Source organism: Microbacterium sp. NPDC091676 (genome assembly GCF_044756645.1).
Taxonomy (GTDB): domain Bacteria; phylum Actinomycetota; class Actinomycetes; order Actinomycetales; family Microbacteriaceae; genus Microbacterium; species Microbacterium paraoxydans_D.
Map to the genome: position 1 here is coordinate 1,173,273 of NZ_JBIVTI010000001.1, position 227,593 is coordinate 1,400,865.

A 227,593-nucleotide genomic window follows, 5' to 3' on the forward strand; every position below is an offset into this window, starting at 1 on the left:
ACGGCCTTCGCCGGGGCGGCGTCGACCATCGAGGACGCCGAGGTCGCCGGTGTCCGCGAGGGAGACCGCGGCGTGTCCGCGAGGGTGACCTTCCGGCTCGACGGAGACGAGCACGAGGCGCACCTCCGGCTGACGCCGGCGAGCGGTCGCTGGGTCGTCGACGGGTCCGGCCTTGGCGGGTTCCGCGCGACCTCGACCATCGGGACCGCGGTGCGGGTCGGCGACGCGGTCCTGCCGGTGGCCGAGGAGGCCGCGCTGCTCCCTGCCGTGTACCCGGTGATCGCCGCGCCCTCGGCGCTGCTGACGGGCTCGACCGAGACCGTCGTGCTGCCCGGGGACGATGCCACGGCGACGGTGGACGCCGAGCTCCGGCCCGAGGCGACGGAAGCCGCGCAGACGCAGCTCGAGGCCTACCTGAAGACCTGCGCCGCCGACGGCACGGCGGTCCCCGAGAACTGCGGCATCCGGATCCCGTGGGGCACGGAGTTCCGCGAGGTCTCCGACGTCACGTTCCGCGTCGAGCGCTTCCCCGCGGTGACACTCTCCACCGGCGGGTTCACCGCGGACGACGGCATCCTCGAGGCGACCGTGACCGGAACCGGCCAGGATGGCGCCGCGCGCACGGTCACCTATCGCAGCACCGCGTGGAGCGTGCGCGGAGGCGTGGACATCACCGCAGACGAACTCGCCCTCACCGTGTGGTGAGGGCGAGGATCAGAACTGCACGCGCGGCGGCTCGGAGATGGCGCCGCTGTCGGCGACCTCGAAGAACTCGCGCTCGGTGAAGCCGAGCCCCTTGGCGAAGAGGTTGTTCGGGAACACCTTGATCTTCGTGTTCAGCTCGCGGACGCCGCCGTTGTAGAAGCGGCGCGCCGCCTGGATCTTGTCCTCGGTGTCGACGAGGGCCTGCTGCACCTGGAGGAAGTTCTGGCTGGCCTGCAGCTGCGGGTAGGCCTCGGCAACGGCGAAGAGACTGCGCAGCGCCTGCTGCAGGTGCCCCTCGGCGATCCCCGCCTCACCCGGACTGCCGGCGGAGAGGGTCTCCGCGCGGGCTCGGGTGACGTTCTCGAACACCGCCTTCTCGTGCGAGGCATAGCCCTTGACCGTCTCGATGAGATTCGGGATGAGGTCGGCACGGCGCTTGAGCTGGACGGTGATGCCGCTCCAGGCTTCGTCCACACGGACGTTCAGCTGCACCAGCGAGTTGTACGTCGCCCAGAGATAGACACCGACGAGCAGGATCACCCCGACGACGATCAGTACCGGCACGAGCCATTCCATCAGTGCCCCACCCTTTCCCGTGTTTCTCTCATCCTAGACGCGGTGCCTGCACGTGGACTGGGGATGCGACGAGCCCGTGCCGCCCCTCAGCGTCCCAGCACCCGCTCCAGATAGCGGTTCGCGAAGCGGCGCTCCGGATCGAGGCGGTCGCGCAGCGCCACGAAGTCGTCGAAGCGGGGGTAGCTCTCCCGCAGCGTCTCCTGCGTCATGGTGTGCAGCTTGCCCCAGTGCGGGCGACCGCCGTGAGCGCGCATGATCTCCTCCACCGCGCCGAAGTACGCGGTCGGGTCCGCCCTCCAGTACCGATGCACCGCGATGTACGCGCTGGCGCGGCCGTGCGCGGTCGAGAGCCAGCGGTCGTCGGCGGCCGCGAAACGCACCTCCACCGGGAACTCGATCCGCCAGCGCCGCCGGGCGATGAGCTCCTGGAGGGCGCGGAACGCGGGTACCACCTCCGCGGCCGGCACCGCGTACTCCATCTCACGGAACCGCACGGTCCGGCTCTGGGTGAGCACGCGGTTCGACAGGTCGGTGTACTCGCGGTCACCGGTGAGCCGCACGGCGAGCCGGTTGAACGGCGGCGTGATCGCCGGCACCGCCTGCCCCGCCGCGCAGACGACGCGGTAGACGCCGTTCGCGAGCAGGGTCTCATCCACCCATCGGCCCACCGCAGGAAGCGGCTTCCGTCGCGTCGACTCCGGCAGACGCGACTGCCGCTTGGTCAGCGCCACGTCGGTGTGCGGGAACCAGTAGAACTCGAAGTGGTCGGCCGCGGCGACGCGCTCGTCGAGCGTGTCGAGCACCTCCTCCAGGGGCACCGGCTCGTCGATCGCATGCATCACGAACGTCGGCACGCACTGCAGCGTCACCTCGACGATGATGCCGAGCGCGCCCAGCCCCAGGGCGACAGCCGGCAGCAGCTCGGGGCTGTGCGCCTCGTCGACACGGAGGAACTCCCCGTCGGCCGTGATGAGGGTCACCCCGACCACCTGTGTGGTGAGACCGCCGAATCCGGCGCCGGTGCCGTGCGTACCCGTGGAGATCGCGCCGGCGATGGACTGCCGGTCGATGTCGCCGAGGTTCTCCATGGCGAGGCCATAGCGGGCGAGGAGCCCGGGGATGCGGTGCAGCCGGGTGCCGGCGAGGAGCGTGACGCGTCCGCTCGCGACGTCTGCGGACACGAGCCCCTGCAGGTCGTCGAGTTCCAGGAGCACGCCGGGCGCGACCGCGATCCCGGTGAAGCTGTGACCGGCGCCGACCGCTTTGATCGGCAGTCCCTGACGCACCGCAGCCCGCACCGCGCGCTGGACGCCCTCGGGACTGCGCGGACGCTCGACCCGGACCGGGCGGATGGACGCCGAGCGACCCCAGTTCTGCCACGTGCCGCCGATCCTCGTCACAGGAAGGCCTTCCCCTCGCCGCGATACGTCGGCAGTTCGTCGACGACCTCGTCGCCGGAGACGAGATGGTAGGCGGCGATGCGCTCGGCCGGCTCGCCGCTCTTCGCATGACGGAACCAGACGCGATCGCCGACGCCCAGCGTCGCGGCGGTCGGCCCCTGCAACGGCGTCTGCACCTCGCCTGCCGCCTCCCGCGGAAGCGTGCGCAGGTTCGCCGGCCACACCGGGCGCGGCTGTCGGGAGGCGACCGCGGGGCCGGAGGCGATCCAACCGCCGCCCAGCACCGTGGCGATGTCGGCCGCAGGACGGCGCACGACGTCGAAGGCGAAGGCCGCGGCCGGCGCCGGGCGGAACGACCGGTATCCGTCGAACAGGTGTCCTCCGAGCAGGCCGCTGCCCGCGCTGGCCTCGGTGAGCGACTCGTCGCTCCCGCTGAACTCGAGCGACCCGGTCCCCCCGCCGTTGAGGAATTCGAGCGGGGTCACCGCGCCGACCGCGGCGACGATCGCCGCCCTTCGCTCCCGCAGCTCGTCGCGCGAGCGGGCCTGCACGCGACGGATGAGCGGACCATCGGGTCCGGCGTCGCCCTGGCCCGCGATCTGGGCGTCGTACATCTGCAGCCCCACGAGGCGGAATCCGGGGCGCGCCACGACCTTCCGGGCGAACGCCGCGACCTCGCCCGCCGAGAAGAGGGCGGACCGGCGGACGCCGATGTGCCCCAGCAGCGCCGATCGCCAGGACGCGTCGACGTCGATCGCCACCCGGAGCTCGGGCCGCGCCGCGGGGGCCACCACGCTGTCGACGAGGTCGAGGTGCACGGGATCGTCGATCATGAGGGTGATGCGCTGCGCGGCCCGTTCGTCCGCGCAGAGCCGTGCGAGGCCGTCCCGGTCCACCGTCGGGTAGCCCAGGACGATGTCGTCATGCGTCTCCGAGAGCCAGAGCGCCTCCTCGAGAGTGAAGGCGAGGATGCCGCGGAATCCCGGGAGGCGCAGCACGGCATCGAGGACCGCACGCACCCGCACCGACTTGGACGCCACCCGGATCGGCAGCCCGCCGGCGCGGACGAGCAGATCCATGGCGTTGTAGCGCAGCGCCTCCCGATCGATGACCGCGACGGGCGCCGGAAGATGCCCGGTCGCGGCCGACAAGCGTGGCCAGTAGCGGCCCGGGTTCTCCCATTCGGGGGCGACCGCGGGGCCACCCGGGACGGGGCTCAGTTCGTCGGTGAGGTCGAGCACTCCCCCACCCTACGGCCTGAGCCCCGCCCGGGTCACGACCCCTCCGACGATAGGCTGGCGGCGCGGCCCCCGTAGCCCAATGGCAGAGGCAGGCGACTTAAAATCGCCGCAGTCTGGGTTCGAGTCCCAGCGGGGGCACCCGTCAGCGGCCGAGGATGTCGCCGATCCCCGGGAGGCCGAGGTCGCCCAGCCGCTCTCCCCAGCCGGTCGCCGTCTCGCCGAGGCCAGAGACGGCCTCCCCGGCCGAGCCGAGCATCTCGTCGGCGCCACCGGCCAGCGCGTCGACGTCGACGCCGGAGCCCAGGGCATCGATGTCGAGGCCCTGGGCCCATGCGTCGAAGTCCACCCCGAGCCCTGCGGCCTGTTCCAGGAGCGGTGCCGCGACAGTGCTCAGGACGGCCCCGCCGGCCACCACGCCCAGCAGGCCGACCGCCGCACCGCCGGCGGCGACCGCGGCCCCACCCGCGCCGGCGCCCCGGACCCGGGAGAGGAGACCGCGCAGACGGCCCGGCTGCATCGCCTCGGCGCGGCCCGCCGCGCGGGCCAGGTCGTCCGCGGAGGACGAGCGCGGTCGCTCGTCCGCCGGGAGCTCGGCCCGCATGCGGGCCTCGACCTGCTCCCGCTGCGACGGCGTGAGACGCGCGAAGGCCTCACGATGGATCTGCTCCACGCGGTGCGGGTCCGCCGTCTGCAGAAGGTAGTCGTACCGGGCGATGGCCGCGCGGTCCGCCGCGGAGGCGTCCGGCCGGCCACCGGCACTCGGGGCGGGCGGCGGCGCATACGAGGTCGCCGGTCGCCCCGCGGCAGGGCGGGCGGCCGACGATGACGCGGGAGGCGGGGTATTCGGGCGCGGCGCCTCGGCCCCGGGGCCGCGGACGGCATCCACGGCACCACGGATCATCCCGCTCCAGTCCGTCGACGAACGGGAGCCCTCCCCGCCCCTCGCGGCGGGGCTCGCACCCTTCGCGTCCAGGGCGTCGGTGGCGAGGCGGATCAGGCGGGAGAGTTTCGACATGGGGGTCCGTTCGTGGGACGGGCCGCCGTTCTCCGCGACGTCGGTCGACGCAAGGTTCCGGGCAGCCCGCGATGCGGGTGCCAAGGTCTCCTCCACCCTCACGGGCCAGCGGGCCGGGGCACGATGACATGCCCGTCATGACGACGTCGCTGCAGACGGGAGTACTCCCCTTGCCCTCGACACGGTAGCGAGGCGGCCTATGGATCGCCTCCATGCTCCGGCTCGCGAGGCGAGGCGTGGAGGATCCCCGCCATCTCGTCGTAGAGCGTCTGGAACGCGTCGCGCAGCTCCGCGGCACCGTCGGGCCGCCCCACGGCCGGAACCGTCTCCGCCAGCGTCCCGAGGGCGAGGGTCGCGGCGGCCTCCCGCGCCACCGCCGTTCCGAACGCGTCGGACGGGCGGCCGCGCGTCGATGCGAGGAGGAGCTGGTCCCGCAGCACTCCCGCGACCCCAAGGAGCACGGCCGCCGCCCGGAGGTGGCTCCGAGCGACCTCCGTGCCGAGGAGGAGTTCGTGCATCAGGCGCGCGAACCGGCGGGCGTGCGGCGTCGGCACGTCACGCCGTGGGCGCAGGCGCCAGCCGTCCGGGGTGCCCGGCACGGCCTCATACGACAGCGGCTCCCCATCCCGCAGATGGACGACCGGGATCGACGGCGATGACGGCAGCGGTTCCCGCTGCCACCACTCCTCCGGAGCCACCGCGGAGGGAAGGAAGGCGGTGGCCGGAGAGTACGACCCCGGGCGGTCGATCTGCACGAGATCGGCAGTGCTCGCGAGCAGATCCAGACCCCGCTCCGCCGCGAACCGATGCAGGAGCACCCCCTCCGGGGTGCCGTCTCCGACCTCGACGGAACGCGCGAGCCGCGCCGCCTCGGGGACGGGCAGCACCGTGGCGACCGATGACGCATCCGGTCCCGGCGGCACGACCCACGGGCGCCCGGAGAACGCCGCCACCCGCGAAGCGTGCGAGACGTAGCCGTCGCCGGGTGTGAAGAACCGCAGAGCCGCCGCGGGGCGGCCGGCCACGGCGGCGTGCACCTGGGCGAGGAGGCGGGGATGCGGGCGCACCGCGGCGTCGAGGACCAGGTGGTGGGTGGCCCGCCGCGTCCAGGGCTGCCATGCCGCAGCCTCCGTCTCGGCACTCGTCCGACAGATACGGATGAGTGCGCCGTCGAGCTGTCCCGCGAGCTCCTCCGCTCGCTGCTCCTCCCCCGCGACCATCCGGATCGACACACTGACGGTCGGCGGATCTCCCCCCTGCGCGCTCACCGGACCTCCTCCCAGCGTCGTCCGGGGTGCGTGGTGGACGCCCCTCCCGAGCACCCTGTGAGCGTACAATGTGAGATGTTACGTCGCCAACTCCGCCGACCCGTCGCCTCAACGACGAGAAGGCCCCGGCGCTCGCGCGCTCGGGGCCTTCTTCTCAGGACCGCGTGGTCACTTCACGGAGGCGGTCTCCGCAGAGTCCTTCGCCGCGGAGGCCGGGGCCTTCTCCGCTGCGGGCTTCTTGGCTGCAGGCTTCCTGGCCGCGGGCTTCTTGGCCGCCGGCTTCTTGATGTCGGCAGGCGTCTCCGCCGCAGGCGCCGCAGCCGGCTTCTCAGCCGCCGGCGCCTTCGCAGCCGGGGCGGCCGACGCGGGAGCCGCGTCCGCGGGTGCCGCGGGACGCGGGCGAGCGGCGAACTCCTCGAACACGTAGCGCGGGTTCTGCACCGTCTGCAGGTTCACGAGGTCGCGGCCCAGCCACAGGTTGTTCCACCAGCCCCAGAGCACTCGCCACTTGCGCTCCCACGTGGGCATGGCGAGGCCGTGGTAGCCGCGGTGCGCGAGCCAGGCGATGAAGCCCTTCAGCGCGATCTTCCCGGACTGGAAGACGCCGTTGTACAGACCGAGACCGGCGACGGCACCGAGGTTCTTGTGGAAGTACTCCTTGGGGGTCTCCCCGCGCAGGACGGCGACGACGTTCTTCGCCAGGAGCTTCGCCTGCCGGACGGCGTGCTGCGCGTTCGGGACGCAGAATCCACCGACGCCGCCACCGGAGAGGTCGGGGACGGCCGAGACGTCGCCCGCGGCCCAGGCACCCTCGACGAACGCCTCGGGCGTGCCGACACGCAGGTCGGCGCGGGTCTGGATGCGACCGCGCTCCTCGACGGGCAGGTCGCCGCCGCGCACGACGGTCGGGTTGGCCATGACACCCGCGGTCCACACGATCACGTCGGTCGGGATGACCTCGCCGGTCGACAGCTCGACGTTGCCGTCGATGGCCCCGGTGACCTGGGTGTCGAGGTGGACGTTGGCGCCGCGCTTGGCGAGGTCCTTCAGGACCCACTCGCTCGTCTTCAGCGAGACCTCGGGCATGATGCGGCCCATCGCCTCGATGAGGTGGAAGTGGGTGTCCTCGAAGGACAGCTGCGGGTACTTGCTCACCAGCGAGGACGCGAGGGAGCGGAGCTCCGCGAAGACCTCGATGCCGGCGAAGCCGCCGCCGACGACGACGACGGTCAGCAGACGGTCGCGCTCGGGGCCGGCCGGGAGGGACGCGGCCTTGTCGAAGTTCGACATGACCTTGTCACGGATCGCGACGGCCTCTTCGATGGTCTTGAGCCCGATCGCGTTGTCGGCGATGCCCGGGATCGGGAACGTGCGCGAGACGGCGCCGGCGGTGACGACGATCTGGTCGTACGCGAACTCGTACGGCTCGCCGACGGGCGGCGTGATGGTGGCGACCTTCTGCGCGTGGTTGATGTTCGTCACCTTGGCGGTGAGCACGTGCGTCCGCTTCAGGTGGCGGCGGTGCGCGACGACGGAGTGCCGGGCCTCGATCGATCCGGCGGCGACCTCCGGGAGGAACGGCTGGTACGTCATGTACGGCAGCGGGTCGACCATGGTCACGTCGGCCTCACCCTTGCGCAGGTGCTTCTCGAGCTTCCACGCGGTGTAGAAACCTGCGTACCCTCCGCCGACGATCAGGATCTTGGGCACAGTGCTGTTCTGAGGCACAGAAGAACTACTCCTCGGAGTCGGGATTGTGGCGTACGGGAACGCGCGCCGATCGGATGCGCCGGGCAGCTGCGGTGACGCCAAGCGCTACCAGGATACCAGGGACCGTGAGGGCGATGAGCGGCAGGGTACCGTAGCGCAGCGAGTCGGCGCTGGGAAGCAGCGGTGAACCCGGTTCGGTCGGGGCATCCGCGTCCGGCAGCGGCGGAACCTCCACGGGGGCGAGGGATGGTTCGGGAGTGGGCTCGCTGTCCGCGCGGCGGAACAGCCGCACCCACTCGGCGAGATCGCCCATCGGGTTCTCGCTCACCGACGGCAGGTTCGCCGAGATCGCCGCCTCCGCGTCCACGAGGCCGAAGCCGTACAGGGGGTCTCGCGGCTTCGTCGCGTCAGCCACCGGCATCGCCGTCTTGATGATGCGGTTGATGACGTCGTTCGCCGAGATGTCGGGGTGCGCCGAACGGATGAGCGCCGCGACGCCGGCCACGATGGGAGCCGCGCCGCTGGTCCCGCTCCAGGAGACGACCTCGCCGTCGGCCGACACCCCCAGCAGCCCCTCGCTCGGCGCCGAGATGCCGATGGTGATGCCCTGCGTCGAGGCCTCGATGCTCGCCGTGCCGGTCTGGTCGACGCCGCCGACCGTGAGCACGCCGGGGATCGTGGCGGGCGCGCCGATGATGTTCGTGCCGCTCCCCCGGTTGCCGGCCGCGACGACGACGACGACATCGTGCTCGAACGCGTAGAGGAAGGCGTCGTCCCAGCTCTGGTCCCAGTCGAGCGTGTTCGTCGTGAACGAGAGGTTGATGATGTCGGCGCCGTGGTCGACGGCCCAGCGGATGCCGGTGGCCACCTGCTCGGTGAACGGCACCGCCGCCGCGGCGCCGAAGCCCACGGAGATCGAGAGGAGCTCCGCCTCGGGCGCGACCCCGATCATGCCGGTGCCGTCGGCTTTGCCGCGGCCCGCCGCCAGGGACGCCACCCACGATCCGTGATTGCCGTCGACGGCACCGAGCGGCGTGCGGCCATCCGGCGTCCCGGCTCCGGACACGTCCGTCCCCCCGACGACCGCCTCGTCGAACACCTGCGGCACCTTGCCGATCCCCGTGTCGATGACGGCGATGGTGACGCCCTCGCCGCGGGTCGTCTGCCAGGCGTCGCGGATGCGGGCACCGTCCAGCCAGTACTCCGCCGCCCGCACCGGGTCGGCCGGGTCGTCGGCGACCGGGGGCGGCGTCGGCGTCGGCGTCGCCGTGGAGCCGAGGAGCAGGACGGATGCCGCCACCGCCACGAGGGCGACGGCGCCGCGCAGCATCCGTCGCCGCGTCATGCCGAGCGTGCCGGATCGTCGCGGAGCGCGGCGCCGGGCTCTTCGCAGCGGCAGACCTCGGGAGACCAGGAGCTGCGGGCCAGAGCGGCGTCGCCGATCGGGTTCACGCCGGGTCCGGCCGCCAGAGCGTGTCCGGCGAGGGCGTGCAGGCACTTCACGCGGGTGGGCATGCCGCCGGCGGATATCCCGTCGATCTCGGGCACCTCCCCGAACTGCGCGCGATCCGCGAGGTACGCCTCATGGGCGGACCGATAGGCGGCGGCCACGGTCTCGTCCTCCGTGAGGAGAGCCGCGAGCTCGGGCATGACCTGGGTCGCCTCGAGCGTCGACATCGCGGCGGTCGCCGCCGGATGCGTGAGGTAGTAGAACGTGGGGAACGGCGTGCCGTCCGGCAGGCGCGGGGTGGTGGCCACCACCGTGGGGTTCCCGCACTGACAGCGGGCCGCGATGCCGACGACACCGCGGGCGGGTCGTCCGAGCTGGGTCGACACGACGGCGAGCTCGGCGGAGGTGGGCGCGGGGAACGGCGGGGTGGTCACTCCTCCAGCGTAGGGGAGCCGTCCGGGAGGATGCTCGGAGCCGTCCTCAGCCCGCGGGGACGGCCGTGTCGCTCAGTCCTGCGGAGACGAGGGTGCGCAGCAGCTGCGGCATCCAGTCGGCCGGCTTCTCCTCGAGGGTGTCGCTCACCGGCTCCTGTTCCCGCGGCAGGGTGGAGGGGTCGAGGTCGTTGTCGATGAGGTACACGACCTCGCCCGGCTTCACGTAGTACAGGCGCTCACGGGCCTGGGTCGTGATGTACGCGGGGTCGTCCCAGCGTTCGCGCTCCGCGGTCAGCGCGGCGATCTCGTCCTCGCTCACCTGCACGGACTGCTCCAGCGCCGCGATCTTCTGCCGCTGGTCGATGAAGGTGCCGAGGGTGGGCACGAGCACCCAGGCTCCCAGCACCACGAGGGAGAGCATGATGACCGAGAAGGCGGACAGCCGCATGCCCGAGGCCCACTCGCGCACGTCCACGCGCGGTGCGGTGGCGTCACCGCCCCGCGTCCGTCGCGACGGGGACGTCGAGCGGGTCGTCGCCGCCCCGGGAGACGGCGAAGGAGGAGCCGGTCGTCGTGCCACGGCTCCTCCTTCGTGTCAGCCGCCATCCGGGCGGCGCGGTCGTGCCGCGGATGCGGCGTCGTGGCTGTCGCGGGCGCTCAGCCCTGGTAGCGCGGGAAGGCGGAACGGCCGGCGAAGACCGCGGCGTCGCCCAGCTCCTCCTCGATGCGCAGCAGCTGGTTGTACTTCGCGACGCGCTCGCTGCGCGCCGGGGCACCCGCCTTGATCTGACCGGCGTTCGTGGCGACCACGAGGTCGGCGATCGTCGTGTCCTCGGTCTCACCCGAACGGTGCGAGAGCATCGCGGTGTAGCCCGAGCGCTGCGCGAGGCTGACGGCGTCGAACGTCTCGGTGAGCGTGCCGATCTGGTTGACCTTCACGAGCAGCGAGTTGGCGACGCCGCGCGTGATGCCGTCCGCGAGACGCTGCGGGTTGGTGACGAACAGGTCGTCGCCGACGAGCTGGACCTTGGAGCCCAGGGCGTCCGTGAGGTGCTTCCAGTTGTCCCAGTCGTCCTCGGCGAGCGCGTCCTCGATCGTGACGATCGGGAAATCGTTGACGAGTCCGACGTAGTACTCGGTGAGCGCCTCGGCGTCCCAGTCCTTGTTGTCGAGACGGTAGACGCCGTCCGTGAAGAACTCGGTGGCGGCGACGTCGAGGCCGAGGGCGATGTCGGTGCCGGGCGTGAAGCCGGCCTTCTCGATCGCCTTCACCAGGAAGTCGAGGCCCTCGCGGTTGCTGGGCAGGTCGGGGGCGAAGCCGCCCTCGTCGCCGAGGCCGGTCGCGTAACCGGCGGCCTTCAGCTCGGCGCGCAGCACGTGATACGTCTCCACGCCCCAGCGCAGCGACTCGGAGTAGCTCTCCGCGCCGATCGGCGCGAGGAAGAACTCCTGCATGTCGATGCCGTTGTCGGCGTGCTCGCCACCGTTGATGACGTTGAACAGCGGCACGGGCAGCACGTGCGCGTTCGGACCGCCGAGGTAGCGGAACAGCGGGAGATCGGCGGAGTCGGCGGCGGCCTTCGCGACCGCGAGGCTCACACCGAGGATGGCGTTGGCGCCGACGCGCTTCTTGTTGTCGGTGCCGTCGACCTCGATGAGGATCTCGTCGACGATGCGCTGCTCGCTCGCCTCCACGCCCTCGATGGCCGGGCCGAGCTCGTCGAGGACGGCCTCGACGGCCTTGAGCACGCCCTTGCCGCCGTAGCGGTTCTTGTCGCCGTCCCGCAGCTCGTACGCCTCGAAGGCGCCGGTCGAGGCACCGGAGGGGACGGCGGCGCGCTGCACGATGCCGTCGTCGAGGAGCACCTCCACCTCGACGGTCGGGTTTCCGCGCGAGTCGAGAATCTCGCGTGCGCCTACAGCCTCGATCAGTGCCACTGATGTGCTCCTTGTTCAGGATGGAAGGGTGTGTGGAGCGTCGTCGATCCGCGCCCAGTCTATCCCCGGCGGCGCGGGGCGCCGGAGTCAGACGACGAGGGCGAGCGCGACGCCGTCCCACCCCTTGACCCCGACGGTCTGCAAGGCCGTGGCGTCGAAGCGCGGGTCCTCCCCCAGCATCCGCAGTCCCGCGCGCGTGCCGTCGACCTTGGAGTCGCCCGAGTCGTCGCGGACGATCTCGCCGTCGCGGCCGATGTTGTCGAGCACGACCACGGTGCCGGGGTGACCGAGCTTCGCGGCCCAGTCCAGGTACACCGTGTTGGACTCCTTGTCGGCGTCGATGAAGACGAGGTCGAAGCCGCCGACGAGCGTCGGGAGCACATCGGCTCCGCGGCCGACGCGGATGTCGACCCGGTCCCCCACCCCGGCGGCATCGATGCTCAGACGGGCGACGGCGGCGTTGTCGGCCTCCGCCTCGATCGTCACCACCTGCCCGGCGGGACCGACGGCGCGGGCCATCCAGATCGTCGAGTAACCGCCGAGGGTGCCGATCTCCAGCACGCGGCGCGCGCCGCTCATCCGCACGAGGAGGTTCAGCAGCTTCCCCGCGACCGGGGCGACCTCGATCTCGGGCAGCCCCGCCGCCCGCTGCGCGTCGAGCGCGTGCTCCAGAGCCGGATCCGTGCCCACGAGCATGTCGGCGAGGAAGGTGTCGGCGCGGGCCCAGGCGGCGGGAGTGGATTCCATGTGCTCAGCCAACCCCCGGCTCCGGCCGGGCGTCAAGCGTCGGCGGGGTGCGCGGCGCGGCGAGCTCCGGCTGCCGGCGGAACTGCCCGGTGAGTGCGAGGACGAGGGCCACGACGGCGGCGACGATCCAGCCGGCGAAGCCGAGCGGTCCGGCGAGGGCGAGGTCGGGCTGCACGGCGGCGACGATCAGGACCAGGCCCGCGGCGGCGTTGAGGGCCCCGTGCGCGACGACCGCCGGCCAGAGCGAGCCGGAGCGCAGCCGCAGCCAGCCGAACAGCACCCCCCACGCCACGCAGCCGCCGATCATGAACAGCACGCCGGTGACATCCGTCCGGCCGAAGTTGTAGCCGAGGAGGATGACGGGGCTGTGCCACAGTCCCCAGATCGCCCCGCTGAGCAGGAGCGCCGGCCAGGTGCCGAGCGGGCGCAGCGCCGGGAGCAGCCAGCCGCGCCAGCCGAGCTCCTCGCCGAAGGCGAGCACGCTGTTCACCAGCGCCCCGACCGGGATCGCGGCGAGCTGTGCGAACACGACCACGCCGACCGGCGACACGGGTGTCCCCGGGGGAAGCGCCTGGGCGAGCTGATCCGCGAAGGCCGAGAAGGTGAGGTCGAGCCGCACCCATCCGAAAGCGGCCGCGAGGAGGACGCCGAGGGCGACGAGGACCGGCGGCACGAGCCAGGCCGCGACCAGCAGCCCGACGACGCGCTTCGCGGGCCGTAGCGGCCACAGCCCGAGGAAGCGCGCCCGGCTGCCCTTCTCCGGTACGCCCGTGGTGAGCATGACGACGAGCACCGCTGCCGCGGGCGTGAACATCATCACCGGGAGGAGCGCTCCCGCGGAGGGTTCGGCGAGGCCGTCGCCGAGCCACAGGGGCAGGCAGACGAGGGCCGCGAGCCCGCACGCAGTGAGGGCGAAGATGAGGACGGCACGCCAGGGGACCCGCGTCGGCGTCGTCATGACGGTCATGGCGCCACCCGCCCGGTCCCCCCGGCGGCGGCCGACCCCGCGGATCGGTCCACGTAGGCCTGCAGGAGCGCTGCCGCCTCCTCCGCCCCGTCGATCGTGATGACGAACGGTCCGTGATCGCGGCGATGCACCTCGATCGCCGGACCCTGCCGCATCACGATCCCGCTGCGGCCGTCCGGAGCGAGACGCCACCCCCAGCCGCCGAACTCCCCGAAGGGCGAGATGCGCACGGCCCTGGCCGACTCGATCTCCGCCACCGGGATGGTCTTCCGAGGCCACCCGATCGCGGCACGGGCGTCGATGCCGTCCGGCGTGACGCGCACCCGGAACGAGGCGGTCGCCGCCAGCGCGAACCCGACGACGAGGGCGACCAGCCCCGAGACCCAGGCCAGCGGGGTGCCCGTGACGAGCATCGTCACGGCGAGCGCCACGAGCCCGAGCAGCACGAGCAGGAGGAAGACGAGGGCGCCGGTGGGCATGGTCGTGGTGCCCACCCAGACGACCCGCTCGCCATGCCCGACCCGCACGTCGTGGCGCGGCTCGAGGGCGGCACCGGGCACCGACTGCACGCGCGGCTGCACGAACCACGCCATCGCGCCCACACCGAGGAGAGCCGCGAAGGCCAGTGCCATCACCCCCGCGATGCCCGGGACCTCACCGGAGGGCGGGAGGTCGCGCTGGATCGCGAGGGAACCCAGGCAGATCACGCCCGCGAACGCCGACATGCCGGCCGCGGTCGCTCCGAGGAGACGGGCGGTCGCGCCCCAGTGCGCCCCGACGGCGACCAGCGTCGTGACGGTCAGGAGCACCGGGATGCCGAGACCGACGCCGAGGAGCACCCAGAGGTACGTGGCGGCCGGGCCGAACCCGTCCGCCCCGTCGACGCCCCAGTGGATCGCGACGTCGGAAGGGAACGACGGGAGCCAGGCCGTGAGCACGAGAGCGGAGATGGCGACGATGAGCCCCGGGAGGACGAGCGCCACGAGGACGAAGGCCCGTCGCGCGCGGCGCAGGGTGGCCGGAGGGGTGCGGGTGGGGTCAGGCGTCGTCATGGGAGGCCTCCTGGGGAGTCGCGGCGGGGGTGGACGGTTCGGGTTCCGCGCGGTGCGTGCGGACGATCCCGGCGAGGGTCTCGGCGGAGACGCCCAGGGCCGCCGCTCGCCGGATCAGCCCGTCGATCTCGTGCGAGAGCTCGGCGAGGGGCGCGGCGGAGGCGGCGATCACCGCGCCCCTCCCCCGCCGGAGGTCGACCAGGCCCTCGTCGCGGAGGCGCTGGTAGGCGTGCAGGACGGTGTGCTGATTGATGTCGAGCGCAGCGGCCACGTCGCGGGCGGCCGGCAGACGGTCGCCGGGCGCGAGGGCTCCGGAGAGGATGTCGGCGCGCACCGAGGCGGCGACCTGGTCGTAGAGCGCGTGCGGGCTGTCGACATCGACGCGGATGAGCATGACGCCTCCCTTCCCTAGTTATTCTAGGTGAACTAGAACAACTGTGCCAACCCTCCAGACGTCTTCGCGGGGACTCGGCGCATCCTCCACACTGACCTCATGCGCATCACGCCCCGCCGCCTCGCCCTCGGCATGAGCCTCTGGATCCCCAACCTGTGCAGCGGCATCCGCGTCCGCCGGTTCAGCGACGACTGGACCCACGCGACCGTGGAGCTGCACGTGAACCTCCTCACCCGCAACTACGTCAAGACGGCGTTCGGGGGATCGATGTCGGCGATGACCGACCCGTACTTCTTCATGCTCGTCATGCACCAGCTCGGGCGGGACTACGTCGTCTGGGACACCCGTGGCGAGATCGAGTTCCTCAAGCCGGGGCGTGGGGTGCTGACCGCGGAGTTCGAGGTGACGCGGGAGAAGGCGGAGGAGCTCCGGCAGCGCGCCCACGGCGGCGCGAAGGTGCTCGAGTGGTTCGAGACCGTCATCACCGATCGCGACGGGGACGTCGTGGCGAAGGTGCGCCGCGAGGTCTACATCCGCGAGAAGAAGCGCGTCACCGCGTCCCGCGGCTGACACGTCACCCGTCGTTCACCCCGGCGTGCGACGATGACCGGATGCCCCTCGCCCGCCGCCTGACACTGCCGGACGCCGTCGCGATCGGCCTCGGATCGATGATCGGTGCCGGCGTGTTCGCGGTCTGGGGCCCGGCCGTCGACGTCGCCGGGCACGCGACGCTCGTCGCGCTCGGAATCGCCGCCGCGGTCGCCTACGCCAACGCCACCGCCTCCGCACAGCTCGCGGCCGTCCACCCCGTCGCCGGTGGCACGTACGCGTATGCGCGAGCGGAGATCGGACCGTGGTGGGGCTTCGTCGCCGGCTGGAGCTTCGTGATCGGCAAGATCGCGAGCTGCGCCGCCATGGCCATGACCTTCGCCGCCTACGCCGCTCCCGCGGGGTGGCAGACCCCGGTCGCCGTGATCGCCGTCGCCGCCCTCGCGATCGTGAACTGCCTGGGCGTGACGCGGACGGCGCTCGCGACCCGCATCCTCGTGGCCTGCGCGCTGCTCGGACTCTCGGTCGTGGTCGCGGTCGGCCTCGGCGCCGCGCCGACCGCCTCGCCCGCACCGCTCCCCGACACGACCGTGTACGGCGTGCTCCAGGGCGCCGGACTGCTGTTCTTCGCCTTCGCCGGCTATGCCCGGATCGCGACGATGGGCGAGGAGGTGGTGGACCCCGCGCGGACGATCCCCCGCGCCATCGTGCTCGCCCTCGGCGGTGCCGTCGTCGTGTACGCGCTCGTGGGCGTCGTCGTGCTCCTCGTGCTCGGCGGCGCCGTCAGCGGAGCGGCCGCACCCCTGTCCGACGTCCTCACCGCCGCCGGCTGGTCCGCATTCGCCCCCGTCGTGCGCATCGCCGCGGCCGCCGCGTCCCTCGGCGCTCTGCTCGCCCTGCTCACCGGCATCGGGCGCACAACCCTCGCCATGGCGCGGGAGGGCGATCTCCCGCGGTTCCTCGCCCGCATCGACGAGCGCCATCAGGTGCCGCGCCGCGCCGAGATCATCCTCGCGGTCATCGTGATCGCACTCGTGCTCGTCGGGGATCTCCGAGAGGTGATCGGGTTCTCCTCCTTCGGGGTGCTGCTGTACTACCTCATCGCGAACGCCGCCGCCTTCCGCCAGCACGGCGCGGCCCGACGATACCCCCGGGCACTGCAGGTGGGCGGCGCCCTCGGCTGTCTCGTGCTCGTGAGCACCCTTCCCGCACTCGCCTCGCTGGTCGGCATGGGCGTCGTCCTGCTCGGGGTCGCGGGGCGGGCGCTGCGGGTGCGGCGGCAGCAGCATCGGCCGGGCTGATCGCGCTCAGTCGGAGACCCGGGCGCGATAGTCCCGGGGCGGCAGACCGAGGACGGCTGCGAAGTCGCGCGTGAGGTGCGCGTGGTCGGCATACCCCAGCGTGGCGGCGAGCGCCGTGAGATCCGTCTCCGGCTCCTCGCGGAGACGCTGCGCCGCCTCCTGCAACCGGCGACGGCGGATGATCGCGCCCGGCGAGAGTCCCACGGTGCGATGTGTGAGGCGCTGCAGCGTGCGCACCGAGACGGCGAGTCGGGTCGCCGCCTCCTCGGGCGTCAGCGCCGCTCCCTCCCCCAGCAGGACGTCGAGCATCGCGTTCGCCTGCCGCCCCGATGCCCCCACCGGGCCGACCCGCTGCGACAGCCACGCGGCGAAGACCGCGACGGCGCGCTCCCGTCGCCCGTCTGCGGACCGCATCGCCGTCGTCACCGCCGCGTGCAGATCGGGGGCGTCGAAGGCCCGCTCCGCGTCGACGAGCTCCGATGCGTCGTCGGTGAGCGCGGGGACGGCGGCAGGGCGCAGCAGAGCGCCGACGGCCCAGCCCGCACCCCGCAGCTCCCTCGTCGAGACCCGGGTCGTGGCGCCCGCGATCGACACGCCCTCCGGGGCGACGACGAGGTTCACCGCCGGGTACGAGACGATCTCCTGCCGCGACACCTCGCCGTCCGGGAGGCTCCACTCCGGGATCCAGAACCAGGAGGCGAGCGCGGCGGCGTGTGCGGGCGGGGGCAGCCGATGGAACGAGGGCAGCCGCGCGGGATACAGCACTCCGCGCGTCCGGTCGACCATGGCCCCAGCGTAGGACGCGCCACCGACGCACGGCCCCGCGGACGTGTCGCGGATCTTCAAGCGCCGGGCGCCCTCCCGCGTCTACCGTGGCCGCATGACCGCACAGACACCTCCGGCCGGCGTGACCGGCGCACACACCACCGACGGCCGCCCGCACAGCGCGACCTCGCTCACCCCCTTCCTCGCGATCCCCGACGCCGCCCGCGCCGTCGAGTTCTACCGGGACGTCTTCGGCGCCCGCGTGGTCGACGTCACGGAGTTCGGCGGTGTCGTCGCGCATGCCGACCTCGACTTCGGGCTCGGACGGCTCCAGCTCGGCGAGCCCAGCCCCGAGTACCACCTCGTGCCCGCGCCCGCCGGCGACGACGACTGCTACTCGATGGGCCTGTACGTGCCCGACGTGGACGCCGTGGTCGGGCGCGCCGTCGCGGCGGGGGCGACCGTCCGCGAGGCGCCGTCCCTGTTCGTCTCCGGCGACCGCTACGCCAGCATCCGCGACCCGTTCGGCGTGCGGTGGTCGATCATGACCCGCGTGGAGGACCTCTCCGACGAGGAGAGCGCACGACGGGTCGCGGAGTGGGCGGCCTCGTTCAGCGCGGCGCCGGAGAGTGCCGGGAGCTGAGCGCGACCAGGGCGGCCCGCTCGACGGCCGGCAGCAGCGCCTCCGCGGTGCGGCGGTAGCCGAGGGCGCTCGGGTGGAAGCGGTCGAGGCTGAACATCTCCTCCGGCTCGTCGAAGAACATCGGGCCGACAGCCCGCCGCAGGTCCACCGGCTCCGCTCCCTCCCGGTGCGCAGCCTCCGCCTGCGCCTCCGCCAGCCGTCGCGACAGACCGGAGGCGATGCGGCGCAGCGGCTGCGGCACCGCGCGCAGGGCACCGAGGTCGGGGCAGGTGCCGACGACGACGCGGGCGCCGCGAGTCTGCAGGCGACTGATCGCCCCGCGCAGGTGGCGGGCCGACTCCACTGCCGGGAGGCGGTGGGTGACGTCGTTGCCGCCGACCACGATCACGGCGACATCGGGGCGATAGTCCGCGGGGAGGCGGGAGAGCTGCGCGGCGAGATCCCGCGACTCCGCGCCCACGACCGCGGCGGTGCGCAGCCGCACCGGACGCCCGAGTCGGCGTGCCGTCGCCTTCGCGAGCCGCGCCCCGAGGGTCTCCTTCCGCCGTGCCGCTCCCAGGCCCGCAGCGAGGGAGTCGCCCAGCAGCAGGAGGCCGAGCGGCTCGCCCTCGAGCCCCGGGCGCCAGACACGGTCGGCGTCGAGCGACTGCTCCCCCAGCGGCTTCCCGATGCGCCGGCGCGCGACGGCGGCCTGCCGGTCGAGGACCGCGCGGGCGCCCACGACGAGCGCGGCCGCGAGCGCGACCAGGGTCAGCAGGGGCAGACGACGCACGGCGCGATTCCAGCCGACCGCCGTGAACGATCGGTGAACGCCCCGTCCCGACGGGGCGTTCAGGCCAGCGTCTTGACCTCGAGCTCGTCCTCTCCGGGCCGCACGCTCGCGAAGTGGGTGTAGCCGTCCGCGGCGGAGCGCTCCAGCAGGGCCTTGAGGTTCTTCGTGCGCTGTTCGAGGCGGACCCGCGCGCCCTTCGCGACGAGGGCCGTCTTGTGCGCCACGAGCTCCGCCACGGGGACGGCCGCGTCGTGGACGAGCACGATCGCCTGCGCCGCGGTGGCCGGGTCCGTCGACACGAGGTCGACCAGGCGCTCGAACCCGAGGGAGAAGCCCACCGCCGGCACGTCCTGCTGGAGGAACCGGCCGATCATGCCGTCGTACCGTCCTCCGCCACCGAGCGAATACGTCACCGACGGGTGCGCGAGCTCGAAGATCGTCCCGGTGTAGTAGCCCATGCCGCGCACGAGGAACGGGTCGAACACGAGCGGGATGTCGTCCTGCCCGCGACCCGCCGCGACGGCCTCGCCGATGCCGACGAGGTGGGCGACGAGCTCGTCGGGCGCGTCGTCCGGGAGCGCCTTGCGGATCTGGCGGTCGCCGAACGGGTGGTACTCGAGCGTCTGCGGGCGACCGAGGAAGGCCTGGAACGCATCGACCGCGGTCGCCGTGGCCCCGCGCTCGCGGAGCTCGGCGGCCACACCCTCGGGTCCGATCTTGTCGAGCTTGTCGATCGTGATGAGCACCTGCGGGCGCTCGTCCTCGGTGAACCCGAAGTGCCCCAGCATCCACTCCAGGACACGGCGGTCGTTGATCCGCACGCTCGCGCCCTCGAGGCCCAACGCGTCGACGGCGTCGAGCGAGGCGACCAGCAGTTCCGCCTCGGCGCGCGCGGACGCGTCGCCGATGATGTCGATGTCGCACTGGACGAACTGGCGGTAGCGCCCCTTCTGCGGACGCTCGGCCCGCCAGACGGGACCGATCTGGATGGACCGGAAGACACCGGGGAGCTGTCCCCTGTTGCTCGCGTAGAAGCGGGCGAGCGGCACCGTCAGGTCGTAGCGCAGGCCGAGGTCGGAGAGCTCCGCGGGGTCGTCGGCGGCGGCGCGGACGGCCTCCGCATCCAGGCCGCGGCGCAGGATGTTGAACGACAGCTTCTCGTTGTCGCCGCCGATGCCGGCATGCAGCCGGTCGTACTCCTCGACCACGGGGGTCTCGATCTCGTCGAATCCGTGCGCGCGATAGCGGTCGCGGATGACGGAGAGCACCCGCTCACGGCGGGCCTTGTCGGCGGGGAGGAAGTCGCGCATGCCGCGCGGCGCGTTCACGGTAGCCACCCGTCCATCTTCCCAGGTCGACGGCGGTGCCCGTGTCGGATCAGCCGGCCTCGGCGGCCCTGACCTCGTCCTCCAGCCGCGTCAGCCGCTCCCGGAGCGCGCGCTCCGCGTCCCAGCCCTCGGCCCGAGCGGTGTCAACGAGGGCGAGGAGGGCATCGCCGAGTTCCTCCTCCGAGGACGGGCGCAGGGCGGACGACGGCGCGGGCACCACGCCGGCACCGGCGGCACGACCCGACATCTTCTGGGCCCGCGCGAGGGCGGGCATCGCGCGCGGGATCCCGTCGAGCACGCTGCGGCGGGTGCGCTTCTCCGCCGCTTTGGCGGCGTTCCAGTGCACGAGCACCTCCTCCGGCGTCTCCGCGACCTCGTCGCCGAACACGTGCGGGTGCCGCCGCACCATCTTCTCGGTGAGCGTGCGGGCGACGTCGTCGATGTCGAACGGGTCGTCCGGATCCTGCGCCGCGATGGCGGCATGGAACAGCACCTGCCACAGCAGATCGCCCAGCTCTTCGCGGAGGTCGGCGCGTGAGCCGTCCTCGACGGCGTCGATCACCTCGTGCGACTCCTCGATGAGGTACGGCACGAGGTCGCGGTGGGTGATGCGCTGCGACCACACGCACCGTTCCCGCACCGCGCGCATCGTCTCGGCGGCCGCGCGCAGCGGATCGTCGACGCCCTCGGGGCGCTGGTGCTCGCTGCTCATGCTTCCTCCGGGATCGGTTCAGACGGCGGGGACGGGGGCGGCGCGACGGTACCAGCGGGCGCGCAGGGTGACGACGATGCCGGAGAGGATCAGCGCGAGGAGCGATCCCACGAGGACGCCGAGGATCGCCTGGTCGCGGATGACCGCGTCGCCCTCGAACGCGAGATTCGCGAGCAGGAGCGAGACGGTGAATCCGATGCCGCCCAGGGCGCCGGCGGCGAGGATGTCCGCGAAGGGCAGCGCCGGCTCCGCCCCCTTCGGACGGATGCGCATGGCGAGCCAGCCGAACAGGGAGATGCCGATGATCTTCCCCACCGGAAGCGCCACCACGATCGCCCAGAAGGCCGGGGAGAGGGCCGTCGGCGAGACGGCCGGGATGACGACGAAGGCCGCCACGAAGGCGAAGAGCGGCAGGATCGCGCCGTTCACGGTCGGCTCCAGCGCATGACGGGTGCGTCCGGCGGGTACCGGCGCCATGACGAGGCCGAGCATCACGCCGGCGATGGTCGCGTGGATGCCGGACGAGGCGACGAGGCCCCACGTGACGACGCCGACGACGGCCATCGCGACCGCGACGAGCGTGTGTCCGGTGGCGTGCAGCAGGCGGCTCAGCAGCCAGAACGCCGCCACCCCGACGATCGCGAGCCCGAACAGGAGCCATTGCACGTCGTGCGCGAAGAGCACCGCGATGAAGATGATGCCGATGATGTCGTCGAGGATCGCGAGGGCCAGCAGGAACACCCGCACCCGGGACGGGAGTCCGCGGCCGAACATCGCCAGCACGCCGAGCGCGAAGGCGATGTCGGTGGCGGTCGGGATCGGCCAGCCGGACGCCGTCTCCGGCCCTCCCGCGATCAGCAGGTACACGAGGATCGGCACGAGCACGCCGCCGGTGGCCGCGATGGCCGGCTGCACGGCCTTCCGCGGGGAGTCGAGCTCGCCGTGGGTGAGCTCGTGCCGCAGCTCGATCGCCACGACGAGGAAGAAGATCGCGAGCAGTCCGTCCGACACCCAGTGCGCGATCGAGAGGTCCAGCGCCGTCCCCGGGACCGCGAGATGCGTCTCCATCAGCCCGGCGATCGCGTCGTGCGTGGGCAGGTTCGCGAAGAGGAGTCCGAGGCCGGCGGCCACGAGCAGGAGGACGGCGGGGAACTGCTGCCCGCGGAGGGGGTTCGCTGTGATGCGCATCCCGTCCATCGTAGGCCGCGGCGTCACACGGTCGTCATGCGTGCAGGACACCCCGATCCGCCCGGCTACTCTCGGAGGGTGACCCCCGATTCCCCCGCTTTCTCCGAGCCGACGCCCACCGAGGCCATCCGCGTGATCGGTCGTTTCGAAGCCGGTCGCGGCATCCCCGATGCCATGCGCTCCGACGTGCGGATGCTGGGCCAGCTCCTCGGCCAGGTGCTCCGCGAGGCCGGCGGCGACGACCTCTTCGAGGACGTCGAGCGCCTGCGCCTGGCGACCATCCAGGCCTACGAGGACCACAGCTCCGACGCGTTCGACCGCGCCGCGGCGATCGCCGACTCCTTCACGATCGCCCGTGCCGACGAGGTCGCCCGCGCGTTCACCTGCTACTTCCACCTCGTGAACCTCGCCGAGGAGCACCAGCGGGTGCGCGTGCTCCGGGAGCGGGCGGGACAGGCCACCTCGACAGGCTCAGGGACCCCGGCGACGGACACGGTCGCGGGGGCGTACGCCCGGCTGCGCGAGGAGGTCGGCGACGACGAGGCCCGTCGTCGTCTGGACGGCCTGCGCTTCCACCCCGTCTTCACGGCCCACCCGACCGAGGCCCGCCGCCGTGCGGTCTCGTCGAGCATCCGCCGGCTCTCCGAGCTGCTCACCCAGCACGACGCGGCCAGCGCAGGCGGCTCCGAGGAGCACCGCGCCCGCCGCCGGATGCTCGAGGAGATCGACACCCTGTGGCGCACGGCGCCGCTGCGCGCGCAGAAGCCCTCCCCGACCGACGAGGTCCGGACCGTCATGGGCGTCTTCGACGAGACGCTGTTCACCACGGTCCCCCACGTCTACCGCCGGATCGACGATGCCCTCCGCGGCGAGGAGTCCGGCGCCAGCGCCCCGGTCGTCCCGGCGTTCGTGCGGATCGGCTCCTGGGTCGGCGGCGACCGCGACGGCAACCCGTTCGTCACCGCCGCCGTCACCCGCGAGGCGTCGCAGATCGCCTCCGACCACGTGCTCCGCGGCCTCGAGCGGGCGCTCGACCGAATCGGACGCACCCTCACGCTCGCCGCCGACGACACCCCGCCCAGCGGCGAGGTCATCGCGCTCTGGGAGCGTTTCGCCGCCGCGGAGCCGACGGTCGCCGACGAGCTGGCGGCCCGCTCCCCTGACGAGCCGCACCGCCGGGTCATCCTCGTCATGGCCCGCCGCGTGGCGGCCACGCGTCGTGGAGACGACGAGGGCTACACGGGTCCGGAGGAGCTGCTCGCGGAGCTGCGCGCCGTGCAGTCCTCCCTCGTCGCCGCCGGAGCCCGCCGCCACGCGTTCGGCGGCGTGCAGCATCTGATCTGGCAGGTCGAGACCTACGGCTTCCACCTCACGGAGCTCGAGGTGCGCCAGCACTCCCAGGTGCACGCGAAGGCCCTGGCCGAGCTCGAGGCCGGCGGGGCGATCAGCACGCAGACCGAGGAGGTGCTGGAGGTGTTCCGCGCGATCGCGGACATCCAGCGCGACCGCGGCCTCCGCGCCGCGGGCCGCTACGTCGTCTCCTTCACGCAGGCGGCCTCCGACCTCGCGAACGTGTACGAGCTGGCCCGCCACGCGCTCGGCGACGACGCCCCGGTGCTCGACGTCGTGCCCCTGTTCGAGACCTTCGCCGACCTGCAGGCAGCCCCGGGCATCCTCGCCGAGGCCGTGACCTTCCCGGAGTTCCGCGAGCGGATGGCTGCGACCGGCAACCGGCTGGAGGTCATGCTCGGCTACTCCGACTCCTCCAAGGACGTCGGGCCCGTCGCCGCGAACCTCGCGCTGTACACGGCGCAGGAGAAGATCGCCCGCTGGGCGCAGGAGTCCGGCATCGAGCTGACCCTCTTCCACGGCCGCGGCGGGGCGCTCGGCCGTGGCGGCGGCCCCGCCAACTCCGCGATCCTCGCGCAGCCCCCGCACTCCGTCGACGGTCGGTTCAAGCTCACCGAGCAGGGCGAGGTCATCTTCGCCCGGTACGGCGAGCCCGCGATCGCGATGCGGCACATCGACCAGGTCGCCGCCGCGACGCTGCTGGCCTCCTCCCCCACGGTCGAGGAGCGCACGAGCCGCGCGGCCGCCCGCTACGCCGACGTCGCCGCGACCATGGACGCCGCCTCCCGCGAGCGGTTCTTCGCGCTCGTCAAGGCCGAGGGCTTCGCCCCGTGGTTCGCCACCGTGACCCCGATGGAGGAGATCGGCCTGCTCGCGCTCGGGTCGCGTCCCGCCCGCCGCGGCCTCTCGGTGGAGTCGCTGGAAGACCTCAGGGCCATCCCCTGGGTGTTCGCGTGGACGCAGGCGCGGATCAATCTCGCCGGCTGGTTCGGACTCGGCACCGCGCTCGAGGCCGTCGGCGACGAGGACCTGCTCACGGAGGCCTACCGCGAGTGGCCGCTGCTGCGCACGATGGTCGACAACGTCGCGATGAGCCTCGCCAAGACCGACGAGCGCATCGCCCGGCAGTACCTCGCCCTCGGCGACCGCGACGACCTCGCCGCCCTGGTGCTCGACGAGCTCGCCCTCACGCGGCGCTGGGTCATCCGTCTCACCGGAGGCGAGGGCCTGCTGGAGAACAAGCCCGTGCTGCAGCGGGCGGTGCAGCTGCGCAGCCCGTACGTCGACGCGCTCTCGCTCCTGCAGCTGCGGGCGCTCCGTGCGCTCCGGTCGGCGCCGGAGCAGCCGGAAGGCTCGGGAGCCGACGCCGAACAGCAGCGCCTGCTCCTCCTCTCCGTCAGCGGGGTCGCCGCCGGCCTGCAGAACACCGGGTGACCCCGGTCGTTCCGCCGCGTGCGCGGAGGCCTTCGTCGCCGACGCTAGAGTGAAACCTCCGCCTCACCCGGCTCTGCTTTCGCGCGCGACACGATCGCCCGCACCCCATCCCCCATCAGAAAGCCCTCCCGCGTGACCGTCACCACCCCCACCGACTTCCACCCGCTCGCCGACTCCGTGCAGCCCGTCTTCGACACGGTGCTGGCCCGCAGCCCGCACGAGCCGGAGTTCCACCAGGCCGTCCACGAGGTGCTGCACTCCATCGCCCCGGTGCTGGAGCGCCACCCGGAATACGTGGACGGCGGGATCCTGGAGCGCCTGGTCGAGCCGGAACGCCAGATCATGTTCCGCGTGCCGTGGGTCGACGACGCCGGGAAGCTGCAGGTCAATCGCGGTTACCGCATCCAGTTCTCCTCCGTGCTCGGTCCGTACAAGGGCGGCCTGCGGTTCCACCCGTCGGTCAACCTCTCGATCATCAAGTTCCTCGGCTTCGAGCAGATCTTCAAGAACGCGCTCACCGGTCAGGGCATCGGCGGCGGCAAGGGCGGCTCCGACTTCGACCCGCACGGCAAGTCCGACGCCGAGGTCATGCGGTTCTGCCAGTCGTTCATGAACGAGCTCTACCGGCACCTCGGCGAGCACACCGACGTCCCTGCGGGTGACATCGGCGTCGGCGGCCGCGAGATCGGCTACCTCTTCGGCCAGTACCGCAAGGTCACCAACCGCCACGAGTCCGGCATGTTCACGGGCAAGGGCACCGGCTGGGGCGGCGCCGAGGTGCGGACGGAGGCCACGGGCTACGGCGCGGTGTTCTTCGCGCAGGAGATGCTCGGCGTGCACGGCGACTCCCTCGACGGCAAGCGCGTCGGCATCTCGGGCTCCGGCAACGTGGCGATCTACGCGATCCAGAAGGCCGCCCAGCTCGGCGCGACCGCGGTGACGGCGTCCGACTCGTCCGGCTACGTCGTCGACGACGCGGGCATCGATCTCGACCTGCTGCGTCAGCTCAAGGAGGTCGAGCGCGCCCGCATCGTCGAGTATGCGAACCGCCGTTCCAGCGCTCGCTTCGTGGAGAGCGGCAGCGTGTGGGAGGTGCCGGTCGACATCGCGGTGCCCTCCGCCACCCAGAACGAGGTCAGCCTCGCCGATGCGGAGGCCCTGATCGCCAACGGTGTGCGCGCTGTCTCCGAGGGCGCCAACATGCCGTGCGTCCCCGAGGCCGTCGAGGCCTTCCAGAAGGCGGGCGTGCTGTTCGCCCCTGGCAAGGCCGCGAACGCCGGCGGTGTCGCGACCTCGGCCCTGGAGATGAGCCAGAACGCCTCGCGGCAGCGCTGGAGCTTCGGCGACAGTGAGAACAAGCTGCGCGAGATCATGGGCGACATCCACCACGCCGCCTTCGAGGCTGCGGAGCGCCACGGCGTCCCCGGCGACTACGTGGCCGGCGCCAACATCGCCGGCTTCGAGCGCGTCGCCGCGGCGATGCTCGCCCAGGGCGTCATCTGACCCGTTCGAATCGCCTGAATGGTCCCAGATCCGGCCGGGATGCGACCATTCGGGCGATTCGAAGGGTGGGGGTCAGACCTGGCGGTCGTCGGCGTGCCGCGCGAGGGAGCTGCCGTAGCGCTCCGTGAGCTGCACCATGAGGTCGGGAGTGTCCCGGTCGACGCCGAAGACGTGTCCGGGGAAGTCGAGCTCGGGCTGTGCGGCCGCGATCTCGGCGTCCCGGTCGGGTGAGAGCAGCTGCACCGGATCGCCGACCGCGACCCACCCGATCGGCACCACCGTCCCCGACGGCAGCACGGCCCGACGATGCACGATGGCGTTGACCCGCACCTCGCAGCGGTCCCCGACGAGGGCCCCGTTGAAGACCCGGGCCCCGGACGCGAAGAACACCTCCTCGCCCACGGTCGCCCCGGCGATGCTGGCCAGTGTCCCGACGAGGGTGTGCGCCCCGATGTGGACGGCGTTCGCCGCGGTCGCCCGGATCAGCGCGTTCTCCATCACGATGACGTGCGCGCCGAGGGTGATCGGGCCGCCCTCCGCGGTGATGACGGCGCCGTGCAGCACCTGGCAGCCCGGTCCGAGCTCCACGTCACCGGAGATGACGGCGGTGGGAGCGACGACGGCGGTGTCGTGGATGCGGGGGCGAGCCCCGAGGTGCTCGTACAACATGCGGCCAGACTAGCCCGCGGCGTCCGCGGCGTGCACGACTTCGGAGATCATCACCACCGGGTCACTCGGACTTGGCGGGCTCGGGGAAGATGGCGGTGAACAGCTGGTCGACCCAGGCGAGCAGCTCCGCGTCGGGCAGCGGCTCCACGCCCACGCCGACCGCCGCGGGCACCGTGGGCATCGGCACGACCAGCGCCTCCCCTCCGGAGACGAGCTTCGCCTTCGGATAGAGCCGCTGCAGCCGGACCTTGATCGAGTCCTCGAGGCGGGCGGGCGCGAGGCGCAGGTTCGACCCCATGGCCACGACGTCGGTGAGCCCGGCCCTGGCCGCCCGGCGCCGCAGCCGCGCGATCGACACGAGTCCGGTGACCTCCTCCGGTGGCGTGCCGTAGCGGTCGACGAGCTCCTCCACCACGAGGTCGATCGCGTCGTCCTTCGCGGTCGCAGCCGAGGCGGCGGAGAGCTTCTGATACGCCTCGAGCCGGAGGCGCTCGCTGTCGATGTAGTCCTCGGGGATGCGGGCGTCGAGCGGCAGCTCGAGCCGGAGCTCCTGCCCGGTCTCGACCTCGTCGCCGCGGAACGTCGCGACGGCCTCGCCGATCATGCGCAGGTAGAGGTCGAAGCCGACCCCGGCGATGTGTCCGGCCTGCTCGGCACCGAGCATGTTGCCCGCACCACGGAGCTCGAGATCCTTGAGCGCGACCTGCATGCCCGAGCCGAGCTCGTTGTTGACCGCGATGGTCTGCAGCCGGTCGGCCGCGGTCTCGCTCAGCGGCTTCATGTCGTCGTAGAGGAAGTACGCGTAGGCGCGCTCCCGTCCCCGGCCCACGCGTCCGCGGAGCTGGTGGAGCTGGCTGAGGCCGTACTTGTCGGCGCGGTCGATGATGATCGTGTTCGCGTTGGAGATGTCGAGACCGGTCTCGATGATCGTGGTCGAGACCAGGACGTCGAACTTGCGCTCCCAGAAGTCGTCGACGACCTGCTCCAGCGCGTGCTCCCCCATCTGGCCGTGCGCGACGGCGATCCGCGCCTCGGGGACCAGCTCGGCGAGCTCGGCCGCGACCCGCTGGATCGACTGCACGCGGTTGTGCACGAAGAAGACCTGGCCCTCGCGGAGGATCTCGCGACGGATGGCGGCGGCGATCTGCTTGTCGCTGCGGGGTCCGACGAACGAGAGGATCGGGTGCCGGTCCTCCGGCGGCGTGGCGAGCGTCGACATCTCGCGGATGCCGGTGACCGCCATCTCCAGGGTGCGCGGGATCGGGGTGGCGCTCATGGCGAGGATGTCGACGTTGGTCTTCATCTTCTTCAGCGCGTCCTTGTGCTCGACCCCGAACCGCTGCTCCTCGTCGATGATCATGAGGCCGAGGTCCTTGAACAGCACCTGGTCCGTGAGGATGCGGTGCGTGCCGATCACCATGTCCACCGAGCCGTCGAGGAGGCCCTGCAGCGTGAGCCGCGCCTCCTTGTCGGTCTGGAACCGCGACAGCGGCCGCACCTTGACCGGGAACCCGGCGAAGCGCTCGGTGAACGTCTCGAGGTGCTGCTTGACGAGCAGGGTCGTCGGCACGAGCATCGCCACCTGCTTGCCGTCCTGGATGGCCTTGAACGCCGCGCGGACGGCGACCTCGGTCTTGCCGAAGCCGACGTCGCCGGAGAGCAGCCGGTCCATCGGGATCGGCCGCTCCATGTCGGCCTTGATCTCGTCGATGGTCTGCAGCTGGTCCTGCGTCTCCGCGAACGGGAACGCCTCCTCCAGCTCGCGCTGCCAGGGGGTGTCCGGGCCGAAGGCATACCCCTTGGCGCTCATCCGGGCGGAGTAGAGCTTGACGAGCTCGACGGCGATGTCGCGGACCGCCTTGCGCGCCTTGCCCTTGGCCTGCGCCCAGTCGCTGCCGCCCATCTTCGACAGGGTCGGGGCCTCGCCGCCGACGTACTTCGACAGGAGGTCGAGCTGGTCGGTGGGCACGTACAGCTTGTCGCCGGGGTAGCCGCGCTTGGACGGCGCATACTCCAGCACGAGGTAGTCGCGGACGGACTTCGTGGCGTTGCGGCCGCCGGTGGAGACCTCGCGCTGGGTCATCTCGACGAACCGGCCGATGCCGTGCGTCGCATGCACGACGAAGTCGCCCTGCTTGAGCTGCAGCGGATCGACGACGTTCTTCCGCCGGGAGGCGAGCTTCTTGACGACGCGCTGGTCGCCGCCGATCGTGCGGCCGTAGAACTCGTTGTCGGTGAGGACGGCGAGCTTCGCCTCCGGCACCTGGAAGCCGGCCTCGACCCCGCCGACGGTGAGGGTCGCGACCCCCGGGTCCGGCGCGTCCGCGATGGTCTCGACCACCCGGGCCGCGATGCCGCGGTCGGACAGCACGTCGCGCGCACGGTCGACGAGGCCGTGACCGGTCGCGAGCACGACCACGCGCCAGCCGTCGGCGACCTTCGCGTCGACGAAGGCGATCGCGCCGTCGACGTTGCCGTGGAAGGAGGGGATGACGGTGGCCGCCTCGACGCTCTCCACGGTCGCATCGCCGATCCCGAACGGGCTCAGGCGCCACCACACGCCACCGCGGTCGCGGACGACCTCGCGCAGGTCGGCGATGGTGAGGAAGTCCCCGGCGCCGAGGTCGATGGGGGCCGAGGCACCAGAGGTCGCCGCACTCCAGGCGGCGTCGAGGAACTCGCGGTTCGTCTCGCCGAGGGTGAGGGCGCGGGCGGTCGAGCGCTCCGGGTCGATGACGGCGGTCGCACAGCCCTCGGGCAGATACTCGACGAGCGACTTGAGGGGACCGGCGACCGCGGGCAGCAGCGACTCCATGCCCTCGACCGGGATGCCCTCGGCCATCTTCTCGAGCATGCCGCTGATGGCCGGGAAGCCGCCGATCAGCGCCCTCGCGCGCTCGCGCACCTCGGCGGTCAGCAGGAGCTCACGGCTGGGCGGGAGGTCCACACCGGGCACGTCGCCGGGCAGCGAGCGCTGGTCCGCCACGGAGAACGCGCGGATCTGGTCGATCTCGTCGCCGAAGAACTCCACGCGGTACGGGTGCTCCGACGTGGGAGGGAAGACGTCGAGGATGCCGCCGCGGACGGCGAACTCGCCCCGTCGCGACACCATGTCGACGCGGGAGTAGGCCCGTTCCACGAGCTGCTCGGCGACGTGGTCGAGCTCGTTGCCGCGGCTGCCCACCGTCAGCTCCAGCGGCACGATGTCGCCCAGGTTCCCGGCGATGGGCTGGAGCGCGGCGCGCACGGAGGCCACGACCACGAGAGGGCGCTCCCCGGACCATTCGGCGACGCGGCGCAGGGTCTGCAGTCGCAGGCCGACCGTGTCCGGGCTGGGGCTGAGGCGCTCGTGCGGCAGCGTCTCCCAGGCGGGGAAGGTGAGCACCTCGGCGTCCGGGACGTAGGTCTCCAGGGCCTGCGCCACCGACTCCGCGCGACGCCCCGTCGGCACCACGGCCAGCAGCGCCGCCGGGTGGCCTGCCGCCGCGCGCTGGGCGAGCAGGCCCGCGAGCACGGGCGCGTCGAGCCCGTCGACCAGGCCGAGGTCGGCGTCGGTGTGCGCCCAGGCAAGAGCGTCACGATACAGAGACGCCTCTTCCAAGGCGCGCAGAATCCCCGGAACAGTCACCGGACAAGCCTAATCGTGCCCACGGACACTGCGGTCGGCTTCCTCCCCTCCCACCCCCTTCCGTGCCTCCCACCCCTGTGCGAACGTCCGGAGGGGGCCGGGGCGGACCGAAGGGGCCGGGTCGAGCGTCTTAGGCTGGAGGGATGCCTCCGGTCACCCTCACCACCGCACGACTCGTCCTCCATGCCCCGACGGAGGCGGATGTCGACGCGATCACCGAGGCGTGCCAGGACCCCGAGATCGCGCGGTGGACGACGGTGCCCTCCCCCTACTTCCGCCAGGACGCGGAGGACTTCGTCGCTCTCGTCGAGCAGTGGTGGGAGGACGGCTCGCAGACCGTCTGGGGCGTCTACGCCGACGACGTCCTCGTGGGCATGGTCGGACTGCACCACATCGGGGAGCATCCGGCCGGGGGCCATGCCGAGCTCGGCTACTGGGTCGTCGCCGACGCCCGCGGCCACGGCTATCTCGTCGAGGCCGCGCGGGCCGTGCTCGACTGGGGCTTCGCGGAGCTCGGCCTCGCCCGGATCCGTTGGCAGGCCGTGGTCGGCAACGTCCCCTCCGCCCGCGCCGCCCGCGCCCTCGGCTTCCGCTTCGAGGGCACCATGCGTCAGGGACTCACCAGCCAGCGCGGACGGGACGACGGCTGGCTCGCCGGGCTGCTGCGCGACGACGACCGGACGCCGGTCGAGTGGCCGGTGCTCTGAGCGCACGCCGGACGCGTGACAGCGTCGGACCCCGGTGACAGGATGGCTGCATGCCTGAGATGCCGGAGGTCGAAGGACTCGTCGCTTTCCTCGGCGAGCGCACCACCGGGCGCACGATCACCCGTGCCTCCGTGGCCGCGATCGCCGCACTGAAGACCTACGACCCGCCGATCTCGGCGCTGGAAGGCGCGACGATCACCGGGGCGGAGCGCCGCGGCAAGTTCGTGGTGCTCTCCTGCGGGTCCGAGCTGCACCTCGTCTTCCACCTGGCGAAGGCCGGGTGGCTGCGCTGGTACGACGCCCTGCCGACCACGCTCCTCAAGCCGGGCAAGTCGCCCATCGCGCTGCGGATCGCCCTCGACGACGGCAGCGGCTTCGACCTGACCGAGGCCGGGACGAAGAAATCGCTCGCCGTGTACGTGGTGCGCGACCCCGCCGAGGTGCCCGGCATCGCCCGGCTCGGCCCCGACCCGCTCGATCCGTCCTTCACGCGCGACGCCTTCGCCGCGCTGCTGGACGACCGGCGGATGCAGATCAAGGGTCTGCTGCGCGACCAGGGCGTGATCGCGGGCATCGGCAACGCCTACTCGGACGAGATCCTGCACGCGGCCCGCATGTCGCCGTATGCGATCGCCGGCACGCTGGACGACGCCGAGATCGACCGCCTGTTCGCGGCGATGCAGGAGACCCTCGCCGAGGCCGTCGCGGCCGCCGCAGGCAAACCTCCGGCTGACCTCAAGGACGCCAAGCGCCGCGGCATGCGGGTGCACGCCCGCCGGGGCGAGGCGTGTCCGGTCTGCGGCGACGAGGTGCGCAGCGTCTTCTTCGCCGACCGCTCCCTGGAGTACTGCCCCACCTGTCAGACCGGCGGCAAGGTGCTCGCCGATCGGCGGCTCTCCCGCCTGCTCAAGTGAGGTGCGGGAAACGGCCCCTGCCACGGAATGAAACGGGCACGGACGCGTTGAGTAAACTCAGAGCAGCAACGTGCTCCGGGGTCGGTGGGAATCCGAACCGGCGGTGACAGTCCGCGAGCGTTCCGAGTGATCGGGATGCCGATCCGGTGGAATTCCGGAACCGACGGTGATGCGAGGGACACCTCGGTAGTCCGGAAGGGAGGCAGCACGAGGCGCACGCGCGTGCGTCCGTTCCGCCACCCTGCAGCGACCCCGAGGCCGCAGAGAGGACGACGGATGGCAGTGACCGCGACAGAGCGCCGCGCGATGGATCGCGCGCTCGCCCTCGCGACCCGCGGCCCCCGCGGGGTCAACCCGCAGGTGGGCGCCGTGCTCCTCTCCCCCGACGGCGAGGTGCTGGCCGAGGGCTGGCACCACGGCTCCGGCACTCCGCACGCCGAGGTCGACGCCCTGTCGAAGCTCGCGCCCGGCGCCGCACGCGGGGCGACGGCGATCGTCACCCTCGAACCCTGCAACCACACCGGTCGCACCGGTCCCTGCGCGCTCGCGCTCATCGACGCCGGCGTGGCGCGGGTCGTCTACGCGCTCGACGATCCGGGTGAGGTCTCCGGCGGCGGCGCGGAGCGGCTGCGCGCCGCGGGCGTCAGCGTGGAGGCCGGGGAACGGGCCGAGGAGGCGCGCGCGCTGATCGGCGACTGGCTCTTCGCGGCACGGCGCGGCCGTCCGCACGTCACCGTGAAGTGGGCGCAGAGCCTCGACGGCAGGGCCGCGGCGGACGACGGCACCAGCCAGTGGATCACCGGGCCCGAAGCGCGTGCCGACGTGCACCGGCGACGCGCCGAGGCCGACGCCATCGCGGTCGGCACCGGCACCGTGCTCGCCGACGACCCCGCGCTCACCGCCCGCGCCGGCGACGAGCTCCTCCCGCATCAGCCCGTCCCGGTCGTGATCGGCGCCCGGCCCACCCCTGCGGATGCGGCGGTGCACCGCCATCCGCACACGCCGTTGTTCTTCGACACGCACGACCTGTCGGCGGTCCTCACCGCGCTGCACGCGCGCGGCATCCAGACGCTGTTCGTGGAGGGCGGCCCGACGCTCGCCAGCGCGTTCCTCGCCGCCGGGCTCGCGGACCGTGTGCTCGCCTACGTCGCCCCGGTCCTCCTGGGCGGGAGCCGCCTGGCCGTGACCGACATCGGCGTCCGTTCGATCGACCAGGCACGTCGCCTCGTCGTGGACGAGTGGCTGCCGTTGGGCGCAGACCTGCTCGCGATCGCGCATCCTGCGGACGCGGACGACCCGGACCACACGGGCCCGGAGAAGGAGGGAAGCCTCTGATGTTCACCGGAATCATCGAGGAGATCGGCGAGATCACCGCCATCGCCGAGGCGGGCGACGGCTGGCGGCTCACGGTCCGCGCCCCGAAGGCGGCCGCCGACGCCGTACACGGGGAGTCGATCGCGGTCTCCGGCGTCTGCCTGACCGTCGTCGGCTCCACCGCGGAGACCTTCGACGCCGACGTCATGAAGCAGACGCTCGACGTCGCGGCCCTCGGCACGGCGACCGTCGGCACGAGAGTCAACATCGAGAAGGCGATGCCCGTCGGTGCGCGGCTCGGCGGGCATATCGTGCAGGGCCACGTCGACGGCACCGGTGTCGTGCTCGAGGTGCGGCCGGGCGCGCAGTGGAGCGTGCTCCGCATCAGCCTTCCGGACGACCTCGCGCCGCTCGTCGTCGACAAGGGCTCCATCTCGGTCGACGGCACCTCGCTGACGGTGAGCGCGGTGAGCCCTTCGACAGGCTCAGGGACCCGGGGCGGGCACTGGTTCGAGGTGTCGCTCATCCCGGAGACCCTGGCGGCGACCACCCTCGGCACCCGCGCGGTCGGCGACCGCGTGAACCTCGAGACCGACATTCTCGCGCGGCACGTCGAGCGGCTGCTCGCGTTCCGCGCCGCACCGGAAGGGGGCTCGCGATGAGCCTGTCAACCATCCCCGAAGCCCTCGAGGCGCTGCGCGCCGGCCGGCCCGTGCTCGTGGCCGACGACGAGAACCGCGAGAACGAGGGCGACGTCGTCCTCTCCGCCGAGCTCGCCACCCCCGAGTGGGTCGCGTGGACCGTGCGCTGGTCCTCCGGCTTCCTCTGCGCGCCGATGCCCACCGACCTCGCGGACAGCCTCAACCTCCCGCCCATGGTCGCGGCCAGCGAGGACGCCCGCTCCACCGCCTACACCGTGAGCGTCGACGCCGCGGAGGGAGTGACGACCGGGATCAGCGCGAGCGACCGTGCCCGCACCCTCACCGTGCTCGCGAACCCCGACTCGACCCCTGCGAGCCTCATCCGCCCCGGCCACGTGCTGCCGCTGCGGGCCGTCGACGGCGGCGTGCGCGAGCGCAGCGGTCACACCGAGGCCGCGGTCGAGCTCATGAAGCTCGCCGGGCTCCGGCCCGTCGGCGCCATCGCCGAGGTCGTCGCCGAGGACGGCAGCATGATGCGGCTTCCCGGGCTCCTCGAGCTGGGCGCCCGCGACGGCGTGCCGGTCATCACGATCGAGCAGCTCATCGCGCACCTCAACGAGATCGACCCGGACGGAGCGACACCGGCCGCCCAGCGTGGACGTCGCGTGAGCCTGCGTGCCGACGCCACCGTGCCCACGGACCACGGCACATTCCGCTTCCTCGCCTACAAGGACCGCGTCACCGGCACCGACCACATCGCGGTCGTGTCCGGCGAGCCGACCGAGACGGCGCTCGTCCGCGTGCACTCCGAGTGCCTGACCGGCGAGGCGTTCGGCTCCCAGAAGTGCGAGTGCGGGCCGCAGCTCGATGCCGCGCTGGACGCGATCGACCGCGAGGGCGGGATCGTCATCTACATGCGGGGGCACGAGGGCCGGGGCATCGGGCTCATCAACAAACTGCGCGCCTACAGCCTGCAGGAGGACGGCCTGGACACCGTCGACGCGAACCTGGCGCTGGGCCTCCCGGCGGACGCCCGCGACTACGCGGCAGCGGCCGGGATCCTCACCGACCTCGGGGTCTCGAAGGTCCGCCTGCTCACCAACAACACCGACAAGGTGGACAAGCTGCGCGAGCTCGGTCTCGATGTCGTCGAGCAGGTGCCGCTGATCGTGGGCGTGGGCCCGAACAACCATCAGTATCTGGAGACCAAGCGCGACCGCATGGGCCACATCATCGGCGAGGCAGAGCTCGCCGAGGCCCTCGCGGCAGGAAAGGACGAGGAATGAGCGGCGCCGGAGCACCGAAGACGGGGAACATCGACGGGCGGGGGCTGGAGGTCGTCGTGATCGCCGGCACCTGGCACGAGGTGATCTCGAACGGCCTGATCGCCGGTGCGCAGCGGGTGCTCGACGAGGCGGGCGCGACGCATCGCCTCGTGCGGGTGCCCGGTTCGTTCGAGCTCGCCGTGGCCGCACAGGCCGCCTTCGCGGGCGGTGCGGACGCGGTGGTCGCCCTCGGGGTCATCATCCGCGGCGGCACGCCGCACTTCGAGTACGTCTCGGCCGCAGCGACCGACGGCCTCACCCGTGTCTCCCTCGATGCCGGCAAGCCCGTCGGGTTCGGGCTGCTCACGCTCGACGACGAGAAGCAGGGACTGGACCGCGCAGGCCTGGAGGGCTCGAAGGAGGACAAGGGCGCGGAGGCCGCGGACGCGGCGCTGCGCACCGCCCTCGTGATCCGCGAGCTGCGCGGCTGACTCCCTCCGCCTCGCGCCCGATCGCGGGCGCGAGGTCAGGCGTGCCTTGGTGGCGCGGAAGGCCGCGCTCTCGTACGGTGAGGGCATGGAGACCCTGCGCCACATCGTGCTCTTCGTCCACCTCATCGGCTTCGCCGTGCTCTTCGGGGCCTGGGCGGCGCAGGCGTTCGGCGGCAAGCGGGTGTTCACGCGTCTGATGACCATCGGCATGACGATCGCCGCGGTCGCCGGCCTCGCCCTCGCCGCCCCGTGGGGCCTTCCCGAGGGCGTCGAGATGAACTACGCCAAGATCGGCACGAAGCTCGTCATCCTCCTCGCCATCGGCGCCCTGCTCGGGATCGGGACGGCGCGCCAGAAGCGCGACCAGGTGGTGCCGCCGGCGATCTTCTGGCTCGTGGGCATCCTCACCGCGGTCAACGCGGCCATCGCCGCGATCTGGCGCTGAGGCGCGGATCAGCGGACGCCGCGCTCCCAGAGTGCGGCTGACTGCTCCCCGGCCCCGGCCGTCCGGATGCGCTGGCCGTTGCGTCCCCCGCGGGCGAACGTGGCCGTGACGCCCGTCGGGACGTCGGAAGGCGCCACCGGGGCCGACGACCAGGTGCAGTCGCGCACGTGCACGAGGTCTGCCGCCACCGCCGCCGGGTCGTCGTCGTAGCGCCACGGCCCCGTCAGCTTCCCGAGCCAGAAGTACCCGTCGACGTCCCGCGTCCAGACGAGGGCTCCCGTCGGAAGCGCCGCGAACCGCTCCAGCCGCCGCGCGGCCCGCTCGCCATGACGGGCGTCGACGGCCGCGAGCGCCGCGGTCAGGGAACGGGGCGCGCGGTCGAGCCGCCCGCCCATGCCGCACACCCCTCCGGCGAGCGCGCGCTCGACCGCGACCCCCGGGGCGACGGCATCGTCGCGGGAGCGCATCGGCGCCCGGTAGGCGATCGGCCCGCCGGCTCCGTCGTCCGTCATCGGAGCGGCACCAGGGTCGCCTCGACATCGCGCCCGTCGACCGCGACGTGCATCATCGTGTGCACCGGCTGCCGGCGTCGGTCGGTGGGAGAGCCCGGGTTGAGCAGCCGCAGCCCGTTCGGCGTCACGGTGTCCCAGGGGATGTGCGAGTGTCCGAAGACCAGCAGGTCGGCGTCGGGGAAGGCCAGATCCATCCGCTTCTCGCGTCCGGTCGCGGCGCCCGTCTCGTGGATGACGGCGACGGCGGTGTCCTCCACGGTGAACCGCGCGATCTCCGGCAGCACCCGGCGGATCTCGGGGCCGTCGTTGTTGCCGTGCACGCCGTGGAGCACGCGCGCGCGGGCCTGGAGCAGCTCGACGGTGGCGAGATCGACCCAGTCCCCCGCGTGCACGACGACGTCGGCCTCGTCGATCGCCTGGAGCACCGCGTCCGGCAGCCGCTTCGCCCGCTTCGGGACGTGCGTGTCGGCGAGGAGCAGCATCCGCGTGGTCATGGTCCCCCTCCGGCCGGTCTCCCCCGACTCTACGCGGCGGCACCGACGCGCTCGGCACCGTGCCGTCATGAACGTCCAGCCAACTCTCAGGAAGGCGTAGACTCGCCCGAGTCCGCTGGTATACCGGCGGAGGATCGGAGACCCCTTGAGCACCGCCACCACACCCGCGAACCCCCGCTCGCGCGTCATCACCGCGAGCCTCGTCGGCACCACCATCGAGTTCTACGACTTCTACGTCTATGCGACGGCAGCCGTGCTCGTCTTCCCCACACTCTTCTTCCCGAGCACGAACGACACCGCGTCGCTGCTGTCGTCGTTCGCCGTCTTCGGCGCGGCGATGGTCGCCCGCCCGATCGGCGCCGTGATCTTCGGGCACTTCGGCGACAAGTTCGGGCGCAAGGCGACCCTCGTCGCATCGCTCCTCACCATGGGCATCGCGACCTTCGTGATCGGTCTCCTGCCCACCTTCCAGCAGATCGGCTGGGTCGCCCCGCTGCTCCTGCTGATCCTCCGTCTCGCCCAGGGCTTCGCGCTGGGCGGCGAGTGGTCGGGCGCGGCGCTGGTGGCCACCGAGAACGCCCCGAAGGGCAAGCGCGCCTGGTACGGCTCGTTCCCGCAGCTCGGCGCGCCGCTCGGCTTCATCATCGCGAACGGCATCTTCCTCGCCATCAACTTCGCACTCCCCCACCCCGAGGACCCGGCGCTGAAGTCCGAGGCGTTCCTCTCCTGGGGCTGGCGCGTGCCGTTCCTCTTCTCGGCCGTCATGGTCATCATCGGCCTGTGGGTGCGGCTCCGTCTCGTCGAGTCGGACACGTTCAAGAAGGCGGAGAAGACCGGGGCCATCCGCAAGCTCCCGCTCGCGACCGTGTTCCGGCACCACTGGAAGCAGCTCATCCTCGGCACGTTCATCATGCTGGCGACCTACGTGCTGTTCTACCTGATGACGAACTTCACGCTCACCTACGGCACGAAGGCCGCCGACCTCGAGACCGCCTCGGCCGCCGCCCGTGCTGCGGCGGAGGCCACCGGAAAGGACTTCGACCCGAGCGCGTTCGCGGCGCAGTTCTACCCGGGCCTCGGCTTCGGCTACACGGACTTCGTGCTCATGCAGATCATCGGTGTGGTGTTCTTCGGGATCTTCACGCTGCTGTCCGGGCCGATCGCCGACGCGATCGGACGCCGCAAGCTGCTGCTGTGGGTCACCGGACTCATCGTCGTCTTCGGTCTGTCGTTCAACATCTTCCTGCTCCCGCAGGCGGACCCGAAGTTCACCGGAGCCCTCACCCAGGCCTTCCTCGTGTTCGGCTTCATGCTCATGGGCACGACGTTCGGGCCGATGGGGGCACTCCTGCCGGAGCTCTTCCCGACGAACGTGCGCTACTCCGGCTCCGCGATCGCGTACAACGTGTCGTCGATCCTCGGTGCGGCCGTGGCGCCGTTCATCGCGGTGGCCCTGTGGGCGGCCGTCGGCGGCGAGCCGTGGCTCGTGGGGGTGTACCTCTCGTCGATGGCGGTGCTGACGTTCATCGCGCTCATCTTCACCCCGGAGACGAAGGACCACGACTACGAGGACGACCTCGGTCTGGCCTCCGCGGTCGAGCTCTAGCGGCCGACCGGACGACAGGAACGGCTGCACTCCCTCGGGGGGTGCAGCCGTTCTCGTCTTCCTGGCCGGGTGCTCACAGCACCACGACGTCGCAGTACCGGGCCGCCGTCTTCGCCAGCCGGTGATCGGCCGTGAGCAGAGGGACGTCGAGGGCCTCGGCGAGCGCGACATAACCGGCGTCGTACGCGGAGACGTCCTCGCGCAGCGACCAGATCCGTGGGATGAGACGACGCAGCGGATGGCGGGTGATCTGCAACGCCCCGAACGCATCGAGGGCCTCGCGAGCAGCGTGTGCCGGCATCGACGACCGCATCGTGAGTCGGCGCAGCACGGACAGGACCTCGATGTCGAGACCCGCGTGTGCATGGAACTCCTCGCCGTGCGTCCAGACCTCCTCGCCGAGCAGGGCCTCGATCGCCGCCGAGGCATCGAGCACGACCGCCTCGGACGACACGCTCACCTGCGCCCGTCCCGTTCGCGATCGCGGGCGGCGAGGATGCTCTCGCGCGTCAGGGAGACGCCGGCGGCGCGCGCCCGTGCCCGCGATGCCTCCAGGACTTCCGCATTGCTGCCGTACCGGACGAGGGCTTCCAGCTCGCGCGCGACGTAGTCCGACAGGCTCATGCGTTCCGCCGCGGCACGCTCTTTGAGCCGGGCGTGGACCTCATCGGGCAGATTCCTCACTTGCAGCATGCGAGCCATCCTGCCAGCATCGCATGCGCTCCACATGTGGACAAGGGGGCGCCTGTGGACAACACGCACGTCAACACTTCTTGACACCGGACGGCGCGTCAATGAATATTGACGCGAAGGAGGTCCCCATGTCTCAACCGACCACCATCGCCGCGGCCGAGGGCGGCGAACCCCTCGCCGAGCTCCACCGCCTGGCGGCGCTGCGCAAGGAGCTCGCGCGCGCCGAAGAGGCCCAGGTCCGTCGCGCCCGCACGAGCGGCTACTCGTGGCAGGCGATCGCGAGCGCCCTCGGCGTCACCAAGCAGGCGGCACATCGGCGCTTCGGCCGCACATGACCCATACAGCCGCCCCATAGGAAACGACCGTCCCCCGAGTACGGTCGAAGTACCATCTCCAGATCGAGGTCCCCCATGTCCCGCACGGCGACAGCACGCCGACGCGGACGGGGCGCACCGGCCGACGGGCCCCGCGCCACCTTCCGCCAGCTCCTCCCCTTCCTCTTCGAGCACAAGCGCACCCTCGTCGTCGTCGCCGTCCTCAGCGTGTTCGGTGCCGCGACCTCGCTCGTGCAGCCCCTCCTCGTCGGACAGGTCATCGAAGCCGTGCAATCGGACGGCACGATCGGCGTGCTCGTGTGGCTGCTCGTCGGCTTCGTGATCGTGTCGTCGATCATCTCCGGCTTCCAGCACTATCTGCTGCAGCGCACCGGCACCGCGGTCGTGTACTCCAGCCGCCGCAAGCTCATCGCCCGCATCCTGCACCTGCCGACGTCGGAGTTCGACGCACGGCGCACCGGCGACCTCGTCTCCCGCGTGGGCACCGACACGACGCTGCTCTACGCCGTCCTCACGCAGGGGCTCGCCGACGCGGTCGGCAACGTCGTCCTCTTCGCGGGCGCGCTCATCGCGATGCTGCTCATCGACCCCGTGCTGCTGCTGCTCATCGTCGTGGTGATCGGCGTCTCGGTCGTGGTCGTCGTCGCCCTCAGCGGCCGGATCCGCACGGCGTCCACCGCCCAGCAGGAGAAGGTCGGCGAGCTGGCCTCGGGTGTCGAGCGGGCCGTCGGCTCCATCCGCACCATCCGGGCCTCCGGCGCGACCGAGCGGGAGACCGCGGCGGTGACGGAGCGGGCCTCCGAGGCCTACGGCATCGGCGTGCGCATCGCGAAGATCTCCTCGCTCGTGGTGCCGGTCGCCGGCATCGCCCTCCAGCTCTCCCTCCTCGTCGTGCTCGGCGTGGGTGGCTTCCGCGTCGCCGCCGGAGCCATCTCGATCGCGGCCCTCATCTCGTTCGTGATGTTCCTCTTCCTGCTGGTGATGCCCCTCGCCTCGACGTTCGGCGCGATCACCTCCGTCAACCAGGCCCTCGGCGCGCTCGGGCGTATCCAGGAGGTCCTCGACCTGCCCACCGAGACCCAGGACGACGCGGCCACCGCCGCCGCTCTGCCCCGTGACGAGGAGCCCGGTGCGGACGCCCCCGCCCTGGAGTTCCGCGACGTGCGCTTCCGCTACCCGGAGAACGTCGTCGCGGCCCGCCGCGCCGCCGCGCGAGAGGCGCAGACCCTGCTCGCCGACGCACACCTGGAGCAGGCCGAGGCCGCCCCCGACCCGCAGGACCACGAGGTGCTCCGCGGGGTGTCGTTCGCGGTCCCGCGCGGGGCACGGGTGGCGCTGGTCGGTCCGAGCGGGGCGGGGAAGAGCACCATCCTCTCCCTCATCGAGCGCTTCTACGACCCCACGGGCGGCTCCATCCGCCTGAAGGGGCACGACACCCGCACCTATCCGCGCGACGAGCTGCGCGCCCACTTCGGCTACGTCGAGCAGGACGCCCCGACCCTCGCCGGAACCCTCGCCGAGAACCTGCGGCTCGCCTCCCCCGACGCCACCGATGCGGACTGCGAGCGCGTGCTCCGCGCCGTGAACCTCGGCGACGTGCTGGAGCGGAACCCCCTCGGGGTCGACGCGCCGGTCGGCGAGGACGGCGTGATGCTCTCCGGCGGCGAGCGGCAGCGGCTCGCGATCGCCAGGGCGCTCCTCACGGACGCCCCGATCCTCCTGCTGGACGAGTCGACCTCGTCACTCGACGGCGTGAACGAACAGCGCATGCGCGAGGCCATCGACGCGGTCGCCACCGACCGCACGCTCGTGGTGATCGCGCACCGTCTGTCCACCGTCGTCGACAGCGACCTCATCGTGGTGCTGCAGGACGGCGTGGTCGTCGGACAGGGCACCCACGCCGAGCTCGTGGAGTCGACCCCGCTCTACCGCGACCTCGCCCGCCACCAGCTCCTCGCCTAACGCCCCCTCTGCACCGCCGAGACCCCGCGTTTCCGCCGAGACCCCGCCTTCCGCGCGTATGCGGGGCGGGGTCTCGACGCGAAACCGGGGTCTCGACGGGAGTGGGTGCCACGAAGGCGGGGCGTCGGAGACCACTCAGCCATGGGTTCGTCTCTGATGCCCCGCCTTCGCGGGTCTGTCTCGACCCGGAGGCCGAGGGTGCCGGCTCCCCCGAACCGGCACCGGTCTGGGGGCTAGGCCTTCGCGAGGCGGTAGCGCAGCGACGCGAGCTCGGTGCGCAGAGCTGCGGGGACGCGGTCGCCGAACGTGTCGTAGAACTCCTCCGTGAGGTCGGCCTCGGCCTTCCACGCCTCGGGGTCGACCGAGAAGAGCTCGTCGAGGTCTTCCGCGGGGATGTCGAGGCCGTCGAGGTTGAGGTCCTCCACGCGCGGCAGGCGTCCGATGGGGCTGTCCACGGCCGGCACGTCGCCGGCCACCCGGCGGATGATCCAGTCGACGACACGGGAGTTGTCGCCGAATCCGGGCCAGAGGAACCGGCCGTCCGCACCACGGCGGAACCAGTTCACCTGGAAGATGCGCGGCGCACGGTCGAACCGCAGGCCGCGACCGACCTTGAGCCAGTGACCGAAGTAGTCGGCCATGTTGTAGCCGCAGAACGGCAGCATCGCGAAGGGGTCGCGGCGCAGCTCGCCGACCGTGCCCTCGGCCGCTGCTGTGCGCTCGGAGGAGATGTTCGAGCCCAGGAACACGCCGTGCGTCCAGTCGGTGGCCTCGACGACGAGCGGCACGTTGCTCGCGCGGCGTCCGCCGAACAGGATCACGTCGAGCGGCACGGCCTCCTCCCAGTCCTCGGAGATCTGCGGGCACTGGGCGGCCGACACGGTGAAGCGCGAGTTGGGGTGCGCCGCGGGACGACCGGAGTCGGGCGTCCAGTCGTTGCCCTCCCAGTCGACGAGATTCGCGGGCGCCTCGTCGGTCAGGCCCTCCCACCACACATCGCCGTCCGGACGGAGCGCGACGTTGGTGAAGATCGTGTTGCCCCACAGCGTCTCGACCGCGGTGACGTTGGTCGACTCACCCGTGCCGGGCGCGACGCCGAAGAAGCCGGCCTCCGGGTTGATCGCCCAGAGCCGTCCGTCCTCGCCGGGGCGGATCCAGGCGATGTCGTCGCCGAGGGTCTCGACCTTCCAACCGGGGATCGTCGGGCGGAGCATCGCGAGATTCGTCTTGCCGCAGGCCGACGGGAACGCGGCGGCGACGTGGTACGCCTTGCCCTGCGGGTCGATCACGCGGATGAGGAGCATGTGCTCGGCGAGCCAACCCTCGTCCCGGGCGATCACCGATGCGATGCGCAGCGCGAAGCACTTCTTGGCGAGGATCGCATTGCCGCCGTAGCCCGATCCGTACGAGTAGACCTCGAGCGTCTCCGGGAAGTGCACGATGTACTTGTCGTCGTTGCAGGGCCACTCGACGTCCGGCTCGCCCGCCTCCAGCGGAGCGCCGACGGAGTGCACGGTCTTGACCCAGGGCGCGCCCTCGGCGATCTGGCGGGTGACCTCGTCGCCCACGCGGGTCATGATGCCGATCGACGCGACCGCGTAGGCGCTGTCGGTGATCTGCACGCCGATGTGCGACAGGGGCCCGCCGACGCGACCCATCGAGAACGGCACGACGTACATCGTGCGGCCGCGCATCGAGCCCTCGAAGATCTCGTCCATCTTCGTGTGCATCTCGGCGGGGTCGGCCCAGTTGTTGGTGGGGCCGGCGTCCTCCTCGCGCTCCGAGGCGATGAAGGTGCGGGCCTCGGTGCGGGCGACGTCGCTGGGGTGCGAGCGCGCCAGGTACGAGCCGGGACGCCACTCGGGGTTCAGCTTGATGAGCTTGCCCTCGTCGACGAGTCCGCGCAGCAGCCAGTCGTTCTCGGCGCGCGAGCCGTCGACCCAGTGCACGGCGTCCGGCTGCGTGAGCGCGCGGATCTCCTCGACCCAGGCGGCGAGCTCCGCCATCGCGGGCGTGTCGTAGGAGGGGGCGGTGCCGAACGTGCGCGTCGGGGCGACAGGGGACGTGCGAGGGGTGAGGACTTCGGCCATGGCCATGACTGCTCCTTCGAAGTGTGGGGCGTTGCTTCCATCTTCTTCGCCCTTGACGCGGACTTTCGGCCAAAACGAGCGATAAGAATCGGCGTTCTTTCGCTAGACTCAAACTATGGCGTCCTCCGGCATCCACCTCACGACCCTCGGCCACCGCATCCGGCACCGCCGCCTGGAGAAGGGCTACACGCTCGATGAGCTGGGAGCCCTCGTCGGGGTCGCCGGCTCCCAGCTCAGCCTCATCGAGAACGGCAAGCGCGAGCCCAAGCTCTCCCTCCTCCAGGCGATCGCGCAGGCCACCGGAACGGAGGTGACCGATCTCATCTCCGGCGAGCCGCCGAACCGGCGCGCAGCCCTGGAGATCGAGCTGGAGCGGGCGCAGGAGAGTCCGGTGTTCCGTCAGCTCGGGGTCTCGCCCGTCCGGGTCACGAAGGGCATGAGCGACGAGACCATCGAGTCCATCCTCGGGTTGCACCGCGAGCTGCAGCGCCGCGAGCGCGAGGCCATCGCGACCCCGGAGGAGGCCCGTCGCGCCAACACGGAGCTGCGCCTGCGGATGCGCGCGCAGAACAACTACCTCCCGGACATCGAGAAGCTCGCGGAGAAGCAGCTCAAGGCGGCCGGCCATTCGCAGGGCGCCCTGACCCACCGCACCGTGAGCATCATGGCCGAGAAGCTCGGCTTCGAGCTCATCTACGTCAACGATCTGCCGCACTCGACGCGCTCCGTCACCGACCTCGAGAACGGCCGCATCTACCTGCCCCCGGCGTCCATCCCCGGCGGACACGGCCTCCGGTCCATGGCGCTGCAGGCGATGGCGCACCGCCTGCTCGGGCACACGCCGCCGACCGACTACGCCGACTTCCTGCAGCAGCGCCTGGAGATCAACTACTTCGCCGCGTGCTGCCTGATGCCGGAGACCGCCGCGGTCGCCTTCCTGCAGCAGGCGAAGAAGGACCGCAACCTCGCGGTGGAGGACTTCCGCGACGGGTTCGGCGTGACGCACGAGGCCGCCGGCATGCGCATGACCAACCTCCTCACGCAGCACCTCGGCATGTCGCTGCACTTCCTGCGCGTCGACTCGACCGGAGCCATCACGCGCGTCTACGAGAACGACGACCTGCCCCTGCCGATGGACGTGACGGGAGCGGTGGAGGGACAGCGGGTGTGCCGGAAGTTCCAGGCCCGCTCCGCCTTCACGGAGCAGAACCGCACCGTCGAGCACCACCAGTACACGGACACCCCGTCCGGCACGTTCTGGTGCTCCACGCAGACCGGGTCGTCGAGCGAGGGCGAGTTCTCCGTCACGGTCGGCGTGCCGTTCGACGACGCCCGGTGGTGGCGGGGACGCGAGACGAACGACAGGGCCGTGTCGACCTGCCCCGACGAGGCGTGCTGCCGTCGTCCGTCGGCCGAGCTCACGGAGCGCTGGAAGGGCCGGGCGTGGCCGAGCGCCCGCGTGCACACCCACATGTTCTCGCCGCTCCCCCGCGGCATGTTCCCCGGCGTGGACGACAACGAGGTCTACAACTTCCTGGGCCGCCACGCGAGTGAGTGAGTGCCGGCCGACCCACCCCTTGCGTGTGCCCCGGCCCGTTACGCGCGGCCGTCAGGGGCCGGGAGGCGCGGAAAGGGGTGGGTCGACGAGAGGGGGGGCAGGCAGGCAGGGTCAGGGGAGGAAGGCGGCGAAGCGGGCGAGGGCGGCGGTGACGGCAGCGGGATCCTCGGGGGGCTCGAAGAGAGTCGGAGGGGTGGTGTGGGCGGCGGCGGCGTGGGTCCAGCAGCCGATCACGCGGCCGTTCTCCACCACGGTCGCCCTGACCATCCCGTTCTTCCCCGGTCCGACGGCGGGGAGGTGTTCCGGAGCGCAGACGACGGTGCGGTCGGCGTAGGAGATGTAGTACTCGTCGAAGGCTCCGAGGGCGAACACGGACGGCCGGCCCGCCGCGCGCCGGGGTGGGGTGCGGCCGACGAAGACCCCGTCCTCGACCTCGGTCACCCGGGTCGCCGCGCGCTCCGCCGCCTCCCGGGACTGCCCGAGCGTCAGCCCCGACCACCACGCGAAGTCCGCGACCCCCGCAGGCCCGTGACCCTCGACGTAGCGGACGAACAGCTCGGCCAGCGGGTCCTCCGGGTGGGCGTGATCGCGGATGTGATCCGCCGCGAGCACGAACCGCTGCTCCCGCGTGATGCCCTCCCGCGGCACGACCGGCCCCTGCACGAGCACGCCGGAGACCGTCAGCGCGAACAGCAGGTGGATGCCGCGCTGCCCTGAAGGGTCGATGCCGATGCCCTCGAGCACCGCGAAGATCTCGCCTCTGGTGAGGCCGCCGTCACGGAGCCGCGGCGTGAGCTCCCGGACGACCGCGTCGATCATGGCGTCGTCGATGCCGAGCTGCCGCTGCCGGGAGGCCGCCTGCTGCTGCTGTCGTGCGGCCGTGACCTCCAGCACCCAGCCGAGGTCGCGCGCGGGGATCGTGTGCAGCGTCCCCCGCATCGTCCAGGCCCGGACGAGGTCGCCGCGGTCGAACGCGGCATCGACGTCGCGGAGGCGTACGTCCCCCTTCGTCCGCACGGCCAGCGCCCACCGTCCGGCCGTGAAGTCCTGGCTCTGCACCGCGAGCAGCCGCGCCGCCGCCCCCGCCACGTCCGCCTCCGGCGCGGTCAGCCCCTGCCACCGCAGCCGCTCCTCCCGCCGCTGTGAGGTCTTCATGCCCCTCATCATGCCGCGACGCACCCCCTTTCGCGTGCCCCGGCCCTTTGCGTGCGCACGCAGGGGCCGGGTCGAGCGGAAGGGGGTGGGTCGGGGGTCAGAGGGTGACTTCGCGGCGGGTGGGGAGGACGACGGGGTGCGACCCCGCCATGGACTCCAGCACCCGGATCACCTGGCAGGAGTAGCCGAACTCGTTGTCGTACCAGACGTAGAGGATGAGGGTGTCCTCGTCGGCGATGGTGGCCAGGCCGTCGACGATGCCCGCGCGGTGCGAGCCGACGAAGTCCGTGGAGACCACCTCGGGGCTCTCCACGTAGTCGATCTGCTGCCGGAGCTTCGAGTGCAGCGACACCCGGCGCAGGTAGTCGTTGACCTGGTCCTTGGTGGCGGGGCGCTCCAGCGTGAGGTGCAGCACCGCGAGCGAGACGTCCGGCGTAGGGACGCGGATCGCGCTGCCCGTGAGCTTGCCCTCCAGCTGCGGGAGGGCCTTGGCCACGGCCTTCGCGGCCCCGGTCTCGGTGATGACCATGTTCAGCACGGCGGAGCGGCCGCGGCGGTCGCCCTTGTGGAAGTTGTCGATGAGGTTCTGGTCGTTCGTGAACGAGTGCACGGTCTCGACGTGGCCCTTCACCACCCCGAAGGCCTCGTCGATCGCGGCGAGCACCGGGGTGATGGCGTTGGTCGTGCACGACGCCGCGGAGACGATGCGGTCTTCCTCGGTGATCGTGTCGTCGTTGATGCCCTGCACGATGTTCTTCAGCGGGCCCTTGCCGGGGGCGGTCAGCAGCACCCGGGCGACGCCCTTCGCGCGGAGGTGCTGGGAGAGTCCGGCCTCGTCACGCCAGCGGCCGGTGTTGTCGACGACGATCGCGTCGTCGATGCCGTAGGCCGTGTAGTCGACGGCGGCCGGGTCGTCGGAGTAGATGACCTGGATGCGCGTGCCGTTGGCGATGATCTGCTCGGCATCCTCGTCCACCGTGACCGAGCCCGCGAAGCGGCCATGCACCGAGTCGCGCAGCAGCAGCGACGCACGCTTGACGAGGTCGTTCTCGGAGCCGCGGCGCACGACGATGGCGCGGAGCCGGAGTCCGCTCCCGCCGCCGGTGTGCGCGATGAGGATGCGGGCCAGCAGGCGGCCGATGCGGCCGAAGCCGTAGAGCACGACGTCGGTCGGCGGTGCCGGGACCGCGCCGACGGCGGGGGCCAGGGTCTCGGCCAGGTACTCCCCGAGTGGGCGTCCACTCGAGGCGTGCCCTTCCACGAGGCGGGCCACGTCGATCGAGGAGGCTCCGGGGGCCAGGGCGTGGATGCCCTCGAGCACCGCCAGGCTGTCCTCGACCGCCAGGCGCTCGTGTCCGAGCTGGGCCACGCGCTCGTGCACCTCGACGACGCCGGTGGCCGAGAGGCCGAGCAGGCGATGACCGTGCAACGAGGTGACCACGTCGCGCTCACGCTTGAGAGCCCCGATGAGCGGGATCATCCGCTCCGCCAGCTCTTCGCTCGCCGTCCATTCGTCGCGGTGTGCCGCGGAATCGTTCATCTGCGTCCTTGCATGTGTGAGCGCGCGCCGAGGTCGCCGGCGCGCACGAGGTTGCCGGGGTGTTCGGGGGATGACTCCAGGGTACAAGCCGCGGAACCGCGCGCCGAATCGGCCGGTGCGGGACCTCCCGTGCGTGAGGGTTTTACGTCTACACTGGTGGAATAATGAGCAGCGCACTCCTCGGCGACGACGCCGACCTCCTCGTCCGCGGCGGCCGCATCCACACCGTCGACGCCTCCGATTCCGTCGCCACCGCGGTCGCCGTCCGGGACGGGGTGATCGTCGCCACCGATGCCGCTGCGGAAGCCCTCCCGGCCCGCGAAGTGGTGCAGCTCGACGGTCGCACCGCGATCCCCGGCGTCAACGACGCCCACCTCCACGCCGCCTGGCTGGGCGCGCGCTGGCCGCACCTGTTCTTCTCCGACACCCCGCCCGAGGAGCAGCCGACCGGCCGCCTCGTGACCACGGCCGACGAGCGACGCGCGGCCCTGCGCCGGGCGTGGGCACTGCTCGCAGAGCTCGGCGTCACGAGCTACACGGAGCCGGGCATCGGCCCCGGCGAGGACGACGGCGAGACCGGCTGCTTCGGCACCGACATGCTCGACGCGTACGTGGGGCTGCACCGGGAGGGCGCGCAGACCTCGCGCGTCACGCTGCTGCGCCTGTTCGGGACCATCGACGGCGAGAGCTGCCTGGACGACTTCGCCGCCGGACTCCCGGTGCCGCCTCCGTCGACCGATCCCCGCTGGCTCGCGATCCCCGGCGTGAAGATCTTCGCCGACGGCATCCCGCCGATGGCCACCGCGTGGACGTCGGACCCCTACCCCGACGGGACGACCGGGCACCTGCTCACGCGCGGCGACGCCGATCCGCTCAGCGCCTTCCAGCAGATGATCGCGCTGGCCGCCGGTCGCGGTCTCCAGATCGCGGTGCACGCCACCGGCGACCGCTCGATCGAGGAGTTCCTGACCGCGCTGGAACGCGCCGGCACGACATCCCCGCCGCCGGCACCCCACCACATCGTGCACGGCGACCTCGCGACCCCCGCGCAGATCCGGCGCGCGGAACGCCTCGGCGTCGGCTTCGCCGTGCAGCCCCTCATCGCCGCGCACACGCACTCCTGGGCGGCCGTGCAGCTGGGCGAGGCCCGGGTCGCGGCCGCCTGGCCCCTGGCCGAGATGCTCTCCGCCGGGGTGCTGACCACCGTGACCAGCGACGCCCCGATCGCCACGCCGGACTGGCGCCCCAGCCTCGATGCCTCCCTCGCCCTCCTCGCCGCCGACGGCCGGACGGACGGACCCGCGACCCGGCGCCGGCTGCTCCGCACCATGACGGCCGATGCCGCGATCCAGGACGGCGCCGCGAGCTGGAAGGGCACCCTCGAGCCCGGCAAGGTCGCCGACATCACGGTGCTCGACGAGGATCCGTGCACCCCGGGACGCCCGTTCGCCGCCCTCCGCGTCGAACGCACGATCGTCGACGGCCGCACGGTGTTCGCGCGCGGCTGACCACCCGCCCCACGAAAACGGCGGGCGGCATGTTCACGCATGCCGCCCGCCTCTGATCCCCCTCGGACCAGTCTCGAACCGCGGTCGTCAGACCGCGGTGGCCAGGAGCACGCGCGGGCTCCCCGGCAGGGCGACGGTGTCGCGCACCGCCCAGCCGGCGTCCGTCAGCCAGCCGCGCACCTGCGACTCGGGGTACACGACCGTGCCGTCGATCACGAGGTACTCCCCCGCGTGCAGGGCGTCCAGCGCGCGCTGCTCGTCGTCGTCGTCGAGGAAGAAGTCGAGCACCGTCAGCGTCGCCCCCTCGACGGCCGCGGCACGGAGCCGTCGGAAGATCTGCGCGTTCTCCTCCGCGGAGAAGCGGTGGATGACGTGGTTGGCGAACACCGCGTCGTAGGCGCCCTCGGGGGCCGCGGTCGCCGTGTCCCCCACCTCGACGGCAGCCCGGTCGGTGACGCCCGCCGCCGCGACCGCCTCGGCCACGCCGTCCTCGAATCCCGGGGCGTAGACGAACGTCGTGTGCAGCTCGGGGTTGCGCGCCATGACGGCGAGGGCGAACTCGGCGGACAGACCACCGAAGTCGAGGGCCGTCGTCGCGCCGGCGAGGTCGACGAGCCGGCCGAACTCCTGCGCGTGCAGGCGGTTGTACGTCATGACGCCGGCCATGAACGTGCCCCACCGCGCGTCGTCCATCTGCAGGTCGCCGGGCTCGGTCGTGTCGACCGTGTGCGCGAACTGCAGCCAGTGCGGGTAGCTGATCTCGTCGAGGAACGTGAGGAACGGAGCGAGGTCGATCACCGCGTCCTCCCCCGTGAGGTAGGCGGAGGCGTCGGGCGCCAGGGCGTAGCGCCCCTCCGTCCGGACGAGGAGACCCTTCGCGGCGAGGGCGTCGGCGAGCAGCCGGGCGATCCGCTCGCTCACCCCGCAGCGCTCGGCGATCGCCGTGGCGGTGTCCGCGCCCGCGGCGACGGCGGCGAACAGCCCGATGCGGCTGGCCTGGAAGAGCTTCTTCGCGGCCATGTAGCCGGTGGCGATGTCGAGGATGCGGGCGGCGTCGGGGGTGGGGGTGTCGGTCATGGCGGATGCCTTTCGGTATGTCTACAAACGTGGGAAATAAAGGACAGGAGGACGCCGGGCGTCGGACCGGCGGGTCAGTCCGCGAGGAACCCGCGCACGGCGTCGCGGAACGCGGCGGTGTGCAGTGCCGCGAGGTGATCGCCGGGGACGCGCCGCACGCGGACGTCCGGCAGCCGCGCGGCGAGCTCGTCGATGCCCGCGGCCATCGGGTCGTCCTCGCCGCCCAGGAGCAGCACCGGCACCGCCGGCGCTCCGGTCTCGGGGGCGAACGGCTCGGTCGCGAGCCCCTCGATGAGGTCGAGCAGATCGTCCGGTCGGTTGCCGGGCAGGCTCACCATGTGCACGATCATCCCGGTCAGCGGATCGACGGGAGCCGGTCCGCCGGCGATCGCGGCCCGCGCGGCGGAGAGGTCGACGAGCGCGAAGGGCTCCCCCGCGCTGAGGCCGCCGAGCACGAGACGCCGCACCGCGACACCCGGGTGCCGGGCGAGGTCCCATGCGAGCCGAGCACCGAGCGAGTAGCCGACGAGGTCGACCTCGTCCGGGCCGATCGCTTCGGCGAGCGCGTCGAGCACCGCGGAGGTCGGCACGACTCCGAGTCCGGGGGCGTCGCCGTGCGCCGGCAGATCGAGGACCCGGCGCGGCCGGTCGCCGAGCACCGCCGTCCACTCGCTGTCCGGCCAGTCCTGGGTGCCGCGCGAGGCGAGGCCGTGCAGGAACACCACGGGTCGTTCGGGGGGAAGGGTCATGACGGGCCGTCCTCTCGGGACCGGCCCCTCGCCCTCAGCGCAGCCGCGCGAGGAACCGGTCGATGTAGTTCTCGTAGTCGGCGATGCGGTCGCCGTCCGGGTACATGAGGTTGATGACCGTCGCCCCGACCGCCGCGGAGATGTACTCGTCCGCCAGCGGGCCGTAGTCCTGGTCGCGGATCGACCCCTCGTCGCGGGCCGCCTCCATGCGCGCGATGAGCGAGGCTCGCCAGGAGCCCAGGTGTCCGCGGTAGAGCTCGGCCAGCGACTCGTTCGCCATCGCGTACTCCCAGAGCGCCAGGAGCACCCGGCCCGCGGCGATCTGCTCCGGGTCGCGCGGCACGGTGGCCTGCAGGAAGCCGCGCAGCGCGTCGTCCGCCGCCACCGGTTCCTGGCCCGCGGCCTCCACGCCCTCGGACATCTGCTGCAGGATCGTCTCGAACGTCGCCGCGACGATGCTCTCCTTCCCGGGGAAGTAGTGCTTCAGCGCACCGTTCGCGAAGCCCGCCTCCGCGGCGATGCTGCGCATGGTCGCCGCCTCGAACCCACCCTTCAGGATGATGCTCTTGGCCACCTCGACGATGTCCCGTCGCCGCTGGTCGTGGTCGATGATCTTCGGCATGGCGTCCTTCCGGCCGAGTCCGGGGTGTGGCGAGTTCCGGCCTGGAGCTACCGTACCGCCGCATCGGGCACCTCCCGCAGAGCGAGCCACTGCGCCCGGCGTTCCCGCTGGGACGCCGGGTCGGCGACGGGCGAGGCCAGCCGCAGGCGTTCGGCGTACGGGTGGCGTGGCGCGCGGGTGACCTGCTCCCCGTCCCCGATCTCCACGATCTCCCCCCGGTACATCACGGCGACCCGGTGGCAGACCCGCCGGACGACGCCGAGGTCGTGCGACACGAACAGGTAGGCCACGCCGGTGTCACGCTGCAGCTCGATGAAGAGGTCGAGGATGGTGGCCTGTGTGGTGAGATCGAGCGCGCTGACCGGCTCGTCGCACACGATCAGCCGCGGACCGCGGACCAGGGCGCGGGCGATCGCGATGCGCTGCCGCTGCCCGCCGGAGAACTCGCTCGGATACCGGTCCATGCTCGTGGAGGGCAGCCGCACGCGGTCGAGCATGTCGCGTACGCGCGCGTCGGCCGCCTTCGCCCCGATGCCCGTCGTCAGCAGCGGCTCGGCGAGGATGTCGCCAATCGTCAGTGCCGGGTTGAGGGAGCCGTACGGATCCTGGAACACGACCTGCACGTCGTCGGCGAGCGCCCGCCGGGCCCGGCGGCCGAGGTTCCCGATATCGCGACCGTCGAAGCGGATGCGGCCCGCCGTCACCGGGGCGAGGCCGAGGATGGCCTTGCCGAGGGTCGACTTGCCGGATCCGGACTCGCCGACCAGGCCGAGGCACTCACCGGGGGCGATGTCGAGGGAGACGCCGTGCAGCGCGCGGAAGGCGTGCCGACCCCGGCCGTACTCGACCACGAGGTCGTCCACCTGCAGCAGGGGGTTCACCGGAGCGGTGTTCATGCGGGGACCTCCGTCCGCCGGCCGTCGAGCGCGGCGCGGCCCTCGGCTTCGTCGAGCGACGCGGCGATGAGCTCGCGCGTGTACTCCTGGGTGGGCGCGGCGAAGAGATCGTCCACGGGCCCCGACTCCACGATGTCGCCGCCGCGCATGACGATCACGCGGTCGCAGATGTCGGCGACGACGCCGAAGTTGTGCGTCACGATGAGCAGCGCCATGCCGTACTCGGCCTGCAGCTCCCGCAGCAGTTCGAGGACCTCGGCCTGCACGGTGACGTCGAGGGCGGTGGTGGGCTCGTCCGCGACGAGGAGCGACGGCCGACCGGCGATCGCGCCGGCGATGAGCACGCGCTGGGCCATGCCGCCGGACACCTGATGCGGATAGCTGCGCATCACGCGATCGGGATCGGACAGCCCGACCCGGAGGAGCACCTCCCGCGCGCGCTGCCGGGCGGCGGCCTTCGCGAGCCCGTGCGTCCGGCGCAGCGGCTCGATGAGCTGATGCCCGATCGTGTACGAGGGGTCGAGGTTGCTCATCGGCTCCTGCGGCACATAGCCGATGGTGCGTCCGAGCAGTGCCTGGCGCTCCTTCGGCGACGCGTGGGTGACCTCCGCGCCGCCGACCCAGATCGCGTCGGCGGTCGCCCGGCCGGTCGCGGGGAGCAGGTCGAGCACCGAGAACACGGTCTGCGACTTGCCCGACCCGGACTCGCCGACGATCCCGACGACCTCCCCTGGCGCGACGTCGAGCGTCACGCCGTGCACGACCTCGGTCTCCCCCGTCGGCGTCGCGTGGACGACGTGCAGGTTCTCGACGCGGAGGGCCGACGCCGGGGCCTCGTGGCGGACGCTGCCCGTGGCGGGAGCCGCAGCGACCTCGTCCGCGGTCTCGAGCACACCGCGCCGCCGCCGTCGGGCCGCCCGCGGCGTGCGCACCTGCACGAGCTCGGCGAGCGTGGAGCCCATGATCGCGAGGACGGCGATCGTGAGACCGAGCGCGGCGGAGGGCCACAGCAGCATGAGGGGGTAGGTGAGCATGAGCCGGAAGCCCTCGAGCATCATCGCACCCCAGCTCGGCACGTTCGAGTCGCCGATGCCGAGGAACTGGAGCCCCGCCTGCATGCCCATCGCGATGCCCGCCGTGAGCGCGGTCTGGATGATGACCGGCGGGTAGACGGCCGTGATGACGTGGCGGAAGATGATGCGCGCGTCCGACAGCCCCGACACGCGGGCGGCGTCGATGTACGCCTCGCCGCGGACGGCGAGCGTCTGCGACCGCGCGATGCGGAAGTAGCCCGGCACCATGAAGACGCCGACGGTGACCATCAGCAGCTCGAAGTTGTTGCGGCTGCCGGCGGCGACCACGAGCAGGATGATCATCCCGGGGATCGACTGGAGGGCGTCGCTGATCCAGGTCGCGACCCGGTCGAAGACGCCGCCGAAGTACCCGGCCGCGACACCCGACGGGACACCGATGACGAGCGCCGTGACGATCGTGATGAGTGCGCCCCACAGCGTCGTCCTCGTCCCGTAGATGAGGCGGCTGAGGATGTCGCGGCCGGTGGAGTCGCCGCCGAGGAGGTGTTCCGGCGAGGGCGGGGCCTTGGCGGCAGCGAGGTCGACGAGGTTCGGGTCCATCGGCGCCAGCAGCGGCGCGAACACCCCGACGAGCACGATGAGCACGAAGATCGCGAGCGGGATGTAGCCGCCGGGGTGACGGAGGAAGCGTCGGAACAGGCTCGATCGGCGCTTCTGGGCGGCCCGGTCGAAGGCGACGCGGATGTCTGTCGTGGTCATGCGACGCGCACCTTCGGGTTGATCCAGCCGAGCACGAGGTCGAGCAGGAGGTTGATGAGGACGACGAAGACGATGGAGACCACCGTGATCCCGAGCAGCATGGGGATGTCGCCGTTCTGCGACGACTGATTCGTGAGCTGCCCCAGACCGGGGAGGCTGAAGATCTGCTCCACCACGATGGCGCCGGAGAGCAGGCCCACGAACATCAGGGCGATCACCGTGAGCGCGGCGGGCGAGGCGTTGCGGAGGATGTGCAGGTTCACCCGGGCGGCGGACAGGCCACGGCTGCGGAGGGTGCGCACCCAGTCCTGGCGGCTCTGGGCGATCACGGCGTTGCGCAGCTGCTCCGACACGGCGACGATGCCGCCCAGGGCGAGGGAGATCGCCGGGAGCGTGATCGAGCGCAGCCAGCCTTCGACGGACTGGGTCGGCGGGACGTAGCCGACGGCGGGGAACCATTTGAGCTGCACGGCCAGCCACATCACCAGGACCAGGCTCACCCAGAACCCGGGGAGCGCGAAGAGGACGACGGAGATCCCCTTGATGATCCGGTCGAACCAGGTGCCGGGGCGGAGTCCGGTGATCATGCCGAACGCGACGCCGATGACCGCGGTGATGAGGGTGGCGAGCGTCACGACGGAGAGCGTGACGGGGACTTTCACCGCGAGCTGCGCGCCGACCGGTTGGAAGTTGCGCCACGAGACGCCGAAGTCGAGCAGCACGGCGTGGGAGAACCAGTCCCAGAACTGCACGATCAGAGGGCGGTCGAGACCGATCTTCGCCGCCAGCGCCTCCTGCTGCGCAGGACTCGCCGTGGTCCCGAGGAGCGAGGCGGTCGGGTCGCTGATCGCGAGGTGGGCGAGGAAGAACGTGCCGATCGAGACCGCGACGAGCAGGAGGATGCCGGACAGCACCCGCTTCGCCGTGAAGAGGAGCATGGGGGCCTCTCGAGGGTGAGGAGGAGGGGAAGGGGTGCCGGGGCGGCCGCGTGGCGACCGCCCCGGCGGGCGCTCAGCCCTGCGTGATGTACCGCAGCGTCGGGAACATCATCCCCACGACGGGCTGCAGCTGGATGCCGGGCGCCGTGTAGTAGATGTTGTTCGCCTGGTACCAGACCGACCACCAGGCCTGGTCGACGAGGGCCTCGTTGAGCTCCTTGATGGCGGCGGTCTGCGCGTCGCCGCGCTCCGTCTGCACCTTCTCGACGAGCGGGGCGATGACCTCGTTCTTCGCGTAGTCGGGCTCAGGGTTGAACCACTGCACGCTCGTCAGCTGGCGAGAGACGGTGGCCACGTCGTTGCCGTCCATCGCGAGGAAGGAGATGAACATCGGGTAGTTCGGTGCGTTGAGCTGGTAGTCCGGCATCTGCATGTTGTCCCAGGTGACGGTGATGCCGAGCTCGTTGAGGGCCTGCTCGGCCGACGGCTTCCACATCTCGAAGATCGGGGACATCGGCATCGAGATGTCGAAGCCGTCCGGGTAGCCGGCGTCGGCCAGGAGCTCCTTCGCCTTGTCCATGTTGAACGCGTAGGCATCGTTGAGCTCGGGGTCGTTGATGTCGCCGCCGTCCGGGAACACCTGGTTGGTGGCCACGCCCGCACCGCTGCCGACCGCCGCGAGGACGGCCGCACCGTCGAACGCGTAGTTCAGCGCCTGGCGCACCTCGAGCTTGCCGAGGGGCTCGCTCTTCGCGCCGGTGTGGTCGGTGATGACGAGGCCGGCCCACCCGGAGACGCGATGGGCGGTGTTCCAGCCCTGCTGCTCGGCCTGGTCGAGGTTGGCCACGTCGCCGTACTGCACGTTGATCTGTCCGCTGAGCATCGCGTTGTGCCGGGCGGTCGCGTCGGTGATCGGGTAGATCGCGAGTTCGGCGAACGGGTACGTCTTCGCGTCCCAGTGGTCCTCGGTCTTGGTGAAGTGGTACTCGGCGCCCGCGACGCTGGTGTCGCTGTCGAGCACATAGGGGCCGGAGCCGACCGGGTCGCTGCCGAGCGTGCCCGCCTCGATGGAGGCCGGGGGCATGACGTAGCTGCGGCCGAGGCCCATCAGGTAGAGGATCGTGTCGTCGCGCTGCGTGAGGGCGATGCGGACGGTGTCGTCGTCGACCTTCTCGAAGCCCTTCGCGTTGACGTAGGCCTCGCCGGACCGGGCGCCGGCCTTGAGGTACTCGAGGCTCGCGACGACGGCGTCGGCGTCGACCGGAGTGCCGTCGCTGAACACGGCGTCGGTGCGGATGTCGAGGTCGATGCTGAGGTCGTCGTCGGCCACGGTCCACTTCGTCGCGAGCGACGGGATCGGGGTGCCGTCGGCGTCGAGGGCGATCAGGGCGTCGTACACCGCGGACAGGTAGGGGCCGTCGAAGCCGATGTCGGCGAGGGACGGATCCCAGGATGTGACATCGAGGAAGTTGCCGATGTTGAGGGCGTCGGGGCCTTCGGCGCCGCCGCCCTCGGACGGCGAGGGCGTTCCGCCGCCGCTGCAGCCGGCGAGCGCGAGGGTCGCGGCGACGGCGGCGGCGACCGCGAGGGGCATTCGTTTCATGGTTCCTTCTCTCGGGTGCAGGGGGTGGTGAAGAAGGTTCGAAGAGCCGCTGACCGGAGACCGGGACCGACGCCACTTCGATGTGTCGTGCTGGTTAGTCTACATGTGTGGAAAAAGAGCGCAAGCGTGTTTCCACCCCCGGCCGCACGGACCGATGCCTCAGCGCGCACCCGCCTTGCTCCCCCGCGCACATCCCGCCCCACCCCGTGCGCCGGTGCCGGTGTCGGGCCGCCCGCCGGCGCCGGTACTCCCACCCCGCGTCACCCCCGCCGCGTCCCGCCTGTGCCGGCACTCCCGCCCGCGTCGGACCCCGCCCCGCGTCCCCGCGGGTACGGGTTCGGAAACCGGGATGAATAACGCACCCCTACCCTCCCCGCGCGGCACATTTCTGATCCCGCCACTGCGCCCACCCCTCCAGCCAGATCAGAAACGCCCCTCGGCGACGCCTTTTCGGCACCCTTTTCATCCCGCACCGGGGTGAGCGACGGCTCGAACGGGCTACGCTGCCGCTCCCGGGGGCCACCGCACCCGTTCCCGGGATCAAGAACGCACCGCCCACCCGGGCCGCAGGATCACTTCTGATCTAGCGGGGAGGCGAGGAGCAGTTCCGATCTGCTGCGGACACGCGGAGCACTTCCGATCCAGGACGGAGGCGAGGAGCGCTTACGATCTGGCGCGGAGGCGAGGAGCAGCTCCGATCTCCTGCGGACACGAGGAGCACTTCTGATCCGGGGCTCCGGAGAGCGGTCCGGTCGCGCACGAGCGGCGCGCCCGGCGGCCGACACACAGCCGCCACCGGAAGCGGGATCAGAATCGGCCGCGTGCCCTCCTCACACGGCGCGTTTTCGAACTGGCGCGCGGAACGTCACGCCGTGCGGGATCAGAAACGTGCCCGTGGAGCGCGCGCGAGGTGCGGAACTGATCCCGCACGCGGAGTGGGACGCGGGGCGGAGTGGGACGGGGGCGAGCGAGTGCGGGATCAAAATCGGACCCGTGGAGCGCGCGCGAGGTACGGAACTGATCCCGCACGCGAAGTGGGACGCGGGGGCGCAGTGGGACGCGGGGGCGCAGGGCGAGCGAGTGCGGGATCAGGAACGTGCCTGCGGGGCGCCTACGAGGGGCGGAACTGATCCCGCACGCGGAGTGGGACGCGGGGGGGGCGAGCGAGTGCGGGATCAGGAACGGGCCTGCGGGGCGCGCGGGAGGTGCGGAAGTGATCCCGGACACCGGCCGCCGGGGGCGGTGGCGGGGGCGGAGGGGCGGGGGCGGGGGGAGGTGCCGGGGGAGGTACGGGGTCACCAGGTGCCGTCGGGGCGGACGGCGTGGTCGACGCGGCAGTCGGCGAGGGCGGCGCGGACCTCGGCTCCGTGGTCGCGGGCGAGGGCGAGGGCGGCGTGGTTCTCCTCGAGCTGCGCGACGCGGGAGGCGCCGAAGAGCACGTTGGCCGTCGCGGGGTTCGTCAGACAGAAGGCGATGCCGAGGGCGGCCGGGGTCACCCCGAACTCCCCCGCGACCCGCGCGACCTCGGGGTACACGGCGAGGATCCGCTCGCGGATACCTCCGACATCGGCACCGATCTTGCGCTGAGGCATCCGTCCGGTGGCGAGGATCCCGCCCTCGAACACGTCCGAGGCCTGCAGCGCGAGGGTTCCGTCGGCGAACAGCGGGCCGTACGCGTCGCCCTCCGCCATGGCCCGTCGGGCGATGCCGTACTTGAGCTGTGCGAACGAGGGGCCGATGACCCCCTGAGCGTCCGCCTCGGCCAGCGCCGCCCTGGTGTCCGCGATCCGCCAGTTGTTGATCCCCCACGAGTCGACCAGGCCGTCCGCGAGGAGGGCGTTCACGTCGGCGACGAGTCGCGGCATGTCCGGGGCGTCGAGGTAGTCCCCCACCACGAGGGTGTCGAAGCGGTCGAGGCCGGCCCGCTCCAGTGACTCCTCGATCTGCCCACGGAAGCCCTGGTTCGGCCAGTCCCAGAGCCAGAGCTTGCCGCACAGCACGACCTCGGTACGGTCCACCCCGCTCGCCCGGAAGGCCTCGCCGAAGAGGATGTCGGTCCGGGAGTTCTCGGCGTGCGGCCCCATGTTGTAGTACGCGATGTCGAAGAATCCGGCGTCCAGCTCGACCGACCGGTGGATGAGCTGCACGGCGTCGTCGAACTCCATGCGATCCCAGGTGTTCCACGATCCGAGGGCGAGCGGCGGCACCGTCGCGCCTCCCGGAGACAGCGGGGTGCGGGGATAGATCACATCGGACATGAGGGCTCCTTCGCCTTCTCTGGCACGGGGTTGGATTTTTCTATGGTTGTAGAATATAACGGAGGAATCCCATCGGAACACCGTCAGTGAGGACGACCATGACCGCTTCCCCGCGCCGTATCCTCGTCACCGGAGGAGCCTCCGGGCTCGGCCGCGGCATCGCCACCGCCTTCCGCGCCGCCGGGGACGATGTCTTCCTCGGCGACGTGAATCTCGATGCCGCCCGGGCCGTCGCCGCCGAGATCGGCGCCACCGCCCTCCCCCTCGACATCGGCGACGAAGCGTCGGTGCAGGCGGCGGCCGAACGGATCCGCGAGGCCGGCGGACTCGACGTCCTCGTCAACAACGCCGGCGTCGTCGCCGGCGGCGGAACGCTCCAGGAGGTCGCGGTCGACGCGGTCGATGCGGCCCTGCGCGTCAACGTCCGCGGCACGTTCCTCATGCTGCGGGTCTTCGGCGGGCTGCTCGCCACAGCCGGTCACGGGGCCATCGTCAACATCTCCTCGATCGGCGCCCGGCAGCCCACCCCCGGCCTCGGGCACTACGAGGCCACGAAGGCCGCGGTCGACGCGCTCACCCGGACGGCGGCCATCGAGCTCGCCGGCTCCGGGGTGCGGGTCAACGCCGTCGCCCCCGGTCCCGTGCTCACGCCCCTGACCGCCGGATTCGCCTCGGACCCCGATGCCCGCGCCGCGTGGGAGTCGCGCATCCCGCTGGGCACCATCGCCGAGGTCGACCAGGTCACCCCGCTCGTACTGTTCCTCGCGAGCGAGGCCGCCAGCCACATCACCGGGGTCTCGGTCCCCGTCGACGGCGGCCAGCTCCTCGTCTGACCCCCGTCCCCTCCGTGCGGGATCGATTCCGCCCCTTCCGGGCACCGCGGAGGACCGTCTTCGATCCCGCCACCCGCCCCGCGACTGGAGAACCATGACCCTCCCCACCACCACCCGCGCCGCGGTGCTCACCGCCCACGGCGAGCCGCTCACCCTGCAGGACCTCCCGCTGCCCGCCGAGATCGAACCCGGCGCCGCCCTCGTCCGCATCGCCTGCACCACGCTGTGCGGCACGGACATCGAGATCTGGGAGGGGAAGATGTCGTTCCCCGGCATGCTGCCCATGGTCCTCGGCCACGAGATGGTCGGCGAGATCGTGGCCACGGGACCGGACACCCGTGACGCGCTCGGCCGCCCGCTCTCCCCCGGCGATCGGATCGGCTGGTCGGAGTCGACCTGCGGCGAGTGTCACGGCTGCGTCGTGTTGCGGGAACCGGTCGCCTGCTCCCGCCGCGGCTACGGCTTCCTCCAGCGCGCCGACGTGCCGCCGTTCGCCACGGCCGGGCTCTCCGAGTACGCGTACGTCACCCCGGGTGCCGCCAAGCTCCTGCTCCCGGCGGCGGTGAAGGACACCTGGGCCTCCATGGCGGGCTGCGCCGCGAAGACCGTCCTCCGCGCGTTCGAGCGGGCCGGTCACATCCGCCCCGGCTCCCGCGTGGTGGTGCAGGGCTCCGGCGCCCTCGGCATCTTCGCCACGGCCGTCGCGAGGATCGCGGGTGCCGGGCAGGTCATCACCGTCGGCGCTCCCGCGGCCCGTCTAAAGCTCGCCGCCCGCTTCGGCGCCGACGCCGTCGTCGACTTCCGCGACGGCCCCGTCGTCGACCAGGTCTTGGCGCTCACCGGAGGCCAGGGGGCGGACCACGTGTTCGACTTCGCGGGCGCACCGAGCGTCGGACCGGACGCCGTCGGCATGGCCGCCCAGCGCGGCACCGTGGCGATCGTCGGCTCGACCGGCCCCGCCGGAGACGGCTTCGCCCTGAGCACGATCATGGGCAAGGAGCTCACGGTGGTCGGCTCGCTCAACGGCGACATCTCCGACTACGCCCGCGCGATCGACTTCTTCACGGCCTTCGCCGATCGCCTCCCCTGGGACGACCTGTTCAGCGCCCCGGTCGGGCTCGCCGACGCCTCCGCGAAGATCGCCCACATGCACCACCTCGATGAGGTCAAGGCCGTCATCGACCCGAGCCTCTGAGGAGCACCATGACCACTCCCCTCCCCGTGCGCGAGATCGGCCGCAGCGGCCTGCACGCCTCCCTGTTCTCCCTCGGCTCGTGGCACACCTACGACCGCATGGACTTCGCCGACGCGGTCGCACTCCTTCGCGAGGCCACCGACCGCGGCGTGAACCTCTTCGACGTGGGCGTGTACTCCGCACCCGGCGCCCCGCCCGTCTTCACCGACGTGATCTTCTCGGCGATGGTGCGCGCGGCGGGGCTGCGCCGGGAGGAGTGGCTGCTGTCGTCGAAGCTCTGGCTGGAGGCCTTCGGCGCCGACGGCTTCCGCCCGCAGCTCGAGAACGCCTTGATGCGGGTGGGCACCGAGCACGCCGATCTCGTGATCCTCGGCGACCTGCGCCGCGACGACCTCGACCTGCGCGACCTCGTGCTCGACCTCGCCGCCCTCACCGACGCCGGCCTCATCCGCGCGTGGGGCGTGAACAACTGGTCGGCGGGGAGCATCCAGGCCCTGATCGACCTCGCCGCCGCGGAAGGCGTGCCCGGTCCGCAGATCGCACAGCTCAAGTACAGCGTCTCGCGGCGGGCGATCCCGGATGGCGAGCCCTTCGCGCGCCTCTGGGAGCAGGGCCTCACGCTCCAGGCCTCGGACTGCCTGGAGGGCGGGATCCTCGCCGGGACGGTGAACGGCGACCGGCAGATCGGGCGCGACCCCGGCGGCATCCGCGAACGGATCATCGCCGACGTCCCCGCGTTCACCGCGGTCGCGGAGGACCTCGGCGTGACCCCGGCTCAGCTCGGCATCGCCTTCACCCTCACCCACCCCGCCCTGACGACGACCCTGTTCGGCGCCTCCCGCGTCGCGCAGCTGCGGGCGAACCTCGACGCGGCCGCCCTCGTCGACCGCATCGGCGCCGCCGAGCTGCGCCGTCTCGTCGAGCCCTTCTGGGCCGACCGCGGGGTCGTCGACCCCGAAGGCCCCTGACGCCGTCCCACCCGAGGAGAACCATGACCATCCCCGTCCCCTTCGATCCCGACGTGCAGGCCGTGCTCGACGAGATCGCGAAGAACCCGCAGCCCGCCCTCACGCGCGAGACCCTGCCGCGCGACGGCGTCGACCGGATGTTCCCGGACAACGACACCGTGATCGCCGGCCGGGACATCACCTGGGAGGACCGCGTCATCCCCGGCCCGCCCGGAGCCCCGGACATCGAGGTCACGATCTTCCGCCCCGCCGGTTCCGAGACCTCGACGCTCGCCGGCTTCGTGAACATCCACGGCGGCGGCATGATCGTCGGCCACCGCTCGTGGGAGACGGCGCGGGTCGTCGACATCGTCGCGGAGCACGGCGTCGTGGCCGTGAACGTCGAGTACCGCCTCGCGCCGGAGGACCCGTACCCCGCGGGCGTGGAGGACTGCTACGCGGCCTTCGTGTGGACGCACGCCCACGCCGCGGAACTCGGCATCGACCCCGCGCGCATCGTCGTGGGCGGAGGCAGCGCGGGCGGCGGTCTCACCGCGGCCGTCGCCCTGCTGGCGCGCGATCGGCGGGGCCCCGTCATGGCCGGGCAGCTGCTGCTGTGCCCCATGATCGACAACACCAACACCACGGTCGCCAGTCGGCAGTACGACGGCATCGGCACCTGGCAGCGCGACATGAACCTCCTCGCCTGGTCATGCGTCCTCGGCGAGGAGCTCGCGTTCAGCACCGAGGCCCCGGCCTACGCCGCGCCGAGCCGCGCGACGGACGTCTCCGGCCTCCCGCCCGCGTACATTGAGGTCGGCGAGGCGGAGATGTTCCGCGACGAGGACACCGCGTACGCCCTCCGCATCTGGGAGACCGGCGGACAGGCCGAGCTGCACGTGTGGGGCGGCGGCGCCCACGGCTTCGACATGTACATGCCGGAGGCCGAGATCACCCGCGCCGCCCTCGCCGCGCGCGCCTCCTGGCTGCGACGGATCTGGCGGACCGCCGCATGAGCACGCCGGAGCCGGTGCCCTACGACCCGGAGCTCGTCGCCGGGCTCGACGCCTTCGTCGACCTCGTCGAGGTCATCCCGCTGCGCGCGGACACGATCCACGCCAACCGCGACCACTTCGCCACGATCATCCCGCCGATGGCCGTGCAGGCGGAGGGTCGCGCCGTGACCTGGGAGGACCGGGTCATCCCCGGCCCCATCGGGGCTCCGGACCTCGAGATCACCGTCGTGCGCCCGGCGCAGGCGCCCACGGACCCGGCACCGGCGGTGCTGTCGATCCACGGCGGCGGCATGGTGCTCGGCACACGCTTCTTCGGCACCGCCGAGCTCATCGACCTCGCCGAGCGGCACGGCGTCGTCGGCGTCGCGGTCGAGTACCGCCTCGCCCCCGAGCACCCCGGACCGGCGCAGGCGGAGGACTGCTACGCGGCGCTGGAGTGGACGGTCGCCCACGCCGACGAGCTCGGCATCGACACCTTCCGCATCATCGCCTCCGGGCAGAGCGCCGGCGGCGGCCTCTCGGCGGCGGTCGCGCTGCTCTCCCGCGACCGCGGCGGGCCCCGGCTGGCCGGGCAGCTCCTCGGCTGCCCGATGCTCGACGACCGCAACGAGACCCCGTCGAGTCGCCAGTACGACGGCTTCGGCGCCTGGGACCGGAACAACAACGACACCGCGTGGGACGCGATCGCCGGAGCCGACCGGTTCACCGACCGCGTGTCGCCGTACACGGCACCGGCCAGGGCCACGGATCTGTCGGGACTCGCTCCGGCGTTCATCGAGGTGGGCGCCGCGGAGACCTTCCGCGACGAGGCCGTCGCCTACGCGTCACGGATCTGGGCCACGGGCGGGCAGGCCGAACTGCATGTCTGGGCGGGCGGCTACCACGGCTTCTCCGGGTTCTCCCCCGATGCCGAGGTCGCCCGGGCCGCGGTGGCCGCGCGGGAGAGCTGGCTGCGCCGCGTGCTGCGCCCGGGCGGATGAGTCTCCCGGCGCGCGGTGAGCCCGCGCGGATGGGCACGCTGCGGGCGATGCTGGTGCTCGGCATGCTGGAAGCCTTCGGTCCGCTGTCGATGGACCTCTACCTCCCGCAGCTTCCCCAGCTCGCGGCGTCGCTCGGCACGACCGAGGCCCTGGCGCAGGCGACGATGTCGGCGTGCATGATCGGCCTGGGCCTGGGGCAGCTCGTCGCCGGTCCCCTCAGCGACCGGCTGGGCAGGCGGCTGCCGCTGCTGGTCGGCGTCGCGGCGTTCGCGGTGCTCTCGGCGGTGTGCGCGGTCGCCCCGACCATCGAGTTGCTGCTCGTCGCCCGCTTCCTGCAGGGGCTGGCGGGATCGGCGGGCATCGTGATCTGCCTGGCGATCGCCCGCGACCAGTTCGAGGGCATCGAGCTCTCCCGCATGCTCTCGCTGCTGTTCCTCGTCTCGGGCACCGCCCCGATCATCGCCCCGGTGGTGGGCGGTCAGCTCGCCCGCATCATGGACTGGCGCGGGATCTTCGGGGTGCTGTCCGGGATCGGCGTCGTCCTGCTGCTCGTGGTCGTCTTCCTCCTGCCGGAGACGCTGCGACCGGAGGCGCGCCACGGCGGAGGCCTCCGCGTGCTGCGGGCGCACGCCGGCGCCGTGCTGGGCGACCGGCTCTTCGCCGCGGTCCTGTGCGCCTCCGCCGGTGCGGGCGTGGCGTTCTTCACCTATCTGTCGATGTCGTCGTTCGTGCTGCAGGACGAGTTCGGTCTCAGCCCGCAGGAGTTCAGCGTCGCCTTCGCCGCCGGCGCCCTCACGAGCATCGTCGGCAGTCAGTCGAGCCGCCTGGTCGTGCGCCGCTTCGGCCCCCTCCGCGTGTACCTCGGCGGGGTCACGGCGACACTCGTCGCGACCACGACCTTCCTCGTCCTGGCGCTCAGCGGGACGGGGGTGGCGGGCGTGGTGGCGGCACTCGTCGGGTTCATGCTGTGCGCGGGGCTCGGCGGCCCTAACGGCCAGACACTCGCCCTCGCGCATCACGGCGCCAGGGCGGGGACGGCGTCCGCCCTGCTCGGCATGTCGTCGTTCCTGTTCGGCCCGGTGCTCGCCCCGGTCGCCGCCGGGATCGGGGGCACGAACGCCGTCACGATGGCGGTCACCATGACCCTGGCCGCCGCCGTCGCAGCGATCGCCGCCTGGGCCTTCGTCCGCCCCGCCGCGCGGGAGTGAGGTCGGCCGTCGCACCGCACGGTCAGCCCACGAGGCTCATCGCGACGACCCCGATCGCCATCGCCCAGGACTCCACCGCGAGCAGCCGGGCGGTGCGCCCCCGATGCCCCGTCGGACGCCAGGCCGCGGCGAGCGTCCACCCGACGACGGCGACGGTGCCGAGCACGATGAGCGCACCGAGCGCACCGCCGAGGCTGTGTCCCGCGTGTCCCGCCGACGCCACGCCCTGACCGCCCGATCCGGCGGCACCGTGGAAGGCGCAGATCGCCATCACGAGCGCCCCGAGTGCGCGGTGGCAGCAGCCGGCCGCCGATGCCGCACCGCGGACGCCCATCGTGCCGATCATGCCGGACACGAGCATCAGGGCACCGAGCAGCAGCGCGCCCAGCGCTCCCGTGCCGCCCGTCGCCATCAGCAGCATCCCCACCGCCATCACCACCGCGGCCTGGCGCCCCTGCCACGGCACGGCGCGCCGGGCAGCGAGGCAGGCGCCGGCCGATACCAGCGCCGCCGCCGCCATCAGCCACGATGCTGCCGGGAGCAGGAGGTCCACAGCCGAAGTATATTGATCGGCCGCTCAAAAACGCGAGACCCCGTCGCGATGCGACACAATGAGCACGTGCCCCGCATCGTCGACCATGATGAGCGTCGCCGTCAGATCGCCGACGCACTGCTCGTCGTCGCCGCCAGGGACGGCCATGAGAGCGTGTCCTCGCGCGCGGTCGCGAAGGAGCTCGGCGTCGCGACCGGCTCCCTGTGGCACTACTTCGACGGCTTCGACGACGTCGTCCGCGCCGCGGCGGCCGAGGTCACCCGCCGCACCGACGAGCGCATCGCCGCCGCGACGGACGGGCTCCGCGGCCTCGCGCGCCTGCGGGCCCTGATGGGCGAGGTGCTCCCCGTCGACGAGCGCACCCGCACCGAGGCGCACGTGGTCGTCGGCTTCTGGGGGCGCCTGGCCACTCTCGCGCCGACTCCCGACGCCGGAGCGCCGACCCTCGCGACGTGGCAGGACAGCATCCGGGAGGCCCTGGACGAGGCGGCGACCGACGGGGAGCTGCGCCCCGACACCCCCACCGGCGACCTCCTCGCCCTCCTGCGCTCGATCACCTACGGCCAGCAGGTCGTCGAGGTCACCGAGCCGCAGACGCCGGCGGCGCACTTCGCGGTCCTCGACAGCATCCTCGCCCCCTGGCGACGCTGACCTCGACATCGCCCACACGCCACGGTTGTGCACCCGTGCACGCCGTCGTATCATCGTGCCAACCCGTTTCTTGAGCGTTCGCTCGAAAATAGTGAGGTCAACGATGTCCCCGCACTCCCCGCAGCCCGTCTCCCTCGAGCCCATCGCCGCTCCGCATCCGCTCGATCCGCTCACCGGCGCCGAGATCGCCGCCGCCCGCGCGGTGCTCGACGCGGCCGGCCTGCTGACGGCGACCACCCGCGTGCCCATGCTGCTCCCCGACGAAGCCACGAAGGAGGAGCTCGCGGCCTGGCGCCCCGGCTCCCCCATCGACCGCCGGGTGGACGTGACGCTGCTCGACACGGCCACCGGCGTCGCGACCGAGGTGATCGTCTCGATCACCCGCGGCGAGGTCGTGCGCCAGGAGCGGGTGCCCAACGACGCCCCGCCCTACGGCCAGCCGCAGTACCTCTTCGAGGAGTACGAGCGGGCCGAGGCCATCGCCAAGGCGTCCCCGGAATGGCAGGCGGCGATGCGCCGCCGCGGCCTGGCGGACCACATGGCCCTCGCCTTCTGCTCCCCCCTGGCCCCGGGCTACACGGGCCGGGCCGACGAGGTGGGCCGCCGCGTGATCCGGTCCCTCACCTTCCTCCGATACGACGAGCAGGATTCCCCGTGGGCGCACCCCGTCGAGGGGCTGATCGTGCACATCGACCTCACCACGGACAGCGTGATCCGCGTCGAGGACGAGGGCGACGTGCCGGTCCCGGCCGGACACGGCAACTACTACCCGGAGGTGCAGGGCGCGGCACGGACGACGCTGAAGCCCATCGAGATCACGCAGCCGGAGGGGCCGAGCTTCGGCGTGTCCGGCTCGCTCGTCGAGTGGGAGGGCTGGTCGATGCGCGTGGGCTTCAACGCCCGCGAGGGTCTCGTCCTGCATGACGTGTCGTTCCAGGGGCGCTCCGTGCTGCACCGGGCGAGCGTGCCGGAGATGGTCGTCCCCTACGGCGACACCGCCCCCGGGCGCTTCTCGATCAGCTACTTCGACGCGGGCGAGTACCTCCTCGGCAAGAACGCCAACCACCTGGAGCTCGGCTGCGACTGCCTCGGTGTGATCCGGTACCTCGACGGCTACGTCGCCGACGACCACGGCCACCCGGTGCGCATCCCCAACGTGATCTGCATGCACGAGGAGGACTACGGCATCCTCTGGAAGCACACCGACCTCTCCGGACGCTCCGACGTACGGCGCTCACGGCGCTTCGTCGTCTCGTACTTCTCCACCATCGGCAACTACGACTACGGCTTCTACTGGAACTTCGGCCTGGACGGCTCGATCGAGGTCGTCGCCAAGGCCACGGGCATCGTGTTCGCCGGTGCCGGAGAGCCGGGGGTCCGCCAGAAGCACGCCACCGAGCTCGCCCCGGGCGTCTTCGCCCCGGTCCACCAGCACCTGTTCTGCGCGCGCCTCGACGTGGCGATCGACGGCCAGGACAACCGCCTCGTCGAGGTGGACGCGCAGCGGGTGCCGATGGGGCCGGACAACCCGTTCGGCAATGCCTTCACCTGGTCGGAGACGGTACTGGAGACCGAGCACGCCGCCCGGCGCGAGGCCGACTCCTCCGCCGCCCGGGTGTGGGAGGTGCAGAGCGCCTCGCGGACGAACCACGTCGGCCGCCCGACCGCCTACCACCTCGTGCCGGAGCCGACCGCCCTGCTGATGGCCGACCCCGCCTCGTCCGTCGCGGCGCGCGCCGCCTTCGCCACGAAGCACCTCTGGGCGACCCGATACGAGCACGGCCAGATCTGGCCGGCCGGGCGCTACCCCAACGCGCACCAGGGCGGCGCCGGCCTCCCGGAGTACACGGCCGACGATCGCCGGATCGACGGCGAGGACATGGTGCTGTGGCACACCTTCGGGCTCACGCACTTCCCCCGCCCGGAGGACTGGCCGATCATGCCCGTGGACTACGCGGGATTCTGGTTCAAGCCCTACGGCTTCCTCGACCAGAACCCGGCCATGGACGTGCCGGAGTCCTCCCAGGCTCACGGCGGCGCGACGGCGACGGCCTCCTGCTGCGGCGGCGACTCCTGCGCCTGCGGCCACTGAGCGCACCAGGGGGCCGCTCCGCCCCGTGATCAGTAGCGGGCGGAGAAGGCCCCGTCGGCCTGGAGGAGCTGCCCGGAGATCCAGCGCCCCTCGTCCGAGACGAGGAACGAGACGACGGCGGCGATGTCGCCCGGGGTGCCGAGGCGCCCGAGCGGCGTCATCCCGGCGAGGCCGGCGCGCGTCTCGTCGTCCATCCATCCGGTGTCGATGGGGCCGGGATTCAGGACGTTGGCGGAGATGCCGCGCGGACCGAGCTCGCGTGCGGCGGAGATGACCAGCCGGTCGAGCGCGCCCTTGGACGCCCCGTAGGGCAGGTTCCCGGTGACGTGATCGCTCGTGAGCGCCACGATGGCACCGCCGGCGTCGGCCTGCCGGGCGAAGGCCGCGATGAGGAGCAGGCTCGCCCGCGCGTTCACGGCGACGTGCCGGTCGAAGCTCTCCGCCGTGGTGTCGAGGATTCCGGACTCGACGTCGTGCGCGTGGCTGAGGACGAGCGCGAAGATCGGGCCGTGCGCCTCCGTGACCTCGGCGATCAGGCGCTCCGGTCCGTCCGCGGTGGAGAGGTCGGCCGGGTGATCGGCGTCGTCGAGGTCGCTGGTGACGACGGTCCAGCCGTCGGCACGGAGCCGCGGGACGATGCCGGCGGCGATGCTGTTGGCGCGCGCAGCACCGGTGACGAGAACGAGGGGCATGCCCTCACGCTAGCGGGCGGGCCGTCGCGGGTGCGAAAAAGGTGCCCCGATGGCTCCCGTCCGGAGCCTTTCGCATCCCCCACCGCGGGGAGAGCGACGACCGGCTCAGGCGAGGGCGGCGATCGCGTCGCGGAGGATGCCGTCGGCGTCCGCCAGTGCCGCCGCGGCGGTCTCGGCGGACACTCCGGTCGCGAGCAGGAGCAGGGCGAGCTTGACGGAACCGTCCGCGGCCTCCAGCGCGGCGGACGCGGCGTCGACGTCGACGCCGGCGAGCTGCGACACCGTGCGGATCGAGCGGGCGTGCAGCTTCTCGTTCGTCGCCAGCAGGTCGACCATGACCCCGCGGTACGTCTTGCCGAGCTTGATCATCGAGAGCGTCGTCAGCATGTTCACGACGAGCTTCTGCGCCGTGCCGGACTTCAGCCGCGTGGAGCCCGAGATGAACTCCGGCCCCGTGACGACCTCGATCGCGATCTCGGCCTCCGCGCCGATCGCCGACCCGGCGTTCGAGGCGATCGCCACCGTGAGCGCGCCGAGACCCCGGGCGTACCGCAGCCCGCCGATGACGTAGGGCGTGCGGCCGGATGCCGAGATCCCTACCACCGTGTCCAGCTCGGTGAGGTCCAGGTCGCGCAGAGCCACGGCCGCGGCCTCGTCGTCGTCCTCCGCGTTCTCCACCGCCGAGCGGATGGCCGTCTCCCCGCCCGCGATGAGCCCCACGACCATCGACGGGTCGGTGCCGAAGGTGGGCGGGCACTCGCTCGCGTCGAGCACGCCGATGCGTCCGGCCGTGCCCGCACCGATGTAGATGAGGCGACCGCCGCGCCGGAACCGCTCCGTGATGCCGTCCACCGCCGCCGCGATCTCCGCCGTGCGACCGGCCACGGCCTCGGGCACGCGCCGGTCCTCGGCGTTCATGCGCTCGACGAGCTCGGTCGTGCTCAGCAGGTCGAGGTCGCCACGCTCGGTGGTGGAGGCCTCGGTGTCGAGGCCCGCGAGCTCGGCGAGGAGGGTGGTCAGACGGGAGTCATTCGGCACGGTGCACGAACCTTTCATGGGGGAGATCGAGGCGACGGGTCAGCAGCAGGGCCCCGTCCATGGCGCCGCCTCGCGCGGGGACGACGCGGTGGCCGCTCGCCTCCAGGGCACGGGTCAGGGCGGCGCGGAAGCCGTCGTGGTCGGTGAGGCCGCCGTGCAGCGCGACGTCCTCGGTCGCCCCGGCGGCCGCAGCGGTCGTCGCCGCGAGGAGCCGGACGGCCTCCTCGACGATCCCGCGGGCGACGGGGTCGTCCTCGGCGGCGGCGAGGACGAGGGGCGCGAGGGTCGCGAGGCGGCGGGCGAGGGCACCGTCGGCGGCGAGCCAGGCCTGCACGGCCGAGGGCGGGCCGACGGGGGCGGCGAGCGCCGCGGTGAGGGCAGTGGGCGCGGCCAGCCCGTCGTGGGCACGGAGCACGGCCCGCAACGCCTCGCGGCCGAGCCAGGATCCGCTGCCGAAGTCGCCCAGCTCGGGGCCCCAGCCGTCGATCAGACGCGCACCGGAGGGGTCGACGCCCAGCGCCACGGCTCCGGTGCCGGCGATGAGCAGCACGCCGGCCGCGCCGTCGAGAGCGCCCGCATGGGCGGTGACCACGTCCGACGCCACGGCCACGCGCGCTCCGGTCCGTGCGGCGAGCGCGGCGGCGAGTTCCGCGGCCGCCTCCGGGGCGAACCAGGCACCGGCCGCCCCCACGCCGAGCGTGTCGATGCGCTCGACATCGTCGAGCAGCGGGAGAATCGCGGTGAGCGCCGCCTCCACTCCGCCCGCCGCGGCGAGGCCCGGCGCTCCGATCCCGGAGCGCTCCCCGGCCGTCGCGCCGTGCACGACGAGGCGGCAGCGGGACTTGCCGAGGTCGACGGTGGCGGTCGTCTCGCTCATCGGCACTCCTCGGATCCGGCGGAAAGAAAGAAAAGCGACTACACAACACGTAGACTCGCTGAAAAGAATTTACCATCCCGTTCCGCCGTTCCGGAGGATACCGTGAGCATCCAGTCGACGATCGAAGCCGCCGCTGCGACCCTGCCCCCGTCGCTGGCCCGCGTCGCGGCCGCCGTGCGGGAGAATCCGAGCCTCGTGATCGACAAGACGATCAGCGAGCTCGCGACGGAGTGCCGCACCTCGGTCGCGTCCGTCGTCCGGTTCTGCCGGGCGATCGGCTTCACCGGCTACGCCCCGCTGCGCATGGCCCTGGCCACCGAGCTCGGCAAGGAGGCCGCCCAGTTCTCCGCCCGCGGCGCCTACGGCTCCGAGATCTCCGACGAGGACTCCCTGGAAGAGGCCGTCTCCAAGCTCGCCGCCCTGGAACTCCTCGCGATCGAGGAGACCGTCGGCCAGCTCGACTTCGCCGTGCTGGCGGCGGCGGTCGCGGCCATCGACGGCGCCGACCGGATCCTCCTCTACGGCATCGGCGCCAGCCAGTTCGTCGCCGAGGACCTCGCGCACAAGCTGCTCCGCGTCGGCCGCAACGCCCACGTCCTCTCCGACCCCCACGAGGCGATCGCCGCCGCCGTGCTCCCCGTGGGCACGACCGTCGCGATCGGGTTCTCGCACGCCGGGTCGACGATCGAGACGGTGCGGTTCCTCGAAGCGGCCGTCTCCAACGGCGCGACGACGGTGGCCGTCACCTCCGTGAAGGACTCCCCCCTCGCCCAGGTCGCCGACCATGCGCTGTTCACCGAGGTGCGCGAGTCGACCTTCCGCGCCGGGGCGATGGTGAGCCGGATCGCCCAGCTCGCCCTCGTGGACTGCCTCTTCATCGGCGTCGCCAAGCGCCGGTACGCCGAGACCGTCGACGCCCTGCAGCGCACGCGTCAGGCGACGCGCCTCCTCCGCGACTGACGTCGTCGCCGAGCCCTCGTCGCGTCAGCGGACCGCGGTGTCGGGAGCGGTCAGGGCGTCGGCCCGCGGCGCGCGACCGCCCATCGTCCCCGCCGTGCGCAGGAACACGATGATCCAGCTGAAGATCAGCACGGCCGCGATGAGCTCGACCGCCGTGAGGTTGTAGTAGCCGACCGCGAAGAACGCCCCCAGCAGCACGATGACCAGCACGTACGTCCAGCCGAGCCCCACGAACACCCGCGGGATGCTGCGCACGAACCAGGGCAGACCCACCACGACCACCGCGAACACCACCGCCATGCCCGTCGCGACCGTGTTGTGCAGGCCGAAGAACTCGTCGACCGGGAAGATGCCCACGCACGCGAGGAAGATCCCCATGAGGATGAGGCCTCCGCGCACGATCGTCCGGCCGCGGCGGTCGAGCGGGTCGTCGACGGGCAGCCCCGCGGTCGCATACCGGGAGATGGTCGTCACCATGATCCCCGCGATGATGAGGGTCACGTTGAAGGCCACCGAGGCGCTGTTGCTGCTCATGCCGAGCGCGGACAGGTTGTCGCGCCACCAGTGCACGTCGCTCGACGCCAGCATCGCCGCGAACGCACCCACGACGAGGAACACCGCCAGCACCAGCGACAGCACGGTCGGCGTCAGCGCGACGGCGCTGAGGAAGGCGACGTAGCCGGTGAGCGCGAAGGCCACCGCGACGAGGATCGCCCCGGGGAACGGGAAGACCGGGGCGTCGACGAAGCTCTGCTCCAGCAGCTGCGCGATGCCCAGCCAGCCGAGGTAGGCGATGGCGGCGTGCGCGAAGGCGATGGCGGCGAGGTCGTACCAGCGGAGCCGGTCGCCGGGGACGGCGAATCCGTCCCTCGCGACCGCGGGGTCGACCTCCGGAGCGCGCACGGCGAGGCGTCCCAGGGCGAACGCGATGGCGGCCGCGATCGCACCGCCGTACGCCGCGAACATGCCGATCGAGCCGGTGCCGCTGATCGAGAGCTGGTGCCCCCAGAACACCGGCAGGGCCACGAGGAATCCCACCAGGAGGAACGCCGCGCCGACGATCAGCGCCGTCGCCTCGAACACCGCGTCGGAGGTGGAGGGACCGCGCACCTGACGGAGCACCTGGCGGACCCGCTGCGTCACCGTCGACATCATCCCGTCCTTCACGGACCACATCCTAGACCGCACCCCCGCGCGGTCGTCGCCGGTGGTAGCATCGCGGAACGGATCGTATACAACGTCGTCGTTCCCACCAGCCCGAGGTGATCAGTCATGAACGGTGCCCTCACCACCCCCGCCGAATCGGTGTCGACCCTCGTCGCGCGCAACATCAGCGAGTTCCGCGCCGCCGTCTCCGAGTCGTTCGTCCCGCTGCAGGTGTCCACTGCGGGCGCCGACCAGTTCCGCGGCGTGATCCGCGGTGCCGCCGTCGACGAGGTCCACGTCAACGACATCCGCGCCACCTCGCACGTCGTCGAGCGCACGACCGAGCTCATCGCCCGCGGCGACCGCTCGTACTTCAAGGTGAGCCTGATGCTCACCGGGACCGGGCTGCTCATCCAGGACGACCGCGAGGCCGTGCTGCAGCCGGGCGACCTCGCCGTCTACGACACCGATCGGCCGTACTCCCTCGTCTTCGATCAGGACTTCCGCACCATGGTGGTCATGTTCCCGAAGCACCTCATCAGCCTTCCCGCGGACATGATCGGGCAGCTCACGGCCGTCCGCATCTCCGGGCAGGAGGGACTGGGCGGCATGGTCGTGCCGTACCTGACGCAGCTGGCCGGAAACCTCGACGAGCTGGCCGGCACGACGGGGGCCCGGCTCGCGCACAGCGCCCTCGACCTCGTGACCACCGTGTTCACGCGGGAGCTCGGTCTCGACCAGGCCTCCGCCGACCCGCACCGCGCCCTCATGCAGCGGATCCGTGCGCACATCGACCGCAACCTCGCCTCCACAGACCTCGGTCCGGCCTCCATCGCCGCGGCGCACTTCATCTCCACCCGCCACCTGCACGGACTGTTCCAGGAGCAGGGGGTGACCGTGTCGACCTGGATCCGCACGCGCCGCCTGGAGCAGTGCCGCCGCGACCTCCTCGACCCGATGCTCGCCGACCGCCCCGTCGCCGCGATCGCCGCCCGCTGGGGCTTCGTCGACGCCGCGCATTTCAGCCGTGCGTTCAAGACCGCCTTCGGGGTCTCCCCCAGCGAGTACCGCGCCACCCACTGACCCCGTTCTCCCCATTCCCGTCGCGCGCGGGATCAAAATCGCCCCGCCAGCGCCCGCCCCGCGCACGTTCCTGATCCCGCGCCGCCCCGCACCCCGCGCGCGGGATCAAGAACGCACCCCATCCCCGTCCAGCACGGGCACTTTCGATCCCGCACCGACGGGCGACACCACACGCAACGCGTCAGGCATAAGATCCCCGGGCGGGATCACGAACGTGCCTCACCCACGTCTGACACGGACGATCCTGATCCCGTACCGATGCGCCGCGCGCGACGGCACGCGCCGTCCGCGTGCGGGGTCAAGAACGCGCCGCACCCGCGACCGACAGGAACCCTTTCGATCCCGCATCGTACGGGGCGGGACGCGTGACTCGATACGGGATCAAGAACGCACCCCGTCCCCGTCCGGCGAGGGCACTTTCGATCCCGCACCGACGAGAGGCACGCCGTGCGCGAGAGGGCACCGCGCCCGCGTGCGGGATCAGGAACGGGCCCGACACCCGTGCGGCAGGGGCGTTTTCCGTCCCGCGCCGGGGTGGCCGCAGGCGGAACGCCCGTGCGGGATCAGGAACGGGCCGCCGTTGGGCGTGGCAGGGGCGCTTTTGATCCCGCACGGGGGGCAGGGGCGGATCCGGGGGACGGAACCGGGAGGGCGCAGCCGCGCGGGGGCGGGCTTGCCCGGGAGGGCACGCCGGTTGACTCTCGGCGCGGGATGGACTCCGGGCGCTTGAGGGCTCCCCCGGCACGGCCGCAGCATGAGGCAAGCGCATCGCGACGACGCGGTGCCCGGGGCGACGAGGCCCCGCCGTGTGCGACGTCAGGACCCTCATGACCGACATCTCCACCGACCCCGCTCTGGACGAATGGCGCACGTACGACGAGTTCGCCGCGGGCATCGACACGTTCCGCCTGCCGAACACGACCCTCGCCGGAACCGCGCTCACGCTCACCCTCGACGACGACACCACCCTCGCGCTCCGCTTCGACGAGGACTCCGTGACGTGGGAGGGACTGGGCTCCTCCGGCCGCGACCCGTATGACGCGGTCTGCGTGCGCGACGATGTCGTCTTCGTGAACATCCCCTTCGAGACCCGCGAGCGCGAAGCCCTCACCGTCGTGTTCTCCACCACGACCCACCGCGCCACCGTCATCCGCTCCCGCATCGCGGCGGAGGCCGTCGAGGGCACGCCGCAGGTCGGGCAGGACTTCTGGGCCGCGACCACCGACGCCGGCCCCGCGACCGGAGAGGTGCCCGGTCCGAGCCGCGACCTCATCGGCAAGCGGAACATCTACCGCTACAGCCCCCACCACCTGTACGAGCACGTCTACGTCTCCAGCCAGCGCTACGCGTGGCAGTGCCTCGAGGGCGTCCAGCGCGGTCACGGCGACATGGACCTCTCCACGGTGTGGAAGTTCGCGGACGGCCTCTACCTCTTCTGCTTCCGCGAGTTCCGGATCGCGGTGGCGAGCGTCTGGCTCCACGACCTCGGCTACCAGCTCATGACGACGGGGATCTTCCTCGGACTCAACGGCGACGGCGAGTTCGAGCACTCCCGCGCCGGCGGACACATCTACCCCCTGGGCGCCGTCGCCTACCCCGACGCGCAGCCCGTCTGACCCTTCGACCCCTTCGACCCTTCGACAGGCTCAGGGACCCACCTTCGACAGGCTCAGGGACCCTTCGACAGGCTCAGGGACCCACCTTCGACAGGCTCGGGAACCCGGAACGAAAGAGAGCACATGAGCAACGCAGACCTGATCCGCGACCACTACGCCGCGAACGACCGGGGCGACCTGGACGGCATGCTCGCGCCCTTCGCCGCCGACATCGAGTGGACGGAGGCCGCCGGATTCCCCTATGCCGGGACCTACATCGGCCCGGACGCGGTCGCCGAGAACGTCTTCGGCCGCATCCAGGAGGAGTGGGACGACTACACCGTCGCGATCGACGAGGTCGTCGACGGCGGCGACGTCGTGGTCGGCATCGGCACCTACTCCGGCACCTACAAGCGCACCGGGCGGTTCTTCGCCGCCCGAGTGGCCCACGTCTGGCGCGTGGCGGGCGGCGAGATCGTCGCCTTCGAGCAGTTCACCGACACGGAGCTCGTGAACCGCGCCCTGCGCGCACCGTCGACGAGCACCGACACCCAGCCTTCGAGCTGACAGCACGACCCGAACAGGAGAGGCAGAAGCACATGAACAGACGAGCATCCGGCACCGCGGCGGTCATCGCCGTGGCCGCCCTCGCTCTCGCCGGCTGCGCCGGTGGCGACGGAGCCGGGGGCGACGGCGCCCCCATCGTCGTCGGCTCCGTGAACACGATCAGCGGCCCGGCGACGTTCCCGGAAGCGTCGCAGGCGGCCGCCGCCGTCTTCGACGCGTTCAACGAGGAAGGCGGCCTGGACGGCCGCAAGATCGAGTACAAGATGCTCGACGACAAGGGCGACCCCGCCACGGCGACCGCCTCGGCGCGGGAGATCGTGGGCAGCGACGAAGCCGTCGCGCTCGTGGGCTCCGCGAGCCTCATCGAGTGCGAGATCAACGCGAAGTACTACGAGCAGGAGGGCATCCTCTCGGTGCCCGGCATCGGCGTCGACACGGGCTGCTTCGACAGCGAGAACATCTCGCCGGCGAACGTCGGCCCGTTCAACGACATGACCCTCACGCTGCAGTACGGCTCCGAGGTGCTCGGACTCGACGACATCTGCATCCTGCTGGAGATCGCCGGCTCCACCCGCCCGACCTACCAGGCCGCGATCGACAAGTGGACCGAGATCACGGGCAAGGAGCCGAAGTACGTCGACGACACCGTGCCGTACGGCGCCTCCGACTACACGCCCTACATCGTCAAGGCGCGGGACCAGGGCTGCAAGGCCCTCGCGATCAACCCGGTCGAGCCCGACGCGATCGGACAGGTCAAGGCCGCGAACGCGCAGGGCTGGGACGACGTGACCTGGCTCTACCTCACGAGCGTCTACAGCGAGAACTTCGCCGACGCGATCGACGACGCGGGCGCCGGCATCTACGTCCCCGCGGAGTTCTATCCCTTCACGGACGACGACGAGATCAACGCGGACTGGCGGACGCTGATGGAGGAGAACGACATCCCCCTCACCTCGTTCAGCCAGGGCGGCTACCTCGCGGCGACGTACTTCATCGAGGTGCTGAAGAGCATCGACGGCGACATCACCCGGGAGAGCGTCTCCGAGGCGCTGAAGGGCATGGACCCGATCGAGAACCCGATGGTGGGGACGCCCTACGCCTTCGGCACGCAGAACACCGCGGGCTGGCCGATCATCCTGAAGTCGGGCACGAACGCCTGGGAGAAGGTCGCCGACGACTGGCTCCGGATCGGCGAATAGTCCCCGCGCTTCGACAGGCTCAGCGACCCTCGCCGGGTCCCTGAGCCTGTCGAAGGGCCCCTCACCAGAAAGGACGCCTGATGCTCCAAGGCGCCATCGCCGGTCTCGCCGCCGGCGGCCTCTACGCCGTCCTCGGCGTCTGCCTCACCCTCATGTCGCGCCTCGTGCGCGTGGTGAACTTCGCCCAGGCCGCCACCGGCATGTTCGGTGCGTTCACCGCCGTGTGGTTCGTCCGCGAGATCGGGCTGCCCATCTGGCTGGGCTCGATCCTCGGGGTCCTCGTCGCGGGCGTGCTCGCCGCGGCCATCGGGTTCATCGCCGCGACCTGGCTGTCGGAGGCCTCGACGACGACCCGCTCGGCCATGACGGTCGGCCCGCTCCTCCTGCTCATCTCGCTGTCGTTCATCCTGTTCGGCAACAAGCCGCAGCCGTTCACCCCGATCATCGCCGGCCCCGCGTTCTCCTTCGGCGGCGTGGTGATCAGCCAAGTCACCGTCGCGACGGTGGCGATGGCCGTCGTCACCGCCGTCGCCGTCCGCATCGTGCTGCGCCGCACCCGGGTCGGCACCCAGCTGCGCGCGCTGTCGGAGCGGCAGACCACGGCGGAGCTGCTCGGCATCCGCTCCCGGCCGCTGTCGATCGCCGTCTGGTTCGTCACCGGGATCATCAGCGCCATCGCGATCATCATCGTCGCGCCCTCGCAGTCGAACGACGCCACGAGCCTGTCCATGCTCATCGTCCCCGCCGCGGCGGCCGCGCTCCTGGGCGGCTTCCGCCGGCTCGACCTCGCCGTGGTCGGCGGGCTGCTCCTCGGCGTCCTCGGCGGACTCGTCGCGCAGATCGACGAAGTGGCGCTCGTGCGCAACTTCCTGCCGTTCCTGTTCATCGTCGTCCTGCTGCTGTGGACGCAACGCAAGGAGGTGTGGGATGCCGCTCGCTGACCGCCCCTGGTTCCGGATCACCTGGCCGTTCGCCGTCGCCCTCGTCGGCATCGGCGTGGGCGCGCTCCTCAGCGCCGCCCTTCCCGGGTACTTCGTCTTCCTCGCTATCAGCGCCGTCACGGCCGCGATCGCGATCCTCGGCCTCGGCATCGTGACCGGCTCGGCCGGGATGATCGCCCTGTGCCAGCTCACGTTCGCCGCGGTCGGAGCCTGGATCGTCTCGCTGCTGAACGTGATGCAGGCGCCGGGCGGGTTCCTCGTCTGGCTCGTGCTCGGCGGTGTCGCGGCCGGTCTCGTCGGCATCCTCGTCGGGCTCCCCGCCCTGCGGCTGCGCGGGGTGAACCTCGCGGTGGTGACGCTCGGCTTCGCCGCGGCGGCCGACGTCACGCTCGTGCAGATCCAGTTCCCCGGCTCCGCGGACGGCATCGCGATCGAGCGCCCGGCGCTGTTCGGGAGCGACCGGGAGTTCTTCTTCCTCTCCATCGTCGTGCTCGCCGTCTGCGGCCTGGCAGTGTTCTTCCTGCAGCGCGGCCGGTGGGGCGCGAGCTGGAAGGCCGTCGCGTTCTCCGAGCGCGGCACGGCCGCGGCCGGGCAGAGCGTGCGCACCGCGAAGCTCACGGCGTTCGCGGTGTCGGCGGCCCTCGGCGGCATCTCCGGCGGGCTGCTCGCCGGACAGGTGCAGCTCCCCTTCGCCTCGAGCTTCACGCCGCTGCAGTCCCTCGCCCTGTACGTGCTGGCGATCATGTCCGGCGCGCACCTCATCGACATGGCCATCTTCGGCGGACTCCTCTGGGTGCTCGTGCCGGAGCTGCTCAAGCGCTGGGGCGTGCCGCAGGACTGGGGCTTCGTCGTGTTCGGCGTGCTGGGTGTGCAGGCGCTCACGAGCGGCACGAACCTCGGCCAGGGCATCCGCAACCTCCTGTACCGGCGGGCCGATCGGCGCACGGCCACCGCGGAGCTCACCGCGCTCCCGCCGGACGCCGGGACCGATGCGACGGCGATCACCACGACGACGACCGCCACCGTCGACGAGGCGGCCCTCGACGGCGCCCCGGTGCTCACGGTCGACGGCCTGACCGTGCGGTTCGGGGCGCTCACGGCCCTCGACGACGTCTCGTTCGCGGTGCCCGCCGCCTCGATCATGGGGCTCATCGGCCCGAACGGCGCCGGGAAGTCGACCTTCGTCGACGCCATCAGCGGCTTCCTCCCCCAGCACGAGGGCCGCGTGCTCCTCGGCGACCGCGACCTCGCCGGGCTCTCCCCCACCCGGCGTGCGCGGCTCGGACTGCGACGGACCTTCCAGCAGGACCGCGTCCCTCCGGCGCTGACGGTGGGCGGCTACGTGCGCTTCGTGGCCCGACGGCGGCTCGCCGCGGCGGACATCGACGAGGTCCTCGCGTTCTTCGGATGCCCGCCTGCCCGGGCGCGCCTCTCGAGCGTCGACGTCGGCACCCGGCGGCTCGTGGAGGTCGCGGCGAACGTCGCCGCCCGCCCGCGCCTGCTCATCCTCGACGAACCCGCCGCCGGCCTCTCGCACGAGGAGCATCTGGCGCTCGCGGCTCGCCTCCGCGAACTCCCCGGGCGCTACGGCGTGGCCCTCATCATCATCGAGCACGACCTGGACCTCGTCCGTTCGGTGTGCCCGACCCTCACGGTCCTCGACTTCGGCCGCGTCCTGGCGAGCGGCCCGCAGGCGGAGGTCCTCGCGAACCCCGACGTCGTCAAGGCGTACATGGGAGAGACGGAGCTGCTGAAATGAGCGCACTGGTGCTCGACGGCGTCACGGTGAGCCGCGGCGCCGGGCCGGTCATCTCGGACGTCTCGCTGCGGGTCGCCGGCGGCGAGGTCCTGGCCCTGGTCGGCCCCAACGGGGCGGGCAAGACGAGCCTGATCGAGGCGGTGTCCGGCGTGACGCCGCACTCGTCCGGGTCGATCCTGCTGGACGGGGATCCGATCGACCGGCTCTCCCGCGTGGCGCGGGCCCGGCGCGGCATCGTGCACATCGAGCAGGGGCGGGCCGTGTTCCCGTCGCTGACCGTGCGCGAGAACCTCTCCCTCACGGCACGCACCGCCGGGGAGATCGAGGCCGTGCTGGCGCAGTTCCCGGAGCTGGAGAAGCGCATCGACTCCCCCACGGCGCTGCTGTCGGGTGGGGAGCAGCAGATGGTGGTGCTGGCACGGGCGTTCGCGGCGAAGCCCCGGGTGCTGCTCATCGACGAGATGTCCCTGGGCCTCGCGCCGGTGGTGTTCCTGCGCCTGATGCCGATCGTGTCGTCGATCGCGGAGTCCGGGGTGGCGGTGCTGCTGGTGGAGCAGTTCACGCAGCTCGCACTCGGTCTCGCGCAGGAGGCGGTGGTCGTCGCCGGCGGCCGCGTGTCGTTCCAGGGCGCGCCGCAGGCCCTCCAAGACGACCCCGCTCTCCTCCACCGCGCCTACCTCGGGGGCTGACTCCCCGTCGACCCACCCCGTTGCGTTCCTCCCGACCCCGTGCGTACGTGCGCACGGGGCCGGGGCGCGCGAAAGGGGGTGGGTCGGCGGCGTGGGGGTTAGCCTGAGGGAGTGACCGAGATCCTCCACGCCCGCGCCGCCCTCCTCGACATGGACGGGACCCTCGTCGACTCGACCGCCGTCGTGGAGCGCCTCTGGCTCGCCTGGGCGGAGCCGCACGGGATCGATCCGGAGACCGTGCTCCGCACCGTCCACGGGCGCCAGGGACACCAGAGCATGGCGATCCTGCTCCCCGAGCGGGACCACGCGATCAACCTCCGCGAGAACGAGGTCATGCTCGCGACCGAGGCCTCCGACGTGGACGGTGTGATCGGCATCCCGGGTGCCGAGGACCTGCTCGCCGCGCTGTTGCCGTTCCCGCACGCGGTGGTCACCTCGGCCAACGTCGCCCTCATGACCGCGCGGATGGGCCAGGCCGGGCTCACGGTCCCCGAGCTCGCCGTCACGGCGGAGAACGTCTCGGCCTCGAAGCCCGATCCGGAGGGCTTCCTCCTCGCCGCCCGCACCCTCGGCATCGACCCCGCGGACTGCGTCGTGTTCGAGGACTCCGGCGCCGGCATCCAGGCCGCCCACGCCGCGGGCATGCGCGTGATCGGCATCGGTCCACACGCCGGGGCCCACGCCCCGACCGTGCACGTCGACGACCTCACGCACGTCGCCGTGGTCCCGACCGACGACGGCTTCGAGCTCCGCATCGACGGACGCGCGGGCCGGAGCGACCCCGCCGACTAGGCGGCTGGAACCGTCCGCCGACTAGGCGGCGGAGCGGTCGGCGGCCGGACGCCGACGGAGGACCGGCTCGAGCACCGCGGGCGGGTTGTACTGCTGATCGAGACGACCGACGTCGGAGCCCGGCGGGACGATCTCGTCGATGCGGTCGAGCACCTCGTCGCTCAGCGCCACGTCGACGCCCGCCAGCAGGTCGTCGAGCTGCTCCATCGACCGCGGTCCGATCAGCGCGCTGGTCACGCCGGGGTGCGCGATCGCGAAGGCCATCGCGAGGTGCGTCATCCGGATGCCGCTCTCCTCGGACAGGGCGACGACCTGCTCCACCGCGTCGATCCGGCGCTCATCCTGGTTGTGCCGGAACATGCTCGCCCGGGCGAGATCGGTCTGCTGTCCCTTCCGGAACCGCCCGGTCAGCATCCCGCCGGCGAGCGGACTCCAGACCAGCGTCCCCAGGCCGTAGCGCTGCGCGACCGGCAGGACCTCTCGTTCGATGCCGCGGTTGAGGATCGAGTACGTCGGCTGCTCCGTCCGGAAGCGCTCGAGCCCGCGGCGCTCGGACGTCCACTGCGCCTCGACCTGCATCGACGCGGGGAAGTCGGAGCTGCCGATCGCACGGACCTTGCCGCTGCGGACGAGGTCGGTGAGGGCGGAGAGCGTCTCCTCGAGGTCGACGCTGTCGTCGGGACGGTGCGCCTGGTAGAGGTCGATGTGGTCGGTGCGCAGCCGACGGAGCGAGTCCTCGACGGCGCGCATGATCCAGCGGCGGGAGTTGCCGCGGCTGTTGGGGTCGTCGCCCATCGGTCCGTTGAACTTCGTGGCGAGCACGACGTCGTCGCGGCGCCCGGCGAGCGCTTTGCCGAGGAGCTCTTCGGACCCGCCCTGCGAGTATCGATCCGCGGTGTCGATGATGTTGATGCCCGCGTCGAGGGCCCGGTGGACGATCCGGATCGAGTCCTGTTCGTCGCCGTTGCCGATGCGGCCGTCGGTGCCGAGCATCATCGCGCCGAGCGCGAAGGGGCTGACCCGGATGCCGGTGCGGCCGAGGGTGCGGTAGTGCATGAGCGGTTCCTTTCGTGGCTGGCATCCCGTCCTCCGGTGTCCTATCGTTGACCGAAGCGGAACGCTCTTCCGGAAGCATACGGAACGCTGTTCCGTTTATGCAACCCCCCGGAGGATCCATGCGCGCCGACGCCCGCCGCAACACCGACGCCCTCATCGACGCCGCGCGCGAGGTCTTCGCGACCGACGGGGTCGACGCACCCGCCCGAGCGATCGCGGATCGGGCCGGCGTCGGAGTGGGCACGTTGTACCGACGGTTCCCGCAGCGCTCGGATCTCGTGGTGGCCGTCTTCCGCAACGCCGTGGACGCCACGGAGCAGGCGGCCGCCGAGCTCGCCGCCGCGCACGAGCCCGACGAGGCGCTCGCCCTCTGGTTGCAGCGGTTCACGCAGTTCATCGCGACCAAGCGAGGGCTCGCCGCCGCCCTGCACTCCGGCGACCCCGCCTTCGAGGCGCTGCCGGCGTACTTCACCGCCCATCTCGGGGGCGCCCTCGACGGCCTGCTGCACGCCGCGGCGGCGACCGGGACCATCCGCGCCGACGTCGACGCCACGCAGCTGCTGTACGCCGCGGCGAACCTCTGCCAGTCGGCGGGGTCGGAGGAGCAGAGCCTGACCCTGGTCGGACTGCTCGTGGACGGCCTCCGCTACCGCGCGACAGCCGCCGCCCGCCCCTGACCCGGTGCTACATCCCGGCGTGGTCGAAGGCGATGGTCGGCACGTCGACCACGTGCGACCCGCCGTCCGCCACGATCACGGCGCCGGTGATGTACGACGACTCCCCCGACCCGAGGAACCGCACGACGGAGGCGATCTCGGCGGGCCGCGCCGGGCGGCGCAGCGGCACGTCGGCGGTGACCGTCGCGTACCCCTCCTCGCGGGAGCCGAGACCGGCGTGCGCTGCGAACTCGTCCATCTCCTCGTCGGCCATCGGCGTCTGCACCCACCCGGGGCAGATCGCGTTGACGCGCACGCCGTGACGCCCGTAGTCGCGCGCGAGCGTCCGGGTGAGGCCGATGAGCGCGTGCTTGCCGACCGTGTATCCGGCCACCGACGGCCCCGCGAAGAGCCCGGCCAGCGAGGAGACGACCACCACCTGCCCCTTGGCCTCGATCAGCGCCGGCAGCGCCTCGCGCGCCATCACGAACGCGGTGGTGAGGTTGGCGCGGATCGCGGCGTCCCAGCTCGCGTCGTCGGTCTCGGCGACCGGGGAGAACCCGTGTCCCCCGGCGTTCGCGACGAGGACGTCGATCCGGCCGAACCGCGCGAGGATCTCGGCGATCGCGGCCTGCGCCGACGCGGTGTCCGCCGCGTCCGCGACGACGGGGAAGGCCCCGACGGCCCGCTCGACCTCGTGCAGCGGCTCGGGGCGGCGGCCCACCACGACGACGTGCGCCCCTTCGGCCGCGAACCGCTCGGCGACCGCCGCGCCGATGCCCGTGCCGCCTCCGGTGATGACGACGACGCGTCCGGAGACGCTCGATCCGACCACGGTTGCCATGTGTGCTCCTGTGTGTTCTGCGCGCGTGCGCGGTGGGGCCGGACGCGGGCGCGTCAGGCGGGGAATCCCGACCGGGCGGTGTACCCGAAGTCGCTGAGGAGGGTGGTGCCGTTGACCGCCCGGCTCCGCGGGGAGAGGAGGTAGGCGACGTGCGCGGCGACCTCGTCGGCGCTCTGCACGGGGAAGGCGGGCTCGTGGAACGCCGCAGCGCCGAGGTCGCCCCGGCTCATCGGTGTGTCGACGATGGACGGTGACACCGCGTTCACCCGCACCCCGGTGCCGGCGAGGTCGACCGAGAGCGCCCTCCCGAACTGGACGAGCGCGGCCTTCGACGCGGCGTAGGGGGCCATGCCCGGGGAGGCCACGACGGCCGAGTCGCTCGCGAGCAGCACGACGGAGCCCGCGGCGGACTCCCGGAGCGCCGGGATCGCGTGCTTGAGCACGAGGAAGGCGCCGGTGACGTTGACGGCGAGGACGCGGTTCCACGCCTCCAGGGCGGTCTCCTCGATCGGCGTCCCCACCGGGCCGGAGATCCCGGCGGCGCACACCACGGCATCGAGACCGCCCAGCGCCCGGGCACCCGCGTCGACCGCGGCAGCCACCTGCGGCTCGTCCGTGACGTCGGCGGCGAGCAGCACCGGATCGATGCCGGCCTCCCCCGCCGCGTCCCGGAGCGCGGCGGCGTCCCGGTCCAGCAGCGCGACCCGCACCCCCTCGGCGGCGAGCGCCCGGGCGACGGCCCGGCCGATCCCCCCGGCGGCCCCCGTGACGAGGGCGGTCGTGCCGTCGAGCTGCAGGTCCATCGCATCCTCCGACCGCGGTCCGGCGCCGCGCGGCGCCGACGAGACAGCGGTGTCGTCCCGGTCATCCTGCTCCGCGGGGCGGAGGGGGCGCACGCCCGCCGCCGGGGTGTGCGCGGTGGCACCATCGTCCTTCGCTCACGGTCAAGCGTCGGGACGGGGCGGCGAGCAGACTCGCTCTATCGACGATTCCCCTCGTCGTCGATGCCGTGTCCGCACGGCCGTCACCCGAGCAAAGGAGCCGACGTGGCAGAGCAGACCTCCGCACCCACGACGCCGCACCACACCTCCCTCCGCCCCGGCGCCCTCGGCGTCGCGGGCATCGTCTTCCTCGTCCTCGCCGCCGTCGCGCCGCTGACCGGGATCGTCGTCGTCGCCTCCCTCGCGATCGCGCTGGGCAACGGCGGCGGCACCCCGATGTCGTTCTTCCTGGTAGCCGCGATCCTGCTGCTGTTCGCGATCGGCTACGCCCAGATGTCGAAGCAGCTCGTGAACGCGGGAGGCTTCTACGCCTTCGTCGTGAAGGGCCTCGGCCGCACCGGCGGGCTCATCGCCGGCCTCATCGCGACGCTCGGCTACAACTTCTTCGTCGTCGGCACGATCGGCACCAGCGGCTTCTTCATGCAGACCATCATCCGCGACCTCACCGGTCTCGACGTGCACTGGCTCGTCTGGGGCCTGCTGTCGATCGTCGTCTGCTTCGTGCTGGCCCGGATCGGCGTCGACTTCAGCTCGAAGATCCTCGGCGTGTGCCTCGTGCTCGAGGTGCTCATGCTCGTCGTGTTCGACATCTCGGTGCTCGTGCAGACCGGCTACGACGTGGCGGCGTTCAGCCCGGAGGCCGTGTTCTCCGGCTCGCTGCCCATCGGCCTGCTGCTCGCGGCGACCGGCTTCCTCGGCTTCGAGGCCACCGCGCTCTTCAGCGAGGAGGCCAAGCAGCCGCTGCGCACGATCCCGCGGGCGACCTACACCTCGATCATCGCGATCGGCGTGATCCTCGGCGTCACGACGTGGGCCGTGGTGAGCGCGACCGGCGTCGCACAGGCGCAGGCCACGGCGCTGGAGCACCTGCCCACGGGCGACCTCATCTTCTCGCTCTCGCAGCAGTACCTGGGCGGCCCGCTCACGACCGTGATGATGGTGCTGCTCCTGGTGAGCCTGTTCGCGGCGATGCTCGCCTTCCACAACTCGGCCACCCGCTACCTGTACTCGCTGGGCCGCGCGAAGATCCTCCCCCCGGCGCTCGCCCGCACCCGCCCGAACGGCGCTCCGCAGCTCGCGGGCATCGTGCAGGCCGGCTTCGCGGCGATCGTGGCGATCCTGTTCGCCCTCGCCGGCGCCGATCCCATCGTCACGCTCGTGCCCGCGATGCTCGGCTTCGGCACCCTCAGCGTGCTGATCCTGCAGGGGCTCGCGGCGATCTCGATCGTCGTGTACTTCCGACGCCGGAACGACCCGCGGTGGTGGAGCACGTTCATCGCGCCGGGCATCGGCTTCCTCGGCATCGCGGCCATCTCGATCCTGGCGATCGTGAACTTCAACATCGTGGCCGGCTCCGAGGAGCTCGCGATCCGTCTGATGCCGCTCCTGCTCGTGCTCGCGCTGATCGGCGGCATCGTCTACGCCGCCTACCTCCGCCGTGCCAAGCCCGCCGTCTACGACGGCCTCGCCACCGACCTGGAGCGGTTCAGCGACCGCTGACGTCCGCCCGACCCCGTTCTCTGAAGGAAGGAATCCCCATGACGACCCTCAACCCCGCCGACACCTCCACCTGGCTGCCGCTGGAAGGCCTCGCCCCCGGCTTCGACGCCAACAAGGCCCCGCACAGCACCGCCCTGAGCGGTCGCGAGATCGCCGTCGTCGACGCCCGCGGCACCCGCATCGTCCACCGCTTCGACGACTCGACCGTCGCCTGGGAGTACCAGCCCGGCACCGAGGACCCCACGGAGGCCGCGGCCGACACCGACGACTACGAGGCGTTCGAGGTCGACGACGAGCTCTACTTCGTGCAGTTCCACCACCGCTACCTCCCGAACGAGGCCGTCTCGCTCGTGCTCGACCTGCGGCACGGACGCTCCCTCGCGGTGATCTCCGAGATCCTCCCCACGCCCGAGCAGGGCCGCACCCGGGTGCAGCACCACTTCGCTCCCGGCACCATCGAGGGCGCCGACGTCACCGGCACCGAGGCCGCCCCCACGACCACCCTCATCGGCCGCCGTGTGGAGTGGGTCTACAGCGAGGAGCACGCCTACGAGCACGTGTACCTCTCCCCGCGCTGGTACTCGTGGCAGTGCCTGGCCGGTCCGGAGCGCGGGCTCGCCGACACCGACGAGAACAGCGTGTGGGAGGTGCGCCCCGGCATCTACGTCTTCGCGTGGCGCGAGAAGGTGATCCCGTGCGCCTCCGTGACGATCGCCGACCACCGCGACGTCAACGCGATCCGCTCCCACGGCGTGCTGTTCGGTCTGGACGAGACGGGTGAGGTGCCGACGCACTTCACGTTCGGCGCGCACGGCCGCCTGCTGTCGACCACTCACCACACGCCCGCGCTCGAGCCCGCGACCTTCGGAGACGCCTGACATGACCGACGTCGCCGACCTCCTCGTCACCGGCTCCGTGATCCGCACGTCCGACCGGGCTCGCCCGCGCGCCGAGGCCTTCGCCGTGCGCGACGGACGGATCCTCGCCGTCGGCGACCGCGCCGACGTGGAGGCGTTCCGGGGCCGCGGCACGCGGGTCGTCGAGGCCGGCGACGCGGCCGTCTATCCCGGGTTCGTGGACGTGCACAACCACCACGCACTCGCCGGACGGACCGAGCTCTTCGAACTGTCGCTGGCCCCTTCCCTCACGCTCGACGAGATCCTCGATCGGGTGCGGGAGAAGGCGCAGACCCTGCCCGAGGACGCCTGGATCGTCGGCGGCGCCGTGGCCACGACGCTGCTGCCGACCCTCGCGGACACCGCCACACGGCGCCGGCTGGACGAGGCGGCGGGTGGACGGCCCGTGGCGCTCATGGAGGACTCCCGCCACAACCGCTGGGCCAGCACCCGGGCCCTGGAGCTCGCCGGCATCACGGCGGCCAGCATCCCGACCTCCGGGGTGACGGTGCTCGACCCCGACGACGGCACCCCCACCGGCGTGCTCCTGGAAGCCGCGGGCATCCCGGTGCAGGAGGCGTACGACCGCAGCGGCGGACTCACCGCGGAGCAGCACGCCGCCGCGTCGCGCCGCGGCATCGAGCTGCTGAACTCTTTCGGGATCACGGCGTTCCAGGACGCGGGGGTCTCCGTCGACATCCTCGCCGCGCTCGCCGGGCTCGACCGCGCCGACGAGCTGCACGCCTGGGTGGTCTCCTCGCTCCTCATCAACGACGAGATCTTCGGGTTCGACCCCATCGGCGCGCCCCTGCTCGACCGGGGCGAGGAGTTCCGCACCCCGCACCATCGCCCGGACTTCGTGAAGATCTTCCTCGACGGCGTGCCGCCCGCCCGCACCGCCTCCTTCCTCGACCCGTATCCCGCGGATCCGGTGCACGGCGCGCACTTCCACGGCGAGACGACCATGACCCTCGACGAGCTCACCGACTGGCTGCGCGCCGTTGCGGCCCGCGGTCTCGGGGCCAAGGTGCACTGCACCGGCGACGGGTCGGCACGCCTCGTGCTCGATGCCGCCGAGCGCCTGCGCGGGGAGGGCTTCACGACGCCGGTGCAGATCGCGCACGGGCAGTTCCTCGCGGAGAGCGACATCCCCCGGCTTGCGGCGCTCGACGTCTCCGCCGACATCTCCCCGTTCATCTGGTACCCGGGCGTCATCCCCCAGGCGCTGGCGGATGTGCTGGGCGAGCGTGCCGAGCACTCGCAGCCCAACCGCGCACTCCTCGACGCCGGAGCCCTCGTGGCCGGCGGCTCGGACTGGCCGGTGAGCGAGTCGCCGAACACGCTCGAGGGCCTGCAGGGGCTCGTGACACGGGCCGATCCGCTCGGTCGGGCCGCGGGCACGCTGTGGCCGGAGCAGGCGATCTCGGCCGAGGAGGCGCTGGAGGTCTTCACGATCAACGCCGCGACGGCGATGGGGCTCGGCGCGGAGACTGGCTCACTGACCCCCGGCAAGTCCGCCGACTTCGTGATCCTGGAACGGGATGCGATCGGCGGACCGGCGGAGGAGATCGTGCACACCGAGGTCGTCTCGACGTGGTTCGCCGGGCGCACGGTGCACGAGCGCTGAGCGCGCCGCGCCGTACGATGGGCGCATGCGCCGCTTCCCCGCCTCCGTCTACCGGGTCGGGGACGAGCCCGATCCCCGGTTCTCCCTCGCCAACGAGCGCACGTTCCTGGCCTGGACCCGGACCGGCCTGGCGCTGATCGCGGGTGGCGTCGCGCTCGAGGTCCTGGGCCTCGACCTGCATCCCGGCTTCCGGCTGGCCGCCTCGCTGCTGCTGATGGTCGCCGGCACGGCCGTGGCCCCGCTCGCCTGGTTCGAGTGGATGCGGGCCGAACGCGCCCTGCGGCAGGGACGGCCGCTGCCCGGCGCACTGTCGGCGGTGGTGCTCGCCGTGGTCGTGGTGACGACGGGGCTGCTCGTCCTCGCCGGGGTGCTGTGGCGCTGAGCGAGGCCTGCCGATGACCGCCCCCGATACTCCGGTGCCCGACGCCCCGGCGCCCGATCTGTACGACCCCGGGCTGCAGCCGGAGCGCACGGAGCTGGCCTGGCGGCGCACGGCCCTCGCGATCGCGGTCGGCTCGCTGCTGTCGCTGCGGGTCTTCCCCCTCGTGCTGCCGAGCGGCGCCGAGGCGTGGGGCCTCGTGCCGGGCGTGCTGGGCGTCGGCACGGCGGCGCTGCTCTGGATCGCCGCGCGCCGTCGGCAGCGCCGGACGACCGCGGTGCTCACCGCCCGGGCGCGCGGACCGCTGCCGGGCGGCGGACTCCCGCTCGTGCTGACGGTGTTCGCGACCGGCTTCGGTCTCGTCGCCCTCGCGCTCGTGGCCGCGACGCTGCTCACCCGCTGACGGGACAGGAGCGCGGGGCGAACGCGACAGATGCCGTGATCGCCCCGCGTCCCCTCGCCGCCCTCCCTCAGTCCGCGAGGATGAATCGCGCGCCGCGTTCGCCGATCATGGCCGCGGGCGCGTTGGTGTTGCCGGTGGGCACGGTCGGCATGACCGAGGCGTCGATCACCCGGAGCCCCTCGATCCCGCGCACCCGGAGCTGCGGGTCGACCACGGACTCCGGGTCGCTGCCCATGCGGCAGGTGCCGACCTGGTGGTGATAGGTGATGGCCGTGCGCCGCACCCACTCCTCCACGTCGTCGTCCGCCACGTCCGGCCCGGGGTAGACCTCGACCGCTCCCCACTCCTCGGCGAGCGCGGGCTGCGTGCCGATACGGCGGCACTGGCGCACGGAGGCCGCGAGGGCGTCGGCGTCGCGCTGATCCTCCAGCGCCGCCAGGTCGATGTGCGGCAGGTCGTCGAGGCCGGGACCCGTGAGGCGCAGCTCGCCGCGGCTGTACGGCGTCACCAGGCCCGCCATGAGCGTGAACCCGTCGGTGCCCCGCGGCTCCAGGTCGCCCCACATGGGCACGGAGAAGTGGATGGGCTGCGTGTCCGGCTGCGCGAGGCCGTCGCGGCTTCGCCAGAACAGGTGACTCTGCGTGACGGACACTCCGGGCTGCGGCGGGCCGACGGGCTTCTTCTCGGTCGCGAAGACCACCGGGGAGAGGAGGTGGTCGTGCAGGTTCTTCCCCACCGCGGGGGCGTCGAGCACGACGGGGATGCCGAGCGCGCTCAGCTCGTCGGCGGGACCGATGCCCGAGCGCAGCAGGATGACAGGAGTGCCGAGTGCGCCCGCCGACAGGATGACCTCGTCCGCGAACACCTCCTCGGCGTCGTCGCCCTCCCCCAGCCGGATGCCGACCGCACGACCGTCGCGCACGATCACCGAGTGGACGGCGCGACCGGTGAGGATCGTCATCCGGTCGGCGACGGGCTGCGCGTAGGCGGTCCAGGTGTTGACGCGGCGGCCGTCCGTGATCGTGACCTGCTCCTGCGAGACCCCGTCGAGCGTGCCCCCGTTGTAGTTCGGGTTGCGCGGCAGCCCTTCCTCCACGGCGGCGTCGATGATCGAGGCCTGGATGGGCGCGAGCGCGTAGTCGTCGGTCACGGGCAGCAGGTCGTTCTCGATGGCGTCGTAGATGGGCTCGACCTCGTCCCAGCCCCATCCGGTCGCGCCTGCCGCCTCCCACGCGTCGTAGTCGGAGGCCGCGCCGCGCACCCAGATCATGGCGTTCAGCGCGTGCGACCCGCCGGTGACCTTGCCGCGAGGGAGATGCAGCCGACGACCGGCCGCGTGCGGCTGCGGCACGGTGAAGAAGTCCCAGTCCTCGGCGGAGTGCCACAGCTCGCCCGCCCGCGAGGGGTCGTGGATGGCCGGGTTCGTGTCGTAGCCGCCCGCCTCGACGAGCGTCACCGCGACGCCGGCGTCGGTGAGACGCCGCGCGACGATGGCGCCCGACGTACCGGCCCCGACGACGATCGCGGAGCGCACCGCGCCGCTGTTCGCCGCGCTCACGTTCACGCCTTCCGGCCGGGTCCGGAGACGACCTGGGTGACGGCGACGGACTTGAGCCCCTCGACGCCGAACTCCAGCCCGTAGCCCGAGCTCTTCACGCCGCCGAACGGCACCATGGGGTGCAGCCCGCCGTGCGAGTTGATCCACACCGTGCCGGACTGCATGCGCGCGGCGACAGCGCGGGCCTCCTCCGGGTCGCTCGCCCACACCGAGGCGCCGAGCCCGACGTCGAGGGCGTTCGCGAGCGCGAAGGCCTCGTCGACGTCGCTGTACCGGATAACGGGGAGCGCGGGACCGAACTGCTCCTCCTGCACGAGCGCTGCGTCGTTGTCGATGTCGGCGACGATGGTGGGCCGGTAGAACAGCTCGCCGAGCTCGGCGGCCGGCTCGCCACCGGTGACGATCCGGGCGCCGCGGCTCCGCGCATCGTCGACGAGGCGACTGACGATGTCGAACTGCGGCCGGTTCTGCAGCGGCCCGAGCACGTTGCCCTCGTCGAGCCCGTTGCCCATCGGCACCTGCGCGGCGATGGCGGCGAGCGCGTCCACGACCTCGTCGTACACGGAGTCGTGCACGTAGAGGCGCTTCATGGCGGCGCAGGTCTGTCCGGTGTTGATGAACGCACCCCAGAAGAGGTCTTCCGCGATGGCCGAGGGGTCCGTGCCGGGGAGCACGATGCCCGCGTCGTTGCCGCCCAGTTCGAGCGTGAGGCGGGCGAGGTTGCCCGCGGAGCTCTCGATGATGCGGCGCCCGGTCGCGGTGGAGCCGGTGAACATGATCTTGGCGATGTCGGGGTGCGAGGCGAGGCGCGCACCCACCTCACGGTCTCCGGAGACGCCGATGAGGAGGTCGGCGGGCAGCACGTCGTTCATCACGGCGAGCATCGCCAGGACGCTCAGCGGCGTGTACTCGCTGGGCTTCGCGACGACCGTGTTGCCCATGCGCAGCGACGGGCCGATCTGCCAGATCGTGATCATGAGAGGCCAGTTCCACGGCCCGATGGCACCGACCACGCCGGCCGCCTTGTAGACGAGCTCGGCGTGCAGCGTCTCGTCGTCGACGAGCACCTGCGGCTCCAGGACAATGGTGGCGTTGGTGCGCAGCCAGGCCGAGCAGGCGCCGAGCTCGAACCGCGCGTTGGGGCCGTTCAGCGGCTTGCCCTGCTCCCGCGACAAGAGGTAGGCGAGCCCTTCGGCGTTCGCGTCGATGGCGTCGGCCGCGGCCAGGAGGAGCGCGCTCCGCTTCTCGTGTCCGAGCGCTTCCCACGCGGGCTGCGCGGCCTTCGCACGGGCGATCGCGTCGTCGAGGTCGGCGACCGTGGCCACGGGCGCGCGTCCGATGACCTCCCGTGTCGCGGCATCGGGGATCTCGCGCCCCTCGCCCTGCGGGGGCTGGATGCGGTCGAGCAGCGCCGCAGCGGCGGACGCCGCGGAATCGGCGGATCCGGAGTCGACGGCTACGGGAACGGCGGAATCGGACATCGGTGTCTCTCCTTCGAGCGGGTCACGGCGCGGACGCCGGTCTTCTTCTCATTCTCGGTCGACCCTTGCCGCCGCACTTGTCGCGGAGCGCGCCGGAGATGTCCCCGCGCGAAGGATGCGCTCCCGAGCCGGTCCCGCGTGAGCGAATCGGGCCCCCGTCCGGTGCGGGGAGCCGGGAAGCGCCGGGCGCGGCGTGCGCCATCGTCGCCTCGGATCCCACCACGCCGGCCCTCGCACCTGCGGCACTCCCGCGCGCATGCGGATCTGCCACCCCGAGGTGTCCAGGGTGCGGTGATGGTGCCAGCACAGCGCAACCCCGTTGTCGGTGTGCGTCGGACCCCCGTGCGCGTGCTCCGTGACGTGGTGGATCTCGCACCAGGCGGCGGGGACATGACACCCGGGGATCAGGCACTCGCCGTCCCGTACGCCGATCGCGCGACGCTGCGCGGGGGTGAAGATCCGGTCGCTCGACCCGAGCCCGACGATCCTTCCTCCGGCGCCGAGCACGACGCGCTGGACCGTCCCTCCGCACGCCGTGTGTGCGGCCACCCGCGTCGACACCGGCGTCTCGACGCCCTCGACCCGCGCCCAGCCGCGCCCCGTGGCATAGTCCTCGGCGCCGACCGTGACCACGAGTGTCGGGGCCCCACCGCCCAGCCGTGGCATGTCGTCGTGCCGGGCCGCGATCCCCAGGGCCGCCGCGAGCGCGTCGTGCTGCTTCTGTGCCCGCGTGCGCCCGTCGACCATCCCGCCGGGGTCGCCGGCCGGGAGCACATCGTCGTCCGGGGACACCGCGGTGTCCCGCCGCTCGGTATCCGCGAGTTCCGCGGACGGCACGAAGTGCACACCGGGAAGCGGCGGACCATCGACCTTCGGGTTCAGGTACGCGTCCCAGATGCGCTGCAGCTGCCCCGCGACCTCGGGCAGCAGTGCGCCCCGGACCGGGATCACGCCGTCCTTGGCGCGGCCCAGTACCACGCCCCGAGCCCGCAGCGTGATGTCTTCCGCGGGCTCCGCGCCGTCGGGGTCGAGGTACTGCACGATCAGCTGCGCCTGCACCCGCAGATCCTCGGGCGTCGGCGCCGGCCCGGTCTCGTTCTGGGCGTCATCACTGTTCTCGTCGTCGCTCTCCTCGCCGCGAGCGACCTCCGCGAGATACGCATCGGCCTCCCAGCGATCGGCGAGGCGCACGCGCGGGCCGGCCTGCTCGATCGGCCCGGTCGCGGCCAACAGCCCGGTCACGCCGATCGCCCCGTCGAGGAGAGCCTCGCGCAGCGCCGGCCACCGCGCCGGAAGCCACTCCCCGGAAGAGAGATCGACCTCGCGCCGCACCAGCCGCGCGCCCTTCACGAGGCGCGCGGCGGACGCGCCGTCGGTGCGGAGGACACGCTGCAGCAGCTCGTTCATCGAGCGGCAGCCGAACCGCCCGCAGAACGCCGGCTCTCCCGACCCTGCCGGACGGGGATCGACGCTCGCCACCGCCTCCACGATCACGGCCTCCACGCGCCGCTGGATCTCGCCCGCGGCCCGCAGAAGGTCCATGATCTCCCGCACGTCGAGGGCGCCCACCGTGCCGGATCGCAGCACGGCGTCGAGAGCGACGACCGTGTCGTCGAGAACCGCTGCCGGGGTGCTTTCCATACGACGATTCAACAGAGGGCCACCGACATTGGGAGACCCGATTACCCCTGTTCAGAGCGATATTCCAGTACGCGCGAAGGACTCCTCCTGCACACGAACAGACCCGTGATCAACCCTCCACATCACAACAACATCCGCACAGCATGCCGCCGCCGAAAATCGCCGCTTCCCGGCAAGACCCCCGCACCCCCGACAGCACCTACGCCCCGCCTACGCCCCGGCACTGACCTACACCCCGGCATCCACCGAGACCCCCGTACCGCCGGCAAGACCCCCGCACCCCACCCACGACCCGCAGCACCGACGCCCGGTCGCACCCCGACGCCCCTGCCGCAGGAGAGAACCGTCACGCCCGGTCGAAATCCTCGAAGATCAGAATCGTCCGCGTCGAGCGGATCGACGGGATCGCCTGGATGTCCTCCAGCACGATGCGGCGCAGGTCGCGGGCGTCGTTGGCGCGCACGAGCAGCAGCACGTCGAAGTCGCCGCCGACGAGCGCCATGTGCTCGATCTCCGGGATCGCCCGGAGCCGCGCGCTCACCTCCTGCCACGTGGCCTGTTCGATCGCGAGGGTCACGTACGCGCTCGCGTGATGCCCCAGCAGCACGGGGTCGGTGCGCACGGTGTACCCGGTGATCACCCCGGCGTCGGTGAGGCGCTTGATGCGGGCATGCGCCCCCGCGCGGGAGATGTGCACCACCTCGGCGATCGCGGTCATGGACGCCCGCGCATCCCGCCGCAGCTCCGCGAGGATCGCGCGATCCGTCTCGTCCAGCGCCGCCATGGCACCCCTCTCGCGTCCAGGAAATCCTGACATTTCGGAAGCCATTGTGGCACGTCGCGAGCAATCGTCCACGATCCTGCGACGGATCTTGGATGAGTGTCGCACGCGCGGCATGATGTCCTCATCGAGTTCGGCAAGGAAGGCGGACGGATGCACCCCCACGACATGCTCCCGCGGGACACCGCGGTACGACTGATCGCCGAGGACGGGACCACCCTCCCCGACGAGACCTACGCGCTCCCCGCCGCCGACGTCCTGCTGGCGGCCTACCGCGGCCTCGTCGAAGGCCGTCGCATCAACGATCAGGCCGGCGCGCTCGTGCGCCAGGGCCGCCTCGCGGTCTACCCCTCGTCGCACGGCCAGGAGGCGTGCCAGGTGGCCGCGGCGATGGTGCTCGGCGACACCGACTGGCTCTTCCCCACCTACCGCGACTCGGTCGCCGTGATCGCCCGCGGCGTCGCGCCTGCGGAGGCGATGGTGCTCCTCAAGGGCGACTGGCACTCCGGCTACGACGTGCGCGCGCACCGCGTCGCCCCGCAGGCCACCCCGCTCGCGACCCAGCTGCTGCACGCGGTCGGCTTCGCGCAGGCGGCGAAGCACCGCGGCGAGGACACCGTGGTGCTCGCGCTCTGCGGCGACGGCGCGACGAGCGAGGGCGACTTCCACGAGGCGATGAACTTCGCCGCCGTCTTCCACGTCCCGGTCGTGTTCTTCGTGCAGAACAACGAGTTCGCGATCTCGGTCCCCCTCTCCCGGCAGACGGCCGCACCCTCCCTGGCCCACAAGGCGGTCGGCTACGGCATGCCGGGGCAGCGCGTCGACGGCAACGACGTCGCCGCGGTCCTCGCGGTGCTCACGGAGGCCGTCGACCGCGCCCGCGCCGGTGGCGGCCCCTCCCTCGTCGAGGCCCACACCTACCGCATGCAGGCGCACACCAACGCCGACGACGACACCCGCTACCGCGAGCGCGACGAGGTGCAGGCCTGGCTCGCCCGCGATCCGCTGCTCCGCCTGCGCGCGCACCTCACTGCGACCGGCGCTCTGGACGACGAGACCGAGTCGCGCTTCGCCGCAGGCGCGGAGGAGATCGCCGCCGCCATGCGCACCGCCCTGAACACCGATGCGGAGCTCGACCCGGAAGACCTCTTCCGCTTCGTGACCGCGACCCGCTCGCCGCAGCGTGAGGAGCAGTGGCAGCTCCTCCGGGACGAGATCGCCCGCTCCCTCCCCGCCGAGACGATGACGACCGGAGGCCCCCGATGACCATCGCCGAGCACGAGACGTCCGTCGCCCCGACGGACGCCGGCACCACCACGACCATGACCATGGCCGCCGCCCTCAACCGCGCCCTCGCCGACGCCCTCGCCGCCGACCCCGACGTGGTCGTCTTCGGCGAAGACGTGGGAGCCCTCGGCGGCGTGTTCCGCATCACCGACGGGCTCACCGCCCGCTTCGGCGAGGACCGCTGCTTCGACACCCCGCTCGCGGAGTCCGGCATCATCGGCACCGCCGTCGGCATGGCGATGAACGGGATGCGCCCCGTGGTCGAGATGCAGTTCGACGCCTTCGCCCTGCCCGCGTTCGAGCAGATCGTCAGCCACGTCGCGAAGCTCGGCAACCGCACCCGCGGCGGGATGCGCATGCCGCTCGTGATCCGCATCCCGTTCGGCGGCGGCATCGGGGGCGTCGAGCACCACTGCGACTCGTCCGAGGCGTACTACGCGCACACGCCCGGCCTCACCGTCGTGAGCCCGTCCACCCCGCAGGACGCCTACTCGCTGCTCCGGGCGGCCATCGCCTCGCCGGACCCGGTGGTCTTCCTCGAGCCCAAGAAGCTCTACTGGTCGAAGGGCGAGGTCGACACCGCGGTGACGGCGGAGATCGGCTCGGCGCGCATCGCCAGGGACGGCACCGATGTGACCCTCCTCGCGTACGGGGCCTCCGTGCCGCTCGCGCTGGAGGCGGCGGAGGTCGCCGCGGGCGAAGGGCGCAGCGTGCAGGTGGTCGACGTGCGCTCCCTCTCCCCCTTCGACGACGAGACGGTCGCCGCGGCGGTGCGGTCCACGGGACGCGCGGTCGTGATCGCCGAGGCCCCGGGATTCGTCAGCGTGGCCTCCGAGATCCAGGCCCGGGTGTTCGAGCGTTGCTTCGAGTACCTGGAGGCCCCCGTGCGCCGGGTGACCGGGTTCGACACCCCGTACGCACCGCCGAAGTTCGAGCACTGGTACCTGCCGGACGTCGATCGGGTGCTCGACGCGATCGACACGCTGCACTGGGAGGACGACGCATGAGCACGCCTGTGAAGACCGCGACCCGCGTGTTCCGCCTCCCCGACCTCGGCGAAGGACTCACCGAGGCCGGCCTCGTGCAGTGGCTGGTGTCCGTCGGCGACACGATCGCGACCGATCAGGCCATCGCCGAGGTCGAGACCGCGAAGAGCGTCGTCGAACTGCCCTCGCCGTTCGCGGGTGTCGTGACGGCGCTGCACGGCACGCCCGGCGACACCATCGACGTCGGCGCCCCGGTGCTGGAGGTCGCCGACCCCGGCAGCGAGGAGACCGCGTCCGCGCCGCCGGCCCCCGCCACGCAGCCCGAGCACGAGGCGTACCGGCAGGAGGAGCGGGCGGGGTCGGGCAACGTCCTCATCGGGTACGGCACCTCCGCGTCCGCCTCGACGGGTCGGCGACGGCGCCCCGCGGTGTCACGCCCCGCACCGGCACCCGCCTCGACAGCGCCCGCACCGGCAGCCCCCGCCGCGACCGCTCCGGAGCCGCCCGCACCGGCCTCCCGCGCGCCCGCGCGACCCGCGCCGGTCGCCGTGCGGTCGCCGCTCGTGCGGCGCCTCGCCCGCGACCTGGGCCTCGACGTGCACGCGATCACCGCCACCGGAGCGGACGGGGCGATCACCCGCGCCGACGTGCTGCGCGCCGCCGTGGACCACGCCGTGGACGGCGTCCCCGCGGCCCCGACGCCGACCCGCGCTCCCGCTCCCGCCGGCGAGATCGACGGCCTCCCGGTCCGCAGCCGCGAGCGCCTGTCCCCGCTGCGCCGTACGGTGAGCGCCCGGCTCGCCCGCAGCCGCTCGGAGATCCCCGAGGCCACCGTGTGGGTCGACGTCGACGCCACCGAGCTCTGGGGCCTCCGCGGACAGATGGCTCCCGAAGGCGCGAAGGCGCCGTCGATCACGGCGCTGCTCGCGCGCTTCGTGCTGCTGGCACTGGAGGACTACCCGGTGCTCGCCTCCCGGCTCAGCGACGACGGCTCCGAGCTGATCTCGTTCGACGGCGTGAACCTCGGCGTCGCGGCCGACACCGAACGCGGTCTCCTCGTCCCGGTCGTCCCGCACGCGCACCGGCTCACGGTCACCGACCTCGACGTCGCCCTGCGCGAGCTCGCGGCCACCGCGCGCGCCGGCACGCTGCCGCCCGAGCGCCTCCGCGGATCGACCTTCACCCTCAACAACTACGGCGGGCTCGGCGTCGACGGCTCCGCGGCGATCATCAACCACCCCGACGTCGCGATCCTCGGCATCGGCCGGATCATCGAGCGCCCGTGGGTCGTGGACGGGGCGATCGTGCCCCGTCGCATCGTCCAGCTCTCGCTCGTGTTCGACCACCGGGTCTGCGACGGCGGGTATGCGGCCGGATTCCTCCGCCGCGTGGTGGAGCTCATCGAGCATCCGCTCCGCGCCTTCGGGCGGGTCTGAGGTCGACCCGGCCGGCGAACCCTCGTGGGCGGAGCGCCGATACGCTACGCTCGGCGATTACTGACCGATCATTCGGTAAGTCATCGCCGACGTACCCGCGTCGGCGCTCCCCCCTCGCAGAACAACGGAGTTCGCATGACCTCAGCCACCGCAGCCGCCTCGTCGACCGGAAGGATGCCCGCCGAGGAACGGCGCGTCCTCGCCGGCACCCTCGTGGGGACGTCGATCGAATGGTACGACTTCTTCATCTACGCCCAGGCGGCGGGCCTCGTGCTCGCCCCGCTCTTCCTCGCTCCCATCGCGGAGTCGAGCCCCGGGCTCGCCCAGGTGCTCTCGTTCGCGACCATCGGCATCTCGTTCCTGTTCCGCCCGCTCGGCGCGATCGTCGCCGGACACCTCGGCGACAAGCTCGGCCGGAAGAAGATGCTCGTCTTCACCCTCGTGATGATGGGACTGTCCACGTCCCTCATCGGCCTGCTGCCGACGTACGCCGCCATCGGCGTCGCCGCCCCGATCCTCCTGATCCTCCTGCGCATCCTGCAGGGCTTCTCGGCCGGCGGCGAATGGGGCGGCGCGGCGCTCATGGCCGTCGAGCACGCCCCGACGGCGCGACGCGGCCTCTTCGGCGCGTTCCCGCAGATCGGCGTGCCGGTCGGCATGATCCTCGCCACCTTCACGCTCTGGGCACTCACGAGCTCGATGTCCCCCGAGGCCTTCCTCGAGTGGGGCTGGCGCATCCCGTTCCTGCTCTCGATCGTGCTCATCGCGGTCGGCTACGTGATCCGTCGCGCGGTCGACGAGAGCCCCGTGTTCGAAGACCTCCGTCGCCGCCGCAAGGAGGCCTCGGCGCCGCTCGGGCAGCTCTTCCGGGCACACACGAAGCAGGTCGTGCTCACAGCCGTCATCTTCATCGCCAACAACGCCGCGGGCTACCTGCTGATCGCCTTCTTCGCGACGTACGCGGTGACGGGTCTCGGCATGGAGCGCCCGCCGGTGCTGCTGGCGACCACGCTCGCCTCGTTCGGCTGGCTGATCTTCACGCTGTGGGGCGGCGCGCTGTCCGACCGCCTCGGCCGCATCCGCACGTTCCAGATCGGGTACGTCGCCCTCGCGGTGTGGGCCATCCCGATGTGGTTCCTCATCGACACCGCGAACATCGTCTGGTACTTCGTGGCCCTGTTCGTCATGACGTTCGCGCTCGGACTCTCGTACGGCCCGCAGGCGGCGCTGTACGCCGAGATGTTCCCCGCGAACGTGCGCTACTCGGGCGTCTCGATCGGCTACGCCCTCGGGGCCATCCTCGGCGGCGCGTTCGCACCGATGATCGCGGAGGCGCTGCTGAACCAGTTCCACGCCGCGTGGACGATCGGCGTGTACATCGCCGTCGCGTCGATCATCTCGCTCATCGGCGTCTCGCTGGTGAAGGAGACGAAGGGCGTGGATCTCAGCGTCTGACTCCTGGTCCGGGATCGCGGCCGGCCGTATGCCTGTGCCATAATTACCTTACGATCGGTCAGTAATTCACGACCGGCCGCTCCCGGACCACACCAGGACGACGAAGTCAGGAGATCCGCATGCCAGAGGCCTACCTCGTCGGAGGGGTCCGCACCCCGGTCGGCCGCTACGGCGGCGCCCTCTCCGCCGTCCGTCCCGACGACCTCGCGGCGCTCGTCGTCGGCGAGGCCGTGCGCCGCGCCGGGCTCGACCCGGCGCGTACGGAGCTGGACGAGGTCATCCTCGGCGCCGCCAACCAGGCCGGAGAGGACAACCGGAACGTCGCCCGGATGGCGGTGCTCCTCGCCGGCCTCCCCGACACCGTGCCGGGCATCACGGTCAACCGCCTGTGCGCCTCCGGGATGTCCGCCGTCACCATGGCCGCGCAGGCGATCCGCGCGGGCGACGCCGATCTCCTCGTCGCCGGCGGCGTCGAGTCCATGACCCGCGCCCCCTGGGTGCAGGCCAAGCCGGAGAAGGCGTGGGCGAAGCCCGGAGCCGCCTTCGACACCTCGATCGGCTGGCGCTTCCCGAACCCGCACCTCGCCGCGCGCGACAAGGCCACCTTCACGATGCCGGAGACGGCGGAGGAGGTCGCCCGCGTCGACGGCATCACGCGCGCCGAGGCCGACGCCTTCGCCGTCCGCTCGCAGCAGCGCGCCGCCGCCGCGATCGCCGCCGGCCGCTTCCGCCCGGAGATCGTCGGCGTCCCCGTCCGCGACGGCGAGGTGCTCGTCGACGAGGGCCCGCGCCCCGAGACCACCCTCGAGGTGCTCGCGCGCCTCCGCCCCGTCGTGGCCGGCGGAGAGGTCGTCACGGCCGGCAACTCCAGCGCCCTCAACGACGGCGCCTCGGCCGTGCTCGTGGCGAGCGCCGAAGCCGTCGAGCGCCACGGGCTGACGCCCCGCGCGCGGATCGTCGTCGGCACCTCCGCCGCCCTGGCTCCGGAGATCATGGGACTCGGACCGGTCCCCGCGACGGAGAAGGCGCTGCGCCGTTCGGGGCTCTCCCTCGACGACATCGGCGCCGTGGAGCTCAACGAGGCGTTCGCCTCGCAGTCGCTCGCCTGCATCCGGCGGCTCGGCCTCGACGAGGACCGCGTGAACGCCGACGGCGGCGCCATCGCTCTCGGCCACCCGCTCGGCTCGTCCGGCTCGCGCCTGCTCGTGACGCTGATGGGACGCATGGAGCGCGAGGATTCCCGCTACGGCCTCGCCACGATGTGCGTCGGCGTCGGCCAGGGCGCGGCCGTGATCCTGGAGAAGGTGTGAGGGGCGCGGACGAGCCGCTGCTCGTCACCCGCACCGCGGACCGCGTCGTCGCGACCCTGAACCGTCCGCACAAGCGCAACGCGATCGACCAGGCCACGATCGACGCCCTGCACGCGCTGTGCGCCGAGCTGGAGGAGACGCCGCGCACGCTCATCCTCACCGGTGCCGACGGGGTGTTCGCGGCGGGCGCCGACATCGCCGAGCTCCGGGACCGTCGTGCCGGCGACGCCCGCCGCGGCATCAACGCCCACGCGTTCGTCCGCGTCGCGGAGCTGCCGATGCCCGTGATCGCCGCGATCGACAGCTACGCGCTCGGCGGTGGCGCGGAACTCGCGTATGCCGCCGACATCCGCCTCGCGACGCCGACCCTGAAGATCGGCAACCCGGAGACCGGCCTGGGCATCCTCGCCGCCGCCGGAGCGAGCTGGCGCCTCAAGGAGATCGTGGGCGACGCCCGCGCCATCGAGCTGCTGCTGACCGGTCGCACGGTGCACGCCGAGGAGGCCCTCCGCATCGGTCTCGTCTCCTCGCTGCACGAACCCGCGGACCTCCTCGCCGCCGCCCACGCGGTCGCCGACCGCATCGCCCGCAACGACCCCGCGGCGACCATCGCGACCAAGCGGGTGTTCCGGGCGCCGCGCCACCAGCACCCCGCGGTCGACCTCGAGGAGCAGGCCACGCTGTTCGAGAGCCCGGAGAAGCACCGCCGCATGACCGCCTTCCTGGAACGGAGAGACCGATGAGCACGCCCTCCTCCCCCGAAGCCGCAGCCCCGGCCCGTGTCGGCGTGCTCGGCGGCGGACGCATGGGCGCCGGCATCGCCCACGCCTTCCTCCTCGCCGGAGCCCCCGTGACCGTGGTGGAGCGGGACGATGACGCCGCCGCGGCCGCCGCCGCCCGCGTGCACGGGTCGATCGACGCCTCGCTCTCCCGCGGCACGGCGATCGAGACGGCCGAGGCTTACCGGTCCCGGTTCGCGACCGGGACCGACGCCGCCCTGTTCGCGGACTGCACCCTCGTCATCGAGGCCGTCCCGGAGGAGCTGTCGCTGAAGATCGACGCCCTCACCCGCGTCGAGCGCCACCTCGCCGACGATGCGGCCCTGGCGTCCAACACGTCGTCCATCTCGATCGACGAGCTCGCGGCGGTGCTCGACCGCCCCGAGCGCTTCCTCGGGATGCACTTCTTCAACCCGGTGCCCGCCTCGACCCTCGTGGAGGTGGTCCGTGGCGGCGCGACCGCGGAGACTCTCGTCGCGGACGCGGCCTCCTGGGTCCGCGCGCTGGGCAAGACACCCATCGTCGTCGCCGACGCCCCGGGATTCGCGTCCTCTCGCCTCGGCGTCGCCCTCGGCCTCGAGGCGATCCGGATGCTCGAGGACGGCGTCGCCTCGGCCGCCGACATCGACGCCGCCATGACCCTCGGCTACAAGCATCCGGTGGGACCGCTCCGGCTCACGGACATCGTCGGCCTGGACGTCCGGCTCGGCATCGCCGACTATCTCGCGGCGCAGCTCGGCCCGCGCTTCGAACCCCCGGCCCTGCTGCGCCACCTCGTCGCCGAGGGACACCTCGGCCGCAAGAGCGGACGCGGCTTCTACGAATGGGACGACTGATGAAGGGAACCCCGATGACCGAGATCCTCCCCAGCTACGTGCAGGGCTCCTGGTGGACGCCCGCCTCCGACGCGGACGCCACCGCGGTGCGCGACGCCTCGACCGGAGAGACGGTCGCCCGCGTCTCCACCACCGGTCTCGACCTCGGTGCGGCGCTCGACTTCGCCCGCACCACCGGTCAGGCCACGCTCGGCGCGCTCACGTTCCACCAGCGCGCCGTCCTGCTCAAGCAGCTCGCGCTCGCGCTGACCGCCCGCAAGGAGGAGCTGTACGCGCTCTCCAGCCGCACCGGCGCCACCGCGCAGGACTCCTGGGTCGACATCGACGGCGGCATCGGCGTTCTCTTCGCGTACTCCAGCAAGGGCCGCCGCGAGCTGCCGAATGCGAAGGTCTACGTCGACGGCGCCGTGGAGAACCTGTCTAGGGACGGCTCCTTCCTCGGCCGGCACATCTACACCCGGCTGCCCGGGGTGGCGGTGCAGATCAACGCCTTCAACTTCCCCGTGTGGGGCTCGCTGGAGAAATTCGCGCCGGCCTTCCTCGCCGGTGTCCCCACGGTCGTGAAGCCCGCCACCCCCACCGGCTACCTCACTGAGGCCATGGTGCGGGTGATGGTCGAGTCCGGACTGCTGCCCGAGGGGTCGCTGCAGCTCGTCTCCGGCAGCGTCCCCGACCTCTTCGCGCACCTCCGCCTCGGCGACCTCGTCGCGTTCACCGGTTCCGCGTCGACGGCGGAGCGGCTCCGGGCGCACGACGCGGTGCAGACCGGCGGGGTCCGCTTCACCAGCGAGACCGACTCGATCAACGCCTCGGTGCTCGGCACGGATGCGACCTCCGGCACGCCGGAGTTCGACGCCTACGTGAAGCAGCTCGTCGCGGAGATGACGTCGAAGGCCGGGCAGAAGTGCACCGCGATCCGGCGGGCGATCGTGCCCGAGGACGCGGTGGATGACGTGATCGCCGCGGTGCGCGACCGGCTCGACGCGCGGATCGTCGTGGGCGACCCGCGCGCGGAGGGCGTGACGATGGGACCGCTCGCCTCGACGGCCCAGCGCGACGAGGTGCTCCGGCAGGTGGCGCGACTCCGCGAGGGCGGCGGCGAGCTCGTGATCGGCTCCGTCGAGACGCCGACGGTCCGCCGTGCGGACGGCAGCGAGGGCCCGGCGGAGGACGGCGCGTTCGTGGCGCCGATGCTCCTGCGCTTCACCGATGCGACGAGCCCCGCCGTGAACGAGATCGAGGCGTTCGGCCCCGTCTCCAGCATCCTCGGCTACCGCACGCTGGACGAGGCGGCGGCGCTCGTGGCCCGGGGCGGCGGCTCGCTCGTGACGAGCGTCGCGACGCACGACCCGGAGGTCGCGACGACGCTGGCCGCGGGCATCGCGGCGTACAACGGTCGCGTGCTCTTCCTCGACCGCGACGACGCTCGCAGCTCGACCGGCCACGGCTCCCCGCTCCCGAACCTCGTGCACGGCGGCCCCGGTCGCGCCGGCGGCGGAGAGGAGCTCGGCGGCATCCGGGCGGTGCTGCACCACATGCAGCGCACCGCGGTGCAGGGCTCCCCGGAGATGATGACCGCGCTCACCGGGGTGTGGCACCAGGGGGCCTCGGCCCGTCCGTTCGACACCGGCGACGGCGTTCACCCCTTCCGCAAGTCGCTGGCGGAGCTGCGCATCGGGGACCAGGTCGTCAGTCCCTCGCGCACCGTCACCCTCGACGACATCGAGACGTTCGCGGCGTTCACGGGCGACACGTTCTATGCGCACATGGACGAGGCGTCGGCGGCGGCGAACCCGTTCTTCCCCGGACGCGTGGCCCACGGCTACCTGCTGGTGTCGTGGGCGGCCGGACTCTTCGTCGATCCGGCTCCCGGTCCCGTGCTCGCGAACTCCGGGCTGGAGAACCTGCGCTTCGTGACCCCGGTGTCCCCCGGCGACGAGATCCGCGTCGAGCTCACCGCCAAGCAGATCACGCCGCGGGAGACCGACGAGTACGGCGAGGTGCGCTGGGACGCGGTGCTGAAGAACCAGGACGACGAGCTCGTCGCGACCTATGACGTCCTCACTCTCGTCGCGAAGGAGCTCACCCCCGCCGCGTAGCTCCCGCCCGACCCCGAGACCCCGGGTTCTCGTCGAGGCCCCGCCCTTCCCACGCGGATACGGCGGGGCCTCGGCGCGAAGACGGGGTCTCGCGAGTCAGGGGTGGCGGAGGCCGTCGAGGGCGATCGCGACGACGTCGTCGGCGAGGCGGTCGGCGCCCTCGCGACCACCGGGGCGGTACCACTCGACGATCGAGTTGATCATGCCGAACGTCAGGCGGGCGACGACGGACGCGTCGATGTCGGAGCGCAGGGCGCCCTCGGCCTGCGCCTCCGCGACGAGGGCCGTGATGCGACGGTCGAACGCCCGCCGCCGGGTGAGGGCGCGCCGCTCGACGTCGGTGTTCCCGCGCACGCGCAGCAGCAGCGTCACGGCGGGGAGCTGGTCCACGAGCACATGGACGGCCCCGCGGAGCACGTGCTCCAGCCGGGCGACGGCGTCGGTCGCTCCCGCGTCGACCGGGAGCGGCGCGTCGACCACCGCTTCGAGCCCGCCGAGAGCGCTGTCGAGGGCACGGTCGAGCATCTCGTCCTTCGACCCGAAGTGATGGTAGATCGCCGACTTCGACAGCCCGAGGCGCTCGGCGAGCATCCCGATCGAGGTCGCGTCGTAGCCGTGCTCGTTGAAGGCGGCCACCGCGACGGCGAGGATCCCCTGCTGGTCGTACCCGGGGCGGCCGCGCCGCGTGGTCTGCATCTCGGACATCCCCCTCAGTCTCGCACCGCCCGCCGCGCGCATCGCGGAGGTCGACGCCGAGACCCCCGCGTGTCAGCGCAGGTCGTAGACGCGCTTGTACTTGCCCTCGCTGCGCGGCAGCGTCCCGGGCTCCTCCAGCCGCACGGCGACCGACGAGCCGATGAACACCTTGATGCGCTGCACGAGCACCTGCGCCGCCGCCTCGCACGTCTCCACGGACAGGTCGGGGTGACGCTCGATGCGCACGGTGAGGGCGTCCATCCGGCCCTCCTTCGTCAGCTCCAGGATGAAGTGCGGCGTGAGCTGCTCGATCCCGAGCACCAGCTCCTCGATCTGCGTCGGGAAGAGGTTGACGCCGCGCAGGATGATCATGTCGTCGTTGCGCCCGGTGACCTTCTCCATCCGCCGCATACCCGGACGTGCCGTGCCGGGGAGCAGGCGGGTGATGTCGCGCGTGCGGTACCGGATGACGGGGAACGCCTCCTTGGTGAGCGAGGTGAAGACGAGCTCGCCCCGTTCGCCGTCCGGCAGGGCCTGCAGGGTGTCGCCGTCGATCACCTCCGGCAGGAAGTGGTCCTCCCACAGGTGCGGGCCGTCCTTGGTCTCCAGGCACTCGTTGCCGACGCCCGGCCCCATGACCTCGCTGAGTCCGAAGATGTCGAGGGCGTCGATGCCGAGCCGCTGCTCCAGCTCGCGCCGCATCTCGTTGGTCCAGGGCTCCGCTCCGAGCACCGCGACCCGGAGCGAGGTGGACCGCGGGTCGATGCCCTGCGCGGCCATCGCGTCGGCGATCGTGAGGAGGTAGCTCGGGGTGCACAGGATCGCGTCCGGCTCGAAGTCGCGGATGAGCTGCACCTGTCGGGCGGTCTGTCCGCCCGACATCGGGATCACCGTGGCGCCCAGGGCCTCGATGCCGGCATGCGCCCCGAGCCCGCCCGTGAACAGGCCGTACCCGTAGGCGTTGTGCACCTTCATGCCGCGCCGGATGCCGCTGGCGCGGAGCGACCGGGCCACCAGCGTCCCCCAGCGGTCGAGGTCGCCGCGCGTGTAGCCGACGACGGTCGGGCGGCCCGTGGTGCCGCTGGACGCGTGGATGCGGGCGACGTCGGCCATCGGCACCGCGAACATCCCGAACGGGTACGTCTCGCGCAGGTCGTCCTTGGTGGTGAAGGGCAGCCGGTGCACGTCGTCGAGGCTGCGGATGTCGTCGGGATGCACGCCCGCCTCGTCGAACTTCCGCGTGTAGAGCGGGACGTTGCGGTAGGCGTGCTGCACGGTCCACCGGAGGCGCTCGAGCTGCAGGCGCTCGATCTCGGCGCGGCTCATCCGCTCCTCGGGGTCGAGCTCGTCGGTCGTCGGCGGGCGGAGGGCGGAGGCGGGGGCGGTCATCGTCGACACGGGGACTCCTCGGAACGGATGGGGTCAGAAGGTGCGGGAGGTGGTGCGGGAGCGGCCGCGGAACTCGGCGACCGCGTCGCCCTGCTCGTCCACGACCGTCACGTCGTAGAGGCCGGAGCGACCGCTGCGGGTGCGGCGGACGGCCGTCGCGGTGAGCGTCTGCCCCGCGACGGTGGGCTTGAGGAACGAGATGTCGGCGCCGGCGGCGACGGTCACCCGGTCGTCCTCGTTGCAGGCGATCGCGAAGGCGGTGTCGGCGAGCGCGAACACGAGGCCGCCGTGGGTGATCTGGAAGCCGTTGGTCATGTCGTCACGGACGCGCATGGACACGACCGCGTGCCCCGGGTCGTCGCGCTCGACCACGAGCCCGAGCATCGCCGAGGCCCGGTCGCGTTCCATCATGGCCCGGTTCGGCCGCACGGCCTCCGCCGTATCCGTCGCCTCCGTCATCGCCGACCTCCTCGTCGCGCTGGGACGGGACGACCGCGTCCCGTCCGCCCATACTAACTGAACGATCGGTCAGTAACGCAAGGGCCTCGGGGACGCGGGTGGGGTCACTCGATCCGGAACGGCGTCCGCAGCGTCGCATCCTCCACGGTGATGCCCGTGATCACCGCCGCCGGGTCGGAGAAGTCGCGATCCGCGCGGAAGCGGATCGTCCCGCCCTCCCGGGTGGACCACTCGTAGAAGTATTCGCCGGACGACACGACGCGGAGGAACGTGCCCTCCGGGAAGGCCGCGACCGCCTCCGTCAGCGGAGCGCCGATCCGGACTCCCCCGGCGGCGGGAAGGGCGGCACCGTCCGGGTCGACGTCGCCCTGCATGTTCGCGATACCGGCGGTGACCGCCGCCAGCGCATCCCCCTGCTCGGCGAAGTGCAGCACGAGGCGGGACGTCCCGTCGGCGCTCACGACGCGCACCTGCCGATCGGACCAGTCGAACTCCTCCACGGTGGCCCCGGGGATCGCCGCCACCGCCTCCTCGCGCGAGGCACCCAGCACGAGCGGGCCCACACCCGCCGTCGTCATCTCCCACGCGCTCCACGGAGCGGCGGGGTCGACGGGCACCGGGGTCTCGGCGACCGGCGGGTCGTCCGTGAGCTCCTCGACGAGAGCGGCTTCCGCCTCGACCGCCCGATCCCGCAGGAGCAGAGCCGCGCGCTCGGCGTCGAACGCGGAGCCGTCGAGCGCCGGCTGCCACAGGTGCACGACGACGTTGCCGACGGCGGCGAAGGCGTGGTGCACGCGCCAGGGGTTTCCGCCCGCGTTCATGGTCATCGTGCCGGCGAAAGCCCGCACGCCCTCCTCATCGGGAACGGCGACCGCGTCGAAGGCGCCTTCACCCCGAGCGTCGAACTGCGCGCAGCGGTCGACGGTCGAGGCGAGCAGGTCCATGCGCTCGGCCGCCACGTCCTCCGACGCGAACTGGAGGATCTCCTGCTTGCCGCTGCTCTGCGTGTCCTCGGCGTCCGCCCAGGACACCGTGCGCGCCCCGATGCTGAACATCGAGGTCTCCATGATCAGCATCCCGCACACGGACGGGGTGAAGTCCGGGCCGCCCCCGTCCGCGTACTGCAGCAGAGTGTCGTCGACCTCACCCGCCGGCGGCGCAGACGGAAGCAGATCGGCGACCTCGGCCGGCGTGAGCGCGAAGGCGTCGAGGTCGTCCCCCACGAACAGGAGCGGGCCGTCATACGGCTCCGGCGTCGGCGTCTCCGTCACCGGCGAGGCGGTCGCCGTGGGCGTCGCCTCCGGGGTCGCCGCGCATCCGGGCACGGCGATCAGCACCGCTGCCGTCGCCGCCGCGAGGAGCGCCGCGCCGCGCCTCTTCCGCCTACCGGGCACCGCAGCCGTCATGAACCCCTCCGAGTGGTCTCGTGCGCACCGATGCGCGCCCCTGAGGGAAGGATAGCGGTCAGGATCCGGGACTCAGGATGCCGGCGGCCGCCCGCCGCGCGTCCGCCGCGGTCCTCGCGCCGCTCGCGCCCTCGGCCGCCCGCCGGCAGGCATCGGCGTCCACGGCGTCGAGCGCGGCCGCCACCCTGCCGAGGGCGCGAGGCGTCATCGACAGCGAGGTCGCTCCGAGCCCGACGAGCACGGGGGCGAGTGCCGGGTCACCGGCCGCCTCCCCGCAGATGCCGACGGCCTTGCCCGCCGCACGTCCCGCCGCCCCGACCGTCCCGATGAGCCGCAGGACCGCCGGCTGCCAGGGATCGTTGAGATCGGCGAGCGCACTGGACAGTCGGTCCGCTGCCAGGGTGTACTGCGCGAGATCGTTGGTCCCGAGACTCACGAAGTCCACGACCTCGAACAGCTCGGCGGCCAGCAGCGCCGCCGCCGGGGTCTCGATCATGATCCCCGCTCTGTCCAGCCCCGCGGCACGGCACCGCGCCGCGAAGTCCGCGGCCTCGTCGACCGTGGCGACCATCGGGGCCATGACCTCCACCTCGGCGGATTCCGCATCGGCGGCCCTGGCCAGCGCGCGGAGCTGGTCGTCGAGGAGCGCGGGCCGGCGACGGGAGAGGCGCAGGCCCCGCACGCCGAGCGCGGGGTTCTCCTCGTCGTCGTCGTTCGCGAACGGCAACGGCTTGTCGCTCCCCGCATCCAGGGTGCGCACGACGACCTTCCGCCCGGGGAATGCGCGCAGCACCCCGCGGTACGCCTCGACCTGCTCCTCGATGCTCGGCGCCGCTGTCCGGTCGAGGAAGCAGAACTCGGTGCGGAAGAGCCCGACCCCCTCGGCGTGCGCCGCGGCCGCGCTCCCGGCATCCGACGCTCCTCCGACGTTGGCCAGGAGAGGCACGCGGGTCCCGTCCGCGAGACGGCCCCGCCCGTCGAAGGTCACCACGACCGCCGCGGCCCGCGCCTCGGCGATCTCCGCCTCGTCCGGGTCGACGTGGATCGTGCCGCGATCCCCGTCGACGAGGAGCATGGCGCCCTCGGGGATCCCGGTCGCCCCTGGCACCCCGACCACGGCAGGCAGTCCCAGCGCCCGCGCGATGATCGCCGTGTGCGACGTGGGCCCGCCGTCCGCGGTCACGAGGGCGACGCAGTTCCCGCCGTCCAGCGCAGCCGTGTCGGCGGGGGCCAGGTCGGTCGCGACGAGCACGAAGGGCTCATCGCGCTCGGGGACTCCCGGCATATCCACCCGGAGGATCTCGGCGATCATGCGGTCGCGGACGTCACGGATGTCGGCAGCTCGTTCCGCCATCCTCCCGCCGAGAGCCGTGAGCGCCGCCTCGTGCGCCGCAGACGTCTCCCAGACCGCCCGCGCCGCCGTCCGTCCCTGTGCGCGCACGAGGGCGGTGGCTTCGGCGACGAGCTCCGGGTCCGAGGCGAGGAGCCGGGACGCGTCCAGGATCGCCCGCGCCTCCCCGCGGGCCCGTTCGGCGCGCGAACGCAGCTGATCGGCGACGGCCACCGCGGCCCACTCGATCGTGGAGACCTCGGCATCCCGGCCCTCCGGAGGGACGACGGCCTCGGCATCCGGTTCCGGGAGTGCCGGTGCGAGGGACACCGCCCTCGCGGCCACACGTCCCGGGCTGACGCCGCGGCCCTGCAGCACGGATCCGGAGACGATCTCCGGCGTCGGCGCCGACTCGTGGTCGGCCCGGGCTCCTGCCTCGTCGTCGCCGGCGGTGGCGCGCACGGGCGCGGGCGCGGCTCCGGGGCTTCCGGCGGCGCCCTCGTCCGACTCGACGCCCTCGCCGAATCCTTCCTGGAAGAGCGAGACCAGGCGGTCGATCGCCGCCTCAGCATCCGCTCCTCGACCGGTGAGCTCGATCTCGGTCCCCTGCCGCGCGCCGAGTGCCAGCAACCGGGTCAGGCTCCCGGCCGCGGCTTCCGGGCCGTCCGGCAGTCGCCGCAGACGGACGTCCGCGCCCGCCGCCGATTCCGCGATCAGCGCGGCGGGCCGGGCATGGATGCCGAGAGGATTGCGTACCCGCACACGACGGGACACCGTGTCTCCGGCCTCCTCGGGCGGCGGGGAGGAACCGTCGTCCTCCGACACCGACGAGGAATCGGCGGTCGTCGACGCGTCCGGCGCGACGAGCTGACCGGTCTTCGCGGCGAGGGCCGACGCGGCTTCGCCGGCGACCGCATCGAGGTCGGCCCCGGCCGCCGCGGCCACGACCGCGGCGAGAAGCCCCTCGACGAACGGGGCCGGGGCGAGCCGCACCGGCACGTCGCTGCTGCGCAGCTCCAACGCGAGCTCGGCGCTCAGCACGGCCGACCCGAGGTCCATCAGCACGAGCACGCCGTCGACCTCGGCGGCGAGCTCGTCGATCGCCGCGGACACCGCGACGGCGTCCGTCCCGAGGATGGGCGCGCCGTCGGCGTCCACGCCCGCCCCGGCCGCCACGCGCACCGGCACGCCGCCGCCCGGCACCATCTGCAGGGCGAGTTCGAGCGCCGCCTCCCCGAGCCGGGCGCTGTGGGAGACGGCGACGATCCCGATCATCCGGCGTCCGCGAGGGCCGCCGCGAGCGCCTCGAACAGGAGCGCGGTCGAGGCGGCACCGGGGTCGAGGTGGCCGGCGCTGCGTTCACCGAGGTAGCTCGCCCTGCCCTTCCGGGCGACGAGCGGCACCGTGGCGTCGCGGCCGGCGGCCGCGGCATCCGCCGCCGCCCTGGCGGCGGCCGCGGTATCGGCTCCTCCGGCGAGGGCAGCGTCGAAGGCGTCCACCGCGGGAGCCATGGCGTCGAACATGGTCTTGTCGCCCGCCTCGGGCTTGCCCCGCGCGACGATGCCCTCCAGCCCCGCCCGGAGCGCGGCGGCGAGCGCCGGTCCGTCGAGCGACGTCACCGCACCGGCGGACATCCCCATGCGCAGGAAGAACGTGCCATAGAGGGGGCCGCTCGCGCCGCCCACCGAGCTCACCAGGGTCATGCCGACGGACTTGAGCAGCTCGTCGATCGTCGCGGGCGTCGTCGCCGCGAGCTTCTCTCCGACCGCCGTGAAGCCGCGCGCCATGTTCGCGCCGTGATCGGCGTCCCCGATCGCGGAGTCCAGTTCCGTGAGCCAGTCCCGCTGCGCGGTGACGGCTTCCCGGTAGCGGGAGATCCAGTCGACGAGGACGTCGGTGTCGACGGCCGCCATCACGCGCCCCACCGCAGGCCGGGGGTGTTCACCGGTGCGTCCCACAGGCGGAGCAGCTCGTCATCGGCCTTCAGCACCGTGACGGAGCACCCGGCCATGTCGAGGGAGGTGATGTAGTTGCCGACCAGGTTGCGCGCGATCTGCACGCCGGACTTCTCCAGGATCGACGCGACCTCGCCGTACATGAGGTAGAGCTCGATCAGGGGCGTGGCTCCCATGCCGTTGAGCATCACGATCGCGGGCCCGCTGGCGTCGAGGTCGCCCAGGATCGGCTCGACGAGTTGCCGCGCGATCTCCGACGCGGGGGCGAGCGGCTCACGGTGGCGTCCCGGCTCGCCGTGGATGCCGATGCCGATCTCCATCTGATCGTCGGGGAGGTCGAAGGTGGGCTTGCCCGCCGCGGGGACCGTGCAGCTGGTGAGGGCCATGCCCATGGAGCGCCCCTGACCGTTGATGCGCTTCGCGAGGTCGACCACGGCCGCGAGGTCGCGGCCCTCCTCCGCCGCCGCCCCCACGAGCTTCTCCAGCAGGACGGTGAGGCCGACGCCGCGCCGCCCCGCGGTGTAGAGCGAGTCCTGCACGGCCACGTCGTCGTCCACGACGACCGTACCGACCTCGATCCCCTCCATGGCGGCGAGCTCGGCGGCCATCTCGAAGTTCAGCACATCGCCGGTGTAGTTCTTGACGATGTGCAGCACACCGGCCCCGCGGTCGACCGCCTGGGTGGCGACCTGCACGCGGTCGGGGGTGGGCGAGGTGAAGACCTCGCCGGCGACGGCCGCGTCGAGCATGCCGGTGCCGACGTAGCCGCCGTGCAGCGGCTCGTGGCCCGATCCCCCTCCGGAGACGACGGCCACCTTGCCCTGTTCCTTCGGTGTCGCCCGGGTGATGACGTGGTTCTCCAGGTCGACGGAGAGTTCGGGGTGCGCGGCGGCGACGCCCTTCAGGGACTCGACGAGGACGTCCTCCGGGGCGTTGATGAGCTTCTTCATCCTGCGATCTCCTTTGATGCGGCGTGAGTCTCGAGCGAAAATCCGAAAGGGATTCGTCAATGTCGAATATGCTCGGAGCCTGCCGGGTTGTCAAGATCGATCCGGCGACCGGAAACCCGGCTCGACGACGACCGGAAGGAGGACGCGCATGATCCAGGCGATCGACCGCGCGGCGAAGATCCTCGACCTGCTCCAGGGCGCCCGCCACCTCGGCATCACGGACCTCTCCGCGGCCCTGAGCCTGCCGCCGTCGACCGTGCACGGCCTGGTGAAGTCGCTGCGCGCGCACGGCCTCGTCGCGAAGGAGCGCGGCGGACAGCGGTACATGCTCGGCCCCACGCTGCTGCGACTGAGCAACGTGTATCTCGACACCCTGGACGTGCGGGCGCGGGCGATGCGCTGGACGCAGGACCTGGCGCGGCGGACGGAGCTGTCCGTGCGCCTCGGAGCCCCGCACCTCACGGACGTCCTCGTCATCCATCACAACCTCCGCCCCGACGACAGCCCGCAGATGCTGGAGACGGGGATGGCCGTCCCCGCGCACGCCTCCGCGATGGGGAAGGTGCTCCTCGCGTACGACCAGGGCTTCCAGCAGAGCGTGTTCGCCGAGCCCCTGCGCAGCCTCACCGGCGACACCATCACCGACGTGGCCCGACTGACCCTCGAGCTGCCGGGGATCGCGGAGCGCGGGACGGCGGCGGAGAGCGATGAGGCCGTCCTCGGCGAGTCGTCCCTCGCGGCGCCGATCGCCGACGCCTCGAACACGATCGTCGCCGCGGTGGCCGTCGTGCTCCCGACCGCGGAGGCGCCGGCATCCGACACCGTCGTGCACGCGCTCCGCGAGACGGCACGGAACATCTCCCGCGAACTCGGCGCGACGACCTGGCCACCACCCGTGGCCCCCGCCGAGGACTGACCCCGGGCCTCAGCCGCGCAGAGCGAGCGCGAACGGCAGCACGGCCGTGGCCCCGGCCTGCCGCACCGCGCGTGCCGCGACCGTCAGCGTCCACCGACTGTCGATGAGGTCGTCGACGAGCAAGACCGGACCGGCGGGGACCTCGAGATGCGCCGCGTCGAACCGGTCCCACACCCCCGCGAGCCGGAACACGCTGTTCCCGCCCGCCTGCCCCGAAGGCCCTCCGCCCCGCCACTCCAGCGCGCCGAGGTACGGCAGCCGCCCGATCTCGGACAGCCCGCGGGCGAGGGAGTCGACGAGCTGCGGATGAGACCGCGACGGCATCGCGATCACGGCCACCGGCCGCTCCGCCCAGTCCCACCCGGCGAGCACGCGCACGCACGCCTGCAGCAGCGCCGGGCTGATCGGGGCGTCCGGGGCGCCGGCCGCGAAGACCTCGCGCAGCGTGCCGCCCCAGCCGAGGTCGGTGAGCCGGGCGAGGGCACGCCCCTCGTCGGCCTGCTCCCCCGCGGGGATGCGGCCGCGCACCGGCACATCGAGGCGGTCGGCCCCTGTCGGCCACGCGCGACGCGGCTCGACCGGCACGCCGACCCGGTCGAGGGAGGCCGCCGCCTGCACGCTCGCCGTCTGCGCGACCTCCGCCGGGAACCACACGCCCGCGCAGTTGTCGCACCGGCCGCAGGGGGCCGCGGTGTCGTCGTCGAGAGCCCGCTGCAGGAAGGCCATGCGACAGCCGTCCGTGCGCTCGTACTCGAGCATGTGCTCCTGCTCCGCGACCCGCTCCGCGGCGATGCGCTCGTAGCGCTCGGCGTCGTACGTCCAGGAGTGTCCGGTCGCGATCCAGCCGCCCTGCACGCGACGCACGGCACCGTCCACGTCGAGCACCTTCAGCAGCAGCTCGAGCGGCGTGCGGCGGATGTCGACGAGGGCCTCCAGCGCCGGCGTCGAGATCGGGCTGTCGCCGAGCGCGGCGATCACCCGCTCCGCGCGCTCCCGATCGGGCATCGACGCGGTCGCGAAGTAGTGCCAGATCTCGCGGTCTTCGACACCGGGGAGCAGGAGCACGTCCGCGCTCTCGCTGGCACGCCCCGCTCGTCCCACCTGCTGGTAGTACGCCACGGGCGAGGACGGGGCTCCGAGGTGCACGACGAATCCGAGGTCCGGCTTGTCGAACCCCATGCCGAGGGCGCTGGTGGCCACGAGCGCCTTCACCTCGTTGCGCTTGAGCATGCCCTCCGACTCCGCACGCTCCTCGGGGTCGGTCTGCCCCGTGTAGGCCCGCACGTCATGGCCGTGATCGCGCAGGAACCGCGCGGTGTCGACCGCCGCCGACACCGTCAGCGTGTAGATGATCCCGCTGCCGGGGAGGTCGTCGAGGTGGCTGAGCAGCCAGGCCAGGCGGCTCGCCGAGTCCTTGAGGCGGAGCACGCCGAGCCGCAGCGAGGTGCGGGCGAGCGGCCCGCGGATCGTGAGCACGGGCACCGCCTCCGCTCCCTCCGCGCCGCCCGGCAGCGCCCCGAGCTGCTCGGCCACGTCCGCCACCACGCGGGAGTTCGCCGTCGCGGTCGTCGCCAGCACCGGCACGTCGGCGGGCATCTGCGCGATGAGGTCGCGCAGTCGGCGGTAGTCCGGGCGGAAGTCGTGCCCCCAGTCGCTGATGCAGTGCGCCTCGTCGACGACGAGCATGCCGAGCCGCGCCACCAGCGCAGGCAGCTGCTCCTCGCGGAAGGCCGGGTTGTTCAGCCGCTCCGGCGAGACGAGCAGCACGTCGACGTCGTCTCCGGCGAGACGCTCCTGCACCTCCGCCCACTCGTGGGCGTTGGTCGAGTTGATCGCCACGGCGCGCACGCCCGCACGCTCCGCTGCGGCGATCTGGTCGCGCATGAGCGCCAGGAGCGGAGAGACGAGCACGGTGGGGCCGGCCCCCTGCCGACGGCGGAGCAGGGTCGCGACGAAGTACACCGCCGACTTCCCCCACCCGGTGCGCTGCACCACGAGCGCGCGGCGACGCCCCTCCACCAGCGCCTCGATCGCCTCGAACTGGCCGTCGTGGAAGTCGACGTCGGGACGGCCGACGAGTTCGCCGAGGGCGGCGCGGGCGGCCTCGCGGAGAGGCACGGCGGTCGGGGAGGTCATGCCCTCCACTCTGCCGCAGACCTCCGACAGACCTCCGACAGGGCTCCGACCGCCGCCCGGTCTCGGTGGACGACCGCCGTCGAGGCCGTAGCGTGGAGGAATGATCACCCGCGAACTCGCCGTCGCGCTCCGCGATGCCGGCCTGAACTGGAGACCCGCGGAGGGTGACCGCTTCCAGCTCGATCTGCCGGACGAGGTGGAGCTGGAGGCGGAGGCCGACGTCTTCACGGTCAGCGCGATGACCATCGAGGCGCGGCAGACGCCGGCCGGCACCGACCTCGCCTTCAACGGCACGACGGAGTGGGCGCTCGACGCCGTGACCCTCGCCGATGCGGTGTGGCTGCCGCGCGAGGACCAGCTGCGCGACCTACTCCGCGGGACGTTCCGTGCCCTCACCCGCCTCCCTGACACGTTCCGCGTCGAGATCGAGCTCGCCGGTGCTCCCCTGCGGTTCGAGCACCCGGACCCGGCGGAAGCCTACGGCCGCGCGCTGCTGGCGCTGATCTCGCGCTCCCGCTGACATGTCCTGTTGAATCGGGCCGTCGCGTGTGTCAGAATTACCTAACGATCGGTCAGTAAAGAAGGACCGGAGCCCGAGGAGTCGACGATGACCAGTCCCGCAGACCTGTCCCTCGTGGACGGCGAGACCTCCGACGAGGAACGCCTGTTCGACGAGCTGATCGCGAACGAGCAGCGCGTCGAGCCGCGCGACTGGATGCCCGAGGCCTATCGCAAGACGCTCATCCGGCAGATCTCCCAGCACGCCCACTCCGAGATCATCGGCATGCAGCCCGAGGGCAACTGGATCACCCGCGCCCCGAGCCTCAAGCGCAAGGCGATCCTCATGGCGAAGGTGCAGGACGAGGCCGGGCACGGGCTCTACCTCTACTCCGCCGCACAGACCCTCGGCATCACCCGCGACGAGATGATGGACCAGCTCATCTCCGGCACGGCGAAGTACTCGTCGATCTTCAACTACCCCACCCCGACCTGGGCCGACATGGGCGCGATCGGCTGGCTCGTCGACGGCGCCGCGATCTGCAACCAGGTGCCGCTGTGCCGCGCCTCCTACGGCCCCTACGGGCGCGCGATGGTGCGCATCTGCAAGGAGGAGTCGTTCCACCAGCGCCAGGGGTTCGAGATCCTGCTCTCGCTCATGCGCGGCACCGACGAGCAGCGGCAGATGGCGCAGGACGCGGTGGACCGCTGGTACTGGCCGAGCCTGGCGATGTTCGGGCCGCCCGACGACCAGTCCCCCAACTCCGCCCAGTCGATGGCGTGGAAGATCAAGCGCTTCTCCAACGACGAGCTGCGTCAGCGGTTCGTGAGCATGCTCGTGCCGCAGGCCGAGATCCTCGGCGTCACCCTCCCCGACCCCGACCTGCGGTTCGACGAGGAGACCGGTCGCTACGAGATGGGCGAGATCGACTGGGACGAGTTCTTCCAGGTGCTGCGCGGCAACGGCCCGTGCAACGCCGAGCGTCTGGAGCGCCGCCGTACGGCGCACGACGAGGGCGCGTGGGTGCGGGAGGCCGCCGCAGAGTACGCCCGCAAGCAGCGTTCCCGTCTGCGCCCTGAGCCTGTCGAAGGGGCGGTGGCGTGATGGCGACCCCCGGACACGTCGAACACGAACCGTGGCCCCTGTGGGAGATCTTCGTGCGGGCGAACCGCGGGCTGAGCCACGTGCACGTCGGCTCGCTGCACGCCCCCGACGCCGACATGGCCATCCGCAACGCTCGCGACCTCTACACCCGCCGGGGCGAGGGCGTGTCGATCTGGGCGGTCCCCGCCGAGGCGATCACCACGAGCGACCCCGATGCCAAGGGGGCGTACTTCGAGAGCCCCGCCGGCAAGAACTACCGGCACGCGGTGTACTACACCGCCTCCGAGGGGGTGCCGCACCTGTGACCCTTCGACAAGCTCAGGGACCCAGCTCCACTCAGGGAGCCGGCGACGTCCACGGGGAGGCGCACGGCGACGTCTCCGTCGACGAGCTGCGGCTCAGCGAGGAGCTCGCCGGCGCGGGCACGACCGCGACGAGCGCCGACATCGCCGAGTACGCCCTGTGGCTCGGCGACGACGCCCTCATCCTGTCGCAGCAGCTCGGCGCCTGGATCTCCCGGGCCCCCGAGCTCGAGGAGGACGTGGCGCTCGGCAACATCGCCCTCGACCTCCTCGGCCACGCGCGCTCCTTTCTGCACTTCGCCGGCACGTGGGACGGCCGTTCCGAGGACGACCTCGCGTACTTCCGCGACGAGCCGGAGTTCCGCAGCGCCTGGATCGTGGAGCAGCCGAACGGCGACTTCGCGCAGACCATCGCGCGCCAGCTCGTCGCCTCGGTCTACCTGGTGGAGCTCTACGCCGCCCTCCGCGCGAGCACCGAGCCCACCTTCGCCGCGATCGCGGAGAAGGCGCTCAAGGAGGTCGACTACCACCGCGACCACGCCGTGCAGTGGGTGCTGCGCCTGGCGGGCGGGACGGAGGAGTCCCGACGGCGGATGATCCGTGCCCTCACGGAGGTGTGGCCGTACGTCGACGAGCTGTTCCGCGACGAGCCGCTGATCGATCGACTCGGTGATGCCGCCGTGCGGCCGTCGACCCTCCGGGCCCCGTTCGACGCGGTCATCGACACCGTGTTCGCCGAGGCCGGGCTCACGGTGCCGGAGGTGTCGGCGTCGTCGGCGGGCGGCCGGAACGGCGCGCACGCGACCCCGCTCGGGCACATCCTCGCCGAGATGCAGGTGCTGGCGCGACGGCACCCGGGGGCGTCATGGTGACCCGGACCACCGCCGACGCGACGGCCGAGGCCTGGCGGATCGCCGCCGCCGTGCCGGACCCGGAGGTGCCGGTGCTCACGATCGAGGACCTCGGCGTGCTGCGGGCGGTCGAGCTCCGCGGCGAGCGCGTGGTCGTCGACATCACGCCGACCTACAGCGGGTGCCCGGCCATGGACACGATCCGCGACGACGTGGTGCTCGCGCTCACGGCCGCCGGCTTCGCGGACGTCGAGGTGCGGCTCGTGCTCTCCCCCGCGTGGACCACCGACTGGATGAGCGACGCCGGGAAGCAGAAGCTCCGCGCGTACGGGATCGCGCCGCCCAGCGGCCGCGCGGCCGTACCCGCCGGTCCGATCCGGCTCGCCCTCAGCGTGCGCTGCCCCCGGTGCGGCTCCCTCGACACCCGGGAGGTCTCCCGCTTCGGGTCGACCTCGTGCAAGGCGCTGTACGAGTGCCGAGCCTGCCTGGAACCCTTCGATCACTTCAAGGTGCACTGATGTCGCTGTTCTCCCCGGCCCCGGCGACGGCGCCGGCGCCCTCTCCCGCCTCCCCCGCCCGGGCGCGCAGCCGTGCCCGGTTCCACACGCTCGAGGTCGAGGACGTCCGCCCGCTCACCGAGGACTCCGTCGAGGTGACCTTCACGGTGCCCGCGGAGCTCGCCGACGACTACGACCACCTCCCCGGGCAGTACGTGGCGCTGCGCACGACACTGGACGGCGTGGAGGTGCGGCGTTCCTATTCGCTCTGCCGGGCGCCCGAGCATCGCACCGACGGGGCGCCCACCCGCCTGAGCGTCGCCGTGAAGCGCGACGAGGGCGGGACGTTCTCCACATGGGCCCAGACCGGCCTGCACCCGGGCTTCCGCATCGACGTCATGAGCCCCCAGGGCACCTTCACCTCCGGCCTCGACGATCTGGACGAGAAGCACGTCGTCGGCATCGCGGCCGGCTCCGGGATCACGCCGCTGATGGCCCTCGCGCACACCGTGCTCTCCCGGTCGCGGACCTCGCGGTTCACGCTCCTCTACACGAACCGGTCGACGCTGGACGTCATGTTCCTGGAGGACCTCGCCGACCTCAAGGACCGCTACCCGACACGACTCACGCTGCACCACGTGCTGTCCCGCGAGCAGCGGACCGCGCCGGTGCTGTCCGGCCGCATCGACGAGCCCAAGCTGCGGACGATCCTCGACGCGCTCATCGATCCGGCCGACGTGGACGAGTGGTTCCTGTGCGGACCGCTCGCGCTCGTGGACCTGTGCCGAGACGTGCTGGCCGACGTGGGCGTGCCCCGCGAGCACGTGCGCTTCGAGCTGTTCACGACCGGCGAGGAGCCGGTGCGGGCGGCCCGACCGGTCACGGTGCGCTCGGGCGAGAAGACCGTGCGGATCGAGGTGAACCTCGACGGCGTCTCGTCCACGGTGGAGAGCCCGGTCGCGGCGCGCGAGTCGGTGCTGAACGCCGCACTGCGGGTGCGCCCGGACGCCCCGTTCGCGTGCGCGGGCGGCGTCTGCGGCACCTGCCGCGCGCGCGTTCTCGAGGGCAGCGTCACGATGACCGAGAACTACGCCCTGGAGCCCGACGAGCTGGAGCGCGGCTACGTGCTCACCTGCCAGTCCCATCCGACCAGCGACCGCGTGGTCGTGGACTACGACGTCTGAGGAGTCCTGATGATCGAACTCGCCATCGCCGACGACGTCGCCACCGTGGTGCTCGACGCCCCGGCGAAGCTCAACGCCCTGGACGAGGCCGCCCTCGCCGAGCTCGACGCCGCGTACCGGGAGGCGGAGGCCGCCGGGGTGCGGGCGCTGCTGCTCCGCGGTGAAGGGCGGGCGTTCTGCGCCGGGCGGGACATCTCCGCCGTCGATCCGCGCGATGACGACGTGCTCGGCTACCTCGGCGGGCGCGTGACGCCCCTGCTGCAGCGGATGTCCCGCTTCCCGGCGCCGACGGTCGCCGTCGCGCACGGCGCCTGCCTCGGCGTGGGGCTCGGGCTGCTCATCGCGACGGACGTCGTGTACGTCGCCGAGTCCGCGAAGATCGGCTCCCCGTTCGCCGCACTCGGCGCGACCCTCGACTCCGGCGGTCACGCGCTGTTCCTCGACCGGCTCGGCCCGCACAAGACGCTCGACCTCATCTACACCGGCCGGCTCATGAGCGGCACGGAAGCCGTGCGCTCGGGGCTCTTCTCCCAGGTGTTCCCGGACGACGAGGTGCTCACCGCCGCGACGGCCGCTGCGGGGAAGGCCGCGCACGGCGCCACGGCCGCCTTCCGGGCGAGCAAGGAGCTCGTCGCCCGCATCCGCGACGAACGCCTCACCCTGTGGGAGTCCATCGACGTCGAGAGCGCGGCGCAGGCCGCCCTGTGCGACACCGAGGACTACCGCGAGGGCTTCGCCGCGTTCCAGGAGAAGCGGAAGCCAGAGTTCCGCGGGCGCTGACGCGACGGCCCGGTCGTCGCTGTCAACCGTCTCGCGCGGTGTCCGACCCCGGTGGGAGGATGCCCGCATGCTGCTCTCGGAGCTCGTCACCACCACCGACCAGGTCGCCGCGACCTCGTCCCGCCTGGCCAAGGTCGAGGCGATCGCGGCGCTGCTCCGCCGGGCCGACGCCGACGACATCCCGCCTCTCGTGGGGCTGCTCCTCGCGGCACCCCGCCAGGGTCGCCTCGGCGTGGGGTGGCGGGGGCTGACGGCCCTCGCCATCGAGCACACCGCGACGCCGACGCTGACCATCGCGGAGGTCGACCACGCCTTCGACACCCTCGCGCACACCTCGGGCTCCGGTTCGGCGGGCGTGCGCAGCGAGCTGCTGCACGACCTCGCCGCCCGGGCCACCGCTCCCGAATGGGACTTCCTGACCAGGGCGATGCTCGGGGAGCTCCGCACCGGAGCGCTGAGCGGCGTGCTCCTCGACGCCATCGCCCGCGCCGCCGAGGCCCCGCCCGCCACGGTGCGACGAGCCGCCATGCTCTCCGGCGACCTCGGCGAGACGGCGCTGCTCGCGCTCACCGGCGCCGAGGGGGCACTCGACGAGGTCGGGCTCCGGGTGGGACGCCCCGTCCTCCCGATGCTCGCGGCCACCGCGCCGACGCCCACGGCCGCCCTGGAGATCACCGGCCGCGCCTCGGTCGAGTACAAGCTCGACGGCGCGCGTATCCAGGTGCACCGCCGCGGCGACGAGGTCGGCATCTACACACGGAGCCTCGCGGACGTCACCCACCGCCTGCCCGAGATCGTCGAGGTCGTCCGCGGTCTTCCCGCGCAGGAGGTCATCCTCGACGGCGAGACCCTGGCGCTCGACGAGGACGGCGGCCCCCGGCCGTTCCAGGAGACGATGTCCCGGTTCGGCGCGGACGCGGCGCGCGAGCTCGCCCTGCGCCCCTGGTTCTTCGACGTCCTGCACGTGGACGGCCGCGACCTGCTGGACGAGCCGCTGTCGGTGCGTCAGGAGGTCCTGGCCGAGGTCGCCGGCGAGTGGCGCATGCCCGGCATCGTGACGGACAGCGCGGAAGAGGCCGAGCGCCTGTCCCGCGAAGCCCTGACGGCCGGCCATGAGGGCGTGCTCGTGAAGGCCGTGGATGCGCCGTACGCCGCCGGCCGTCGCGGCAAGTCCTGGGTCAAGGTGAAACCCGTCCTCACGTTCGACCTCGTCGTGCTCGGCGCCGAGTGGGGGTCGGGGCGCCGCCGCGGATGGCTGTCGAACCTGCACCTCGGTGCCCGGGATCCGGACGGCGACTTCGGCGACCCCGGCGGGTTCGTGATGGTGGGCAAGACCTTCAAGGGCCTCACGGATGCGCTGCTGCAGTGGCAGACCGACGAGTTCCCGGCGCACGAGACCCATCGCTCCGCGTCGACGGTGTTCCTCCGGCCGGAGCTCGTGGTCGAGATCGCGATCGACGGCGTGCAGCGGTCCCCGCGCTACCCCGGCGGCCTCGCCCTCCGGTTCGCCAGGGTCAAGGGCTACCGTCCGGACAAGACCGCGGCGGAGGCCGACACGATCCAGACGCTCCTGGCCCTGCGGCGGGGTGCGACGGACGACGCCTGATCAGGCCGTGGGCGGGAGGCCTTCGTCCTCCTGGCGCACCGTGCCGCGGAACGACCAGGGGAAGTCGATCCAGAGGTCGGTGTCCTTCCACGCGAAGTCCGGCTGGATGAGCGTCGAGGGCTTCGTGTAGATCGTGACGGAACGCACGTCGGCGCCCTTCTCCTGCAGCAGCTGGACGGCGAGCGCCAGCGTGCGACCGGAGTCGGCCACATCGTCCACGAGCAGCACGCGGCGGCCGTCGAGGTAGGCCATGTCGAGCTCCGGCGGCAGCACCTCCGGGGCGTCCAGCACGGTGCCGATGCCGGTGTAGAACTCGACGTTGATCGCGCCGCAGTTCTTCACGCCGAGCCCGTACGCGATGGCGCCGGCCGGGAGCAGGCCGCCGCGGGCGATCGCCACCACGACCTCCGGCTCGAAGCCGGTCGCCGAGATGTTCCGCGCCAGATCGCGCGTCGCCGCGCCGAAGCCGTCCCAGGTGAGCGTCTCGCGCTCGATCGATGCATCCGTCATCGGTCCATTCTCGCGCATCCGCTCCGCCCGAGCCGCCGCTAGACTGGGCAGGTCCGGCCCCGCCGGTGCCTGAAAAAGAGGCACGAAGCACCTCGCATCGTCGCGAGGGCGAGACACATACGGATCCCCCTTCTCCGTCCCTGTCTCGAAAGGCTTCTCCATGCCCTCCGTCTCCGCGCACGTCGCCCTCACCCTCGCCCAGCACGTCGATGCCGTCTTCGGCGTGATGGGCAACGGCAACGCCTACTTCCTCGACGCCCTCGAGACGCAGACCGACGCCACGTTCACCGCCGTCCGTCACGAGCAGGGCGCGGTCGTCGCGGCCGACGCGCACTTCCGCGCCTCGGGCCGCATCGCTGCGGGCACCTCCACCTACGGCGCCGGCTTCACGAACACGATCACGGCGCTGGCCGAGGCCGTGCAGGCGCACGTGCCGCTCGTCCTCGTGGTGGGCGACGAGCCGACCTCGGGTCCGCGCCCGTGGGACGTGGACCAGATCGCTCTGGCCTCGGCGGTGGGCGCGCGCACCTATACCGTCGGGCGGACCGATGCCGCCGCGACCACCGTCATCGCCGTCGAGCACGCCCTCACCTATCGCGTCCCCGTGGTGCTCGCGATCCCCTACGACGTCGCCGCCCTCGAGGCCGGGGCGGTACCGGCGGCCCCGGCTCCGCGTCTGCCCGCCCCGCTCGCCCCGCGCGGGGACTTCGCCGAGGGCATGCTGGATGAGATCGCCGCCGCCCTGCGCGACGCCGAGCGCCCGTTCCTCCTCGCCGGGCGCGGCGCCTGGCTGGCCGGCGCCGGCGAGGCTCTCGGCGCCCTCGCCGCGCAGACCGGGGCCCTCACCGCCTCCTCCGCCCTCGGTCGCGGCATCTTCCCGGACACCCGGTACGACCTCGGGGTCACCGGCGGCTTCGGCGCCGAGGGGGCGATGGAGCTCGTGCGGACGGCCGACGTCGCGGTGGTCTTCGGCGCCAGCCTGAACCAGTTCACGATGCGCTTCGGCGACCTCTTCGCCCCGGGCACCCGGGTGTTCCAGATCGACACCGCTCCGGCCGCCACGCACGCCCATGTCGGCGGCTTCGTGCGCGCCGATGCCCGTCTCGCCGCCGAGGCCCTCGTCGCCCGCCTTTCCTCCCCCTCCGCCGCCCCCGACTCGGGCGGCGTGTCGGGCGCGGACTCCGCAGCCGTGTCCGCCCGACCCTGGCGGGAGACGGTCGATGTCGCCGCGGCCCGCACGTACGAGGCCGGAGACGAGCTCGCCCCGGACGGCCGCCTCGACCCGCGGTCCGCGGCGCGCCGGATCGCCGAGCTCCTCCCCGAAGACCGCGTCGTGGTCTCGGACGGCGGGCACTTCATCGGCTGGGCGAACATGTACTGGCCGGTCGCCGCGCCCGACCGGATGATGATGATCGGCACCGCGTTCCAGTCGATCGGACAGGGCTGGCCCAGCGTGGTGGGCGCGGCGCTCGCCCGTCGGGACGCGACCATCGTGCTCACCTCGGGTGACGGCGGCGGGCTCATGGCGATCGCCGACCTCGAATCGGCCGTGCGGGCGGCGGGCGGACGCGGCATGGCCGTCGTCTGGAACGATGCCGCGTACGGCGCCGAGGTCAACCTCTACGGGCTGAAGGGCCTGGCCGAGGGTCCGATGCGCATCCCCGAGGTCGACTTCGCCGCGTTCGGGGCCGCGGTCGGCGCCGAGGGCGTCGTGGTGCGGACTCTCGGCGACCTGGATCGCCTCGCCGCGTGGGCCGAGGAGGACCCGGCGACCCGGCGCTTCCTCGTCCTCGACCTCCGGATCTCCGGCGACGTGATCGCGCCGTACCAGCAGGAGATCATCCGCGTGAACTCCTGACCCGTGCGGGCCGATAGGCTCCCGGGATGACGGATGCTCCCGAGGTCCTGCGCTACAGCGCCTTCGCCGCGACGCCGGAGGGCGGCAACCCCGCGGGCGTCGTGCTCGCCGCGGACGGGCTCGATGAGGCGGACATGCAGCGGATCGCGGCCGAGGTCGGCTACTCGGAGACCGCGTTCGTGCAGGACGCCGCGGCGGACGGCTCCCGCTTCCGGGTGCGCTACTGGTCGCCCGCCGCGGAGGTGCCGTTCTGCGGGCATGCGACGGTCGCGACCGCGGTGGCGCTCGCCGAACGGCAGGGTCCGGGGACGGTCGTGTTCGAGACCGCGGCAGGGGTCGTGTCGATGGAGTCGTTCGCCGACGCGGAGGGGCGGGTGACGGTGTCGTTCACGAGCGTCGAGCCGGAGGTCCGCGACCTCGACCCCGTCGTGCGGGACCGCCTCCTCGCGCTCCTGGGGATGGAGCCGGCCGACGTGGACCCGCGCTTCCCGGTCCGCGAGGCGTTCGCGGGCAACTGGCACCCGATCGTCTTCGTCGCCGACCGGGAGCTCTTCCATCAGTTCCGCTTCTCCCCTGCCGACGTGGCGGCCCTCATGCGCGCACAGGGCTGGCAGGGCACGGTGACGGTGCTGCACGCCGAGGATCCGGCCGAGATCGAGGCCCGCAACCTCTTCCCCGTGGGCCGCATCACCGAAGACCCCGCGACGGGGTCCGCGGCCGCTTCGCTCGGCGCCTACCTCCGCGCGCAGGGTTATCCGGGCGACACCGTCCGCATCCGTCAGGGCGCCCACGTCGGTCGCCCGAGCGAACTCCGCGTCGCGATCCCGGCCTCCGGCGGCCTCGTCGTCTCGGGCGGGGCCACGCGCCTCCCCTGATCCCCGGACCCGACCCGGGAGCCGAACCGGACCCGGACTCGGAACCGTCAGCCCTGTGCGCTGTAGTCCGGGAGCTCCTGCAGGGTCCAGGTGTTGCCGTCCGGGTCGTCGAAGCGCACGAAGCGACCCCAGTCCTGCTCGTCCACGCCCTCGGCCTCCACCCCGAGCCCCCGCAGATGGCCGAGCGCCTCGTCGGCGTCGGGGACGACCACCTGGATGGTGTTCTGCTGCCCCGGTGCCAGGCCGGTGTCCAGCCCCGTGCCGAAGGCGATCGAGCAGGCCGACCCGGGCGGCGTCATCTGCACGAACCGCAGGCCCTCGTACGGCACCTGGTCATGGTCGGCGTGGAAACCGATCTTCACGTAGAAGTCCTTCGCCCGGTCGACATCGCTGACCGGCACGAAGATGAGTTCGATCTTCCAGTCCATCACGCACTCCTCCTGTCGGGCTCCGTCACCCGTCGGCCCTCACAGTACGCGCGGCCTCCGACACCCGCCAGAGGAGTCAGAGCCAGCCCTTGTCGGACGCGATCCGCACCGCCTGCGCCCGGTTCTCGGCACCGGTCTTGCCGATCGCGGCGGAGAGGTGGTTGCGCACGGTGCCCGCCGACAGGAACACCTCCGCCGCGATGGCCGCCGCGGATCGTCCGTCGGCGGCGAGCCGCAGCACCTGCCGCTCCCGGTCACTCAGCGGGTTGGCTCCCTCGAACAGGCTCTCCTCGGCGAGTTTCGGATCGAGCACCCGGAGTCCGGCGTGCACGCGGCGCACGGCCGCGGCGAGCTCCTCGGCCGGGGTGTCCTTCACCACGAACCCGCTCGCCCCGGCGTCGAGCGCCGCGCGCAGGTACCCGGGTCGCGCGAACGTGGTCACCACGAGCACGCGCGTCTGCGGACTGACCGCGCGGATCCGCGTCGTCGCCTCGACGCCGTCCACCCCCGGCATCTGGATGTCCATCAGACACACGTCCGGCTGCAGCTCCTCCGCCAGGCGCAGCGCCTCCGCGCCGTCCGCCGCCAAGGCCTGCACCTGGAGATCCGGCTCCAGGTCGAGCAGGGCCCCGAGCGCCCCGCGCACGAGGGCCTGGTCGTCGGCGATGAGCAGCCGGATCGGAACTGTCGGGGCCGCCGTCACCACGTCACCTCCACCCGCGTGCCCGCCGCCTCGCCGGGCCGCACGGTGAACCCGGCGCCGGCCGCCGCCGCGCGCTCCCGCATCCCCCGGATGCCGTTGCCCTCGCGATGCCCGGTCGCGGACGCGGGCCCGACACCGTCGTCCTCCACGGTGAGCACGCCCGGAGCGATGCGCACACGGACGGCCGCGGCACCGGAGTGCCGCAGCGTGTTGGTCGTCGCCTCGCGGAGGATCCAGCTCGCCGTGATCGCCTGCACAGGCGAGAGGGCGTCCGGGGTCCCGTCCACGACGAGCGCGATGTCCGCGGCGCGCAGCGAGTCCTCGGTCGACGCGAGCTGCTCGACGAGGGTCGTCGCCCGCGCCCCGGCGACGGTCTGCCGCACTCCGGCGATGGCCTCCGCGGTCAGACGTTCGATGTCGGCGAGCTCGGCCTTGGCGCGCTCCGGGTCGGAGTCCATCAGCCGCCGCACGAGCTGTGCCTTGAGTCCGACGACCGTCAGCGAGTGGCCGATGAGGTCGTGCACGTCGCGCGCCACGGCCTCCCTCCCCTCGCTGGTCGCCAGCTCCCTGCCCAGCCGCTCCGCCTCCGCCGAGCGCACGATGAGCCAGGTCGAGACCGTGTTCACGACGCCGAGGAGGGCGACGATCGCGAGGACGGACAGGTAGGAGAGGTTGTCGGGGATGAGGAAGACGCAGCCGGCCGCCACCACGAGCGCGGCGATGGTCGTGATCCAGTGCCAGGCACGGGTCAGTCCGTACGAGGCGAACGACATGATGAACGGCAGGAAGCTCAGCGCCGACCCGCCCACGGCCGGGATCGTGGCCAGCGCGCACACGATGAGCGCGGCGAACGTGATCCACTGTCGCCGCGAGGGGGTGCGACCGAGGCCGCCTCCGCCGCGCATGCCGTGCATGAACCCCGTCACATAGAGGACGATGAACGCGACCAGCGCCACCCATCCCGTGACGACCCACGCCGGCGGAGCGGCGGAGGCGAGCAGCGCGAGGACGGGGTAGATCAGGAACACGAGCCAGACGACGGCCATCAGCCAGCCGAACCGCGCCCAGGGGTCCTTGCCCGTCCCGGATCGGGCGTCCGCCTCCCGGCCCTCCTGCATCGTCATCCGTCCAACCTACTGTCGCGCCGGGGCGCTCACCGCCGTGACCGCGAGCGCCGCACGCCCATCGTCACCAGCACCGCGAAGACGACGAGCCAGACCGCGACGTTGAGGAGCAGCATCCACAGCTCATCCGTCTGCCCCGTCGTCAGCACGCCCTCCGTGAGCGGCCACCGGCTCAGGGCGACGAAGCCGTACAACGGGGTGAACCGGGCGATGTCGAGCATGACGCCGTCGAGCGGCATGAACACGTTGCCGAAGAAGGCGAAGAAGGTCATCGAGATGGACGCGAGCGCGGCGGCGGAGTCGGAGCCGAAGAACAGGCCGACCCCGAGCCCGTAGAGGCCGAACATGAGGCCGATGCCGAGGATGAGGGCGGCGGTCACGACCCAGCGCCAGGCGCCGTCCGCCTCCGCGCCGGTGAGCAGCCCGGCGGCGAACACCGCGACGAGGGCGAGCGCCGCGAACGACACGGCGGTGAGCAGCTTCGTCAGGGCGTAGCCGGTGGTCGTCAGCGGCGTCATCGCGAGCTGCCTTCCCCACCCCTGCTTGGCCTCGGTGGCCGCGAGCGAGGTGAGCGAGCTCATCGCCACCGCGGTGCCGTAGGCCGCCATCGAGACCATCACGTAGAAGGAGACGTTGCCGTTGCCGGCAGAGAGCGTGCCATACCCCATGCCCGCACCGAAGAGCAGGTACATGGCCACGGGCATGGCGAGGGTGAAGGCGAGCGTGTAGGGGTTGCGCAGTTGGCGCAGCCCCTCGATGCGCAGCATGGTGGGCGAGACGGTCGTGGTCATGTCAGTCCTCCGTGAGGGCGGTGAAGGCGGTCTCGAGCGTGGGGGCGGCGATCTCCAGGTCGTGCGCTCCCCCGTCGAGCAGCAGGCGGGCGGCGGCGTCGGAGTCGGTGGCGCGGAGGCTGAGGCGGTCCCCGTCGATGCGCACGCCCGTCACGCCCTCCGCGGCGGTCAGCGCGGCGACCAGCGGGTCCGACACGGCGGGAACGGTGGCGGAGACCGTGCGCTCGCCCAGGCTCGCGCGGAGCAGGGCGGTGGGCGCGTCCGCGACGACGGTGCCCCGATGCATGACCACCGTGCGGCGGGCGAACTGCTCCGCCTCCTCCAGATAGTGCGTGGCGAACACGATCGTGCGCCCGGCGTCCGCGTCGGCGCGCATCACGTCCCAGAAGTGACGCCGCGCGGTGACGTCCATACCGGCGGTCGGCTCGTCGAGCACGAGGATGTCGGGATCGGAGATCATCGCGAGCGCGAACTTCACGCGCTGCTGCTCGCCGCCCGAGCACTTGGACACCCGGCGGCGCGCGAGACCGGCGAGGTCGGCACGGCGCATCACCTCCGGCACGCGCGCGAGGGCTTCCCGCCCGTAGAGCGAGGCGATCAGCCGCACGGTCTCGCCGACGGTGAGGTCGCCGAGCAGGCCCCCCGTCTGCAGCACGGCCCCGATGGCCCCGTTCGCGGTGGCCCGCTCCGGGGCCGCCCCGAGCACGCGCACGGTCCCGCTGCTGGGGGCGGTGAGCCCGAGGAGCATGTCGAGCGTGGTGGTCTTGCCCGCGCCGTTGGGGCCGAGCAGGGCGACCACCTCGCCGCGCCGGACGGAGAGATCGACACCGTCGACGGCCGACACGCGGCGCTCGCCGCTGCCGAAGTGCTTGCGCACGTCGATCAGCTCCAGCGCCACGGGTCTGTCATCGCCGGCGGGGGACGCGGAGGACGACGCGACGCGCGGTGCCCCCTCCTGCACGGATGTCTCGTTCATGCCTCCAGCCTCGCGCCGGAGCGCGCGGCCGTCCGGAGGGCGGTGTCATCTCCTCGGCATGACACGTGTCATGCCGAGGTTCAGCGCACCGGCAGCAGCGCCCCATCCAGGAAGCCCGCCAGCTCGTCCACGCCGTCCAGCGGGAGGATCGCGGCGACGTACTGGTCCGGACGCACGACGATCACGACGCCGTCGCGGGACAGCTCCCGCGCCTCGAAGATGTCCGTGCCGCACCACTTGCTCGGTCCCGCGGCGTAGACCTTCTCCCAGTCGGTGAGTCCGAGCGGGCCGGTCTTCGGCTGGAACAGCTCGGGCGTCGTCGTGACCTCGACCTCCTCGAAGGGCTGCTGGTACACGGCCTTCACGTCGAACACCGCATCGGCGTCGGCATCCGTCGGGGTGAACCGCGCGAAGACGGGCGCCGCCGCCTCCGCCCACGCGGCGAGCGCGTCGCCGGTCCGGTCGCCGAACGCGTAGACCCGCCACCGGCCGTCGGCCTTCGCGTGGTGTCCGAGGTGGACGACGTTGCCGTCCCCGACCCGCACGACCTCGGCGGACTTGAACCGCTTGCCCAGCGGGTAGCCGACCGCGAGCGCCTGGTGCGCGTCCGTGCCGGTGATCATGGAGGACGTGTACCGGGTCATGAACCCGGACGGGAACTCGGCCGTCGCGAGGTAGTACGTGGCCAGCTCGTTCGGGTCGGAGATCTCCTCCGGCTTGCGCGCCATGAGGCTGGACCACTCGCGGTCGAAGTCGATGAGCTGCTGCGCGACAGGACGACGCTCGGCGCCGTACGTGGCGAGCAGCGCCTCGGGAGCACGGCCGCTCAGCACGGAACCGAGCTTCCAGCCGAGGTTGAACCCGTCCTGCATCGACACGTTCATGCCCTGGCCGGCCTTGGCGCTGTGGGTGTGGCAGGCGTCGCCGGTGAGGAAGACGCGCGGGCTGCGGTCGACACCCGGGTCGACGTCGTCGAAGCCGTCCGTCACACGGTGGCCGACCTCGTAGACGCTGTGCCAGGCGACCTGCTTCACATCGAGCGTGTAGGGGTGGAGGATCGCGTTGGCGCGCCGGATGATCTCCTCGATGGGCGTCTGGCGCACGCGGTGGTCGTCGTCCGCGGCGACCTCGCCGAGGTCGATGTACATGCGGCTGAGGTAGCCGCCCTCCCGCGGGATGTGCAGGATGTTGCCGGCCTTCGAGTTGATCGCGCACTTCGTGCGCCAGTCCGGGAAGTCGGTGTTGACGAGCACGTCCATGACACCCCAGGCGTGTGCGGCGCTCGCGCCCACGTGGGTGCGGCCGATCGCCTGCCGCACCCCGCTCCGGGCGCCGTCGCAGCCTGCCACGTACTTCGCCCGGATGACGCGCTCCTCCGCCGCGCCGACGTGCCGTACGCGCACCTCGACCGGGTACTCGCCCTCGTCGTGCACGGTGAGCCCGAGGAACTCCACGCCGTAGTCCGGCACGATCCGTCCGGGGCCGTCGGCCGCCGCCTCGGCGAAGTAGTCCAGCACGCGGGCCTGGTTGACGATGAGGTGGGGGAACTCGCAGATGTCGTAGGCGTAGTCCGCGGTGCGGGTGGTCCGCACGATCTGATCGGGGTGCTCCGGGTCGGGGCCCCAGAAGTTCATCCAGCCGATGTTGTAGGCCTCGGCGATGATGCGCTCGGCGAAGCCGAAGGCCTGGAAGGTCTCCACGCTGCGCGGCTGGATGCCGTCGGCCTGTCCGAGGACGAGGCGGCCCTCGCGCTTCTCGATGACGCGAGTGGTGATGTCGGGGTACTGCGACATCTGCGCCGCGAGCAGCATGCCCGCGGGGCCGGAGCCGACGATGAGGACGTCGACCTCGTCGGGCAGGGAGGCGGGGCGGTCGATCCCGGTGCCGGCGGCGTCCTGCACGCGCGGGTCTCCGGACACATAGCCATGGTGGTGGAACTGCATCGTCGTCGATTCCTTCCGGACGTCTTCGTCGGGTCTTGCGCCCAGGAACTCCGTGTTCTATATTCGAACACAGTGTTCTACTATTGAACACAGCCTAGACCGGTGCCTCGCGCATCGCAAGGAGAGCCATGCCCGAGCGCCCCGTCGCCCCCGCCTCGCAGACGCTGAGCCGCGGCATCCGCATCCTCGAGGTGCTCGCCGACGCCCGCGGTGCGCTGACCATCGACGACATCGCGGGGCGCCTCGATGTGCATCGGTCCATCGCCTACCGCCTGCTCCGCACCCTGGAGGACCACGGGCTCGTGATCCGGGACGCGAGCGGCGCCGTGAGCCTCGGCGCCCGCATGGCCGCCCTCGCCGCCGGCGTCGCCCACGACCTCCAGGCCGAGGCCCTGCCGGAGCTCACCGCCATCGCGAACGAGCTCGGCATGACCTGCTTCCTCGCCGTCCTCGACGGGGCCGAGTGCATCACCCTCGCCAGCGTCGAGCCGCGGCACGCCGTCGCCAGCGTCGCCCAGCGCCCCGGCGCGCGGCACTCCGTCACGGTCGGCGCTCCCGGGAAGGCGATCCTCGCGCAGCTCGACGGCGCGGAGGTCCCCGCCGACATCTCCCCCGCCCTGCGCGCCGACGTCGACGCCGCCGCCGCGCGCGGCTACGCCACGAGCCACGACGAGGTCATCCCCACGGTCCAGTCGGTCGCCGTCCCGCTCCGCCTGCGCGGTCAGCGGCCCGCCGCGATCGCCGTCGTGCACGTCGCGACCGACCTGGACGACGGGGAGATCGCCGCGCGCCTCCGACGCTCCGCCGACCTCATCCGCGAGGCCCTCGAGGGCTGAGCCGGAACGCACGAGAGCGCACGCCCTCAGAGGGACGTGCGCTCTCGTGGCGGGGAGGTCAGACCTTCGCGAGCCCGCGGATCGGGCTGACGGACTGCTCCTCCTCGTGGTCCGGACCGAGCGGGATGCCCGAGCGGTCGCGCAGCAGGAGCGTGGCGACGAGGCCGAGGAGCGTCATGCCCGCGAGGTACCAGGTGACCGCCTCTGTGGAGCCGGTCTGATCGACGATGAACGTCGCGATGGTGGGCGCGAAGGCGCCACCGGCGATCGCGCCGATCGCGTACGAGATGGAGACGCCGGAGAACCGGATGCTCGCGGGGAACAGCTCGGTGTACAGCGCCGCCTGCGGGCCGTAGGTGAAGCCCAGGCCGATCGTGAGGATCGCGAGACCGGCGAACAGCAGCCCCACCTCGCCGGTGTTGACGAGCGGGAACAGCGTGAACACGCCGACGAGCTGGAGCACCCAGCCGATGAGGTAGGTCGTGCGACGGCCGATGCGGTCCGATACCCAGCCGGCCAGCAGCGTGGTCAGCAGCCAGGTCACGGCCGATCCGGCGACCGCCCACAGCACAGGTCCGCGCTCGAGACCGATGGGTCCGTCGGGGTTCGTGGCGTAGCCCTGGATGTAGCCGCCGGTGGTCATGTAGCCCACCGCGTTGTTCCCGGCGAAGACGAGGGCCGCGATGATGACGAGCAGCAGGTGCTTGCGGAAGAGCTGCACGATCGGCATCTTCGCCTTCTCCTTGCGCTCGGCGAGTTCGGCGAACACCGGGCTCTCCTCCACGCGACGGCGGACGTAGTAGCCCACGAGGATCAGCACGACGCTCAACAGGAACGGCACGCGCCAGCCCCAGGCGAGGAACTGGTCTCCCGGAGCGATCACGGTCATCAGCGCCATGACACCCGACGCGAGCAGCAGGCCGAGCGGCACGCCGATCTGCGGGGAGGCGCCGAAGATGCCGCGCTTCTTGCGCGGGGCGTGCTCGACGGCCATCAGCACCGCGCCACCCCACTCGCCGCCGGCCGAGATGCCCTGCACGATGCGCAGCAGCACGAGGAGGATCGGCGCCAGCACGCCGATGGTCTCGTAGGTGGGGAGCAGACCGATCAGGGCGGTCGCGGCACCCATGAGGATCAGCGTCCACATCAGCACGGCCTTGCGGCCGAACTTGTCGCCGTAGTGGCCCGCGAGGAACGCGCCGAGGGGACGGAAGAGGAAGCTCACACCGACCGTGGCGAAGCCCACGAGAGCGCTGTTGGCGCCGAGCGGAGCGAAGAAGAGCTGTCCGAAGACGAGCCCGACCGCCGTGGCGTAGATGAAGAAGTCGTACCACTCGACGGTGGTCCCGACGACGGTGGCGAAGACGACACGACGCCGGTCGGCCGCCGTCGCGATGGTTCCGGTGGGCGTGAACCCATCCTGTGACTGCCCGCTCATGGGGTGTCTCCTTTGTGCTTGTGACCGCGTTGTCACGGCGCGCACGGACGTGAATCCGATCTGCTTGCCGAGGGGTGAGACGATGATATATGATTTCGGATACGACGCACAACGCGTCCTGACGAGCGCAAGGAGGCGCATCCGTGACGGACACCATCGCCCGCCCGGGGAAGATCATCGCGATCCACCTGAGCTACGCCTCGCGGGCCGACCAGCGTGGTCGACGCCCCGCCCACCCCTCCTATTTCTTCAAGCCGGCCAGCTCGGTCGGGGTCTCCGGCGGCACCGTCGAGCGCCCCGCCGGTACCGAGCTGCTCGCGTTCGAGGGGGAGATCGCGCTGATCATCGGCGCCCCGGCCCGCCGGGTCGCCCTCGCCGACGCGTGGGATCACGTGCAGTGGGTGACCGCCTCGAACGACCTCGGCCTCTACGACCTGCGCGCCAACGACAAGGGCTCCAACGTCCGCTCCAAGGGCGGCGACGGGTACACCCCGCTCGGTCCGGAGCTGATCGACGCCCGCACGGTCGACCCGGCGGCCCTCCGCGTGCGCGCCTGGGTGAACGGCGAGCTCCGCCAGGACGACACCACCGCCGGGCTCATCTTCCCGCTGGCCCAGCTCGTCGCCGACCTCTCCCAGCACTTCACGCTGGAGACCGGCGACGTGATCCTCACGGGCACCCCCGCGGGCTCGTCGGTCATCGTCCCCGGCGACGTGGTCGAGATCGAGGTCGACGCCCCGGACGCCCCCGGCGCTCCCACGTCCGGCCGCCTGGTCACGACGGTCACGCAGGGGGACGTCCCCTTCGACGGCGACCTCGGCTCGATCCCCGCCGTCGACGACCTCCAGCGCACCGAGGCCTGGGGCTCCCGTGAGCTCGCCGGCCTGCCTGCCGAGGACGCCGCGCCCACGCTCACCCCCGAGCTCCGCGCCCAGCTCCTCGAAGCCCCCACCGCCGGCCTCTCGGCACAGCTGCGCAAGCGCGGACACCACTCCTGCTTCATCGACGGCGTCTCCGCCAACCTCCCGGGCACGAAGATCGTCGGCACCGCCAAGACCCTCCGCTTCGTGCCGTTCCGCGAAGACCTCTTCCGCACCCACGGCGGCGGGTACAACGCCCAGAAGCGCGCGTTCGATGCGGTCGCCGAAGGCGAGGTCATCGTCATCGAGGCCCGCGGCGACGCGACCACCGGCACGCTCGGCGACATCCTCGCCCTGCGCGCGCAGACCCGCGGCGCGGCGGGCGTGGTCACCGACGGCGGTGTCCGCGACTTCCAGGCCGTCGCCGAGATCGGGCTTCCCGTCTTCTCGCAGGGCGCGCACCCCTCGGTGCTCGGCCGCAAGCACGTGCCGTGGGACGTCGACGTGACGATCTCGTGCGGCGGCGCCACCGTGCAGCCCGGCGACATCATCGTCGGCGACGGCGACGGCGTGATCGTGATCCCGCCGGCTCTCGCCGCCGAGGTCGCCGCCGACGCCGTGGCCCAGGAGATCGAGGACGCCTGGATCGCCGAGCAGGTCGCCGCCGGGCACCCGGTCGACGGCCTCTTCCCGATGAACGCCGAGTGGCGCGCCCGCTACGAGCAGGCGACCGGCACCGGAGCGGAGCGGAAGTGAGCTCGGTCGAGAGCGCCAGCAAGTCGGAGCAGGCGTACGCCTGGATCCGCGCGCGCATCTCGGCGCACACCTACGGTCCCGGCTACCGCCTGGTCCTCGGTCCGATCGCCGAGGAGCTGGGGATGAGCGTGGTCCCGGTGCGCGAGGCGATCCGCCGCCTGGAGGCCGAGGGTCTCGTGACCTTCGAGCGCAACGTCGGCGCCCGCGTGACCCTCGTGGACGAGGGCGAGTACGCCCACACCATGCAGACGCTCGGACTCGTCGAGGGGGCGGCCACCGCGCTGTCCGCTCCCCTGCTCGACGCGGACGCGCTCGCGCAGGCCGCGGAGGTCAACGAGCGCATGAGCCGCCTGCTCGACCACTTCGACCCGCACACGTTCACCGAGCTCAACCGGCAGTTCCACTCCGTGCTGTTCGAGCCGTGCCCGAACCCGCACCTGCTCGACCTCGTGCACCGCGGCTGGGCCCGGCTGTCCGGCATCCGCGACTCGACCTTCGCCTACGTGCCCGGCCGCGCCCACCACTCGGTCGACGAGCACACCCAGATCCTCGAGCTGATCCGCGACGGCGCCGAGCCGCTGGAGATCGAGCTCGCCGCCCGCAACCACCGGTGGCGCACGAGGGACGCGTTCCTCGACGCCCTGCACACCCGTTCCGTCCCCGCCGAAGGAGAAGCATCATGACCGACTCCCGCATCCCCGCCGACCTGCCCGACCACATCCAGCACTACATCGACGGCGCCTTCGTCGACTCGATCAACGGCGACACGTTCGACGTGCTCGACCCGGTGACGAACCAGACCTACACGACGGCCGCCGCCGGCAAGAAGGCCGACATCGAGCGGGCCGTCGCCGCCGCCAAGCGCGCCTTCGACGAGGGTCCCTGGCCGCGGATGCTCCCCCGTGAGCGCTCGCGCGTGCTGCACAGGATCGCCGACATCGTGGAGTCGCGCGACGCCCGGCTCGCGGAGCTGGAGTCGTACGACTCCGGGCTGCCTATCACGCAGGCCCTCGGTCAGGCCCGCCGCGCCGCCGAGAACTTCCGCTTCTTCGCCGACCTGATCGTGGCCCAGGCCGACGACGCCTTCAAGGTGCCTGGCAAGCAGATGAACTACGTCAACCGCAAGCCGATCGGCGTCGCCGGGCTCATCACCCCGTGGAACACGCCGTTCATGCTCGAGTCCTGGAAGCTCGGCCCCGCGCTCGCGACCGGCAACACGGTCGTCCTCAAGCCGGCCGAGTTCACGCCCCTCTCCGCCTCGCTGTGGGCGGGCATCTTCGAGGAGGCAGGGCTCCCGCAGGGCGTCTTCAACCTCGTCAACGGCCTCGGCGAAGACGCCGGCGACGCGCTGGTGAAGCACCCCGACGTGCCGCTCATCTCCTTCACCGGCGAGAGCCGCACGGGGCAGATCATCTTCGGCAACGCCGCGCCGTTCCTCAAGGGCCTGTCGATGGAGCTCGGCGGCAAGTCGCCCGCCGTGGTCTTCGCGGACGCCGACCTGGAGGCCGCCGTCGACGCCACCATCTTCGGCGTCTTCTCCCTCAACGGCGAGCGCTGCACCGCCGGGTCCCGCATCCTCGTGGAGCGCTCGATCTACGAGGAGTTCGTGGAGCGCTATGCCTCGCAGGCGCAGCGCGTCAAGGTCGGCTACCCGCACGACCCCGAGACCGAGGTCGGCGCCCTCGTGCACCCCGAGCACTACGACAAGGTGATGTCCTACGTCGAGATCGGGAAGACCGAGGGCCGCCTGGTCGCCGGCGGCGGTCGCCCCGAGGGCTTCGAGGAGGGGAACTTCGTCGCCCCGACGGTGTTCGCCGACGTGGCCCCCGACGCCCGCATCTTCCAGGAGGAGATCTTCGGCCCGGTCGTCGCGATCACCCCGTTCGACTCCGACGAGGAGGCGCTGGAGCTCGCGAACAACACGAAGTACGGCCTCGCGGCCTACATCTGGACGAACGACCTCAAGCGCGCCCACACGTTCGCCCAGTCGGTCGAGGCCGGCATGGTGTGGCTGAACAGCAACAACGTCCGCGACCTGCGCACGCCGTTCGGCGGCGTGAAGGCGTCGGGCCTGGGCCACGAGGGCGGCTACCGCTCCATCGACTTCTACACCGACCAGCAGAGCGTGCACATCACGCTCGCCTCGACCCCGCACAACCCCACGTTCGGCAAGAACTGACGCCCGCCGGACACAAGCAAGGACGCTGACATGACCGACAAGACCGCCAAGACCCTCACCTCCTCCGGCTACTACGTGAGCCAGGAGGCCCCGATCCAGAGCGACAACCCCGTCGCGACGCCGAAGAGCACGCCGCCGGACATCCTGCGGTGCGCGTACATGGAGCTCGTCGTGACCGACCTGGCCGCGTCGCGGCAGTTCTACGTCGACATCCTGGGCCTGTACGTGACCGAGGAGGACGACGAGGCGATCTACCTGCGCTCGACCGAGGAGTTCATCCACCACAACCTCGTCCTGCGTCAGGGGCCCATCGCCGCGGTCGCCGCGTTCTCGTACCGGGTGCGCGCCGCGGAGGACCTCGACCGCGCCGTGGAGTTCTACACCGAGCTCGGCTGCGACGTCCGTCGTCAGGAGAACGGCTTCGTGAAGGGCATCGGCGACTCCGTGCGCGTCGTCGACCCGCTCGGCTTCCCGTACGAGTTCTTCTACGCCACCGAGCACGTGGAGCGCCTGTCCTGGCGGTACGACCTGCACACCCCCGGCGAGCTCGTGCGCCTCGACCACTTCAACCAGGTCACCCCCGACGTGCCGCGCGCGGTGCGCCACTACCAGGACCTCGGCTTCCGCGTGACGGAGGACATCCAGGATGACGAGGGCACCGTGTACGCCGCGTGGATGCGCCGCAAGCCCACCGTGCACGACACCGCGGCGACGGGCGGCGACGGTCCGCGCATGCACCACGTCGCCTTCGCGACGCACGAGAAGCACAACATCCTCGCGATCTGCGACAAGCTCGGGGCGCTGCGCCGCTCCGACGCCATCGAGCGCGGCCCCGGCCGACACGGCGTCTCCAACGCGTTCTACCTCTACCTGCGCGACCCGGACGGCCACCGCGTCGAGATCTACACGCAGGACTACTACACCGGCGACCCGGACAACCCGGTCGTCACCTGGGACGTGCACGACAACCAGCGCCGCGACTGGTGGGGCACCCCGGTGGTGCCCTCCTGGTACACCGACGCCTCGCTCGTGCTCGACCTCGACGGCAACCCGCAGCCCGTCGTCGCCCGCACGGACTCCAGCGAGATGGCCGTGACGATCGGCGCCGACGGCTTCTCCTACACCCGCGCGGACGAGGGCGAGACCTCCATGCCCGAGTACAAGCAGGGCGAGTACAAGCTCGGCCACCAGCTCTAGGAGACGCGCATGCTGTCTGAGGAGACGATCGCGCAGATCGCCGCGGAGCTCGCGGAGGCCGACCGCGCGCACGGGGTCATCCCGCGCATCACCGCCCGGTACCCCGAGGCGACCGTGGAGGACTCCTACGCCATCCAGGGCGTGTGGCGGGATTCGCAGGTCGCGGCCGGCCGTCGGCTGGTCGGCCGCAAGATCGGCCTGACCTCGAAGGCCATGCAGCAGGCGACGGGGATCACCGAGCCCGACTACGGCGTCATGTTCGACGACACCGTGTACGAGTCCGGCGCCGAGATCCCCACCGATCACTTCTCCAACGTCCGCATCGAGGTCGAGCTCGCGTTCGTGCTCAAGGAACCGCTGGAGGGCCCCGACTGCACGCTGGAGGACGCCCTCGCCGCGATCGACTACGCCGTGCCGGCCCTCGAGGTGCTGAACTCGCACATCGAGCTCGAGGGCCGCACGATCGTCGACACCATCAGCGACAACGCCGCCTACGGGGCGATGGTGCTGGGGACGGTGCGCAAGCGCCCGGACGAGATCGACCTGCGGTGGGTGCCCGGCGTGCTGTCCCGCAACGGGGAGATCGAGGAGACCGGCGTCGCCGCCGGGGTGCTCGGCCACCCCGCGACCGGGGTCGCGTGGCTCGCGAACAAGTTCCATCAGCACGGCGCGCGTCTGGAGGCGGGCGAGATCATCCTGGCAGGATCGTTCACACGCCCGATGTGGGTGTCGCGCGGCGACGAGGTGCTGTGCGACTACGGACCGATGGGGACCATCACATGCCGCTTCGTCTAGATCCGTCCTTCCGCGCGCAGCTCGCCGCGTCCGATCGTCCGTTCGTGGGGATGTGGGTCTGCTCCGGCAGCCCGCTGCTCGCCGAGGTCGCCGCGGGCTCCGGGCTGGACTGGCTGCTCATCGACATGGAGCACTCCGCGAACACGCTCGAGTCCGTGCTGACCCAGCTCCAGGCGGTCGCGGCCTATCCGGTCGCCCCTCTCGTCCGGGTGCCCTTCAACGATGCGGTCGCGATCAAGCAGGTGCTCGACCTCGGTGCGCAGAACCTCATCGTGCCGATGGTGTCGTCCGCCGACGAGGCCAGGGCCGCCGTGGCCGCGACCCGCTATCCCCCCGCGGGCGTCCGCGGCGTCGGCAGCGCCCTCGCCCGCAGCGCCCGCTGGAACCGCGTCGACCGCTACCTGCAGGAGTCCGCGCAGCACGTGTCGCTGACGGTGCAGATCGAGACGGCCGCCGGGGTCGAGGCTGCCGCCGACATCGCCGCGGTCGACGGGGTGGACGCGGTGTTCGTCGGCCCCTCCGACCTGTCCGCGTCGATGGGCCTGCTCGGACAGCAGACACATCCGGACGTGGTCGCCGCCGTGGAGTCGGTGTTCGCCGCGGTCCGTGGCGCCGGGAAGCCCGTGGGCGTGAACGCCTTCGACCCCTCCGCCGCTGACGCGTATCTCGCGGCGGGTGCGGACTTCGTGGCCGTGGGCGCCGACGTCGCCCTCCTCGCCCGTGCCTCCGAGGCCCTCGCCGCCCGCTTCCTCCCCCGCTCCGACGCCTCCGGACGCCCCAGCTACTGACTTCGAGTCGCGCACCTGGCTCCATCCGCGGCCGTAATGGGGCCATTTGCGCGATTCGAAGCGGGCGGGAAGGATGAGCCGGTGCACAGACTGGCGGCGATGCAGGACCGCAACTTCCGGTGGTTCTTCCTCGCGCGCGCCCTGACGCTCGTCACGGGCTCGATGTCGGCCATCGCCCTGGCGTTCGCGGTGCTCGAGATCGACAACGACGCCCGGTCGCTCTCGATCGTGCTCGCGGCCTTCACGATCAGCAACATCGTGTTCGTCCTGTTCGGAGGGGTCGTCGCCGACCGCCTCCCCCGCGCCCTCATCATCCAGTCCTGCTATGTCGTGGACATCCTGTCGGTCGGGGCGATGGCCGTTCTCCTGTTCACGGGCACGGCCACGGTCCCGCTCCTCGCCGTGCTCTCCGCGATCAACGGCGCCTCGTCCGCGTTCGTGCTCCCCGCGATGCAGGGCATCATCCCGCAGCTGACCACCCCCGCGCACCTCCAGCAGGCGAACGCGATGCTGTCGTTCGTCCGCTCGGCCGTCACGATCGGCGGCCCGGTCATCGCCGGAGTCCTGGTGGCCACCGCGGGACCTGCGTGGGCCATGGTCGTGCAGGCGGCGGGGTGGCTGCTCGCGATCCCGGTCCTCGCGCTCGTGAAGCTCCCGCCGCCCGCGGCCTCCGGCGGCACCACGATGTTCCACGACCTCCGGGTGGGGTGGCACGAGTTCTGGAGCCGCTCCTGGCTGTGGACCATCGTGCTGGCCTTCATGATCATGAACGCGATCCACGTGGGCGCCTGGGGCGTCGTCGGCCCGTACATCGCGAAGAACGACGATCGCCTCGGCATCTCCGGCTGGGGGTGGGTCGTGAGCGCGGAGGGGGCGGGGGTCCTCGTGATGACCCTGCTGCTGATGTGGTTCCCGCTCCGCCGGCCCCTGCGCTACGGGATGATCGGGATGGCGGCCTTCGCGCTGCCGCTCACCCTCCTCGGCGTGCATCCGGCCGTGGTCCTGCTGGCGATGGCGGCGTTCGTCGCCGGAGCCGGGGCCGAGGTCTTCGCGACCGGCTGGAACCTCGCGATGATGGAGAACATCCCCGGGGAGAAGCTCTCGCGGGTCGCGAGCTACGACATGCTCGGCAGCTTCGTCGTGATGCCCATCGGCACGCTCGTGTACGGCTGGCTCGTCACGCATGCGGAGCCGGCCACCGTGCTCACCACCTCCGCGGTCCTCTATGCGGCGATCGCTCTGGTGACGCTGCTCGTCCCCGCGGTGTGGCGGATGGGGCGGCCCGCGGCGGCCGTCACGGAGCGCGCGGGAGTGGCGGATTCATAGCAATCCCGGGGAGACTGTGGGCATGACCTTCCCCCCGCTGCAGCCCCTCGCCGACCGTGCCGCCCTCTTCACCGCGCTCCGCCAGGACGCCCTCTCCGCGGCCGCCGACGCACTCGGCGAGCACCGGTGGGACGCCGACCTCGCGGCGGGGACGCTGACCTTCACCGCGAACGACGACCCGACCCGGCAGCTCGTGACCCGCGCGCACCTCATCGCCACGATCGCCCCCGGACCGCGCTCGCTGCTGTGGGCGTGGGCGCACCCCCAAGGCGACCCCCAGGGTGTCGCCGCGCAGCTCCGCGCGTACGGCGAGCAGCACGGGATCACCGAGCTCACCGCCCCCGAGGTCCCGTTCCCGGCCGACGCCTCGGGCGACGCGGAGTGGATCGCCCGCGCGGCGCACACGATCGGCGGCGTGGCGGTGGAGCTCACCGGGCGCTCCCCGTACTACTCGGCCCCCGTCGACGGCGGCACCCGCGCGGTGTTCCTGCTCGACGCCCCGCTCGCCCCGCTCACGGTAGCCGACACGGTGGTGGCCCTCCCCCGCACCCTCGCGCAGACGCCCCTCCCTGACGCCCGCACGGCGGTCTGGGACCTCGCTCGTCTCGCCGGGTGGACCCTCACCTGGACGGACGAGTCCTTCTCCGGCGCCACGGTGACCGACGCCTCGGGCACCGCGACGATCCGCTTCGACGAGCAGGCCCGGATCAGCGGCGTGGAGAGCTCGCTGCACGGCCAGGTCTGAGTCGGCAGAAACGCACGAACGCCGCAGGGATCACTCGGATCCCTGCGGCGTTCGCGTGAATCTGCGACGCGGCGCGGAGGTCAGACCGTCCGCTCGGCCGCCTCGACGACGTTGGTCATGAGCAGGGCGACGGTCATCGGCCCCACCCCTCCCGGATTCGGGGACAGGTACCCGGCGACCTCGGCGACCTCGGGAGCGACATCACCGAACACGAGGTTCTTGCCGGTCTCCGGATCGGTCTCGCGGGTGACCCCCACGTCCAGCACCGCGGCTCCGGGCTTGACGTCCTCGGCGCGGATGAGGTGCTTGACCCCCGCGGCCGCGACGATCACGTCGGCCTCCCGCAGGTAACGCGGCATGTCGACCGTGCCGGTGTGCGTCAGCGTGACCGTGGCGTTGAGGTCGCGACGGGTCAGCAGCAGCCCGATCGAGCGCCCGATCGTGACACCGCGACCGACGACCACGACGTGCTTGCCCTTGAGGTCGTAGTCGTTGCGCAGCAGCAGCTCGATGACACCGCGCGGGGTGCACGGCAGCGGCGTGTGGATCGGCGCGTTGACGTTGAGGACGAGGCGCCCGAGGTTGGTCGGGTGCAGGCCGTCCGCGTCCTTCGCCGGATCGATCCGCTCCAGGATCGCGTCGGTGTCGAGGTGCTTCGGCAGCGGCAGCTGCACGATGTACCCGTGGCAGGCGGGATCGGCGTTGAGCTCGTCGATCAGCGCCTCGACGTCGGCCTGCGTCGCATCGGCCGGCAGCTCGCGCTGGATCGAGTTCATCCCGATCGCCTCGGACTGCCGGTGCTTCATGCCCACGTAGAGCTGCGAGGCCGGGTCGGCTCCCACCAGCACCGTGGCGATGCCGGGGGTGACGCCCTTCTCCTTCAGCGCGGCGACCCGCTCCGTCAGCTCGGCGCGGATCTCGGCCGCCGCCGCCTTGCCGTCGAGGACGACCGCGGTCACTGCTGCAGGTCCGGGTAGAGCGGGAAGGCCGCGGCGAGCGCGTCCACGCGGGCGCGGAGCGCCTCGATGTCGGCACCGGGGAGGAGCGCGAGGGCGATGATGTCGGCCACCTCGGTGAACTCGGCGTCGCCGAAGCCGCGGGTCGCGAGCGCGGGCGTGCCGATGCGCAGGCCCGAGGTCACCATCGGCGGACGCGGGTCGTTCGGCACGGCGTTGCGGTTCACGGTGATGTGGATGTCGTGCAGGAGGTCCTCCGCCTGCTTGCCGTCGATGTCGGCGTCGCGGAGGTCGACGAGCACGAGGTGCACGTCCGTGCCGCCCGAGCGCACCGCGATGCCGGCGTCCTTCACGTCCTGCTGCGACAGGCGCTCGGCGATGAGCTTCGCACCGCGCAGCACGCGCTCCTGGCGCTCCTTGAACTCCGGTGTGCCGGCGAGCTTGAAGGCGGTCGCCTTCGCCGCGATCACGTGCATGAGCGGACCGCCCTGCTGACCGGGGAAGACCGCGGTGTTGATCTTCTTGGCGAGATCGGCGTCGTTGGTGAGGATGAAGCCCGAGCGGGGGCCGCCGATGGTCTTGTGCACCGTGGAGGACACGACGTGCGCGTGCGGCACCGGGTTGGGGTGCAGACCGGCGGCGACGAGACCGGCGAAGTGCGCCATGTCGACCCAGAGGATCGCGCCCACCTCGTCGGCGATGGCGCGGAACGCGGCGAAGTCCATCGTGCGCGGGTAGGCGGACCACCCGGCGATGATGACCTTGGGCTTGTGCTCGATCGCGAGGCGACGCACCTCGTCCATGTCGATCGTCGAGGTCTCGGCGTCGACCCCGTAGGCCACGATGTCGTACAGGCGCCCGGAGAAGTTGATCTTCATGCCGTGCGTGAGGTGGCCACCCTGGTCGAGCGAGAGGCCGAGCAGGGTGTCGCCGGGGCGGGCGATCGCGTGCAGGACCGCGGCGTTCGCGGACGCGCCGGAGTGCGGCTGGACGTTCGCGAACTCGGCGCCGAACAGGCTCTTGGCGCGGGAGATGGCGAGCTCCTCCGCGACGTCGACCTCCTCGCAGCCGCCGTAGTAGCGGCGGCCGGGGTAGCCCTCGGCGTACTTGTTGGTGAGCACCGAGCCCTGCGACTGCAGGACCGAGACGGGGACGAAGTTCTCCGAGGCGATCATCTCGAGGAAGGTCTGCTGACGCTTCAGCTCGCGATCGAGGACCTCGGCGATCTCCGGGTCGACCTCGGAAAGCGGGGCGTTGAAGTAACGGTCGGTCATGACGTGCTCCTTTTGACGACGGATTCGAAAAGGGTGTTCCTATCGGCCCAGGCGCGCGGTCGAATTCCGTGGTCAGTCGCTCCCCGGTGGTTGTCCACCCAGACGCCAGTCGCGACGGTTACGAGCATAGCCGATGCGCGACGCCGCGCACGCGGTCGTTTCGGCCGTCGTGCCCACCGTCTGCAGAATCGTTTCGATCCCCCTGTTCCCTTGCGGCGTTTCGGCGGCTAGGTTTTGTTCATGATCCTACCTCTTGATCTGCCCCTCGTCCCCGCTCCGGTGTCCGCGAAGGCCAGGGAGGGACGTCTGCCGCTCGCCGCGACGACGCGCGTGCTCGGCTCCTCCCCCGCCGCCGGACAGCTGATCGACGCCGTCGAACGCCGCACCGGCCTCCGCCTCACCGCGGTGGACTCCGGCCCCGCCGAGATCGAGCTCTTCCTCGACGCGGCCTCGTCCGCGCCGGAGGGCTACACGCTCGAGGTCGGCGACCGCGCCATCCTCATCGGTGCCGACGAGGCGGGGCTGTTCTACGGGGTCCAGACGCTGCTGCAGCTGCTCCGGGAGGACGACGCCGGCTGGGCGCTGCTCCGCGCCGACATCGCGGACGCCCCGCGCTTCGCCCGCCGGGGCGTGATGCTCGACGTGGCGCGACACTTCTTCGGCGTCGACGACGTGAAGCGGTTCATCGACAGCACGAGCGCGTTGAAGTTCAACCACCTGCACCTGCACCTCACCGACGACCAGGGCTGGCGCGTGCACATCGACTCCTGGCCGCTGCTCACCGAGCGGGCCGCCGCCACCGCCGCCGACGGCGCCCCCGGCGGCTTCTACACCAAGGACGACTACCGCGAGATCGTGGCGTACGCGGCCGCGCGCCACATGATCGTCATCCCCGAGATCGACCTTCCCGGCCACACCCACGCGATCGGCGTCGCCTACCCGGAGCTGGTCGAAGCCCCGGTCCTGAACGACGCGCTGATCGCCCAGTCCGAGCAGCTCGGCCAGCCGCTCCCCGTGGCCGGCCAGCCCTATCTGGGCTGGGGCGTCGGGCACTCCAGCGTGCGCATCCACGAGGAGGAGACGTATCGGTTCGTCCGCGACGTGGTCCGCGAGCTCGCCGAGATGACCCCGGGGCCCTACATCCACATCGGCGGCGACGAGTCCCTCGGCACGCCCCAGGCCGACTTCGACCTCTTCGCGGAGCGCGCGACGGCGATCGTCGTCGAGGAGGGCAAGACCCCGATCGCGTGGCACGAGATGGGCTCGGCGGCCGGCATCGCCCGCGGCACGATCGGCCAGTACTGGGGCATGACGACGCCGACGGGCACGCACGCCGAGGAGGCCGCGCACTTCGTCGAGCGCGGCGGAGCCCTCATCATGTCGGCGGCGGATGCGACCTACCTCGACATGAAGTACACCGCCGACTTCCCGCTCGGTCTCACCTGGGCCGCGATCATCGACGTCCGTCGCGCGTACGAGTGGGAGCCGACCGCCGTGCTCGCCGTGCCGGACGAGGCGATCCTCGGCATCGAGGCTCCGCTGTGGTCCGAGACCACCCGCACGCTCGACGAGGTGGAGCGGCTCGTGTTCCCTCGTGCCGCCGCCCAGGCCGAGATCGCCTGGTCGCCGCGCGAGAGCGTGGGCCGCACGTGGGAGTCCTTCCGCGCCCGGGTCGGCGCCCTCGCGCCGCTGTGGAAGGCTGAGGGGGTCGATTTCCACCCCGCCCCCGAGATCCCCTGGAGCGCCCGTTGAAGACCCTCTCCTCCGCGACCGGTTCCCTGGTCATCCACTCCGTCCGCCTCGTCGACCGCGGGGAGATCGTCGAGGACGCGTGGGTGCGCATCGAGGAGGGCGTCGTCGTCGCGCGCGGCACGGGGACGGACTGGGAGCCGGCGACCGAGGTCGTGGACGGCGCGGCCGTGGCAGGAGCGGGCGCACTGCTCACGCCGGGCTTCGTCGACATCCACGGTCACGGCGGAGCGGGCGCGGCGTACGACGACGGCGTGGACGCCATCCGGACCGGACGGGATCTGCACCGCGAGCACGGCACCACCAGGGCCGTCATCTCGCTCGTCACCGGCACGATCGACGACCTCGCCCGCAGCGTCGCCCTGATCGCCGCCCTGACCAGGACCGATGCGGACGTGCTCGGCTCGCATCTGGAGGGCCCGTTCCTCGACCCCGGTCACCACGGCGCCCATGAGCCCTCGCTGCTGCGGCACCCCGTCGCGGCCGACGTGGCCCGCCTGCTGGAGGCCGGAGAAGGCACCGTCCGACAGGTCACCATCGCGCCGGAGCTCCCCGGCGGGATCGACGCCGTCCGTCAGATCGTCGCGGCGGGTGCCGCGGCGGCGGTGGGGCACACCGACGCCGACGCCGCCATGGCCGTCGCCGCCTTCGAGGCCGGCGCCTCGCTGCTGACCCATGCCTTCAACGCGATGCCGGGGATCCACCACCGCGCCCCCGGCCCGGTGCTCGCCGCGGCCGCGGATCACCGGGTGATCCTCGAGGCCATCGCCGACGACGTCCACCTCGACCCGCACGTCGTCAAGCTCGTGTTCGACGCGGCGCCGCACCGCGTGGCGCTCATCACCGACGCCATGGCCGCGGCCGGGAGCGCCGACGGCAAGTACGACCTCGGTGCGGTGAAGGTCACCGTCGAGAACGGCGTGGCCCGCGCCGACGACACCGGCTCGATCGCCGGCTCCACCCTGACTCAGGACGTCGCGCTGCAGCGGGCGGTGGCGGCGGGCGTGCCCCTTGCGGAGGTCGTGCGGGCGCTCACGGAGACCCCGGCCCGCGCGATCGGACGCGACGCCCACCTCGGTGCGCTGTGTCCCGGCCTGCTCGGCGATGCGGTGCTTCTGGACGCGGAGCTGCGCGTCGCGCGGGTCTGGACAGGACCGGCGCTGCCCGCCTAGGAGGACAGCGCTTCGCGCGACGCGCAGCGCTGCGGTCTCCGGTCGATCGGACGAGACGGTGTCACCGGACTCCCCAGATCGGTGACGTGCGTCTCGCAGGTGTGGGAGTGGTGGGCCGCCGTTCTCCCCAGATCGGCGGCCCATTCCCTCCCGCTCGAGCGGGCGGGGCCGGGAGCTCCTCCCCCGAGGATCCCGACCCGCCCACTGGTGCAGTACCCCCCGCACCAGCGCCGGAACTCCGCCCCCCGGTGGAGTCCATTTCGGCTGTCTCTACCGGGAGAGACGACGGGGCCCCCGGTTCATTACGCGGTTCTCCGAAAAAGTTTCAGAAATTCTTCACCGCCCCGTCCGCGGGCCGCGGCTCGGCGTCCCGGGAGTCGATCCCGAGCATCGGCTCCGAGTCCTTTCCGGGGCTGGCCAGCGTGTCGATTTCGCGAGACAATGGGAAGACCGCGTAATGAAAGACGCCTTCGTGCGTCTCTCCTCCTGGGGACGGTTGTGTGCCCCGGGACCAGATGGATGACCGTGCACCGAGAGAACACCACACCAGACGACACCATCGGCGATGCCGACCTGATCCTCCGCGTCCGCTCCGGCGACAAGGGGGCGTTCGGGGAACTCTGGAGGCGGCACTACCCGTCCGGAATGGCGGTCGCACGCTCGGTGACCTCCTCGATCGATCCGGACGACCTGGTGCAGGAGTCCTACACCCGCATCTACCAGGCGATCCTCAAGGGCGGCGGTCCCAACGGCTCGTTCCGCGCCTATCTCTTCACGAGCATCCGCAACACGGCGGCCGCATGGGGACGAGCACGCCGCGAGACCGCGATCGACGAACTCGACACGGTCGCCGACCCGGACAGCACCGAGCACGCCACGAACGAGGCGCTCGACCGCAGCCTCACGGCCCAGGCGTTCCGCAGCCTCCCCTCCCGGTGGCAGGAAGTGCTCTGGTACACCGAGATCGAGCAGATGAAGCCCCAGGAGGTGGCTCCGCTCCTCGGCATGAAGGCCGGCGCGGTGTCGCAGCTCGCCTTCCGCGCCCGCGAAGGACTGCGAGAGGCCTGGATCCAGGCACACCTGCGCAGCGCGAGCCCCGGCTCCGAGTGCCAGTGGACGATCGAGCATCTCGGTGCCTACTCGCGCGGCAACCTCGCCACGCGTGACCACCGTCGCCTCGAGCTGCACCTCGACGAGTGCGCCCGCTGCATGATCGTCGCGGCCGAGGCCAAGGACGTCTCGAAGCGCCTCGCACTCGTCCTGCTCCCGCTCGTCCTCGGTGCCACCGGTGCCTCCGGTTACCTCGCAGCCCTCCAGGGCGGTGCACCGGTCCTGGCCGTGGCGGGGATGTCGTCCACCGTGCCCGGTGCGGTCTTCGTCGGCGACGGCGGCATCGGCCAGGCCGCGGCCGCCACCTCCGGCGCCGGCGCCGCCGGGTCGGGAGCCGGCGGTGCGGGCACGGGCGCGAGCACGGGTGGCGTCTTCACGGGCATGGGCGCCGTCGTCGGCGCGGGGTCCGCGGCCCTCGTGGTGGCCGGTGTGGTCGCCGCTGCCGCCATCGTCCCCGGGCTCACCGGTGCGAACCCGGCGACCTCGCTGCCCAGCGCCTCGGACACCGACCCGTCGTCGATCACGACCGACATCGCGCCCGACTCCTCGCTCGACCTCGACGAGCCCGTGGTGCTCGAGACGCCGGATGCCGAGCAGCCGCCGACGCCTCCTGCCGAGGACGAGACCGCGCCGCCGACCACCCCGGAGACCGGGCCCGACGCGGCGCCTGCCGCGCCGGTGGTCACCCCCGCGCTCCCCGAGGCCACGCAGCCGCCTGTCGCTCCCGTGGACCCCGCCGTTCCGGTCGACCCCGTGGACCCGGTCGACCCGGTCGACCCGGTGGACCCTGTCGACCCGGTGGACCCCGTCGACCCGGTCGATCCTGTGGACCCGGTGGACCCCGTCGACCCCGTGGACCCCGTCGACCCTGTTGATCCTGTGGACCCCGTCGAGCCGGCGATCCCGACGGATCCGCCCACGTGGAGCACCGCCGACTTTTGGCTCGGCGAGGACCTGCACTGGTACTACTTCGTGCCGGTCGCCGGAGCACCGGGCACCGTCGTGCAGGCACTGCTCGGCGGCCAGGAGGGCGACAGCATCGTCCTCGGCGAGGACGGCACGGGTATCGTCCAGCTGCGGGCCTCCCTCGACCAGTTCCTTTTCGCCAGCCTCGTGCCGGTGACCTTCCGCTACGTGCTGCCGTCCGGCGAGGCCGGCCCGTCGGCCACCACCTCGCTCTATGCACTCGAGCCCCAGGGGGCCGGCGCGGATGAGCGCGCAGCCGCCGCCGCGCCCGTGGAGCAGCCGGCGGTCGTCGTCGAGGAGGCCGACCAGGCGCCCGAAGCGCCCGTCGCCGAGACCGTGGCCCCCGTCGAGGAGGTCGCCGTCCCGACCGACGCCGCGTCCGCCGACCCGGCACCTGCGGACACCGCCCCCGCCGAGGTCGCCGTCCCCGCCGAGGTCGCCGCCACCGACGCCCCGGCCGCGGACACCGCGACGGAGGCCCCGGCCGAGGACGCCCCGCCTGCGGAATAGACTGGTCGTATGACCCCGGATTCCGCCCCTGTCGCCGGCGTCGACCGTCCGGCCCTCACGGCTCTCGACATCGTTCGCGTCGTCGTCCTCATCGCGGCGATCGCCTCGCTCGCTCTGTGGGGGTTCGCGAGCTGGGACCTGCCGTGGAACATCGTGATCGGCGTCGGCGCCCCCGTCGTCGCCCTGCTGCTGTGGGCTCTCTTCCTCTCGCCGCGCCCGGTGCTGCGCGTGCACCCCTTCCTCCGCGCGGTCGTCGAGCTGTTCATCTACGTCGGCGTGACCATCGCCTGGTGGTCCATGGGCCAGGCTCTGATCGGCACGGCCTTCGCGCTGGTCGCCGTCGTCGCCGGGGTCCTCAGCGGACGCCGCGCGCTGGCATGAGCGCACGGTCGTGAGCGTCGTCTCGCTGCTCCGCGACGCCCTCGGGGCGCGCGTGGACGTCAGCGAGCAGGCGCGGCGCGAGGCCAGAGCCGATCGCTCCGGTCACGCCGCGCCGGGCATCCCCCTGGCCATCGTCCATGCCGAGAGCGTGGACGACGTGCAGCAGACCATGCGCATCGCGACGGCCACGCGCACCCCCGTCGTCGTGCGCGGCGCCGGGACCGGACTCGCCGGGGCCGCCAACGCCGGCGACGGGGAGATCGTCCTCTCCCTCCGTCGCATGGCCGCCGTCCTCGAGGTGCGGCCGGACGACCTCCTCGCCGTGGTCGAACCCGGGATCCTGAACGCCGACCTCAACGCGCACCTGGCGGCCCAGGGGCTCTGGTGGCCGCCCGATCCCGCCAGTCGCGACATCTCCACCGTCGGCGGCAACATCGCGACCGGAGCCGGTGGACTGCTCTGCGCGAAGTACGGCGTCGTCCGCGATGCGGTCCTCGGTGTCGATCTCGTCCTCGCCGACGGGCGCCTGCTGCACCTCGGCCACCGCAGCGTGAAAGGGGTCACCGGACTCGACCTCACCGCCCTCGTCGTGGGGTCGGAAGGAACGCTCGGCGTCGTCGTCGGAGCCACGCTCAAGCTGCGCCGCCTGGTGCCGGGCGAGACCTGCACCGTGACGGCGACCTTCCCCGGCGTACGTGCGGCGGCCGCAGGATCCGCGGCGGTGACCGCAGCGGGGATCCAGCCCGCGATCATGGAGCTCATGGATGCCGCGAGCCTCGCCGCCGTCCACGCCCTGCTCGCCCTCCCCGCGCCGACGCCGGGTGCCGCGCAGCTCACGATCCAGACCGACGGTCCGGCCGCGCGTGCGGAGGCGGAGGCCATCGCCGCGATCCTGCGCGCGCACGACGGCGTCCCCGTGGTCTCGCACGACCCCGTCGAGGGCGATCGGCTCCTCGCGGTCCGCCGTTCCATGCACGCGGCGATGGCGTCCGTCGGGACCACGCTCATCGAGGACGTCTCGGTGCCGCGGAGCGCGATGCCGGCCATGTTCGACGAGATCGCCAGGATCGAGCGCGCGTACGACATGGTCATCCCGACCGTGGCCCATGCCGGCGACGGCAACCTGCATCCGAACTTCATCTTCGAAGGACCCGAGACGCCACCTCGGGTGTGGGCGGCGGCCGATGAGCTCTTCCGCGCGGCGATCCGGCTGGGCGGAACCCTGACCGGCGAGCACGGCATCGGCGTCCTCAAACGGCGCTGGCTGGCCGACGAGCTCGGCGAGGACCAGTGGCGGCTCCAGCGCGACATCGCCGCGGTGTTCGACCCGCTCGGTATCCTCAACCCCGGAAAGGTCTTCTCTCCCAATGCCTGACATCCATGTGAGCGCCGCCGTGATCGTCGACGCCGAGGGACGCGTCCTCGTCGTCCGCAAACACGGCACCACCCGCTTCATGCAGCCGGGGGGCAAGCCGGAGCCCGGCGAGTCCGCCGTCGAGACCCTCCTCCGCGAGCTGCAGGAGGAGCTCGGCCTCGAACTCGCGGAGTCCGATCTGCGCCCTCTGGGCCGCTTCGTGTCGGCGGCTGCCAACGAGCCGGGGCACCGCGTCGTGGCGGAGGCGTTCGCGACCTCGATCGAGCCGGACGCCGTCCGGGTGCAGGCCGAGCTCGCCGAACTGCGCTGGATCACCCCGGACGACGCGGCAGCGCTCCCGCTGGCCCCGCTGAGCGTCGAGCATCTGTTGCCGCTCGCGTGGCCGGCCGGAGCGCGCTAGCGCCCCCGGATCAGATGCCCTGCCAGGCCGGCTTGTTCGCGAACGTGCGGCGGTAGTAGTCGGCGAGCTGCAGCTTCGACGCGGCGGCCTCGTCGACCACGATGGTCGCGTGCGGGTGCAGCTGGATGGCCGAACCAGGCAGCAGGGCCGTGAGCGGCCCCTCGACGGCGCCGGCCACGGCCTCCGCCTTGCCGGCGCCGAACGCCAGCAGCACGAGGTGGCGTGCTTCCAGGATGGTCCCCAGGCCCTGCGTGATGCAGTGCATCGGCACATCGTCGATCGAGTCGAAGAAGCGGGCGTTGTCCTCGCGGGTCTGCTCCGTCAGGGTCTTCACGCGGGTGCGGGAGGCGAAGGAGGATCCGGGCTCGTTGAACCCGATGTGCCCGTCGGTGCCGATGCCGAGGATCTGGAGGTCGACCCCGCCGGCCGCGGCGATGGCCGCGTCGTAGTCCTCGCCGGCGTGCTGGATGGTGGCCTCCGCGCCGTTCGGCACGTGGATGCGCTCCGGGTCGAGGCCGAGCGGCTCGACGACCTCGCGGGTGATCACCGAGCGGTAGCTCTCCGGGTGGGACGGGTCGATCCCGACGTACTCGTCGAGCGCGAAGCCACGCACCTGCGAGACGTCACGCCCCGCGAGGCGGCTGCGGAGCGCCTGGTAGACGGGCAGCGGCGTGGATCCGGTCGCCAGTCCGAGCACCGCGTCAGGGCGACGGTCGATGAGCTCGACGATCTCGGTGGCGACCAGGGCGCCGGCGGCCTCGGCATTCTCGACGATGACGACCTCAGCCATGCGGAACGATCTCCTTCTCAGAAATGGATGCGCCCACCAGAGCGGCGCCGAAAGCGGCGGCGGGGGAACCCGCGGGGAGCAGTTCGATTCTCTCATCCAGCCGCAGGGACTTCAGGAACGGTGACGCCTGGGCGCCCGCATGCAGGGCGGCACGGATGCCGTCCGCGAGCCGACCACCGAGCGCGGTGAGACCGCCGCCGATGACCACGGTCTCGACGTCGGCCGACAGCACGAGCACGCGCACGGCCGCCGCCGCGCCGAAGAAGAGGTCCGCCTGCAGTGCCTGCGCGTGCGGATCACCTGCGTCCGCCGCCTCGACGATGTCCTTCACAGGGAGCGCGCCGGGACGCCCCCAGGCCTTGGCCAACGCCCCGCCGCCGCAGAAGGTCTCCACGCAGCCGCGCTGTCCGCAGCCGCACAGCCGTCCGCGGGGATCGACGGAGAGGTGCCCGACCTCGCCCGCGGTACCGCGCGCGCCACGCCAGATGCGGCCGTCCATGACGATGCCGGCGGCGACGCCGGTGCCGAGGTTCAGGTAGGCCATCGAGCCGGCGACGTCGCTCAGGACGGCGGCGCCGAGCGCGGCCGCCTTCACGTCGTTCTCCACCCGGAACGGGACGCCCAGCGCCTGCTCTGCGCGCGCCGCGAGGTCCAGGGACTCCACGCCGAGGTTCACGGCGTGCAGCACACGGCCGGTCTCCGCGTCCACGAGGCCGGGGATGCCGATGCCGGCGGATCCGACGGCGGACAGCGGCAGCTCGCTCTCCTCGGCGAGGGCGGCGACGGTCGAGACGATGCTGTCGACGACGGCGTCCTCTCCCCACCCGGTCGGGCGACGCAGACGGGCGAGGATCGTCCCGGCCGGGTCCACGGCGACGGCGTCGATCTTCGTGCCGCCGACGTCCAGGCCCACGCGAAGGGGCCGACCGGCGCGGTCGGCCGAGGCGGGGACGATCATCGGATGCCGTTCCCGGTCATGGTCGCGGAGGTCACGACACCCCCAGCTGCCCGGAGAGCACCATCACCGCGGCGCCCCGGAGCACGATGTCGTCCTGACGGGTGAGCCGCACCATGACGTCCTCGAAGACGCCCTCGAGCGTCCGCGCGTGGAGCGTCTCGACGGCCGCGTCGATGAGCGTGCCGTCCAGCAGCTCGGCCGGCCCGGAGAGCACGACCTCGGACAGGTCCAGGGCGGCGACGATCGGGGCGATCGCGATCGCCATGCGGGTCCCGGAGTCGCGGAGGATCTCCTCGCGCGCGGCCGGGTCGGCGTCGAGCGCCTCCTGCATGCGACTCACGCTCAGCCAGGCCTCCAGGCAGCCGATCTTGCCGCACGCGCAGCGAGGCCCGCCGTCCGTTCCGACGACGACGTGACCGATCTCCCCCGCGGCGAAACGGCTCCCGAGGAGCGGCTGGCTGCCGGTGATCAGCCCGGCGCCCACGCCTCGGCCGATCTTGATCAGCATGAAGTCGGCTTCCGCCTCGCCGAACGTGTACTCGGCGAGGACGGCGGCATTGGCGTCGTTCCGCGCCAGCACGGGCAGGTCGAGGTCGGCGCTGAGCTTCGCCTCCAGCGGGAAGTCGGTCCACCCCAGGTTGGGCGAGCTGAGGACGAGGCCGTCCGGACGCACGACGCCGGGGGTGCCGATGCCGACGCCGAGCACCGGCTGCGTGGCGATCTCGACGAGGGTCTGTGCGAGGCCACGGAGGGCGTCGTACGCCGCGTCGCCGTCCGGCGTCTCCGGACGCGGCACCTGCCGCCGCTCCAGGACGTCGCCGTCGAGGCTGAGCACGGCCCCCTCGAACGCGGTCGGTCCGGACAGGTCGAGCCCGATGATCTGATGCCCGACCCGGTCGATGTCGATGAGGATCGGCGGCTTTCCGGGGCCGACCGCCTCGCGGACGCCGATCTCGACGACGATGCCGTCGGCGATGAACTCCGCGACGAGGTCGGAGATCGTGACCCGCGTGAGGCCCGTCTCGCGGGAGAGGTCAGCGCGGCTCATCGCCCCCGAGTGGTACAGCGTCTGCAGCACGAGCGCGCGGTTGTGGCCGCGGGCGTGCTCGGGGAGCACCTTGGTGCGCGAACGGAGATGCCGCGCAGGGCCGAAGGCGTGCGCGTTCGCGGCGACGAAGTCTGTCGTCGCCGCGGGGCGCTGATCATCCGAAACGGACATGTTTGTTAGTAGACCTTACGAACAGGAATTGTGCAACTGTCCCGCGCGATTCCGCGGGCAGGGTTACCGAAACGTGACATCATGCCGACCGTGGATCCTCGTCAGCGACCCGGCGGAGCAGGCGCTCGACGAGGCCGGCGACGATCCCCTCCCTGGTCTCCACCGTCATGGGCTTGCCGGGGACCCCCGGTCGCCGCTGCTCGGGCGACGGACCGTCCAGCGGACGATACCGCACCCCCGCGGCGGAGAGGCGTCGCAGATGCGTGGGCAGCCGCCGCGCGAAGTCGGCGAACGGCGCGGGCCGTCCCCCGTCCCAGAGGCGCTCCGCGATCGCGGCGAGGCGCGGGAACATCGCGAAGTCGACCCGGTCCCTGCTCGGCAGGTGCTCCGTCCAGACGTTCGCCTGTCCGCCGACCGCCCCGTCGACGACCTCGAAGGAGTACGCGCGCTCGATGGTCAGCGGGGGCCCGACGCGGATGGGCTCCTCGGTCGATTCGGACTGCGGGTAGTCGAGGTACACCTCGAGGTCCGGGCACCCCACGACCGGGATGCCCCGCCGCAGCGCCTCGCGCATCGCGACCGGCCCGCGCCAGGCGAGGATGCGGACGCCCTCGGGGACGTCGCCCTCCAGCACCTCGTCCCAGGCCAGCGCGGTGCGCCCGCGGCGGCGGACGTGGTCGACGAAGTGCGCCGTGAACCAGGGCTGCACGTCGTGCGCCGTGGCCAGCCCCCGCTCCCGCATGCGCGCGGCGGCGGCTGCACTCTCCGCCCACTCGGTCACCGGCACCTCGTCGCCGCCGATCCCGATCCATGCGGACGGGAACACGTCGCACAGCGCGTCGATGGCGGCACGACCGAAGGCCAGCGCCTCCGCGGTCGGCGCGAGGGTGCGGGCGTTCACGCCGAAACGCTCCCACGGCCCGGTGGGGGGCGTCCCGACGTCGAGGTTGCCCAGCTCCGGGTAGGCGGCGAGCGCGGCCTGGATGTGTCCCGGCAGCTCGACCTCGGGCACGAGCGTCACGAAGCGCTCCTCCGCATACCGCACGAGGTCGCGCAGCTCGGCGGAGGTGTAGAAGCCCTCGTGCACGCCGGGCTCGACCGTGGCCTCCGGTCCGTGACCGCGTTGCGTGGCCTCGCGCCGCGCGCCGACCTCGGTCAGACGCGGGTAGCCGGGCACCTCGAAGCGCCATCCCTGATCGTCCGTCAGGTGCAGGTGCAGGATGCTGAGGTGGTGATCGGCGAGCAGGTCGATGAGGCGGCGCACGTCTTCCACGGGGCGGAAGTGGCGCGCCACGTCGAGCATCGCTCCACGCCAGGCGTAGGCGGGAGAGCCCTCCCAGCGCCCTGCCGGGATCGTCGCGGGGAGAGCGGGGTCGTGGTCCGGGTCGCGGAGCTGGCGGAGCGTGGTCGCGCCGCGGAAGACCCCCTCCGGCGTCGCCCCCGCGATCTCGATCCCGGAGGCCGTCACCGACACCCGGAAGGCCTCGGCCCCCTGCCGCCCCGCCGCGGAGGCCGCGGCACCCAGCTCCGCGTCGATCAGGAGGCGGATGGCGGGCGCCGTGTCGTCCGCTCCTCCGCCGCCGAGACGTGCGACCGCGGCCGCCAGCTCCGGCGTGCCGAGGATCGGGGTCGAGGGCGTCCACCGGAAGCCCGGAGCCAGGGAGTCGATCTCCGCAGCGACGTGCGGCACCGTCGCGCGCGGCGCCGGCGGCGGCATGCGCAGGGCGCGACCGGCGACCGCACCGGTGGGGTCGCCGTCGATGACGACCGGCACTCCGCCGACGAGGACCTCGCGCACGCCCTCCGGCGCACCGTGCGGGTCGTCGAAGGTGGCTCCGGCCGCGATCGCCTCCGGGTCGAACAGCACCAGATCGGCGGTGGCGCCCTCGCGGAGCACGCCCCGCGGCGCGTCGCCGCGGTCGAGGCCGAGGCGGGCGGCCGGGTTGCCGGAGAGATGACGGACGGCCTCCTCGAGGCTCAGCACCCCCAGCTCCCTGACGTAGTGCCCGAGGTAGCGGGGGAACGTGCCGCGGCCGCGCGGGTGCGGCCGGGCGCCGATGAGGATGCCGTCGCTGCCGCCGGAGTGCCGCGGGTGCCGCATGATGGCGCGGACGTTGTCCTCGTCGCCGATGTGCATGAGCACGCCCGTGGCGCCCGCATCGGCGAGGATCGTGTCGATCACGACGTCGACGGCGCGCTGCCCCGTCTCCGCCGCGATGTCGGCGATCGTCCGGCCGACGAGTCCGGCGAGATCCGGGTGAGCCGTCCCGGAGATCTGGATCGCCGACCAGTCCGCCGCCTCGCCGTGGAATCCGTCGCAGCCGATCTCCTCCAGTTCGACGCGGACCGCCTCGCGCCCCTCGGCGTCGAGGGCTCCCAGGACGCCGAGCAGGTCGCCGGTCGCCGCCAGCCGGCTCGGCAGGAGGGCGGAGAGGGTCGTCGCCCCCGGAAGGTAGGGGTAGGTGTCCAGGGTCACGTCGACGCCGTCGGCCGTCGCCTCGTCGACGAGGGCCAGCAGCTCGGCGGCGCGCCCGCGGTTCGGTGCGAAGTTCATGGTCGCGTGGGTGAGATGGACAGGGCACCCCGTGCGGCGGCCGATCTCGATCGCCTCGCGATACGCGTCCAGCGCCGCCCGCCCGTAGCTGCGGGTGTGCGGCGCCCAGTAGCCGCCGCGCTCCGCCACCACCCGGCAGAGGGCTTCGAGCTCCGCGGTGTCGGCGTACATCCCCGGGGTGTAGGTCAGGCCGCTCGACATGCCGAAGGCCCCGGCATCCAGGGCCTGCCCGAGGAGGTCGGCCATGGCCGCGATCTCGGCGGGGGTCGCCCGGCGGTCGTCGTGCCCGACCACCATCATCCGGAGGTTGCCCTGCGGCACCAGCACCGCGGCGTTGGCCACCGCGGCGACGTCGATCGCCTCCAGGAAATCGCCCATCGACCGCCACGGGACCTCCGCCGGCCGCCCGTTCCAGCCCGCGATCTGGGCGGGGATGACGGCGGCGGTCGCCTCGTCCAGCGGCGCGTAGCCCAGGCCGTCCTGCCCGAGCACCTCGGTCGTGACCCCCTGCCGGATCTTGGCGTCGTGCGCCGCGCCCTGGAGCACCGCGAGGTCGCTGTGCGCATGCATGTCGATGAAACCGGGTGCCAGGACGAGGCCGGACGCGTCGACCTCGACCGCGCCGTCCGGCAGCTCGAGCGTCGTCCCGTCGCCGTCGCGGACGACGGCGACGACCCTGGCCCCCTCCACCGCGACGTCCGCGACGAAGCGCGGCGCGCCGGTGCCGTCCACGACGGTCGCCCGCCGATAGACGCGCACCCGCCCGACCGCGGCCTTCTCGGCGCTCAGAAGCATGTCGCCACCGCGTCGATCACCCGGGGGTCCTCGGCGTCGGGGTCGTCGATCACGGCGACGACGCGCCACTTGTCGAACGCGGTGCACGGATGCGAGAGGCCCAGCCGCACGACCTCGCCGACCGCGACGGTGGCCCCCTCGGCGGGTCGGAGGAAGGCGTGCTGGTCGTTCAGGGCCGTCACGGCGCCGGCGACCGACTGCGGCACCGGGAGGTCGATGTCGAACGGCACGTCCCGCCGCCCGGCGTCGAGCAGGGCGAGGCCGGGCTCGGGCTGCGAGACCACCCGTGACCACGCGTGCATCGCGGAGCGCAGCGGAGCGGTGTCCGTCAGCGGACCGAACGGCGACATGCGGGAGTAGAAGCCGTCGTCGTGGATCTGGAAGGCCCCGGAGCGCAGCACGACCTCGGCGTCCCCTCCCGCGGTACCGAGGACCGCGGCGGCGCGATCGGGGAAGGAGCTGCCCCCCGCGCTGAGCACGGGGCGGAGACCGTCGGGGTAGTCGAGACGGCGGTGCAGCTCGACGAGCGTGGCCAGGAACCCGTCCACCGCGGCGACCGAGGCCGCGGAGCGATCGGGACCGAAGGGCCCTTCGTAGCCCGTCACACCGGCCAGGCGGAGGCCAGGAGCGGCTGCGATCGCCGCGGCGATGCGCTCGCCCTCCGCCACCGTCCGCGCGCCCGTCCTGCCCTGCGCGCCGCCGAGCTCCACGAGCACGTCCAGCGGTCGCGGGGCGTCGGCGAGGGCGTCGGCGAGGATGGCGACCCCGGCGAGGGAATCCGCTCCGCACAGCACCCGCAGCCCCTCGTCGGCGGCGAGCATCGCCCCGAGCTCCCGGGCCGCGGCGCCGTCCGTCACCCCGTTGGCGATGAGCACCGTCGGCACGCCGGCGTCGACGGCGACGCGGGCCTGCCAGGGCGTCGCGACCGAGATCCCCCAGGCTCCGGCGTCGAGCAGCCGCTGCCAGAGCGCCGGCGCCATGGTGGTCTTGCCGTGCGGGGCGAGGCGGACGCCCTCGCGCGCGGCCCAGCCGAACACCGTGTTTTCGTTGTGCGCGATCGCATCGGCGTGCACCGTGAGCACGGGGGTGCCGAGATCCGAGAGATGCAGACCGGCCGCGCCGACCTCCGACAGACGCAGCCCCGCGGCATGCGCCGGGAACCCCTTCGCCCAGGCGCCGAGGACGGGATCCGGAATTTGTAGAGGCATCTAACAAGGCTACTAGGCTGGCGGCATGACCGCGAAGACTCGAGTTTCCACCGACGCCGCCCCCGCTCCCGCGCACACCTTCTCGCAGGGCGTCCGCAAGGGCCCGATCGTCCAGGTCTCCGGCCAGGGCCCCGTCGACCCGCAGACGAACGAGTATCTGTACCCGGGCGACGTCGCGGCGCAGACCACCCGCACGCTCGAGAACGTCAAGGCCATCGTGGAGGCCTCCGGCGCCACGTTCGACGATGTCGTGATGCTGCGCGTCTACCTCACCAAGCGCGAGGACTTCCCGATCATGAACGAGGCCTACGGCGCCTTCGTCGAGGCCCACACGACCAGCGGCGTCCTGCCCTCGCGCACCACGGTGTTCACCGGCCTCCCCCGCGAGGAGATGCTCGTCGAGATCGACGGGCTCGCCGTCGTCGACTGACCCCACCGGCCCCGGGCGAACGGGGAGGCACCTTATCAGGACCGTTGCCTCTCCGTTACCAGCCATCCCGTACCATGGACGACAGGACACGTCGAGACTGCGGGGGGTGTAGTTCGTGACCGATCTGATTTCCACGCCGGGCGCTGCAACGGGGGCACAGCCCGACGATGCGACACCGACGAGCGTCCTGACGCCGGAGGCGGCGACCGACACGACCCCGCCGCAGACCGGCGAGCAGCCTCTGGCCTGGGCTCCCGTCGAGCCCGCCCCGAAGAAGCGCCGCCTCGGCCTGTGGATCGGCCTCGGCCTCGGCGTGGTCGCGCTCGGCGCCGGCGCCGCCTCGATGATCCTCATCGCCCCCGGGACCACCGTCGCGGGCATCCCGGTCGGCTGGATGACCCCCGGCGCCGCCGCGGATGCGATCAGCTCCCGCCTCGCGCAGACCGAGGTCACGCTCACGGGCGAGGGCGACGACGCCGTGCTCACGGGCGCCGACCTGGGCGCGACCGCCGATGCCACCGCGCTCGCCGACGCCGCGTTCGCCGCGCACCCGATGTGGAACCTCGGCGCCTGGATGGGCGACCCCGTGCCGGCCGACATCGTGCTCGACCAGGAGACCGCCGCCGCGGCCCTCCGCGGCGCCGTCCCCGGCAGCTTCGTCGACCCGGTCGACGCCGGCGTCGTCTTCGACGCCGCCAAGGGGTCCTACACCGTCACGCCGTCCACTCCGGGAACGGGCATCGACGTGGCCGACCTGAACGTGGCCTTCGTCGAGGCCGTGGGCGACGGCCGCACGACGTTCGAGTACCCCGGCGGGCCTGCCGAGGCCGCGCCCGCCGTGTCCGACGACGACGCCACGGCGACCGCGACCACGCTCAACACCATGCTCTCCACCATCGGCTTCTACGTCGGCGAGGAGCGGACCGTCCCGGTCTCGCCCGAGGTCGCGGCCTCCTGGCTGACGGTGGTCGACGACGACGGTCAGCTCCGCATCGAAGCCGACCCCGACGCGATCCAGGCCACCGTCGACGCGCTGCCCGCCGCGGTGGACCGCGCGCCCGTCAACGCGACCAACATCGTCGACTCCGCGGGGAACGTGCTGCGCGCCGAGAAGGAGGGCGCCACCGGACGCGCCCTCGGCGACACCGCGGGCATCGCCGACGACTTCGCGACGCAGCTCGCTGCGGGAGACGGCGTCTTCGCCCTTTCTGTGACGGAGACCCCGTTCGAGACCACGAACCTGTTCCGTCGCGCCGAGATCAACCTCAGCACGCAGCGGGCCTACCTGTTCGAGAACGACAAGGTCGTGCAGTCCTGGGCGGTCTCGACCGGTCTTCCCGGAACGCCCACGCCGACCGGCAACTTCAAGGTCTTCGCGCACACCGCGATGCAGGACATGGGCTGCTACGAGGGGGCGCCGTACTGCACCGAGGACGTGCCCTGGATCACGTGGTTCGCGCCGAACATCGGCTTCCACGGCACCTACTGGCACAACAACTTCGGCAACCGGATGAGCCACGGCTGCGTGAACCTGCCGATCGACCTCGCCAAGTACGTCTACGACTGGTCCCCCGTGGGCCTCGAAGTCTCCGTCTACAACTGACCCGGAGCCGGGCGGACGCGGCGGAGGACAGACAGCAGAAGGGGGCGGATGCCGCAGCATCCGCCCCCTTCTCGTCGTCTCAGCGCAGGGCGTCGACGATCTCGTTGAGCGTCGTGGACGGGCGCATGACCGCGGCCACGAGCTTCTCGTCCGGACGGTAGTAGCCGCCGATCTCCACCGGGGAGCCCTGCACCGCGTTCAACTCGGAGACGATCGTCTCCTCGTTGGCGGCGAGCTTCTCGGCGAGGGGCGCGAAGGCGGCGGCGAGCTCCGGGTCCTTCGTCTGCGCAGCCAGCTCCTGCGCCCAGTACAGGCCGAGGTAGAAGTGGCTGCCGCGGTTGTCGATCGTGCCGAGCGCACGGCCGGGCGAGCGGTCCTCCTCGAGGAACGTGCCGGTCGCGGCGTCGAGCGTCTCCGCGAGCACGCGGGCCTTCTCGTTGCCCGTGCGGTCGGCGAAGTGCTCGAGGGAGGCGGCCAGCGCGAAGAACTCGCCCAGCGAGTCCCAGCGCAGGTAGTTCTCCTCGACCAGCTGCTGCACGTGCTTCGGCGCGGAGCCGCCGGCACCCGTCTCGAACAGTCCACCGCCGGCGAGCAGCGGCACGATGGAGAGCATCTTGGCACTCGTGCCGACCTCGAGGATCGGGAACAGGTCGGTGAGGTAGTCGCGCAGCACGTTGCCGGTCACCGAGATGGTGTCGAGGCCGTGACGCATGCGGGCGAGTGTGTACCGCGTCGCCTCCTCCGGCGCGAGGATCGTGATCGTCAGGCCCTTGGTGTCGAGCGTGGCGAGACCCTGGTGCACCTTCGCGATGATCTGCGCATCGTGCGAGCGGTTCGCGTCGAGCCAGAACACCGCGGGGGCACCCGTCGCGCGGGCACGGCCGACCGCGAGCTTGACCCAGTCCATGACCGGGATGTGCTTGGTCTGCGTCGCGCGCCAGATGTCGCCCTTGCCGACCTCGTGCTCGATGAGGACGGTGCCCTCGCTGTCGAGCACCTGGACGATGCCGTCTGCCGCGATCTCGAAGGTCTTGTCGTGGCTGCCGTACTCCTCGGCGGCCTGCGCCATGAGGCCCACGTTCGGCACGGTGCCGATCGTGGCGGGGTCGAGCGGACCGTTCGCGATCACATCGTCGATCACGGCCTGGTAGACGCTCGCGTAGGACGAGTCGGGGATGACCGCGATGGTGTCGGCCTCCTCGCCGTCCTTGCCCCAGAGCTTCCCGCCGTTGCGGACGAGAGCGGGCATGGACGCGTCGACGATGACATCGCTCGGCACGTGCAGGTTGGTGATCCCCTTGTCGGAGTTCACGTAGGACAGGCGCGGCCCCTCGGCGATGGCCTTGTCGAACGCCGCGGCGATCTCCTCGCCACCGGCGACGTTCGCCAGCCCCGCGAGGATCGAGCCGAGGCCGTCGTTCGCGCTGAGTCCGGCCTCGGCGAGCTGCGTGCCGTACTGGTCGAAGACGTCCTTGAAGAACGCCTTCACGACGTGACCGAAGATGATCGGGTCGCTGACCTTCATCATCGTGGCCTTGAGGTGCACCGAGTAGAGCACGTCGTCGGCCTTGGCCTCCGCGAGCGTGTCCGCGAGGAACGCGTCGAGCTCCTTCGCGGAGAGGAACGTGGCGTCGATGATCTCGCGCGGGAGGACCTTGAGCCCCTCCTTGAGGACCGTGACGGTGCCGTCCTTCGCGGTGTGGCGGAAGGAGAGGACGTCGTCGTGCGCGGCGACCCAGGAGCGCTCGTTGTGCTTGAAGTCGTCGTGGCCCAGGGTCGCGACGCGGGTCTTCGAGCCCTCCGCGAACGGCTTGTTGCGGTGCGGGTGCTTCTTGGCGTAGTTCTTCACCGCCAGCGGCGCGCGGCGGTCGCTGTTGCCCTCGCGCAGCACGGGGTTCACGGCGGAGCCCTTGATGCGGTCGTACCGGGCGCGGACGTCCTTCTCCTCCAGCGACGAGGGCTCGTCGGGGAAGTCCGGCACGTCGTAGCCCTGCTGCTGCAGCTCCGCGATGGCCGCCTTGAGCTGCGGGATCGACGCGGAGATGTTCGGCAGCTTGATGATGTTCGCCTCGGGGAGGGTGGCGAGGCCGCCCAGCTCCGCCAGCGCGTCGCCGACCTGCTGCTCGGGAGTGAGCTTCTGCGGGAAGGCGGCGAGGATGCGGCCGGCCAGAGAGATGTCCCGCGTCTCGAATTCGATACCCGCCTGGCCCGTGTAGGCCTGGATGATCGGCAGGAAGGAGGCGGTGGCCAGTGCCGGTGCCTCGTCGGTGTAGGTGTAGATGATGGCGTCGTCGGTCACCGGGACGTTCTCCGTTCACGAGGGCTATTTGTCTCGATACCAAGATACCTGAGCGTCCCGGACCCCGAAGCGGCGGTCCCGCCGAGGGGCCGCTCTCCGACGGCCGGTCCGTGAAAAGTCCGCCCGAGTGATGAATGCGGTGAGCGGAGGGGCTAGCCTGGGGGCATGTCCGAACTGCGCATGGTCGAACTCTCCGCCGCGACGATCGTCGCCGTGAACAACCTGTCGCTCAAGCCCGGACAGGAGCAGTTCCTCGCCCCCGTCTCGTACGGCATCGCGGCCACCGTCATCAACCCGCAGACCTCCTGGCAGCGGGTGATCCTGGACCGCAACGAGGTCGTGGGCTTCGTCAGCGCCAACTTCGACGACGAGGCACCGGAGGAGCACTTCCGCTCCGTGCTGTGGCGCATCAACGTCGACGCAGACGACCAGGGCCGCGGCATCGGCCGCTTCGCCGTCGAGAACCTCATCGACGAGGCGCGCAACCGCGGCGTCGACCACGTCAACGTCATCTACGAAGCCGGCGAGGACGGCCCGGAGGCCTTCTTCCGCCGCGTCGGGTTCACACCCGTCGGGGAGACGGCCTACGGCGAGGTCATCGCCGAGATCCGCGTCCCCTCCTGAGACCGGCGGCGGGGTCTCGAATCCCCTCCCCCATCGAGACTCCGTCGCCCTCGGACCCTGCAGGGCGGCGTCCTCTCGGCCCTCCTCAGCGCTGACCGCTGCCGTCCGGGGGCGTGCCCTTGCCCCGACGGCTGTTCCACGCGGCCAGCGCGGACGCGGCGGCACCCGCCGCCCGGTCGATGGCCTCGGCGGAGCGGTGCAGCATGTCCTGCGCGGCGTCCTGCCAGGCCGGTGTGGGCGGCGCCTCCCCGGTCTGGACCTTCGCCGCGTGCTCGGCGGCCTCGAACGCCCGTTCCAGCTCCGCGACGGCGTCGCGGTAGGCCGCGTACTCGGCGGCCGTCACGCGGCCCGTCGTCTGCCGACGCGCCTCGACCGCGGCGCCGGCGGCCCGGAGGTAGGCGGCCGTCTCCGGGCGCTTCACGTCGGTCATCTCGGGATAGGTGATCTGCAGCGCGGGGTCGGTCTCGTACCGCATCCATCGCGCCGTCACCGCGTCGTGCTCCGCGTACAGCCGCTCCAGCGGCCGCGGTGCGGAGCCGGCGGGGATCGCGGCGCGGGCGGCGTTCACCCTGACGCGTCGAGCGCGGACGTCGGCCGCCGCCGCCCTGGCGTCGCGCTCGCGCTCCTTGAGCATGCGCCGGGCGCCGGACACCTGCTCGGCACTCGCGCGCTGCGCGGCCCGCTCGGCGGAGACCCGCGCGAGGTCGGCTCGTGCCACCTTCAGCGCCGTCCGTCGCACCACCGCGCGCTGCTGAGCCTCGCGGAGGTCGTGCCGGGCGGCGTCGTACTCCAGACGGCGGCCGCTGCGGGTGTTGCGACGACGCACCCCGATCGCGCCCGCGGTCACCCCGGCGGCGGCGGTCGGCGCGAGCCACCACCACTCCGCGACGAGGAGGAAGGGGTCCATCCCTCGATGCTACCGATCGCGGCGCACGCGCGCCCGGACGAAGAGGCCCCGGCATCCGTACGGATGCCGGGGCCTCCGTCGCGTCACGACGTCAGACGAGCGTCTCCTGCCAGGCCGCGTGCAGCTGGGCGAACTTCCCGGTGCCGCCGATCAGGGCGGCCGGGGTGTCGTCCTCGATGATCCGGCCGTGCTCCATCACGAGCACGCGATCCGCGATCGCGACCGTCGACAGCCGGTGGGCGATGATGATCGCCGTCCGGTCGGCCAGCAGCGTCTGCAGCGCGTCCTGGATCAGCCGCTCGGACGGGATGTCCAGCGAGGCCGTCGCCTCGTCGAGGATCAGCACCGCCGGGTCGGCGAGGAAGGCGCGGGCGAACGAGATGAGCTGTCGCTGCCCTGCCGAGACCCGACCACCGCGCTTGTTCACGTCGGTGTCGTACCCGTCGGGCAGCGCCGAGATGAACGCGTCGGCGCCCACCGCCCGCGCCGCCTCGCGGATCTCGTCCAGAGTCGCATCCGGGCGCCCGAGCGCGATGTTGTCGGCGACGGTCCCGCTGAACAGGTACGCCTCCTGCGTGACCATGACGATCGCACGGCGGAGGTCCTTCGGGTGCAGCGACCGCAGATCGACGCCGTCGAGGGTCACCGTCCCCGCGGACGGGTCGTAGAACCGGGAGATGAGCTTGGCCAGCGTGGACTTGCCCGCCCCCGTCGTCCCGACCAGCGCGATCGTCTGCCCGGCGGGGATGTCGAGCGAGAAGTTCGGCAGGATCGTCTTGTCCTCGTTGTACGCGAACGTGACCTCGTCGAAGCGGATGTGCCCCCGGGACTCCCAGAGGTCCACCGGCTTCTCGGGGTCCGGCACCGTCGGCACCTCTTCGAGGACGCCCGACACCTTCTCCAGCGCCGCGGTGGCGGACTGGTAGGAGTTGAGGAACATCGCGATCTCCTGCATCGGAGCGAAGAAGTTGCGCACGTAGAGCACGGCGGACAGCAGCACGCCGACCGTCAGCGCTCCTTCCGAGACCCGGATGCCGCCCCACAGCACGACGACGCCGAGCACGAGCGCCGCGACGCCCATGAGCCCCGGCTCGAACGTGCCGAACAGCAGCATCGAGCGACGGTTCACGTCGCGGTACTCGCCGGCCACGCCCTGGAAGGCCTCGTCGTTGCGCGGCTCCTTCCGGAAGGCCTTGACCGCGCGGATGCCCGTCATGGTCTCCACGAACTGGACGATCACCTTCGCGCTGATCACCCGGGACTCGCGGTACACGAGCTGCGAGCGCGAGTAGAACCAGCGCATGAGGAAGAACAGCGGCACGCCGCCGATCGCGAGGATCAGACCGGACTGCCAGTCCCACACGCACAGGGCGATGAAGGTGAAGACGCCGAAGAGCACGCCGGAGACGAGCTCGTTCAACCCGCCGTCGAGGAGCTCCTTGATGGAGTCCAGGTCGCTCGTCTGCCGCGAGATGATCCGCCCCGAGGTGTACGACTCGTGGAACTCCAGGCTCAGACGCTGGGTGTGCAGGAAGATGCGCTTGCGCAGGTCCAGCAGGACGGCCTGGGTCAGCTTCGCCGCGATGATGACGTACCAGGCGATGAGCACGGCGGCGAGAGCACCCGCGAGCAGGTAGATCCCGCCGACGACGAACGTCGGCATCCAGTCGGCGTCGTCGAGCACCGCGGGGAGCGCCCGGTCGAGGCCGATGCTGATGAGGATCGGTCCGGCCACCTGCAGCGCCGTCGAAATGACGAGCACCGTGGCGGCGAGCACGATCTGCGGCTTGAGCGGGCGCACCAGCGAGCCGAGCAGCCGCAGCGAGCGGCGGCGGATCGCCCTGCTCTCCTCCGTGGTGAGGCGGGAGCGGTCCTCGTCCTGGGTTCCGGTGAGGGAGCTCATCGCTGCACCTCCTCTCCTGCGAATCGGGGGGCGCCTCCCGGCGCCTCGTCATCGGCATCCTCGCGGAGGCCTTCCTGCACGGTCTCGTGGATCTCGGCCTGCTCGTCGCGGATGATCGGGATGGCCCCGGTGCGGGCGGCCTCCTCGGCCTCCAGGCTGGAGATGACGTGACGGTAGTGCCGACTCGTCTTCAACAGCTCGGTGTGCGTGCCGACGGCGGTGATCCGGCCGTCCTCCAGCAGCGCCACGCGGTCGGCGAGGGCCACGGTGGACGGACGGTGCGCGACGATCATCGCGGTGGTGTCGGCGAGCACGTGCCGCAGCGCCTCCTCCACGAGCGCCTCGGTGTCGACGTCCAGCGCCGACAGCGGATCGTCGAGGACGAGCACCCGGGGGTTGGCGGCCACGGCGCGGGCGAGGGCGAGCCGCTGGCGCTGTCCGCCGGACAGGCTCAGTCCCTCCTCGCCGATCACCGTCTCGACGCCCTCGGGGAGCGTGTCGACGAAGGCGGCCTGGGCGACGTCGAGCGCCTCGCGCAGGACGCGCTCGGCTTCGGGGCTGTGCACGTCGAGGTCGGCGCGGCCGAGCAGGACGTTCTCGCGGACCGAGGCCGAGAAGAGCGTCGCGTCCTCGAACGCCATCGCGATGTGCTCGCGCAGCTCGGCGAGCGTGAGATCGCGCACATCGACGCCGTCGAGCGTGACCCGCCCTCCCGTCACGTCGTACAGCCGCGTCGGCAGGGTCGTCAGCGTGGTCTTGCCGCTGCCGGTGAGGCCCACGAGCGCCATGGTCTCGCCCGGCCGCAGCACGAGGTCGATCCCGTCGAGCAGATCCCGCTCGCCAGCCGCCGCATCCTGGTAGCGGAAGTGCGCGTTCTCGAACGCGAGCTCGCCACGCGGGTTCTCGATGTGCACCGGGTTCTCCGGATCGGTGATGGTGTTCGTCTCCGAGAAGATGTCGAAGACGCGGTCCGTCGCCGTACGCGCGTCGAGCATGAAGGAGAAGAGGAAGCCGATCGACTCGATGGGCCAGCGCAGCACGACCGCCATCGCGAAGAAGGCGAACAGCTCCGCGGACGTGATCGCGTCCTGCGAGATGAGCCAGATGCCCGACATCAGGCTCAGGCCGAAGGCGATCTGCGGCATGAGGTCGAGCCAGAACCAGATCGAGGCGATGGCCCCGGCCTTGCTCATCTCGGTCTCGCGCAGCGTCTCGGCCTGCCGGCTGAAGCGGCGGAGGGCGTGCGTGCCTCGGCCGAACGCCTTGAGCACGCGGATGCCGTGCACGCTCTCCTCGACGCTCGTGGCGAGGTCGCCCGCCTGGTCCTGGCTGCGGCGGGTGAGCGCGCCGTAGCGCTTCTCGAAGAGGTAGCCGCGGATCCACAGCGGGATCGCCGTCACGAGGAAGATCGTGCCCAGCAGCCAGTGCCAGCGGAACAGCAGCACCGAGCCGATGAGGATCGTCAGCACGTTCACGACCAGCAGCACGAGGCCGAAGGCGAGCCATCGGCGGATCAGGCCGATGTCCTGCATCATGCGGCTGAGCAGCTGCCCGGACTGCCACCGGTCGTGGAACGCGACCGGCAGGGTCTGCAGGCGCGAGTAGAGCTCGGTGCGCATGCGGTACTCGACCTGCGTGGCGGGGAACAGCACGAACTGCCGACGGAGCCAGACCATCAGCGCCTCGCCGAGGCCGAGGGCGAACACGGCGAGCGCGCCCCAGACGATCGCATCCAGCGCGCCGGACTGCACAGGGCCGCCGATGATCTGCTCGAGCACGATGGGGATCATCAGCGCGATGAGGGCCGCCGCGAGCGCGCTGGCGGCACCGCCGGCGAGACGCCAGATGACCGGCTTCACGAACGGCTTGAGCCGCCACAGCGCGGCGGGCGTGGAGAGGGTGGACGAGGGGGACGGATTCTGCGCGGAAGACGAGGAAGACATGTCTCTCAGAGGAGTCGAAGGTGAGAAGTAGGGGAGAACGGACGCGAGAGCGAGCTCACGGAGCCCGGCATCCGGTGCAGAAAGGGGGCGGAGGCTCTAGGAGAGCGGGCGCGCCGGGGTCGAGCCGAGGGTGGCGATCCGCGCGGTGGCGATCGTGGTCATGGTGTCCTCCTCAAGGGCTCGGCGAGGTCGTCCGGTTGGCGCGACAGCCCATCAGCCTATTCCTGTGAACGAGCTGAGCGCAAGGGGAATTCCCGGGACGGCGAAGAGCCCGCTCCGTGCGGAGCGGGCTCCTCGGGTCGGGAGGTCAGCGGGCGGCGCGTTCGCGCGCCAGAAGGCTCTCCTTCACGGGCAGCCCCCAGGCGAAGCCGCCGAGGGAGCCGTCGGTGCGGAGCACGCGGTGGCAGGGCACGAACAGGGCCGGGGCGTTGCGCGCGCAGATCGACGCCGCGGCCCGCACCGCCTGAGGATTGCCGAGTCGGGCCGCGAAGCCCGTGTAGGTCAGGGGCTCCCCCGGCGCGATGGTGCGCAGCGCCGCCCAGCCGGCGAGCTGGAGGGCGGTGCCCGTCTGCGCCACCGCGACCGCGTCGATCGCCGCGACGTCGCCCGCGTAGTACGCGCGGACGGCGCCCGCCGCGTCCGTCTCGGCCTCCCGCACCGCATCGGGGCGCACCCGGGCGGGCAGGCGACCGAGGATGGCTTCGACGTCGTCCGTCCAGCCGGACACGAGGACCCGCTGGCGCTCGTCGGCGAGGATCGTGAAGGGACCGTCGGCGGTGTCGAGGGTCTGGATGAGAGCGGTCATGAGGTCTCCTCGGTGTCGGATGGGGTGCCCTGGGCGGGCCGGGCGGCGGATCTGCGCCGCGGTCCGGCGGGACGGATCGGGGCGGCACGCCACAGGTGCGCGCTGAGGTAGCTCCGCCACGGTGCGGTGCGCTCCGCCCAGGCGGTGAGCGCCTTCGGGTCGGCGGGCAGCCCGGACGCGGCGGCACCGGCACGGAGGGCGACGTCGCCGGGGAGCAGCACGTCCGGATCGCCGAGCACCCGCATCCGCACGTAGTCGGCGGTCCAGGGTCCGATGCCGGGCATCGCGAGGAGGGCGGCGCGCTGCGTGGGGCCGTCATCGCCCACGGTGAGGGTCAGACTCCCATCCGCCAGGGCGGCGGCGGCTCCGGTGACGGCGCGGATCCGGGCGGCGGGCCCGCGCAGCACCTCGGCGCCGTGGGCCGCGATGGCCGACATCGTCGGGAACAGGAGGCCGTCGGGGGTCCGCTCCCCCAGCGCGTCGGTGAGGGCGGTGAGCGCCGTGCGGGCGGCGACGACCGTGATCTGCTGCCCGATCATCGCGCGGATGAGCATCTCGTGCGGATCGGCTGCCCCGGGCACGCGGATGCCGGGGGTCCGCGCCACGAGGGGGGCGAGGGGCGGATGCGCCGCCAGGGCCTCGTCGATCGCGAGGGGGTCGGCGTCGAGGTCGAAGATGCGGCGCGCGGTGGCCACCAGCGGCGCGAGGTCGCCGAGCTGCGCGACCCGGGCCCGGAGGTGCAGCCGCTCCGTCTCCTCCTGACGTACCTCGAACCACGCGGGGCCGCCCGGCATCCGGAGGTGCCGGGAGAACGAGGTCGCCGTGGTCTCCTCGACGCCGGTCACCGCCCGCGCCGCCATCCACGCGAAGATCCCGGCCGCATCCAGGGGACCCCGGTACGGCAGGACCAGGTCGATCGTCCCCGGGACGGCCGCGGAGGGGGTGCGGCGGCGGGCGCGCAGCTCCCCCGGCGTGAGCCCGAACACCTCGCGGATCGTGTCGTTGCCCTGGCGAATGCTGTGGAAGCCGGCGGCGAAGGCGACATCGGCGATGGGCATGTCGGTTCCCACGAGCAGCATGCGGGCGGTGTGGGCGCGGTGCGCTCTCGCCAGTGCGAGCGGTCCGGCGCCGAGTTCGGTCGTCAGCAGCCGCGTGAGATGACGGCTCGAGTAGCCGAGTCGCGACGCGAGTCCTGACACGCCCTCGCGCTCGACCACACCGGACGCGATCAGCCGCATGGCCCGGGCGGCGGTGTCTCCACGGACGTCCCACGCGGGCGACCCGGGGGCGGCCTCCGGCAGGCAGCGCTTGCATGCGCGGTACCCCGCCTCGTGCGCCGCGGCACTCGTCGGATAGAACGTGACGTTCTGCGGCTTGGGAGTGCGCGCGGGGCAGCTCGGACGGCAGTAGATCCCGGTCGAGCGCACGGCGGTGACGAACTGCCCGTCGAAGCGGGTGTCCCGAGCGCTGATCGCCCGGTAGCGCTCGTCGAAGGAGGGGCTCATGTCCTCCACCCTCTCACCCCCGCGCGGCTACGGCTGGCGGAAATCGGACATCGCGGTTCCCTCCCCGAGACCCCGCCCACGCGCCGAGACCCCGGCGTGCAGACGTGCGCACGCCGGGGTCTCGGCAGAAGACCGGGGTCTCGGTCAGTGGAAGAAGTGGCGCTCCCCCGTGAAGAACATCGTGACGCCGGCCTTGCGCGCGGCATCCACGACCTCCTCGTCCCGCACGGAGCCGCCGGGCTGCACGATCGCCGTGACACCCGCGTCGATGAGTACCTGGGCACCGTCCGCGAACGGGAAGAACGCGTCGGACGAGGCGACGGATCCGGCGGCACGATCTCCTGCACGCTCCACCGCGAGGCGGCACGAGTCGACGCGGTTGACCTGGCCCATGCCGACGCCGACCGTCGCGTTGTCCTTCGCCAGCACGATCGCGTTCGACTTCACGGCCCGGCAGGCCTTCCACGCGAAGATCAGGTTCTCCATCTCCTCGTCGCTCGGACGCTCCCCCGACACGAGCTCCCAGTTCTTGGCGACGGAGACGATGTCGTCCGGGAAGCGGTCCGCGTCCTGGAGCAGGAGACCGCCGGACACGAGGCGCACGTCCATGCGCTCCTGCTGCCAGTCCTCGGGGAGCTGCAGCAGCCGCAGGTTCTTCTTCGCCTTGAAGACCTCGAGGGCCGCGGGCTCGAACGACGGCGCGACGATGACCTCGGTGAAGATGTCCTTGAGGTTCTCGGCCATCTTCAGCGTCACGGTACCGTTCGCGGCGATCACGCCGCCGTACGCCGACACGGGGTCGCACTCGTGGGCGCGGAGGTGCGCGCTGGCGATCGGGTCGAGGGCATTCGGGGCGGTCGTGGCGATCCCGCAGGGGTTGGCGTGCTTGATGATCGCGACCGCGGGCTTGACCATGTCGTAGGCGGCGCGCAGGGCGGCGTCCGCGTCGACGTAGTTGTTGTACGACATCTCCTTGCCCTGCAGCTGCGTGGCCTGGGCGATGCCGTGGCCGCCGGCGCGGGTGTAGATGGCGCCGCGCTGGTGGGAGTTCTCGCCGTAGCGGAGCGTGGCGAGCCGCTCGGCCTGGATCGTCAGGTGCGCCGGGAGGTCGCCCGGGTCGTTGAGCGTGCCTTCGGCGAACCACTGCGCGACGGCCGTGTCGTAGGCCGCGGTGTGTGCGAAGGCCCGCGCCGCGAGCTCCCGCCGCTGGGCGAGCGAGGTGCCGCCCTGTGCCACGGCCGCGATGATCGCCGGGTAGGACTGCGGCGACACGACGATCGCGACGTTGGCGTGGTTCTTCGCCGCCGCACGCACCATGGCGGGGCCGCCGATGTCGATCTGCTCCACCACGTCGTCACCCTCGGCACCGGAGGCCACGGTCTCCACGAACGGGTAGAGGTTGACGACGACGAGCTCGAACGGTGCGATGTCGAGGTCGGCGAGCTGCCGCTCGTGATCCTCCAGGCGCAGGTCGGCGAGCAGCCCGCCGTGCACCTTCGGATGCAGGGTCTTGACGCGGCCGTCGAGCATCTCGGCGACACCCGTGACCGCGGCCACGTCCGTCACCTCGAAGCCGGCGTCGCGGATGGTGGACGCCGTCGAACCGGTCGAGACGATCTCGACGCCCGCCTCCGCCAGCGCGGCGGCGAGCACGAGCAGGTCGGTCTTGTCGCTGACCGAGACGAGAGCGCGCCGGATCGGCACGGTGTCGCGATCGCGGTAGAGCGTGGGGTCGTGGCGGGGGCCGGCCATGATGGGCTCCTTCGTGCGGGGGCGTCGGGGGTCAGGGGGCGGAGGTCAGGGAGAGGTCGCCGGTCGCGATGCGCCGGACGACGTCGATGAGGAGCCGGCGCTCGACCGGCTTGATGCGCTCGTGCAGCGTGTGCTCGGTGTCGTCGGCCCGGATCGGCACACGCTCCTGCGCGAGGATGGGGCCGGTGTCGACCCCGTCGTCCACGACGATCACACTGGCGCCGGTCTCCCGGACACCCGCGGCGAGGGCGTCGCGGACGCCGTGCGCTCCGGGGAACTCCGGGAGGTACGCGGGATGGGTGTTGATGATCCGCGGCGCGTAGGCGGCGACGAGGGAGGACGGCAGCAGGCGCATGAGGCCGCTGAGCACCACGAGGTCCGGCGTCCAGACGGCGAGCTGACGACCCAGCTCCTCTCCCCACGCCTCGCGGCTCTCGTGCTCGTGCCATGGCACGGTGAAACTGGGGATGCCGAACTCCTCGGCGTGGGCCAGACCGTCGGCTTCGCGATCCGCCCCCACGACGACGACCCGGGCCGGGAAATCGGGGTGACGAGCGGCCTCGAGGAGGGCGCGAAGGTTCGAGCCGGCGCCCGAGATGAGTACGGCGACCGTGAGCACGCGCCCAGTCTACCGGCGCACCGCAGACGCGCCGTCCCGGCCGCGGGGGCGGGAGGACGGCTAGGGGCGATCGTCGCCGCCGGGATCGCGCGGGGGCATGCCCCGGTCCGGCAGGGCGTCCAGCGGCGCGGTCTCCCCGGAGGACGGGAACCCCGGGTGCGGCGCCCCCGCGCCGTCGGCGGGATCCTCGGAGGCCAGCGTCGACATCTCGGCGATCCAGCGGTCCGTGCGCTCCTCGGCGACCTCGTCCCGGTGGCGGGGCGACAGCAACAGGATCGCCGCGCCGACGAGCACCTCCGCGCCGAGGGACAGCGCGAACGGCAGCACCGCGGGACCGACGGTCGCGAGGCGTCCCGGCCCCATCGACCCGTTCGCGAACGTCGCGGCGAGCGCGGCGACGCCGGCCGCGACCGCAGCGATCCCCACCGCGATCACCGCCCGCTGCAGGATGCCCAGCGGCGTCCCCTCCCACACCAGGCGCGAGCGGACGGCCCACCCCGCGAACGCCCCGGCGGCCACCGGGATCAGGACCACGATGAGCATCCAGATCGAGGAGTTCTCCGGCAACAGGCCGAACGCCGGGATGCCGGGCACGACGCCGAGCTGGGTGCCGGCGGGCGACACCGCGGTTCCCGCACCGACCGCGAACCCGGGGCCGGTCAGCCACGCGGCCGCCCACACCACGAAGGTCGGCAGATACGCGAGCTGCCCGAGGGTCAGCACGGTCGCCCCGAGAGCGTCGACCCGGGCCGCCTGGAACAGCGCGACGACCTCTCCGCCCCGTGTGAGGACCGACAGGGCGACGGCCAGGGCGGCGGCACCCGTCACGCCCACGAGCGCGAACGCGGCGCCGCGCACGATCGAGGAGGGCACCGGGGCCCAGTCCTCCCGGGAATCCAGGACGTCGTGGACGCGGTCGAGCAGTCCGCCGTCGCCGTCCTCCCACGCCACCCGCACCGCGCCGCACACCGCGCCCACGAGGTACACGGCGGGGGGCAGCAGGATGGCGAGAGCCGGCGGGACCTGCGCCGCCCCGAGCGCCGACGTGAGGGCGACCACCGTGGAGATGACGGCGAACACGACGGTGCCCGACAGCGACCCCAGCAGCCACGCACCGGAGCGCGCCGCGCCGCCTCCGGAGCGCGCCGCGAAGAGCAGGGTGAGGAGCAGGAAGGCCAGCGGCGTGACCGAGACGACGAACCGCGCGGCGTCTGCGGGGATCGCCAGGGCGACGAGCAGCGCGTCCGGGATCGTGATGTCCAGGGGGACGCCGTGGCCGAACTCCCAGAGCGTGCCGGTGAGCGGCCAGAGCGCGCCCCAGTCGGCGGTGATCCCGAAGGCCAGCGTCCAGAGGAGCGTCAACGGGGCCAGCAGCACGACGAGCCCGATGGCCGCCGCGATGGCGGCATCGAGGGCGGCGAGGAGCGCGACGAGGAGGCGTTGCATAGCGCTTCCGAGACTACGACGAGTTCCTTCCCGTCCCCCGTGGGCGCGCGCGAGGGCGGCGACACGGTAGCGTTTCTCCGGAGGTTTCCCGATGACTACTGCCCCGCCCGCCCCGGCATCCACCGAACCCGCCGGTACCCTGGACCGCTTCTTCGAGATCAGCAAGCGCGGATCGACGATCGGCACCGAGATCCGTGGAGGCCTCGTGACGTTCGTCACGATGGCCTACATCGTGATCCTGAACCCGATCATCCTGTCCGGAAAGCCGGACGTCGCCGGCGACATGCTCGACTTCAACGCCGTCGGCGCCGCCACGGCCCTGACCGCCGGCGTCATGACGATCCTCTTCGGCGTCGTCACCCGTCTGCCGTTCGGCTTCGCCGCCGGTCTCGGCATCAACGCCTTCGTCGCGTTCTCCGTCGTCGGCCAGGTCACCTGGCCCGAGGCGATGGCGCTCGTGATGATCAACGGCGTCGTGATCGTCCTCCTCGCCGCCACCGGGCTGCGGAAGGCGATCTTCGACGCCGTGCCGTTCCAGCTGAAGATCGCGATCACGGTCGGCATCGGCCTCTTCATCGCCTTCATCGGGTTCGTCAACTCCGGCTTCGTCACCGCGACCGGCGCCTCGTCCCCTCCCGTCGGCCTCGGCGTCAACGGCTCCGTGGCGACCGTGCCGAGCCTGCTGTTCGTGATCACGCTGCTGCTCACCGGCATCCTCGTCGCGCTCCGCATCAAGGGCGGCATGCTCATCGGCCTCATCGGCGGCACCGTGCTCGCGGTCATCGTCGAGGCGATCTGGCACATCGGCGCCCGCGGCGTCGATGACGAGGGCAATGTCGTCAACCCCGGCGGCTGGGGCCTCACCGTCCCGGCGCTGAACGGCTCTCCCGTCAGCGTCCCCGACCTGAGCCTCATCGGCGCCGTCGACTTCTCGTTCGACCTCGGCAAGGTCAGCCTCGTCGCGCTCGTGATGATCGTGTTCACGCTCCTCTTCACGAACTTCTTCGACGCCATGGGCACGATGACGGGCCTGGCGAAGGAGGCGAACCTCGCGGACGACAACGGCGACTTCCCGCGCATCAAGTCGGCGCTGGTGGTCGAGGGCGTCGGAGCGATCGCCGGTGGTGCGACCTCGTCGTCCTCCAGCACGGTCTTCATCGAGTCCGGCGCCGGCATCGGGGAGGGTGCCAGGACGGGTCTCGCGAACGTCGTGACGGGCATCGTGTTCCTCATCGCGATGTTCCTCACCCCGCTGACCTCGATCGTCCCGACCGAGATCGCCGCCGCGGCGCTCATCATCGTGGGTGCCATGATGATGGCCCAGATCCGGCACATCGACTTCAGCGACTTCCGGGTGCTCCTGCCGGTGTTCCTCACGGTCTCGGTCATGCCGCTGACGTACTCGATCGCCAACGGCATCGGGGCGGGCTTCGTGAGCTGGGTGCTCATCCACGCCTTCTCCGGCAAGGCCAAGACCATCAGCCCGCTGCTGTGGGTGGTCGGCGCCGGCTTCCTCATCTTCTTCGCCCGGGGTCCCATCGAGGCCCTCTTCGGCGTCGGGATCTAGCCCCGCTTCGAATCGCGCAAATGGCCCCATTCCGACACGGAATGGGGCCATTTGCGCGACTTGAGGGGGTGGGCCGGCCGGAACCGGGGTATGACGAAGGCCCCGGGGTGGAGCCCGGGGCCTTCAGGTCAAGCGTAGCTCAGATCAGAGCGACTCGATGATCTCGCGCATGAGAGCGGCGGTCTCGGACGGCGTCTTGCCGACCTTGACGCCGGCGGCCTCGAGGGCCTCCTTCTTCGCCTGCGCGGTACCGGCGGAACCGGAGACGATCGCACCCGCGTGACCCATGGTCTTGCCCTCGGGAGCCGTGAAGCCCGCGACGTAGCCGACGACGGGCTTGGTGACGTTCGCCTTGATGTACTCGGCTGCACGCTCCTCGGCGTCGCCGCCGATCTCGCCGATCATGACGATCGCCTTGGTCTCGGGGTCGGCCTCGAACGCGGCGAGCGCGTCGATGTGCGTGGTGCCGATGACCGGGTCGCCGCCGATGCCGATGGCGGTCGAGAAGCCGAGGTCGCGCAGCTCGAACATCATCTGGTACGTCAGGGTGCCGGACTTCGACACGAGGCCGATCGGGCCCTTGCCGGTGATGTTCGCGGGCGTGATGCCGACGAGCGCCTCGCCGGGGGTGATGATGCCGGGGCAGTTCGGCCCGATGATGCGGGTCTTGTTGCCCTTGCTCTGCGCGTACGCCCAGGCCTCGGCCGAATCGCCCACGGGGACGCCCTCGGTGATGACGACGAGCAGCGGGATCTCGGCGTCGATGGCCTCGATCATCGCGTCCTTCGTGAAGGCGCCGGGGACGAAGGCGATCGACACGTCGGCGCCGGTCTCCTTCATGGCCTCGGCGACCGAGCCGAAGACGGGGAGCTCGACGGCGTTGCCGTCCTTGTCCGTGTGCGAGACCGTGGTGCCGGCCTTGCGGGCGTTGACGCCGCCGACGACCTGGGTGCCGGCCTTGAGCATCAGCGCGGTGTGCTTGGTGCCCTCGCCGCCGGTGATGCCCTGGACGATGACCTTGGAGTCCTTGTTGAGGTAGATAGACATAGCTCTGGTTCCTTGTGTCTCAGGCGATCAGGCGTTGGCGAGCTCGGCGGCCTTGTCGGCGCCCTCGTCCATGGTGGCGGCCAGGGTGACCAGCGGGTGCGCGTAGTCGGCGAGGATCGCGCGACCCTCGTCGACGCGGTTGCCGTCGAGGCGGACGACGAGCGGCTTCGAGGCCGTGTCGCCCAGCGTCTCCAGGGCGCCCTTGATGCCGTTGGCGACGGCGTCGCACGCCGTGATGCCGCCGAACACGTTGACGAACACGCTCTTGACCTGCGGGTCGCCGAGGATGACGTCGAGGCCGGCGGCCATGACCTCGGCCGAGGCTCCGCCTCCGATGTCGAGGAAGTTGGCGGGCTTGACGCCGTTGTGGTTCTCACCGGCGTAGGCGACGACGTCGAGCGTCGACATGACCAGGCCTGCGCCGTTGCCGATGATGCCGACCTCGCCGTCGAGCTTGACGTAGTTGAGGCCGGACGCCTTGGCCTTGGCCTCGAGCGGGTCGGCGGCGTCCTTGTCCTCGAGCGCCTCGTGCTCGGGGTGGCGGATCTCGGAGGCGTTGTCGTCGAGCGTGACCTTGCCGTCGAGCGCGATGATGTCGCCGTCTTCGGTGCGGACGAGCGGGTTGACCTCGACGAGCGTCGCGTCCTCACCCTTGTAGACGTCGTACAGCTTCACGAACACGTCGGAGACCTTCTCGACGAGGTCCTCCGGGAAGTTCGCGGCGCGGGCGATCTCGACCGCCTTCTCCTTGTCGATGCCGGTCAGCGGGTTGACCTCGACGCGGGCGAGCGCCTCGGGCTTCTCGACGGCGAGCTGCTCGATCTCCATGCCGCCCTCGACGGAGCAGAGGGAGAGGTAGGAGCGGTTGGCGCGGTCGAGCAGCACGGAGAAGTAGAACTCCTCGGCGATGCGGGCACCCTGCGCGACCATGACGCGCTTGACGACGTGGCCCTTGATGTCGAGGCCGAGGATGGCCTTCGCGGCCTCGTACGCCTCGTCGGGGGTCTTGGCGACCTTGACACCGCCGGCCTTGCCGCGGCCTCCGGTCTTGACCTGGGCCTTGACGACCACGACACCGCCGATCTTCTCGGCAGCCGCCTTCACCTCCTCGGGGGTGTCCGCGACGATGCCGGCGAGGACCGGCACTCCGTACTTCTCGAAAACGTCTCGTGCCTGGTACTCGTACAGATCCACTGTGCTTCCTTCACTGGGCTGCGGTCTGGTCTGGTGATTCTCTCGATGTCGAGACATCGACCAGTCCCCCAGCCTACTACCGCAGGCTGAGCGCTCCGACGCCCCGACGCCCTCCCCGACCCGCCGACGCCTCCGGTACGATCCTCAGCGTCGGAGCAGGACGAAGGAGACCACGTGAGCGACCTCACCGCCACCCAGGCGCAGCGCATCATCCGCGAGGAGAAGCTCACCGCGACCGCCAACTGGTTCGGCCCTACAGGCCGGCCTCAGTCGTCCGCCTGGATCGAGCGCGAAGGCGAGGAGTGGATCGTCTGGGAGGCCGACGAGCGCGGTGAGCGCTTCCATGCGCCGCTCCGCTTCCGCTCGGAAGCCGAGGCCCTGGACCTCTTCATACGGATCGCTCGGCGGTATCGGGCATCGGACTCGCGCGCGACTCGGCGAACCCCGGACACCTCGCGTCCCCCGCAAGGATGAGGACGGACGGCCGCATACTCTCGCAGGGACGCGGATCCTGGACCCGCGTCAGCGGGGCGCTTCCGCGAGGACACTCGGGCGCGGGCCGCGCGGCGGTCTAGGATTTCGCCATGCACGAATCCGCAGAGCTGCGCACCGGGGGCGTCGTCGCCGCCGCGCTCGAACTCTTCAGCGCCCAGGGGTTCGACCAGACGTCCGTGGAGCAGATCGCCAAGGCCGCCGGCGTCTCCCGGTCGACCTTCTTCCGGCAGTTCGGCGGCAAGGAGGACGTGGTCTTCGCCGATCACGAGGTCCTGCTGGAGCAGCTTCGGGAGTTCCTCGAGGAGGGGCACGACGATCCGTGGGGCGCGGTCTGCGCGGCATCGGAGTCCGTGTTCACGCACTTCGCGAACGACCCGGAGCTCGCGCGACGGCGTTACCAGATCGTGCGGGAGGTGCCGGTGCTCCGCGAACGCGAGATCATCACCGTGTTCCGCTATGAGCGGCTGTTCGACGAGTACCTGCGCAGCGCCCTGCCGGGAGTGGATCCGCTGGACGCGGTGGGCTTCGCCGCGCTCGTGACGGCGGTGCACAACCACGTGCTGCGGCAGCTCCTGCGCGGACGGAAGAAGGTGCCGCTGTCCACCCTCCAGTCCGCGCTCGCGGACGCGCGTCGGCGGTACGGCGTGGGCGAGGCCGCCGACGCGGGTGCTCCGGACGACGTGGTCGTGGCGGTCTTCCCCCGCTCGATGCCGATCGCCGAGGTGACCAGGAGGCTCCGCTCCGAGCTCGACTGAGCCGACCGCGGCTGTCGTGATACCGAGTATCGAGGAGTACGATACCTGGTGTCACGAAGGAGCACCCATGAGCACTGAAGCCTCCCCCGTCCCCGGCGAGCACGTCTCGTCCTACGACGTCACCGGGCGGCAGGACAGCGACTACTACGCCGTCTTCGCCGACATCCCCGCCGCCGACCGGGAAGCCTGGGACCGCGCGAAGGCGTACGTCGACGAGGTCGCCCCGCAGATGGCCGAGGCGTGGGACCGCGCCGAGTACCCGCTCGACGCCGCACGCCGCATGGGGGAGATGGACCTCGTCGTCGACGGCGTCGACCACCCCGCGCTGACCCGGCTCTCCCCGCTCGCCGCGGGCCTGGTCAACATGGAGATCTCCCGCGGCGACGGTTCCCTCGGCACGATCCTCGCCGTGCAGGGCGGCCTCGCGCTGCGGACGCTCGCCCTGTTCGGCTCCTCCGCTCAGCAGGACCGCTGGCTCACGGCACTCGCCGACGGCTCGGTGCTCGGGTCCTTCGCCCTGACCGAGCCCGACCACGGCTCCGACTCCGTCTCGCTGGAGACCGTGGCCCGCCGCGACGGGGACTCCTGGGTGCTCCGCGGTGCCAAGAAGTGGATCGGCAACGGCGCCTCGGGCGGGATCACGTTCGTCTGGGCGCGGGTCGACGACGAGTCCGCCGTCGAGCACGGGGCGGTGCGGTGCTTCCTCGTCGAGCAGGACACCCCCGGATACACCGGCACCGTGATCCGCGGGAAGGCCTCCCTCCGCGCGATCCATCAGGCCCACATCCGCCTGGACGACGTGCGGGTGCCGCGGGACGCGGTGCTGCCGGGGACGAAGAGCTTCAAGGACGCCTCGACCGTGCTGTACGCCACCCGGTCCGGGGTCGCCTGGTCGGCGCTGGGTCACGCGACGGCCTGCTACGAGGCGGCGCTGGCCTACGCGAAGCAGCGCGTGCAGTTCGGCAAGCCCCTCGCGAAGTTCCAGATGGTGCAGGAGCGGCTCACGCACATGCTGGAGGATCTGACGGCGATGCAGCTCTACTGCCGCCGGATGGCGGATCTGGAGCAGGCGGGGGCCCTGCGGCCGACGCAGGCCTCGCTCGCGAAGTTCCACAACACCCGGGCGGCCCGGCGGATCGCCGCGACGGCGCGGGATCTCCTCGGCGGCAACGGCATCCTCCTGGAGAACGGCGTCATGCAGCACATGGCCGACATCGAGGCCATCCACACCTACGAGGGCACCGAATCCGTGCAGGCCCTGCTGCTCGGCCGCGACATCACCGGGATGAGCGCCTTCGCCTAGCCCTTCGAATCGCTCACTTTGCTGCATTCGGCGGCCGGATGCAGCAAAGTGCGCGACTCGAAGCAGAGGAGGCGGTCCCGGTCGTCCCAGGCGTCGACGGGGCGGAAGCCGCGGGACGTGTAGAGCCGGATCGCGGCGTCGCGCCAGTCCCAGACCGACAGCCGCACCGTCCCCTCGGCCTCCGCCAGGACGGCGTCGAGCAGCGCGGACCCGACACCTCGGCCGCGGACCGCCGGATCCGCCCAGAGCCGCTTGATCTCGGTGTACCCGGCATGCGGAAGGGCGATCACCACGCCGACCGGAGCCCCGGCGAGTTCCGCCACGAGCACCCGTCCTCCGGCGTATGCGGTCGCGGGGTCACGCACCTCCGGCCGGTACCGCTCGGGGAGCTCGCCCTCAGGCTCCGCGGGGTCACCCAGGACGTCGTGCTTCTCCTGCTCGGTCTGCCGGAGATACGTCGACACGGCGGCACCGACGAACGCGGAATCCCGCGGCCACTCCGCCTCGCGGACGGAGACGCCGCCGCGCGCGGAACCGGCACGCATCAGTCGCAGCCGCAACCGCCGGCGGGGGTCTTCACCATGAAGCACACGTCGCACACGCCATAGTCGCGCTCGACGGGCTTCGGAGCCGCCGGGGTGCGCGGGGCAGCGGGGGTGCGCGGCGTCGTGGAGCGCTGGGCCTTGACCGGGGTCTGCGGGGCGAACTCGCTCGGGTGCGTCACGTAGAAGTAGGGCGCGCGTCCCTCGCTGGGCTGCAGGCGGAGGCGGGTGGACCCGACGGTCACGACCTCGTCCTCCGTGAAGCCGTTGGTGTACGTGCGGCCGATGTGCAGCGCCGCCCCGTCGCGGCGGATTGCCTCGATGTAGCGACCGCGATCGATCAGCGAGGTCACCCCCGCGGAATCGACGATCTCGGTGATGAACGCATGGTTCACCGGATCGATGCGGTGCGCGCGGAGCGCCTCGGGAAGCGAGCGGTACGGACGGGAGGTGCCGGCGGGGGTCGGGCCCTGGACTTCATTCATCCCTTCCAGGATCGCACGGCGCAACCCCCTCCGCCGACCGGGGGCTCGCGTGCGAGACTGACCGCATGGCACTCGCGACGATCATCGGATCCGGACCGAACGGCCTCGCCGCCGCCGTCTCCCTGGCCCGCGCCGGCTATCGGGTGCGCGTGCTCGAGGCCGCGGACACGGTCGGAGGCGGTCTGCGCACCCAGGAGGCCACCCTCCCGGGCTTCCGCCATGACGTCTGCTCGGCCGTCCACCCCGCGGCCGTCGCCTCGCCGTTCTTCCAGGCGTTCGGGCTCGACGAGCGGATCGAGTGGATCCGCCCCGAGATCTCGTTCGCCCATCCGCTGGACGGAGGCCGTGCCGCCATCGCCTGGCGCGACATCGAGCGCACCGCCACCGAGCTCGGCGTCGACGGGGACGCGTGGCGGCGCCGGCTCCGTCCCCTCAGCACCCACATCGACGGCGTCACGGACTTCACCGGGAACCAGCTCCTTCGCCTCCCGCACGACCCGATCACCGCCGTGCGCTACGCCATCCGCATGCTCGATCAGGGCACTCCCCTGGCACGCGCCGCCTTCCGCACGGAGGAAGCGGCCGCGCTCATGGCCGGAGTCGTCGCGCACGCGAACTCCCCGCAGCCCACGCTCGCCGGCGCCGCGGCCGGACTGCTGCTCGCCGGGCTCGCCCATGCCGGCGGTTGGCCCTATCCCCGCGGCGGCTCGCAGGCCATCGCCGACGCCCTCGTCGCCGATCTCGACGCCCACGGCGGCACGATCGAGACCGGGGTCCGCATCGCCGATCTCGGAGCGCTGGACTGGGGCGACCCGGACAGCGGCGACGTGCTCCTGCTCAACACCTCCCCCCGGCTCGCCCTCACCCACCCGGACATCCCGGCGTCGTACGCCCGCGCCCTCCGCGGCTACCGCTACGGCGCCGCGGCGGCCAAGGTCGACTTCGCGCTCGACGGCCCGGTCCCGTGGACCAACGAGCTCGTGCGGAGCGCACCGACCGTGCACGTGGCCGGGACGAGGGACGAGGTGTGGAACAGCGAGAACGCGGTCGCCGTCGGCCATGTGTCCGAGCGCCCCTACGTCCTGGCCGTCCAGCCGTCGGTCTTCGACCCGACCAGGGCCCCGGACGGAAAGGCCGTGCTCTGGGCGTACATCCACGTGCCGAACGGCTCCGACCTCGACCCGACCGCGCTCATCACCGCGCAGGTCGAGCGGTTCGCGCCGGGGTTCCGCGATCGGATCCTCGCCCACCACGCGGTTCCGGCCGCCTCCCGCGAGGCGATCAACCCGGCCGAGATCGGCGGCGACATCTCCGGCGGCGTCTTCGACATACGTCAGGCCGTGCGCCGTCCCGTCCTCTCCCCCGCCCCGTGGCGGACGCCGATGCGCGGCGTCTACCTCGCGTCGGCCTCCACTCCGCCCGGCCCCGCGGTCAACGGCATGGCCGGGTGGCACGCGGCGCACACCGTGCTCCGCGACGCCGGCACGCCCGCCGAGCTGGACGACCTGTTCGGCTGACCCGGCTCTTTCCCCCGCTCGCCGCCCGGTCCAGGATGGGTGCATGCGCTACGAGATCCCGGCCCCGATGCTCGCCAAGGCCGTCGCGGCTGTCCCCGACCCCGACAAGACCCCGGGCGGGCTCCTCTACGAGCCGAAGTGGGACGGGTTCCGGGGGCTCATCGCCTGGGACGGCGAGACGGTCGAGATCGGGTCCCGCGGGGCGAAGCCCCTCACGCGGTACTTCCCGGAGCTCGTCGACGCCATCCCGCAGCTGCTGCCGGTGCCCTGTCTGCTCGACGGCGAGATCGTCGTGGCCACGGGTCCGCACGGTGCGCAGCGTCTGGACTGGGAGGCCCTGAGCCAGCGCATCCACCCTGCCGCCTCCCGGGTCGCGAAGCTCGCCGTCGAGACCCCGGCCCTGTTCATCGCCTTCGACTTGCTCGCCTCCGGCGAGGACGACCTGCGGGACCAGTCGTTCGAGACGCGGCGGGCCCGGTTGGAGACGCTCATGGAGTCCGTGGAGCACCCGCTGCACCTGACCAGGACCACACGCGACCGGGACGCCGCCGTCCGCTGGCTCGAGGAGTTCGAGGGCGCGGGTCTCGACGGCGTCGTGGCGAAGCCGCTGGCGCAGCCGTACGCACCCGGGAAGCGCACCCTCTTCAAGATCAAGCACGCGCGGACCGCTGACGTCGTCGCCCTCGGCTACCGCATCCACAAGTCCGGCACCGGGGTCGGGTCGCTGCTCGTCGGGCTCTACGACGCCGACGGGACCCTGCGTCAGGTCGGCGGCGTCGCGGCATGGAGCGACGCGAAGCGGAGGCAGCTCGTGGAGGAGCTCGCGCCGCTGGTCGAGCGCGACGAGGACGGCGCGGCGGTGACCGGCGAGGGCGAGCGGTCGCGGTTCAGCGGGTCGAAGGACGTGTCGTTCGTGCGGCTGCGACCCGAGCGGGTGCTGGAGGTGCGGTACGACCAGCTCGAGGGCACCCGCTTCCGTCACACCGTGCAGTTCGAGCGGTGGCGGCCGGACCGCGACGCCCGCTCCTGCACGTACGACCAGCTCGACACCGTCGAGGGCTACGACCTGGCCGACGTCCTGAGCTGAGCCCGCTCAGTCCTCGACGGGGTTGCCGTCGGCATCCCAGTTCGCGGCGTTCTTCTTGCTCGGCTGCACGCGCGGCGGCTCTCCCGGCATCTTGGGGAACTCCGGCGGGAAGGGCAGCTCTCCGAGCCCGTCCGCCATGTCGCGCTCCCACCACTCCAGCAGCGTGTCGATGCGTCCGGGCTTCGCCTGCATGTCGGCCCACGGGTCGCCGAGGTCCGCCAGCCGCTGCGGGACGCTGCGCACCGTGAAGGCGCGGGGGTCGAGGTCGTCGAGCTCCTCCCAGTGCACGGGCGTCGCGACGGTCGCACCGGGGAGGGCACGCGGACTGTAGGCACCGGCCATCGTGCGGTCGCGGTTGGCCTGATTGAAGTCGACGAAGAGGCGCTCGCCGCGCTCCTCCTTCCACCAGTTCGTCGTGACCCGGTCCGGCATCCGGCGCTCGAGCTCGCGGCCGGCGGCGATCACGGCATGCCGCACGTCGAGGAACTCGTGGGTGGGCTCGATCGGCGCGAAGACGTGCAGGCCGCGATTCCCGCTCGTCTTCGCGAACGCCTCCAGGCCGGCCTCTCGCAGCACCTCCCGCAGGGCGTGGGCCGCGGGGACGGCCTCCGCGAAGCCCGTCCCCGGCTGCGGGTCGAGGTCGATCCGCAGCTCGACCGGGTTGTCGGAATCGGTCGCCAGCGACGCCCAGGGGTGGAAGACGATGGTGTTCATCTGCACCGCCCACACGATCGCGCTGGTGCGGTTCAGGACGATCTGGGGATGGCGGCGGCCGCTGTTGTACGTGACCGTGACGGCATCGACGAAGTCCGGCGTGCCCTTGGGCGGGTTCTTCGAGAAGAAGCCCTCCGGCCGCGGTCCCCCGGCGGCCCCCACGCCGTCGCGGAAGCGCTCCAGGGACACCGGCCGATTGCCGTTCGCCGAGAGGAACGGCACCGACACGAGCTGCACGTACTCGGCGAGCTCGGCCTTGGTGATGCCGAGGTCGGGCCAGACGACGCGGTTCGGGCTGGAGAGCGCGACCTCACGCTCCCCGTCGGTGTCGGCGACGGTCAGGGTCACGCGTTCAGAGGCCATGCTCCGACCCTAGGGGGCGGTCACGACCCGCGGAACCCCCGGCGGATCCCCGGTGCGCGCGCCGTCAGTCCTCGATCCGCACCGCGCGCACGAGCACCGGCGCGAGGGCGTCGCGCTCCACCACCATGGAGGGCCCCGCGGAGTCGATGATGACGCCGGCCATCTCGGAGTGGCTCGACAGCACCTTCGCGAGCTGGTCAGGCTCGAACGGCAGCGGGCGATCGCCCCGGCCGAGTGCGATGACCTCCAGCGGGTGCGAGAAGAGCTGGAGGAAGCGGCGGCCGTCGGCGGTCTGAGCCTCGGCGATGCCGACCTGGCCGGTGCCGGATCCGTCGTTCACGGCCACCCACATGCGCGTCGTGGCGAGAGCCTCGCCCACCTTGGCGGGCGAGTCCTGCTCCCGCGGCGTCGCGAGCAGGGACTTCACGGTCATGTCGACGTCGGCCTGCTCGAGCGTCTTCTGCAGGAGTTCGGTGGGAAACACCACCCGATGCGGCGCGGACGCGTTGTCGATGATGAGACCCGCGAAGTCGCCGGAGACGACCTGCTGCATGACCGAGGTCGTCGGCTGGGCGACAGCGGAGGTCGCGGACGGATCGGCTTCGAGCTGCACGGAGTCCCGGACGGCGGCTGCCGAGCTGAACGCCAGCATGAACTGGCGCTCGCCGTCGCGGACCACGGCGACCGCCAGCGGCTTGCCCTCGCTGATCTGCGCGCGGGCATCGCCGTTCACGCGGATGTAGAGGTGCCCCTGAAGAGCCTGGCGGAGCACCCCGAGAAGCTGCTCGTTGGACGCGCCCGCCTCGATCTGCGCCAGGGACTCGCGCAGGAGGACGTTGTCCTTCATTCCCGGCACGGTCTCGGTCTGCTCGGGCGGGAGCGCGGGAGCGAGCGGGAGCTTCCGCTCGGCCGCCGGTGCCGCGGACTCCGCGGTGGGGCTCGGCGGCGTCGGCGCCGCAGCGGGCGCTGCGGCTGCCGCCGCGGCCTCCGGATCCGGAAGCGCGACCTCGGGCCCGGCTTCGGCGCCGACACCGCGGAACGCCTGCACCGAGATGCCGACGGTGGGCGACGCCTCGGCCGTCGACGCCTCCGACTCCTCGGTCGCCGTGCTCGCGTCCTCCTCGCTCTCGGTGGCCGGAGCGGCGGAGGGGGCGGGAGCGACGGCGTCGTCGCCGGACTTCTTGCGGCGGGAGAAGAGGGCCATGGGAGCCAGCCTAACCGTGTCTCCCCGCCCTCTCCGTCGCGACGTCAGAGCTTCTGGATCGGGGCGACCTTGATGAGCAGCTTCTTCTGCCCTGCCGTGTCGAACCGGACATGGGCGATGCGCTTGGCGCCTTCGCCGGTGACGGCGTCGACCCGCCCCTCGCCGAAGTCGTCGTGCCGGATGCGGTCTCCGGCGGCGAGTTCGAGGTCGCCGTTGTCGCGCATCTTGGCGGTGACGCGGTTGGGGATCTTGTCCATCGCCGTCGAGAGCGGCTTGAGGGAGTCGCGGGGCAGGGCCTTCACGCCGAAGCGGTCGCCGGACCCCCCGGAGCGACGGGCGTTCAGCGCGCGCGACTGCATGCCCCCGCGGGAGTTCACGTCGCCCGGGGACTGCCGCCAGTCGATGAGGGAGGCCGGGATCTCCTGCAGGAACCGGCTGGGCATGGCGACCGTCACCTCGCCGAACTGCGCGCGGGTCATCGCCAGGGACAGGTGCAGGCGCTTGCGGGCGCGGGTGATGCCCACGTAGAACAGGCGTCGCTCCTCCTGCGGGCCGCCGGGCTCTCCCGCCGAGATGCGGTGCGGGATGAGGTCTTCCTCCACGCCGGTGACGAAGACCGCGTCGTACTCGAGGCCCTTGGCGGTGTGCATCGTCATGAGAGACACCGACCCGGACTCATCGTCGAGGTCGTCCGCGTCGGAGACCAGCGCGACCTCGGTGAGGAAGTCGGTGATGGTGCCCTCGGGGTTGTTGCGCGCGAAGTCGCGGGTCACGGCCACGAACTCGTCGAGGTTCTCCACGCGGGCCTCGTCCTGCGGATCGCGGCTGGCACGCAGCGCGTCGAGGTAGCCGCTCTTGGAGAGCAGGAGGCTGAGCCCGTCCGCCACGGAGGTGGGCGGCGGCACCTCCCCCGTCGGCGGGAGCATGATCGCCGTCGCCTCGGCGAGCACGGCGTCGAGCTGGGCGACGGCGGCCTGGATCTTCGGACCGACGCCGAGCTGGCCCGGCAGCGACAGGGCATCGCGGAAGGAGATGCCGTGCTCCTCGGCGAAACGGGCGATCGCGGTCTCGGTGACATCGCCGATGCCGCGCCGCGGCTTGTTGAGGATACGGCGGACCGCCATCTCGTCGGCGGGGTTCGCGACCGCCACGAGATAGGCCAGGGCGTCCTTGATCTCGGCGCGCTCGTAGAACTTGGTGCCGCCCATGATCTTGTACGGCACGGCTGAGCGGATGAAGATCTCCTCCAGCGCGCGGGACTGCGAGTTCGTGCGGTAGAAGACGGCCATCTCCGAATACGGCATGCCCTTGCGGTGCAGGGCCTCGATCTCGTCGGCGACGAACTGGGCCTCGTCGTGCTGCGAGTAGCCGGTGAAGCCGATGATCCTGTCGCCCTCGCCGCGGTCGCTCCAGAGCTTCTTGTCCTTGCGGTCGAAGTTGTTGCCGATGACGGCGTTCGCCGCGGAGAGGATGTTCTGCGTCGAGCGGTAGTTCTGCTCGAGGAGGACGACCTTCGCCCCCGGGAAGTCGCGCTCGAACTCGCTGATGTTGCGGATGTCCGCGCCGCGGAAGGCGTAGATCGACTGATCCGAGTCGCCGACCACCGTCAGCGACGCCCCGGCCTCACCGGCGCCCGGTGCCGGCTCGGGGTCGGGCTCGAAGATCATCATGCCGTTGGCGGCATACGGCTCCGGTGTCGCGCCGACGCCGGACACCGGACGGGTGAGCTCGTGGATGAGCGCGTACTGCGCGTGGTTGGTGTCCTGGTACTCGTCGACGAGGATGTGGCGGAACCGGCGGCGGTAGGTGTCGGCGACCTGAGGGAACGCCCGGAACAGGTAGACCGTCTGGCCGATGAGGTCGTCGAAGTCGAAGGCGTTGGCCTTCTGGAGCTGCCGCTGGTAGTCGGCGAAGACCTCGACGAAGACACGTTCGGCCGGGTCGCTCATGTTGGCCTGGCGGGCATAGGCCTCGGCGTCGGAGAGCTCGTTCTTGAGCTTGGAGATGCGCCCCTGGACCGCCGCCGGGGTGAGGCCGTAGGCGTCGGCCTCGTGCTCCTTGACCAGCCGCTTGAGGAGGGCGCGGGAATCTCCGGAGTCGTAGATGGTGAAGTTCTTCGTGAACCCGAACTGCTGCGCCTCGCGGCGGAGGATGCGCACGCACGCGGAGTGGAACGTGGAGATCCACATGCCGCGCGCGGCGTCGCCGATGAGCCCTTCGACGCGCTCGCGCATCTCGCCGGCGGCCTTGTTGGTGAAGGTGATGGCGAGGATCTGGCTCGGCCAGGCCTCGCGGCTGCGCAGGAGCGAGGCGATGCGGCGCGTGAGCACGCTCGTCTTGCCCGAGCCGGCGCCGGCGACGATGAGCAGCGCGGGGCCGCGATACGTCACGGCCTCGAGCTGCTGGGGGTTGAGGCCGGCGAGGAGGTCGTCCTGCGCGGGGGCGCCGGAGGACTGCGGGCCGACGGATCCGGGGACGATGAGAGGGGCTTCGGTCATGACCTCTCGAGTCTAGGCGGCGGCACCGACATCGAGGTCCCCGGCTACCGGGTCTCGAGCGCCAGCCGCCCCGCCAGCAGCACATAGGTCGCCGCGAACGAGCGCCGCAGCCACGCCATCACCTTCGGCCGGGTGAGGACGCGCGTGCGCATGGTCGCCGCGAAGATCCCATAAGCCGCGAACACGACGAAGGTGACCGCCATGAAGACCAGGCTCAGCACGATCATCTGCGCGGTGGCCCCCGCGCCTCCGGCGGGAACGAACTGCGGCAGGAAGGCGAAGAAGAAGATGGTCAGCTTCGGGTTCAGGAGGTTGAGGAGGACGGCGGTGCGGACGATCCGCCACGACGACGCGGGCACGGTGTCCTCCTCCGCCGGCATCAGCGAGGCGTCCCGCAGCGTCCGCCACGCGAGGTACAGCAGGTAGGCGACCCCGAACCACTTGATGACCTCGAACGCGACGGCGGAGGCGTGCAGGATCGCGGCCAGACCGGTGATCGCGGCGACCATATGCGGGACGACCCCCAGCGTGCAGCCGAGGGCGGCGACGACGCCGGCCCTCGCCCCCTGGGAGATCCCGATCGCCACCGAGTACACCGCCCCGGTTCCCGGAGTCGCGACGACTACCAGGGTCGTGAGGAGGAATGCGATGCTCATGCGGCCCTTCCGTCGCGGCGGTCGGTCCGCGTGTCCTGTCTACCGGCTCGACGCATCACGTGCATCCCCCCTCTTCCGCTCAGGCGATGCGGGTGCCCGGCGGCAGCCGCCGCGCGGGCGTCCGTGTGCGGGCCCATGCTCCCGCGAACAGCGCCCCGGCGAGCACGACCTGTACGCCGAGCCCCACGAACCAGCTCGGCACGGTCTCGTCGATCACCTCCTCGGCCGTCCGGGAACCGCTCTCCGGGTCGCAGTCGTCCCAGCGCTGCTCCAGCGGCGAGAGCTGCGCGCTGCGGACGCCGAACTTGATCTGCCCGTAGAGGTCGATCGGGTAGCCGTCCGTGCTGAACTCGGTGGGGGTCGCGTCGGCGAGCACGACGAACGGGTTGGCGGCGAGCGCCCACCACACGAGGTCGAACCGCGGCGCCTCGTACGTGTACTCCTCCCAGCTCTCGCAGTCCACGTTGCCGTTGTCGTCGTAGGGGCGGGTGTAGCTCGTCGCCTCGCTGCGCACGGCCAGGCCGCCGAGCGCGAAGACGATGATCGTGCCGATGACGAGTGCCGAGACCACGAGGTAGGTGGACGCGACCGAGAACAGCGGGCGGGCGATGAGGCCGCTCAGCCCCACGCCGATCGCGGCGACGATGACGATCTCGGCGGCGAGGATGAGCAGCGCCACGAACAGCACGATCGGATCGGTCCCGCCCGCCAGCAGCGACGCCGCGAGGAACGGGACAGCCACCAGGAGGAACGCGCCGCCCGTCGCGATCGCCGCGAGCAGCTTGCCCAGCATGATGTCGCCGGTCGACGCCGCGGTGACCTGGATCGGCGCGAGCGTGGCCGCCTCCCGGTCGCCGTTGATGGCGTTGCCGCTGAGCGTCGGCGAGACGAGCACGACGAGCAGCAGGACCACGTTGACGACGATGGACGATACGCCCGCCCCGACGTCCTCCCCCCAGGAGTACACGGCGAACGACAGGCCGGTGACACCGAGGAGCACCAGCGCGAAGACGCCGAGGAGCACGTACCAGCCGACGCTCCGCAGCCGCTGGGTCAGTTCGAGGCGGGCGATGACGCCGATGTTCGCGAGGCTCATGCTCCCGCCTCCGTTCCGTGGGGTGCCGCAGGCGGCGGGGGCGGCGGGGTCGACCCCGCGGGCGGCTGCGGGTGCCGGAGTGCGAGGAACGTGTGCTCCAGATCGCTCTGCGCGGGCGCGAACTCCGCGACGGGCAGCCCCGCCTCCACGAGGAGACGCAGCGACCGGGCGGCGGCGTCCTCCCCGGGGAAGCCGACGAGGACGGCGCCGCGGTCCACGGCGAGGGACTCGGGAGCCAGCCCGAGAGTCGAGGCGACCTGCCAGGTGTCCGCGTTCAGGCGCTCCGCGGTCGCGCCGGCCAGCCGCACCCGCCAGGCGCGGACCGTGCTCTGCGCCGGGGCGGCGTCCACGACGGCCCCGCCGACGAGGAAGACGGCGTCGTCGACGACCTCTTCCAACTCGGAGAGCACGTGGCTGGAGATGAGGACCGTGCGTCCTTCGGCCGCGAAGCGGCGCAGCAGCACCCGCAGCTGCACGCGGGCCTCCGGGTCGAGGCCCGACGCCGGCTCGTCGAGGAGCAGCACCTGCGGGTCGTGGACGAGAGCGCGGGCGAGGCCGAGCTTCTGCTTCTGCCCGCGGGAGAGCACCTTCGCGGCGGAATCCGCGAGCTCCCCCAGGCCGACGAGACCGAGGAGGTGCTGCGCCCGCCGCTCCGCGTCCGCGCGGTCGATCCCGTAGAGCCGGGCCGTGGTCACGATCGTCTCGCGGGCGGTAAGGGAGGGCCAGGCGCCGAGGGCATCCGGCATCCACCCCAGCACGCGACGGGCGGCGAGCGGATCGGCTTCGGGGTCGATGCCGCCGATGCGGATCGAGCCGCTGTCGGGGGCGAGCAACGAGGCGAGCATCAGGAGCAGCGTCGTCTTGCCCGCGCCGTTCGGGCCCACCAGGCCCGTCACCCTTCCCGCCTCTGCGCGCAGCGTGGCCCCTCGCACGGCCTGCACGTCCCCGAACGCCCTGCTGACGTCGTCCACCACTATTCCGGTCATGCGGTCAGTCTGGCATCGCCGGGGGCGAGCGCCGGGGACCTCCGGGCTGATGCCCAGCCGCGCCGCCCCGCGGGTGACACAATCGCTGTATGCGCACGATCCTCAACATCATCTGGGTCATCCTCGCGGGCTGGGCGCTCTTCCTCGGCTACGTGCTGGCCGGCCTCCTGCTGTGCATCCCGATCATCACGATCCCGTGGGCCATCGCCTCGTTCCGCATCGCCGCCTACGCCATCTGGCCGTTCGGCCGCGAGGTCGTCAGCAAGCCGACGGCCGGCGTCGGGTCTTTCCTCGGGAACGTGCTCTGGGTCATCCTCGCGGGGTGGTGGCTGGCGCTCGGCCACATCGTGTCGGGACTGGCGCTGTGCATCACCATCATCGGCATCCCCATGGGCATCGCCGACTTCAAGATGGTCCCGGTGTCGCTCATGCCGCTCGGCAAGGAGATCGTCTCCACCCGTCAGGGCGCGTTCGACCGCACGCTCTGACCCCGGCGGGTCAGCCGCGGAAGAACGCGACGCCGAGATCGGGGTGGTCGACGAAGACGCCGTCCACGCCCTGCCGGGCGATCACGCCCCACTCCGCCTCGTAGTGCCCGAACGCGCTCTTGCCTCCCGGTCCGCGGTAGGGCGCCGCGAGGAAGGCGTTCTCCGGCCGGCAGGTCCACGTGAAGACGATCAGGCCGCGGGCGTGCGCATCGGCGACCAGCGTCGTGCCCGGCACCAGGAGCATCTTCTTGTCGACGCTGATCCCGTCGATCCGACCGACCAGGCGGTCCAGATTCCCGGGGGTCACGGTCTCCGGGTAGCTCAGGGCCTTCGACCCCTCGGCGACGAAGAGGTCGTACGGCTGTCCGGCCGCCTCGATGAGGTAGACGAAACTCGCGTCGACGTCCGCAGCGCGGAGCTGCCCGAGCACGGTCGACTCGAAGCTCTCCACGATCAGCGGCAGCTCCCCCGCCGCCCACCCGGCATCGCGCAGCTCCCGCGCGATGAGGGGCGCGAGGTCGAGTCCGATGCGTGCGAAATGCGTGGCGTGCTTCACCTCGAGCACGACGCCGATCGTCCGGTTCTGCTCGTGCGCGGCCGCCCGTACGAGGTCCAGGACGTCGCGCAGGCGCAGGATGGGCTCCGTGCCGTCGAAGGAGGCGCTGGATGCCCGGAGCTTCGGCAGCCGTTCCCGGCAGCGCAGCGTGGACAGCTCGGCCCAGGTGAAGTCCTCCGTGAACCAGCCGGTCAGTGCGGCGCCGTCCACGCGCCGCGTCGTGCGGCGGTCGGCGAACTCCGGGTGATCGGCGACGTCCGTGGTGCCGGAGATCTCGTTCTCGTGCCGCACGACCAGGACGCCGTCCTTGGTGGCGACCACGTCCGGCTCGACCGCGTCGACCCCCATCGCGAGCGCGAGCGCATAGGACGATCGGGTGTGCTCGGGACGGACGCCCGGAGCACCGCGATGCCCGATGACGAGCGGGGGTTTGCTGGGCACGCTCACAGCGTAAGGCACCCCGGGAGTGTCGCCGCCCGGGTATCGTGGAGGAAAGCGACCTACGACCCCCCTTTTGGAGTGAGGCCCACCTGATGAGCAACTTCGCTTTCAACAATCCTGCTTTCCAGCAGCAGGACCCGCGCAACGTCGCGACCTACCCGGGTGCCCCCCAGGGTGCGCAGGGCGCACAGGCCGCGTCGCTCCAGCACGGCGCGATGGATGCCGCCGCCAACGCGCAGCTCGAGGGCATGTACGCCGCCCCCGCCGCAGGCGCGCTCGAGACCGACCGGATGTCCGTCGAGGACACCGTGTGGAAGACCGCCGGCCTCTTCGGCATCCTCCTCGTCACCGCCGTCGTCGGCTGGGTGCTGACGCTCGGCGGCCTCGACGTGCCGCGCTACGACCCGTACAACCCCGCTGCCGTCAACGTGCTGCCCTGGGCCCTCGGGGCGCTCGGCGGTTTCGTGCTGGCGATGGTCATCACCTTCACCTCGCGCAAGAAGGTCCGCCCCGCGCTGATCTTCGCCTACGCGGCCTTCGAGGGTCTCTTCATCGGCGGCATCTCGGCGTTCTTCGAGGTCCGCTGGCCCGGCATCGTCTTCCAGGCGACGCTCGCCACCGTCTCGGTCGTCGGCGTGACCCTCGCCCTCTTCGCGAGCGGCAAGATCCGCGCCTCCAAGAAGGCGACCAAGATCTTCATGATCGCGATGATCGGCTACCTGGTCTTCTCGCTCCTGAACCTCGTCCTCATGTGGACCGGGATCAATGACAACGCCTTCGGCCTCTTCAGCATGAAGATCATGGGCATCCCGCTCGGCCTCATCATCGGCGTCCTCGTCGTGATCATGGCGGCGTACTCGCTGGTGCTCGACTTCGACCAGATCCAGCAGGGCGTGCGCAACGGCGCTCCCCGCAAGTACGGCTGGCTCGGCGGCTTCGGCATCATGGTCACCGTCGTCTGGCTGTACGTCGAGATCCTCCGGATCATCGCGATCGCCCGCGGCAACAACTGACGCGATCCGTCGCGACGAGAGGCCCGTCTCCCTGGGGAGGCGGGCCTCTTGCCATATCCGGGAGGCCGCGCGCAAGGGGTTGGCACGCGAATCCGGAGCCGGGCACAGTAGGTGTCACGAGGCCCCGGCACCCCGGGGCTCCTGACCCAAGGAGCTGACCATGAGTTTTCTCGGCTTTCTTCTTCTCGGCCTCATCGCCGGAGCCATCGCGAAGCTGATCCTGCCCGGCAAGCAGGGCGGCGGATGGTTCATCACCCTGCTGCTCGGCGTCGTCGGCGCCCTGCTCGGCGGCTGGCTCGGCAGCCTGATCCTCAACCGTCCGCTCACCGAGTTCTGGGACCTCGGCACCTGGCTCCTCGCCATCGGCGGTTCGATCATCGTGCTGCTGATCTACGGTCTCATCGTCGGCCGCGGCCAGCGGGTCAACGACTGACGCAGACCCCACTCGACGCGCCCCGCGTCACCCACGCCCGTCCCTCACGGCTGCGAGAGCATCCGTGAGGGGCGGGTCTTTTCGTGCCGCGGACGATCAGCTCCCGGCACCGCGCGCCTTGCGCTCCAGGAGTCCGCGCTCACGGTCGTTGCCGGCCAGCCCCGCGGCCACGGCGAACTCGCTGCGCGCCTCGCTCTCCCGGCCGAGTCGGCGCAGCAGCTCGCCCCGCGTGGCCGGGAGCAGGTGGTACCCGCGCAGCGCCCCGGACGCGGCCAACTCATCGAGCAGCCGCAGCGCCGAGGCGGGCCCTGTCGCCATGGCCACGGCGGCCGCGCGGTTCAGCTCCACCACCGGGGACGGGGTGAGCCGGCCCAGCGCCTCGTAGAGGACGACGATGCGATCCCAGTCGGTCTCGTCCACGGACGGCGCGACGACATGGCATTCGGCGATGGCGGCCTGCAGACTGTACGGCCCGCGTCCGCGGCCGAGTGCGTCCGCCCGCGCCAGGGCTGCTCTCCCCCGCGCGATGCGACTGCGGTCCCACCGCCGACGGTCCTGATCGGCGAGCAGCACCGGGTCGCCGTTCCGGTCGGTCCGCGCCGGGAAGCGTGCGGCCGTGAGCTCCAGGAGCGCGAGCAGGCCGTGCACCTCCGGTTCCCGGGGCTGCAGCGCGGCGAGCACCCTGGCGAGTCGGATGGCCTCGTCGCTCAGCTCCGGCCGCATCCACTCCGGACCGCTGCTGGCCGCGTGCGCTTCGTTGAAGATGAGATAGAGCACCCCGAGGACCGCGCCGAGCCGCGCCGCATGCTCCTCCTGCGGGGGCACCTCGAACGGCGCGTGCGCGGCCGCCAGCGTCTTCTTGGCGCGCACGATCCGCTGCTGCACGGTCGCCGTGGGGACGAGGAAGGCGCGGGCGATCTCCGCGCTCGACAGACCGCCCACGACCCGCAGTGTCAGCGCGACCTGCGCCTCCCGGGAGAGGACCGGGTGGCACGCGATGAAGAGGAGGCGCAGCACGTCGTCGTCCACGGCGTCCGGGTCCCCGGGCAGCTCGGGCCCCTGCGCCTGCTCCTGTTCGAGGTCGTGCGCGATCAGCGCCAGACGGTCGTCCAGCCGCTCGCGGCGTCGCCATCCGTCCACCGCCTTCCGCTTGGCCACCGCCGTCAGCCACGCGGCGGGGTTCTGCGGCACGCCCTCGGCGGGCCATTGCCGCAGCGCGGCGACCAGGGCCTCCTGCGCGAGGTCCTCCGCCAGACCGAAGTCGCCGACCATCCGCGTCAGCGTGCCGACGATGCGCGCGGACTCGATGCGCCACACCGCCGCGACGGCCCGCTCGGCCGCCTCCTGCGCCGAGGCGGCCGTGGTCGTCGCGGGGTCCGGGGAGCCGTCCATCAGCGGCGCGGCGTCACGCCTGCTCGGCGCGGCGGGCCTGCTCCTCCCGCCAGCCCGCCTCCTTCTCGATCCACTCGTTGTCGGCGGGGAAGTCCTCCGGGCCGGTCACCCGGCGCACCTCGAGGAACGATCCCGGTCCGAGCGGTGCCCGGCTCGCCCACTCCGCGGCCTCCTCGCGCGAGGAGACCTCGATGATCCAGAAGCCGTTGAAGAGCTCCTTCGTCTCCCCGTAGGGGCCGTCCGTGATGAGCGGCTTCTCGGCGCTGAAGTCGACGACGAAGCCCTCCGCCGCGTCGGTCAGGCCCTCCCCGGCGACGAGGACGCCCGCCTTCATCATCGACTCGTTGTAGCGACCCATCGCCTCGATGACCTGCTCGAAGGGCATCGCCTGATAGGCCGCCACCGCGTCGTCGGTCGCGCGCATGATGAGCATGAACTTCATGATGTTCTCCTTGTTCCGAAGGGCCGTTCCTCGACCCTCTCATCACAGACGTCGAACGGGAACAGCGGAGATCGACATCGGGGCGGAAGTTCTTCGTCGACTTCTCGAGGAGGCGCCGAAGGCATAGAGTTTCAGTTCAAACCCTTTCGATGGAAATTGTTTTCCAGATCGGACGAGACTCGATGAAGAGACGCATCGCGGCCACCGCCGCGGCCGCCCTGCTCCTGCTGGCACTCCCCACGACCGCCGGAGCGGCCCCCGACGAGGAGCCGTTGACCCGATACGTCAAGGACGCCTCCGGCGCCTACGGCTACGGTCCGGAGCCCGTGTACACCTATCCGGGATCCGGGGAGCAGGTCGCGATCCCCACGACGCTGACCCCGGAGAACCGCCGCTTCTCCAGTGCCTGGGTCGGCACGATCGGCAACCTGAACTTCGGCAAGCCCGCCGACGCCGCGGACTTCGACGCCCGCTACGCGACGGTGCTCGACGACTTCGCCTCCTGGAACATGAACGCGGTCATCTTCCAGGTGCGTCCGCTGCTGGACGCCTACTACCCCTCGGCGCTGAACCCCTGGTCCGAGTTCCTCACCGGCACCCAGGGCGCCGATCCCGGGTACGACCCGCTGCAGCGCATGGTCGAGGCCACGCACGCCCGCGGCATGGAGTTCCACGCCTGGCTGAACCCCTATCGCGTGACCAATGCGAAGATGACGTCTCCCGCGATGCTCACCGCCCTCGGCCTCACCGCGGACGAGGTGAAGGCGCTGTCCATCCCGCAGTACATCGCGGCGCTCAACGACGCCGGCATCCTCGCCGACGACAACTTCGCCGTGCAGCACCCCGACTGGGTCCTGTCGTTCGAGGAGAAGCTGTTCCTCGACCCCGGTCAGCCCGAGGTCCCCGCGTACGTCGCGGCCACCGTCGCCGAGATCACGGAGAACTACGACGTCGACGCCATCCACTTCGACGACTACTTCTACCCGTACCGGATCACCGTCGACGGCCAGAACGTGTTCTTCGGCGCGCAGGGCGAGGACCGTGCGACCTTCGAGGAGTTCGGCCTCACGGCGGGCTATCCCGACACCGTCGCCGGCATCGAGGCGTGGCGGCGCGACAACATCACGGGTCTGATCACCCTCGTCGGCGACGCGATCGACGCCGGCAACGCGGCGCGCGGCACCGCCGTGCAGCTCGGCATCAGCCCGTTCGGGATCTGGGAGCACGAGGCGCTCGACCCCGCCGGGTCCCACACGCCGACGAGCTCGTCGCAGACGTACAGCCAGGCGGTCTTCGCCGACACCCGCGGGTGGGTGCAGGACGAGCTGATCGACTACATCGTGCCGCAGATCTACTGGAGCTTCGATCAGGCCGCCGCCCCCTACGGGGAGCTCGCGCAGTGGTGGAGCGACGTGGCAGCAGGCAGCCGTACCCAGGTCTATGTAGGCCACGCGCTCTACAAGCACGTCAACAACGGGGGCTGGGAGCAGGCCTGGATGAACCCGGAGGAGGTGCCGAACCAGATCCGGTACAACCAGAAGCTCGACGGCATCGAGGGCAGCGTCCTGTTCAGCTACAACGACATGAAGCCCAGCGACCTGGGCTCCCTTCCCGCCGACCAGCGGCCGAAGCACGAGGCGAAGAACACCGCGATCGAGCTGCTCGAGGGCGAAGCCTTCGCCCACCCCACACTCGTCCCTGCGAAGCCGTGGCTGTCGGACGGGCGCGTGGCGGCCCCCTCGACGCCAGTGGTCGTCGACGGCGAGCTGCGCTGGCAGGCCGGCGACGCCCGGGAGGCCCGCCGGTATGCGATCTACCGCGGCACCGGTGATCCGGCGCAGATCGTCGCCACGCCGGGCGCACTGGTCGACACGGTCTGGGCGGGAGGCGCGGCCTCGTTCCGCTTCCCCCTCCCCGCCGATGCCGCCCCCGCCACCGCCGCGCGCGCGGCGACGGAGACCTGGGTGGTGACCGCGCTGGACGCGGCCGCCGTCGAGAGTGCGCCGGTGGCTGCCGCCGTCGACGAGCCGGTGGATCCCACCGATCCGGGGACTCCGACGGATCCCACCGACCCCGGCACGCCGGAGGACCCGGACTCCGGGGGTGACGACGACGCCGTCGCCGCTCCCGTCGGCGGCGCGTCCCGCGGCGACCGCGGCGACCTCGCCACGACCGGCGGCGACGTCCCGACGGGGGCACTGCTCCTGGGCGGGCTGCTGCTCGCCGCCGGTGCGGTCACGGCCGGAGTGGCGGCCGCGCGGCGGCGCACCCGATAGGGACCGTCGACCGCCGGGGCGTCGTCCGCGACTCCCCGGCGGTCGGCCGGACCGCGGACGGTCAGCGCCGCGACGGCGCGCGGACGGCCGCCGCGATCGTCGCGGTCAGCGCCTCCGCGGAGCGTGCCGGGCTCCAGGCCGCCGCGACGACCGGTGCTTCAGCGCGGAGCGCCGCGAGCCGGTCCGGATCGGTCAGCAGCTCCCGCAGCGCCGCCCCCAGCGCCGTCACGTCGCCGGCGGGGACGAGCACCCCGCCCCCGGCACCGAGCACGTCGCGGATGCCGTACCGCACGTCGTACGACACCACAGGGGTGCCGTGCAGCAGAGCCTCGACCACGCCGAGCGGCTGCCCTTCGAACGCGGTCGAGGTGACCAGGACGGACGCCCGGTCGAGCACCGTCGCCGGATCGGCGGTGTACCCGCACAGCCGCACGCGGTCGGCGCCGTCGAGCTCCGCGATCAGCGCCGCCAGCCGCTCCTCCTCCGCACCCGTGCCCCAGATCTCCATCCGGGTCCCCGGCACGTCCGCCGCCAGGAAGGCGCGAATCGCATGATCGACGCGCTTGCCCGCCGCGAGTCGGCCCAGGACGACGACGAGGCCGTCCTCCCGCAGGCTCTCCCGCCGTTCGACGGGCTCGATGGGATTGGGCACCACGACATGATTCGCCGCGCTGCCGAACCGCGCCACGACGTCGTCGCGCTGGGTGGCCGTCGGCCAGATCACCGCATCGAACCGGTCGGCGAGGCGGAACCACCGCGTCCAGAGCGTGTTCATGCGAGCGTCCGGCGTGTAGGGAGCCTCGACGTGCATGGTGTGGATGGGGTGCAGGATGCGCACGCGCGGATCGGCCCAGTCCGCCACCAGTTCGCCCAGCTGGCGGGACTCGCAGATCACGACGATCGGCCGGGCGCCCAGCGCCGCCGTGATGTGGTCGAGCCAGGCGCCGTAGAGTCCGCGGAAGCCGTGCAGCGCGCCGACGACCGCTCCGCTCTCGTCGTAGACGAGGACGGGCTCGTCCGTGAGGTGCCAGTCCGGATTGCCGGGGATCACCGGCAACGCCGCGAAGGGACGACCCTCCGGGTCCGTGAGCACCCGATACTCCACGTCGGGGTCGGCCGTCACCGCGCCGTCGGCCGCCTCTCGCAGCCACGCCGCGGCTCCGCCCTCCGGTGCGGTGGCCTCGTCGAAGAGGTTGCGCAGACGACCCGGGTCGACGAGCGCTCCCCGCTCCGCGAACACGCGACGGTGCTCGGCGTGCTCCGCGCGCGTTCCGGGGTCGAACGTGAGCAGCTGCGGCCCCCGGCCCTCGCCCGCGCCGGCGGCGGCGAGCATCCGTGCGCGCGCGAGCGTCGCGATGGTGTACCCGCCGTCCAGCCCGGGGATCAGACGGCTGGACAGCACCAGGTACTCGGCGTCCGGGAGGACCGGCGCCGAGACCGGGGGCATCTCGCCCCCTACTCCCACTCGATCGTCCCCGGCGGCTTCGACGTGACGTCGAGCACGACCCGGTTGACGTCGCGGACGCCGTTGGTGATCCGGTTCGAGATCTTCGAGAGCACGTCGTACGGCAGGCGGGTCCAGTCGGCCGTCATCGCGTCCTCGCTGGAGACCGGACGCAGCACGATCGGGTGGCCGTAGGTGCGGCCGTCGCCCTGCACGCCCACCGAGCGCACGTCGGCGAGGAGCACGACCGGGCACTGCCAGATCTCCTGGTCGAGGCCGGCCTTCGTCAGCTCCTCGCGGGCGATGGCGTCGGCCTCACGCAGAATCTCGAGACGGTCAGCGGTGACCTCACCGATGATCCGGATGCCGAGGCCGGGCCCCGGAAACGGCTGGCGTCCGACGATCGCCTCGGGGATGCCGAGCTCGCGGCCGATCGCGCGGACCTCGTCCTTGAAGAGGGCCCGCAGCGGCTCGATGAGCTCGAAGTCGAGGTCGTCCGGAAGGCCGCCCACGTTGTGGTGCGACTTGATGTTGGCGGTACCCGCACCGCCGCCCGACTCCACCACGTCCGGGTAGAGCGTGCCCTGCACGAGGAACTTCACCGGGGCGCCGCCGTCGGCCTTCGCCTCCTCGACGAGGTCGAGCTGCACCTTCTCGAACGCGCGGATGAACTCGCGGCCGATGATCTTGCGCTTCTCCTCGGGGTCGGTCACGCCCTGGAGGTGACCGAGGAAGGTCTCCGCGGCGTCGACCGTGATGAGGCGCACACCGGTGGACTCGACGTAGTCCTTCTCGACCTGCTCGCGCTCGCCCTTGCGGAGGAGCCCGTGATCGACGAAGACGGCCGTGAGCTGGTCGCCGATGGCCTTGTGCACGAGAGCGGTCGACACGGCGGAGTCCACGCCGCCGGAGAGCGCCGAGATGACCCGCGCGTCGCCGACCTGCTCGCGGATGCGCTCGACCTGCTCGGCGATCACGTTGTCGGGGTTCCAGTCGGACGCGAGACCCGCACCCTTGTGGAGGAAGTTCTCCAGCACGCGCTGGCCGTGGTCCGAGTGCTTGACCTCCGGGTGCCACTGCACGCCGTAGAAGCCGCGCTCCTCGTTCGCGAAGGCGGCGACCTTCGTGGCCTCCGTCGTCGCGAGCACCTCGAAGCCCTCGGGCGCCTTCGCGACCTGGTCGCCATGGCTCATCCACACGTTCTGCTCGGTCGGCTGCCCGCTGAGCAGCGTGCCGCCGTCACCCGAGATGACCGCATCCGTGGCGCCGTACTCGCGGAGACCGGTGTGCGCGACCTCGCCGCCGAGGGTCTGGGCCATGTACTGGAAGCCGTAGCAGATGCCGAGCGTGGGGACGCCGAGGTCGAAGACCGACGGGTCGAGCTTCGGCGCGCCCTCCTCGTACACCGACGAGGGTCCCCCCGAGAGGATGATCGCGACGGGGTTCTTGGCGGCGATCTCCTCGGCCGTGGCGGTGTGCGGCACGATCTCGCTGTAGACACCGGCCTCGCGGACGCGGCGGGCGATGAGCTGCGCATACTGGGCGCCGAAGTCGACGACGAGCGCGGGGCGCTGCTGGGTCTCGGACTGTTCGGTCAACGGACACCTTCCGGGGCGATCGCGGAGGCCTCGGCGGCCTCCCGGGTGGCGAGATAGGTCTTGACTTCACGGGCGACGATCGCCTCCATGAAGAACGACAGCAGCGGGATGACGCCGCCGAGCGCGAGGAGGATGAACCGGCGGAACGGCCAGCGCATCAGGCTCCACATGCGGAAGCATGCGAAGAGGTAGACGACGTAGAACCAGCCGTGGGCGACGAGGATGAACAGCGAGATGTTGAAGCCGTCCCCCAAGGAGGTCATCTCGCATGAGTTCGTCCACGGCGCGAACAGCGACCACCACTGGCAGTCCGGCCCCGCGATGACGCCGGCGAACCAGAGCGGGCCGCCCGATCCCCCGGCGAAGAGCTCGAGGTGGATCGGCGTGTACTTCAGCACCATCTCGGCGAGCAGCAGGAGCAGCATGACTCCCGTGATGATCGACGCGATCTGGTAGAACTTCAGCGCACCGCGGATCGCCGGAAAGCTGGCGACTTTCGGTTCGGGCATGACCCCAGTCTAGTCGTCGGCGGGCGACGCCCCGACCCCGCGGGAACGACGGAGGCCGCCGGGTCGCCCCGACGGCCTCCGCCTCGTCATCCGCCGATCGGCGTCAGAACCATCCGGTCAGGAGGTCCCACAGCCAGTCGACGATGTCCTTGATGATCCCGCCGATGCCGCCGGCGCGGTTGACGGTGACCGTGGCCGTGGCCTCGTCCCCGTCGGCCTGCGCCACCGCGACGGTGTACTTCCCGGGCTGGGCGTTCTTCGGCACCGTCACCGAGGTACTGAACGTGCCGTCCTGACGGACCTGCACCGTGCCCACCTGGACGCCCTGGCCCTTCTTCGGCCGGAGCTCCACCGTGACGGTCTCGCCGGGCTGGTAGCCCTCGCCGGTGACCGAGAGCTTCTTGCCCGCGGTCACCTTCGAGGAGCCGAGCGCGATGGTCCCCGCGAACTCCTCCTCGCCGGCGATCGTGAACGGCACCTGCACCGTCGTGCCCGTGGCCGGGACCTCGACCGTGAGCTGCTGCTCACCGAACACTCCGGACGGCACCGTGAAGGTGAGGGTGGCGCGGCCGCCCTCGTCGGTGGTGTCCACGATGGTCGGGTCGACCGTGCCGGACGCGAGCTGGGTGTCGCCGAGCGACAGCGTGACCGCTCCGGGAGCCGCCTCGCCACCGCTGAACGCCAGCGAGGAGAGCGAGACCGTCACCTGGTCGCCCGCGCGGTAGCCGTCGGCGTCCGCCGGGCTGACGGTCACCCCGACCGCGCGCTGGGCGAGGTCCGGCGAGGCCGTCTTGTTCGCGTCGAACCAGTCGACCATGGACTGGAGGTCGATCTTGCCGGTGTCCCGCTTGCCCGCCCCCTCCTTGAAGGTGGCGAAGTTGTCGCCGCCCGCCGCGAGGAAGGAGTTCGCCGCCACCGTGTACTCCCCGTTCGGGTCGATCGCGGTGCCGTTCAGCGTGATCGAGGTGATCCGCGAACCCGCGGCCGCCGTCGGGTCGTAGGTGTACACCAGCCCCTCGGAGACGCCGAGCTTGAGGAACGGTCGTGCCGATCCGGCCGGCTGCCACTGCTCCTCCAGCACGCCCTTCAGCTGCGTCCCGGTGAGCGTCAGCGTGACCAGGGTGTTGGCGAACGGCTGGACGGTCGCCGCCTCCCGATACGTGACGTTGCCGTCGGGGTCCTCGGCGTTGCTCGACGCGTAGGTCAGGTTGGCACGGATGCCACCCGGGTTCATGAGCGCGATGTCCGCACCCGTGGACCACTTCTGCACGTCGGCGACGAAGTTGCCGATGGTGGACTCGCCACCGCGGTTCTCCGAGCCGTTGGACTGCCGCGCGCGGTTGAAGTCGGCGGTGATGTCGCCCACCTTCACGGCGCCCAGCACGTCGGCCTCCGCCTTCGCCTTGTCGACGATGGCCTGCACCTCCGGCACCGCCGGGTACAGCGGCTTGCCGGCGGACGTGAGGGGCTTGATCTCGTTGGTGATCGAGAGCAGCTCCTTCGTCTTCGGGTCGACCTGGATGTTCATGAGGCCGAGGTTCTCGCCGTACTGCCCCGCCGAGACGACCGGCCGGCCGTCGATGACGTGGTTGTAGGCGAGGTGCGTGTGCGCCGAGACGATCGCGTCCACGTCGTCGTCGACGCCGTAGACGATCTCGCCCAGCGGCGAGTCCTCGGTGATCGCGGACAGCGCGGTGCTCTCCGCACCCTCGTGCACGAGCAGGATGACGACGTCCGCCTCGCCGTTCGCGGGGTCTCCGTCGCGGAGGTCGTCGGACACGGCGTTCACGGAGTCGACGATGCTGCGCACCTCGAGATCCGCGATGCCCTCGGGCGAGACGAGCGAGTCGAGGTCTTCGGTGACGGCGCCCACGAAGCCCACGCGCACACCGTCGAGCTCCTTGACCCAGGCCGGGGCGAGCGCCGGCTCACCGGTCTCCGTGAGGAACACGTTCGAGGAGATGTACTCCCAGTCCGCGCGCTCCTGCACCCGATCGCGCAGGTCGTCCCAGCCCTGGTCGAACTCGTGGTTGCCCGCGGCGCTCACGTCCAGGCCGGCGGCGTTGAGCGCGTCGATGGTCGGGTTGTCGTCGTTGATGAACGAGGTGAAGGTCGAGGCCCCGATCAGGTCGCCGGCTCCGGCGAAGATCGTGTTCGGGTTCGCGGCACGGAACTGCTGCACCGCGCCCGCGAGCACCGCGGCACCCGCCGCGGCCCCGTCGGCCTCGATACGGCCGTGGAAGTCGTTCACCGTCACGACGTCGATGTTCACCGGAGGGATCTCCGCGGAGACGCCGACGAGGATCGGGTCGTGGTCGCTGGACCGGTACGGGGTGCCCTCCTCGGTGGCGCCGAACGCGTAGCCGCGATCGCTCCACTCCGGCGAGTTGATGCCCCACACACCGGCGCCCGTGATCGAGGGGACGAGCGACGGCGATGCGATCACGTGGTCGAGCGAGCCGAGCTCCCCGTCGAACGTGTACGTGTACTGCCCCTCCGCCTCGTCGGCGGCCACGTCGCTCCACCCCTGTGAGGTGAACACGTCGATCGGGTCTTCCTGCCCGTAGGCGTTGAAGTCGCCGATCAGCAGCATGTCGCTGCTGCCGCTGGTCTCGGCCAGCTCATCCGTGAAGGCGAGGATGGCCTGCGCCTGCTTCACCCGGTCGGCGTTGAAGAACCCCTGGCCGTCGGCCGGCTCCGCCCCGGCGCCCTGCGGCGGGGACTTCGACTTCAGGTGGTTGGCGACGACGGTGACGACGCGGCCGTCGATGTCGAACGCCTGCGCGATCGGCTCCCGGGCGTTGCCCCACACGGACTCGTCGGTGACGGTGGCGCTGTCGCCCACCGTGCTGACGGCGTCCTTCTTGAAGATGATCGCGTTGGTGATGTAGTCCGTGGTCGCCGGGTCCTGCAGGGCCTTCGGCGTGCGCACGTAGTCCCACACGTCGGAGCCCGCGTCGGCGTTGAGACCGGCGACGAGGTCCTTCAGGGCGGTGTCGACGGGCTTGCCCAGCTTGACCGAGTTCTCGATCTCCATCAGCGCCACGATCTCCGCGTCGAGGCCGTTGATGGCCGAGACGATCTTGGACTTCTGGATCGCGAACTGGGCGGCGTTCGCCGCGCCGCGGGCGTCGGCGTTCTCGCTCTTCAGCGTCGTGAAGTAGTTGTAGACGTTGAACGACGCCACCTGCGCGTCACCGCCCACCTCCGGAGCCTTCTCGGGGCGCGGGTTGGTCGCCTCGAAGGTGACCTTGCGCTCCGCCGGGGAGGCGTCGTCGATCGGCACGACCGGCTGCAGCCGCCAGTCGTCGAAGCCCCACTGGAGCACGTAGCCGTTGGATCCGAAGTCGACGGTGTCGCCGTTGCGGACCACCGTGTCCTCCGTGAAGTACGGCTGCTGGCCCGGGTGGCCGTTGTTGGTCACCTGGATCGACCAGGCGTCGTCGAGCAGGATGCGGTTGGCGCGGTTCTCGGCCGCGATGGCGGCGGCGTCGGCCCCGGGACGCGTGGTCTCGGTGCTCTTGACGTTGAGGTCGTCGCCGGCGTTCAGCCACAGCGCCCCGTAGTTGTAGAGCTGGTGGCTCGACGCGAGCCGGTACGTGCCGGTCGGAGCGACGTACATGTTCTCGTACTGCTCGCGGTCGGCACCGCGCACGGTGTCCGGGAGCGGCGTGAGGGCGGGCACGCCCACACCGGCCGTGACGACCGAGACGTCGGCGACCGCGGCGGGAGCGATCTGGGTCTGACCGAAGTACTCGCTCACGGTGCCGGTCACCGAGACGAGGTCGCCGATCTCGAGCGTGGGCGCGAGCGCGTTCAGGAAGACGAACACCCCGTCCGAGGCGCCGGGGGTCGCGTCGTCGTCGCCGCCCGAGCCCTGCGTCTGGATCACGATGCCCTTGTAGCCGCCGGTGCGATGGTCGGCGGTGACGACGCCCTCGACGCGGACCCGCTGTCCCGCGAGCGGCGAGACGTCGCCGGTGCCCTGGACCTCGGCGATCGTGGCGGTCTTGGGCTCCTCGCCCGGCTCCTCCCCCGGGTCGGTGCCGGGGTCGGTGCCGCCGGAGTTCTGCGGGGTGATCGTCGCCGACAGCGTGAAGTCGGCCTTGTTGTCGTCCGCGTCGGCACCCGCCGTGCGGTTCAGCGACCGGACGTCGGTGTTGCTCGAGGGGGCGGCGGCCGCCGCCGTCTCGAAGGTGTTCGAGGTGCCGTAGCCCAGGAGGTCGATCACACCGTCGACGCCGACCGTCGACCCGGGGGTCAGGGTGACCGCCGCGGTGCCCTCGACGAGGGCCAGCGTGCCGTTGGTGCCGCTCGGGCTCAGCGTCGTGGTCGCGTCGGGCGTCGGGAGGGCGGCGCCGTTGGTGCCGTTGCTGTTCCCCTGCACGAGGAAGTAGCCGCCCGCGGGGATCGTGCCCTTCAGCGGTGCGACGCCGTTGAAGGCGCCGGTCCCCGCCGCGGAGCGGTACTGCAGCGACAGGCCGTCGAGGGTGACGGGCGCCGTCGTCGGGTTGTACAGCTCCACGAACTTGTTCGTGAACGCCGCCCCCGCGCTTCCGCCGGACAGGTAGGCCTCGTTGATCACCACCCCGGTGCCGTCGGTGTTCGCCGACGCGGGCGCGGCCACCAGCGAGCCGAGGCTCAGGGCGGCGACGCACGTCGCGGCGAGAGCGCCCACGCGCCCTCGGATTCTGCGGTGCGAGACGGGGGTCAGGGTCTCCCCGTGCTCAGGAGCGGACATCATCGGTGCTGTCTCCTCGATCGTGTTCCGGCGCTGCTCAGGCCGCTGTCATCGCACACATCGGGAACTCCCAGCGTGCGCACATGGAGCGAGCATACGGAGCGGTTCGGACATCCTCAACGGAGTTTTCCCATTGGTCACCGAGCGCTCACCGAATGGCCGCGACACCCCCTGACGAAGGTTCACACGGAGCCGTCGCGGCGCGCAGAAGCGCAGCGTCGGCCGCGCGGATGCGCAACGGCCATCAGACGGCCGCGGCCCCCTCGGCCTCCTCGAACTCCTCCACCTCGCGCTCCCAGGCGTCCTTCGCCAGGCGGTACCAGAGATAGAACGCGAAGCCGGCGAAGATCGCCCACTCGGCGGCGTAGAAGACGTTGAGCCAGTTGACGGGTGACTGCTCGTCCGGCGCCGGGGAGGCGATGTCGACGAGTCCCGCCGTCGCGGTGGTCGAGGCCAGGTACGGACGATAGACGTCGAGCTGCTCGATGTCGTGCCAGCGGCTCAGGAGTGCGGCCGGGGACATCCGGTCCAGCTGCTCGGGATCGGTCCGCGGAGGCACCGACGGCCCCTCATCCGAGATGATGCGGCCGGCGACCTCGACCACGTCGCCGTCCGCCGCGGCCTCCAGGCGCTCCACGGCGGCGTCCGCGGCCTCGCGGTCCGGAGCCCAGCCGATCGCCACCGCCAGCGAGACGCGCTCGTCGACCCGGAGCTGACCGGTGACCCAGTACCCCTCGACGCCGTCGTTGAAACGACTGCCCACGACCAGGAAGTCGCCGGGGACCCAGACGCCCTCCGTCTCCACGCGCTGCCCGACGAGGGGCTCGGGGAGGTACTCCCTCGGATCCACGACCTCGTCCAGGGGTCGCACCTGCTCGGTGGCCCCCGGCGCCGGCGGATCGGTCTCGATCGCCCGCTCCAGCTGCCACTGGCCGAGCCACGCGAAGACCCCCGCGACGACGAGGCACAGCAGCAGCATCGCGATCCAGCGTCCCCGCAGCATCACCTCACGGAGGGTCGGCGGGAACGGAGCAGGCGCGGTCACGGTGATGCGAAGACCTCAGGCCTCGTACGGGGCCAGCACGACCTCCACCCGCTGGAACTCCTTGAGGTCGGAGTACCCGGTGGTGGCCATCGACTTGCGCAGCGCGCCGATGAGGTTCGCGGTGCCGTCGGCGACCGGAGCGGGGCCGTAGAGGATCTCCTCCAGCGTGCCGATGCCGCCCACCTCGACGCGTCGTCCGCGGGGCAGCTTCGGGTGGTGCGCCTCGGGACCCCAGTGGAACCCCCGTCCGGGAGCGTCCGTCGCGCGGGCGAGCGCGACACCGAGCATGACCGCGTCGGCGCCCATGGCGAGCGCCTTCACGATGTCGCCCGAGGTGCCGACGCCACCGTCGGCGATCACGTGCACATAGCGCCCGCCGGACTCGTCGAGGTAGTCGCGACGCGCGGCCGCCACGTCGGACACCGCGGTCGCCATGGGGGCGTGGATGCCCAGGGTGGCACGGGTGGTGGACGCCGCGCCGCCGCCGAACCCGACGAGGACGCCGGCCGCGCCGGTGCGCATGAGGTGCAGCGCCGCGGTGTAGGTCGCCGCGCCCCCGACGATCACGGGCACGTCGAGGTCGTAGATGAACTTCTTGAGGTTCAGGGGCTCCGCCACGCTCGACACGTGCTCGGCGGAGACGGTCGTCCCCCGGATGACGAACAGGTCGACCCCGGCCGCGGCGACGGTGTCGTAGAACTCCTGCGTGCGCTGCGGGGTGAGGGAGCCGGCGACTGTGACGCCCGCCTCCCGGATCTCGGCGAGGCGGCGGGTGATGAGCTCGGGCTTGATGGGCTCCGAGTAGAGCTCCTGCATGCGCACGGTCGCGCGGTCCTCCGCGAGGCCCGCGATCTCGGCGAGCAGCGGCTCCGGGTCCTCGTAGCGGGTCCAGAGCCCCTCCAGGTCGAGCACCCCCAGACCGCCGAGCTGCCCGAGCATGATCGCGGTGCGCGGGCTGACGACCGAGTCCATCGGCGCACCGAGCACCGGGATCTCGAAGCCGAAGGCGTCGATCGTCCACGCGGTGGACACGTCCTCCGGGTTCCGCGTGCGCCGCGAGGGCACCACCGCGATGTCGTCGAACGTGTACGCGCGACGCGCGCGCTTTCCTCGGCCGAGCTCGATCTCCATGGTCACCCGTCCAGCCTACCCGGCGCCCGGCGGCCTCCGCGGCGGTCAGCGCGCACGCGCCACCCGCCGCTCGTCCCACACCGGCTCGTCGGACTCGTAGACCTCGCCGTCCGTGCCGAACACGAGGAACCGGTCGAAGGAGCGCGCGAACCACCGGTCGTGCGTGACCGCCACCACGGTGCCCTCGAAGCGCCCGAGCGCCTCCTCCAGCGCCTCGGCCGATTCCAGGTCGAGGTTGTCGGTGGGCTCGTCGAGGAGGAGGAGGGTCGCGCCGGACAGCTCGAGCAGGAGCACCTGAAACCGCGCCTGCTGTCCGCCGGAGAGCGATTCGAACGGCTGCTGGGCCTGGCGGACGAGGCCGTACCTGTCCAGGGCCGAGCTCGCCGCGTCGCGGGGCATGCCGTCACGGAGGTCGTCTCCCCGGTGCAGGATCTCCAGCAGCGTGCGGCCGACGAACTCCGGGTGCGCATGGGTCTGCGCGAAGAGCCCCGGCACCACGCGGGCGCCGAGCACCGCACGACCGGTGTGCGCGACGGGGCTGAGCTCCTCAGCGACCGCGGTCACGTGCCCCAGAGACGGATCCGGGTCGGTGCCGCCGCGGGCCAGCAGCCGCAGGAAGTGCGACTTGCCCGAGCCGTTCGAGCCCAGGACCCCGACCCGGTCGCCGTACCAGATCTCGGTGTCGAACGGACGCATGAGGCCGGTCAGCTCCAGCCGCTCCGCGACGACGGCCCGCTTGCCGGTCCTCGCGCCGCGGAGGCGCATGTCGAACTCCTGCGCCGGGGGCCGCTCCTCCGGCGGGCCCGCCTCCTCGAACTTCCGCAGCCGCGTCTGCGCCGCCTGGTAGCGGGACGCGAAGCCGTCGTTGGCGGACGCCTTGACCTTGAGGTTCGCGACGAGGACGCGGAGCTTCTCATGCTGCTCGTCCCATCGCCGGCGCAGCTCGTCGAGCCGATCCATCCGATCGCTGCGCGCCTGGTGATAGGTGGCGAAGCTCCCGCCGTGCACCCACGCCGTCGATCCCGCCGCGCCGGGCTCCAGCGTGATCAGCCGATCGGCGGCTCTGGCGAGGAGCTCGCGGTCGTGCGAGACCAGCAGCACCGTCTTGTCGGTGGCGCGCAGGCGCTCCTCGAGCCACCGCTTGGTCGGCACGTCGAGGTAGTTGTCCGGCTCGTCGAGCAGGAGCACCTCGTCCGGGCCGCGGAGCAGCGCCTCCAAGGCGAGGCGCTTCTGCTCGCCGCCGGAGAGGGAGGTGAGCTCGCGGTAGCGTGCCCGCTCGAACGGCACGCCGAGCGCTGCCATGGTGCACTGGTCCCATACGGTCTCGTGCTCGTAGCCGCCGGCGTCCGCGTACTCGGCGATGGCGGAGGCGTAGGCCATCTGGGTGTCGTGCTCGTCGCGGTCGATGAGGGCGTTCTCCGCGGCCTCCAGCGCTTCCGCGGCGCTACGGAGGCGCGTCGGAGCCACGCGCACGAGCAGCTCGTGCACGGTCTGGCCCGGCTCGCCGTGTCCGACGAACTGGTCCATGCCGCCGAGGCCGCCGTCGATGGTCACCACCCCGTCGTCGGCCGGCTGCTCACCGCGGATGATCCGCAGCAGCGTCGTCTTCCCGGCCCCGTTCGGTCCGATGAGAGCACTCGTCGAGCCCGCCCCGACACGGAACGACACCTCGTCGAGAAGCGGTCTGCCATCGGGGAGCGTCAACGAGATCCCGGATGCGTCGATGTACCCCACAGGCGTGGCCGTCCTTCCGCCCGCGGACAGCGAGCCGACCAGGCTATCAGTCCGCGCGGCTGAGCGTCTGCAGCACCTCGGTCTTGGGAGCCGCCGGGAGGACGAACCGGAACTCGGTGCCCACCCCCTCCTCGCTGGTCACGTCCATCGACCCGCCGTGGGCCAGGACGATCGCGCGCGTGATCGTGAGACCCAGCCCCACCCCCGGCACGGCGTTGCGCGTGGCCGTCGAGGCGCGGAAGAACCGGGTGAAGAGCATGCGCTGCTCGTCCTGCGGGATCCCGACCCCGGTGTCGGCGATGGCGACCTGCACCCCGCCGTCGAGGCGACGCACGGCGGCCGTCACTCGCCCCCCGCGCGGGGTGAACTTGATGGCGTTCGAGAGGAGGTTGTCCACCGCCTGCCCGAGGCGTCCGGGATCGACGAGCAGCGGGATCGGCTCGTCCCCGACCTGCAGGTCCAGCTCGATCCCCTCGCGCTGCGCATGCGGTCCCGCCGAGACCACCGCCGAGCGCACGAGCTCCGCGACGTCGGCCTGGTCCCGTTCCAGGGGGAACCGCCCCGACTCCACCTGCGCCGTGAAGAGCAGGTCGCCGACGAGGTTGAGCAGGCGCTTCGCGTTGCGCTCGATGATGCCGACGAACTCCTGCTGATCCTCCGTCAGCGGCTGACCGGGATCGTTCTGCAGCAGGTCGAGGAAGCCGATGATGGCGCTCAACGGCGTCCGCAGCTCATGGGAGATCATCCCCACGAACTCGTCTTTCATGCGCGCGACCTCGACGGCTCTCGTCTCGTCGGTGAGCACGAACAGGTACCCCTGCTGCGCGCCGGACGGATCCTTGTGCGGCGTCACGGTCACCCGGGCGGGCACCGTCGTGCCGCCCGCGGTCCTGACCTCGATGTCGCCGTCGACCGTGTTCCCCGCGTCCGCCTGGGCGAAGAGCTCGCAGAGGCCCTCCGGCACGTCCGCGCGCTCGTCGGGCGCACCGGGCACGCGCGGTGCGCGCGCGACCCCTTCGCGCGCGGCGGTGTCCTCGGCCAGCATGGCCAACGCCGACGACGAGAAGAAGCGGTCGACGCGCACGTCGTCGAGAGCCTCGTCGTGAGAGAGCCCCAGCAGGCGGACGGCGCCGGGGTTCCACGCCGTGACCCGCCCCTCGCGATCGGTGCCGATCACGGCCTGCGCGGTGATCGACGCCCACAGGCCCTCGAACGAATCGAGGAGCACGCGGTACTCGTGCTCCTTCTGTCGCAGCTGCACGATCATCGACACGTTCTCGGACAGCGCCTTGGTCCGCTCCGTGACCAGCTCCTCCGCCTGCTGCACCCGCAGGCGCTGCTGCCGGGAGAGCTCGTTCACCACGGCGGCCACGGCCGCGAAGACGAGGGGACCGACGACGCCGCGGAGCCACACGACGGCGTTCGTCGGCGGTTCGATGACGTAGGGGATCAGCAGCGCGAGCGATGTGAACGCGCCGACCACGAAGACCCAGCGGATCCCGGGTGCCGCCGCGATCCAGATCACGGGGAGCAGCACGAGCGAGCTGAAGAGCGAGGCCGCCCCTCCCGTCCCGGCGCGGAAGAGACCCAGTCCCAGGATGTCGACCATCGGGACCAGGAGCACGATCCAGCCCTCCCGGATGTGCAGCGCGCTGAGCACTCCGGCATGGAGCGTCGCCACCAGAACGATCGCGAGGCCGGCCAGGGCGAGGGTGAGATCGGTGAACGGCAGGCTGGGGATGGCCCAGGTCATCACACCCGCGATCGCCGCCGCGACGAGCGTCGGGACCTGCTTGATGATCGGGTTCGGGTTGTCGACGACCCGGTACCAGCGGTTCTCGGCGCGCTCCAGCGGCGTCGCCCTCATCGCGGTACCCGTTCGACGGCGCGGTGCAGGTCCGCTCCGGTGACCGGCTTCGGCAGAGCGGCGTCCGCCGGCGGATACTCGGCGACGTCGAGCACCGAGCTGACGATGAGGAAGCACTCCGGGTAGCGTTCGTGGATCAGCCGGCAGCAGGCCTGCCCCGAGATGCCGGGGAGCAGCAGATCCATGACAGCGACCACCGGGTCGATGTCCGGGAACGCGGCGATGGCGGACTCCGCGTCGGGAGCGACGAACACGTCGAAGCCCTCCCGGTCGAGGTACCGCCCCAGGAGGGTCGCCTGGTCCGGCGCGTCCTCGACGACCAGGGCGAGCGGTCGTCCGGTCATCGCAGGAGCAGCTCTCGGATCACGACGATCACGACGACGACGGCGAGGGAGAGCAGCGCCTGCGGGACGAGCCGGCGCTCCTTGCGGGCGTCTGCCGCGATCTCCTCGACCTCGGCGTCGTACGAGGGTGCGTCGGTCATGAGTCGACCCGTCCGATCTTCTCGGTCTTGATCCAGGAGGCGTCCGCGCGTCGCCACTCCTTGACGTAGGAGTCGGCGGTGATCGCGCACAGCAGCGATCCGTACCCGCACACGTACAGCAGCAGCCCTGCGAAGAAGCGGCCGCCCGGCAAGGGCTCGACGGCCCGCGCGAGCCAGATGCCGAGCATCGACACCGGCCCCCACAGGGCGAAAGCCAGCAGCCACAGCACGTGCGTCTGCTCGGTCGGTTCCTGCCCGGCAGCGCCGATCAGGCCGTCCAGCGCCCACGGGAACAGCGCCAGAGCCATGAGGATGAGCGCCCCGAGGCCCGGGAACGTGATCGCCTCGCGCCAGGACTGCCGCCCGATGCGCGGATCGAGCTGGACGGAGTAGAGCATCGAGAAGATGTAGATGGCCGCCGCGGCGATCCACATGAACCGGAAGACGAACTCCGCGACGTCGCTGTGCAGAAGCAGGAGGACGATCATCGCGGTGGCCGCGAGGAGCAGGAGCGCCGGCATCAGCAGGATCGTGAACCAGGCCAGCCCGAAGGGGATGCTGCCCAGGTTGTGGTCGCGACTCGGCCGGAACCAGAGCCTCTTGTAGATCGAGGTGAGCTGCACGTTGCCCCGGGCCCAGCGCAGCCGCTGCTTCCACAGACTGTCGATCGTCCGCGGCTCCTCGGCGAGCACCACGGCATGCGGCTCGAACACCATCCGGCGGCCGTGGAGCTGGCTCTCGAAGGTCGTCATGGTGTCCTCGGCGAGCGTGCCCGTCGGGATGCGTCCGCCGATCGCCTCGAGGTTCGCGCGGGAGTGCAGCTGCGCTCCGCCGGCGAGACAGGCGATGGCCCCGCCGACGTTCTGCGTGCGCCGCGCCGAGAGCTGCCCGATGACGTACTCGATCGCGATGAACCGGGTGAGGTAGTTGCGGTCCCTGCTGCCCTCCGCGATGTAGGCCGTGACGGCGCCGACCTCCGCGTCGGCGAGGTGTCGGGTGAGCTTGCGCAGGGAGTCCCGCGCGAAGATCACGTCGGCGTCCATGATGAGCACCGCTTCGGTCCACGGGTCGGCGAGCACGACGTCCAGGCCGTGGTTCAGCGTGTGCGCCTTGCCCTCGCCGCCCTTCTCGCGTCGCAGGTGCACGACGCGCCCCGGATAGGTGGCCGCCTTCTGCTGCACGAGAGCCGGGGTGTCGTCCGTGGACGCGTCGTCGACGACGAAGACGCGGAGGCGCTCGGCGGGGTACTCGAGCTGGAGCAGCCGCTCGATCGCGGGGCCGATCACCAGGCCCTCGTTCCAGGCCGGGATGACCACGGCCACGTTCGGGTGGTACGGGGCGGCCTTGCCGTAGTGATTGCGGAAGGCGTGCAGCGGCAGCATGAGGAACTGCAGCCCGGTGTTGATGACCGGGAGCGTGCCGATCAGCACGCACAGCAGGAGGAGGACGACGACGACGGTCTCGATCCAGGTCAGTTCGGGCATCAGCGTCCCTCCGGCCCTTCGAGCAGCGGGACGATGCGGGAGTACCGGCCGACGTCTCCGGCCGCGTGGCTGTCGGTGGACGCGACGATCCGCGCGCCGGCACGCTCCAGCGCGGTCAGCGCCTCTGCGCCCGGGCACACCCACTTCTCGTTGACCTCGACGACGGTGTCCGTCTCCGCGGCGGCGCGGGCCCACGCATCGAGGCGCTCGGCTCCGAGCTCTCCCTCCGCGAGACCGATCTTCGGCAGGATCGAGAAGCAGTGCGCGAGCTGGTTGCCCGGGTGGCGGCGCATGGTGGCGATGACGGCGTCCACGAACTGGTCGAGGACGTCGGCCGGCGCCCAGCCGGACGCGATGCGCTCGCGGACCGCCGTCGGGCCGAGCGGCCCGTCCGCACCGGGGAATTGGTGGTCGGCGATGAGGATCCGGTCGATGCCCGCAGGAAGCGACGGGATGTCGAGCGCGCCCGAGGCATCGAGGATCTTCGCCTCGACGCCGGTGAGCACCGTCAGCCCGTCCGGGACGTCCAGCCGGCGGACGGCGGCGAGGTACTCCGGAACCCAGGTCGTGCTCTGCCGCACGTGGTCGACGAGCCGGACGGTGTCGAGACCGGCGGCCGCAGCCGCGGCGACGTTCTCCTCCAGCGTGGAGACCGCGTCGTCGGAGAACGTCGAGTGGACGTGGTGGTCTCCGCGCAGGGCGGGATGGCTCACAGCTCCTCCTGGTGGCCGGCGTGCGCCGACACGAGCACGTCGTCGACCTCGACGATCACGTCCTCCAGGAAGCGCACCGAGGCGACCTCGCGGAAGGGCACCTGCACCGGGATCTCCCGGCCGAGGAAGAGGTCGGCGACGAGCGACGGGATGTCGACTCCGGCGGCGATCGTCAGCGGGAGCGCGCCGGGGAAGCGCGGGTTGACCTCGAGCAGCACGGCGCGCCCGTCCCGATCGCGACGGAGCTGCACGTTGGCGACGCCGACGAGGCCGATCGCCCGCGCGACGGCGGCGGCGGTCTCCTCGAGCTCGGGGTCGCGGAGGGTGCGGCCGGCGATCGCGACGCCCGAATCCACACGGGCACGGGTGCGCGGCACCGCCGCGACCACGCCGCCGGAGGCGTCGGCGATCACATCGACCGAGTACTCCTCGCCGGGGAGGAAGTCCTGCACGATCAGCCCCTCGTCCGTGGGGAGGGCGGCGAGCGCCTCCGCGTCGGGGACGAGGCGCACGCCGCGGCTGCCCGCCCCCTGCCGGGGCTTGGCGAACACGGGGAACTCCCACGCGACCTCAGCGGCATCCGGGCCGGCGAGCACGGTGCGCGGCACACGACCGGTCAGCGCGCAGCGCTCTGCGAGGGCGAGCTTGTCGAGGGCGGTGTGCAGCGTGTCGGCGGGCGGCGCGGCGAGGACCGCGGGGGCCAGCTCGTCCCGGCGGTCCGCGAGCGCGATCAGCTCCACGTCGACCGTCGAGATCACGAGGTCGAGACCGTCCTCGGCGACCATCCGGGCGATCGCCGGCACGAAGTCCGCGTCCCGCCCCGGAGGGACCAGACGACGCTGCGCCGGCGGGACGAGGTAGATGCCGCTCGCCCAGCCGTCCATGTCGGCGGCGAAGACCGTCAGATCGGACCGTCGCAGCAGGGAGCGGATCACCGCGACCCCGGCGGGACCCCCGGCTCCGGTGACCAGTACGCGCTTCGTCATTCAGCTCTCCCGTCGGGTCAGTTCATGAGCGCCGATGAACTCGGCGGTCTCGCGCACGACCTCCAGCGGCTCGACGGCCTCGCCGCCGCCGAAGCGCGACCAGTACCGGGCGGTGGCGGTGACGAACTCCGGAGCGAGGTACTCCCGGTTCGCGGCGGCCTGGGACTGGAAGCACTCCAGCAGCCGCAGCTTGTCGTCCAGGAAGCGGTCGATGCGGACGAAGCGCGTGGGGCGGTAGTCGATGGTCGCGGACGGGCTCTGGTAGCACGCGACCGTCCCGACGCGGCGGGTCGCGACGATCGTCGCCTCGTTCACCGCGCGGTGATCCTGGTGGCGGTCGTGGTGCGAGTGCGTGTAGACGATGGTCGGCTGGATCTCCTGCACGACCTCCTCGATGAGGCGGACGGTCGACCCGCCGCCCGAGATCTCGGTGTCGACGAGGTCTTTCACGAACAGCCGGGCGCCCACCTGCTCGGCTGCGGCGAGCGACTCGTGCTGACGGCTGTCCGCGTCGCCGCCGCGAGCGCCCCGGGAGAGCGTGAGGATCGTGATCCGGTCGCCGGCGGCCGCATGCGCGGCGAGGATGCCGCCGACGCCGATCTCGACGTCGTCCGGGTGGGCCCCGATCGCGAGGACGACCTCGCCGGTCCTGGCCTCCGCCTTCCGGCGCCGGGACTCCTCGACGAGCCGGGTGACCGACTCCACGAGCCGGGCGTTGTCGAGCGGCTTGGTGAGGAACTCGTCGGCCTGTGCCCGGAGCGCGGAGACGGCGTACTCGACCGAGACGTGCGCCGTCATCACGATGACCGGCACGGTCGGCATGAGGCGCCGCAACTCCGCGAGCAGCTCCAGGCCGCTGAGCCCCGGCATCTCGATGTCGGTGACCACGACGTCGGGTCTCGCCTCGGCGGCCTTCTCGAGGGCCGATCGGCCGTCGTCGGCGAGATCGACGACGCAGCCGGCGCGCCGTTCCAGGACGGTCTTCACGAGCAGGGCGACGTCGTGGTCGTCGTCGACGACGAGGATGCGAGGGGGGACCTCAGCCATGTACAGCTCTCCTTGGGGAGATTCCCTGCCGGGGGGATTCGGCGGTGCAGCGCCGATGCCTTCATCACCGGGCCGCAGGGAAAGTCGAGCGGGGTACGTCGATTCTGGCACAGGGCTCCACCCCCGGCCCGCAGCCCTTCAGCCCGCGCGTGCCGCCCGCTTCTCCTCCTGATAGATGCGGATCGCCTCGTAGCGCTCGGCCGATCGCGCCCGCCTCTTCGCCGCCTGCTCCTCGCGGTTCTTGGGCGGTGCCGAGGTCACGAGATCGTCGAGCAGCCGCCGCGTGGCCACGGCGATCTCGGCCACCGCGCGATCGAAGACCTCGCGGTTCGCCCGCGACGGCGCCGTCGTCCCGGAGATCTTGCGGACGAACTGGAGCGCGGCTTCGCGGCACTCCTCGTCCGTGGCCGCGGGCTCGAGGTTGTTCAGAGGCACGATGTTTCGGCACATACCGGCACCGTACGCGCGGCGCAGAGCGCGCGGAAGGGGGATGGCATGCCCGCTCCGCCGTCGCTACGCTCTGGGCTACGGACCGGAACCGAGGAGAGATCATGACCGATACACCGCCGCCCGACGCCCCGCCGCCGTACAACCCGCCGCCTCCCGGTGGCACACCCTCGCCGTACCCCGCCGCCTCCGCTCCCCCGGCCGGTGCTCCCACCGCGCCGAGCGCACCGACGTCGCCCCCGGGACGCGTGCTGTCGATCATCGGCCTCGTGCTGGCGTTCCTGCTGCCGCCGGTCGGCCTCATCCTCAGCATCATCGCGGTCGTGCAGCTCGGCAAGGCGAACGCCCCCAAGGGCCTCGCGATCGCCGGCATCATCGTCGGCGCCGTCCTGACCGTCTTCGCGATCATCGGGATCATCCTGCTGGCGACCGTGCTGGCCGGCGTGATCGGGATGTGCGCCGAGCTCGGCCCCGGGGTCTGGGACGTCGGCGGCGTCACCTACCGCTGCGGCTGACCGCACTGCGGACGACGAGGGGCCGGATGCGATGCATCCGGCCCCTCGTGCGTCCCCGGCTCCGGGGTCGCGGTCACTTCTTGTAGTTCGGCGCCTCGACGACGATCTGCACGTCGTGCGGGTGCGACTCCTTGAGCCCGGCCGAGGTGATGCGCACGAACTTGCCGCGCTGCTTGAGCTCCTCGATGGTGCGGGCGCCGACGTAGAACATCGACTGCCGCAGGCCGCCGACGAGCTGATAGGCGACGGCGGAGAGCGGACCGCGGTAGGGCACCTGCCCCTCGATGCCCTCCGGGATCAGCTTGTCGTCGCTGGGCACGTCGGCCTGGAAGTAGCGGTCCTTCGAGTAGGACGTCTGCTTGCCGCGCGTCTGCATGGCGCCGAGCGAACCCATGCCGCGGTACTGCTTGAACTGCTTGCCGGACTGGAAGACGATCTCGCCCGGCGACTCGTCGGTGCCGGCGAGGAGCGAGCCGAGCATCACGGCGTCGGCACCGGCGACGAGGGCCTTCGCGATGTCGCCCGAGTACTGCAGGCCGCCGTCGGCGATCACCGGGACGCCGGCGGGGCGCGCCGCGAGCGAGGCCTCGTAGACGGCAGTGACCTGCGGCACGCCGACGCCGGCGACCACGCGAGTCGTGCAGATCGAGCCGGGGCCCACGCCCACCTTGACCGCATCCACGCCCGCGTCCACGAGCGCCTGCGCGCCTTCGCGGGTGGCGACGTTGCCGCCGATGACGTCGATGTGCGCGAACGACTCGTCGGCCTTGAGGCGCTTGACGAGGTCGATCACGCCCTGCGACTGCCCGTTGGCGGTGTCCACGACCAGCACGTCCACCCCGGCGTCGCGGAGGGCCTCGGCGCGCTCCCACGCGTCGCCGAAGAAGCCGATCGCCGCGCCCACCCGCAGGCGGCCCTGGTCGTCCTTGGTGGCGAGCGGGTACTTCTCGCTCTTGTCGAAGTCCTTGATCGTGATGAGGCCGGCGAGCTTGCCGTCCTCGTCGATGAGGGGCAGCTTCTCGACGCGGTGCTTCGCGAACAGCGCGATGACCTCGCCGGCCGCGACGCCGACGGGCGCGGTGACGAGGTTCTCCCTCGTCATGACGTCCTTGACGAACGTGCTCTGGCGCTCGAAGCCGGAGACGAAGCGCATGTCGCGGTTCGTGATGATGCCCACCAGACGACCCTCGTCGTCCACGACCGGGAGGCCGGAGATCCGGTACTTGGCGCACAGCGCGTCGACCTCCTCCACCGTCGCGTCCTGCGTCGTGGTGATGGGGTCGGTGATCATGCCGGACTCGCTGCGCTTCACGCGGTCGACGTGTGCGGCCTGGTCGGCGATCGAGAGGTTGCGGTGCAGGATGCCGATGCCGCCCTCACGGGCCATGGCGATCGCCATGCGGGATTCGGTCACCGTGTCCATCGCGCTGGAGAGCAGCGGCGTCGCGACGGAGATCCGTCTGGTGATCCGGGACGACGTGTCGGCCTCACTGGGGATGACGTCGGTGTGCCCGGGGAGCAGCAGCACGTCATCGTAGGTCAGTCCGACGAAGCCGAAGGGATCGTGCTGGTCCATGGAATCTCCTCCTGCGCGAGTGGCGCGGATCCGGGTGCGAGTGGGTGGTCGACGTCGGCCGGTGCGCGGGCGTGACCCGTATGGAGATTCTAAGCGAGACACGCCCGAGAACATTCCCAGGACCCTGTCGTTACCGGACCGTTGGCCCCGACGATAGGTGATTCGCCGATCGCCCATTACGCTCAAGTGCGTCGTCCATCCCCGCGGTTCGACCCGAGCCCGCGGAGACAGCACTCACAGTGGAGGTTGCGTGGGACCCACAGCACTCGCCGGACCGCGAAAGCGCCCTCGGGCCTTCGCCTTCTTCGGAATCCTGATGGCGCTCGCGGCATCACTCCTGCTCCCTCCCTCAGCGGCCTCCGCCGAGACCACGGACGACGGTCAGGAGGTCACCGACTTCTACTTCGCCGGCGTCGTCACCAACGGGGACGAGCCTGTCGAGGGCGTCGTGATGACGATCGAGGGCAACGGCTTCGACGCCGAGACCGAGACGGACGCCGAGGGCAAGTGGCGCCTGTACGTGCCGGAGAAGGAGACGTACACCCTCACGGTGGACGAGTCCACGCTCCCCGACGGCGTGATCGTCGACGCGACGCAGCTCCCCGAGGGGATCCAGCCCGTCGCGGGCACGACCGCCTCGTTCGAGCTGGAGTTCGGGCTCACCGGGACGAAGATCGTCAACCTCTTCCTCGGCGCCGGCGAGCGGGTCACCGTCTCCTTCCTCGACCAGCTCCTGTCGCGCCTGGTGGGCGGTCTGAACTTCGGTCTGCTGCTGGGGCTCGCCTCGATGGGTGCCGCGCTGATCTACGGCACCACCCGGCTGTCGAACTTCGCGCACGGTGAGATGGTGACCTGGGGCGCGGTGATCACCCTCGTCGTCACCTCCTTCTGGCAGCTCCCGCTGTGGGCCGGCATCATCGCCGCGGTCATCGGCGGCGCGGCTCTCGGCTGGGCTCTGGACGCCGGCATCTGGAAGCCGCTGCGGCGCCGGGGTCTGGGAGTCGTCCAGCTCATGATCGTCAGCATCGGCCTCTCGCTGGCCCTGCGCTACGGCCTGCAGTACATCATCGGCGGCAACACGTACCAGCTGCCCGGCGCGAGCCCGGAGCCGATCCGCCTCGGCCCGATTTCCCTGTCGTACATCGACATGATCGGCATGGCGACGAGCATCATCGTGATCCTCGGCGTCGCGTTCTTCCTCACCCGCACCCGCACCGGGAAGGCGACGAGGGCGATCTCCGACAATCCGCAGCTCGCCGCCGCCTCCGGCATCGACGTCGACAAGGTCATCCGCATCGTCTGGATCCTGGCCGGCACGCTGGCCGCGATCTCCGGCATCCTCTGGGCGTACTTCCGCCCCGGCGTGAAGTGGGACATGGGTATGCAGATGCTGCTGCTGATGTTCTGCGCCATCACGCTCGGCGGTCTCGGCTCCGCGATCGGGGCGCTGATCGGCTCGATCATCGTCGGCCTCGCCGTCGAGGTCTCCACGCTGCTCGGGGTGCCGACCGACCTCAAGTACGCCAGCGCCCTCGTCGCGCTGATCATCATCCTGCTCGTGCGACCGCAGGGCATCCTCGGACGCAAGGAAAGGTTGGGCTGACGCATGGACTTCGGAAGCATCCTCGGCAACACCGCCTCCTATCTGTTCAGCCCGACGACGATCGCCTACGCCCTCGCGGCCACGGGCCTCGCGGTGCACTTCGGCTACACGGGTCTGCTCAACTTCGGCATGGCGGCGTTCATGGCGATCGGCGGCTACGGCTACGCGATCTCGATCCTCACCTTCGGCTTCCCGTGGTGGCTGGGCGTGCTCGTCGGCATCACCGGCGGCGCACTCTTCGCCCTGCTGCTGGGCATCCCGACCCTGCGGCTCCGCGCCGACTACCTCGCGATCGCGACCATCGCGGCCGCAGAGGTCGTGCGCCTGATGTTCGTCACCGAGCTCTTCAAGGACTGGACGAACTCCGCCGGCGGCCTCTCCGGCTACCACCAGAGCTTCCGCGACGCGAACCCGTTCCCCCCGGGGACCTACGGCTTCGGCCCGTGGACCTACAACGCCAACGACCTCTGGGTGCGGGTGTTCGGTCTGCTCACCCTCGCTCTGACGATCCTCGTGGTCTGGGCGCTCATGCGCAGCCCGTGGGGCCGCGTGCTCAAGGGCATCCGCGAGGACGAGGACGCCGTGCGCTCGCTCGGCAAGAACGTCTTCGCCTACAAGATGCAGGCGCTCGTGGTGGGCGGTGTGATCGGTGCGCTGGGCGGCATCGTCTTCGTCCTGCCGTCGGCGGTCATCCCCGGCAGCTACTCGACGTCGCTGACGTTCTTCCTGTGGACGATCCTGCTCCTCGGCGGCGCGGCCACGGTGTTCGGCCCGACGCTCGGCGCCGTGCTCTTCTGGGTGGTGTTCGCCTTCCTCGGCGCGCTCCTGCCCGCGATGGCCACGGCCGGCTACCTGCCCATGACGAGCGCACAGGCCGACGTGGTGCGCTACATCCTCATCGGCATCGTGCTGATGCTCATCGTCGTGTTCCGCCCGCAGGGCATCCTGGGGAACAAGAGGGAGATGACCTTTGTCAAGTGAGAACGACGCGGCCGTCACGCCCGCGAAGAGCGCTCCCCGCGCGAAGACCACCGGCCTCGCCGCGGGTCCCGCCGCCCCCGGAGTCAAGAAGGTCGACCCGATCCTCGTCGTGGACGCCGTGCAACGGCGCTTCGGCGGCCTGACCGCGGTCGACGTCGATCATCTCGAGATCCCCCGCGGCGCCATCACGGCGCTCATCGGCCCCAACGGCGCCGGCAAGACCACGCTGTTCAACCTCCTGTGCGGCTTCGACAAGCCCAACAGCGGCACGTGGTCCTACGACGGCAAGAACCTGTCCGGCATCCCGTCGTTCAAGGTCGCCCGCATGGGACAGGTGCGCACCTTCCAGCTCACCAAGTCGCTGTCGCTGCTGACCGTGCTGGAGAACATGAAGCTCGGCGCGAAGGACCAGCGCGGCGAGGGCTTCTGGGCGGGCCTGTTCCCCTTCCTCTGGCGCACGCAGGAGCAGGAGATCGAGCAGCGCGCCCACGAGCTCCTCGTGCGCTTCAAGCTCGACGCCAAGGAGCAGGACTTCGCGGCGTCCCTCTCCGGTGGCCAGCGCAAGCTGCTGGAGATGGCCAGGGCCCTCATGAGCGACCCGAGCCTGGTGATGCTCGACGAGCCGATGGCCGGGGTGAACCCCGCCCTCACCCAGTCGCTCCTCGATCACATCCTCGATCTCAAGGACCTCGGCATGACGGTGCTCTTCGTCGAGCACGACATGCACATGGTGCGTCACATCGCCGACTGGGTGGTCGTGATGGCCGAGGGGCGCGTGGTGGCCGAGGGGCCGCCGGAGACCGTCATGGAGGACCCCGCCGTGGTGGACGCCTACCTGGGTGCCCACCAGGACGTGGACCTCGGCGCCGTCACCGGCCGTCTCCCGGTGATCTCCGACGCCGACGCGGAGCGCATCCGCGAGCAGATCGAGACCGAGGTCGAGGCCGAGGTCGAGGCCGAGGACGCCG

201 protein-coding genes, 1 tRNA gene and 2 riboswitches (2 of these 204 only partly in view) are annotated in these 227,593 nt (G+C 71.9%); of the genes, 93 read left to right on the forward strand and 109 right to left on the reverse strand.

Annotated features, from left to right (window positions below; translation table 11 throughout):
• Window positions 1-705, forward strand: partial view of a hypothetical protein gene (locus ACIQID_RS05845; protein WP_400282825.1) — the 3' portion only. It extends 195 nt beyond the left edge of the window; the window shows 705 of its 900 coding nt (coding positions 196-900); its start codon lies off the left edge, out of view; it ends in the stop codon at window positions 703-705.
• A gap of 9 nt (window positions 706-714) precedes the next feature.
• On the opposite strand, the gene ACIQID_RS05850 is transcribed toward ACIQID_RS05845, so the two are convergent.
• From ACIQID_RS05850 to ACIQID_RS05860, 3 genes are all read right to left on the reverse strand, one after another.
• Window positions 715-1,281 carry a LemA family protein gene (locus ACIQID_RS05850; protein ID WP_136051621.1) on the reverse strand — a complete coding sequence of 189 codons (567 nt, stop codon included), beginning with the start codon at window positions 1,279-1,281 and terminating at the stop codon, window positions 715-717.
• An 86-nt stretch (window positions 1,282-1,367) separates the two neighbouring features.
• A complete protein-coding gene (locus ACIQID_RS05855) occupies window positions 1,368-2,681 on the reverse strand; it encodes a D-arabinono-1,4-lactone oxidase (protein ID WP_400282828.1) in 1,314 nt (437 codons plus the stop codon).
• Window positions 2,678-3,922, reverse strand: a complete 1,245-nt coding sequence (locus ACIQID_RS05860; protein WP_400282831.1) for an amino acid deaminase/aldolase — start codon at window positions 3,920-3,922, stop codon at window positions 2,678-2,680. Before ACIQID_RS05860 ends, ACIQID_RS05855 begins: the two co-directional genes overlap by 4 nt.
• A 65-nt stretch (window positions 3,923-3,987) precedes the next feature.
• On the opposite strand from ACIQID_RS05860, the gene ACIQID_RS05865 reads away from it, so the two are divergent.
• Window positions 3,988-4,060, forward strand: a tRNA-Leu gene (locus tag ACIQID_RS05865).
• Window positions 4,061-4,064: 4 nt separating this feature from the next.
• On the opposite strand, the gene ACIQID_RS05870 is transcribed toward ACIQID_RS05865, so the two are convergent.
• The 11 genes from ACIQID_RS05870 to ACIQID_RS05920 form a co-directional block, all read right to left on the reverse strand.
• A complete protein-coding gene (locus tag ACIQID_RS05870) occupies window positions 4,065-4,937 on the reverse strand; it encodes a cation-transporting ATPase (protein WP_400282834.1) in 873 nt (290 codons plus the stop codon).
• Between the two features lie 197 nt (window positions 4,938-5,134).
• Window positions 5,135-6,205 (reverse strand): hypothetical protein, encoded by a 1,071-nt coding sequence (locus tag ACIQID_RS05875; protein ID WP_400282837.1) that lies wholly within the window; start codon window positions 6,203-6,205, stop codon window positions 5,135-5,137.
• A 168-nt stretch (window positions 6,206-6,373) separates the two neighbouring features.
• Window positions 6,374-7,915 (reverse strand): NAD(P)/FAD-dependent oxidoreductase, encoded by a 1,542-nt coding sequence (locus ACIQID_RS05880; RefSeq protein WP_400282840.1) that lies wholly within the window; start codon window positions 7,913-7,915, stop codon window positions 6,374-6,376.
• A 25-nt stretch (window positions 7,916-7,940) separates the two neighbouring features.
• Window positions 7,941-9,260 (reverse strand): S8 family serine peptidase, encoded by a 1,320-nt coding sequence (locus tag ACIQID_RS05885; protein ID WP_312673293.1) that lies wholly within the window; start codon window positions 9,258-9,260, stop codon window positions 7,941-7,943.
• Window positions 9,257-9,799: a DUF501 domain-containing protein gene (locus tag ACIQID_RS05890; RefSeq protein ID WP_312673294.1), complete on the reverse strand. Its 543-nt coding sequence runs from the start codon at window positions 9,797-9,799 to the stop codon at window positions 9,257-9,259. The genes ACIQID_RS05885 and ACIQID_RS05890 overlap by 4 nt, the downstream gene beginning before the upstream one ends.
• A gap of 46 nt (window positions 9,800-9,845) precedes the next feature.
• A complete protein-coding gene (locus tag ACIQID_RS05895; protein ID WP_312673295.1) occupies window positions 9,846-10,379 on the reverse strand; it encodes a septum formation initiator family protein in 534 nt (177 codons plus the stop codon).
• 77 nt (window positions 10,380-10,456) lie between these two features.
• Window positions 10,457-11,737 (reverse strand): phosphopyruvate hydratase, encoded by a 1,281-nt coding sequence (gene eno, locus ACIQID_RS05900; protein WP_400282845.1) that lies wholly within the window; start codon window positions 11,735-11,737, stop codon window positions 10,457-10,459.
• A gap of 87 nt (window positions 11,738-11,824) precedes the next feature.
• The gene (locus ACIQID_RS05905; RefSeq protein ID WP_312673297.1) at window positions 11,825-12,484 is read right to left on the reverse strand and encodes an O-methyltransferase; all 660 of its coding nucleotides are present in this window, start codon (window positions 12,482-12,484) and stop codon (window positions 11,825-11,827) included.
• Between the two features lie 4 nt (window positions 12,485-12,488).
• On the reverse strand, window positions 12,489-13,451 hold the full coding sequence (locus tag ACIQID_RS05910; RefSeq protein WP_400282849.1) for a lysostaphin resistance A-like protein: 963 nt from the start codon (window positions 13,449-13,451) through the stop codon (window positions 12,489-12,491).
• Window positions 13,448-14,503, reverse strand: a complete 1,056-nt coding sequence (locus ACIQID_RS05915) for a DUF1648 domain-containing protein (protein WP_400282852.1) — start codon at window positions 14,501-14,503, stop codon at window positions 13,448-13,450. The genes ACIQID_RS05910 and ACIQID_RS05915 overlap by 4 nt, the downstream gene beginning before the upstream one ends.
• Entirely contained in the window at window positions 14,490-14,897 is a 408-nt protein-coding gene (locus tag ACIQID_RS05920) for a GntR family transcriptional regulator (RefSeq protein WP_136051632.1), read from the reverse strand. The genes ACIQID_RS05915 and ACIQID_RS05920 overlap by 14 nt, the downstream gene beginning before the upstream one ends.
• Before the next feature lie 99 nt (window positions 14,898-14,996).
• Here ACIQID_RS05920 and ACIQID_RS05925 point away from each other — a divergent pair, with 99 nt between their 5' ends.
• Both ACIQID_RS05925 and ACIQID_RS05930 read left to right on the forward strand, forming a co-directional pair.
• Window positions 14,997-15,467: a PaaI family thioesterase gene (locus ACIQID_RS05925; protein ID WP_105949465.1), complete on the forward strand. Its 471-nt coding sequence runs from the start codon at window positions 14,997-14,999 to the stop codon at window positions 15,465-15,467.
• A gap of 41 nt (window positions 15,468-15,508) precedes the next feature.
• Window positions 15,509-16,747, forward strand: coding sequence for an APC family permease (locus ACIQID_RS05930; RefSeq protein ID WP_400282856.1), 1,239 nt, complete (start codon window positions 15,509-15,511; stop codon window positions 16,745-16,747).
• Between the two features lie 6 nt (window positions 16,748-16,753).
• Here the strand turns inward: ACIQID_RS05930 and ACIQID_RS05935 are convergent, their stop codons facing one another.
• Window positions 16,754-17,533, reverse strand: coding sequence for a helix-turn-helix domain-containing protein (locus ACIQID_RS05935; protein WP_312673302.1), 780 nt, complete (start codon window positions 17,531-17,533; stop codon window positions 16,754-16,756).
• Window positions 17,534-17,627: 94 nt separating this feature from the next.
• On the opposite strand from ACIQID_RS05935, the gene ACIQID_RS05940 reads away from it, so the two are divergent.
• The gene (locus tag ACIQID_RS05940) at window positions 17,628-18,155 is read left to right on the forward strand and encodes a VOC family protein (RefSeq protein WP_312673303.1); all 528 of its coding nucleotides are present in this window, start codon (window positions 17,628-17,630) and stop codon (window positions 18,153-18,155) included.
• Here ACIQID_RS05940 and ACIQID_RS05945 read toward each other — a convergent pair.
• From ACIQID_RS05945 to nhaA, 4 genes are all read right to left on the reverse strand, one after another.
• Window positions 18,124-18,918 (reverse strand): SGNH/GDSL hydrolase family protein, encoded by a 795-nt coding sequence (locus ACIQID_RS05945; RefSeq protein ID WP_396654653.1) that lies wholly within the window; start codon window positions 18,916-18,918, stop codon window positions 18,124-18,126. The two genes, ACIQID_RS05940 and ACIQID_RS05945, sit on opposite strands and share 32 nt — an antisense overlap.
• A gap of 68 nt (window positions 18,919-18,986) precedes the next feature.
• Window positions 18,987-20,237: a histidine--tRNA ligase gene (hisS, locus tag ACIQID_RS05950; RefSeq protein WP_400285680.1), complete on the reverse strand. Its 1,251-nt coding sequence runs from the start codon at window positions 20,235-20,237 to the stop codon at window positions 18,987-18,989.
• 67 nt (window positions 20,238-20,304) lie between these two features.
• Window positions 20,305-20,967, reverse strand: a complete 663-nt coding sequence (locus ACIQID_RS05955; protein ID WP_400282860.1) for a MazG family protein — start codon at window positions 20,965-20,967, stop codon at window positions 20,305-20,307.
• A gap of 18 nt (window positions 20,968-20,985) precedes the next feature.
• Window positions 20,986-22,155: a Na+/H+ antiporter NhaA gene (nhaA, locus tag ACIQID_RS05960; RefSeq protein ID WP_400282863.1), complete on the reverse strand. Its 1,170-nt coding sequence runs from the start codon at window positions 22,153-22,155 to the stop codon at window positions 20,986-20,988.
• Between the two features lie 174 nt (window positions 22,156-22,329).
• Here nhaA and ACIQID_RS05965 point away from each other — a divergent pair, with 174 nt between their 5' ends.
• Entirely contained in the window at window positions 22,330-24,939 is a 2,610-nt protein-coding gene (locus ACIQID_RS05965) for a phosphoenolpyruvate carboxylase (RefSeq protein ID WP_400285683.1), read from the forward strand.
• A gap of 132 nt (window positions 24,940-25,071) precedes the next feature.
• Window positions 25,072-26,442, forward strand: coding sequence for an NADP-specific glutamate dehydrogenase (gene gdhA, locus ACIQID_RS05970; RefSeq protein WP_400282866.1), 1,371 nt, complete (start codon window positions 25,072-25,074; stop codon window positions 26,440-26,442).
• Between the two features lie 72 nt (window positions 26,443-26,514).
• Here gdhA and ACIQID_RS05975 read toward each other — a convergent pair whose 3' ends face one another.
• Together ACIQID_RS05975 and mfd are read right to left on the reverse strand one after the other, a co-directional pair.
• The gene (locus ACIQID_RS05975) at window positions 26,515-27,111 is read right to left on the reverse strand and encodes a gamma carbonic anhydrase family protein (protein ID WP_025103909.1); all 597 of its coding nucleotides are present in this window, start codon (window positions 27,109-27,111) and stop codon (window positions 26,515-26,517) included.
• Between the two features lie 61 nt (window positions 27,112-27,172).
• Complete coding sequence (gene mfd, locus ACIQID_RS05980) at window positions 27,173-30,739, reverse strand: transcription-repair coupling factor (protein ID WP_400282869.1); 3,567 nt, start codon at window positions 30,737-30,739, stop codon at window positions 27,173-27,175.
• Window positions 30,740-30,882: 143 nt separating this feature from the next.
• Here mfd and ACIQID_RS05985 point away from each other — a divergent pair, with 143 nt between their 5' ends.
• The 7 genes from ACIQID_RS05985 (at window position 30,883) to ACIQID_RS06015 (ending at window position 36,516) form a co-directional block, all read left to right on the forward strand.
• Window positions 30,883-31,446, forward strand: coding sequence for a GNAT family protein (locus ACIQID_RS05985; RefSeq protein WP_331202482.1), 564 nt, complete (start codon window positions 30,883-30,885; stop codon window positions 31,444-31,446).
• Window positions 31,447-31,496: 50 nt separating this feature from the next.
• Window positions 31,497-32,360, forward strand: coding sequence for a DNA-formamidopyrimidine glycosylase family protein (locus ACIQID_RS05990; protein ID WP_312673314.1), 864 nt, complete (start codon window positions 31,497-31,499; stop codon window positions 32,358-32,360).
• 67 nt (window positions 32,361-32,427) lie between these two features.
• Window positions 32,428-32,572, forward strand: a riboswitch (FMN riboswitch).
• A 64-nt stretch (window positions 32,573-32,636) separates the two neighbouring features.
• A complete protein-coding gene (gene ribD / locus ACIQID_RS05995; protein ID WP_400282874.1) occupies window positions 32,637-33,695 on the forward strand; it encodes a bifunctional diaminohydroxyphosphoribosylaminopyrimidine deaminase/5-amino-6-(5-phosphoribosylamino)uracil reductase RibD in 1,059 nt (352 codons plus the stop codon).
• Entirely contained in the window at window positions 33,695-34,336 is a 642-nt protein-coding gene (locus tag ACIQID_RS06000; RefSeq protein ID WP_312673316.1) for a riboflavin synthase, read from the forward strand. Before ribD ends, ACIQID_RS06000 begins: the two co-directional genes overlap by 1 nt.
• Window positions 34,333-35,601 (forward strand): GTP cyclohydrolase II, encoded by a 1,269-nt coding sequence (gene ribA, locus ACIQID_RS06005; RefSeq protein ID WP_312673317.1) that lies wholly within the window; start codon window positions 34,333-34,335, stop codon window positions 35,599-35,601. The genes ACIQID_RS06000 and ribA overlap by 4 nt, the downstream gene beginning before the upstream one ends.
• Window positions 35,598-36,071, forward strand: a complete 474-nt coding sequence (ribH, locus tag ACIQID_RS06010) for a 6,7-dimethyl-8-ribityllumazine synthase (RefSeq protein WP_025103903.1) — start codon at window positions 35,598-35,600, stop codon at window positions 36,069-36,071. Before ribA ends, ribH begins: the two co-directional genes overlap by 4 nt.
• Window positions 36,072-36,156: 85 nt before the next feature.
• Window positions 36,157-36,516 carry a Fe-S protein gene (locus ACIQID_RS06015; protein ID WP_071328707.1) on the forward strand — a complete coding sequence of 120 codons (360 nt, stop codon included), beginning with the start codon at window positions 36,157-36,159 and terminating at the stop codon, window positions 36,514-36,516.
• 8 nt (window positions 36,517-36,524) lie between these two features.
• On the opposite strand, the gene ACIQID_RS06020 is transcribed toward ACIQID_RS06015, so the two are convergent.
• Together ACIQID_RS06020 and ACIQID_RS06025 are read right to left on the reverse strand one after the other, a co-directional pair.
• The gene (locus tag ACIQID_RS06020; RefSeq protein WP_312673321.1) at window positions 36,525-37,028 is read right to left on the reverse strand and encodes a GAF domain-containing protein; all 504 of its coding nucleotides are present in this window, start codon (window positions 37,026-37,028) and stop codon (window positions 36,525-36,527) included.
• On the reverse strand, window positions 37,025-37,522 hold the full coding sequence (locus ACIQID_RS06025) for a metallophosphoesterase family protein (RefSeq protein WP_400282881.1): 498 nt from the start codon (window positions 37,520-37,522) through the stop codon (window positions 37,025-37,027). Before ACIQID_RS06025 ends, ACIQID_RS06020 begins: the two co-directional genes overlap by 4 nt.
• 145 nt (window positions 37,523-37,667) lie before the next feature.
• Here ACIQID_RS06025 and ACIQID_RS06030 point away from each other — a divergent pair, with 145 nt between their 5' ends.
• Window positions 37,668-39,128, forward strand: a complete 1,461-nt coding sequence (locus ACIQID_RS06030) for an MFS transporter (RefSeq protein ID WP_400282884.1) — start codon at window positions 37,668-37,670, stop codon at window positions 39,126-39,128.
• A gap of 73 nt (window positions 39,129-39,201) precedes the next feature.
• Here ACIQID_RS06030 and ACIQID_RS06035 read toward each other — a convergent pair whose 3' ends face one another.
• Window positions 39,202-39,588, reverse strand: coding sequence for a type II toxin-antitoxin system VapC family toxin (locus ACIQID_RS06035; protein ID WP_158698520.1), 387 nt, complete (start codon window positions 39,586-39,588; stop codon window positions 39,202-39,204).
• The gene (locus ACIQID_RS06040; protein ID WP_312673324.1) at window positions 39,585-39,830 is read right to left on the reverse strand and encodes a FitA-like ribbon-helix-helix domain-containing protein; all 246 of its coding nucleotides are present in this window, start codon (window positions 39,828-39,830) and stop codon (window positions 39,585-39,587) included. Before ACIQID_RS06040 ends, ACIQID_RS06035 begins: the two co-directional genes overlap by 4 nt.
• A 119-nt stretch (window positions 39,831-39,949) precedes the next feature.
• Here ACIQID_RS06040 and ACIQID_RS06045 point away from each other — a divergent pair, with 119 nt between their 5' ends.
• Window positions 39,950-40,156: a hypothetical protein gene (locus tag ACIQID_RS06045; protein ID WP_060923460.1), complete on the forward strand. Its 207-nt coding sequence runs from the start codon at window positions 39,950-39,952 to the stop codon at window positions 40,154-40,156.
• Window positions 40,157-40,231: 75 nt separating this feature from the next.
• The gene (locus ACIQID_RS06050; RefSeq protein WP_400282888.1) at window positions 40,232-42,118 is read left to right on the forward strand and encodes an ABC transporter ATP-binding protein; all 1,887 of its coding nucleotides are present in this window, start codon (window positions 40,232-40,234) and stop codon (window positions 42,116-42,118) included.
• Between the two features lie 233 nt (window positions 42,119-42,351).
• Here ACIQID_RS06050 and ACIQID_RS06055 read toward each other — a convergent pair whose 3' ends face one another.
• Window positions 42,352-44,214, reverse strand: a complete 1,863-nt coding sequence (locus ACIQID_RS06055; RefSeq protein ID WP_396654620.1) for a phosphoenolpyruvate carboxykinase (GTP) — start codon at window positions 44,212-44,214, stop codon at window positions 42,352-42,354.
• A 109-nt stretch (window positions 44,215-44,323) separates the two neighbouring features.
• Between ACIQID_RS06055 and ACIQID_RS06060 the strand changes: the two genes are divergently transcribed.
• On the forward strand, window positions 44,324-45,766 hold the full coding sequence (locus ACIQID_RS06060) for an XRE family transcriptional regulator (protein WP_071328117.1): 1,443 nt from the start codon (window positions 44,324-44,326) through the stop codon (window positions 45,764-45,766).
• A gap of 111 nt (window positions 45,767-45,877) precedes the next feature.
• On the opposite strand, the gene ACIQID_RS06065 is transcribed toward ACIQID_RS06060, so the two are convergent.
• Complete coding sequence (locus tag ACIQID_RS06065) at window positions 45,878-46,921, reverse strand: winged helix DNA-binding domain-containing protein (protein WP_400282892.1); 1,044 nt, start codon at window positions 46,919-46,921, stop codon at window positions 45,878-45,880.
• A gap of 97 nt (window positions 46,922-47,018) precedes the next feature.
• A complete protein-coding gene (locus ACIQID_RS06070) occupies window positions 47,019-48,461 on the reverse strand; it encodes a glyceraldehyde-3-phosphate dehydrogenase (protein ID WP_331202474.1) in 1,443 nt (480 codons plus the stop codon).
• Between the two features lie 164 nt (window positions 48,462-48,625).
• On the opposite strand from ACIQID_RS06070, the gene ACIQID_RS06075 reads away from it, so the two are divergent.
• Window positions 48,626-49,969 carry an amidohydrolase family protein gene (locus ACIQID_RS06075; protein ID WP_331202473.1) on the forward strand — a complete coding sequence of 448 codons (1,344 nt, stop codon included), beginning with the start codon at window positions 48,626-48,628 and terminating at the stop codon, window positions 49,967-49,969.
• Window positions 49,970-50,056: 87 nt separating this feature from the next.
• On the opposite strand, the gene ACIQID_RS06080 is transcribed toward ACIQID_RS06075, so the two are convergent.
• From ACIQID_RS06080 to ACIQID_RS06115, 8 genes are all read right to left on the reverse strand, one after another.
• A complete protein-coding gene (locus tag ACIQID_RS06080) occupies window positions 50,057-51,046 on the reverse strand; it encodes a methyltransferase dimerization domain-containing protein (RefSeq protein WP_400282897.1) in 990 nt (329 codons plus the stop codon).
• Window positions 51,047-51,120: 74 nt separating this feature from the next.
• On the reverse strand, window positions 51,121-51,795 hold the full coding sequence (locus tag ACIQID_RS06085) for an alpha/beta fold hydrolase (RefSeq protein WP_400282900.1): 675 nt from the start codon (window positions 51,793-51,795) through the stop codon (window positions 51,121-51,123).
• 34 nt (window positions 51,796-51,829) lie between these two features.
• Complete coding sequence (locus ACIQID_RS06090) at window positions 51,830-52,417, reverse strand: TetR/AcrR family transcriptional regulator (RefSeq protein ID WP_025103887.1); 588 nt, start codon at window positions 52,415-52,417, stop codon at window positions 51,830-51,832.
• 47 nt (window positions 52,418-52,464) lie between these two features.
• A complete protein-coding gene (locus ACIQID_RS06095) occupies window positions 52,465-53,313 on the reverse strand; it encodes an ATP-binding cassette domain-containing protein (protein ID WP_312673335.1) in 849 nt (282 codons plus the stop codon).
• Window positions 53,310-55,106, reverse strand: coding sequence for a dipeptide/oligopeptide/nickel ABC transporter permease/ATP-binding protein (locus ACIQID_RS06100; protein WP_312673336.1), 1,797 nt, complete (start codon window positions 55,104-55,106; stop codon window positions 53,310-53,312). Before ACIQID_RS06100 ends, ACIQID_RS06095 begins: the two co-directional genes overlap by 4 nt.
• Window positions 55,103-56,044, reverse strand: coding sequence for an ABC transporter permease (locus ACIQID_RS06105; protein WP_247642057.1), 942 nt, complete (start codon window positions 56,042-56,044; stop codon window positions 55,103-55,105). The genes ACIQID_RS06100 and ACIQID_RS06105 overlap by 4 nt, the downstream gene beginning before the upstream one ends.
• A 73-nt stretch (window positions 56,045-56,117) precedes the next feature.
• Window positions 56,118-57,647, reverse strand: coding sequence for an ABC transporter substrate-binding protein (locus tag ACIQID_RS06110; protein WP_400282906.1), 1,530 nt, complete (start codon window positions 57,645-57,647; stop codon window positions 56,118-56,120).
• Window positions 57,648-58,942: 1,295 nt separating this feature from the next.
• The gene (locus ACIQID_RS06115) at window positions 58,943-59,905 is read right to left on the reverse strand and encodes an aldo/keto reductase (protein WP_400282908.1); all 963 of its coding nucleotides are present in this window, start codon (window positions 59,903-59,905) and stop codon (window positions 58,943-58,945) included.
• Window positions 59,906-60,003: 98 nt separating this feature from the next.
• On the opposite strand from ACIQID_RS06115, the gene ACIQID_RS06120 reads away from it, so the two are divergent.
• The 6 genes from ACIQID_RS06120 to ACIQID_RS06145 all read left to right on the forward strand — a co-directional run bounded on the left by ACIQID_RS06120 (window position 60,004) and on the right by ACIQID_RS06145 (window position 66,084).
• Window positions 60,004-60,738 (forward strand): SDR family NAD(P)-dependent oxidoreductase, encoded by a 735-nt coding sequence (locus ACIQID_RS06120; RefSeq protein WP_400282911.1) that lies wholly within the window; start codon window positions 60,004-60,006, stop codon window positions 60,736-60,738.
• A 94-nt stretch (window positions 60,739-60,832) separates the two neighbouring features.
• A complete protein-coding gene (locus ACIQID_RS06125) occupies window positions 60,833-61,933 on the forward strand; it encodes a zinc-binding dehydrogenase (protein ID WP_400282914.1) in 1,101 nt (366 codons plus the stop codon).
• Window positions 61,934-61,941: 8 nt separating this feature from the next.
• On the forward strand, window positions 61,942-62,901 hold the full coding sequence (locus ACIQID_RS06130; protein WP_400282917.1) for an aldo/keto reductase: 960 nt from the start codon (window positions 61,942-61,944) through the stop codon (window positions 62,899-62,901).
• 23 nt (window positions 62,902-62,924) lie between these two features.
• Window positions 62,925-63,896 (forward strand): alpha/beta hydrolase, encoded by a 972-nt coding sequence (locus ACIQID_RS06135; RefSeq protein WP_312673346.1) that lies wholly within the window; start codon window positions 62,925-62,927, stop codon window positions 63,894-63,896.
• Complete coding sequence (locus ACIQID_RS06140) at window positions 63,893-64,876, forward strand: alpha/beta hydrolase (RefSeq protein WP_400282921.1); 984 nt, start codon at window positions 63,893-63,895, stop codon at window positions 64,874-64,876. The genes ACIQID_RS06135 and ACIQID_RS06140 overlap by 4 nt, the downstream gene beginning before the upstream one ends.
• 29 nt (window positions 64,877-64,905) lie before the next feature.
• A complete protein-coding gene (locus ACIQID_RS06145) occupies window positions 64,906-66,084 on the forward strand; it encodes a multidrug effflux MFS transporter (protein WP_400282924.1) in 1,179 nt (392 codons plus the stop codon).
• Window positions 66,085-66,106: 22 nt separating this feature from the next.
• Here ACIQID_RS06145 and ACIQID_RS06150 read toward each other — a convergent pair whose 3' ends face one another.
• Window positions 66,107-66,637, reverse strand: a complete 531-nt coding sequence (locus ACIQID_RS06150; protein ID WP_400282927.1) for a hypothetical protein — start codon at window positions 66,635-66,637, stop codon at window positions 66,107-66,109.
• 66 nt (window positions 66,638-66,703) lie between these two features.
• Between ACIQID_RS06150 and ACIQID_RS06155 the strand changes: the two genes are divergently transcribed.
• Together ACIQID_RS06155 and ACIQID_RS06160 are read left to right on the forward strand one after the other, a co-directional pair.
• Window positions 66,704-67,288 carry a TetR/AcrR family transcriptional regulator gene (locus ACIQID_RS06155; protein ID WP_105950761.1) on the forward strand — a complete coding sequence of 195 codons (585 nt, stop codon included), beginning with the start codon at window positions 66,704-66,706 and terminating at the stop codon, window positions 67,286-67,288.
• Between the two features lie 103 nt (window positions 67,289-67,391).
• A complete protein-coding gene (locus ACIQID_RS06160; protein ID WP_400282930.1) occupies window positions 67,392-69,380 on the forward strand; it encodes a primary-amine oxidase in 1,989 nt (662 codons plus the stop codon).
• 29 nt (window positions 69,381-69,409) lie between these two features.
• Here the strand turns inward: ACIQID_RS06160 and ACIQID_RS06165 are convergent, their stop codons facing one another.
• From ACIQID_RS06165 to ACIQID_RS06175, 3 genes are all read right to left on the reverse strand, one after another.
• On the reverse strand, window positions 69,410-70,072 hold the full coding sequence (locus ACIQID_RS06165; protein ID WP_400282933.1) for an SDR family oxidoreductase: 663 nt from the start codon (window positions 70,070-70,072) through the stop codon (window positions 69,410-69,412).
• A gap of 105 nt (window positions 70,073-70,177) precedes the next feature.
• On the reverse strand, window positions 70,178-71,110 hold the full coding sequence (murQ, locus tag ACIQID_RS06170; RefSeq protein ID WP_400282936.1) for an N-acetylmuramic acid 6-phosphate etherase: 933 nt from the start codon (window positions 71,108-71,110) through the stop codon (window positions 70,178-70,180).
• Window positions 71,100-71,987, reverse strand: coding sequence for an N-acetylglucosamine kinase (locus ACIQID_RS06175; RefSeq protein ID WP_400282939.1), 888 nt, complete (start codon window positions 71,985-71,987; stop codon window positions 71,100-71,102). The genes murQ and ACIQID_RS06175 overlap by 11 nt, the downstream gene beginning before the upstream one ends.
• 102 nt (window positions 71,988-72,089) lie before the next feature.
• On the opposite strand from ACIQID_RS06175, the gene ACIQID_RS06180 reads away from it, so the two are divergent.
• Window positions 72,090-72,947, forward strand: a complete 858-nt coding sequence (locus tag ACIQID_RS06180; protein WP_312673354.1) for a MurR/RpiR family transcriptional regulator — start codon at window positions 72,090-72,092, stop codon at window positions 72,945-72,947.
• 24 nt (window positions 72,948-72,971) lie between these two features.
• Here the strand turns inward: ACIQID_RS06180 and ACIQID_RS06185 are convergent, their stop codons facing one another.
• On the reverse strand, window positions 72,972-74,114 hold the full coding sequence (locus ACIQID_RS06185) for a DUF998 domain-containing protein (protein WP_400282943.1): 1,143 nt from the start codon (window positions 74,112-74,114) through the stop codon (window positions 72,972-72,974).
• Between the two features lie 105 nt (window positions 74,115-74,219).
• On the opposite strand from ACIQID_RS06185, the gene ACIQID_RS06190 reads away from it, so the two are divergent.
• From ACIQID_RS06190 to ACIQID_RS06225, 8 genes are all read left to right on the forward strand, one after another.
• Window positions 74,220-75,176, forward strand: coding sequence for a helix-turn-helix domain-containing protein (locus ACIQID_RS06190; protein WP_400282946.1), 957 nt, complete (start codon window positions 74,220-74,222; stop codon window positions 75,174-75,176).
• Between the two features lie 827 nt (window positions 75,177-76,003).
• A complete protein-coding gene (locus tag ACIQID_RS06195) occupies window positions 76,004-76,792 on the forward strand; it encodes a MoaF C-terminal domain-containing protein (protein WP_400282949.1) in 789 nt (262 codons plus the stop codon).
• A 123-nt stretch (window positions 76,793-76,915) separates the two neighbouring features.
• A complete protein-coding gene (locus tag ACIQID_RS06200) occupies window positions 76,916-77,338 on the forward strand; it encodes a nuclear transport factor 2 family protein (RefSeq protein ID WP_085606741.1) in 423 nt (140 codons plus the stop codon).
• A 32-nt stretch (window positions 77,339-77,370) separates the two neighbouring features.
• The gene (locus ACIQID_RS06205) at window positions 77,371-78,537 is read left to right on the forward strand and encodes an ABC transporter substrate-binding protein (protein WP_400282952.1); all 1,167 of its coding nucleotides are present in this window, start codon (window positions 77,371-77,373) and stop codon (window positions 78,535-78,537) included.
• An 80-nt stretch (window positions 78,538-78,617) separates the two neighbouring features.
• The gene (locus tag ACIQID_RS06210; protein ID WP_400282955.1) at window positions 78,618-79,478 is read left to right on the forward strand and encodes a branched-chain amino acid ABC transporter permease; all 861 of its coding nucleotides are present in this window, start codon (window positions 78,618-78,620) and stop codon (window positions 79,476-79,478) included.
• Complete coding sequence (locus tag ACIQID_RS06215) at window positions 79,465-81,237, forward strand: ATP-binding cassette domain-containing protein (protein WP_400282958.1); 1,773 nt, start codon at window positions 79,465-79,467, stop codon at window positions 81,235-81,237. The genes ACIQID_RS06210 and ACIQID_RS06215 overlap by 14 nt, the downstream gene beginning before the upstream one ends.
• Window positions 81,234-81,926 carry an ABC transporter ATP-binding protein gene (locus tag ACIQID_RS06220; RefSeq protein WP_071327384.1) on the forward strand — a complete coding sequence of 231 codons (693 nt, stop codon included), beginning with the start codon at window positions 81,234-81,236 and terminating at the stop codon, window positions 81,924-81,926. Before ACIQID_RS06215 ends, ACIQID_RS06220 begins: the two co-directional genes overlap by 4 nt.
• 111 nt (window positions 81,927-82,037) lie before the next feature.
• Window positions 82,038-82,718 carry an HAD-IA family hydrolase gene (locus ACIQID_RS06225; RefSeq protein ID WP_400282962.1) on the forward strand — a complete coding sequence of 227 codons (681 nt, stop codon included), beginning with the start codon at window positions 82,038-82,040 and terminating at the stop codon, window positions 82,716-82,718.
• Between the two features lie 21 nt (window positions 82,719-82,739).
• On the opposite strand, the gene ACIQID_RS06230 is transcribed toward ACIQID_RS06225, so the two are convergent.
• Window positions 82,740-83,774, reverse strand: coding sequence for an aldo/keto reductase (locus ACIQID_RS06230; protein ID WP_331202447.1), 1,035 nt, complete (start codon window positions 83,772-83,774; stop codon window positions 82,740-82,742).
• A 119-nt stretch (window positions 83,775-83,893) separates the two neighbouring features.
• Here ACIQID_RS06230 and ACIQID_RS06235 point away from each other — a divergent pair, with 119 nt between their 5' ends.
• Window positions 83,894-84,451 (forward strand): TetR/AcrR family transcriptional regulator, encoded by a 558-nt coding sequence (locus tag ACIQID_RS06235; protein WP_400282966.1) that lies wholly within the window; start codon window positions 83,894-83,896, stop codon window positions 84,449-84,451.
• 7 nt (window positions 84,452-84,458) lie between these two features.
• On the opposite strand, the gene ACIQID_RS06240 is transcribed toward ACIQID_RS06235, so the two are convergent.
• Together ACIQID_RS06240 and ACIQID_RS06245 are read right to left on the reverse strand one after the other, a co-directional pair.
• Complete coding sequence (locus tag ACIQID_RS06240) at window positions 84,459-85,274, reverse strand: SDR family NAD(P)-dependent oxidoreductase (protein ID WP_136050833.1); 816 nt, start codon at window positions 85,272-85,274, stop codon at window positions 84,459-84,461.
• 53 nt (window positions 85,275-85,327) lie between these two features.
• On the reverse strand, window positions 85,328-86,077 hold the full coding sequence (locus ACIQID_RS06245; protein ID WP_400282970.1) for an SDR family NAD(P)-dependent oxidoreductase: 750 nt from the start codon (window positions 86,075-86,077) through the stop codon (window positions 85,328-85,330).
• Window positions 86,078-86,320: 243 nt separating this feature from the next.
• Here ACIQID_RS06245 and ACIQID_RS06250 point away from each other — a divergent pair, with 243 nt between their 5' ends.
• Genes ACIQID_RS06250 through ACIQID_RS06270 form a run of 5 tightly spaced genes read left to right on the forward strand, consistent with a single transcriptional unit; the run spans window position 86,321 to window position 91,080 of the window.
• Window positions 86,321-87,775 (forward strand): APC family permease, encoded by a 1,455-nt coding sequence (locus tag ACIQID_RS06250; RefSeq protein WP_400282973.1) that lies wholly within the window; start codon window positions 86,321-86,323, stop codon window positions 87,773-87,775.
• 38 nt (window positions 87,776-87,813) lie between these two features.
• Window positions 87,814-88,653 (forward strand): molybdenum cofactor biosynthesis F family protein, encoded by an 840-nt coding sequence (locus ACIQID_RS06255; RefSeq protein ID WP_400282976.1) that lies wholly within the window; start codon window positions 87,814-87,816, stop codon window positions 88,651-88,653.
• A gap of 1 nt (window position 88,654) precedes the next feature.
• On the forward strand, window positions 88,655-90,298 hold the full coding sequence (locus tag ACIQID_RS06260; RefSeq protein WP_400282979.1) for an amidohydrolase: 1,644 nt from the start codon (window positions 88,655-88,657) through the stop codon (window positions 90,296-90,298).
• Between the two features lie 25 nt (window positions 90,299-90,323).
• Entirely contained in the window at window positions 90,324-90,680 is a 357-nt protein-coding gene (locus ACIQID_RS06265; protein WP_062636014.1) for a YidH family protein, read from the forward strand.
• Between the two features lie 13 nt (window positions 90,681-90,693).
• Window positions 90,694-91,080 (forward strand): DUF202 domain-containing protein, encoded by a 387-nt coding sequence (locus ACIQID_RS06270; protein WP_400282983.1) that lies wholly within the window; start codon window positions 90,694-90,696, stop codon window positions 91,078-91,080.
• A 67-nt stretch (window positions 91,081-91,147) separates the two neighbouring features.
• Here the strand turns inward: ACIQID_RS06270 and ACIQID_RS06275 are convergent, their stop codons facing one another.
• The 4 genes from ACIQID_RS06275 to ACIQID_RS06290 all read right to left on the reverse strand — a co-directional run bounded on the left by ACIQID_RS06275 (window position 91,148) and on the right by ACIQID_RS06290 (window position 96,544).
• The gene (locus ACIQID_RS06275; RefSeq protein WP_400282987.1) at window positions 91,148-92,638 is read right to left on the reverse strand and encodes a GMC family oxidoreductase; all 1,491 of its coding nucleotides are present in this window, start codon (window positions 92,636-92,638) and stop codon (window positions 91,148-91,150) included.
• Between the two features lie 2 nt (window positions 92,639-92,640).
• Complete coding sequence (locus ACIQID_RS06280; RefSeq protein ID WP_400282992.1) at window positions 92,641-94,119, reverse strand: aldehyde dehydrogenase family protein; 1,479 nt, start codon at window positions 94,117-94,119, stop codon at window positions 92,641-92,643.
• A gap of 48 nt (window positions 94,120-94,167) precedes the next feature.
• Complete coding sequence (locus ACIQID_RS06285; RefSeq protein WP_400282995.1) at window positions 94,168-95,760, reverse strand: DUF222 domain-containing protein; 1,593 nt, start codon at window positions 95,758-95,760, stop codon at window positions 94,168-94,170.
• Between the two features lie 346 nt (window positions 95,761-96,106).
• Window positions 96,107-96,544, reverse strand: a complete 438-nt coding sequence (locus ACIQID_RS06290) for an Lrp/AsnC family transcriptional regulator (RefSeq protein WP_400282998.1) — start codon at window positions 96,542-96,544, stop codon at window positions 96,107-96,109.
• Between the two features lie 150 nt (window positions 96,545-96,694).
• On the opposite strand from ACIQID_RS06290, the gene ACIQID_RS06295 reads away from it, so the two are divergent.
• The 8 genes from ACIQID_RS06295 to paaZ all read left to right on the forward strand — a co-directional run bounded on the left by ACIQID_RS06295 (window position 96,695) and on the right by paaZ (window position 106,729).
• Complete coding sequence (locus ACIQID_RS06295; protein ID WP_400285686.1) at window positions 96,695-97,807, forward strand: thiamine pyrophosphate-dependent enzyme; 1,113 nt, start codon at window positions 96,695-96,697, stop codon at window positions 97,805-97,807.
• Window positions 97,804-98,835 (forward strand): transketolase C-terminal domain-containing protein, encoded by a 1,032-nt coding sequence (locus ACIQID_RS06300; protein ID WP_312673384.1) that lies wholly within the window; start codon window positions 97,804-97,806, stop codon window positions 98,833-98,835. The genes ACIQID_RS06295 and ACIQID_RS06300 overlap by 4 nt, the downstream gene beginning before the upstream one ends.
• Entirely contained in the window at window positions 98,832-100,250 is a 1,419-nt protein-coding gene (locus ACIQID_RS06305) for a dihydrolipoamide acetyltransferase family protein (RefSeq protein ID WP_400283002.1), read from the forward strand. Before ACIQID_RS06300 ends, ACIQID_RS06305 begins: the two co-directional genes overlap by 4 nt.
• A 135-nt stretch (window positions 100,251-100,385) precedes the next feature.
• On the forward strand, window positions 100,386-101,705 hold the full coding sequence (locus tag ACIQID_RS06310) for an MFS transporter (protein ID WP_105949417.1): 1,320 nt from the start codon (window positions 100,386-100,388) through the stop codon (window positions 101,703-101,705).
• Window positions 101,706-101,824: 119 nt separating this feature from the next.
• On the forward strand, window positions 101,825-103,015 hold the full coding sequence (locus ACIQID_RS06315) for a thiolase family protein (RefSeq protein ID WP_400283006.1): 1,191 nt from the start codon (window positions 101,825-101,827) through the stop codon (window positions 103,013-103,015).
• Window positions 103,012-103,758 carry an enoyl-CoA hydratase/isomerase family protein gene (locus tag ACIQID_RS06320; RefSeq protein ID WP_400283009.1) on the forward strand — a complete coding sequence of 249 codons (747 nt, stop codon included), beginning with the start codon at window positions 103,012-103,014 and terminating at the stop codon, window positions 103,756-103,758. Before ACIQID_RS06315 ends, ACIQID_RS06320 begins: the two co-directional genes overlap by 4 nt.
• Window positions 103,755-104,630 (forward strand): 3-hydroxyacyl-CoA dehydrogenase family protein, encoded by an 876-nt coding sequence (locus ACIQID_RS06325; protein WP_400283012.1) that lies wholly within the window; start codon window positions 103,755-103,757, stop codon window positions 104,628-104,630. Before ACIQID_RS06320 ends, ACIQID_RS06325 begins: the two co-directional genes overlap by 4 nt.
• A gap of 14 nt (window positions 104,631-104,644) precedes the next feature.
• Entirely contained in the window at window positions 104,645-106,729 is a 2,085-nt protein-coding gene (paaZ, locus tag ACIQID_RS06330) for a phenylacetic acid degradation bifunctional protein PaaZ (protein ID WP_312673393.1), read from the forward strand.
• 96 nt (window positions 106,730-106,825) lie between these two features.
• Here paaZ and ACIQID_RS06335 read toward each other — a convergent pair whose 3' ends face one another.
• The 7 genes from ACIQID_RS06335 to dhaK all read right to left on the reverse strand — a co-directional run bounded on the left by ACIQID_RS06335 (window position 106,826) and on the right by dhaK (window position 114,914).
• Complete coding sequence (locus ACIQID_RS06335) at window positions 106,826-107,434, reverse strand: TetR/AcrR family transcriptional regulator (protein ID WP_331202432.1); 609 nt, start codon at window positions 107,432-107,434, stop codon at window positions 106,826-106,828.
• Window positions 107,435-107,497: 63 nt separating this feature from the next.
• Window positions 107,498-108,814: a phenylacetate--CoA ligase PaaK gene (paaK, locus tag ACIQID_RS06340; protein ID WP_400285689.1), complete on the reverse strand. Its 1,317-nt coding sequence runs from the start codon at window positions 108,812-108,814 to the stop codon at window positions 107,498-107,500.
• A 33-nt stretch (window positions 108,815-108,847) separates the two neighbouring features.
• Window positions 108,848-109,273 (reverse strand): hydroxyphenylacetyl-CoA thioesterase PaaI, encoded by a 426-nt coding sequence (gene paaI / locus ACIQID_RS06345; RefSeq protein WP_071327400.1) that lies wholly within the window; start codon window positions 109,271-109,273, stop codon window positions 108,848-108,850.
• A gap of 104 nt (window positions 109,274-109,377) precedes the next feature.
• On the reverse strand, window positions 109,378-110,679 hold the full coding sequence (locus ACIQID_RS06350; RefSeq protein ID WP_400283017.1) for a hypothetical protein: 1,302 nt from the start codon (window positions 110,677-110,679) through the stop codon (window positions 109,378-109,380).
• 58 nt (window positions 110,680-110,737) lie between these two features.
• Window positions 110,738-113,284 (reverse strand): phosphoenolpyruvate--protein phosphotransferase, encoded by a 2,547-nt coding sequence (gene ptsP, locus ACIQID_RS06355; protein ID WP_400283020.1) that lies wholly within the window; start codon window positions 113,282-113,284, stop codon window positions 110,738-110,740.
• Window positions 113,281-113,922 carry a dihydroxyacetone kinase subunit DhaL gene (gene dhaL, locus ACIQID_RS06360; RefSeq protein ID WP_400283023.1) on the reverse strand — a complete coding sequence of 214 codons (642 nt, stop codon included), beginning with the start codon at window positions 113,920-113,922 and terminating at the stop codon, window positions 113,281-113,283. The genes ptsP and dhaL overlap by 4 nt, the downstream gene beginning before the upstream one ends.
• Window positions 113,922-114,914 carry a dihydroxyacetone kinase subunit DhaK gene (gene dhaK / locus ACIQID_RS06365; RefSeq protein WP_400283026.1) on the reverse strand — a complete coding sequence of 331 codons (993 nt, stop codon included), beginning with the start codon at window positions 114,912-114,914 and terminating at the stop codon, window positions 113,922-113,924. Before dhaK ends, dhaL begins: the two co-directional genes overlap by 1 nt.
• Window positions 114,915-115,062: 148 nt before the next feature.
• Here dhaK and ACIQID_RS06370 point away from each other — a divergent pair, with 148 nt between their 5' ends.
• Window positions 115,063-115,830 carry an IclR family transcriptional regulator gene (locus ACIQID_RS06370; RefSeq protein WP_312673399.1) on the forward strand — a complete coding sequence of 256 codons (768 nt, stop codon included), beginning with the start codon at window positions 115,063-115,065 and terminating at the stop codon, window positions 115,828-115,830.
• A 9-nt stretch (window positions 115,831-115,839) separates the two neighbouring features.
• Here ACIQID_RS06370 and ACIQID_RS06375 read toward each other — a convergent pair whose 3' ends face one another.
• Window positions 115,840-117,966, reverse strand: a complete 2,127-nt coding sequence (locus ACIQID_RS06375) for a DEAD/DEAH box helicase (protein ID WP_400283031.1) — start codon at window positions 117,964-117,966, stop codon at window positions 115,840-115,842.
• Between the two features lie 100 nt (window positions 117,967-118,066).
• Between ACIQID_RS06375 and ACIQID_RS06380 the strand changes: the two genes are divergently transcribed.
• The 8 genes from ACIQID_RS06380 to ACIQID_RS06415 all read left to right on the forward strand — a co-directional run bounded on the left by ACIQID_RS06380 (window position 118,067) and on the right by ACIQID_RS06415 (window position 124,789).
• Entirely contained in the window at window positions 118,067-118,486 is a 420-nt protein-coding gene (locus ACIQID_RS06380) for a pilus assembly protein CpaE (protein ID WP_312673401.1), read from the forward strand.
• An 87-nt stretch (window positions 118,487-118,573) separates the two neighbouring features.
• Window positions 118,574-119,569 carry a 1,2-phenylacetyl-CoA epoxidase subunit PaaA gene (paaA, locus tag ACIQID_RS06385; protein ID WP_400283035.1) on the forward strand — a complete coding sequence of 332 codons (996 nt, stop codon included), beginning with the start codon at window positions 118,574-118,576 and terminating at the stop codon, window positions 119,567-119,569.
• Window positions 119,569-119,874, forward strand: a complete 306-nt coding sequence (paaB, locus tag ACIQID_RS06390; RefSeq protein WP_062635989.1) for a 1,2-phenylacetyl-CoA epoxidase subunit PaaB — start codon at window positions 119,569-119,571, stop codon at window positions 119,872-119,874. Before paaA ends, paaB begins: the two co-directional genes overlap by 1 nt.
• Complete coding sequence (gene paaC, locus ACIQID_RS06395) at window positions 119,871-120,743, forward strand: 1,2-phenylacetyl-CoA epoxidase subunit PaaC (RefSeq protein ID WP_400283038.1); 873 nt, start codon at window positions 119,871-119,873, stop codon at window positions 120,741-120,743. Before paaB ends, paaC begins: the two co-directional genes overlap by 4 nt.
• Window positions 120,737-121,240 carry a 1,2-phenylacetyl-CoA epoxidase subunit PaaD gene (gene paaD / locus ACIQID_RS06400; RefSeq protein WP_312673404.1) on the forward strand — a complete coding sequence of 168 codons (504 nt, stop codon included), beginning with the start codon at window positions 120,737-120,739 and terminating at the stop codon, window positions 121,238-121,240. The genes paaC and paaD overlap by 7 nt, the downstream gene beginning before the upstream one ends.
• Window positions 121,240-122,403 carry a 1,2-phenylacetyl-CoA epoxidase subunit PaaE gene (gene paaE / locus ACIQID_RS06405; protein ID WP_400283042.1) on the forward strand — a complete coding sequence of 388 codons (1,164 nt, stop codon included), beginning with the start codon at window positions 121,240-121,242 and terminating at the stop codon, window positions 122,401-122,403. Before paaD ends, paaE begins: the two co-directional genes overlap by 1 nt.
• Window positions 122,404-122,412: 9 nt before the next feature.
• On the forward strand, window positions 122,413-123,183 hold the full coding sequence (locus ACIQID_RS06410) for an enoyl-CoA hydratase/isomerase family protein (protein ID WP_400283045.1): 771 nt from the start codon (window positions 122,413-122,415) through the stop codon (window positions 123,181-123,183).
• A 67-nt stretch (window positions 123,184-123,250) separates the two neighbouring features.
• On the forward strand, window positions 123,251-124,789 hold the full coding sequence (locus tag ACIQID_RS06415) for an ATP-dependent DNA ligase (RefSeq protein ID WP_400283048.1): 1,539 nt from the start codon (window positions 123,251-123,253) through the stop codon (window positions 124,787-124,789).
• On the opposite strand, the gene ACIQID_RS06420 is transcribed toward ACIQID_RS06415, so the two are convergent.
• On the reverse strand, window positions 124,790-125,299 hold the full coding sequence (locus tag ACIQID_RS06420; RefSeq protein WP_400283051.1) for a phosphoribosyltransferase: 510 nt from the start codon (window positions 125,297-125,299) through the stop codon (window positions 124,790-124,792). It lies immediately after the preceding gene.
• Between the two features lie 160 nt (window positions 125,300-125,459).
• On the opposite strand from ACIQID_RS06420, the gene ACIQID_RS06425 reads away from it, so the two are divergent.
• On the forward strand, window positions 125,460-127,157 hold the full coding sequence (locus ACIQID_RS06425) for a thiamine pyrophosphate-binding protein (protein WP_400283054.1): 1,698 nt from the start codon (window positions 125,460-125,462) through the stop codon (window positions 127,155-127,157).
• A gap of 26 nt (window positions 127,158-127,183) precedes the next feature.
• Window positions 127,184-128,032 carry a PhzF family phenazine biosynthesis protein gene (locus ACIQID_RS06430; RefSeq protein WP_400283057.1) on the forward strand — a complete coding sequence of 283 codons (849 nt, stop codon included), beginning with the start codon at window positions 127,184-127,186 and terminating at the stop codon, window positions 128,030-128,032.
• A 47-nt stretch (window positions 128,033-128,079) separates the two neighbouring features.
• On the opposite strand, the gene ACIQID_RS06435 is transcribed toward ACIQID_RS06430, so the two are convergent.
• From ACIQID_RS06435 to ACIQID_RS06460, 6 genes are all read right to left on the reverse strand, one after another.
• Entirely contained in the window at window positions 128,080-128,460 is a 381-nt protein-coding gene (locus ACIQID_RS06435) for a VOC family protein (protein WP_400283060.1), read from the reverse strand.
• A 76-nt stretch (window positions 128,461-128,536) separates the two neighbouring features.
• The gene (locus ACIQID_RS06440; RefSeq protein WP_312673413.1) at window positions 128,537-129,163 is read right to left on the reverse strand and encodes a response regulator transcription factor; all 627 of its coding nucleotides are present in this window, start codon (window positions 129,161-129,163) and stop codon (window positions 128,537-128,539) included.
• Window positions 129,160-130,287, reverse strand: coding sequence for a sensor histidine kinase (locus tag ACIQID_RS06445; protein WP_400283064.1), 1,128 nt, complete (start codon window positions 130,285-130,287; stop codon window positions 129,160-129,162). The genes ACIQID_RS06440 and ACIQID_RS06445 overlap by 4 nt, the downstream gene beginning before the upstream one ends.
• Before the next feature lie 29 nt (window positions 130,288-130,316).
• Window positions 130,317-131,078: an ABC transporter permease gene (locus ACIQID_RS06450; RefSeq protein ID WP_400283067.1), complete on the reverse strand. Its 762-nt coding sequence runs from the start codon at window positions 131,076-131,078 to the stop codon at window positions 130,317-130,319.
• 1 nt (window position 131,079) lies between these two features.
• A complete protein-coding gene (locus ACIQID_RS06455) occupies window positions 131,080-132,054 on the reverse strand; it encodes an ABC transporter ATP-binding protein (protein ID WP_400283070.1) in 975 nt (324 codons plus the stop codon).
• A gap of 80 nt (window positions 132,055-132,134) precedes the next feature.
• Window positions 132,135-133,997 carry an FAD-dependent monooxygenase gene (locus tag ACIQID_RS06460; protein WP_312673418.1) on the reverse strand — a complete coding sequence of 621 codons (1,863 nt, stop codon included), beginning with the start codon at window positions 133,995-133,997 and terminating at the stop codon, window positions 132,135-132,137.
• 128 nt (window positions 133,998-134,125) lie between these two features.
• Here ACIQID_RS06460 and ACIQID_RS06465 point away from each other — a divergent pair, with 128 nt between their 5' ends.
• Window positions 134,126-134,833 (forward strand): IclR family transcriptional regulator, encoded by a 708-nt coding sequence (locus tag ACIQID_RS06465; protein WP_400283074.1) that lies wholly within the window; start codon window positions 134,126-134,128, stop codon window positions 134,831-134,833.
• Window positions 134,834-134,891: 58 nt separating this feature from the next.
• Here the strand turns inward: ACIQID_RS06465 and ACIQID_RS06470 are convergent, their stop codons facing one another.
• A complete protein-coding gene (locus ACIQID_RS06470; RefSeq protein WP_136051969.1) occupies window positions 134,892-136,271 on the reverse strand; it encodes an MFS transporter in 1,380 nt (459 codons plus the stop codon).
• 143 nt (window positions 136,272-136,414) lie between these two features.
• Here ACIQID_RS06470 and ACIQID_RS06475 point away from each other — a divergent pair, with 143 nt between their 5' ends.
• The 8 genes from ACIQID_RS06475 (at window position 136,415) to ACIQID_RS06510 (ending at window position 144,917) form a co-directional block, all read left to right on the forward strand.
• Window positions 136,415-137,887, forward strand: coding sequence for a fumarylacetoacetate hydrolase family protein (locus ACIQID_RS06475; RefSeq protein ID WP_400283078.1), 1,473 nt, complete (start codon window positions 136,415-136,417; stop codon window positions 137,885-137,887).
• Window positions 137,884-138,570: a GntR family transcriptional regulator gene (locus ACIQID_RS06480; protein WP_400283081.1), complete on the forward strand. Its 687-nt coding sequence runs from the start codon at window positions 137,884-137,886 to the stop codon at window positions 138,568-138,570. Before ACIQID_RS06475 ends, ACIQID_RS06480 begins: the two co-directional genes overlap by 4 nt.
• Window positions 138,567-140,066 (forward strand): 5-carboxymethyl-2-hydroxymuconate semialdehyde dehydrogenase, encoded by a 1,500-nt coding sequence (gene hpaE / locus ACIQID_RS06485; RefSeq protein WP_400283084.1) that lies wholly within the window; start codon window positions 138,567-138,569, stop codon window positions 140,064-140,066. The genes ACIQID_RS06480 and hpaE overlap by 4 nt, the downstream gene beginning before the upstream one ends.
• Before the next feature lie 30 nt (window positions 140,067-140,096).
• Window positions 140,097-141,263 (forward strand): 3,4-dihydroxyphenylacetate 2,3-dioxygenase, encoded by a 1,167-nt coding sequence (hpaD, locus tag ACIQID_RS06490; RefSeq protein ID WP_025103809.1) that lies wholly within the window; start codon window positions 140,097-140,099, stop codon window positions 141,261-141,263.
• Window positions 141,264-141,272: 9 nt separating this feature from the next.
• A complete protein-coding gene (locus tag ACIQID_RS06495) occupies window positions 141,273-142,058 on the forward strand; it encodes a fumarylacetoacetate hydrolase family protein (RefSeq protein ID WP_400283088.1) in 786 nt (261 codons plus the stop codon).
• Window positions 142,043-142,846 carry an HpcH/HpaI aldolase/citrate lyase family protein gene (locus ACIQID_RS06500; RefSeq protein WP_400283091.1) on the forward strand — a complete coding sequence of 268 codons (804 nt, stop codon included), beginning with the start codon at window positions 142,043-142,045 and terminating at the stop codon, window positions 142,844-142,846. The genes ACIQID_RS06495 and ACIQID_RS06500 overlap by 16 nt, the downstream gene beginning before the upstream one ends.
• Window positions 142,847-142,927: 81 nt before the next feature.
• Window positions 142,928-144,172: an MFS transporter gene (locus ACIQID_RS06505; protein ID WP_312673428.1), complete on the forward strand. Its 1,245-nt coding sequence runs from the start codon at window positions 142,928-142,930 to the stop codon at window positions 144,170-144,172.
• 22 nt (window positions 144,173-144,194) lie between these two features.
• Window positions 144,195-144,917: a DUF6882 domain-containing protein gene (locus tag ACIQID_RS06510; RefSeq protein WP_400283095.1), complete on the forward strand. Its 723-nt coding sequence runs from the start codon at window positions 144,195-144,197 to the stop codon at window positions 144,915-144,917.
• Window positions 144,918-144,997: 80 nt separating this feature from the next.
• On the opposite strand, the gene ACIQID_RS06515 is transcribed toward ACIQID_RS06510, so the two are convergent.
• Window positions 144,998-145,876, reverse strand: coding sequence for a bifunctional methylenetetrahydrofolate dehydrogenase/methenyltetrahydrofolate cyclohydrolase (locus ACIQID_RS06515; protein ID WP_025103804.1), 879 nt, complete (start codon window positions 145,874-145,876; stop codon window positions 144,998-145,000).
• A complete protein-coding gene (gene glyA / locus ACIQID_RS06520; protein WP_400283099.1) occupies window positions 145,873-147,147 on the reverse strand; it encodes a serine hydroxymethyltransferase in 1,275 nt (424 codons plus the stop codon). The genes ACIQID_RS06515 and glyA overlap by 4 nt, the downstream gene beginning before the upstream one ends.
• A gap of 38 nt (window positions 147,148-147,185) precedes the next feature.
• Window positions 147,186-147,270: riboswitch (ZMP/ZTP riboswitch) on the reverse strand.
• 117 nt (window positions 147,271-147,387) lie between these two features.
• Between glyA and ACIQID_RS06525 the strand changes: the two genes are divergently transcribed.
• The 6 genes from ACIQID_RS06525 to ACIQID_RS06550 all read left to right on the forward strand — a co-directional run bounded on the left by ACIQID_RS06525 (window position 147,388) and on the right by ACIQID_RS06550 (window position 154,810).
• Window positions 147,388-148,899 (forward strand): family 20 glycosylhydrolase, encoded by a 1,512-nt coding sequence (locus ACIQID_RS06525; protein WP_400283102.1) that lies wholly within the window; start codon window positions 147,388-147,390, stop codon window positions 148,897-148,899.
• Window positions 148,896-150,068, forward strand: a complete 1,173-nt coding sequence (nagA, locus tag ACIQID_RS06530; RefSeq protein ID WP_400283105.1) for an N-acetylglucosamine-6-phosphate deacetylase — start codon at window positions 148,896-148,898, stop codon at window positions 150,066-150,068. Before ACIQID_RS06525 ends, nagA begins: the two co-directional genes overlap by 4 nt.
• A gap of 519 nt (window positions 150,069-150,587) precedes the next feature.
• Window positions 150,588-152,654 (forward strand): sigma-70 family RNA polymerase sigma factor, encoded by a 2,067-nt coding sequence (locus ACIQID_RS06535; protein WP_312673431.1) that lies wholly within the window; start codon window positions 150,588-150,590, stop codon window positions 152,652-152,654.
• Window positions 152,655-152,663: 9 nt separating this feature from the next.
• Window positions 152,664-153,035: a YrdB family protein gene (locus tag ACIQID_RS06540; RefSeq protein ID WP_025103799.1), complete on the forward strand. Its 372-nt coding sequence runs from the start codon at window positions 152,664-152,666 to the stop codon at window positions 153,033-153,035.
• A 10-nt stretch (window positions 153,036-153,045) separates the two neighbouring features.
• Window positions 153,046-154,410, forward strand: a complete 1,365-nt coding sequence (locus tag ACIQID_RS06545) for an FAD-binding oxidoreductase (protein WP_400283110.1) — start codon at window positions 153,046-153,048, stop codon at window positions 154,408-154,410.
• Complete coding sequence (locus ACIQID_RS06550) at window positions 154,403-154,810, forward strand: NUDIX domain-containing protein (RefSeq protein ID WP_312673434.1); 408 nt, start codon at window positions 154,403-154,405, stop codon at window positions 154,808-154,810. Before ACIQID_RS06545 ends, ACIQID_RS06550 begins: the two co-directional genes overlap by 8 nt.
• Before the next feature lie 10 nt (window positions 154,811-154,820).
• Here the strand turns inward: ACIQID_RS06550 and nagB are convergent, their stop codons facing one another.
• The 5 genes from nagB to ACIQID_RS06575 all read right to left on the reverse strand — a co-directional run bounded on the left by nagB (window position 154,821) and on the right by ACIQID_RS06575 (window position 162,334).
• Complete coding sequence (gene nagB, locus ACIQID_RS06555; protein WP_400283113.1) at window positions 154,821-155,600, reverse strand: glucosamine-6-phosphate deaminase; 780 nt, start codon at window positions 155,598-155,600, stop codon at window positions 154,821-154,823.
• Entirely contained in the window at window positions 155,593-156,558 is a 966-nt protein-coding gene (locus ACIQID_RS06560) for an ROK family protein (protein ID WP_312673438.1), read from the reverse strand. Before ACIQID_RS06560 ends, nagB begins: the two co-directional genes overlap by 8 nt.
• A gap of 31 nt (window positions 156,559-156,589) precedes the next feature.
• On the reverse strand, window positions 156,590-157,777 hold the full coding sequence (locus tag ACIQID_RS06565) for an ROK family transcriptional regulator (RefSeq protein WP_060922844.1): 1,188 nt from the start codon (window positions 157,775-157,777) through the stop codon (window positions 156,590-156,592).
• A 79-nt stretch (window positions 157,778-157,856) separates the two neighbouring features.
• A complete protein-coding gene (locus tag ACIQID_RS06570) occupies window positions 157,857-161,126 on the reverse strand; it encodes a family 20 glycosylhydrolase (RefSeq protein ID WP_400283118.1) in 3,270 nt (1,089 codons plus the stop codon).
• Complete coding sequence (locus ACIQID_RS06575; protein WP_400283121.1) at window positions 161,117-162,334, reverse strand: alanine racemase; 1,218 nt, start codon at window positions 162,332-162,334, stop codon at window positions 161,117-161,119. The genes ACIQID_RS06570 and ACIQID_RS06575 overlap by 10 nt, the downstream gene beginning before the upstream one ends.
• A gap of 25 nt (window positions 162,335-162,359) precedes the next feature.
• Between ACIQID_RS06575 and ACIQID_RS06580 the strand changes: the two genes are divergently transcribed.
• Together ACIQID_RS06580 and ACIQID_RS06585 are read left to right on the forward strand one after the other, a co-directional pair.
• The gene (locus ACIQID_RS06580; RefSeq protein ID WP_025103791.1) at window positions 162,360-162,764 is read left to right on the forward strand and encodes a RidA family protein; all 405 of its coding nucleotides are present in this window, start codon (window positions 162,360-162,362) and stop codon (window positions 162,762-162,764) included.
• Between the two features lie 115 nt (window positions 162,765-162,879).
• Window positions 162,880-164,367: a L,D-transpeptidase family protein gene (locus ACIQID_RS06585; protein ID WP_400283125.1), complete on the forward strand. Its 1,488-nt coding sequence runs from the start codon at window positions 162,880-162,882 to the stop codon at window positions 164,365-164,367.
• Window positions 164,368-164,446: 79 nt separating this feature from the next.
• Here the strand turns inward: ACIQID_RS06585 and ACIQID_RS06590 are convergent, their stop codons facing one another.
• Window positions 164,447-166,666 (reverse strand): NADP-dependent isocitrate dehydrogenase, encoded by a 2,220-nt coding sequence (locus ACIQID_RS06590; protein ID WP_331202399.1) that lies wholly within the window; start codon window positions 166,664-166,666, stop codon window positions 164,447-164,449.
• A 165-nt stretch (window positions 166,667-166,831) separates the two neighbouring features.
• Between ACIQID_RS06590 and ACIQID_RS06595 the strand changes: the two genes are divergently transcribed.
• The gene (locus ACIQID_RS06595) at window positions 166,832-167,290 is read left to right on the forward strand and encodes an N-acetyltransferase (RefSeq protein WP_060922841.1); all 459 of its coding nucleotides are present in this window, start codon (window positions 166,832-166,834) and stop codon (window positions 167,288-167,290) included.
• Between the two features lie 85 nt (window positions 167,291-167,375).
• Here the strand turns inward: ACIQID_RS06595 and ACIQID_RS06600 are convergent, their stop codons facing one another.
• The 8 genes from ACIQID_RS06600 to ACIQID_RS06635 all read right to left on the reverse strand — a co-directional run bounded on the left by ACIQID_RS06600 (window position 167,376) and on the right by ACIQID_RS06635 (window position 178,170).
• Window positions 167,376-168,197, reverse strand: a complete 822-nt coding sequence (locus tag ACIQID_RS06600) for a hypothetical protein (RefSeq protein ID WP_312673447.1) — start codon at window positions 168,195-168,197, stop codon at window positions 167,376-167,378.
• A 91-nt stretch (window positions 168,198-168,288) separates the two neighbouring features.
• A complete protein-coding gene (locus ACIQID_RS06605; protein WP_060923216.1) occupies window positions 168,289-170,100 on the reverse strand; it encodes an ABC transporter ATP-binding protein in 1,812 nt (603 codons plus the stop codon).
• Window positions 170,097-172,043, reverse strand: coding sequence for an ABC transporter ATP-binding protein (locus tag ACIQID_RS06610; protein ID WP_400283131.1), 1,947 nt, complete (start codon window positions 172,041-172,043; stop codon window positions 170,097-170,099). The genes ACIQID_RS06605 and ACIQID_RS06610 overlap by 4 nt, the downstream gene beginning before the upstream one ends.
• A 307-nt stretch (window positions 172,044-172,350) precedes the next feature.
• A complete protein-coding gene (locus ACIQID_RS06615; protein ID WP_312673449.1) occupies window positions 172,351-172,848 on the reverse strand; it encodes a methylated-DNA--[protein]-cysteine S-methyltransferase in 498 nt (165 codons plus the stop codon).
• Window positions 172,845-174,353 carry a DNA-3-methyladenine glycosylase 2 family protein gene (locus ACIQID_RS06620; protein ID WP_400283136.1) on the reverse strand — a complete coding sequence of 503 codons (1,509 nt, stop codon included), beginning with the start codon at window positions 174,351-174,353 and terminating at the stop codon, window positions 172,845-172,847. Before ACIQID_RS06620 ends, ACIQID_RS06615 begins: the two co-directional genes overlap by 4 nt.
• A 144-nt stretch (window positions 174,354-174,497) precedes the next feature.
• Window positions 174,498-176,105, reverse strand: coding sequence for a bifunctional phosphoribosylaminoimidazolecarboxamide formyltransferase/IMP cyclohydrolase (gene purH, locus ACIQID_RS06625; RefSeq protein ID WP_025103782.1), 1,608 nt, complete (start codon window positions 176,103-176,105; stop codon window positions 174,498-174,500).
• A gap of 31 nt (window positions 176,106-176,136) precedes the next feature.
• Window positions 176,137-176,724 (reverse strand): phosphoribosylglycinamide formyltransferase, encoded by a 588-nt coding sequence (purN, locus tag ACIQID_RS06630; RefSeq protein ID WP_136052729.1) that lies wholly within the window; start codon window positions 176,722-176,724, stop codon window positions 176,137-176,139.
• A gap of 60 nt (window positions 176,725-176,784) precedes the next feature.
• Window positions 176,785-178,170 (reverse strand): DUF6350 family protein, encoded by a 1,386-nt coding sequence (locus ACIQID_RS06635; protein ID WP_400283141.1) that lies wholly within the window; start codon window positions 178,168-178,170, stop codon window positions 176,785-176,787.
• Between the two features lie 91 nt (window positions 178,171-178,261).
• Between ACIQID_RS06635 and ACIQID_RS06640 the strand changes: the two genes are divergently transcribed.
• Window positions 178,262-179,737, forward strand: coding sequence for an NCS2 family permease (locus ACIQID_RS06640; protein WP_312673454.1), 1,476 nt, complete (start codon window positions 178,262-178,264; stop codon window positions 179,735-179,737).
• A 144-nt stretch (window positions 179,738-179,881) separates the two neighbouring features.
• Here ACIQID_RS06640 and sucD read toward each other — a convergent pair whose 3' ends face one another.
• Both sucD and sucC read right to left on the reverse strand, forming a co-directional pair.
• A complete protein-coding gene (gene sucD, locus ACIQID_RS06645; protein WP_025103778.1) occupies window positions 179,882-180,784 on the reverse strand; it encodes a succinate--CoA ligase subunit alpha in 903 nt (300 codons plus the stop codon).
• Between the two features lie 27 nt (window positions 180,785-180,811).
• Complete coding sequence (gene sucC, locus ACIQID_RS06650; RefSeq protein WP_025103777.1) at window positions 180,812-181,978, reverse strand: ADP-forming succinate--CoA ligase subunit beta; 1,167 nt, start codon at window positions 181,976-181,978, stop codon at window positions 180,812-180,814.
• A gap of 174 nt (window positions 181,979-182,152) precedes the next feature.
• Here sucC and ACIQID_RS06655 point away from each other — a divergent pair, with 174 nt between their 5' ends.
• The 3 genes from ACIQID_RS06655 (at window position 182,153) to ACIQID_RS06665 (ending at window position 184,531) form a co-directional block, all read left to right on the forward strand.
• Window positions 182,153-182,452 (forward strand): hypothetical protein, encoded by a 300-nt coding sequence (locus ACIQID_RS06655; RefSeq protein ID WP_312673455.1) that lies wholly within the window; start codon window positions 182,153-182,155, stop codon window positions 182,450-182,452.
• A gap of 110 nt (window positions 182,453-182,562) precedes the next feature.
• Window positions 182,563-183,228 (forward strand): TetR family transcriptional regulator, encoded by a 666-nt coding sequence (locus ACIQID_RS06660; RefSeq protein ID WP_331202392.1) that lies wholly within the window; start codon window positions 182,563-182,565, stop codon window positions 183,226-183,228.
• Between the two features lie 67 nt (window positions 183,229-183,295).
• Window positions 183,296-184,531: an acyl-CoA dehydrogenase family protein gene (locus ACIQID_RS06665; RefSeq protein ID WP_400283146.1), complete on the forward strand. Its 1,236-nt coding sequence runs from the start codon at window positions 183,296-183,298 to the stop codon at window positions 184,529-184,531.
• Here ACIQID_RS06665 and ACIQID_RS06670 read toward each other — a convergent pair.
• The gene (locus tag ACIQID_RS06670) at window positions 184,528-185,076 is read right to left on the reverse strand and encodes a GNAT family N-acetyltransferase (RefSeq protein ID WP_312673457.1); all 549 of its coding nucleotides are present in this window, start codon (window positions 185,074-185,076) and stop codon (window positions 184,528-184,530) included. The two genes, ACIQID_RS06665 and ACIQID_RS06670, sit on opposite strands and share 4 nt — an antisense overlap.
• Window positions 185,076-185,558, reverse strand: coding sequence for a hypothetical protein (locus ACIQID_RS06675; protein WP_400283149.1), 483 nt, complete (start codon window positions 185,556-185,558; stop codon window positions 185,076-185,078). The genes ACIQID_RS06670 and ACIQID_RS06675 overlap by 1 nt, the downstream gene beginning before the upstream one ends.
• Before the next feature lie 65 nt (window positions 185,559-185,623).
• On the opposite strand from ACIQID_RS06675, the gene ACIQID_RS06680 reads away from it, so the two are divergent.
• Both ACIQID_RS06680 and ACIQID_RS06685 read left to right on the forward strand, forming a co-directional pair.
• Entirely contained in the window at window positions 185,624-187,075 is a 1,452-nt protein-coding gene (locus ACIQID_RS06680) for an NAD(P)/FAD-dependent oxidoreductase (protein WP_331202390.1), read from the forward strand.
• A 43-nt stretch (window positions 187,076-187,118) separates the two neighbouring features.
• Window positions 187,119-188,162, forward strand: a complete 1,044-nt coding sequence (locus tag ACIQID_RS06685; RefSeq protein ID WP_331202389.1) for an ATP-dependent DNA ligase — start codon at window positions 187,119-187,121, stop codon at window positions 188,160-188,162.
• 6 nt (window positions 188,163-188,168) lie between these two features.
• Here the strand turns inward: ACIQID_RS06685 and ligD are convergent, their stop codons facing one another.
• The 6 genes from ligD to ACIQID_RS06715 all read right to left on the reverse strand — a co-directional run bounded on the left by ligD (window position 188,169) and on the right by ACIQID_RS06715 (window position 195,679).
• Complete coding sequence (ligD, locus tag ACIQID_RS06690; protein WP_400283153.1) at window positions 188,169-189,239, reverse strand: non-homologous end-joining DNA ligase; 1,071 nt, start codon at window positions 189,237-189,239, stop codon at window positions 188,169-188,171.
• Between the two features lie 64 nt (window positions 189,240-189,303).
• Window positions 189,304-190,443 carry an SseB family protein gene (locus ACIQID_RS06695; protein WP_400283156.1) on the reverse strand — a complete coding sequence of 380 codons (1,140 nt, stop codon included), beginning with the start codon at window positions 190,441-190,443 and terminating at the stop codon, window positions 189,304-189,306.
• A gap of 44 nt (window positions 190,444-190,487) precedes the next feature.
• Window positions 190,488-192,941 (reverse strand): UvrD-helicase domain-containing protein, encoded by a 2,454-nt coding sequence (locus ACIQID_RS06700; RefSeq protein WP_312673463.1) that lies wholly within the window; start codon window positions 192,939-192,941, stop codon window positions 190,488-190,490.
• Window positions 192,942-192,985: 44 nt separating this feature from the next.
• Window positions 192,986-193,597, reverse strand: coding sequence for a LysE family translocator (locus tag ACIQID_RS06705; protein ID WP_312673465.1), 612 nt, complete (start codon window positions 193,595-193,597; stop codon window positions 192,986-192,988).
• Window positions 193,598-193,676: 79 nt separating this feature from the next.
• A complete protein-coding gene (locus ACIQID_RS06710; protein WP_400283160.1) occupies window positions 193,677-194,693 on the reverse strand; it encodes an ABC transporter permease in 1,017 nt (338 codons plus the stop codon).
• On the reverse strand, window positions 194,690-195,679 hold the full coding sequence (locus ACIQID_RS06715) for an ATP-binding cassette domain-containing protein (protein WP_400283163.1): 990 nt from the start codon (window positions 195,677-195,679) through the stop codon (window positions 194,690-194,692). Before ACIQID_RS06715 ends, ACIQID_RS06710 begins: the two co-directional genes overlap by 4 nt.
• Window positions 195,680-195,768: 89 nt before the next feature.
• On the opposite strand from ACIQID_RS06715, the gene ACIQID_RS06720 reads away from it, so the two are divergent.
• Window positions 195,769-196,167: a YccF domain-containing protein gene (locus tag ACIQID_RS06720; RefSeq protein WP_060922036.1), complete on the forward strand. Its 399-nt coding sequence runs from the start codon at window positions 195,769-195,771 to the stop codon at window positions 196,165-196,167.
• 10 nt (window positions 196,168-196,177) lie between these two features.
• Here the strand turns inward: ACIQID_RS06720 and ACIQID_RS06725 are convergent, their stop codons facing one another.
• The gene (locus ACIQID_RS06725) at window positions 196,178-197,164 is read right to left on the reverse strand and encodes a glycerophosphodiester phosphodiesterase family protein (RefSeq protein ID WP_400283167.1); all 987 of its coding nucleotides are present in this window, start codon (window positions 197,162-197,164) and stop codon (window positions 196,178-196,180) included.
• Window positions 197,165-197,256: 92 nt separating this feature from the next.
• Here ACIQID_RS06725 and ACIQID_RS06730 point away from each other — a divergent pair, with 92 nt between their 5' ends.
• The gene (locus ACIQID_RS06730; RefSeq protein WP_303708602.1) at window positions 197,257-198,177 is read left to right on the forward strand and encodes a Bax inhibitor-1/YccA family protein; all 921 of its coding nucleotides are present in this window, start codon (window positions 197,257-197,259) and stop codon (window positions 198,175-198,177) included.
• A 160-nt stretch (window positions 198,178-198,337) separates the two neighbouring features.
• Window positions 198,338-198,610, forward strand: a complete 273-nt coding sequence (locus ACIQID_RS06735) for a GlsB/YeaQ/YmgE family stress response membrane protein (RefSeq protein WP_312673472.1) — start codon at window positions 198,338-198,340, stop codon at window positions 198,608-198,610.
• Window positions 198,611-198,706: 96 nt separating this feature from the next.
• Here ACIQID_RS06735 and ACIQID_RS06740 read toward each other — a convergent pair whose 3' ends face one another.
• Complete coding sequence (locus ACIQID_RS06740) at window positions 198,707-200,002, reverse strand: RNA polymerase sigma factor (RefSeq protein ID WP_400283171.1); 1,296 nt, start codon at window positions 200,000-200,002, stop codon at window positions 198,707-198,709.
• 13 nt (window positions 200,003-200,015) lie between these two features.
• Window positions 200,016-200,444 (reverse strand): YciI family protein, encoded by a 429-nt coding sequence (locus ACIQID_RS06745; RefSeq protein ID WP_400283174.1) that lies wholly within the window; start codon window positions 200,442-200,444, stop codon window positions 200,016-200,018.
• A 182-nt stretch (window positions 200,445-200,626) separates the two neighbouring features.
• Between ACIQID_RS06745 and ACIQID_RS06750 the strand changes: the two genes are divergently transcribed.
• Window positions 200,627-202,720, forward strand: coding sequence for a glycoside hydrolase family 10 protein (locus ACIQID_RS06750; protein WP_400283177.1), 2,094 nt, complete (start codon window positions 200,627-200,629; stop codon window positions 202,718-202,720).
• Window positions 202,721-202,781: 61 nt separating this feature from the next.
• Here the strand turns inward: ACIQID_RS06750 and ACIQID_RS06755 are convergent, their stop codons facing one another.
• The 15 genes from ACIQID_RS06755 to ACIQID_RS06825 form a co-directional block, all read right to left on the reverse strand.
• Entirely contained in the window at window positions 202,782-204,167 is a 1,386-nt protein-coding gene (locus tag ACIQID_RS06755; protein ID WP_400283180.1) for a glycosyltransferase, read from the reverse strand.
• Between the two features lie 8 nt (window positions 204,168-204,175).
• Complete coding sequence (gene guaA / locus ACIQID_RS06760) at window positions 204,176-205,762, reverse strand: glutamine-hydrolyzing GMP synthase (protein ID WP_136052711.1); 1,587 nt, start codon at window positions 205,760-205,762, stop codon at window positions 204,176-204,178.
• On the reverse strand, window positions 205,759-206,271 hold the full coding sequence (locus tag ACIQID_RS06765) for a DUF3817 domain-containing protein (protein WP_062635876.1): 513 nt from the start codon (window positions 206,269-206,271) through the stop codon (window positions 205,759-205,761). Before ACIQID_RS06765 ends, guaA begins: the two co-directional genes overlap by 4 nt.
• Window positions 206,272-206,374: 103 nt before the next feature.
• A complete protein-coding gene (locus ACIQID_RS06770) occupies window positions 206,375-211,015 on the reverse strand; it encodes an ExeM/NucH family extracellular endonuclease (protein ID WP_400283184.1) in 4,641 nt (1,546 codons plus the stop codon).
• A gap of 241 nt (window positions 211,016-211,256) precedes the next feature.
• Complete coding sequence (locus tag ACIQID_RS06775) at window positions 211,257-212,015, reverse strand: SURF1 family protein (RefSeq protein ID WP_400285696.1); 759 nt, start codon at window positions 212,013-212,015, stop codon at window positions 211,257-211,259.
• Between the two features lie 57 nt (window positions 212,016-212,072).
• A complete protein-coding gene (locus tag ACIQID_RS06780; RefSeq protein ID WP_336501781.1) occupies window positions 212,073-213,188 on the reverse strand; it encodes a GuaB3 family IMP dehydrogenase-related protein in 1,116 nt (371 codons plus the stop codon).
• A gap of 45 nt (window positions 213,189-213,233) precedes the next feature.
• Window positions 213,234-214,922, reverse strand: a complete 1,689-nt coding sequence (locus ACIQID_RS06785; protein WP_400283187.1) for an ABC-F family ATP-binding cassette domain-containing protein — start codon at window positions 214,920-214,922, stop codon at window positions 213,234-213,236.
• 46 nt (window positions 214,923-214,968) lie between these two features.
• On the reverse strand, window positions 214,969-216,789 hold the full coding sequence (locus ACIQID_RS06790; protein ID WP_400283189.1) for an ATP-binding protein: 1,821 nt from the start codon (window positions 216,787-216,789) through the stop codon (window positions 214,969-214,971).
• The gene (locus ACIQID_RS06795; RefSeq protein WP_312673483.1) at window positions 216,786-217,133 is read right to left on the reverse strand and encodes a response regulator; all 348 of its coding nucleotides are present in this window, start codon (window positions 217,131-217,133) and stop codon (window positions 216,786-216,788) included. Before ACIQID_RS06795 ends, ACIQID_RS06790 begins: the two co-directional genes overlap by 4 nt.
• Window positions 217,130-217,273, reverse strand: coding sequence for a hypothetical protein (locus ACIQID_RS06800; RefSeq protein WP_312673484.1), 144 nt, complete (start codon window positions 217,271-217,273; stop codon window positions 217,130-217,132). Before ACIQID_RS06800 ends, ACIQID_RS06795 begins: the two co-directional genes overlap by 4 nt.
• Window positions 217,270-218,757, reverse strand: a complete 1,488-nt coding sequence (locus ACIQID_RS06805; RefSeq protein WP_400283194.1) for a glycosyltransferase — start codon at window positions 218,755-218,757, stop codon at window positions 217,270-217,272. The genes ACIQID_RS06800 and ACIQID_RS06805 overlap by 4 nt, the downstream gene beginning before the upstream one ends.
• Window positions 218,757-219,470, reverse strand: a complete 714-nt coding sequence (locus tag ACIQID_RS06810; protein ID WP_400283197.1) for a PHP domain-containing protein — start codon at window positions 219,468-219,470, stop codon at window positions 218,757-218,759. Before ACIQID_RS06810 ends, ACIQID_RS06805 begins: the two co-directional genes overlap by 1 nt.
• On the reverse strand, window positions 219,467-220,456 hold the full coding sequence (locus ACIQID_RS06815; protein WP_400283200.1) for an ATP-grasp domain-containing protein: 990 nt from the start codon (window positions 220,454-220,456) through the stop codon (window positions 219,467-219,469). The genes ACIQID_RS06810 and ACIQID_RS06815 overlap by 4 nt, the downstream gene beginning before the upstream one ends.
• Window positions 220,457-221,503: a response regulator gene (locus tag ACIQID_RS06820; RefSeq protein ID WP_312673488.1), complete on the reverse strand. Its 1,047-nt coding sequence runs from the start codon at window positions 221,501-221,503 to the stop codon at window positions 220,457-220,459.
• A 138-nt stretch (window positions 221,504-221,641) separates the two neighbouring features.
• Window positions 221,642-221,953, reverse strand: a complete 312-nt coding sequence (locus ACIQID_RS06825; protein ID WP_312673490.1) for a DUF2277 domain-containing protein — start codon at window positions 221,951-221,953, stop codon at window positions 221,642-221,644.
• Between the two features lie 101 nt (window positions 221,954-222,054).
• Between ACIQID_RS06825 and ACIQID_RS06830 the strand changes: the two genes are divergently transcribed.
• Window positions 222,055-222,465, forward strand: coding sequence for a DUF4190 domain-containing protein (locus tag ACIQID_RS06830; RefSeq protein WP_400283204.1), 411 nt, complete (start codon window positions 222,055-222,057; stop codon window positions 222,463-222,465).
• Between the two features lie 73 nt (window positions 222,466-222,538).
• Here the strand turns inward: ACIQID_RS06830 and guaB are convergent, their stop codons facing one another.
• Window positions 222,539-224,041, reverse strand: a complete 1,503-nt coding sequence (gene guaB, locus ACIQID_RS06835; protein ID WP_025103734.1) for an IMP dehydrogenase — start codon at window positions 224,039-224,041, stop codon at window positions 222,539-222,541.
• A gap of 316 nt (window positions 224,042-224,357) precedes the next feature.
• On the opposite strand from guaB, the gene ACIQID_RS06840 reads away from it, so the two are divergent.
• The 3 genes in view from ACIQID_RS06840 to ACIQID_RS06850 are tightly spaced (at most 3 nt apart) and all read left to right on the forward strand, a layout consistent with a single transcriptional unit that may run on beyond the window.
• Window positions 224,358-225,644: a branched-chain amino acid ABC transporter permease gene (locus ACIQID_RS06840; RefSeq protein WP_331202372.1), complete on the forward strand. Its 1,287-nt coding sequence runs from the start codon at window positions 224,358-224,360 to the stop codon at window positions 225,642-225,644.
• A 3-nt stretch (window positions 225,645-225,647) separates the two neighbouring features.
• A complete protein-coding gene (locus tag ACIQID_RS06845) occupies window positions 225,648-226,625 on the forward strand; it encodes a branched-chain amino acid ABC transporter permease (protein ID WP_312673493.1) in 978 nt (325 codons plus the stop codon).
• Window positions 226,615-227,593, forward strand: the 5' portion of a protein-coding gene (locus ACIQID_RS06850; protein WP_331202371.1) for an ABC transporter ATP-binding protein. Its footprint extends 20 nt past the window's final position; 979 of the gene's 999 nt are visible here — the first part of the coding sequence; its start codon is at window positions 226,615-226,617; the stop codon falls past the right edge of the window. Before ACIQID_RS06845 ends, ACIQID_RS06850 begins: the two co-directional genes overlap by 11 nt.

Bases quoted from the DNA above. Each gene is read 5' to 3' on its own strand.
- ACIQID_RS05850 (WP_136051621.1), bottom strand. From the start codon at position 1,281: ATGGAATGGCTCGTGCCGGTACTGATCGTCGTCGGGGTGATCCTGCTC.
- ACIQID_RS05870 (WP_400282834.1), bottom strand. From the start codon at position 4,937: ATGTCGAAACTCTCCCGCCTGATCCGCCTCGCCACCGACGCCCTGGAC.
- ACIQID_RS05885 (WP_312673293.1), bottom strand. From the start codon at position 9,260: ATGACGCGGCGACGGATGCTGCGCGGCGCCGTCGCCCTCGTGGCGGTG.
- ACIQID_RS05905 (WP_312673297.1), bottom strand. From the start codon at position 12,484: ATGGAATCCACTCCCGCCGCCTGGGCCCGCGCCGACACCTTCCTCGCC.
- ACIQID_RS05910 (WP_400282849.1), bottom strand. From the start codon at position 13,451: ATGACCGTCATGACGACGCCGACGCGGGTCCCCTGGCGTGCCGTCCTC.
- ACIQID_RS05915 (WP_400282852.1), bottom strand. From the start codon at position 14,503: ATGACGACGCCTGACCCCACCCGCACCCCTCCGGCCACCCTGCGCCGC.
- ACIQID_RS05920 (WP_136051632.1), bottom strand. From the start codon at position 14,897: ATGCTCATCCGCGTCGATGTCGACAGCCCGCACGCGCTCTACGACCAG.
- ACIQID_RS05925 (WP_105949465.1), top strand. From the start codon at position 14,997: ATGCGCATCACGCCCCGCCGCCTCGCCCTCGGCATGAGCCTCTGGATC.
- ACIQID_RS05930 (WP_400282856.1), top strand. From the start codon at position 15,509: ATGCCCCTCGCCCGCCGCCTGACACTGCCGGACGCCGTCGCGATCGGC.
- ACIQID_RS05935 (WP_312673302.1), bottom strand. From the start codon at position 17,533: ATGGTCGACCGGACGCGCGGAGTGCTGTATCCCGCGCGGCTGCCCTCG.
- ACIQID_RS05940 (WP_312673303.1), top strand. From the start codon at position 17,628: ATGACCGCACAGACACCTCCGGCCGGCGTGACCGGCGCACACACCACC.
- hisS (WP_400285680.1), bottom strand. From the start codon at position 20,237: ATGCGCGACTTCCTCCCCGCCGACAAGGCCCGCCGTGAGCGGGTGCTC.
- ACIQID_RS05955 (WP_400282860.1), bottom strand. From the start codon at position 20,967: ATGAGCAGCGAGCACCAGCGCCCCGAGGGCGTCGACGATCCGCTGCGC.
- nhaA (WP_400282863.1), bottom strand. From the start codon at position 22,155: ATGCGCATCACAGCGAACCCCCTCCGCGGGCAGCAGTTCCCCGCCGTC.
- ACIQID_RS05965 (WP_400285683.1), top strand. From the start codon at position 22,330: ATGCGCTCCGACGTGCGGATGCTGGGCCAGCTCCTCGGCCAGGTGCTC.
- ACIQID_RS05975 (WP_025103909.1), bottom strand. From the start codon at position 27,111: ATGTTGTACGAGCACCTCGGGGCTCGCCCCCGCATCCACGACACCGCC.
- ACIQID_RS05985 (WP_331202482.1), top strand. From the start codon at position 30,883: ATGCCTCCGGTCACCCTCACCACCGCACGACTCGTCCTCCATGCCCCG.
- ACIQID_RS05990 (WP_312673314.1), top strand. From the start codon at position 31,497: ATGCCTGAGATGCCGGAGGTCGAAGGACTCGTCGCTTTCCTCGGCGAG.
- ribD (WP_400282874.1), top strand. From the start codon at position 32,637: ATGGCAGTGACCGCGACAGAGCGCCGCGCGATGGATCGCGCGCTCGCC.
- ACIQID_RS06000 (WP_312673316.1), top strand. From the start codon at position 33,695: ATGTTCACCGGAATCATCGAGGAGATCGGCGAGATCACCGCCATCGCC.
- ribA (WP_312673317.1), top strand. From the start codon at position 34,333: ATGAGCCTGTCAACCATCCCCGAAGCCCTCGAGGCGCTGCGCGCCGGC.
- ribH (WP_025103903.1), top strand. From the start codon at position 35,598: ATGAGCGGCGCCGGAGCACCGAAGACGGGGAACATCGACGGGCGGGGG.
- ACIQID_RS06015 (WP_071328707.1), top strand. From the start codon at position 36,157: ATGGAGACCCTGCGCCACATCGTGCTCTTCGTCCACCTCATCGGCTTC.
- ACIQID_RS06020 (WP_312673321.1), bottom strand. From the start codon at position 37,028: ATGACGGACGACGGAGCCGGCGGGCCGATCGCCTACCGGGCGCCGATG.
- ACIQID_RS06025 (WP_400282881.1), bottom strand. From the start codon at position 37,522: ATGACCACGCGGATGCTGCTCCTCGCCGACACGCACGTCCCGAAGCGG.
- ACIQID_RS06040 (WP_312673324.1), bottom strand. From the start codon at position 39,830: ATGGCTCGCATGCTGCAAGTGAGGAATCTGCCCGATGAGGTCCACGCC.
- ACIQID_RS06045 (WP_060923460.1), top strand. From the start codon at position 39,950: ATGTCTCAACCGACCACCATCGCCGCGGCCGAGGGCGGCGAACCCCTC.
- ACIQID_RS06050 (WP_400282888.1), top strand. From the start codon at position 40,232: ATGTCCCGCACGGCGACAGCACGCCGACGCGGACGGGGCGCACCGGCC.
- ACIQID_RS06055 (WP_396654620.1), bottom strand. From the start codon at position 44,214: ATGGCCATGGCCGAAGTCCTCACCCCTCGCACGTCCCCTGTCGCCCCG.
- ACIQID_RS06060 (WP_071328117.1), top strand. From the start codon at position 44,324: ATGGCGTCCTCCGGCATCCACCTCACGACCCTCGGCCACCGCATCCGG.
- ACIQID_RS06065 (WP_400282892.1), bottom strand. From the start codon at position 46,921: ATGAAGACCTCACAGCGGCGGGAGGAGCGGCTGCGGTGGCAGGGGCTG.
- ACIQID_RS06070 (WP_331202474.1), bottom strand. From the start codon at position 48,461: ATGAACGATTCCGCGGCACACCGCGACGAATGGACGGCGAGCGAAGAG.
- ACIQID_RS06075 (WP_331202473.1), top strand. From the start codon at position 48,626: ATGAGCAGCGCACTCCTCGGCGACGACGCCGACCTCCTCGTCCGCGGC.
- ACIQID_RS06080 (WP_400282897.1), bottom strand. From the start codon at position 51,046: ATGACCGACACCCCCACCCCCGACGCCGCCCGCATCCTCGACATCGCC.
- ACIQID_RS06085 (WP_400282900.1), bottom strand. From the start codon at position 51,795: ATGACCCTTCCCCCCGAACGACCCGTGGTGTTCCTGCACGGCCTCGCC.
- ACIQID_RS06090 (WP_025103887.1), bottom strand. From the start codon at position 52,417: ATGCCGAAGATCATCGACCACGACCAGCGGCGACGGGACATCGTCGAG.
- ACIQID_RS06095 (WP_312673335.1), bottom strand. From the start codon at position 53,313: ATGAACACCGCTCCGGTGAACCCCCTGCTGCAGGTGGACGACCTCGTG.
- ACIQID_RS06100 (WP_312673336.1), bottom strand. From the start codon at position 55,106: ATGACCACGACAGACATCCGCGTCGCCTTCGACCGGGCCGCCCAGAAG.
- ACIQID_RS06105 (WP_247642057.1), bottom strand. From the start codon at position 56,044: ATGCTCCTCTTCACGGCGAAGCGGGTGCTGTCCGGCATCCTCCTGCTC.
- ACIQID_RS06110 (WP_400282906.1), bottom strand. From the start codon at position 57,647: ATGAAACGAATGCCCCTCGCGGTCGCCGCCGCCGTCGCCGCGACCCTC.
- ACIQID_RS06115 (WP_400282908.1), bottom strand. From the start codon at position 59,905: ATGTCCGATGTGATCTATCCCCGCACCCCGCTGTCTCCGGGAGGCGCG.
- ACIQID_RS06120 (WP_400282911.1), top strand. From the start codon at position 60,004: ATGACCGCTTCCCCGCGCCGTATCCTCGTCACCGGAGGAGCCTCCGGG.
- ACIQID_RS06125 (WP_400282914.1), top strand. From the start codon at position 60,833: ATGACCCTCCCCACCACCACCCGCGCCGCGGTGCTCACCGCCCACGGC.
- ACIQID_RS06130 (WP_400282917.1), top strand. From the start codon at position 61,942: ATGACCACTCCCCTCCCCGTGCGCGAGATCGGCCGCAGCGGCCTGCAC.
- ACIQID_RS06135 (WP_312673346.1), top strand. From the start codon at position 62,925: ATGACCATCCCCGTCCCCTTCGATCCCGACGTGCAGGCCGTGCTCGAC.
- ACIQID_RS06140 (WP_400282921.1), top strand. From the start codon at position 63,893: ATGAGCACGCCGGAGCCGGTGCCCTACGACCCGGAGCTCGTCGCCGGG.
- ACIQID_RS06145 (WP_400282924.1), top strand. From the start codon at position 64,906: ATGGGCACGCTGCGGGCGATGCTGGTGCTCGGCATGCTGGAAGCCTTC.
- ACIQID_RS06160 (WP_400282930.1), top strand. From the start codon at position 67,392: ATGTCCCCGCACTCCCCGCAGCCCGTCTCCCTCGAGCCCATCGCCGCT.
- ACIQID_RS06165 (WP_400282933.1), bottom strand. From the start codon at position 70,072: ATGCCCCTCGTTCTCGTCACCGGTGCTGCGCGCGCCAACAGCATCGCC.
- ACIQID_RS06175 (WP_400282939.1), bottom strand. From the start codon at position 71,987: ATGAGCGAGACGACCGCCACCGTCGACCTCGGCAAGTCCCGCTGCCGC.
- ACIQID_RS06190 (WP_400282946.1), top strand. From the start codon at position 74,220: ATGAACGGTGCCCTCACCACCCCCGCCGAATCGGTGTCGACCCTCGTC.
- ACIQID_RS06195 (WP_400282949.1), top strand. From the start codon at position 76,004: ATGACCGACATCTCCACCGACCCCGCTCTGGACGAATGGCGCACGTAC.
- ACIQID_RS06200 (WP_085606741.1), top strand. From the start codon at position 76,916: ATGAGCAACGCAGACCTGATCCGCGACCACTACGCCGCGAACGACCGG.
- ACIQID_RS06205 (WP_400282952.1), top strand. From the start codon at position 77,371: ATGAACAGACGAGCATCCGGCACCGCGGCGGTCATCGCCGTGGCCGCC.
- ACIQID_RS06210 (WP_400282955.1), top strand. From the start codon at position 78,618: ATGCTCCAAGGCGCCATCGCCGGTCTCGCCGCCGGCGGCCTCTACGCC.
- ACIQID_RS06215 (WP_400282958.1), top strand. From the start codon at position 79,465: ATGCCGCTCGCTGACCGCCCCTGGTTCCGGATCACCTGGCCGTTCGCC.
- ACIQID_RS06220 (WP_071327384.1), top strand. From the start codon at position 81,234: ATGAGCGCACTGGTGCTCGACGGCGTCACGGTGAGCCGCGGCGCCGGG.
- ACIQID_RS06230 (WP_331202447.1), bottom strand. From the start codon at position 83,774: ATGCACTACCGCACCCTCGGCCGCACCGGCATCCGGGTCAGCCCCTTC.
- ACIQID_RS06235 (WP_400282966.1), top strand. From the start codon at position 83,894: ATGCGCGCCGACGCCCGCCGCAACACCGACGCCCTCATCGACGCCGCG.
- ACIQID_RS06240 (WP_136050833.1), bottom strand. From the start codon at position 85,274: ATGGCAACCGTGGTCGGATCGAGCGTCTCCGGACGCGTCGTCGTCATC.
- ACIQID_RS06245 (WP_400282970.1), bottom strand. From the start codon at position 86,077: ATGGACCTGCAGCTCGACGGCACGACCGCCCTCGTCACGGGGGCCGCC.
- ACIQID_RS06255 (WP_400282976.1), top strand. From the start codon at position 87,814: ATGACGACCCTCAACCCCGCCGACACCTCCACCTGGCTGCCGCTGGAA.
- ACIQID_RS06260 (WP_400282979.1), top strand. From the start codon at position 88,655: ATGACCGACGTCGCCGACCTCCTCGTCACCGGCTCCGTGATCCGCACG.
- ACIQID_RS06265 (WP_062636014.1), top strand. From the start codon at position 90,324: ATGCGCCGCTTCCCCGCCTCCGTCTACCGGGTCGGGGACGAGCCCGAT.
- ACIQID_RS06270 (WP_400282983.1), top strand. From the start codon at position 90,694: ATGACCGCCCCCGATACTCCGGTGCCCGACGCCCCGGCGCCCGATCTG.
- ACIQID_RS06280 (WP_400282992.1), bottom strand. From the start codon at position 94,119: ATGTCCGATTCCGCCGTTCCCGTAGCCGTCGACTCCGGATCCGCCGAT.
- ACIQID_RS06285 (WP_400282995.1), bottom strand. From the start codon at position 95,760: ATGGAAAGCACCCCGGCAGCGGTTCTCGACGACACGGTCGTCGCTCTC.
- ACIQID_RS06290 (WP_400282998.1), bottom strand. From the start codon at position 96,544: ATGGCGGCGCTGGACGAGACGGATCGCGCGATCCTCGCGGAGCTGCGG.
- ACIQID_RS06295 (WP_400285686.1), top strand. From the start codon at position 96,695: ATGCACCCCCACGACATGCTCCCGCGGGACACCGCGGTACGACTGATC.
- ACIQID_RS06300 (WP_312673384.1), top strand. From the start codon at position 97,804: ATGACCATCGCCGAGCACGAGACGTCCGTCGCCCCGACGGACGCCGGC.
- ACIQID_RS06305 (WP_400283002.1), top strand. From the start codon at position 98,832: ATGAGCACGCCTGTGAAGACCGCGACCCGCGTGTTCCGCCTCCCCGAC.
- ACIQID_RS06310 (WP_105949417.1), top strand. From the start codon at position 100,386: ATGACCTCAGCCACCGCAGCCGCCTCGTCGACCGGAAGGATGCCCGCC.
- ACIQID_RS06315 (WP_400283006.1), top strand. From the start codon at position 101,825: ATGCCAGAGGCCTACCTCGTCGGAGGGGTCCGCACCCCGGTCGGCCGC.
- ACIQID_RS06325 (WP_400283012.1), top strand. From the start codon at position 103,755: ATGAGCACGCCCTCCTCCCCCGAAGCCGCAGCCCCGGCCCGTGTCGGC.
- paaZ (WP_312673393.1), top strand. From the start codon at position 104,645: ATGACCGAGATCCTCCCCAGCTACGTGCAGGGCTCCTGGTGGACGCCC.
- ACIQID_RS06335 (WP_331202432.1), bottom strand. From the start codon at position 107,434: ATGTCCGAGATGCAGACCACGCGGCGCGGCCGCCCCGGGTACGACCAG.
- paaK (WP_400285689.1), bottom strand. From the start codon at position 108,814: ATGACCGCCCCCGCCTCCGCCCTCCGCCCGCCGACGACCGACGAGCTC.
- paaI (WP_071327400.1), bottom strand. From the start codon at position 109,273: ATGACGGAGGCGACGGATACGGCGGAGGCCGTGCGGCCGAACCGGGCC.
- ACIQID_RS06350 (WP_400283017.1), bottom strand. From the start codon at position 110,679: ATGACGGCTGCGGTGCCCGGTAGGCGGAAGAGGCGCGGCGCGGCGCTC.
- ptsP (WP_400283020.1), bottom strand. From the start codon at position 113,284: ATGATCGGGATCGTCGCCGTCTCCCACAGCGCCCGGCTCGGGGAGGCG.
- dhaL (WP_400283023.1), bottom strand. From the start codon at position 113,922: ATGGCGGCCGTCGACACCGACGTCCTCGTCGACTGGATCTCCCGCTAC.
- dhaK (WP_400283026.1), bottom strand. From the start codon at position 114,914: ATGAAGAAGCTCATCAACGCCCCGGAGGACGTCCTCGTCGAGTCCCTG.
- ACIQID_RS06370 (WP_312673399.1), top strand. From the start codon at position 115,063: ATGATCCAGGCGATCGACCGCGCGGCGAAGATCCTCGACCTGCTCCAG.
- ACIQID_RS06375 (WP_400283031.1), bottom strand. From the start codon at position 117,966: ATGACCTCCCCGACCGCCGTGCCTCTCCGCGAGGCCGCCCGCGCCGCC.
- ACIQID_RS06380 (WP_312673401.1), top strand. From the start codon at position 118,067: ATGATCACCCGCGAACTCGCCGTCGCGCTCCGCGATGCCGGCCTGAAC.
- paaA (WP_400283035.1), top strand. From the start codon at position 118,574: ATGACCAGTCCCGCAGACCTGTCCCTCGTGGACGGCGAGACCTCCGAC.
- paaB (WP_062635989.1), top strand. From the start codon at position 119,569: ATGGCGACCCCCGGACACGTCGAACACGAACCGTGGCCCCTGTGGGAG.
- paaD (WP_312673404.1), top strand. From the start codon at position 120,737: ATGGTGACCCGGACCACCGCCGACGCGACGGCCGAGGCCTGGCGGATC.
- paaE (WP_400283042.1), top strand. From the start codon at position 121,240: ATGTCGCTGTTCTCCCCGGCCCCGGCGACGGCGCCGGCGCCCTCTCCC.
- ACIQID_RS06410 (WP_400283045.1), top strand. From the start codon at position 122,413: ATGATCGAACTCGCCATCGCCGACGACGTCGCCACCGTGGTGCTCGAC.
- ACIQID_RS06415 (WP_400283048.1), top strand. From the start codon at position 123,251: ATGCTGCTCTCGGAGCTCGTCACCACCACCGACCAGGTCGCCGCGACC.
- ACIQID_RS06420 (WP_400283051.1), bottom strand. From the start codon at position 125,299: ATGACGGATGCATCGATCGAGCGCGAGACGCTCACCTGGGACGGCTTC.
- ACIQID_RS06425 (WP_400283054.1), top strand. From the start codon at position 125,460: ATGCCCTCCGTCTCCGCGCACGTCGCCCTCACCCTCGCCCAGCACGTC.
- ACIQID_RS06430 (WP_400283057.1), top strand. From the start codon at position 127,184: ATGACGGATGCTCCCGAGGTCCTGCGCTACAGCGCCTTCGCCGCGACG.
- ACIQID_RS06435 (WP_400283060.1), bottom strand. From the start codon at position 128,460: ATGGACTGGAAGATCGAACTCATCTTCGTGCCGGTCAGCGATGTCGAC.
- ACIQID_RS06445 (WP_400283064.1), bottom strand. From the start codon at position 130,287: ATGACGATGCAGGAGGGCCGGGAGGCGGACGCCCGATCCGGGACGGGC.
- ACIQID_RS06450 (WP_400283067.1), bottom strand. From the start codon at position 131,078: ATGACCACGACCGTCTCGCCCACCATGCTGCGCATCGAGGGGCTGCGC.
- ACIQID_RS06455 (WP_400283070.1), bottom strand. From the start codon at position 132,054: ATGAACGAGACATCCGTGCAGGAGGGGGCACCGCGCGTCGCGTCGTCC.
- ACIQID_RS06460 (WP_312673418.1), bottom strand. From the start codon at position 133,997: ATGCAGTTCCACCACCATGGCTATGTGTCCGGAGACCCGCGCGTGCAG.
- ACIQID_RS06465 (WP_400283074.1), top strand. From the start codon at position 134,126: ATGCCCGAGCGCCCCGTCGCCCCCGCCTCGCAGACGCTGAGCCGCGGC.
- ACIQID_RS06470 (WP_136051969.1), bottom strand. From the start codon at position 136,271: ATGAGCGGGCAGTCACAGGATGGGTTCACGCCCACCGGAACCATCGCG.
- hpaE (WP_400283084.1), top strand. From the start codon at position 138,567: ATGACCGACTCCCGCATCCCCGCCGACCTGCCCGACCACATCCAGCAC.
- hpaD (WP_025103809.1), top strand. From the start codon at position 140,097: ATGACCGACAAGACCGCCAAGACCCTCACCTCCTCCGGCTACTACGTG.
- ACIQID_RS06495 (WP_400283088.1), top strand. From the start codon at position 141,273: ATGCTGTCTGAGGAGACGATCGCGCAGATCGCCGCGGAGCTCGCGGAG.
- ACIQID_RS06500 (WP_400283091.1), top strand. From the start codon at position 142,043: ATGCCGCTTCGTCTAGATCCGTCCTTCCGCGCGCAGCTCGCCGCGTCC.
- ACIQID_RS06510 (WP_400283095.1), top strand. From the start codon at position 144,195: ATGACCTTCCCCCCGCTGCAGCCCCTCGCCGACCGTGCCGCCCTCTTC.
- glyA (WP_400283099.1), bottom strand. From the start codon at position 147,147: ATGACCGACCGTTACTTCAACGCCCCGCTTTCCGAGGTCGACCCGGAG.
- ACIQID_RS06525 (WP_400283102.1), top strand. From the start codon at position 147,388: ATGATCCTACCTCTTGATCTGCCCCTCGTCCCCGCTCCGGTGTCCGCG.
- ACIQID_RS06535 (WP_312673431.1), top strand. From the start codon at position 150,588: ATGACCGTGCACCGAGAGAACACCACACCAGACGACACCATCGGCGAT.
- ACIQID_RS06540 (WP_025103799.1), top strand. From the start codon at position 152,664: ATGACCCCGGATTCCGCCCCTGTCGCCGGCGTCGACCGTCCGGCCCTC.
- ACIQID_RS06550 (WP_312673434.1), top strand. From the start codon at position 154,403: ATGCCTGACATCCATGTGAGCGCCGCCGTGATCGTCGACGCCGAGGGA.
- nagB (WP_400283113.1), bottom strand. From the start codon at position 155,600: ATGGCTGAGGTCGTCATCGTCGAGAATGCCGAGGCCGCCGGCGCCCTG.
- ACIQID_RS06560 (WP_312673438.1), bottom strand. From the start codon at position 156,558: ATGATCGTCCCCGCCTCGGCCGACCGCGCCGGTCGGCCCCTTCGCGTG.
- ACIQID_RS06565 (WP_060922844.1), bottom strand. From the start codon at position 157,777: ATGTCCGTTTCGGATGATCAGCGCCCCGCGGCGACGACAGACTTCGTC.
- ACIQID_RS06570 (WP_400283118.1), bottom strand. From the start codon at position 161,126: ATGCTTCTGAGCGCCGAGAAGGCCGCGGTCGGGCGGGTGCGCGTCTAT.
- ACIQID_RS06575 (WP_400283121.1), bottom strand. From the start codon at position 162,334: ATGCCTCTACAAATTCCGGATCCCGTCCTCGGCGCCTGGGCGAAGGGG.
- ACIQID_RS06580 (WP_025103791.1), top strand. From the start codon at position 162,360: ATGACCGCGAAGACTCGAGTTTCCACCGACGCCGCCCCCGCTCCCGCG.
- ACIQID_RS06595 (WP_060922841.1), top strand. From the start codon at position 166,832: ATGTCCGAACTGCGCATGGTCGAACTCTCCGCCGCGACGATCGTCGCC.
- ACIQID_RS06600 (WP_312673447.1), bottom strand. From the start codon at position 168,197: ATGGACCCCTTCCTCCTCGTCGCGGAGTGGTGGTGGCTCGCGCCGACC.
- ACIQID_RS06605 (WP_060923216.1), bottom strand. From the start codon at position 170,100: ATGAGCTCCCTCACCGGAACCCAGGACGAGGACCGCTCCCGCCTCACC.
- ACIQID_RS06610 (WP_400283131.1), bottom strand. From the start codon at position 172,043: ATGTCTTCCTCGTCTTCCGCGCAGAATCCGTCCCCCTCGTCCACCCTC.
- ACIQID_RS06615 (WP_312673449.1), bottom strand. From the start codon at position 172,848: ATGACCGCTCTCATCCAGACCCTCGACACCGCCGACGGTCCCTTCACG.
- ACIQID_RS06620 (WP_400283136.1), bottom strand. From the start codon at position 174,353: ATGAGCCCCTCCTTCGACGAGCGCTACCGGGCGATCAGCGCTCGGGAC.
- purH (WP_025103782.1), bottom strand. From the start codon at position 176,105: ATGGCCGGCCCCCGCCACGACCCCACGCTCTACCGCGATCGCGACACC.
- ACIQID_RS06635 (WP_400283141.1), bottom strand. From the start codon at position 178,170: ATGCAACGCCTCCTCGTCGCGCTCCTCGCCGCCCTCGATGCCGCCATC.
- ACIQID_RS06640 (WP_312673454.1), top strand. From the start codon at position 178,262: ATGACTACTGCCCCGCCCGCCCCGGCATCCACCGAACCCGCCGGTACC.
- sucD (WP_025103778.1), bottom strand. From the start codon at position 180,784: ATGTCTATCTACCTCAACAAGGACTCCAAGGTCATCGTCCAGGGCATC.
- ACIQID_RS06660 (WP_331202392.1), top strand. From the start codon at position 182,563: ATGCACGAATCCGCAGAGCTGCGCACCGGGGGCGTCGTCGCCGCCGCG.
- ACIQID_RS06665 (WP_400283146.1), top strand. From the start codon at position 183,296: ATGAGCACTGAAGCCTCCCCCGTCCCCGGCGAGCACGTCTCGTCCTAC.
- ACIQID_RS06670 (WP_312673457.1), bottom strand. From the start codon at position 185,076: ATGCGTGCCGGTTCCGCGCGCGGCGGCGTCTCCGTCCGCGAGGCGGAG.
- ACIQID_RS06675 (WP_400283149.1), bottom strand. From the start codon at position 185,558: ATGAATGAAGTCCAGGGCCCGACCCCCGCCGGCACCTCCCGTCCGTAC.
- ACIQID_RS06680 (WP_331202390.1), top strand. From the start codon at position 185,624: ATGGCACTCGCGACGATCATCGGATCCGGACCGAACGGCCTCGCCGCC.
- ACIQID_RS06685 (WP_331202389.1), top strand. From the start codon at position 187,119: ATGCGCTACGAGATCCCGGCCCCGATGCTCGCCAAGGCCGTCGCGGCT.
- ligD (WP_400283153.1), bottom strand. From the start codon at position 189,239: ATGGCCTCTGAACGCGTGACCCTGACCGTCGCCGACACCGACGGGGAG.
- ACIQID_RS06695 (WP_400283156.1), bottom strand. From the start codon at position 190,443: ATGGCCCTCTTCTCCCGCCGCAAGAAGTCCGGCGACGACGCCGTCGCT.
- ACIQID_RS06700 (WP_312673463.1), bottom strand. From the start codon at position 192,941: ATGACCGAAGCCCCTCTCATCGTCCCCGGATCCGTCGGCCCGCAGTCC.
- ACIQID_RS06705 (WP_312673465.1), bottom strand. From the start codon at position 193,597: ATGAGCATCGCATTCCTCCTCACGACCCTGGTAGTCGTCGCGACTCCG.
- ACIQID_RS06710 (WP_400283160.1), bottom strand. From the start codon at position 194,693: ATGAGCCTCGCGAACATCGGCGTCATCGCCCGCCTCGAACTGACCCAG.
- ACIQID_RS06715 (WP_400283163.1), bottom strand. From the start codon at position 195,679: ATGACCGGAATAGTGGTGGACGACGTCAGCAGGGCGTTCGGGGACGTG.
- ACIQID_RS06720 (WP_060922036.1), top strand. From the start codon at position 195,769: ATGCGCACGATCCTCAACATCATCTGGGTCATCCTCGCGGGCTGGGCG.
- ACIQID_RS06730 (WP_303708602.1), top strand. From the start codon at position 197,257: ATGAGCAACTTCGCTTTCAACAATCCTGCTTTCCAGCAGCAGGACCCG.
- ACIQID_RS06735 (WP_312673472.1), top strand. From the start codon at position 198,338: ATGAGTTTTCTCGGCTTTCTTCTTCTCGGCCTCATCGCCGGAGCCATC.
- ACIQID_RS06740 (WP_400283171.1), bottom strand. From the start codon at position 200,002: ATGGACGGCTCCCCGGACCCCGCGACGACCACGGCCGCCTCGGCGCAG.
- ACIQID_RS06745 (WP_400283174.1), bottom strand. From the start codon at position 200,444: ATGAAGTTCATGCTCATCATGCGCGCGACCGACGACGCGGTGGCGGCC.
- ACIQID_RS06750 (WP_400283177.1), top strand. From the start codon at position 200,627: ATGAAGAGACGCATCGCGGCCACCGCCGCGGCCGCCCTGCTCCTGCTG.
- ACIQID_RS06755 (WP_400283180.1), bottom strand. From the start codon at position 204,167: ATGCCCCCGGTCTCGGCGCCGGTCCTCCCGGACGCCGAGTACCTGGTG.
- ACIQID_RS06765 (WP_062635876.1), bottom strand. From the start codon at position 206,271: ATGCCCGAACCGAAAGTCGCCAGCTTTCCGGCGATCCGCGGTGCGCTG.
- ACIQID_RS06770 (WP_400283184.1), bottom strand. From the start codon at position 211,015: ATGATGTCCGCTCCTGAGCACGGGGAGACCCTGACCCCCGTCTCGCAC.
- ACIQID_RS06775 (WP_400285696.1), bottom strand. From the start codon at position 212,015: ATGCTGCGGGGACGCTGGATCGCGATGCTGCTGCTGTGCCTCGTCGTC.
- ACIQID_RS06780 (WP_336501781.1), bottom strand. From the start codon at position 213,188: ATGGAGATCGAGCTCGGCCGAGGAAAGCGCGCGCGTCGCGCGTACACG.
- ACIQID_RS06790 (WP_400283189.1), bottom strand. From the start codon at position 216,789: ATGAGGGCGACGCCGCTGGAGCGCGCCGAGAACCGCTGGTACCGGGTC.
- ACIQID_RS06795 (WP_312673483.1), bottom strand. From the start codon at position 217,133: ATGACCGGACGACCGCTCGCCCTGGTCGTCGAGGACGCGCCGGACCAG.
- ACIQID_RS06800 (WP_312673484.1), bottom strand. From the start codon at position 217,273: ATGACCGACGCACCCTCGTACGACGCCGAGGTCGAGGAGATCGCGGCA.
- ACIQID_RS06805 (WP_400283194.1), bottom strand. From the start codon at position 218,757: ATGCCCGAACTGACCTGGATCGAGACCGTCGTCGTCGTCCTCCTCCTG.
- ACIQID_RS06815 (WP_400283200.1), bottom strand. From the start codon at position 220,456: ATGACGAAGCGCGTACTGGTCACCGGAGCCGGGGGTCCCGCCGGGGTC.
- ACIQID_RS06820 (WP_312673488.1), bottom strand. From the start codon at position 221,503: ATGGCTGAGGTCCCCCCTCGCATCCTCGTCGTCGACGACGACCACGAC.
- ACIQID_RS06825 (WP_312673490.1), bottom strand. From the start codon at position 221,953: ATGTGCCGAAACATCGTGCCTCTGAACAACCTCGAGCCCGCGGCCACG.
- ACIQID_RS06830 (WP_400283204.1), top strand. From the start codon at position 222,055: ATGACCGATACACCGCCGCCCGACGCCCCGCCGCCGTACAACCCGCCG.
- guaB (WP_025103734.1), bottom strand. From the start codon at position 224,041: ATGGACCAGCACGATCCCTTCGGCTTCGTCGGACTGACCTACGATGAC.
- ACIQID_RS06840 (WP_331202372.1), top strand. From the start codon at position 224,358: ATGGCGCTCGCGGCATCACTCCTGCTCCCTCCCTCAGCGGCCTCCGCC.
- ACIQID_RS06845 (WP_312673493.1), top strand. From the start codon at position 225,648: ATGGACTTCGGAAGCATCCTCGGCAACACCGCCTCCTATCTGTTCAGC.